Source organism: Pirellula sp. SH-Sr6A (genome assembly GCF_001610875.1).
GTDB lineage: Bacteria > Planctomycetota > Planctomycetia > Pirellulales > Pirellulaceae > JBKCUI01.
In genome coordinates this window covers 6,156,690-6,387,375 of the sequence record NZ_CP011272.1, presented here as the reverse complement: position 1 = coordinate 6,387,375, position 230,686 = coordinate 6,156,690, and the positions used below count along the sequence as shown (strand labels likewise).

Genomic DNA, 230,686 nt, shown 5'->3' with positions numbered 1-230,686 from the left:
CGAGTCACGAATCAATACACGTGGGAAGCCGTCCTGGCCGCGGGAGCTGATCCAGCGGTTGATTCACCTTTGGTCATCACGTTGGATGACACCGTTTAGTTCCACATCCGAAGCCAGCGAGGTTTGAAAGTGAAAAAGTTAATTGAGTATAAGGGCGACAACAGAAAACACTCCGACCTCAAAGAGGCACTGGAGTTGGTGACGTCCCTGAACAATGCTCTGGCCTGCGGGAAGGTCGAGTTTTCCTTGTCGTATGAAAAGGATGAAGGATCGTCGACTCTCATCATTCAAACGATTGCAAAGCCAGCCGATGACAAGCCAGCCGATTCCGAGTAGCACGAACGGACCTCAGGAACTTCTCGATTATCTCCCTGAGGATGACGGTTACACGATTCCCATCTTTTACAAGCCCGCACCTCGTATCCATCGCGAGGTGCGGTTTCGTTATAGGCCCATTGAAATTCTCGAACGGGCGATCCTTGTCGAGTTCAAGGAGCGGAAGGCGGAGCGAGAAGTCGAAGAGATGTTCGCAGGCGTGATTGCAGGACGGATCACCGAATGGTCGCTGGTGGAGAAGGTTGGCGATACGGAAGTCCCAATGCCAATATCCAAGGCGAAGGTCTTGCGGCTCAAACCGCCGTTGTTTCTGCGAATGATCAATACCGTGGTGTGGGGCTTCGATGGTGGGGATGAGGATCCTAAGCTCACTGTTGATCAAACAGCAGAGGACCTCGATCGTATGGCACGTGCCGTGGCGGAAGGGCGGCCGATCAGCGATGTGATCGTCGGGGACCTCCGAAAAAACTAGAGAAAGGGCTGTTGTTCGAGCTCCTCTACCCGAGGACAGCCCAGATCGATTGCAATGCTTGCAAGAAGTACTCGTTCAATCTCAAGACCGGAAAGGTCAACGAGTACGAAGGAGAGGACGGAAAGATGCTTCCTGTTCTTAGACAGGGAGATCCTCCATGTAGCAGTTGCCCGAAGAAGAGCCCGGAAAACGGTCGGCGGTTGCGGCTGCGACTGGAGAATCGGCTCATGCTGGACTTCTATCATCGCTACAAGTCGTGCCCAACGATGCGTTCGCGTTTGTTGGACTGTCCTGTCACGCAGCGTAATATCCGCTTGATCGACAACGTGTTCGAGTTGGCTAAGGCGAAACTCATGAGACGAGCTCAGAAGAAGGCGAGAAAGGTGCACTGATGGCTGCTGATGATGATTCCGTATTGTTTGAAGTGGGCGTCATTGAGAACCCACAGACAGGCAAACGTATCGAGAAGCTGGCTCAGTCCGTGGAGGAAAGCCAAGCAAGGATGCAAGGCGGACTCGCGGCGATTGGTGTCACGGCTGAGTCTGTCAAAGGAATGATGACGGGGCTCAACGCTCAGTTGATTTCCTTCCGAGATAGCTCAGTCGAAACGGCCTCGCAGATTCGATCCGCGATGAGTCGCATCCGGGCCGAAGCGAGCGTATTGCCGAGCGCTGGGGTCGGTGCCTCGCCGTCTACTGCGTCCGAGATGAGTTCGCTTGGGGCAATGGCTGGATCCGGAGTGGGTGTAGCTGCCGGCTCCGTAAAGGACTTGGGAGTTGCTGTCAAAGACACCGGTCCTTCGCTGCAGGACCTGCAACGCGGGCTCGAAAATGCATCCAGCGCGGCGATGGACGCTGGGGACGATATCGATAAAGCGAGGGGCAAGGCGGGAGATCCGATTGCTCTTCGGTTCACCGATGAGCTTACACCCGCTATGCGGAATGTCCTCGACGAACTGTCGGGTATTGCGGAAGAGGAGCTTGCGAAGGTCTCGCAGATCATCGAAGAGTCGATCGACAAGTTGCCGACAGCGGAGCAGCAAGTCACGCAGAAGATTCGCGAAGAGTACGAAGCGAGGATGGTTGCCGCGTCGGAAGCTTACGCTGCGATGGCGAACGATGTCGAAGGGTACATTGCCAAGGAGGGCACGGCGGCGGAGAAAATCCAGGCCAATATGGCAAAAGCCGAAGCCTCGGTGAAGGGCTATCGGGATGCCCATAAAGAGGCTCAAGAGCAGGTCGATCAAGCAACCGTGAAAGGTTTGCGATCTTCGCTTCAAATGGTAAAGGGGTTTGCTGAGCTCGGTCTGATGACCGAGGAGAACACTCAAAAGTTCATGCAAAGCATGGCTGTGATCCAGGGGCTATTCGACATCTTCGAAGGTGGTGTCGATATGCTTGAAGCGGTATCCAAGGGATGGAAGTCCATTTCGAAAGCGACTGAAACTGCTACAAAACTCCAAATGGTGGAGCAGGCGCTGCAGACGACTCGGTTTGCACAAATGCGAGCCTACCACGCGGCGTTGGTTCAGGAAGCTGTATTGGCAAATGCTGCTGCGGTTGCAAATGCGAATCTGGGAGCGGCAAGAAACACGATGCCTGCGATGGGTGTTTCAGGGGGTGTAGCTCGAAACGTTGGTGGACGAGTTGTTGGTGCTGCAGGAGGAGCAGCAACTGGTGGGGCCGGCATGCTGGGGACGGTAGCGACAGCGGGATTGGCTACCAAGTTCCTGTTGCTGGCGGGTGCTGTAGCGGCAGCAACAGGCGCCGTAATCGGGTACAAGGAGATGTTTCAAGGTGAAACTGGTAATCCGAAGTCCATGTCGGGTCGGGCTGGCACTTGGCTGGCCTCAACGGGCGCTTGGGCGATGGAGGGAATCGCAGGCCGCGGTGTCAACAATGGTCTGCAGGCCCTTCCTGGAACTTCCGGCTTAGCACCGGTCATCGGTGATATCTCGTCATTGACTGACAGCAATATCGCTACGAAGCGTATCACTGATGCTCAAAACCGGAGGATTCTGCAAGATAAGCTCAGCGATGAAATGGCGGGAATCGAGAGGGATGCAGGATATGAGACATCAAGAATTCAGTTGTCGGCTAAAACCGACATGGGCCGACAGGCTTACGAGGCTCAAACGGCAAATAACCTCAATGGTCTTGAGCTAGGGGTTAGTTTGTCGATCGATTCCGCTGACCTTGCAAAGCAGCAAAAGATCATCGAGCAGTTCAATGCTGGGTATGCGTTGGATATGCAAGCGGTGGGGGATGCAAAGTCGCAAATTGTAGCCTTGCAAGCGGGGATTGTTGACAACCTGAAAGACCAGTCGGAGCTTGCGGCATCCAAGGGCGTCAAGCAGCTTACCAGCGAATTGGAGATTCAGGCGACAATACGCGCATCGATTGCCAAGCAGGAAAGTAAGATTGCCGAGTTGGAAACGAACGGAGTCGCGTCGGCCGATGAGCTAAATGACGCTTACGAGCATGCGAACTACCTCAATGACATGCTAATAGGCAGTCTCGACAAGCAAAGGCAGATCCAGTCGCAAACAGCGGCGGAACGGTTAGCTGCCGAGCAGGGATTGCAGCAGGAGATTCGATCGCAGCTCGATATACAGACGACTCGTATGCAGCGGCTTGAAGAAATGAGCCGAAATGCAGGCCGAGCCTATGTAGATATGACCGATCTGGAGCGTGCCCAAGCAGATGCAGCTATCGAGAAGGCGCGAGCACAGGGAGGTAAATCGCTAGGACGCGAAGAGAAAGATTTGTTGTCTCGCGTTGGCACTGAGGAAACGGCAAGATTTGTGGACCAGTACTACATGAACAAGCAGGAAGAGCTTGGCTTCTCCCAGAAGTTCGGAGGAGATATCGAAGCCGAGAAGCAACAGATCGCGACAACGAAATCGGTCCTCGAAGCGCAGTTGCAAGCGAGCTACGACGTCAGCGTGTCGGTGAAGATGGATGAAGGAGCGATCGTGGATTCCGTTGTGAACGAGGCAAGCAAGATCATGGATAAGAAAGTCGAAACCATCACACAACAGATCACTCAAAAGATGCAGCAGGACAAAGCAGCTGCATTCCAGTCAAAGGTGATGGAGTCAAGGCTGAAAAAGCAATAGGCAAGCTTTTCAAATGACCCCTATCGCGGTCGCGAAGCGTGGTAAATACAATGACCTCTTAGCTAGTTGGGCCGTGAACCGCCCCTTTCCTTGTGATTTGCATTGCAAGTCGCCATTACTCCAGTACCGATTGCTGTTGCCATGCTGTTTGTTGTTCTAGGTGCTTTCGTAATCGTAGGTGTTCTAGTTGCCATCGTTATTCGTGATAGCAAAAAAAGTAGCGAAGCCAGCGCGGACGAGGCACGCCGATTAAAGATGGCGCGAGAGAGGCTGCCGGTTTTGGCCGCGAAATTGGAGCAGTCTCCAGATTGTGAGTTGTCACAGAAGGAGCTTATTCAGATCTGCCAGGCATTTCCACAATTTGCAAGACCCGTTTACGACTTAGCACTGAAAGCTGTGGCGGCAAGCGGTGGAAGCGTAGCAGCAAAGACGTTTGCCTTGAATGTCGGTCGAGCGTCTTACTCAGTCGGCCGGCCTGAAGGTGCTCCGACAGTTTACGACGAACAAGCCATTCTAAATGACATCCGAGTTCGCGAGTCGGCTGGTCGTGCAGGATAGGAGGGTGCCTGGAAGTTCCTTCCGCACTTAAGGATTCGACGTCCGATTTCAGCTAAAATAGAGACAAATCTGGTCCCACGCGGCCAAAACTCGGCGGGATTGGCCAGGATTTGCCGTCAGGACTGGAAGGATTGCGAGTTCTGGACAATAACTTGACGGTTTGGATGGCAGCAGGCGAACTTCCTGCGAAAGTGGCTCAAAACATCGCCAAAGTGGAGAAAGTGACTTGATCACTGAGTACTCGCCCATCGAGCTGATGGGTGTGTTGAACGACGTCGAAATCAAAAATGCCCCGGAACGATTATTCGTTAGGGGGGACGCGCAACTTCTTCACGGGAATGGTCGCGTTTCCATTGTTGGTTCGCGAAAAGCGTCCCAAGGCGGCATTGGGCGAGCGGCCCGACTTGCGAAAATGCTAGTCGAACAAGGATTCGTTGTGGTGAGCGGGCTGGCCGAAGGAATTGATGCGGCAGCCCACAAATCGGCAATCAGCCATGGCGGGAAGACCATCGCCGTCATTGGAACACCCATCGACAAGGCTTATCCGGCGAAGCACAAAGCATTGCAGGAGGAGATTGCGACTAACCATCTTCTGGTCTCGCAGTTCCCCATTGGAAGCAAGACTTTTCCAAGTTGCTTCCCCATGCGGAACAGGACGATGGCATTGCTCTCTCACGCCACTGTGATCATCGAAGCGGCAGACGGCAGCGGCTCTCTTCACCAAGGTTGGGAGGCGCTCAGGCTAGGGAGACCGCTCTATTTGGCTCGATGGCAGGTAGAAAACCAATCACTGGAATGGCCCGCAAAATTTCTCGACTATGGGGCGATCGTACTAGACGAAGAATCGGTTGTGGACCTGATGCTCAGCCTTCCCAAGCAAATTGACGTAGATGAGCACTCAGCCGCCTTTTCCCTCTAAATTGGTATTTGCTTCTTACTTGGTTTACTCGCCAAAAGGGCTGTCTGATGTTTCGGGTCAATCGCGAAACGTCTGCTACAGCGTAAAGAACAACGGGACTATTCAGGGAATACGTTCCATAGAACGTCTGGCAACCCGAGTAGCCGAAAGTCGCGAGGAGTTTCCGTTCCTCGGAGAGATTCTGGATAGGAAGTGCATCTTGGTTCCTGTCCCTCGCAGCAGCTTGATGCAACCAGGTACACTTTGGCCGTCTGACGTGATTTGTGACGAGTTGTCGAAGAACAATCTAGGCGCTAAGGTTCGATTGCTGCGTCGTCACAAACCTGCTCCGAAATCCTCTACCGCTGGTCCGGGTGGCCGACCTGATCCTGAAGTCCACTTTGAAACCACAGTTTTGGACCCTAATGCGATCGAACTTTTTCAGGTCCCAAAGTCAATCGTTCTCGTTGACGATGTAATCACGAGAGGCTCCACTTTTATCGGAATGTGCGCAAGGGTGAGGACCCAGTTCCCGAATGTGTCAATCTACGCCTTCGCCCTGATTCGAACTGAATCCTACAATGACATTGAATCCGTACGATCTCCCGTGCGGGGAGTGATCAATTACGAAGTAGGTAGGCTTCATAGGGTCCCATAGAGTCCTATGTTTGAAGCTTAACAAGAAGGACGACTAGCTTGGTTGCCGGAGGGGACCAAGTTGATAGTCGTTTACGGCAACTACCGTCATAGGCAGGACAGCACTGGTATCACCGTATCGACCTCGATTGAGGAAAACGAGACGGGAGTGCCTTACCGCGCCGTTACCGATGTCAACATCGAAGGTAGGCTGCGGAATAAGCGATTGGAATCGCCTCGATATCTTGATCCCATCATCCAAGAGATGGAGCTGGCGTACTCCCAGCCCGGGATGGACTTTGGGATGCTCCATGACGATGGCACGCGATCGACCGTTTGGTTTCGCAATGCGGACACGATCGGCGGGATCCGGCCTCGCATGCTGGCCTATCCAAATTATCGCGGGGGCGAATACGTCAATTATCGGCAGTTCCAGATTCAGCTCACGGTAATGCAACCGGTTGTCGGGGCCCCAGAGTACATCCGTTTCTCAGAGTCCCTCTCAATCGACGGTGGCGGGGGTGAATGGGACGTCAAAGAGGTAAATTTTGGTCGCGGCGTGCGACATCGAACCCGAACGCACAAGAAGTGCACGGCCGTCCAGTCTGGCAGTGCCGTTGGGCGTGGCGATTTCCCAAGGGTCCCTCCACCTATATGGCCTTTCGCGCTTCGAACAGAGGAGCCAAAGATCGGCAGGGAAGTTCGGCCTCGTGGTGGCTCCCGCACTGGCAATATTCGGCTCGAAGAGTGCGAAATCTCATGGACATACGAATACGTTTGGCCCGTAAGGCTCGACGGCATTCCTCACTACGCAATTGGATAATTGACTATGCCAAGTAATCGATGGATTGGCCAGGCTGTCGCGTCGCGCGAGACGGTTCAATATGTTCCTCGCAATATCGGACCGGGGGATCGCTTCCAGCTTTCCGACGGGGTGCAAAGGTACGGCTTCACCTATCCGGCAGTTCAGCCAGAAGCGGACACGACGGCCAAAGATCGAGCAAACCGGGTGGTTGAGGCGATCGCGGCTGCAGCCAACCAAAACAACACTGGGAACCTGGGCGGCGGTCTCAACGACGAAGTGGAGATCGAAGTCTCGAACTACGGAGGGCAGCCGTCAATCCGAGTTGCTGGCCTCTCTTCCGGTCGTCCAGTCAGCTTGATAGCAACGGCAGTTCCAGCCTCGCAGAACGCGATCCGGATTTCCCAACTCCAAGAGGGAAGCAGCGGAAAAGATTTCGTGTTTGAACTCAAGTGGCCCGCTGTCCCAACGCTTGGTAAGTGGGCGGTGGCATCCCACGGCAAGTGCCCTGTGATTCTGGCGTACAACGCGAGCGCGACGGAACTGAAAAACGCGATTGAAGATTTCGATTTACCTTGCACAACGGTCGCTGTGACTGGGTCTCATTCGGCAGGGTATGTCGTGACGCTTAGCGGTTTGACGGCTGAGATGCCGAATCCTCCGTTGCTCTTTCCGATCGTGCCACCCCCTCGGACCGAACAAGTCGTCGAGGTGACTCTTTACGAGCATTCGAAGTACCGCTTTGGTGAGACCAGCTACGAGCCGATCTACATCGAAGCCGATGCGTCAGCGGCCGAGTTCAAATCCTACCTGCTCGTCGCCGGGTTGAGTTCGATCCATTTGGCGAATATTGCAGTTGTCCGCACGGAGATTCCTCCCTCCAACGGGTACGACGCTGGGGCGGTGTACGATGTTTCGTTCAACAGCGATGCCGCGTTTGACGCGTTCATGGCATTGCCAAAGTTCCGGATCGGGTACACATTCACTGACAAGGCATATACGAGCGCTGGGACTCTTGCGAACAGTTATCTCTACGACTTCGACTTCTTGAGGATCACGACGGTAGGAGGGTACAAGGTTCGCCTGTACCAACCTCAGATAACCGTTGGTGGTTCGACCCTTAATCCGTTCAACCGATACTGGCACACGAAGGCGCTTCCGGAATATGAGGTCCCTGGCGTTCCGACGACATGGGATCTGGAATACGTGATCAACTCGCCCGTTGTTGGCTACGACTCGAAAGTAACGATCGCTCGCACCACCCGGCTTTACACGGGCGACATTTCGAATGATGGCGTGGATGTCGTGTTCCGGTTTACGATGGATAACGCGACGGTCGTGAACCTGACCTCGGGGCAGATCGTGGTCGCGATTGGGGTGCCGGATGCGGAAGTCCCTCTCACTGTCGATGTTATTTCCGGTGCAGAACGGAACACGCTCGGGGTCGATAACAATGCTGGCTACAAAATCACAACGGTTTCTGGGACGGGCATTACCAACAAAGTGGTTTTGCTCCCAGCTCTCGACCTTAATCATCAATCGCTTTATCAGTTCGAATGGAACGGGCTGCGATCGCATCGCTTCACGGGTGCTTCGAATCGCTCTGATATTGTCGCTGCGGCTGAGTCGGTTTTCGGTGCAGGCAATGTTGCAGTTTCCCTCACCAGTTCTGGCCAGTACCAAGTCGAGTTCTGCGGCGAACAATCGGAGTTAGACGTCGACTTTACCGTCATTCTTCCGGGTAGTTCGGCGGAGTCCGCGGTCGTCGTTGAACCGCAGACGCCAATAAAGGAATGGGTGCTTCGGTACCAGTTCCTCGGCGGTGTGTGTTCTGGGAAGTGGCGGTTCCGCGACGCGTTAGGGACTCCTGCCGGGCCGGACTTCAGTTGGCTTACCGATGAGGAAGTTACGGGTGAAGACATCCTGAACGCTTTGACAGAGATCGAACAAAACTACGGATCGGTCTTGGAACCGACCGATGTAGAAGTTGTCACCGAAGCGGTTGGAAGAAAGTTCTTGGTGCGTGAGTTTACGATCACGTTCCAAGCTCAACCCTACGCAGACCGGGTAGGGGAGGACGATATCCCTTTCTGGATCGACATCGACGTGAGCGATCTTCTGACGGCGGAACCTGCTTTGTCGGTCACCTCGGTCGGGCAGCCTCTGACGGTTGAAATCCAAAGCATCTCGATCGAGCACGCACCGACGTCGGGTCTCTGGAGACTCACTTACAACGGCGCGAACACAACGGACTTGTCGTTCAACGCTAGCGCTGCCAACGTGCAATCCGCGTTGATTGCTCTCGGGCAAACCGTGACAGTGGTGGGGGCTAGTGGCGGGCCTTATCGGGTGATCTGGACGAATCCAGGAGAGCGGTTTTTGCTTACAGGGATCGACCTGACCTTGGCTTCTACCTCGACGCCTGAATTCGACATGGTGGTAGTTCAGCCAGGCACTGGTCCCAATCATTTCGATAACGCTGATAACTGGTCGCTAGGGCGAACACCGGCTGATGGCGATCGCATCGTGTTTGCGGACGGCTCGGTGAGCTGTCTCTACGGACTGGAGTGCTCGACCCTGCCGTCGGGCATAGACGTGTATCGAAGTTGGACAGGAAACATCGGGCTTTCTGAAGCCCGGGACGATGGAAGCGTGGAAACGCTACCGAACTGGCTTCACTTCTCGGCGGTATCGACGTCTAGCTTGCCCATTCGCATTGGGCTTGGCGAATCAGGGGAAGGGCCTGCTGTCTGCCGAATCAGCGTTGGCAATCGTCCAATCGATGGCAATGTTTTGTACACCCAGGCCGGCGCCCGTGTGAAGGCTGTCGCGCTGAAGGGTACGCACGCAAGCAATAAGCTCGTGTGCGTTCAGGGCGACGTGGCTTTCGGCGTGCGCCCCGAAGACACTTGCTCGTTAGAGTTGCTGCAGCTCGTTCCTGGCTCTTCCGGAGAGGACCTTACCTTCTACGCTTCGGAAGGTGCTTCAATCGTCCGCGTGAACCAAATGGGCGGATCCGCGATTCTGAACAAGCCTCCGACGGTGGTGGTGTCGACGGGAGGGTCGATGGTCGTCAATGGGTATGGAGCATGCGAGCTTCTGGACTTGTATGACACGAACGTTCGCTGGCTTGCCAGTGGCGTACTAGGCAAGTCAGGAATCGCGGAGGCGGTCCTGTTTGGCGATACGGAGTCAGGATTTCTTGGTGACATCGACGGTGGGGATGCGTTTTCATCGTTCTCAGGCGGTGGAGGGCTCCTCGATAGTTCTTCGGTTCCGACCGGTATTCGCATCACCAGCGAGGCTCATGGATTGACGTCCGGAGATCGAGTGTATGTTCGAGCCTATTCGGGCGTTGTTGGCGTAGACGGCAAAACTTATTCGGTCCGTGTGGTCGACGAAGACACGTTCGACTTGATTGCTTCGGCCGCGTTCGGGACTCTCGTTGGGTACGAGGGGCAAATGCACTGGGGAGTCGCAAACACGGTTCGCGTGCGTGGTAATGCAATCCTTGACTTCGATTCAGATGGGCGGAGCCGAGATATCGTGGCTCCTGTTATTGTCCAGGGGACCGGAGTGCTGAGCGACCTCAAGGGTACGATCGTGGACTTGCGGATGTGGCCCGAGCAGGTCGAGTCGTTGCTCTACCTCGGAACGCAGGTTGAGTTGCGAAGGGTAAGTCGATGACAGTTTTTGACGTAGCGGGTCGTATCAAGTACGGGACGATCGAAGGTGTTGGGCAGATGTCCATTACTCGGTCTCGAGGGATTCAGCCGGCTACGATCCAGCTCATGCTCCCGAATCAGCCGGAGTTTCCGTCGGGGCCGTCGCCGGTTTTTCTGTATGACGGTAACAACTCGTTCATGTTTCCAGACTGTGCATTCCAGTCGATGGACGTTCAGTTGTCCGATGGACTCGAGTGCTTGGTGACGTTGCTAGACTACCGGTGGCGATGGCAGTACGGACAAGTCTCGGGGGAGTACAACGTCATTCGTGGGGGGCTTGTAGTTCCAAGCTCAAAAAAGAGCGTCGAAGAGCTGGCTCGCATCTGCCTAAAGGAAATGGGGGTGACGAGTATCGACGTGGCGGTACTTAGAAAGATCGATTCGCTTCCGAGCGTGAGCTGGGACTTGGACAATCCGGCTCAGGCGCTCGAGGCTCTGATGAATCAGTTTGGATGCGTGATTTGTCCTCAACTCAATGGCTCGGTGTTGATCGCGAAGCGTGGCGTAGGAAAGAAGCTGCCTCGCATGATCGGAGCGGAGTTCACGGGCACGCTTAAAGTGCAAACGGCTCCCGATGAGATCCATGTCCACGCGAAGCCGACGATCTGGGAAGTATCAATCGAGATTGGGGACGCTGTGGGGGTCGAACGCAGCAAACCGACGGTATCGGATCCGTCTGTCGAGAGCGTGGTCCCAATAGATAAATTGAGCTACACTCCGGTCACGTCCTGGGAGAAGGAGAATCCGCTGATGTTTCCGAACGTCGGGATTAAGGTCCTTCCGGATAAGGATGCTTTGAAAGAGCTGAGCGACTTCGAAAGCCTGGAATTGCGGCGCGAGGCGGATCGCATCCGCGGGCTGGCCCAGGAAAGTATCTGGAAGCTGTACACCTTCAAGTTTCCGATCAAGCTGCCGCAACTCAAATTCGAGATCAAAGACATCAATCAGATCGAGTTCCTAGACGATCTGATTTCCGAGACCGTGGTGGAGTACGAAACCCCGCTGCAAAAGAAGGCGGCGGAGGTCCGGAGGCAAAAGCCGTTTGTGTATGGCCTTTTCTACGATCAGAACGGGTTCGGGAAGAACAATGTTGAGGCCTTCTCACACGATTACGCGCAAGACGCGAGATTGATTTACCAGGGCGGTTTCAGCGTCGATAAGCAGCGAGGCTTGATCTCATTCAGCAATCCGGTCTATCTGTTTGAGACCAAGGCGGGAGAGTTGGTCTATTCGCCTTCTCGGTTGTTCCTTCGAACTGCCATATCGGTGCGCGAGCCAAATAGTCGGGCTCTCTGGCGAGAGGTGTTGAAGATCAAGACCGGATATCGCAATGACTCCAAGCCGATGACACTACGCAGTGACCTCGGGCTGGAGGTAGCCGAACAGGCCGATACGCGAAAGACGACGGATAATAAAAAGGATCTGGAAAAGGAGCTGCGAAAACAGCTCGATATAGAAGTTAAGAAGATCATGCCGGAGATTCCGGAAAGCGGAAGCTACTCGGGATTCATTCCGATAGAGCTGGATGGAACGATCGAGCAGGTTAGTTATCAGATCGACTCCTCGGGGTTTGCAACGACGACGGCAAGTTACGGGATGGAGCATTCGCTCGTGGTCTCATCGCATGAAGAGCGGATGCGGATTGCGAGAACAGAAGCGTTCATCAAACGCAGTGCGGGTATGCTTCAAAACAACGTTCCGGCAGGTCCTAGATGATGATGAACCAACGATACTTTGTGAACGTGTCCGGGGAGAAAGTCCCGCCGTTTGCGGCGATGCAATTGATCTGCCATCCGAAGAAGTGGAAAGAGATTGACGAAGCTCCGCGTAAATCGGATCTGCAGAAGGAGCTCGATAAGCTGCTCGACCTCAAGACCGATCTCGAGGTCGGCAATATGCCAGTGGTCTATTGCACGAAACCAAACCGGGCAAGCCAACTCTTGCAAGATGGTTCCTTGGTCGCATTCAATGGACCAACCGAGGTCCCAGTGAGCGGAACGGGAGTATGCTCCGTCGGCGCGTTCATGAATAAGACGTTAGGGACCGGTGGTTCGGGTGCGGTAGGCTTTTCGCTCAAAGCTGGCTCTTGGGGCCTGTTTCGCGGTGGCATGACGTATGGCCCGTTTCGTTCGTTTTCGACGACGAATACCAAAGTGAATTACAACGGGTCGAGTCAGTTCCCCGTCATGCTTGTGGTGCCGAACCAAGCACAGCAGAAGACCCTTACCCCATTGGGTGCGGCATTTTCACGCGTAGATGGGGTCGGAGAGTTCCCGTTCGTCGGGACCTACTCGCCACGGATAAACGTAGGTTTCTACAGCGAGTTCGGCACAATAGGGGAGGAATACAACGCGGTCGATTCGCTGTTCTATACTCAAGGGGAATCGATTCGATTCGAGGTTCCTGGAAGTTATGAAATCCAGATCTTTGGAACAGTGCGATCCTATGACGCCCCAAGTGAGATTAACGCGATCTCAGTTGACCTCGGATTGAGTTGGAATTACTCAAGCATGGCTGAGTTCATCGACAAGTCGGGTGGTGGCACCCGTGCATCGTTCTTCATATGGAAGTACATCCGAACGCCAGACGGAATGGTCAGACCGATGAGCGTAGATGAAGTGGAGGAACCGGGTAATGCCTACTCATGGGCAAAAACTTCCTTCATCTACGAGGACAACGTCAACATAAAGTCTGGAGGTGCTGAAATGTTTCTTACGCAGCTTGGCTCACCGTATCTGATAATGGAGGATCTGCGGTTACTTGTCAGGAGATTCGATCCTATCGTTTACGGTGAGGTTGTGTTCAATGCCGTCCGAAGGTTCGGATGGGCTCCTTACCAAAGCGGCTTCTCGTCTTCGGACTTTTACGGTCGCGTGTGGAATACGCCATTTTCGCTCGGCCGAGTAGCTATCGTCAATGAATTACCTCAGTTCTGATGGATCGAGCTTATCAACATGTGGAGGCATGCGCCCGAAGCGTCGGCGTGCCGTTCAGTCGAGCAGCGTACCTGAAGTGGTGCAGGAATCCGGGTGACCCGGACAGGAGAAAGATCGAACGGACGTTTGGTCGCGTGTTTGCGCACGTGGTGATGCGTCCAGATGACTGGAGGTCCGTTCAACAGCCGAGCCTCTCGCATGTGATCGCGGTAACATCACTGCCACCATCACTCAAGCCGAGGCATATTCGTGCTGTTCAGTCATGGAAGCAGGCCGGCTTGAACGTCGTATCGATCAACAGCACCTCCGAAGTGAGACAACTTCGAGGTCGCATAGCAGTCGATGAGTTCATCGCGTGCGACGAGCTACCGACCGCGTTCAAGATCCCGACACAATATGTTCACGCAATGTTGCGGCTGGCGAGCAAAGTCTGCGAATCGGTACTGATGATCAACTCCGATATCGAGATCCTCGGTTTACAGGATATTTTTCGGAGGCTCGATGATAACGAGGCAATGATCGGGATTCGGACGAACTACTCAGGATCATTCCAGAACGTGCAACGGGAGCGATGGGGCTTGGACGTGTTCCATCTTCCACGATCCATTGCGCAGTCAGTGCCTGAGTCGATCTATGCGATTGGAAGGCCGTTCTGGGACTACTGGCTTCCGTGGTTGCTGCAGCGTGACCGGGTAAACCTGCATTGGTTTGGTGATGAAGTGTTCTTTCATGAGCGGCATCCCCAAGCATGGAGCAATGCAGATTGGGAGCTTGGGCGAACTTGGTTTGAAGAGACGTATGACGTATCGATTAACTGGGAGATGTGGAGACGTCGTCAGCCATTTCCGCCGAGCAGAGTTACAACGATTTCGTAGATCCGGCCAATTCATCCGAGTTGGTCTCGAAAGGGCGAGATCCGTCCGTCTATGGTTGGAGCTGTTCATGAATCCGATCGATTTGATTTCGCTCCTGAAACATTGGAAGCTACCGACGTCAAACGAGAACCGGCTGCAAGCAGCTTTAGAACAAGTGCTTGTTGAGCTTGAGCTGCCGTTTGAGCGCGAAAAGAGACTCGAAACAGGCATCATCGACTTCTGCGTGGATCGGCTGGGAGTCGAGTGCAAAGTGAAAGGTTCGTACCCGAGCGTGATGGAGCAGGTCGCAAGATACTGCTGCTCGCAGGACATAGACGGCATCCTTGTAGTGACGACCGTCGCCGCGCATCGCAAACTCGACGGGATGCAATTCCAAGGAAAGGTCGTACGTGTCTACTGGCTTAACGTCTGGCAGTAACAAGCCGCTGTGCCGCTTGGTGGGAAAAGAATGGGTTGTGTCGGGTGATCCTTATGTTCTGACTCGTCTGCTTTCGATCTTCCCGTTGGCGAGCCGAAGTAAGCAAGACGAGTCGGTCTACTTGCCAGCCACGCCAGAACAATCGAGGGACTTGCTTTGGTTTGCTCAGCGATATCCGTTGCGAGTCGAGCACGAAAACCATCTTCGCAAGCAAGCGGCGCTGTACGTGCTTCGGCACTCTAAGGCGGATCGCATCCTCTCAGAAGGTTACCAGGGGCGAAGCGTTCAGTTCGCTCGGGGGAAGTCTCCTCGTCCTTATCAAATCGTGGCCGCGGACCTCTGGCGATCGGTGGGGAGTTTGTTGCTCGGTGACGATCTTGGTCTTGGGAAAACGATCTCCGCAATCACCGCGTTAACCGACGAAAATCTTCGGCCCGCCGTGGTCGTGTGTCCGTCTCACTTGGTTATTCAGTGGCGAGACGTGATCGCTCAATTCACACCGGAGCTAACGAGTCACATCATTCGCGATACGATGCCTTACAGTCCCTACGTGCTTGTCGACTGTCGGCACTGCGGGGCGACGATCGACCGCGTGTACCAGCTCGGCGGAAGGAAGAAGCGTTGTCCGGTTTGCCAAACCGAGATTCCGCTCGCGGTTTGTCCTAGACCTGCGGACGTGTACCTCCTGAGCTACAGCAAGCTCCAGCAATGGCCGGACAATCTAGCGAAGGTTTGCCGATCGGTCGTTTATGACGAAGTGCACGGGCTCCGTGGCGGTTCAAGGACGGAGCGATGGAAAGCGGCGAGGCGATTAAGTCAGAAGATGGACTATCGCATGGGGATGTCGGCTACTCCGTTTGCCAACCTTGGGGGCGAAGCGTTCAACGTACTCGAGTGTTTGATGCCCGGCTTCCTCGGAACGGAAGAGCAGTTTCAGACGAATTGGTGCACGAGCGTATCGCTTACGAAGGCTCCGCCTCTTCGAGATCCTGACGCATTTGGGAACTACCTTAAAGAGCAGAAAGCGATGCTGCGGAGGACGGCTGTTGAGCTTGGGCTGCCAGTCCATGATTGTTCGATTCACTACCGCACGGTCGAAGCGGATGCCAAGCTGTTCAACGATGCGACCACTAAGGCGGAGGAGCTCGCTCGGGCGCTGCTTCAAGATGTGTCCAGCAATCGAGGGGCAGCGACGATGGAGTTCGATAGCATGCTTCGGCAGGCAACGGGGCTCGCGAAGGTCGATGCCGTTGCAAGCATGGTTCGGGAGTTCACGGACCAGGGCGAAAAGGTCGTTCTGTTCGCTTGGCACCAAAGGGTGCATGACTTGTTAATGGAAAAGCTGAGCGACCTGCTGCCGGTTCGGTACACGGGCAGTGAAACGAAAGAGCAAAAGGCTGCGTCGGTCAACAAGTTTGTGACGGGCGGCTCCAAGGTGTTCCTCATGTCGCTTCGGGCGGGTGAGGGGTTGGACGGTCTTCAGTTCGTTTCGTGCACCGCTGTGGTTGCTGAGCTGGACTGGACGTGGGCTGTTGTGAAGCAGAATGTCGGGCGGATCGCGAGAAGTGGACAGACTCGGCCGTGCAATGCGTACTTTGCGGTGACGGAGTTTGGGTCCGATCCGATCGTCTCGCAGGTGCTTGGAATCAAGAAAGATCAGCTCAATGGGTTCCTTGGAGAGAAGATGACTGGTCCTCAGAGATCGATCGATGATGCCAACGCGATCAAGCTCATGGCGAAGAGCTTTTTGAGAAGTCGCTCCACGGTTTGAAGCGTCGTGTCTTTATTGCAAGACTGATTCCGAATAGGAGTCATTGTGAAGTCAATTGTGATCAGCGGCGGATGCGCATCGATGGTTAGAAGGGCGCCGGTTGTCTCAAAGGCAATCGTCGAAGTCCTAAGCGATCCTGCTGCGCTGAGCGGTACCGAACTTCGTATTCAATTACGACGAGATGCAGCGACAAACTGGGGCGGTGAGAACCCAGTCCTGTTCGAAGGCGAACTGGGCGTCGACACCACCAGCAAGAATCTTAAGCTGGGAGATGGATCGTCAGCATGGAACGACCTTCCCTTCTTGAGCGTTAAACCGAGCGATGTTTCGTCAGCAATCACAGCCGCCCTCGCATCGTACACCCCGACATCATCCCTCGCCGCCGTCGCAACCTCGGGATCCGCCTCCGATCTCGTCACCGGTACGCTCGCCAACGCACGTCTATCGCCGCAGGTCGTCCGCAGTGACTTCTCTTACCCCGATCCGGCCTGGATCACCGCGATTGCCGCAAGCAAGCTCACAGGGACAATTGCCGATTCGAGGCTGTCTTCGAATGTTCCGTTATTAAATGCGGCTGTTAATGCGTTTTCTGGCGATTTGACCGCATCAGGGAACCTCAGTTCCGCCAATCTGACAGTGAGCGGAATAGCAGCTATGGGGCTCGCTATGCGGAGCGATGTTAGGCTTTATCTCTCTCCGACTAATACAGCAAATCATGGTATTTGGATTCGCAATCTAGCTGGCCAAACTGGCGCGCCGTTTCGCATTACAGATAGCGGTGCCGTAGAGGCGTTTTCCGTTTCACCTGCCGGGAATATCTATTCCACAGGTACGCTGCAAATTGGCGGTACAGCAGGCCACATACTCCGTTGGAACGCGGGTGCATCGTCGCTTGAGGTTCGCGATTCGACCAACGCGTTCTATCGCAAGACGCGGGTAGGCGAGCTGCAAGTTGTTGCTGATCTTGGGGGCAGTACGGCCACTCCGGCGAACGCAAGGCTAGGATTCCTTACGCAGGTGGGCGGGTACATCGCTGGGGCGATTAGTGCTCGAACCTACTCTGCCAACGCGGCGCATGGGGACATTGTCATCTCGGCCAGTGTTAACATGACCACGGGGCAGAATGATTATTCGACCCAGACCGATGACATCGTCCTGCGAGGCAACACGGGCAATGTGGAGATCAATCGCGGGTTGCTGAGCATCGGCATGCCTGGGCAATCGGCTCGATCGCTCTCCATCCTCCCAGTGAACACTGGCGATCGCACTGGCGTGCGAGTATATGACTACGGGGGATTCGCAAGCGCATCGACTCAGTCGAGCTTTGAGGTTACTTACCTGGGCGGGACTTTCGCTGCGCCTTCGACAACTGTATCGGGGCACTACCGAAACCTGTTGAGCTTCCGAACGGGTGGGGCGACCGGCGTGCTCTCCAACGTTCCTTCGTTTGCGATCCGTAGCACGATCGGCTCAGTTATTGGTTCATCATTAAGTGAAGTCAACACTTCGATGATGGTGACGTCGACTGCTACCGGATTAACTATCCCAGTCCAAACCATGTTTGGTAACACTGGACTCGTCGACTTCCCTATCGGCCAGATCCAACTCGGAACCGCTATTCGCCTTAAGAACAACGCTGGCGACTTACAAGTTCGCAATACTGCCGATACCGACTTTGGAGGTTTTTTCGCAGGTGCTGCTAACTTCAGCAATGTTGTATCAGCGAGCAACGGCATCAAGGTTTCTGGAACCGCAGGAATTCAGTATTCAAGCGTTACTCCTGTAGCTACTAGCGGTTCAATTCCGTGGATCGTGTATACCGCTAACAGCAATGCTTTGTTCACCCGTGATACTATCAATGGTCGAATGTTTATGACCATGACTGGTGGGGCCAATTCACCTAGTTCAAACCTGCAGGTTCATGCGAATGCGTATGTCGAAAGCGGGTTGTTCGTCTCGGGCGGTGGCGGCATTGTCTTTGCGAACTCTACACCTGCCGTGGTCGGGGGATCGCACCCTTGGCTAGCGTACACTGCGAATAGCAATGCGTTCTATGTTCGAGACGTCGTGAATGGTCGGATGCAACTCACGCTGGCAGGCGGTGTTGATGCTGTGGCAGCAATCACCACCATTTCATCGCGATTGAATGTCGAAAGTCACATCACTTCCGCTTTCCAATCCCTCTCCTCGGACCCCAGCTCGCTTGACATAGCATCCGGGTTATCCCGTCTAGTCAAGAACACTTCGTCTGGGGAAATAGCCAAGTTCGTCAACGATGGTGGCGTGATCAAGAAGGCAGGATCTACAGTCCCCGGCGTCACCAATCTGGATGGACTCAGCGATGTAACTGTGACGGGCCCTACCGAAGGCCAAGTGATTCGGCATAACGGAACAGAATTCGCAAATCACACTCCGACGTCAACGACGCAGATTTACGATACCCCAGGGACCACAGTATGGGTCAAACCTGCAGGAGCAACCAGGGTAACCGTAATTTGCGTAAGTGGAGGAGGCGGTGGCGGTTCGGGAAGACGAGGACCATCAGGAGAAGCTAGTGTTGGCGGTGGTGGCGGAGTTGCCGGTAGTGTGGGTGTACGCTCATACGTCGCCTCACATTTACCGGGGACTGTCAATTTAACGATTGGTACACAAGCGATAGGTGGAGCAGCAAGAACAACTGACGATACAAGCGGAGCCAACGGAGGGCATGGCGGATCTGCAATTTTCGGTGATGTCGGCAGCCCTATCAGACTAGCTGCGGGAGGAGGTGCAGGTGGAACTGGAGGAGGAGCCGGAACAGGCGGTGGTAGTTCTGGTGGCACAACTGCTAACGTGATTCAAAATCAAAGCGGAGAGGCTGCTTCAACTACAGGAGGAGCAGCAAATAGAGCACCTCTAAACACCCCACAAGCACTGGGTTATTTGCTAACCGGAGGTGCAGCCGGTGGAGGTATTACTACTTCAAACGTAGCTGGTAGGGGAGGTCATCATACCGATCAAGGAGTTCAAGCTGGCTGGCTTGGCATCACAGCTGGTACCGGTGGAGGAGCCGCAGGAGGTGGTAACGGTAGTGATGGACCGGCAACCATCATCGAAACAATCAGCGAAATCGGTGCAATGCTCGGATTCGGTGCCGGTGGCGGTGGTGGAAACACAAGTGGTCCTGGTGGAAATGGAGGCAATGCCCTGGGATATGGTTGTGGTGGCGGAGGGGGTGGCGCGTCGCGAAACGGATTTACTTCTGGCGCAGGTGGCAATGGTGGCAAGGCCGCGATCTTCATCATCACGGAGTTCTGATGAGACAATTCTTAACCAAGCCTGATGGCTCGCTGCCTGATGGCATCACGATTGAGCAACTTGAGTCACTTGGCTTGATCCCCGTAATCCCCACGCTTCCGCCTGCGGTAGACAACGCTCACGTTTGTGTGGACACACAATCTCCTGTCCTTTCAAACGGTGTTTGGTTTCAACAATGGGCTGTAGAGCCGATTGAAACGGAAGAGCTCTCCGATGAGTCCCTGCTCATCCGACTGGCAGAGATTCGCTGGATGCGTGAGTCGAGCGGCATTCGCATCGGTGACCAACAGGTGACAACGCTACGCGAAGAGATGCCTGTTTGGCAAGGGATGCTACTAGACATCACGTTGCGCCCAGGAGCAACAGCCGCGTTCGAATACAAACCGAGAGGGGGCCAAAATGTCTTGCTCTCACCTCAGCAGATAACACGCATCTATGAATGCTTTGCGTGGTACGTGAATGCGTGCTTCGCCACTGAAAGATCCTTAGTCGCCCAAATCGGCACGATCAGCAATTCGCAGATTCTTGATCTCGCGAACGCTGATTCGACTTGGCCACAAAAGCAATTCCAACCTTAATAATCGGGGAAACCATGTCAGAAGTACGATCCGCATTGCCATACATTTCGCATCTCAGAGTCACCAAGCGCCCCACGATCAAGTGGGAGCCAACTGGCTACCAGACTCAGAACGGCGAGGACCTCTATCGCCAAGGAGTCGATCTTCCTGGTATCGAATGCGAAGTAACCCCCTACATGGGATCGGTGAAGGGACCAGCTGCAACCTATCGATTCCCGCTGAAAGCATTCTTCGAATCCGCTTTGGCAAAGTTGCAAGCACTGCCAACGAAGACCGAGCAAGACAACGCAGCAATCGCGAACCTTCAGGCTACGATCGCCAATCCGGAGACGATTTGGGCCGAATCAATTCTGCTCGCCGGAGGCCTGCCCACGCTCACTGCATTGTGGCAGGACGTGTTCTCTGACGCGCTCGACGAATTCACCGAGTGGAGCGATCCGGAGACGTCGGTCGGGGGAATCCCTCTCTACGTGCGCGAAATGCAATGGGACGCTCGCATTCCCTACGAGTCCGCCAAGTCGATCACGCTCAAAGTGGGGCTGTTCGGTGACGAGCAGGAGGAAGGTGCTCCATCGCTGTACACGCTCAGTTTCGAGGACGCCGCGACGCGAGCTCAACGCGAAGCCTACAACACGCAGCTCGTGCAGCGCATCACGCAGCTAACGGCCGCGATCGCCGCTCTTCCTGAAGGCCCGAGCCCCGAGCGAACGCAGAAGGAGCAAGAGCTCGCAGGCTACCGATCGGAAAAGGCCCAACGCGACGCCGTCGAGAACGGGCTCGTGAGCGATCTTCTATCCAACACATCCGTGCAGCAATCGCTCCCCGCATTGTTGCTCGCGATCCTCGGATCTTTGAAAGCCGTCTACTGGCCCGACCTCGACATGCAGATGGTGCAGACGAAGCTCGCGGAGACACTTGGCGAGTTGGCGATCGCCTAAGAACACGACACTTTCCTACAAACCGAGACAACCGTTACTCACCTACGGTCTTCGTAGGTCATGAGAAATGTTTTTATTCTTTATAGTATTTTGATCGATTTTAGATCTCAATTCCGCATTTGTATATAGGTGGAGTTTAGGTAGGGCTCTAGTCGGAGTCCGCTTGGAAGCAAATGGACGTAAATTGCCGTCTCGAGTTTGATTCGTTGCGGGCAATGTTAGTCTTGAATCCACGAGATTCCCTAGCTCCGTGACAAAACTCGTTTCTGGATTTGAGGTGACTCGTGTCAAATGCCTATGGTTACTATAGCTGGGTTTGCTTTATAGATGCACAAAGAGGTGCTTGGTTTGGGCCGATTCAGCAATCGGAAATTCAAAGCTATCAAGCTGGATTTGCGTTGGACGACAACATCAAGTCTTTCACGTTATTTGCTTACTACACGGAAAGACCTACAGGTAGTTTGACATGCAACTTCTCAAAGGCCTTACCGGTTGGCGACGTAGTCACGCCCGCTTCAACTACTTTTAAAGAATGCATCGCCAATTTGGAAAATGGAAGAAATGCTTCGAAGGCCCCGGGCGAGTCATTTAAAGTACAAGCAGACCTGGATACGGCAGACTCTACCATCGAATCTATTTCCTCGTATACATTAGAGGTGCGGGTTTCCGCAGCGAAGACATGGCAGAGGACTGGTGTTTTCGTTCCGGCAAAGACTCTGGTAACAATCAACCAAAGCGATATCTCCGAAAAATGGATAACGCACCCAGACAAAGGCCCGAGCAATGCAAATGGATTTGGCCCTGTTCAAGGCTCAAATAAGTATCTGCTTAATAGCGCGAAAGAAGGGGCATTGATCGCTTCCATTGAATCATCTGAAAAATCAACCAAAGCTGAAATCGGAGCCAGAGGAGAAATTTTGGCTGAACACGATGGGATGTTATACCTGTCCGCTAATGATGAATTAGGTGACGAACTTGGAGACGGGAGAAACGGATTCCGGGATAACCGCGGATCGCTTCGAATTCAAATCCGATTAGCGTAAATCATCGGCAGTAGAGGCACTGATTCCTCCGCGGCAACAATTCATGCGGTTCCGCGATAAAATCTAGGAACCGCATGAATGTGGCAATATACGAGGCAGTCCTTAGTCATTGCGAGCACTCCGCAATCACGGCCGCCAATCTCACCGATGCCAACTTAGCCCGCTCCTGAGCGACTCGCCCCGCATTCTTCAGGTAGGCCTCGGAGAGGTCTACCTTTGGAACTTCGGTGGCCAAGCCTCGACTGACGAGTGCCACTTGGCTCAGAACCTCATCGGTGTAAACGGACTCGATGGCGAACTTGCGGCTTTCGTCGATCCAGACGGTGGGGTCGATCTGCTGCTCCTTGGATCCCGCATCGACATCCAACTTGGCGATTTCGTCAGCGCGACGCTTGACGTCTCCCTCGTCGTATCGATCACCAAGTAGTTGGTCCCACAAAGCGTGCATGTTGCCTCGCTGCGCCGTCAGGATGCGGTTTGCTCCTCGGTCCCCATCCTTCTCCGTAAAGACGCCCTCGACGTACAATGAGCCCGCGTGGCAGGGCTGGTGGGCATCGGCTACGAGGTGAGCGATCCAACAGAGCGCGACAGCTCGATCGGCGTCGGGGCGGTTCTTGTCCCTCAGAACCGACTTACACAGCTCGACGGCCTGGATGAGGTGAAGTTCCTGGGTGGCCAGTGTGGCGTCCGCAGGAACCGGTCCGGGGGCCTCAGGGACCTGCAGCTTAGTCTCGTCCCCGATCACCAGCGATGCTCCAAGCTGGTAGTGCCAAGTCGAGCGATGGTATTCGGGCTGGCGCCGGGCGACGTCGGGCCAGTAACCGATGCGCCCGATTCTCCATGCGAGCTTGCCGCCGTCGGCTTGGATCCCGCTCGGTGGTGCAAAGTCGTCGACGAACCGTGGGTGCGCCTTCATGAGACGTTCGATTTCGGCACGTTCGGCAGCTGAGGAGTTCAGGTAGGCCAGTTGCATGATGATCGCGTGACCGCATTCTGACCAAGCAAAAGCTGGAGCGGAACTGAGTGCGACCATGGCGGTCACGAGAAATGTAAAGAATCGTTTCATCGGTTTAGAAAATTCTGTGAATGCTGATCGACCAAGAAAACTCACCTCAGAATAGCAAAACCATCTGACCAGACTTGCATTTTCACCCAATCTTCACGGCGATCGGCACCGGTCAGTCCATCACCAAAAAGCCGATAGCTTGAAATTTCTCTTTCGCACACAAGACAAACGCTTGAAACAAAATCCTTGATCGAATAGTTTTATTGAAGCCTCGGGGGGCAGCAGTATTTCGGGCGTGATGCTCTCTCCCCGGGGCTTTTTTGTTTCCCCATGCGGTGCTGGACTCGAGATGCTCCACGCATCTTTTCTCGGGACGAAGGCATCGCACTTCTGTAGAAGTACGTTCCACAAGTTGAAGTGGGCGACTCCCCTTGCGATTCTTCCTCATGGAAGGAAATGCCAAATGGAATCAGAAGCACTAAGTAGTTTGCAGGTAAAACAGCTCGTTGCGGAAGCGATGTCCGCGATTGTCACAAGGATCATCTTGCGGCGCGACGAGGCTGCTAATTGGTTGGCGGCTGATGCGGTGCTTGGAGATGGTGAGCTAGGGTTCGAGACTGATTCGAGGCTACTCAAAATCGGGGACGGGTCGACCCCTTGGCCGGACCTCGATTATCTCGGAAATGTCATTTGGGGAACGCCTGCATCCGCCTCAGCTCCAGGCACGCGAGGGATGTGCATGTACGACGCAAACTATGCATACTTTTGCGTAGCGGACAGCACATGGAAACGGACGGCGTTGTCGACGTGGTAGCCTAGGTTGATTCAGCGAAAGTCGCTGCGATCTTCCTCCAACTCGCCAAGCTGCTCGTGTAGGCTTGTTTGGCTGGCAGGAGCTCCTGTCGCAATTAGGTTTCGGACGCGAGTCCAGACGGCTTGTAGAGGGCTCCCGCTGAACTCGCTTCGATAGATGTCCATGAGTGAAGTGCAACGGGCTCTTTCAGCTTCGACTGCCTTCTCGATCATTTCCCTGATCTTCGCTTGGTCCGTATCCATCTGGTCGCCTCGGAACAGAGTATTGTCGGCGTGCTCTATGGTCTATGTAAAATTTGCGAACGATCCGAGTTCCGCTCGTATGACCGAGCGACTCAGCGGCGGCTGACTCGCCACTGCTGATGTAAACTTGGGTTGCATTCGTCTTTCTGAGTGTACCAAGATTCTTGCCCCGTACGCGACGAAATCCGTACTTCGCAGCCCCGCGAAAGATCTTCTCCATCCACTTCCGGACGACGGTCCAGGTCACCGGGAAAACAAACTCCGGATCGGAATTTCGGATCTTCTGCAAGGCTTCGATCGCCGGGTCGTCTAGGAACGTTACATGGGGCTTCTTGGTTTTGTTCTGGATAAGGCAAATGCTCTTGGTCGCAAAATCGATATCCGCCCATTGCATCAAAAACAAGTCGGTTGGTCGCAAACCAGTATTGTAGGCGACCCAAATCATGGCAGTGAACAAGTCCCCTGGGTGGACCGGTATGTTTCGGAAAGAGCCCGTAAGTTCGCTTGCGCTTTGCAGCAATGCGTGAAAGTCCTGAAGGCTCCATGCCGTGACGGGGGTCTCTTCGGCTTTGGGGCGTCGCAGCCGCTTGATCTCGTACGCAGGCTTATGCTCCACCTGAGTCAAGTGGTTCCAGACTCGGCACAAGGCGCGACGGTAGTTGCCTGCGGTAGTGTTGGATCGAGATTGCTGGATGTACTGGATGAACTTGTTGAGGTTGTCTCGCTCTAGGTCGTCAGACTGCGCCTGCTTGCCAAGCCAGTCAGAAAATCTCCGAACCGACCGCGAGTACATGTTCTGGGTCTTGTAGCAGAGATCGTGCTCCATAGCGATTTGTTCGAGGGCTGTCTTCAAAAGCATGGCCATTCGTTCTCCTCTCGGGGGAAAGTGATGAAACGATATACGCCGTAGAATTCCGGATGCGTTCCTGTTCCGGTGCGGTTTGCCGCAAGTCAGTGGGAAATGAGGTGGCTTTCTGGACACACGGCTTCATAAGCCGTGTGTCGGTGGTTCGAGTCCACTCATCGCTACTAATGAAATATCAAGCAATTCGTTGTTAAAACGAAACCTTTCGGCTCCCGAGAGCGTGCTTTCATCCCCAGTAGTTTTCAGTAGTTACTGAGAAACCGAGGTTTGAATGCGTGTTCCGGCCCTTTCTAGGCACCGCACCGGGCAAGGTGTGGTGCGAATCGCAGGCAAGGATTACTACTGCGGTCTCTATGAGTCGCCCGAATGTAAACGGCGATATGAGCTGCTCATTTCTGAGTTTCTTGCGAACAAACATTCGTACGTTGCGGCTTCTTCTGGACGCACCGTCGACGAGCTGATTCTGTCGTTTTCCGAGTACGCTAAAGAGACCTACACCGCTGCCGAGTTCAACAACATCCGGCTGGTGATGAAGGCGCTGCTAGCTCTCTACGGCGACACCAAAGCGGATGACTTTGGGCCGATTCAGTTCAAAACCCTCCGCGAAAAGATCCTCAGCGAGGGGACTAACCGATCTCGGCAGTATGTGAACAAGTGTATGCGGCTATCCGTTCTGGGGAGCCACAAAACACCACGTCGCCTCGCCATGATCGAGTGGCAAGAGAATACTGGGCAGAAAAATGGGTTTAAGCGGCAGCATTTGCATCTTCTTGCCACCATCTTCTTGCCACCATCTTCTTGCCACCATCTTCTTGCCACCATCTTCTTGCCACCATCTTCTTGCCACCATCTTCTTGCCAACGGGTTCTTGCCAACGGGTTCCAGTCTTTCCTCTATCGTTGATCGCACAAAGAATGCCGAAGGCATAGCAGCCTATAGCCGGCGGTTGTGCGCGAGCGACACCGCCGGTTCGTTCCATAAAGGATTTCGCATCCAGAACGGATGCCAGTCGATGCAGTTCGGTTGCTGAAACATCTGCACGTGCCAAAAGAGAAAAGTGCGAGAGGTTTAACGATGCGTGAAACCTTATTTCCGATAGATCCAGGTGAGGTCCATATCTGCAATTTTCCCGAGCAACAGAAGCTCATCACGACCTGGAATGCGTCAGTTTTCTGTACCAGGGGTTATGAAAAGTTTGGTTAGGTAGTTGGTCATGGCGTAGCCATATCGTTGTGGTAGTCCGCTGGAGCGAGCGGAGGCGAAGATCCGTGGATCTCAGGACACATTTGGCCTGCAAAAACGTTTAGAATCTAGTTTCATTCTCCGACGCTAACGCCGGAGAATGACTTGTTCTCACGATGAGACTGTCCGACTGAAAAGGTTACGCATCTATTGATAAAAACCTTTCAAATTAATTTGCTTACGCTGTTCGTTCTCACCTCGCTTGTCGCGTGTTTGTGTTGCCTGTGCTTTGTGCTGGGGCGAACGTCGCAACTTGAGCGGCAGTTACGCGACGACCGGATGATTCGCCCTCGATTTGATGCATCATTCGCGAGCGGATGTTTCGACATCGAGTGTGTTTTGCGATCCGACCCAGCCGATGCGAGCGTGTATACATTCACAATCAGAACGGGTGAGCCTCACACGTTGGTTTGGAAATTCGATGGCCAAGAATCCGAATACCAATCGTTTTGGTCGCCACAAACGTATTCCCACACCACTGAACTTTCCTTGGCCGTAACACCGAACGCTAGCGGGTCCGCCGTTGCCATCCTGCTGAACAAAACGACGCGCCTTGCTTTTGACGATGATCGACCTGGGAACACTGCCCTTACCGAACCGACGGGCAATGGATACGGTTCGGGCGGCTACTACGATCAATGGTCGGAACCTGAAACACTGATCGAATGGACGGGATCAAGGTCGGCTAGAATGACCTTGCGGTTCTCTAAACCCTAGGCAACTGAATATGGCGGCGAGTAGTTGATAGTGAAGTCAAGTAATCGTAAGTTCTCACCAGCGAGACCATCAAAAGTTTCAACAATAAATGGGACATCCCCTTTGGAATGCGTTGCGATTCCCGATATACTTTTGTCGTTCGAGGCAATCTATCCTGAATTGAGTCGAGTTGGCAAGAACATCTTGAAACGGATCGTGTTGTTGTTGACTCAATTGATCCAACGGACCAGAACGGGATCGATGGAGTACGACAAGACGTACGAACCAGCGGATGCTCCCAACGTCTCGATTCACCGGCATTAGACAGTCCTTTGTCACTCGCTCGACATGAGTGATCCTTTTCGTTCATTCTCGGATAAAAACATGCCTGCAGATCGAAGTAAATGGCCTCCAATGGTACGTATCGGATTATGGGGCGTTCCAAACCGAACCGCAGCTTGGGCGTTTGCGGCGGGTTCACTAATCCTTGCGTTGGTATGTGTCGTGATAAGCTTTAAAGATCCAAGATACATTGGTGGTGCGGCACTGCTGTTTGCGGCGCTGTGGTACTATCTGTCGATTCGATGGGTTGACAAACACAGTCGCTGGGCATGATGAATTCATGCAAGAGATCAAGCTAGCCCGAATCGTTTGTATGTCGCTTGTGAACCGCGCGGTGTCACCGATCGCGACGTTTCTTGCATCAACAGCAAACGCGAAGGCGGGGCTGCCGCAGTCTTTATTGCATTCATACGCGTGGATTGTGCTCGCGCTCAGTGAATCGGTGCTCGTGTTAGTAATCGAATCGCCGCAACCATGAAAGAATTCTTGTTTGATCATGCCTGCGATCAAAGGCTATCCGTCCTGTGTGGATTGGTGCTTTTTTCGAGGCAGTAAAGAGAGAAAGATCCAACGAAAGGAATGTTCTATCGTGAGAGTCTTTTTTGCTTGCTCTTCAATCGCAGTGTTTTGCTTGAGTGCTCACGCCCAGTCAGGGATGGATCGGTTCAAGGAGCTTGCAATCGAAAGTCATTCCACGAGTCTGCCATGCAAGATCAGCTTTGAAATTACCGTGGTAACGGGGGAACCGGGTGACGTTCCGGATGGAAAAGTAATGCTCGGTACTGCGGTATCGGACGGGAAAGGTGCAAAGCGAGTGGATTATTGTGAGAAGTCAATTGAAAGCGAGTCTTCTATTCCGATAATTTGGCACTCATTGTATATTTCTCCAAAGGAATACTTTGCGGCAGTTCAAAGTCGCACACAGTCTTCTGTCCACATTCTGTCGAAGAATGAATCAAATCCTTATGCAGTCAATTTATCCAGAATTGATCCTTTCGATTTGGTCGCTAATCCCTTAGGCGCGGTGCAAAAGAGACAGACACCTTCGCAATGGGAAAGAGATTCTAAAATCGCTCGGCAATTAGAGAACGCCGAAGGAAACGATGCGCTCTGATTCATCACGTCACCCGAATTCAAGGCGTTGCGACTAGTGTTCGATAGGAATAATCCCCGAGCCCTCAATCAATTCCAAATTCATTTCGCGCCACCCCCAAAAGAGAAAAACTCTCAGAATGAAAAAAGAGCGTCTATCACAAGAAGTGATCAACTAAAGGGATTTGTGCCTATATGTTCGGTCAATGTTTCCTGGAAAGAGATTGAACCGATCGGAATTCTGCCTCAGACTATCGTGACGACTTGCGCGGGGTATCGTGCCAACGCGCCCGAGCTTCGCACGGACATACAAGTAAAGTTTTTTGGGTATGAATTCGACCTGAAAAAGATCGATTTCAGTGTTTGTGATCGGGCATCCTTCGAGGTGGAGAAGCTTTTCACGAGTCTTGATGTCAAGAAATTGCAGGAGGAGCTTGAGAAGGTGCAATTCAAACCCATCCCATCACTTGGTCGTTAATGGATCTTGCCGAACGTTGTTCGTGCCCTTGTTCTACAAGCAGTGTCAAAGACGCCCTGGTGTAGATCATTTCGAGTGAAAGTTGTGTAAATAACGGTCAAGCAGACGGGGTAGAAACACACTACTGGTCTGAAGAGTCGAGTTCGAGCAGTGGGATGAGGTGCGTGACGGATTCGTGCAAGTCCCTCCAGAATGCGAAGCCTGCGGTTCACGGGAACGTCTCGCAGGTAATGATTATTTACTCGGGACCAACTCCGCGATTCTCCGCCTCCTCCGCGGTTGATTCACCAACGATTGCAAACAGAAGCGGCAAGACCGATATCTTCAAGCCGCACTTTCGAGGATCGGGGCCTGTCGCTTTCCTAGTACGAGATGGACGCGTAAGCTTCTGCTGAGTTCCCTTACGTCCGACGCGCAATGAAGGCGCTAATGGTGTTCGACGGTTATCCGCATGTGCTCGCGACCATCCGCGAGATCCTATGCCTCCGACGCGTGTGGCTGAGCGCATTGTCGAGGCTGTCAGGAACGATTCGCCGATGGGCGATTCTGGTGCCGTTGCTTCTTTTGGTGCGCACCACAATTGGCGTTATCTGGGCATGCTGAGACAGTGATCGATACAACCGCTCCAGATGATCGACGTTACCTGAAAAGCCGAATCAAATTGCACCAATCGACGTGATCGATGCCTAACGAAGTGCAACAGTCGTTGAAAGCGTTCCTTACAACCTGTGGCGATTGCCCACCACGGATACTTCCCGTCGCTCCATACAACACAATCGCATGATCATACCAGTGCCGCTGAAGTGATTCTGTTGCATTAGGACTTTGATGCTCTTTTATTCCCCGGACGCGCAAGTTGTTATGAGAAATCTCGCTTTCAGAAGCACACTCATCTTCCTCTTCCTATTTGGAATGGGTGGGCTGGCGATGCTCGCGGACTATTCTCACCGACCGAACCTATCGATCGGCGCTGTCCAATGCGAATGGCCCCCTCCTGGATTGCACGTTCCAGAAGCAGATTCCGTAGTCGCAATCTTCTATCACCCACGATGCCCCTGCACGCGTGCGACGATTCGCAATCTTGAGCGACTGGTGCCTCGTTTTGCATCGACCACACAAATTATCGCTTTCGCGTTCCAGCCCCACGACGAAGATCTTTCGAGGCTTGAAACCGAGATTACTCAACGACTACGGGCCATTCCTAATTCCCAAATCGTCCCCGATGTGGATGGCAAGTTTGCATCTCAATACGGTGCGACAACCTCAGGCCATGTGCTTCTCTTCGACGCGAGCGGAAGACTTCGGTTTAACGGAGGAATCACACCGTCACGAGGTCACGAAGGATCGTGCAAAGGTACTGAAAGCCTATTGCATTTAGTCAACGGGACGCATGAGCAACTTGTTGAGTGTCCTTCCTTTGGCTGCTCCATAACATCACCCACCGAAGAGGACTAGCGGATGATACCTTCGGGGAAACAGCTTACTACGAACGATTTGTTTCAATCTCGGTATGATCGCGAGTGTCGACAAGTCCATCGATTCATGACGTGGATCATGATTGGGCAATTCGTACTTGGATTGACCTTTGCAGCTTTTTTGTCACCGTTCACTTGGACGGGCAACCAGCACAGCATTCATGTGCATGTCTGGGCGGCATTGGTGATAGGTGCGTCGCTCTCGGGATTTGCAATGTTGTGGATGCTAGCTTACCCCCGAGAACCGCATACTCGACATGTGGTTGCAATCATACAAATGCTATGGTCTGCATTGCTCATTCACTTGTCTGGCGGTCGGATTGAGACGCACTTTCACATCTTTGCGTCGTTGGCCATTCTCAGCATCTATCGCGATTGGAAAATCCTAATTAGCGCAACACTGGTTGTTGCAATCGACCATGCGGTTCGCGGAATCTTCTATCCATTGTCAGTCTTTGGTGTGGTGACCGAAAGTCCGTATCGCTGGATAGAACACGCTACCTGGGTACTCTTCGAGGTGGCTTTCCTTGCTCCAGGATGTTATCGCTTACGTAGTGAGCTTTGGGAGTTATGCGTACGACAGACCGAAATCGAAGAGGCGAAGCGTTCCGTGGATCTTAAGGTGGAACAACGAACACGCGAGCTGACCAAAGCCAACCTGCAGCTTGCCGCTCAGACTGCGGAAACCGAAAAGCTGTCCCTTGTAGCTCGGTATACGGATAACGCTGTTATCATCCTGGATGCAGAGGCGCGCATTGAATGGGTCAACGAAGGATTCACTCGCATTAGCGGATACACTTCTGCGGAAGTCCTGGGAAAACGACCTTCCGATTTCCTTCATGGCCCGGAAACATCAGCCGAGAGCATTCGCACGATGCGCGATGCCATCCGGTGTCAATCGGGCTTCAATGTGCAAACCGTAAACTATCGAAAAGATGGTCAGGCATACTGGGTAGACATAGAAGTGCGCCCGATCGTTGACGCAAACGGACATGTCTACCGATACATCGCTATTGAAACCGATGCCACGGAACGCGTCCTCCAAGAGAAAGAAAAATCGAAACTCCATCAGGATCTACTGGATGTTTCGCGAAAAGCCGGAATGGCGGAAATCGCGACAGGCGTTCTTCACAATGTTGGGAATGTTCTCAATAGTCTAAACGTATCCGTGAATGTAATACGCAAGCAGTTCTCAAAAAGTGCTTTTAACAAACTCGAACAGGTATCTGCACTGATCGCTGAACACGAATCAACCTTTGTCGACTACGTTCGCGACGATGCCACGGGACGTAAACTACCGGCTTATATCCAACGCGTTTCGGATGCGATGAGCAACGAGCGGAAAACAGTTTCGGATGAGCTTGAAGATCTCCTTCGCAATGTCGAACACATCAAAGAGATCATCGCGGTACAGCAATCGATGGCAAGTTCGACCGGACTGATTCAGGAGCTTTCAATCGAAAGCTTGATTGATGATGCACTAATCGCCAACAAGGCTTCGCTACTGAACCACGATATTACTATTGAAAAGCGAGTCGATGCAGGCATTTCACATATTCATTCGGATAAACATCAGATACTTCAAATCTTGATCAACCTCATCAAGAATGCAAAAGATGCACACTGCGTGAACACAACGAAGTGCCCCAAGATTCTCATCGAAGCAATCCAATCCGCCGATTCCGTCGTCATTGCAGTCGAAGACAATGGAAAGGGGATAGAATCAGACAAGCTGAATCGAATATTTCAGCACGGCTTCACAACGAAATCGAATGGGCATGGTTTTGGTCTTCACAGCAGCGCCAACTCTGCCGCTCAATTGGGTGGAAACATCTCAGTGACCAGTCGTGGGCTAGGCCACGGGGCAAGGTTTGAGCTCATGATTCCAATGACGCACGCAACTCAAAAAGCCATCACAAATAAGTAAGAATCGAAAATGTTAGCTACAAAGACATACTCACATCGTGTGTTGATCGTCGACGACAATCCATCGATTCACGATGACTTTATGAAAGTATTCGGGGAACAACCGACTGAGCTACCAGACCTCGAGGACTTCGATCCCGATGATCCGATGGGATTCGAAAACGGTGCAGAAGGCACCACGTCTGCGCTTCGGTTTGTTTCCGCACATCAAGGCCAAGAGGCAATTGAACTGGTGCGTACTGCGTCTCAAAATGGCGATCCATTCTCTTTGGCCTTTGTCGACATGCGGATGCCACCTGGAATGGACGGACTGGAAACCGTCGCCAAACTATGGGAGATAGATCCTGAGTTGCAGATCGTTATCTGCACCGCATATAGCGATCACTCGTGGGAGGATGCTATCAAAGTGCTTGGCCGCACGCACAACCTTTTGATCTTGAAGAAACCGTTCGACGACGTTGAAGTGCTTCAAATGGCGGAAGCGTTGACCTGCAAGTGGGCAGCTAGTCGCGAAGCTGGTATCAAACAGTGGCAGTTGGAAGAGCTTGTAAGGGAACGCACTGCAGAACTCGAGCGTGCGGCACTGCACGACGCACTGACGGGACTGGCAAATCGATTGAAGTTCAATGACCGATTGGCCGCGTCGTTGCGTTCTTGCCAAGTGAGCAGTGAGCCGGTCGCTGTCATGATCATCGACTTGGACGAGTTCAAGTACATCAACGATACGCTAGGGCACCCAGCAGGAGACGATCTGATTCGTGTCATTGCTCAACGACTCACGTCGGTGATCGGGACGCATGGTCTTGTTGCACGGTACGGCGGCGACGAGTTCGCCATTATCCTCGATTCCATTCCAAAGGGACGATGCATCGAGAGCTATATTAATGCTCTTCAAGAGGCAATATCGGAGCAGGTCTTCCTCGAGGGTAGTCCCTATCGGGTAAGTTCGAGCCTGGGTATCGCAGTAGCACCGGGTGATGGTACCGACTCGTCTGAGTTGATTTGCAATGCGGATATTGCACTCTATCGTGCCAAAGGGGAAGGCAGAGATTGCGCGAGATTCTTTGAACCTGGAATGGATGATCAATTACACCAGCATCGTCAATGGGAATTGATGTTGAGGGAGGCCATAGAAATGAATCAATTCCAACTCCATTATCAACCCTTGGTCTCACCCGATTTAACCCGAATCAATTCATTCGAAGCTTTACTTCGGTGGCAGCATCCTGAATTAGGCCTCATTCCACCAGACCGCTTCATTCCATTGGCAGAGGAGACGAAGTTAATCACTTCCATTGGTGAGTGGGTTCTTCGGCAAGCCTGTCGCGACGCAATGACGTGGCCCTTTGATACTGGCGTGGCAGTCAATGTTTCGGGCGTCCAATTCCAGAATGGTCGGTTACCGGAGACGGTAGCAAGCGTTTTGTGCGAAACCGGGTTGGAGCCGAGTAGACTCGAAATCGAAATCACCGAGTCAGTCCTACTTCTTGAGAAATCGAGTGCGGTCGATCAGCTTCGTTGCTTGCAAGAACTCGGCGTTCGCATTGCCTTGGATGATTTTGGAACGGGTTACTCCTCGCTCAGCTATTTGCGAACCTTCCCATTCAATAAACTGAAGATGGACAGGTCATTTGTTCAAAACCTCGACCGGGCCGACGCAATGGCGATCGTTCGCACTATTGCCAATCTTGGAAAGAGCCTCGGGATATCCACGACGGCAGAGGGGATTGAAACAGAAGAACAATTGCAACGTGTTGTCCAAGAAGGATTTACTCAAATTCAAGGCTATTTCTACGGACGGCCGATTCCCGCCTCTCGTGTTTTAGAGACTTACTTCAACTCCCAATCGCGTTTGACCGTGCCTTGCTAAAACAACGATTTCGCCATGGAATAGCGTTCTAACGGGTCAGATGACTTTCTGCGCACCGTTACCGATTCCAGTATTCACACCCCCGACTTCGAACTGTAAATCACCGGCCATTTGGTCCTCGGTAGAATAAAAATCGGTACCGGTAAACTCTGACGATGCTCCGCGCACGCTTCAGAGTTTTCTACTCGCGCGCCTTCACATCGCAAAGCCCCTGAATCATCTCAAACTGTTTCGCGCGGCGGAATCTCCTTCTTCACGCCGTCGAAAGTGCGACTCGCAATCCATTGCGAGCTTTGCGCCTTCGCGTGAGATTCCACCGCGTTCCAAGTCCTTGTAGCGATCTGTCTTGTTCGAGCCGAGATCGTGGGAAGGAATACTGATTTCATGCTCTGGCCGGGGAGGCAGAGAATAGCCCTGCGTCTCAACGTTGGGGTCCAATCTCTCGCAAAGGCGCCATGGCGCAAAGGGCATCGTTCCAAGAACGAGTTGAAAGAGCGCTGCGCATTCCGTGCAGGATCGGTGTTTTCGACCCTACGGTACGATAGATCTTTGAAAAGCGATCCCTCCCGAATGAAACCAACTTGGGTGGCGACTCGACCAAATCGCGGTTGAAGCAATAGGCTGACTGCGCCAAATAGCCGATGATGGATCACGGTATAATCGGATCATGGACGGATTCTCGATTCGCGATTTATTCCTACTGATGACCATTGTCGCTGCCTACGGCGCATCATTACCCAATCTCCCTTTACTTCCTGGCTTCAAGCATCCGTTCACTTCGATACTATTCGGCCTGGGTCTGGGCGGAGCCTTTGTTCCAAGTTTTGGAGGCGCAATCATTCGTCATGGCATCACTTCCATTCATTGTTGGCAGCTGGCTCTGGGTATCACGCTGGCAAGCACTTGGGCCAATTTGATCATTCAGTATCAGTTTTGTCTTAACGGATCGAAGTCGCCTCATTGGCCCAATCTCGCTGGTGTTGCCCTCCTTTTTTCGTCGCCTGTGATTGGGTTCATTGCTGCAGGTCTCACGCTCGCGCTATTGAAGGTGACTTCGCTGGCCATCGTCTTAATAAAGAAACGGTCGTAAACGATCTTCCTCTGAAGCTCCTCGCCCCACACGTCGAGCCCGCGCACGTTCAAAGGTTCCACCCTTTTTGCTGCCACTTGAAGTGCTTTCTAACGTACAATGCTGGGTACTTCCCTCCCGCCGGCTTGTTCCATCTCCCACCACCATGTTGACAAAGTCCCTCCTTGAACGGCAAAGCATCGAGCGGTGCTCCCGAATATTTGCCAGCCTGCTGATCCTGTCTCTCGCCTGGGATTTTGGTGGGTCCAAAACGTGCCAGGGTCAATCCAATGCCGACAAAGCATCGGTTGAACGCAAAGCCCTAGCTGATAAGTTTTTCAAAAAACATGTCAGCCCGTTCATCAAGGATTACTGTCTAGAGTGTCACCAAAACCGTCGCCCCACGGAGGCTGGTCTCAGCTTCACACCAGCTCTCGACACGCCAGGTCATGCGGCCTTTAGCGAGAAATGGAAGAAAGCTGGTGCGAGGGTCAAAGCGCACGATATGCCACCCGCTGACTCCAAGCAACCGACCGATGAAGAGCGTCAAAGATTCTCGGAGTGGATGGAAAAGGTCAAATACCTTAGTACGAAGGATCCAGGTCCATTTGTTATTCGTCGCTTGACCAAGACCGAATACGCCAACACCCTTCGCGACTTGTTCGGGGTCGCCCCCAAGATCGCCGACGCGCTACCCGACGAAGTCAACGGGGAAGGTTATCTCAATTCGCTATCGCCGCTTCAAATCGAACAGTACCTCTCAATCACAGAGCAAGTATTGAATGCGATAGTGGCTCCCGATCATTCGCCACCCACGGAATGGCAAGAACGCATGTTCGGGCCTACTCCCGAGTCCATGCAGGACTATTCGGTCAATGCCAAGGAGGTCGCACAGGTCCTCGCAAAGAGGATTTATCGAAGGCCACCCACCGAACTAGAGCTTGATGTGCTCGTGAATGTTTTTGAACTGGGACGGCGAAACGAACTTACCTACTCCGGCGCTTTGCGTTTGATGTTGAAGGCGATGCTCGTATCTCCCCAGTTCCTCTTCATCACTCCCTCCAGCGCAGTGGAAGGACCGAGTGAAATCGTTCGATTGGACGATTACCAGTTGGCCTCGCGTTTATCCTATTTTCTATGGGGAACCATGCCAGACGAGGAGTTGTTGTCGTTGGCGGGTTCAGGAACGCTTCATGATCCGGCGATGATCAATACGCAGGTTGCACGCATGATTGCGGATCCACGCTCGCGAGCCTTGTTCGACGGCTTTGGAGCGCAATGGCTTGGAGTCGGGGACTTGAAAACAAAGACATTCGATCCGATCAAGTTCCCTGAAATGACCGAAGAGACACAAACAGCCATGTACGAAGAAGTCCGTTTGTTCTTTGAGAGGGCAGTGCGAGAGAACCATAGCATCGATCGCTTGATTGACAGTGAGGACGCGTTCCTCAATGAGAGCTTGGCTACCCTCTACGGCAGGGAAGGGGAAATTCGGGGAAGCGCATTGCGCAGCGTACCGTTGAACGATAAGAGACGCGGTGGCATTTTAGGGATGCCGGGCGTGCTCGCTGCTACCTCCTTTCCCAATCGTACAAGTCCCGTTCATCGTGGAGTGTGGGTTCTCGAGCAACTCCTCGGGGAGGAAGTCCCCTCCGCACCGCCGGATGTCCCGTTATTGGATAAGCAAGATCAACCGTCGATTGCCAATCGGACCTTGCGCGAGCGATTTGAGCTTCATCGCGCCGATCCCAACTGCGCTACTTGCCATCGATTGATGGACCCGATTGGGTTTGGATTAGAGAATTTTGATGCCATCGGTCGCTGGCGGGAACGCGACGAGAACGGGGAGCCGATCGACGCGACCGGGGAACTACCGGATGGAAGTCGATTTTCGAATCCGCTGGAACTAAAAGCGATGATCGTCGGGCGACGGCACGACGTTTGTCGAAACTTGGTAAAGGAAATGTTATCGTATGCGTTATGCCGAAAACTGCAGGGCTACGACGAAATCGTACTGGACGAGTTGATGCGAGACATTGCGCAGGATGGTTATCGAATGCAAACGATTGTGACTGCGGTTGTGACCAGCTACCCCTTCACCCACCGTCGCACCAAGTAGAAAACAAATGCCCAAGTCGACTCAGCTAGAGCAGCGTGTATCTGGCGAGTCATTCGCGGTCGGCCCCTTGCAGGGCATCCACTTCCCTTGAAAGTCTTTCGTATGACGAAGCGCACCATTATCGATCGACGTACCTGCCTTCGCGGCGTGGGTGCTGCACTCGCTCTCCCCTTATTGGATTCGATGGGATGGGTAGAGGCGAGCGTGAAGAGCGGGGTGAAACCGCCGGTGCGTTTAGGGTTCATGTATATGCCCCATGGGGTGATCATGGATCAATTCTGGCCCACCGACGCGGATAGTTACCTGACATCTCCTCCCCCGGCGCTCGAAGCCCTTCGCCCGGTACTCGATCAGTGCTTGATGATGAAGGGTATATCGGGCGTTCCGAATGGTCCGTTCAAGGGTGCACCGCATGCGTTGGAGCTATCGACCTGGCTTACCGCAGCGTTACCGGACGCAGACCACCGCGATGTAATCAGTATTTCGATCTCCGCGGATCAGATTGCTGCCGGCGTACTTGGCGCCTTCACGTCATTGCCTTCGCTCGAATTGGCGACGATGCCACAAACCTGGAAGGAAAACCAAGCGGGTCTCAACGAGGCTTACTATTCGCACTGCAGTTTTCGTTCACCCACCCAAGCGGTTCCAGCCGAGATCAATCCCCGCAATGTATTGAATCGATTATTCGACCGACGGGAGCAAAACAGCGAGAGTGCTTCAGGGGGGATTAGCCCTTTAGATCGAAGCATGTTGGATTTGGTTCTCAGCGGCGCACGGGATCTACGGCGCACACTAGCCCCGACCGACCAGAAGAAGCTAGATGAGTATCTCGACAGTGTTCGGTCGGTTGAAAGACGGATTGCGGCCATCGAGTTTCGTCAAAAGGAGGCTGCACTCGAGAAAGCGGGCGTGCGGTCCAGTCGCCGCGACGATCCCGATTCTCCGCCTATTGAGATCAAGATTCCAGAAGGAGATAAGCGAAGTGAGTACATGCAAGTTATGTGCGACCTGAATGTATTGGCCTTTCAAACGGACACCACGCGTGTCTGTACCTACATCGGATCGACACCAAACGGCGTCTCCTATCCAGAGCTCGGGTTCACCGACAAACACCATTCGACGACTCACCACAACAATGATCCCGAAATGGTCCGCAAAGTCGCCGCGATTACCGCATTCAACATCGAGCAGTTCGCCTACATGATTAAGAAAATGCACAGCCTTCGCGAAGCGGATGGAACTCTCTTGGACCATTGCATCATGATGTGGGGTTCGGGGCTCGAGGATGGTGACCGGCATACCCGAGATAATCTGCCGTTCATCGTCGCAGGGCGAGGCGGGGGCTCTATAAAGACAGGTCGTTATCTTCCTGATATCAAGGGAAATCAGGGGGATTTACTGACCACCCTGCTGGCTTGCGCGGGAGTACCCGTAGACCGCCCCGTCGGGATTGCGACCAAACAGATTAAAGAAATCTTTGCCCATTCGTAAGAAGCTTCCCTGCCGGTTGCGATTTCCATGGATGACTGGATGGAACTATGTACCGAAAATGTCCTTACCTGAATCGGTCCGTTTTGTTCTTGCTAACAATCTGGTTACTTGCTGGTTGGAATCGCCCAGGGGTTGGTCAGGAAATCCGGTGGACCAAAGTCACCGATCATGCAGGTTGGCAAGCGCGTGATTCTCAAGGTGAGTTTGTCTTTCGAGATCGAATGTGGATTTTGGGAGGTTGGTTCCAATCCTTCGAATCTCCGCCCCGAGACGTTTGGAGCTCTGCTGATGGGAGTTCTTGGAGGCAATCGACTTCGTCCGCGCCATGGCGGCACAGCGATTTACCGATGACAATCGTTTACAACGATCGAATGTGGATGATGGGAGGATGGGCGGACGGTCGCCTCCCGACCCATTCGGCCAGCAACCAAGTCTGGTCGTCTCAAGATGGTGCGCATTGGGAACAGGTCACGCCATCGGCCGCTTGGTCGCCACGTCTCGCTGCCGCTATGGTCGAATTCAAAGGAAAGATGATATTGCTCGGAGGTACGGAGAACTACTACTTCGGCAACGCTAACAGTTTGAAGAACGATGTATGGTCGTCTTCCGATGGCATCCAATGGACGCTCCTCACAGAATCTGCGCCTTGGACGCCCCGCGCCTACCATCAAGCAGCCGTTCTCGATGGCAAGATCTACGTGTTCGGTGGTGGAAACTATGTCCCCGATTACCAGGCGCTCCATGATGTGTGGTGTTCGGAGGACGGGGTTCATTGGACTCTCTTGACCAACGCCGCGCCGTGGTCTCCGCGACTTTGGTTTTCCACCGCCGTCTATCGCGATCATTTATGGGTGCTCGGCGGATGGTCTAATAACCCGAGCAAGAATTGGGGGGATGTTTGGTTTTCGAAAGACGGCAAAGACTGGCGACAGCTCGTTGCACCTGAGTCTTGGAAAGCCCGTCACGAACATTCAGCGTTTGTATTTCAGGACAAACTTTGGGTTGCAGGTGGTCATGCCCAACCTCTGAGCAGTGAAGTTTGGTCCCTTCAACTCCCGAAGGAATGGCCGGGACCGCACCAAGTAAAGCCTTGACGCAGGGATAGATTCCGGTCCATCCTGCGTTAGCTTGGGTAAAGATCTAGTCCATCCAGTAGAACAAGGTGGCTCTGTTGAAGTTCGCGACATTTCGAACGCCGCTTGCTCGTCCTTTGATCGACATGATCTTCCTGTTGGTACTTTCCGAGCAAGCATTAGTGCCCAAGGAGTACAGAGAGTGACGACGCATTTGATTCGTTCAACCCAACTTAGGGGCTTGCGTCATCAAAGATCGCAATTTGGTGCGACTCCCCATTACCCACCTACAGGACTTGCGTGTTTCGCGCCCAATACCGCCCAACCGATAACTGACAGGCGAACACGACAAAAAAGTGCCGAAAAAAGGAAGTAAACAACGACGAGAAAAAGATCCGCGTAATGCAGCCAAATCGTTGACATCGCAGGCCGCATTCCACTACCTTTTTTGATGTAAGTCATCGCTGAGTCGCCGCTACACTGGGCGTCAACCATGCTCAACAATCGACGCTCGGAAAAAAATTGCCATCCTGGTACGTCTTGCAATCGCCCCATTGCAAGCATCCTTCCGTACCAGTTCAACGCCGGAGATGGGGGCTATGTCACTGGACTTGGACCTGGAGCATCACGTGCAATCTCTTCTGGTATCACGCGATGCTCTGAGTCGCACCGCGTTTGAGCGGCGAGCGGCATTCACCTCAATTAGAAACGAAGCAACCATGACTTCCAAATCAGCCTTCTCAAGACCTGTTGTCTCCGTTCTTTCCTTCGTGCTATTGACCCAATTCACTACCCCCATTTATGCAGGCGAGAATGAGGGATGGAGTGGAAAGTCAATGCAGAAGGTAGCTGAACTACCCGAGTACAAGTTGGGGGCTGTCGTTGAGCAAGGGGATGTTCAATTCGAAGTCACGCTCATGGCAAGAGACACGAAGTGGCTCATAAAAAGCAAACAGACCAAATTTGAGGATACTCCAGATAGCGATATTGCCAAAAAGCTTATCGCACACCATGGCGTCGACCCTACTGTCACGATTATCTACGACGGAACAAATCTAATATACCACTACCCAGTTAAATACTTAGTTACCATTGACGAATACCCTAAACCAACGGTTAGCGAGAGATACCAAGCATTATTTCCAAATTCATGGAATTCCTTTTACATAAAATCAAGCAGTGAAAAGCTCAAGCTTTCGTATCTTATTGACCTAGAATCTCCACAAAAGACGATTAGCCCAGCATCGGATCAGTCGCGAGTCCGGATCACAGAGGTATCGTTGTCCGAAAAGCCAATCGCGTTCAAAACACGGTACATTGAGGTCGAAAAATCGACGAGTCTTGTTTCCAAGTCACATATGGGCGGCGGCTCAGGACTCCCTGTTACCAAAGAATACAGCTGGGCTAATCGCGACGGTCGTTGGTACCCTCGAACCGGGAAAGTAACCGTAGGCGATCAGCCATCCATTACATGGACAATCAACAGCTTCTCCCACGATGTAAAAGATATTTCTTGTAAATTTTCTCTTGATGATTTGTCACTACCTGAAGGAACACGGATCGCCGATGATCCCTTAAAGAAGAAAGGGCTAACCATGAATCGCTATGTGGGCGGCGAGCAGGGGAGGATAGAGCATTTGCTAAAGCGTGACGAAGCGCAAATCATAATAGACAAGGCTACCGCGAAATGACGTCGTTGTTCACGCGAGTTTGCCCATTCATCGTCGTGATCGCTCTGAGTTTGTACACGAACCCAAATGCGTTTGCTGATACTCGTGGTTCCGAGTGTCTTTATCTCGCGTTACGTGTTATGAAGCCTGCGGAAACCCCGCGCTCGTTCAAACAGTTCCAACAGCTGCTGGGAAAATCGCCGAAAGGTGGCTACTCCTTGACGGAGCTAGATGCATTGGCGCAAAAGAATGGCCTCTTTACTGCGTTGCTGAATGGCGGTAGTGATCAACTCGAGACATTAACCGCAAACCGTTTAGCGATTCTCCATATCGCCCATGATGGAGATCCTGGGCATTTTGCTTTGTGCACGACGATGAATCAACAGGTAGCTTCTTTGTTCGATCCTTTGGGGGATTTGAAGAATGTGTCGAGAGCTCGCCTCGGGAAACTCTGGACAGGAAAGGGGCTTGTGCTCAGCGATTCACCCATCGACTTGCGTTCAGGTCAGAGCGCATCGCGGGTCCCTTTGTACATTTCGCTTGTCACGGCGATTTTCATTGCTTCTGCCCTGGTATTCTGGAGGTTAAGGAAATGAAGATCTCCAACTTCTCCCACCCAAGATCTTTTCGTTCGTTTTGCGCTTCTCACCGAACCCACGAGGGTAATTTTTCCCAAGCGTTCGCTCCATCGAGCTTTGGAATTGCAATGGGATGTGTGGTACCGACGAGGATGAGTGGTTTTAATGCAAACATTGTGGATGGCATTCACATGGAGGAAGCCAATGGCTTCGATGAGTAGATATCCGAGAAGAGGTTTGTCGATGCTGGAGATATTAGTTTGCATCGCCCTCCTTTGTCTGTTAAGCGGTCTGGTGTTGATGGGTGTTAGCGCGGCGCGTGAATCGTCTCGCAGACTCCAATGCCAGAATACCATGCGACAAAATATGCTGTCGCTTGTCGACGTCATTCATCGCAACTCTGGCAAGATCCCAAGATGGTCCTGTGTGGAGATCAATCCCGCTTGGCCTGGCCAAGAAAAAATGAGTGCTGGTCCATTGGCGATGATGGCAATCGAGCAGGGGATACCGCTTTGGTCCCGAGGGCAAAGAGTTTGGGTCGATCCCAAGACGGGTGATCCTGAATCATACCCACCGCCAAATCTTCGCTGCCCTTCCAACGAAAGTCATCGCCAAAGTACACGCTTAAGTTTTGGCGTTGATACAAGTTTCGATTTCAAAAAGCCTAAGGATGTCACAAATATCATTTTCAGAAGAAATCACCACCCCGAATTACTACTATCCGGCGTGAGTGACGGGCTGAGCTACACTGCAGCGATTTCGGAGCGAATCCCGATTGAGGAGGATTTATCGAGGTCAAGTTCACTAGCGCTCACGGACGCGGCGGACAGTTTTTCGGAGATGTCGACTTATTGCGAGGGATCGTTCAACGCTGGATATGTATTTAGAAGTATTTGGCCCAACTGGTGGGATGTGACTGTATATGAATCCGCATACAATCATAGCCGTTCACCCAATTCAAAGGACGTTGACTGTATCTCAGTGCGCAGCGGACGCGATTTTCTGATTGAAGGCGCCATCATATCCGCAAGAAGCGGGCATCGTGGCGGCGTCAACGTGGGGATGCTTGATGCCTCCATCCATTTTGTCTCCGATGGTATCGACATATCCACGTGGCGTTCACTCGCCACCCATGACTCCGGCGACATCGTCGGGGATTTCTGAAGCGACATCATCGTAACTATACTCGGATCCAGGCCAGTGAAGAATTTCTCGCCAAGGCGCTACGGCGCAAAGAAGAGTATCGAACGCAAGTGGAGGCGAGCATTCAGCTAACGCGTTGGAAGGCAAGCACTATCGTCTACAGCTCGGTACCAACTCCGCGCTCCTCCTCAGAGTTCCAAATCAATCCTTGGCGAGCTTGGCGCCTTGGCGCGCCACTCTCTTCGGATCCAGGCCAGTGAAGAATTTCTCGCCAAGGCGCTACGGCGCAAAGAAGAGAATCGAACGCAAGTGGAGGCGAGCATTCAGCTAACGCGTTGGAAGGCATGCACTATCGTCTACAGCTCGGTACCAACTCCGCGGTCCTCCGCAGAGTCCCAACTCAATCCTTGGCGAACTTGGCGCCTTGGCGCGCCACTCTCTTCGGAACCGGGCCAGTGAAGAATTTCTCGCCAAGGCGCTACGGCGCAAAGAAGAGAATCGAACGCAAGTGGAGGCGAGCATTCAGCTAACGCGTTGGAAGGCAAGCACTATCGTCTACGACTCGTTACTAACTCCGCGATCTTCCTCAGAGTTCCAACTCATTCCCTGGCGAGCTTGGCGCCTTGGCGCGCCACTCTCTTCAGTTCCAGGCCAGTAAAGAATTTCTCGCCAAGGCGCAAGGGCGCAAAGAAGAGAACCGAACGCAAGTGGAGGCGGGCATTCAGCTAACGCGTTGGAAGGCAAGCACTATCGTCTACGACTCGTTACTAACTCCGCGATCTTCCTCAGAGTTCCAACTCATTCCCTGGCGAGCGTGGCGCCTTGGCGCGCCACTCTCTTCAGTTCCAGGCCAGTGAAGAATTTCTCGCCAAGGCGCTACGGCGCAAAGAAGAGAATCGAACGCAAGTGGAGGCGAGCATTCAGCTAACGCGTTGGAAGGCAAGCACTATCGTCTACGACTCGTTACTAACTCCGCGATCTTCCTCAGAGTTCCAACTCATTCCCTGGCGAGCGTGGCGCCTTGGCGCGCCACTCTCTTCAGTTCCAGGCCAGTAAAGAATTTCTCGCCAAGGCGCAAGGGCGCAAAGAAGAGAATCGAACGCAAGTGGAGGCGGGCATTCAGCTAACGCGTTGGAAGGCAAGCACTATCGACTACGACTCGGTACCAACTCCGCGATCCTCCGCAGGGTTCCAATTCAATCCCTGGCGAGCTTGGCGCCTTGGCGCGCCACTCTCTTCGGATCCAGCCTAGTAAAGAATTTCTCGCCAAGGCGCTACGGCGCAAAGAAGAGAACCGAACGCTGTGGAGTGCTTTTACCTCGGAAGCCATGAGCGGGTATATTGGTCATTGCAAATGATCCTTTCCTTTCCGCGCGTAGGCTCTTCCTCTAGGAATTGATACTGGTGCCGAACAAACCCGATCGTCAACCGATAGGAATGCAACGTTGAACTACCGTTGTACACAGGAAGAATCTCGAAATCGTTATCTGGCGACATACGACGACACGGAGGCGGCCAAGTACGATTCGTGGATCGCGAGCATGACGGACACGGATCACAACGCTTGTGTCGCTGACCTTAAAGCCTTGGTGACATTTTCCAAAAACATGAAGGTGCTCGATGCAGGAAGTGGAACGGGCGGCATGTGTCTTGCGTTGGTTCGGATTCCTGAACTGCGTATCACGGCACTGGAACCCTGCGTTCCGATGGCACGATTGCTGAAGTCTAAACCTGAATTGTGCGACGTTACCACCGTTCAGGGGTTCTGTGATCATGAGGATGACAAGTCGCATTTCGACCCAGAATCGTTCGATTTGATTGTTTCGCGTCTTCTTACGAATTGCCTTTTCGATCCCTTGGCCGCTTTCCGCAGCTGGCAGTGGTGGCTTCGACCAGGCGGGAAAGTTGTTGTGATGGATGGCCTTTTCGATCGAGATGCTTGGACTGGCAGATGGGATGGAATGGTCGATTCGCTACCTCTATCGGCTTGCAGAACGATAGCGGCTGTCCCCTATCTGCTTGAACAGTGCGGATTTCAAATTGAACACGTGGGATTTATGGAGGCCACGAATGCACTGCCATCCACGCGAACGAAGCGCTATATGGTCGTAGCGACAAAACCGCTGATTGGATAGAGTAAGTGTGGCCGTATCCATTCGTCTTCCAATGCCTCCATTGGAAAGACCGTAAGATCAGTTGGAAAATAAACAGGATTCAGAGGTTCGAACATCCATCGCGCTGAAGCAGACGCAACATCCGCGTTTTCAGCTTCACAGGGACAAACGCTCCAAATGGCCCGATACCAACTCTCCGTGCGCATGTTGTTATTCGTAGTGGCCGCCATTGCCCTTTTGATAATAGCAGGCATGGAGTTCCTCGGGAGAGTCGAGAATATGGCTTCGAACGGCTATCGCGTTCAGGATGCTGGGGATCTGCTCGTTTTTTACTTGGATGATTGTGGATCGTGGCCAAAGGACTGGGACGACCTGATTCGCTATGCGGATGCACAGCAAGCGACATTTCCGCGAGCATTCAACGTCAACGATCTTCAAACACAGGTGCGAATCCGATTTGATTTCGAACCAGACAAGATCGATACGGCAGGAGAGTGGTCCAATGAGAGTCCTCCCATCTGCGTTGTCGCATCGCGGTACGGACGCGTGGCTGGCGCGACCCACAACCCCAATCCGCTGATATATTTGTATTTGCAAGGTCGGATTTATGTAACGAACGAGAATTCGATCAAGCGGTTTCGATCATGTCTTCCCTAGGTCAACGGATCGAAATCTCACCGCTGAAACTCCGGTCAAGTTTCCCAGAGGAACTCAATGCGATCTGCGAATCCATACTCGCCTCCTAGAGAATATGTGACGACAGGGTCGGTAGCGCAAGAGCACCTTGCAGAGTACGATCGGATCAGCCCTGTTGCGTTTATCGTGCTCCCTTTGATTTTCGGAATTGTAGGATTTATCGGCTACCTAGTTCTTGCTTTCGCACTGAATACCTACGGAATTGTGACGCAACCATTTCTCTCTTATGGGCAGCAGGCAGTTTTCATCTCGCTTCCGATCTGTACTCTCCTCACAACATCGGTCGGTCTTGCATCAGCCTTCATCGTTGCAGGACATCGCTTCTTTGCCGCCTTGTTGTTCACGGTAACTGCAGCTGCAGGCTATGCCATCACGTCGTCACTCTGGAATGCACAAATCGCTCAATATGGTAGTGATCCCTCCGAGATGGTCCTTTACTATCCTCCGGCAGGTTACTCTGCCATCCCAGGGATTCTTGCGATCTCGAGTTTTATCTTGGCGTTAGCGAGGGCAATCGAAAGAGAACCATCGCCTGAACCGATGTATTCGCAAATAACTGCTTTGCCCAGCAATTCTTCGCCGCTCGAGATTGTAACTTTCTTGGAGTGATTGGCTCAAAGGCCACCATTCTTATACAAAAGCCATTATCGACCATCCACCGGGGTTCAAATGAAACAGCTCGCCGACAATCCCGTTTCGCTTGAGGTTACAATTCACCTTTTTACGATGCATATATTCGATCGACGGTCAGGGCTGGTCGTGGATGTAAACGGCGAAAGGGCTTCAGAAACCATGCAGTTACCGTTGAAGTGTTTGAGCTGCCTACTGGCAATGGTGTGGTTCGCGATCCTCAGTCCCACTGGTAAGGCAGATAACAACGCAGATGTCATCGTATATGGTGCGACGCCGGGTGGGGTTTGCGCCGCGATTGCTGCCGCGCGCGAAGGAGCATCGGTCATCTTGCTCGAACCGACCGATCATGTGGGTGCGATGAGCACCGGAGGCTTAAGCCACTGCGATTCCAACCAAATGGTGCGCAGTACGTTAATGGGTCTTTTCGACGAGTGGCACACTCGCATCGTCAAAGACTACACCGATCGTGGACTCAAGGCACCTTACAATCCTGCCTTAAAGGATCAATCGCTTTGGACCTTCGAACCGCATGTTGCAAAGCGAGTCACCTTGCAGATGCTGGATGAGGCGGGTGTAAAGGTCCTGACGAAACGATATCTCAAGAGAGTTACGAAACTTGGATCGCAAATCACTGCTTTGGAAACCAAGGACGGGACGTTCACGGCCAAAGTGTTTGTCGACGGCACTTACGAAGGTGACTTGATGGCAGCCGCCGGAGTCGACTGGACCATCGGTCGCGAGGACCGCGACGCATACTGTGAATCCTTCGCCGGCAAACAATATCCGAAGAAGCGCATGGAGATCGATGGCTTCGACAAGGACGGAAAGCTTTTGCCTTTGATCACGACCAAGAATACGGCAGAAGAATCGTTGGGGGACAGCCATGTGATGACGTACAGTTTTCGATTGTGCCTTACCAAGAATCGAGACAACTTTGTTCCCATTCCCAAGCCCGCGCATTACGATCCGGCGCGATTCGAGATTGTGCGCCGCGCGATCCAGGCGGGAGAAAAACGCCTGGGCTTTGATTTGTACGCGTTACCGGGCGAGAAGCTTGACGGCAATAACTCGATCGGTGGGCAGTTTTCAATCGGGTTGATCGGTGGGGGGGACGACTGGCATTCGGCGGATGAAGCCGGCCGAAGAAAGATCTGGGAAGAACACAAGCAGTTCACGCTAGAGTTCATCCACTTTCTAACCCAGGATCCTTCGGTACCATCGTCGATCCGAAACCGATTCGTAGGGCTTGGCTTCTGCCGAGATGAGTTTGCTGAGTATGGCCATTTTCCCCCCGCACTCTATGTTCGAGAATCTCGGCGCATGAAGGGGCTCTACGTCATTAGTCAGAAAGACATCCTGGATTCTCCTGAGAAGGAAGATCCCATCGCGGTTTCTTCGTTCCCGATCGACTCCCACGATTGCCAGCGTTTAGCACTTGAGGGGGGAGGTGTTGTCAATGAAGGGACGATCTTTCCTGTTAGGCGGGTTCCTGGACAGGGGTACGCCTACCACGTTCCTTACCGCTCGATCTTGCCAAAGCCGGAGCAATGCAGCAATCTGCTGGTTCCGGTCGCGTTGTCGTGCACGCATGTCGGCATGTCTTCCTTGCGAATTGAAGGCACTTGGATGGTCATCGGACAAGGGGCTGGCGTGGCGGCCGCGTTAGCGGCCAAGCAGGAATCGATAGTGCAGGACTTAGACTATGCGAAACTACGGGAGCGACTGCTGGCTCAGAAGCAAGTTCTTTCCTTGCCTAAAGACTCTGACACAGTACCTAAAGGAAACTCCATCGCTGCAAGCGATCTTTTGGGAATCGTGCTCGATGATTCGCAGGCGACACTTACTGGCGATTGGTCACACTCAACGAATTTCAAACCCTATGTACAAAAGGGATACATTTTCAGTGGCAGCGTGGACTCTGCAGCAGAGGATGAGAATGCATCGACTGCGAGCTTCCAATGTCGTGTTCCGAGATCCGGTGAATATCAGTTGTTGATGGCATATTCCCCCCACCCAACCCGAGCTCGCAATGTGCACGTGACAGTCGAGAATGGCACCAGTCGAATCGAATTCGAGGTTGATCAAACTCGTCCACTTCCCGCGGGACAGTCTTTCGCACCGTTGGGGAAGGTTCAATTGATGAACGATAAGGAAACTACGATATCGATTCGCTGTAGGGGCACCACGGGATTTGTCATCCTCGACGCATTGCAATTGATTCCGGTCAACTAATGCATGCTTACTTGCCTAACTGCCGATTCACAATGGCTCGGCGCAGTTTGCTCACTCTCCTCCCCACTCTTACCGCCTTTGCGCCGTGGCGCGCAACTTCCTCCCAGACTCAAACCAAGGAGTTTCTCGCCAAGGCGCAACGATCGCAAAGGGAAGGCAATAAGAGAAAACAGTGGGGTATGATGGAGAATGAGGGGCTTCGCCAATTGATCCGATGGCAGTCCCAAACGAACATTGATCGATTCCATCCCTACCTCTCACTCTTACCGCCTTTGCGCCGTGGCGCGCAACTTCCTCCAGTCTCAAAGCAAGAAGTTTCTCGCCAAGGCGCTACGATCGCAAAGGGAAGGCAATAAGAGAAAACAGTGGGGGATGATGGAGAGTCAGGGGCTTCGCCAAGCGATCCGATGGCAGTCCCAAACGAACATTGATCGATTCCATCCCTACATCCCACTCTTACCGCCTTTGCGCCTTTGCGCCGTGGCGCGCAACTTCCTCCCAGTCTCAATCCAAGAAGTTTCTCGCCAAGGCGCTACGATCGCAAAGGGAAGGCAATAAGAGAAAACAGTGGAGGATGATGGAGATTGAGGGGCTTCGCAAAGTGATCCGATGGCAGTCCCAAACGAACATTTATCGATTCCATCCCTACCTCTCACTCTTACCGCCTTTGCGCCTTTGCGCCGTGGCGCGCAACTTCCTCCAGTCTTAAAACAAGAAGTTTCTCGCCAAGGCGCTACGATCGCAAAGGGAAGGCAATAAGAGAAAACAGTGGGGTATGATGGAGAATGAGGGGCTTCGCCAATTGATCCGATGGCAGTCCCAAATGAATATTGATCAATTCCATCCCCTACCTCCCTCCCACACCCCACTCTTACCGCCTTTGCGCCGTGGCGCCGTGGCGCGCAACTTCCTCCAGTCGAGGACCGGAATCCTTATCGGTCACCTTGAATCATAACCATTCTCGATCGCGATTATGGAGTGTAGGATAGAGCCGATTGATGGTGAACTCTTGATGGATGAATCGCTCGTGCCTAAGAAACAAACTGGGACATCGCAACCTCACCGTTCTATAACTCCCCCAGAGAACAGTGGAGGATTTTCTCGTCCTCGCAAGCCCCGGTTCGCAGCCATTCGGTTTGCGATTGTCGCGTTATGGTTGTGGACTGCAGCCAGTCAGATGGGGCGTATTCATCTCGTCTATTCCTACAGCACAATTGCGACACTTCCATCGCTTCTCGAACCGTTTGGCGCATCAGTCCTTGGTTTGGCCGGAAGCGTACTCCTGGCGGTTGGCTACTACGTCTTGGCGGATCGAGTGGGGAGAGGTACGAGAGAGAGTCAACAATCGTTCACTCGGTCGGATCGGATTCTATTGCTTGCGAGCACTCCCTCGTTTTTGTCCATATTACGAAGTATTGCACCGGAGGTTTTTCCTGCGACGATCTGGGAGCCCATTTGGTTCAGTGGATGGACCGGATTGGCTTGGTGTATTCTCCTCGGCGAAGGACACCCAGTTCGGAGTCAGGCATCCGAGGCGCCTGCTGGCGGAACGGGTTGGAATCATCGCGCATGGAGGTACGCAGCCCTTGGGTTTCCCATGGCGCTTTGTTTGTGGTGGAGCTGGCAATCGGAAGCGGCGTATCAATCTTTTCTGTTGGGCTTCAATGACGGTGGTCACTTTGCGCAGCGAGTGGCCAATACGGCCGAGGGCCGCGGGTTTTTGTTAGAGTCGCCTGTGTTGCCTCCATTCTGGGACCATTTCAATCCAGGGTTATTGCTCTTTGTTCCTGTTTGGTGGATCGTTCCCGATATCCGCATCTTTTTCGTCGCACAACCGTTGGCATTCGCCGTTTCTGGATGGTTGATTTATGGCATGGCGAGGCGGATAGGAGGGACTCGAGGAGTAAGCGCGATTTGGAGCGTCGCTTGGATGCTGCATCCAAGCGTAGGGCAAATGAATTTGGCCTACACGTACAGTTGGCATCCAATCGTATTCGCGATTCCCTTTTTGTTGGGATCGATGCTGCTCCTTTTGCAGCCATCGGCCAAATCTTCCTTTTCACGGATGGGGGCGATCTTATGTGCGATCGTCGCGTGCAGCTTTGAAGAAGGGGTGATCGTGGTTGTCGGATGTTTTGCTGCTGCGATGGGACTGCGAGCTCTTTGGGGGCGGGCCTCTTTGTTTGATCGGCAGAAAGATGTCGATCAGATTCGTGCTTGGCAGTGGGGATGCGTTTGGCTTGTGACCGTCGTCTGCTTCTTAGGGGTTTATCGTTGGAGCGGTCTTGCTCCGTTTCAATCGGCACGCTTCGCGCGATTGGGTGGTACGACGTTTGAGATTTTGTTATCTCCGTTATGGAAGCCGTCCGAGTTTTTTGGGTTGTTGGGACGCCCTCGCAATTTGCCGTTCCTCGCTATTTGGTTGCTACCCGGCTTGATCGGAAATGGATGGCGAGCTCCGTGGACGTGGTTGGCGATGGCGCCACCGTTTCTCGTGTTGCTCGTATGGGAGCATCAGCCCGCGCAGTCGATTGCTTTCCAATACACAGCCTGTATGCTGCCCCTACTTTATTTCGGATCGATCGCAGGTGCCCCCGATTCTCGAGCGACCGGAGAGGCGACGGGGTGGGCGACAGGTGCAACCGTATCGGCGATGGTTCTCTCGTTTTATTTCGGTCAGTTGCCATGGAGTCAGCAGACTTTGTTGGACGTGCAAGCACGGACATATGGTCAAGAGGATGCAAGCTTGAGGCAACGAGGTGGGGAAGATTCGGAATGGGCTCTGGCGCAGATCGAATCCTTGCGAGCATCCGGGGAGCTTCGGGTATTGGCTACAGGGAGGGTCGCCATGCACTTTGTAGGGTGCCGGGATTTGGAAACGGTGGGGCAATTCTGGCAGCGTCGAAAGGACTTGGCGGAGCACTTTTCCGACTTGCGGGATCCCGTGTTGGCGTATGACTTGGTTTTTCTGGATAGAAACGAAGAGTTTCAGCAGACGCGAGAAGAGACCGCTCGACTGCGTGAAGAACTGGTGAAGTGGGGTTTTCGGCGGGTCGCTTCCGAGCATGGTTTCGAGGTGTACCGGCAGGGGAATTCTCCATAACGCAACACCGAAAACGCGATCTAAGTACGACAAATTTCCGCCACTGCAAGGACGGATTCCTTTGAAGGCCCATTGAAATCGAACTATAGTGGAGGGTCCTCTCTTGATACCGCCCCATTGCTCGAGATCTTCGTTCGTATAGTCCATGAACACTTCTAAGACGGACAGGTTTGGCTTCACGCTCGTAGAGCTTCTCGTGGTGATCGCAGTCATTGGATTGTTGGTCGGATTGCTTTTGCCTGCAGTTCAGGCCGCGCGCGAAGCAGCGAGGGCCATGCATTGCAAGAACAATCTGCATCAGATTGTCTTGGGGGTTGAGATGTTTCACGACACCCGCAAATCGTACCCTCCCGCTCGATATCAGCCCCGGCCCGGGGACTCGCCGGCGTTTAGCTGTGGCGGAAAGGAGACGACTTGGTTAGTTCGGATCATGCCTTACCTGGAGGCGGGCAATTTGGAAAGTGAGTGGGATTACGCGATTCCCTATGCTGACCATCCCGAAAAGATACGGGTCACGACGTTACCGACATTCTGTTGTCCATCGCGGAGAACCGCGGGCGATGCAACGGGAAACGGATTGATTGTAGGGGGAGGAACTCAATGGATTCGCATTCCCTGTGGGTGTTGGATTCCCATAGGTAGTACCGATACGAATTTATCCGGAGCGGTCGGAGATTATGGAGGGAACCACGGGGATCTTTCTCCAGGCAACAGCGGTTTGCCCACGGATTTTCTTTACGGCGGGAATGGGACGGGGATTATCATCTCCGCCCGAGCGCGTTGTTCCGATGGGATGCCTAGGACTTTTGAGGATCGGGTCACGCAGGCCATGGTTACGGACGGATTAAGCAACACGATCCTAGCGGGGGAGATGCACGTACCGATTGGACGACTGAAGCAAGCTCCGTTTGATGCGTTCATCTTCAATGGAGATCATGTTTTCAATACGGGTCGTATTGGAGGTCCCACCATGCCTATTGCCAGAAACTTGCGGGGCGAGGCGGACGACTTGGTGCGATGGGGAAGCTGGCACACCGGCGTCTGCAACTTCTCCTTTGCCGATGGCAGTGTTCGATCGGTTAGCAGCAGTATTGACACCGACACCCTGGGAATGCTTTCGAATCGCAAAGATGGTCAGGCGCACGAATATGCAGATTGAACCTCATTTGTCTTCCAGGGGAAGGTGGAGGATCATTGCGATGGTCGTATGGTCTACGAGCTGGATCGCGGGTTGCGATCGAGGTCCTACGATTGCACCAGCGAGCGGAATCGTCGTCTTCGAAGATGGCACACCCGTCAAGGTAGGGACCATTGAGACCAAGCATTCGGAATGGGAGGGAGTTCAAGCTCGAGGATCGATTCGAGCGGACGGCACGTTTGCGTTAGGAACGTTTGAGGAATCGGACGGCGCGGCGGTAGGGGAGCATCGCTGTGTGGTGGTACAGTTTGTCATGACCGAGGATGTGCCTGGATTCAAGCCGAGTACGGAAGGAGTCGTCAATCCGGTGCATGCCAGTTATGCTACGTCAGGATTGAGTATCCAAGTCCCTGAAAAGGGGACGTCGGAGTTGAAGTTGGTTGTTCGCGGAGTGAAATCAGGACGTGGGGCCAAGCGAGGGCATGGGGAGCACCAGGAATTACCGGAAGGGGCGACCCCCGCGACACCTTAAAGGTTCCATATCCACCCACATCGGCTTGGAGGCAGAATGAAACGAGGCCCATTGAATCGAAACTCGGGGAGGCTGGAGCGACTGGATTTGGATTGGGATAGCGAAGGGGAGATTCCGAATGACGTCTCTGCGATGCTTGCAGAGGCCGACTCGATGTTGCAGCGATATTGGGATCAATGGCATCAGAAGCCTATTGAGCAGTACGTCGCTTGTGACTTTCGGGACGTTTGGAGGTCCTTGTCCGCGGTGACCGAGCAAAGGTTGGCGACGGGCAATACATTCGTCGAATGGGGATGTGGATTTGGAGTGGTAACGGGGCTCGCGTCCTATCTCGGTTGGGAATCGGTCGGGATCGAGGCAGAGCCATTTTTGGTGCAGCAGGCGGTAGCCTTCCTTCGCAAAACGGACATGAAAGCTCAGATCGTCTGTGGTAATTTCTTGCCACGCGGTGCGGAGCGATTGGCGGGCCATCAAGCCAATCATGCCTCGTTATTTCATCAAGTTCCGTCGGCATATGACGAGCTTGACTTACAATGCGATGACTTTTCATTAGTATTTGCATATCCTTGGCCGGGAGAGCACCGATATTTGCAAGAGGTTTTCCGAAACTATGCGGGGGATCAAGCTTTATTGCTGATGTTTCTTGGCCCTTACGAGATCGAATTGTTTCGGAAGCACCAATCCTAAATTGCAATGAAGCTTAAAAGCCAACCGGATGATTTCCAGGTAGAAGAGATGACAAACGTGCGTCCTTCTCGAGGTGCATTCGCGTTTTATCGACTGGAAAAGCGCGGAATCGGAACCCCCGAGGCGGTCAGCGCGATTCTGCGAGACTGGAATCTGCCTCGCCACAGTTTGAGTTACGGTGGTCTCAAGGATCGGCATGCAGTAACGTCTCAGTATTTGACCATCCACAAGGGGCCGAGTCTCAATCATGAAGACCGCTCTTACCGCCTCGACTATCTAGGCCAGATCCCTCATCCCTACCATGCGAGAGATATCCAGGCCAATCGATTTGAAATCTGCCTTCGCAATTTGACACACGAAGAGCATGGGGTCATCGAACGGCGATGCGACACCGTTGGTCATTTTGGCGTCGTGAATTACTTCGATGATCAGCGATTCGGTTCGATCGGCTTTTCCGGTGACCTCATCGGTGCATCTTGGTGCAAAGGGGATTACGAGCGGACGCTCTTTCTCGCGATGGCGGAGGAGAATCCACACGACCGAGGGAGAGAGCGCGAGCAAAAGGAATTGATGCGTACGCACTGGGGAGAATGGATCCATCTCAAGCAGGTGTTGGATCGGTCGCATCGACGGAGCGTGGTGACGTATCTTTGCGATCACCCAACCGATTTCAAACGTGCCGTTGCATTGATCCGACAAGACATGCGAAGTATTTACTTGGCAGCATTTCAGAGCTGGGTTTGGAATCGATGGCTCTCCGCACTGATTGACGCGGCCTTGCCCGAGGATTGCCGAATTGCGATCCCATCGAAGTGCGGGTTGCTGTCGATTCCCCATGTGGCGTCGCCGAGCGGTCCGATTCCGAGTTCGGTTCGAGAGCTGCAACGCTTGGAGCTACCGCTGCCATCGGCGAGGCAAAAGGACTGGGACCCAGCGACGCTGCCGACGCTGGAGGCCATCCTTTCTGAGCTTGGAATGGAAATTCGCGAAATGCGATTGAAGTATCCGAGAGATACTTTCTTTTCCAAAGGAATTCGGCAGGCATGGTTGAAGCCGCATGGTTTTCAAACCAAGTGGGAAAGTGACGAGCTTCATAACCGAAAGCTCGCACTGCGTCTCTCGTTTGAGCTCCCGAAGGGTTGCTATGCGACTATGGTAGTGAGAGCGATCGCGACGGATCAAATGTCCCAACCCGAATGGGACGAAGCCGAAGAAAGCGCCGAAGAAGTGAACGAAGAGACCGATTCGTCGGGTAACGACGAAGCTTCCTAAAGCCTTGCATTCCCGTGTCCATGCAGTACCTACCTTTAGTCCAACCGATATGAACGAATCGAAAGTTTCTTCGCCCGCCACGCAACAGCTCGAGAAGAGAACGACTTGGATCGTCAACATCCTGTCGATTGCTATTCCTTTGATGGTCGCGTTGCTATTGGGAATCCGAACGAAAGTCGATTTGGGAACTTGGACAAAAGTCCTGCCTCATTGCATCGGTGCCATCAACACTTTGACATCGATCTGTCTGGTAGGGGGGATTATCGCTCAGCGACTGGGAAAGATAGGGGCCCATCGGGTCATGATGACCTCGGCATTTTCCCTCGGAGGAGTTTTCTTGGTTTGCTACGTCACCTATCATCTGTCGAACGAGTCGACCCGATATGGTGGCGAAGGTATTTGGAGGGGTGTTTACTACACGGTGCTCATCTCGCACATCCTCCTATCCTTGGTTGTATTGCCATTCGTTCTGCGCGCGTTTTTGTTCGCGTTCACGCAGCAGATCGCGAGACACCGACAGGTTGCGAAATGGGCATTTCCGATATGGCTCTATGTCTCGGTGACCGGGGTTATCGCCTATCTTATGATCTCACCCTACTACACCAAATAGTCGGTTCACACCGACGGTCGGTGACATTCCGTAGCGTGCCATCTGTAGCGATCAGTGGCCGCTTTTTGCAGCAGGCTTCTTGGAGGAGCTAGCCCCGTGTCCAGAGCTACCGTGCCCCGAGCTGCCGTGACTGGATGCTTTTGCTGCTCCATGGCCGGAGGATTTCGACGCTCCATGGCCAGTCGATTTGGCAGCGCCGTGACCCGATGACTTGGCCGCCCCGTGACTATTGGACTTTAAGGGTGCGTGGCTGGATGCTTTGTGTCCGGAGGATGGCGAAGCCCCATGCGAGGAATCGACTCCATGATCGGAACTTTCCCCATGATCTTCGCTATCACCATCGCCGTGAGATTCGTCCTGTTCTTCGGACTCCGATTCTCCGTTTTGGGCGCGAAGGGTGGCAACCAGTTGGCGAGGTGTATTCGGCGCGCCTCGTGAGACGAACTCTAGATTCACAGATCCTTTGGGCTCGTGCAATTCGGTGATCACCAAATCGTCGATGGAAGAATTTCCAATCGTTTGCACCATGACATCCAGAAGCTGCGATTTTAAGTCTGCGAGGTAAGGGTCTGTCAAGACGCGGCTGTCAATCTGTCTCAAGTGCTCTTCGAGCGATTGTCGAATTTGAGCTTGATTCAGTTCGATCAATTGCCGGCTCTTCATCCGGTGGTTGATCGGTACAATAGCGTAAAGGCGCATCGAAATGGGAGCCTGTCTACCTGCCTGGAAGGCTAGATAGCTTCCAAGATCAACTTCGCAAGAAGCATCGATTTTCGCCATCGAGGCTTGATAGCGAATCAGACCGACGATGCTCGCATGCAGGCCGATCATGACCAACACAAGCATGGCAATCCAGTAGCGGCGAAGGGTTTCCAACATAGTGGACTCAAACGTTAGATGAGTGATGGGTATCCAGGCGTGCGAATCCGTTTGTAATATCGATTCAGATAACCGTAGGTCACAACTTTTACAGCGCCGAATCAGACTTCGAGAAATGAGAGAGAAAACGTGTCGGAAATACTATTCGAAAGTCCCTTGCTAGTTCTTGGGTTCGGTGTGTTGTTCACGATCATCGCCGGATACGCATGGATTCAGACCGGGAACCCTTGGGCCAGAAACATTGCAGCAGGCATTGCAATGTTAACCATTCTTCTCGTTTGGTTGGGCTATTCCGTGCAGACCGATCGAGAGCGAGTGATCGAGATGTTGCAAGACGCAGCAGCCGAGTTGCAGGGAAACGAGGTAGCCAAGATCCGAGCACGCGTTCACCCGAATGCGACGGAAACCGTTCGTAATGCTCTGAACCGACTGGATTCGGTCCACTTTTCTGTGGCACGCGTTTCCAAGATTCACAATGTCGAGATCAGACGTGGAGCCACGCTGACCGCTCAAGTGCGAATGAATGTGTTCGTAGAGGTCGAATCACAAGGATTTGAGGCGAAGACTCCTCGATGGATATTGCTCGATTTGGAGGAGCACGAGGGCCAATGGAAAGTGATCCACTTTGAGCATCGCAATCCACAGCATGAATTCGTTGGAGGGGAGGCCAATGACATCCCCTTTCCATCTCTCAACGATTAACGCGATTCGAGATTCTCGTCGTCAATCATACCTTCGTCGATACCGAGGGCCGTTTGCAGACGGTCGAATTCTCGAATCATCGAATCGGTGCTGCTATGAACATGTTCCGCTTCGGAGATAAACCGAATGGACTCGTCTGGATAAACATCGTGCGCGATCAAAACCTTTTCAAATTGGTCGAGAGGAGCGCCATAGCAGAGCAGCATCTTGTGTTCGTCGAATTGAATCTCTTGCTGCCGATGAGGGTTTAGTACGGCAATCCCCGTGCATCCGTCGTTGAGCAAGAGGTCTTCGTGGTCATAGAGGATACTCTTGAGAACGGGCATATCGATATGTTCCCGGTACAAGTCATTGTGCTCCCCCGAAGCGCCGTGGTGGCTCGTTTCGAGCACTACGTCGACTTCTTCTCCCAAGCAATCGATCAAGTCAATAAAAAGATCGAAAAGTCTCTCGCGAGATGCAGCGGCCATCAAAACGGGGACCTGCTGGTTCGTCTTTGGATCGATATACGAGTCATGCCGAAACCCTTGTTTCGGAACGACCTGCAAATCGTAACTTGGGCGAACAGCCTCGGTGAGGTCAAAAGCTCCGTATCGATACACCCCCATGTGTGCCTCGAGTTCTTCGCTGCTCAATTGCGCGAAGCTCGAGGTTGGGGTGGAGCGGGAGTTGCTCTCACAGGCAGGATTGGATTTGCTGGCAGGAAAGCCGGAAGCGTTTCCCATCATGAGTCTCAAGGATACGAGGTTCGAAGTGATTCATCGCGTCCCTCGTCCGGTGAGGAACAACCAAAGTTAGGTCACTTCCTCCAACGCACAGCCCAAATCAATCGAAATCCCAATGATTTTCGCGCCTCACAATCGTTACAATCTGATTAGTTTCAAGCGAAGCTCTCGAATTGCGAGGTCATCCACCAAGACCACGAGCGTGTTTCGCACATAATGTTGGAACAAAGTCCTCTCCGGAACGATCTCTCCACGTCAGCACGATTCGAATCGACGACACCACGCGGAAGCACCCATCGCATTTATGAAATCGCCGATCCATTACCTTTTCGTACTCTCGCTCGCCTGTCTACTCCCCTCGCTAGGCTGCAGTCCTTCCCAATCGGACCAAGCCTTGGATCCTGCGACCGCAGTGAAGGCAGTGCAGCGCCCCGAGCCTTCGGCCTCCCCATCTCACGAGGGAACGATTCCGCCTGAACCGCAGACTAAACAACCCGATGCACCCCAGAACTCCGATTCCGACGACTCCTCTCCGTTTAAGAACCCGCCCACATCATCGGGCGGAGCCAATCCCCGTCCGGCGACCGAGAGTGGTAGCATTCTGAAAGGGGGTGTCGCGAAAGACCCGGTGGAAGCCATTCGACCGGTGATCGACGATCCGTCCGAGAATTGGATCGATTGGAAAAAGCTTCCCTTGGAGATCTGGGAGCTTTCATTCTTAGGACAGCGTCCCGTCGGAACATCTTCCCGGCTTTATCAGAAGTCGCGAGGGCTCGATGGAGATGTGATCCGCGTTGAAATGAACAGCATATCTCGAGTTTCCATCGCGGGAAAAACATCGTTGCAGCGATTGCAACTCATCACCCAGGAACTGCCGAACGGTCAGATATTGCGGCTCGACGGGAGTCTTCAAGTCGGTGACGTCCATAATCGATTCTCCGGAATTGTCGCCGATGATCAGCTGAGAATCGACATGAATACCGGCGGCAGGCCGCTCCGCACCAACATAACCTGGCTCGATGACTTCCGAGGCCCTTTCGCGGTCGAACAATCGCTGCTTCGACGTCCGATGTCGCAGTCGGAGATTCGATTGGTGAAGAACTTTGACCCGATGATCGGTCGAATGGTGGAGGCGGAATTGGAATACAAAGGATCTTCGCGCTCGCCGACCATGATTCAGGGATCGATCGAGCTGCAAGAGGTTTCTGTAACCCAACGGGACGGAGATCAGTTAGTGAAGTCCACGCTTTGGACCGATCCATCCGGCGAGCCGATGAAGTCCTATTTCCCTGGCCTCGATATTCGTGTGTTCCGAGTGACGGAAAATGAATCGATCGACTTTACACGCCAATCGGAATGGCTCGTTGCTTTGGTGCCCATTCTCGATATCGGTTCGAACGAGAAAAGTACCAACCCGGTAGAGAAAAAAATGGCTCAGGCTGAGGCGGTTAGTTTCCGGGTCGTGCATAACAAGGAGGATCCCTTTGTATCCCTCTCGCGCAAAACGAATCAGTCGATCAAATCGTTGGACGCACGCTCAGCGCAGGTCACCTTTCACCGTACTCCAGAGGGGATCCAACTCGAGGGAATCGAGGCGGAAGAAGGTCCTCGCGAGGAATGGACCGCCGCGACAAAGTGGGTTGATTTCAAATCGAACCGATGGCAAGCATTCCGGAATTCGATCGCTACCCCCGCGCTGCGCGACGGGCTGAGTGAGCGGGCCAAAGCGATCGCGTTGCGAGATGCTTTGCGTGCAGCGATCAAGCCATGGAAAGGGGAACAGCAGATTCGCACGATCGAAACGCTTTTACCCGACCTTTCCTGCAATACCACCGAGCACGCTTTGTTGTTAGCGCACCTCCTGCGGGATCAAGGCATCCCAACAAGGCTCGCTTTGGGATACAAAGTCGAGGAGAGCGACGAGAATTTCATCGGAGTGCTCGATTGCTGGCTCGAAGCGTACGACGGAAAGCACTGGTTTGCAATCGACGAGTCAGAGGTAGAGGAGGGCGTGTGGGCAGGCCGGATCAAAGTTCGGGAATCGGACTTCAAGGATAGTGCGTTGTACGATGAATTGAGATCCGTCGCGACTTGGGCGCAGGGTGCGACGATTGAATTGCTCCCATAACGACGCGTCATGATGACCACCCGCACATACCGTAGGTTGTTTTGGTGCGTAATGGTCGCAGCGTTTGCGCTGCGCATCAGCGCGGCGATTGTTTGGCAATCCGGATCGAAAGGAGAAGCAAGTCCCTTTCGATTTGGAGACAGCCATTCCTACTGGGTTCTCGCCGAACAAATTGCGCACGCGAAACCCTATCAATACGGCAGCGAGAATGCACGGATATTTCGAGCTCCTCTTTATCCACTGTTTTTGTCCATGGCCGTGTGGATCACAGGAGAAGAGGGGGACCAACCGGACTGGGCTTCGATTCTACTAGCCCGAACGTTCGGCATTCTGATTGGCCTATCCGGGCTCGGAATTGTGATGCATACAGCAAAGGAGCTAGCAGGAAGCGTGGCTGGGATCGTGGCGGGGCTCCTGGCAACGATCTATCCGGGAGCCATTGGCATGAGTGTTTTTCTCCTCAGCGAAGCCGTATTTTGCCCCTTGATGTTGCTGGCGCTATATGGGTCCTGGAGATCCTTAAGGTCGGAATCGCTCCAAGCCCAATACACGTGGGGGCTCGTGGCCGGCACGGCTATAGGGCTTGGTTGTTTAGCGCGCCCCAGCTGGAGCTTATGGGGGGTTGCGCTAGGGGCCTATGTCTTGATCGGCGCTGGCTGGCGAATGACGAGAGAGCCGCCGTGGTCTTGGAAAGCAGCATTCGGAAGTTTGGCGCTCACGGCGTTTGCCATTGTTCTCACCATGTCCCCGTGGTGGATTCGCAACTATCAAATCACCGGGAAATTTGTTCCAACTACCCTCCAGGTGGGGGCGAGCCTTTACGACGGTTGGCACGAAGGGGCCACAGGGAGCAGCGACGAAGGCATGGCATTCACGCTTGAGCATTTGCTAGCACAACAACAGGAAGATATCGCCGCGACCGCACGTGGGGAAAAGCTGGAGTCCACGTTTGAATGGCGAGCGGACCGTCGCATGCGTCAGGCTGCAGTCTCGTGGGCTTGGGAGAATCCCAGCGAGGTGCTGCGATTGGCAGGGGTGAAGCTGTTGAAAACGTGGAGACCGATTCCCGTTGCAGCCGAGTTGGGAAACACTAGCGTGAAGGTAGCGGAAGGTGCGATCTACTTGGCCATTGCACTCCTCGGGGTGGTAGGGGTGTGGGGGACAAGGCGGCAGGCGGGAGCTTGGATCTTTTTATTACCGTGCCTATATTTTTCGCTACTTCACATGGTATTTATTGGGTCGGTTCGCTATCGTCAACCCGCCGTCCTGGTTCTTTGTATACTGGCGGGAGCCGGGGCGAGTCTGATCATGACGCATCGTTCGCGACGGAATCGAGAGCAGGGAACCACTTAGACAGCAAATTCGCCAAGGATGGCACACAAGGCAACGGAATCGATCGACAGTCCCAAATTGCATGTCTCGCCTCGCAGCTGCGAAAGCGAACGCCGGTTTCGAAATGCGCTTTGGTGGGTGATGGCGTTGCTCGTCATCTGTTTTCTCGGCTATTTCTATGCGGTAGAACGATTCGACCAGAAGCTGACCGGCGAGATCCTCAAGCGTCTTCAAACCGAATTTCCCAAGCATGTCGTGCAATTGGATCGAGCGACCCTTCAACCGGGCAAGTCGATTCGCCTCGAGGGTATTCGAATTCTGCGACCGACATCCCATGGAACTCGTGAAGTCCTCCGGTGCAGTCGTTTGATTTGTATTGGCCCCATCGATTGGGTGTCGCTCGCGCAAGGTCAACTGGCGGTCAATCATGTGATCGCTGACGGGGTCGAGATAGGCGTTTGGCCCATAAGCAGCACCCAATGGAGCATCCAAGAACTCAGCAGTGCCAAACCGATTCCCGAGAATATGCCGCTCGTCGAATTGCGATCGGGATTGATTCGTATTGGTGGCGAGACCGGAAAGGGTGAGCGTGAGATCGTTTGCCATGATCTCAAGGCCAAACTCGATCTCCTTCCACGAGTTCTCGATGGCAAGGTGCAGCCGATTGTTTTAGGCGTCGAGGCGAGTGTTGCAAGCAGCTACTTTCAATCGTTGGGAATTCGCGCTCGGGTGAATCAAACCAAGACCGAATGGGTAACCGATGGCCGTCTTGAAAAACTCGAGTTTTCACCCAGTCTCGCCTCCCAGCTTCCAAGTTGTTTGCATCAGTTGGTTGCACCGGTCGATGGCCTCACCATCGAGACGAGTATGCAATTCGCGGCGAACAAGTCGGCAACTGGATTGTCCTACCATGTGAGAGGTGGAGTAACTAACGGACGGTGGCGCCATACGAAAATCCCATTCCCACTAGACGAAATTCAAGGTGATTTTTCGTGCGACAATGGGAACTTGCAGGCTCGCAATTGGAAGGCACGCAGTTCCAACGCGGTCATTCGCGCCGATGCCGACTGGAATGGCTTGACCCAATCCTCGCCTGGCATGGCATTGATCGACGTCGAAGATTTGGACTTGGACCAGCGTTTGTACCAATCACTTCCCGCCGGCATGCAAGAAATCTGGCGCAGGATTCGGCCGAGCGGAGTGATCGACGCCCACGCCGAGGTTGGATTTGATGGAGAAAGATGGACTCCCGTAGTTCAGGTTCAAGCGAAAAATGGAGCCGTGAATGCCGACTATTTCCCCTATCCTATTTCGGGCATATACGGGGAGTTTGTTTATCGGGACGGAGTATTGTCAGCACCCAGTTTGGTGGGCGTCGCGGCCGAGCGAAAAGTGTCGGCAGCCCTGGAATTGGTCAAGGCGCAGCCGCGATGGTTGATGGATTTCAAAATCGCCGCCGATGGTGCAATTGCCATCGACGAGAATTTGATACGTGCGCTCACGCCGCGGGGGGTAGAGCCGGGTCCTTTCCAAACCTTTGTCGATTCACTGCATCCTCAAGGTACGGTTCATCTGAAGTACGGACGCTTTCAACGCACTGCTGACAATCCCGATGTGATTTCTAAGTCGATCGAGCTGACTTTTTCGGAGTGTTCGATCAAGTACGATCAATTCAAATATCCGATTGTCGACGTTCATGGAGAAGCGACGATCGACAACCAACGGTTGATCCTCCGAGATTTTGTTGGGCGAAACGACGGTGCTAGAATCAAAGCCTTCGGACTATGCCAAGGGAAAGAAACGGGCATCGAAGTCTTGGATCTGGAGTTCAACGCGTACGATGTGCAACTCGATGAAGAATTGCATACCGCGTTACCAGGTAGCGTAAAGAGTCTTTGGGATCAGCTACAGCCAACTGGGTCGATGGACCATGTTCAAATCTTAATTCGAAAGGATATTGCCAGCGAGCCTCTGGATATCCGCGTCGAAATGAATGAAGTGCGAGACTCGAGCGAGAGTGTCGGTCGGACCGTTTCCTTTCGTCCCACCTCGATGCCTTATTCGATCCACGATGTCTCCTGCTGTATTAAGTATCGGCCCGGGCAAGTGGATGTGGTGTCATTGTCGGGAGTGCACGACGCGAGTCGCTTGCAAGCCGAGGGACATTGCAGACTGCACAAGGACGGAACGTGGGACGGGACCGTTTCGTGGCTCCCCTCCACTCGATTCATTGTGGACCAAAACCTTTTGAAATGCCTGCCCGTCTACCTTCGCGACCCTTTGATGCGAGTCGATTTTCGAGGACCTGTCAGCATCATGGGCTCGACCCAAATCTCATCCCCCCGATCGCAAGAAGAATCCATCGTTCGCGCGTGGGATCTGAGTCTTCAAGTCGAAGACGGTCGACTCGGGGGCGGCGGAATCGCATCCGGAATTCGAGGAGCCATCGCCCTGCATGGACTGAATACCAGTTCAGGTCCTATGGCGTTCGGAAAGCTCGACCTCGATGCACTCGCCATCAAAGGAGTCGCGGTCACTGGCGTGATCGGACCGTTTGCATTGACTCAAACAGACCTGATGTTTGGCCGCGACGCGATCGCGTGGCAAAAGCAAGTTCAGTTGCCATCGACATTCGAAACGACGACATCCCCCCAACAGGAACAAGTCGCTTCGGCGGTTTTCCTACAGCAAGACAACCATTCCAGTGTACAGCAAGCGTCCTTTCGAAGTCGCGTGCAAAGTCGTATCCAGGCCAGATTGGCTTCCCTCTCGGCCGAACCGCTGGATCCCGTTCCCTCCACCCCACCCGCTCCTCCCGTCCGAGATCTTCCGCCGCTCGATCTATCCGAATTCGATGTTAGGGCGCGAACCCTCAGCGGAACCATGTTCATCAGTGGCATCGAACCCTTGGATGGCAAACGGGCTCACTATCGATTGCGGCTCGTCGACTCTCACTTGAAGGATTGTTTGCTCGATTTGGGCGAGTCCAACGTTCAAACGAACGGTCGACTTTGGGTGCAATGCGATGTTCAGGGCTCGATAACCAACTTGTCCTCCATCGAAGGAAAAGGGAATGCGTGGCTGAGAGAAGCGAGCCTCTATGAACTGCCAGCCATGATCAAATTGTTTCAAGTACTAGCGGTGCGTCCCGAGCAAGGAGCATTTGACGCTGCAGATATTCGCTTTTCCATCGATGGCGAACGATTCCCAATCCAAGAATTGCAACTGGATGGAAACTTGGTCTCTGTCCGGGGCAGTGGATGGGTGAACCTACGACGCGAGCTTCATCTGAATCTGACAGCGAACGCCAGCCGCAGAACCCTCGTCGGAGCCATGATGCAACCGCTCGCCCCGAGCGACTCCGCAAACCTCCTTCGGATTGAAGTGACCGGGACGGCGTCGGCCCCGAATATCACCCGTTCCGGTCCCCTTATGAACTCTTGGTAGCATCCTGTCAGTAATTCCTGACCTATACTCATTCCATGATTTGAATCGAACTGAAATGATGACCTCCCGTCGGAGAGAACCATTTCGCTTGGCGTTCCCAAAAAGGGAGGTAACTTGCCATGCAAATTTCCCCGGCAAACTGGAGCAATCCAGCCGCTGCCACCCAGCAGGCCCTGCAGCACCCACGAGGTACGGCAGCATCCAATAACCCACCTGCGACCCCCGCCATCCCCGATGTTGGGAAAACGGAAAAGTCAGGAGACCGCGACGCCGACGAACGATACGACGGCCCCATGGCTGGCCACCCCAAACCACCTTCTCCGGCAGAGCAGTCCCCCGAATCTCCTTCACCGCAGCAAGAGCTTTCACTTCCCGCCGATAGCGGAGAAGAGTCAAAATTCGACGTCCTCGGGTAAAGGGTGTTGACAGCGACCAGAAAACACTCAATCATTATATCACTCAATCATTCGATTGATTGTTTTCGAAAGGGGTGATATGAACGAGTCGCATTCGGACTGCGAGCACACGAAGGTCGAGTCGATCGAAGTCGCGGACGCCGCGTTGTGCGAGCGAGCAGCGGCGATCTTTCGGGCGCTCGGGGAACCGAACCGGCTCAAGCTTCTCTGCTTGCTCGCCAATCGAGAATTGTGCGTCTCGGAGTTGACGCAGATTTTAAAAGATAATGTTCCTGCGGTTTCCCAAAGGCTCAAGCTTTTGAAATCGGAACGGCTCGTGAAGCAGCGGCGGCAGGGAAAGCACATTTTCTATCGCTTAGCGGATGCTCATATTCAGCATCTCATCGAAAATGGATTGGCACACGGCAGCGAACCAACGCTCGAATCAACAGAGGAGTAAGAACGGCTATGAGTCATCAACACGCGAATCACGATCATCAGCATGGTGCTCAATGCGGACATACCGCGATCAAGCATGAGGATCACGTAGACTATTTGCACGACGGTCATCTTCATCATCCGGCTGGTGCAGGCTGCGTAGAGGAACATTCGCTGTCGGTCAGCGATACGAATCCAGACGACTGCACAGGCGGACATACGTGTTCCGGACACGCTGCGGACCACGTTCATGGCCCCGGTTGTGGTCATGAAGCGGTCCCGCACGGTGATCACATCGATTACTTGGTCGATGGCCACCTGCACCATCCGCACAACGGCCACTGCGATCATCATGGCAAAGTCGAAATCGTGCGATCGTAACGACGAAGGTTTTCAAGCCGGTTTACCAATAGCCCGAGATGGCATGGAGACTGGCTGACTCGGACGCATCCGGCAGGCATTTCTCGACATGGGGGGCCTGCGCCGTGAAAAGAATATAGGTCCCTTCCGGTGGTGACATCGTCGAAGGGAGGCGAAGCAACGGATCACCAAGTAATGCTCGCCATGCTTTTTCTTCCACCGTCGCATCCTCTGCATCGATACTAGCGTAGTAGTAGCGGCCCCAAAAAGAGTCGCTGAGGGATCGTTGATTCTCCATGGGAGCATCGGCAGGGGCACGCAGCGGATTCTGGTTGTAGAAAGACATGAGTCTCTTGAATGCATCTTCCGATTCGATCGGAACCAACTCGGCTTCCTGCTTGGGCTCGATGTTTTCAATGATGTAGTGAGCGCCTTGCGTGTCGACAAAGAGTCCTAGCAGCCACTTGGAAGTACCTCGATTGATTACGGCAGGAGCCGCGGCATCGGGTGACAAGGGGCGGCGTTTCTGCACGACCTGAAGTTCCGATACGGGATGCGTGATCAAGTATTGCGATTGAATTCGAGCTGGAAGCAATCCGGAGTACACGGTTTCTTCGCCTTCTTCGCGCATCCATTGTTGATAGGTTGTGTTTTCGCTCGTGGCCCACACACGGGTCACCATCGTTTCTTTGCCGAATCGAATTCCGTCCGACGGAAGATAGGCTGAAAAGTACGACTGCCGAGACCAAACCATGCCATTGCCGTCGCGATCCACCATGGTAAGGGACCGTATTCTCGAAACCGATGTAAAGCCGTCCTTGATGAATCCGAAAGCGAACAGGGCCGTGGTCGCGCAGAATGCCAAACAGGGCATCCACAGAATGAGCCAAACGCGGCGACCTGTGCGATTGGTCCAAACAATCAACGCCGGCGCAACAAGCCCGACGAAGACAACCACGAACAAGAGAAAGCTCCAAACAGGTGTCTTGCCAACACTGGGAATGAGCCAATCCCAATAGCCCGCGCCGAACCCTCCGAGGAATCGAAGGGACGCATTCGTGATTCCGGACTCCAGGGGAAACTGATCTTTGAGCGTTCGGTCGTATGAAACACGAACGAGTCCCAAGCCCAAAGCGGCTTCGTACGCCTCTGTGGGTGTGGATTGAGCAATTTTGGATTCCAGCACTGCATCGTTCGCGACCGCTTCATCGAACGACAATCGATTCCACTGGATGAACTGTTCGCTCCATACATGGGCGAACAAGAGCTGTTGATCCAGCAATCCCAAGAGCACTTCTTTTCCATTCTCCTCCAGAAGGGATTGGAGCGGATAGGCCAACGGATTTGAGCCCCCCATCCCACCTGTTCCTCGCGCGCGATAAACACCGGTGATCACTTCGATCTCTTCGTCGATTAAGAGCTCACAAAAGGTATCCCACACGGTTCCAGGTAGCAGGTCTCCGTTTTGGTAAATGAAATCGGATTTTCGAGGCCCCGATACTACATCCATGGAAGGGTCATTTAGATTCCGCGCAGCCTTTGAACTCTCTTTCCGAGTCAGCGACTCGTAACGAAGCATTCCCCCTTCGCAAAGCTTGGCCCATATTCGAACCGGTTGGTCCGCTCGTTGAATGTTCAGTTGGCCACCGGCCTGAACATACTGCATCAACACTCGATGGGAATCGTCCGGCAATTGAAGAAAGTCTTTGCCGTCGATTTGGATCGCCCCAAAGTGCGAAAGCTCCAACCAATTCTTTGGCAATCGCTCGACCATTCCGTAGCCGTATTCCGTTTGGGAGATCAGCTGATCGGCGCGATACCAATTTCCAACTTCTGTTTGGCGATTGAGCTTTTCAAGCTCTTGGTACGCAATCCGACGGGGCCCGGAGAGACTGCTCGTCGCCCCGGAGATCAGATTCAAGAATATCTTCTGGTCTCCACTATACCATTGCCTCTGATCACCGAAGACGTAGGCGGAGAAACCCGGCAATGGACGTCCATTCAAGGTCCCCGAGATTCGCAAGTAGCTGTTCGGGCCGTCTATCTTGAACAAGACGCTGGACCGAGCTGAGAACTCTCCTCCGACAATGGAAATGGGGACCAAGCAACCGGTACTTCCACTCGAGTTGTAGTCGAAGGTCGAGATTCGCAATACCAGATTCTGGGAGGTGGGAAATCGTCCAAGCTTGGACGGGGTGATTCGAAAATGGAATCGATGGTGCCCTTTCATCGCGTGAGCCGTTTCGACCATGATCTCCGCATCCAAATCGCCGGTCTCTCCAGTACGGCGGTTGGAAAACGTTAGAAACTTTCCGCGGCTCAATTGATCAATGCTGACCGACTGACTCAAGGTGAGTTGTGAGAGCGAGCAAGTCCATGCGATCCCCCAAAAGAAAATAATTGCGATGATTTTGCTGGGCATGGAAAGCACGCGAGAAACAAAGGGCACTGATGAGGAAGTAGGAGTCTGATTGTACAGGATTTTCCACTTCCAGTTCGCTTGAGTCCCGTCGAGCATCTTTCCTCGTTTCCTCGCATCCTCGATCGGACGGGTCCCCTGTTGGCCAGTACTCCTTGGCCAACCCGCAACGTCTCGCCCGTTACAGATTACCTAGGACGCACGACGGTCATGGATTTGTTCTTGGTGGACAAGCCTGCCTAGAAGAATCGATCTTTTCGATGAAAGCGTCTCACTCCGGATAAGAGCTTGCATTCGGACGGTCGTTACAAGTTACCAGGATGATGAAGTTGCCAATACCTGCATCGGTACCGAACAACAGGGAGGAACGAGTTCAGCTCGACCGTCTCCTCCTGCGCCGATGCGCCGGTCTATTTCTGGGTTTGCTCGCGATTGCACCCTGCCACTTTCGCTTTGTCCAGGGAAAGGAAAACTCTTCCTCTCCAAGCATCGAGCCTGCCACCGATTTACTTTTGCCCACGACGGCGGCATCGGCCCGTGTCCTCTCGGCGCATCAAGTGGCGGTGATGGCAGCTGAAAACTGCAACCCAGCGAAACTACTGCTTCAAAACCATGCGAGCGAAGACCCTACGTCTCAATGCCACGACGAAGCGGTCCGCGCGACTCTTTGGGAAGTGCGCTGCGCGGCTTCTCAGCGGTTGAAGGAAGAAGCGGCACGCAATGCGCTAAAGCTCCACCATGCCCTGGCTGCCACCTTCCGCGCCGACGATCTCTTAGGACGTACTCAAGCGGAATTACAAATCCAACAGACGATTCAGGCCAAGCTAATCGCTCAGGGGATCTCCATTCCCGATGCCGGGCTGATCGATAGACTCTCCCGCGACTGGGAGGATCGAATGTTGGAGAATCGATCGAGACAATCTCAGCTTCGTATTCAACTCTCCGGGCTGATCGGGTCGGAGTGGGCATGCAGCTACCTCCCGCAGATCGAACCCGAACTGGCACCGAGCGATCAAGACGTCTGCGAGTATCTCCACCTCGCCATGAATTCCCGTCACGAGTTGTTGCTGCTGAAGCGGCTGCGGCGCTCCGTAGATGAAGATCATTTAGAGGTTTGGGATAGTTTGGCTGGAGCCTTGCTTGGGACCCCCATCGCATTTCCCTCGGGTGCTACTTGGATGAAGAAGATCCGGCGCACCGTTCTGCGCGGAGAAGTAGAGCAAGCCATTCGAAATCGGAGCCGTTGGCTCGAGACGCTTATCCAGGAACGATTGAAACAGATCACCATCGAAGTAGAAGTCGCCTACGAAGCAAAACGGGCCGCAGCGCTTCGTTGGGCGAACGCAAAGCGCTTGACGCAATCATGGGAGCGAAGGTTGCAAGAGTTGATCCAACTAGGCGAAGAAGTCGCTGGGAATCTGGCAAGTCAATCTGAGGCGAGACTGGAGCGGCTCGCCAGCGAGCGAGGCGAAATCGAGCGCTGGCTGGATTGGCATAATGCACAAACGGATCTGCTGTACGCGTCCGGCACGATCCTCTCCCAATAGCCTCAACACCCGAGGTCGTCGATCGATCCGGCAACGGAGTGGGACTCACTTCGCTTCGCCATTGCCCTCGAGCGGGTCACAATCCCATTTACCTCTCGGAGGGTTAGGGTGATGGCGGGAGATGCTTCTTTACAAGCTGTTCCGCTTCTTTGGTAGCTTTGGCGATCACGTCGGCCAAGAGAATGGGTTTGCCTCCTTGACGCTTCGACTCGTCGGCTGCTTCCATAAACGTGAACATCTCGATCGATTCGTCGACTTCGACTCCTTCGTATTCCCCTTTGAAGAAACTGGCAACGCGATCGACGAGAGGTGCATAGCCATCGTACTTGCCTCCCATCTCGATAGCGTGCTGGCCGAAAACCAAGAATCCGTAATCCGCCTTTCCATCTCGAATGCCTCGAAACTCTCCGACGCGGCCATCGCTCCAAAGTCCCAGAGCGACATCGGTTCCCTCCACGGAGACACGACTGACTTGTTTGCACCCTTTGCCCATCACCGTGTAAAGGGTTTCAACGCCATGGACGCCATACCAGTAGAGATCTGGGTGAGTTTTCTCAAGCGAACAGGGGGACCAAGCGATGGCACCACGAACTGACTTTCGCTTCGCATCCTCTTCGCGATATTGAATTGTTCCTGCAGAGTAACGAAGGGACGAGCTGGTGAACCATCGGGCAGAATATTTTTCCGCGATCATCTTGATGGCAATTGCTTCCGCGAGAGTTCCGGCCAGTGGCTTATCGATGAAGACGGGCTTCTTGGCTTGGAAAGCCGGAATGACTTGGGCCAAGTGTTTGCGGCCGTCGAGGGAGTGGACAATGACCGCGTCGACCTGCTTTACCAGTTCGTCGACGGAATCCACAATCGTGATTCCTTTTTTGCGAAAGCTATCGGTGTAGCCTTCCACGCGTGAACGACTGCTTTCGATATCTTCGCTACCGCCTGGAAAGGCATGGGTGATTTGCTGCTGAGCGAAATCGCCGGTCGCATTTTCGGCATTGAAGATATTCGCAAACGCATTGGCATGCGACGTATCGAGACCGATAACCCCGATCTTCATTACCGACGCGGACTGCGCTGCGGCGCTGTGGGTAAACGAGACAACAATCATTGCCGCGACAATAAGAGCAACAGGGGGGCACGAAAGAATTCGAAACGTCATTGGGAGACTCACGATGTGGGGGAGATGGGGTGGGAAGGGGAATCGCTTTGGGTCGAAGATCGACGGACTTGGGGCAGAAGCACGACGAATCGGGCTCCATTGGCTTTGGCCGGCTCTTCGACTCGAATTGTACCACCCAATCGCTTGATGATGTCTCGGACAATGAACAAACCCAACCCCGTTCCCGGTTTGGTTCGTTCGAGCTCGTTACCAACTCGGTAGAAGCGTCGAAAAATGGCGCGACGAAGATGGCGAGGTATTCCGTTGCCATTGTCTTGGAAGACGATCCGCAGTTCCGACTCATCGTTGGAGACCGTCGCTTGAAGCGAAACCGAGGGTGGAGTTCCAGCGTACTTGATTGCGTTATCGAGGAGATTGCGAATCAAGATCTCCACATCGACCTGCTTGCCCCAAATTTCGCACTCATCCACTTCGAGGGTCAAGGCATCCGGTGAGAGACGATATTGTTCTTGGAGTTTCGATGCGGTCGATTGGACGATGGCCGGCAGGGAGACCCAATCCGATTGCTGCGGTTCATTGGAGTCGTGATCTAGTTTGGCCACATCGAGCAGTTGCGTGATCAAGCGATCGAGTCGTTCTACGTCGTCCATCATCGATCGGTAAAACTCACGCCGTTGCTCGGGACGAACGTCGTGTCGATTCAATGTTTGCAGAAAAAGCTTCAGCGAAGCGATCGGGCTCTTCAATTCGTGGGTAACCGCATCGAGGAAATTGCTTTGCCGGCGATTGAGGTCAACCTGCTGAATACTCCAAACCAGATAGAGGATCACACCGGTTAAAACCAGCGCGAACATGATCGACCCGACCGTCAACAAGGTCCAATAAAGGGCCGAACCTGATTGATTCGTGATGGCGCCAAAGACATTGACCAGGACCCAACCCACGGTGAGTCCGACGATCAACACGATCATGACGATCGCAAGCGATATGGGCCAAGTGAGACTCTTTCGCTCCAACATTCTCAATCGACCTCGATACAACGATCCCAAGTTGGTGGGTAAGGGGCCTCGAAAACCAATCGTTCGGCTGTTTGCGGGTGAAAAAACTCGATCGAGCGCGCATGCAAGGCGATAGGGGACTGCCTAAATTCGCCGCTCTCCCATTCGCTCCTGCTACCGTACAACGCGTCGCCAACGATTGGATGACCGTGATGGGCGCATTGTAGTCGAATCTGGTGCATTCTACCTGTCTCAAGCTCTACCTCGACCCAGGTGAGCGGAATATCGAGCCCTGGCAATCGACATTCCTTGATCCATCGAACGTGCATGACCGCCATCCGGGCTCCTTCGGTCTCTCGATCGCAAATTTCCGCTTTCGCAACATCCGGAATTTTTCGAATCCAGTCCTCCCATCGTATGGGTTCTGGGTTCACACTGTCTGGCAATGCGTTTCCGCCAGGAAACAATGGATTCTCGACGATCGCATGATAACGCTTGACGACCTTTCTCGACGCAAACTGGTCGCACAGAAGCCGAAGAGATTTTTGGTTGCGGGCGATAACCATCACTCCAGTAGTGACCCGATCGAGACGATGGGGCAGACCGACGAAGGGCTTCGAATCACCGGAAGCGAGGGAAGCAAGCTGCGTGATCAACTCGGTCTCGACCGAATCGATCCCATCGATGGCTTGCGAGAGCAGATCGACTGGTTTGTTGATAACCAGAAACCAAGGATGTTCGAAAAGGATCTGCATCAGAGAGTTGCTTGCACTACAAAAAAAAAACGAGAAGCACCGGCCACGAATCGCGTCATCATGACTACGAGTTCATTGTGCTTCTCGTTACCATCATAATCTAGTATCTATCTAAGTCGGTCAAGAGGGTTTGCGCAAAAGCGAATGAATGAAACGACATCGATCCACTTTGTAACGGGCAAGCTTGCGGAGCCATCGCTTCGAGAGATCGTCGCGCAGATCGCTCCGAAACATGGCTTCGATTTTACGATCGACGTTTTGCCGATTACCGTCGCAGCGTTGATGACCCCCAAGTGGTTGTTGCGTCACATGCGCATCCCTGAGCGATGTGATCGAGTGATCCTGCCAGGATATCTGCATGAAGGCATCGAAGAGATTCGTCGCGCGATTCAACGCGACGTAACCATCGATTGCGGACCGAAAGACGTTCGAGATCTGCCCATCCTTTTCGGTAGCCAACGATTCCGAGGAGACGACTACGGCTCCTACTCCGTAGAAATCATCGCCGAAATCAACTACGCATCTCGGTTCCCCATCGAGGACTTGCTCCACCAGGCGAAACAGTTGGTATCCGAGGGAGCGAATCGGATCGATCTGGGATGTGAACCGGGGAAGCGATGGCAAGAGATCGGGTCAGCCGTTCGCACGCTGCGCGAGTCGGGTATCGAACTGTCCGTCGATACTTTCGATCCCTGGGAAGCAGAAACTGCGACGCGGGCCGGAGCCAGCTTGGTTCTATCGGTCAATGAATCGAATGTTCAGTTTGCTGGCGACTGGGGTACCGAAGTGGTCGTGGTCCCCGAACTAGGCAGCGACTACCTGGGCAGCTTGTCGCGCGTAGTAGAAGCCTTAACCGCCAAAAACATTCCGTTTCGGTTGGACCCGATTCTCGAACCGATCGGTTGTGGTTTTACACAAGCCATTGGACGTTACATCGAAACGCGAAAAGAGTTTCCCGATGCCCCGATGATGATGGGAATTGGAAATGTCACGGAGTTGACGGATGCAGATAGCGCCCCGATCAACTTGGTCCTCATGGGGATCTGTGAGGAATTGCAGATTCGCAGCGTCCTCACAACGCAGGTGATCTCTTGGGCCAAAACGAGCGTGCGAGAATGCGATATTGCGAGGAGACTTGCTCACTACGCGATCCGTCATCGAGTCCCTCCAAAACATCTGGACGATCGACTCGTTATCCTCCGCGATCCTCGCGCGGTCCCGTACAGCACAGAATCGATCACGCAGCTCGGCAAATCGCTAAAGGACAATAACTACCGAATACTCTTAAGCGAAAGCGAGATCCACTTGCTCAGTGCAGGTGTCCATCTGAAAGGAACGGATCCCTACCAGATCATGGAGGAGTTGATGCAGTTACCGGAGTCTCGGAACGTGGATGTTTCTCACTCGTTCTATCTTGGCTTCGAACTCTCCAAGGCAGCGACCGCCCTAACGCTGGGCAAACGGTACGAGCAAGACGAACCGCTGAGGTGGGGAATGCTGGGCCGAAACGAGTCTCACCATCGCTTGAAACGCTCGAAACGGCCGCCTGGCACGAACGACTGACTTCAAACGGATCGCCTAGATGGGAGCCCAATGCTCCGCGACGTCACATCCGTTTCTTTCGGAATGAACCGTACAATCGCAATGACTGCATTTCGGATCTGAACAATTAGCGAGGGCTGCTCCAAGCGCAAGGAAGCGGCGAGGCGATAAAGAGAATGACTCGCGCAGGGAAGACCAAGGATGGCGCGTTGAGAAATTTGCAAGCAAGGAGCTGAGCGATGCAATGGCGAGGACCGGTAGGATTCGTATTGGGAGCTCTTTTGATGAGCGGAATCGTCTCGCCAGCCGTTGCTGGGGACTTTCTATCTGGAACTTATCTGGATCCAGCAATGCAGCGGAAGGACATCTTCTCTCATCGCGTTTGGAACGCTTGGCCGGAATACCGAGCGACTTACAATCGACCGCGCTACGTTGGCGGGCACATCGCACACATCGTCGAGCCAACCAGTCAGGAAGCGATGGCTTGGAAGATCAACAAAGAGAACGGCAACTACGCCAATCACTGCGGTCGCTATGTTCCCCTCTACTACTATCCGAAACCTTGGGAGGCCCTCAACACGCGAGCCCGTCCCGACTTCGTCTCCCGGGATGAGCTGGCGTCCGAGAAATAATCTTTCTCTTTGGGGCTTTCGAGTGGTGAGGACGGGGCGGACGCACCGCTCGGAGAGCCGCTAGAACCAATGCGCCGCTCGGAGAATGGTCCAGAGCCGAGGAGCGTCTAAAGGGACGGCGCTAGGGGGCCTCGCGTCGGGCGGCGACGTGGCCGGCGATAACGGAAGCGAGATACAGCGGGGTCGAAGCGGTCGGCAGAAGCGTACCCGCCGCGTTTCCGACATACGTCCCATACGCCGGATACAAGACATGCATGGCTTCCCGCTGCGACTGTGGGTCTCCTCGGTCTCGAACATACGCCAATACATCGTTGGTCGCGGTCCTCTCGTGCCACAATGGGACGATCGGCAATACGTACAACGCAGCGTAGGTTCCCGGATACTCGCGATTCGAGAAGTCCTTTGCATGCGCTCCCTCGTGGTAGGCAATCGCAGGGACATCGCTGTAAAGGTGAATCGTCGCGGTGTAAGGATTGTAGTGGTCTCCACCAAACAACCGACCAGGAATTACGGTCTCACCCAACGTGGCCACGGCACCAAACGTGTATCGCCAAGGCCAAGCGACAGACTTGTTACGGGTAAGTCGCCTCCAGTCATCGAGCGGTCGGTATTGATTAAGCCGAACTTTGACATCGACCAAATCGTTTTCGATCAAGTAGTCCTGTAGGAGCAATTCGGTCTCTGGCGAGATCGAATGGGACTCGATGCGTCGATTCCAGAATAGAATCTTGGATGGGATTCCCCAGACCCAACCAAATGCGTCGATAATTGGCCGCTTCTTTCCTCGTTCGAGCATGGGTTCCTCATCGGCGATGAGATCCGATGGCAGATTGTTGCGATGCCGAACGATAGGATCGGGGCGAAGAACCCCGCACCCTACCAATTGAAAAAGGAAGAAGACCACGGCCAGGCTGTAAACACCCCGGGCCTCGCCTGTTGCTCGCCTGGTGAAGTTGAGTTCCCATATCATGGATCGGACGATAGCCAAAACGCCACGTCGATTCCAGAGCGATCTAAAAAGGGTGGTTATTCAGGCAGGCGGATCTCGTAAAGATTCGGCCAATTCTTTCCCGTGATGAAGATTCGCTTCGATTCCGCATCGTATGCGATTCCATTCATGACGGCTTCTCGGTCTCGCCCCGATTGGGGGTAAATGTGTGAAGCGTCGATCCATCCTAGAACGGAACCGTCTTTCGGAGAAATGCGAGCGATGCGATCTTCGTACCAGATATTGGCCCAGATCTCCCCGTTCACCCATTCCAATTCGTTCAGATTCTTGATCCGTGCGTTACGGTCTTTGACTTGGAGCTTTCGCACCTCTCGAAATGTTTTGGGATCGACGAAGCGTAGCACGGCTGTGCCATCGCTCATGATCAGATGCTCTTCGTTATCGGTAAGCCCCCAGCCTTCTTGAATGTACTGAAAACTGCGTTGGTACTGCATCGTCGCCAAGTCGTAAACGAATCCGGTGTGTTCCTGCCAAGTAATTTGGTAGATGGAATTACCGAGGATCGTTACCCCTTCTCCGAAGTAGCGAGCATCTAGAGAGACGCTAAGCAAAACCTTGCCATCTTCCAGAGAAACCTTGCGAAGGGTCGAACTGCCGCGCTGTCCAGTCCCTTCGATAAAGCCTCCGTCGTGAAAGACGAGCCCTTGGGTAAACGCATCTGCGTCATGGGGGTAAACTTGGACCACCTCCGCCTTGACCGATGGCGTCCCCCCTCTCTTAGGGCTTTGGGCGCAGCTCAGAAAACCTGCAAAGAGCAGACATCCGCAAAGAGGGAGACTTCGTAGAAATTCAAACGCGATTGCCATCGTGGTGCTTTCAACAACAAGCTCTTCGCTACGAGCTCATCCGGGTTCAAGGCCTAAGGGAGTTCACAGGATTATACCTTGCAGAACCCACATTGCACCCTCCGTGCCCGATCAAGCTTACCAGCGCTGGGCCGCTTGCGAGTTCTTCAAAAACCCACTCGCCTCCTCGCTCAGTGCATAACTCGCATTGGCTTGATTGAGCTCGAGGAAAACGATGTACTTCGAATGGTCTGCTCCCGCATACATGATCGGTGCTGGCGCGATATGAAGCACGTTGGTAACTCGATTATTCCAACGCGTGGTGAAGAGTTGACCACCGAGCGATGCCTCGGGTTGCAGGCCGTAGAATTGCATCATCAGCTGCGCCAACGCGGAGGGATCACCCGTCAATCCGTGCAAATTGATCCTTCGCAGCGACTGGGAAGCATCGAAATAGTAAGTGAGTGTTCCGGCCAAATCCGATGACCTTGTTCCTGTAATCAACGGGACGCGCAGACCGTCCATTTGAACGTTGGAAAGTACCGTCGAAACGCGTGAGAATCGCTGTGGAAGCCACCCAGGTTGGATATCGAATCGGAGCACTTCACGCAAATCGTGAACTTCCCCTCCTCCAATCGCCCCGGGCTGTTGCTGCAACTGCTGCAGATGCGGCACACCGAGCGTGTAGTCCCAAAGCTGATTGGTGCTACCGGGGACTAGCCCAGCGGGGCCTTGCCGAGACTCCAATACCGGAGCCCCTGGCGCGGGCGGGCCAGGATAACTGACGACTGGATAAACACTCTGCGCGTTGCCTGCCCCAACGGGATACCCCCCCATCGCGGGTCCACCCATCCCAGGCGTCATTCCAGCCACCCCGGCCTGTGGATCCATATAAGGAGAACCGGTGGAAGGGTAATTCGCGGAAGGAGGGGGAGGGTAGTTGGAGAAAGGATACGAAGTCGACGGAGGCACGGGAGATGAAGCAGTGGGCTGATTCATGTACCCAGGAACGGGCATGGACGCCGTGGGGGGAGCGGGCCAAACGGAAGCAGATCCTGGCGAGTTGTCCGCATCACCCGGAGCAGCAGAACTGCCCCCCATGAGGATCTTGCGCGCCGCCGTTCCCACATCCGTTTCGAACGCAGCATAGGGGCCGCCGATAGCCGCGACAAGAATAGCAGCCGTGCCGGTCGGCTTTTGTAAGAAGTTCGATAGCATGGTTATGGGAGCGCCGCAGCTACTCAGGAGGGGCCAAGGGACTTCACAGCAAACCTCTCCGTGGTTTTCAAGCTTCCCCGCTTGTCGGCAATCGTTGAAGACCGCCGTTTCAAGCCGAGAGGGGGAGCGACACTCCATCTCCCCCCGCACAAAGCTATGTCGGTGGCGAGCTCGCTCTCCCATCAAAGGAAGCGAAGAAAGATAGCTAAAGCGACGCAAACTCGGTGGGAAGATTGCGAGCATAGGGGTTGTGCACGCGGCGTTCCCCAACGAATAAGGAGTTTTGGCATCGTCGGCATAAACCTTCCCAACTGAAGCTTCCGATATTTCCTCCCGGGCGGAAAATCGCTATCGTTCCGAACTCTAAACAGCAGAGGGGAAAGGAATCCCATGGATCGTCGTGAATGGTTGGCCGGTTTAGGAACGTTGATGGTGTCCGTGTCATCGGGATGCAAGGGCTACCAGTACGGCCATGTCATCAAGCCGGATGCACCGAATCTAGTCGGCAGCCACGAGGCAGGTGCTGAGGTCTTCGATCCCTTGGTCGACGAAGCGGTCGCGAAACTGCTTGCTCGTCAGCAGATTGTCACAGCGGAAACACCGGTAGGTCCCGATGGCGAGCCCCTACCTAAGACGATTTGCTTCGTAGGCATCGAAAACAAAAGCTCGGAAGATATTGGCGATTTCAAAGACCAACTCTACCAGCAGATCGACTCGCGATTACTCGAAGCAAACTCCTTTCGATCCATCAGTCGTCGCATGGTGGACGCCGCCCTGTACGAAACACGCCTTCGCCCCGACTCCTTGATGATCCCGGATAACATGCGACTCTTTACTGCAGTCCTGGAACGTCAGGGTGCACCAATCGATTATCTGCTCTACGCCGTTTTGACCAGCGGTACCACGACGAGAAACAGTTCGACTCAGCGTGACTACGATTTGACTTTGGAATTGGTCAACGTTCATACAGGATTCGCAGACAAGCAGACTGCAGAGGTTCGCAAAGGCTATCACAAGAGCGCCATGGGCAAAGTGTGGAACTACAACCCATTCAAGCGTTGAGATCGGCATGAAGCGACGGCAGCCAGTGCCAAGACAACGAAGCTTTCGAAGATCGATTTGTTGGTCGCTCTTGTTGCTTGTCTACCTAACACCTGGTTGCTCCACTCACGCCAAGAGGCTCGCTACCCCCAGAACCCTTTTCTATGACGGTCGACTCGAGGAGTGCCGCACTTCGCTCGCCAAACTCGAGAAGAGCCGTCACGACAAGGATGTCGTAAACCTGGATCTGGCGGTCGTCGATTTGCTGAGCGGAAGGCCGCGAGAGGCCGAAAAGCGATTGAAGATCGCGAGAGATCGATTCGAAGAACTTGAGTCGGAATCCATAACCGAGAAGACTGTCTCGATGTGGACGGACGATCAAGTTCGATCGTACGGGGGAGAAGATTATGAGAAGATCCTTATTCGTGCATTTCTTGCCCTGAGCAATCTTTTGCACGATGGGACGGACGCCGAGAGCTACACGCTGCAACTGCAGCAGAAGCACGAGGAAATCGCTATTCGAATCGGGGAGATCGACCCGTCGAAGCCGCTGCCCTATCGCCCCCTCCCCATGGGCTTCTATCTTCGCGGCATGCTTCGCGAAGCGACACTCCGGGACTATGACGATGCGGTTCGAAACTACGAAATCGCGTCCGGCTTGATGCCCGATTGCCTGCCCCTCCAATGGGATTTAAATCGGGCTAGAGGCGGCGTTCACTCTCGGCCGGGGCATGGAGTGATTTACGTTTTTGCGATGGTTGGAAGAGGTCCTTACAAAGTCGAGGTGAGCGAGCAGCCTACGAGCGACGCATTGCTCATCGCAGATCGTATCGTATCTGCCGCGGGCCCTTACAAAGTCCCTCCGACGATCGCGCCGATCAAAATCCCCGACATCGCGATCCCTACTTCCGATGTCTCTTCCGTGGGGGTAAGCGTCAATGGCGCTAAGATCGGTGAAACGCATTGCATTGCGGATGTGGAGGAATTAGCCCTGGAGTCGTACAAGGCGACGCGCAACACCATCGTCGCCAGGGCCGTCGCAAGACGTGTGATCAAGAAAGCGACCGTCGCTGCGGCCAAGCAATCGATGAACACCGAAGGACTCACGTCCGTCGGGATGGACCTAGCTGGGATTGCTTGGGAAGCCACCGAGGGTGCCGATACTCGATGCTGGGGTCTATTGCCCAATGCGATCCAAGTCCTTCGAGTCGAGGCCCCCAAAGGGACTGCCTTTGTTGAGCTGACGCCGCTGATGCGAGGAAGACCTGTCGGAAGCAGCAAACCGGTTCAAATCCCGCTGACCGACGGTCGCAATTCCTACATTCTTTGCTGGTTCCCGGATGCACGGAGCACGTCCCAGGTCATTACGTGTTCAAACAGTCTCGTTTCCCCCGCCCCCTAGCCAAGACGGCGCAGTACAAGTCGTCCTGAGTGGCTGCGATCCAAGTCACTCAAAAGGTTTGATACACTGCTTCTGCATGCAGGTCAGTAGCTTTCGTCCGTCATAACACCAAAACCAAACGGCCGCACATGAGCACCAAACCAGACATCGCAGAAAGAATCGGATCGACGATCAACGAGCTTGATATCGATTTCAGCCGCTTTACCATGACCGGCTGGTGCGTAAGCTTGGCTTCGCTGGGAGCCGGCGGTGGGGCAGCTTTTCTCGCCTCCTTTGCCATGGTCCGACGCAATGGAGTGAACCTAGTTGCCGGTATGGTCTTTTTCGCGACGATGGTCGCTGTCACTACAGTCCTATTCTTGGTGCTTCGCTGGGCCATAGAGCGAGCAGGATTTGCCGTGACAAAATCGCAGGACGCAGGAATGGATCGAAGCCATGCGAACCGAGACGCGCTGGAACGAATGGCCAACGCTGGAATGAATAGGAATTCAATTGTTCCAGTCGATTTTTGCCATCACTTTCATTCGAAAGCAGATGCGCAGAAGATGGCGAGCGAGGCCAGACAACAGTCCTTCCAAGCAGTTTCGATTGAACCCAATGACGCGATGGGTGGATACGACGTTTACGTTCAAGCGGACCTTGTACCGACATTGGATAACATCAACACGATGGAGGGAAGGCTTGCGAAGATCGCCAAGCAACACAATGGTGTCGCAGATGGTTGGGGAGTACGACAAAAAAAAGGTATAAAGCCAATCTTGCTACGAACGCTCACCGATTCCAGCTCGGAGTAAAACATTGCTTCGAGCATGGCTTCTTCACCCAGCCATCGCTCCTCACCTTTCACGATTTTATCATGATCAAATGCTTGCTCGTTACACTTTCCCTCGCGATCTCGACAACGTCGTTGGGAGCTGAGCCAATAACGATCATGCTCGGAAAAGATGCCAATGCGCCAAAGCAACCGCAGGCCTGCATCGCATCGGACGAGTCCGTTCACGTTGCTTTTGGCGTCGGGGAGCATGTCTATCACTGCGTAATGGATGAGCAAACAAAACCTGTCGCGAAAAAGGCATTTTTTATCCCAAACATGTCACTCGGTATGCGACGTGGCCCCCGCATCGCCCATACGGGACGCGCGATTACGATCACCGCAATCGGCGGCGCTGTGGGGAAGGGTCGAGATGGTGATCTCCTCGCCTATCGCTCTCTAGACAATGGGAAGAGTTGGGTAGGACCGGTCAAAGCGAATGACGTCGAAGCGTCTGCACGGGAGGGGCTGCACGCGATGGCCGCTTCGGATAGCGGTACATTGTGGTGCGTTTGGCTGGATCTTCGAGAGAAGGGAACACAATTATTCGCTTCCAAGTCGGAGGATCATGGCGAGACTTGGAGCAAGAACAAGTTGGTCTATCAATCGCCCGATCGAAGCATCTGCGAATGTTGTCACCCTTCTATCGCTGTGAGCGACAACGCGATTCACATACTCTTTCGCAATTCGCTCAAGGGGAATCGCGATATGTATTTGGTCTCTTCGCATGATCAAGGCGAATCCTTTGGCAAGGCTGTCCGGTTGGGACAGGTCCCGTGGCAGCTTAACGCTTGCCCGATGGATGGAGGCATGTTGGCCCTCGATAAGGATCGAAACCTCGCAACCGTTTGGCGTCGCGACCGCAGTGTCCTATTTGCACCGGCGAAGCCCAACACAGAGTCCTTGCTAGGACAAGGTGAGCAGCCATGGATCGCGAGCAGCGACGATGGCTTCTACTCCGTTTGGACTAGCAAACGGGAAGGAGACCTTGTTCTGATGAAACCAGGCAGCACCGAAGAAGAACGGGTCAGCGAGAACGCCAGTTATCCTGTGGTCATTGGAGCTACTGGAACCAGCCCTAAAGTCTATTTATTCTGGGAAACGCGGTCCGACCAAGGGATCGCGATTGTTGGGCAAAGAATCAAATAGTTTTTTGGTTACAGCTGCAGCGCATCCCCATCCTTGAACGGCTGGGCTATTGCCAAGGGTTTCTCCCGTGATGCGACGCCCCTCTTCGTAGTGGTAGCTACTGCATTGGCGCTCCGCTTCGGTGAAGGAGTCTAGGATCTAGGCGAACACCACAGCTGGGCATCTGCTATGGCATAGGGACTAAAATGGAATGCGTAACTCCGTAGTCCTGGACAGACTCCAACCGTCGATCGTTTGGGTACCCGTGTTGACTCACCCCGCCGCGCGCTTGTTGTCCGGCGGACCAAAGGACTGAGTGCTCCCAGAAGAGTAGATTGGGGGCGGTGGACCGGCCGAGAGACGAAACTATCGAAAATCTGAACGCGATGTCGATTTTACGTACTGTTGTACGACTGTTTCACGAACAAATCTCGAACGACCAATCCATGGGAAGACTAAATGAGCAAGACGATCTTCATAAACCTACCTGTTTCCAATCTGACCGCTTCGATTGCTTTTTACGAAGCGCTTGGATTTGCGATTAACATGCAATTCACGGATGAAACTGCCGCGTGCATGGTATGGAGTGATTCGATATTTGTGATGCTACTAACCCACGACAAGTGGAAGACATTTACAAGCCGCCCGATTCCGCCCGCGACCTCGAGCGAGGTCATGCTTGCCCTCTCCTGCGAAACGCGCGAGGCCGTCGATGAAATGAATCTCGTTGCTACCCAGAACGGGGGCACTGCCGACATCAATCCAAAGCAGGATCTAGGTTTTATGTACAACCGAAACTTGGCGGATTTGGACGGCCATGTCTGGGAGATGTTTTGGATGAATCCAGATGCATTGCCGAAATAGGGCATGTTATTTTTCAGATCATGGGTGACCGCCCGCAACGAAGCCGCATGTCGCGGGAGATGTTTCTGACGACCGCATCGGAATGCCGTGCCCTTGAATCGATCTTTCTGGAAACCACTAAGACCCGCGGTGCTAGAAATCGACAAAGTCTTCTTGGCGGGATAGCAAAGCTCCGGCTGTGCTCGACATCTGCAATACCCGACAGGTGATAATGAGTCGCCCATCTTTGGTTTAAGTGCAGAACGAGAAGGGTTATGGTATTATCGGGCGGGTTGTGATCCACCCAAGATTCCGGCATCGTCTGTCCGGGGCTTCGGTGGCGTCCATGTCTCCATGCCCCGCGAATCAAAAGGTCCTGTTCCTGCATGACTCTTTCCGTTACTCTCTTTTCCCGACTGGCATCAGGTGAGGAGATTCCTATTGAGAATTTGCTCCCGTTGGTTTATCAAGAGTTGCATCGTATGGCGACCGGATACATGCGTTCTGAACGGGCCGAACATACCTTGCAGCCCACGGCATTGGTACATGAGGCCTTTGTGAAGCTGGTCGGAGGGCCGGACCAAGGTCACTGGAAGTCCCGTTCCTATTTCTTTGCAGCCGCAGCGGCGTCGATGCGTCGCATCCTGATCGATCATGCTCGGAGAAAAAGAACGTTGCGAAGAGGGGGCAACATGGTGCAAGTCGACCTCTCCGACTTCGCGGCTCGCAACGAAGATTGGGAGCATAACTCTAGACTGCTACTCCTGGATGAAGCGCTGACGAAGCTCCAGGATGAAGATCCCCAGCTGGCGAAACTGGTCGAGCTTCGAATCTACGGCGGTTTAGGATACGAAAGTATCGCCGAAATCATGGCTATCACCGTCTATCAGGCCAAACAGAAGTGGCAGTTTGCGAGGGCTTGGTTGAAGGTCGCGATGGAAAAGTCTGACGATCAAGGTGCATTGGCCTCCATCTAATCCCGCTTTATCAGACTGCCGATCAGTGTCTTCGCCTTTTTTGCAAAATCTTTCGACAGATTTCGGGCCAACGACGCACGTATGGTTACGGCATCGTCGTTTCGGTCTCAGAGAGTCATCATGAATTCGGGCGTAAACAAACTTCAAATCCTCTTTGCGGAGATCGCGTCACGCCCCAAGGATGAGTGGCCAGATTTGCTAGTGCAACTCACGAAGAACGAGCCCGAACTCCGCGTTCCTTTAGAAGCGCTCTTGATCGCCAGCCGAGAACCAGACAGCCTGCTCGATCCCGTCTCCCTTCACGCGATTGATGAAAGTCGAGAGGAGAAGTGTCATGACGCATTCGAACTTTCCGCAGACGTTTCCAGTGCACTGGTCGGGCAGGGCAGGAGTTCCGGGGGCGATCCAGGTTTGACCACCTACGACATGCGGGTTCTCAAGCCAGATTTGTCCGTAGGAGGCCGTTATCGATTGGTTGAGAGGATTGGCGAAGGAGGGATGGGGGAAGTCTGGATGGCGAGGCAATCCGAGCCAGTCAAACGATCTGTCGCGATCAAACTCATCAAAGCCGGGATGGATTCCAAATCCGTGTTGGCCCGCTTTGAGGCAGAACGCCAAGCCCTGGCGATGATGGACCATCCCAATATCGCAAAGGTCTTAGACGGAGGTTTGATGCCTGACGGTCAACCTTTCTTCGTGATGGAATTGGTGAAGGGAACACCGATCACCGATTTTTGCGACCGGATGAAGCTATCGCCAGAAAAACGTCTCGAGCTTTTCATCCCCGTATGCAACGCGATACAGCATGCCCACCAAAAAGGGATCATCCATCGCGACATCAAACCCTCCAACGTTCTGGTCGCTCTCTTTGATGATGTTCCTGTGCCAAAGGTCATCGATTTCGGTATTGCGAAAGCGACGGGGGGTGGCCTGACAGACCAATCGGTTTACACACTCTTCGGTGGAATTGTGGGCACCCCTCAATACATGAGTCCCGAACAAGCGACGTTGAACAACCTTGACATCGACACACGCAGCGATGTTTACTCACTCGGCGTCTTGCTTTATGAGCTCTTAGCGGGAGCACCTCCCTTTTCCCAGATGGAACTGGAAAAGGCTGGCGTTTTGGAGATTCTGAGAGTCGTTCGCGAAGTAGAACCCCAGAGGCCAAGTGCGAAGTTAAGCAGCTCGCATCTCGTTGCAACGCTTTCGGCCAACCGAAGCTCCGAGCCTCAACGGCTTACACGGCTATTGCGCAGCGAGCTCGATTGGATTGTTCTCAAGGCCCTAGAAAAAGAACGTTCGAATCGATACGACTCAGCGCAAGGATTTGCAGCGGATATTCTCCGATACTTGGAGGGTGAGCAAGTTCTCGCGCATCCTCCCACACTGATGTATCGATTGAGAAAGGTTGCACATCGCAATCGGAAGGGGTTGGTCGCGTTGTCCGCGGTGTTGCTTGCGTTGCTGGCCGGCTTAGCAGGAACCAGCTGGCAAATGCTTCGGGCCAACCGAGAGGCGAGCCGGGCCCTTACCTTGGCGGACAACGCCAAAAGGGCAAAAGAAGAAGCGGAAAACGCGTTGATAGTAGGAATGATGCGACCGCTGGGGGTCGGAGACCTCGAGGAAGGGAGTGTTGCGCGAACCACGATTGCAGACATTGCAACACTCGAATCGTCCGAACTCAAACTCAAGATTCTCGATCGGGCGATTCGAATGCCCCAAGTCGCCGATCGACTTCCAACCCAAATGGCATGGATCCTCCAAGCCTGCGTGGGACTAGATGCGTCAAGTCATCAAAAAGCGGCAGAGAACGCGCTGACATTGTTCCGGGACGATAGTCTTGATCACCGGGTGCGATACGCCGCCCTTAGCTGCCTCAACGAGTTGGACGAAATTGGCGTGCTGAGTATCGACGAGTTTGCGAGGTATGTGCGCGAAGCTCCTCAAGAAAGAAAAGAGGGTGTTTGGGAGTCGCTTGTCTGGGTTAACCTTCGGGACAATCCCGATGCTCTCGTGGATTTTCTCTTCGCTTGTCTTACAGGCCAACACGGTCCCGATGCGTTGTCGTTCGCATGTGCCGATCTCGAGAAACTGGCAAGCAACGATCCAATATTCGCAGAGAAAGTAATCCATCGGCTCGACCATCCAGATTTGCGGGATGTTTGGCTGAACTCCACGGATGCCACGATCAATGTGCCGAGTATCTATTCCTTTGCCGCCGTCAGCGGTGAACAGTCATACTCTTCGAATCCTTTTAGCCTGCGTGTGAAGACCATTTCATCCGCTTATCCAACGGATCCATTACAGAGAGTGCGAGCTTATTGCGAGGTGGATCGAATGGCAAAGGGATCCAATGCCAAAGTGACTGGTGCTCCCCTGATGGACGTTCCGGATTTTTGGAATAGTTTGGCCGAGTCGAACAATGAAGTCTTTCTTCTCGGTGTAGAGGTTGCGATGCAATACCTGCCTGAGATGTTCGCTCGCAAGGGTAGTGACTTCCTCTATCAAAATTCCGATTCGCTTTACAAAGTATCAGCGAAGCTTTCGCCGGCCCAAGCGGTAGCCATATACGATCTCCTCGCAAAAGACATTGGAGTCCTCTACTCCTACACAAATACTTCGCGAGGCGATGCCGTCATCGGAGTCGCGTTGAATCAAGTGGGGCCGAAGCTTTCATCGGAAGATGCTTCGCGTTCCTTCCAAAAGCTATCCGACCAACTTTCTATCGATCGTCGATATGGAACCGTTGCCAACTCCCTGCTAGCGATCGCTGGAGTAGCCAGCGCCCCTGGATTCGCGGAGCATCGATTGGTTGTCGACCGCATGCTGGAACACCTTCCAAAGGTGAATGTGAACTACGTTCGCAATGCGTGCTGGAACTCCATCGTCGACGTAGCGGATCAGCTCGATCCGAAGGTTCTCACCGAAGTATCATCGCTGATTCAAACCGATCTCGAATCGCAGCTAGCACTTGGGCAATTCGATGCCCCTGAGATTCTCGTAGATCACTTGGTACGTCTGTCGAAACTGGGCGCCGAGGTCGATTTCGATACCAAATTTTTATTGCTCATCGCGGACTATGTACGAAGCTCCTACTACTCTGAGGCGGAAGGCGCCCTCGCCCTGAAGATGCTCAACATCCTTTCACCCGAAAGCAGGCGGAACACGGCCGCCGCCGCGTTGAGGGAATTGGATGGCTCCAATTGGAAGGTCGATTTATTGCAAGATACTCCCTTGGAGTCAGCACTCTTGCAAGAGCTTTCCGAAGTGGATCAGCATGCTTTCGTCGAAGCGATTTGGGAATTTCTGAATCGTCAGCGGGAAGACGAGATCGATGCCTCTACACGGGCGAACGCGATCGGAAAAGCGATGGTTTCCTTAAGCCGCAATTGGCCAGACAACAAACGCATGCTCCTGGTTCAGAAGGCACTTTCAAAATTACGAGAGCAATTATCCCTCGACGATTCGACCAAATCCGAGGCGACAATGCTAATCGACTGCATGATTCGATTTCTGGTCGACTCTTGGGATGGCATCGATGAGCGTCAAAAGCACGAGCTTTCGTCCTTATTGATGCAGCATGGCCTTTGGAACACTGGGCTTTCTGACGAGGAATTCAAGACAATTCTGAAGTCGTTTAACTCCGTTCAATTGGCCGCATTATGGAAGGCTCGCGTTTCTCGCTTTTTATCGAATCCAACAGACTGGCCTAATGAGGACAATCCTTCAGATACCACGGTACACGAACTAGCGGCGATCGGATTCGTTTGGTTCGAGAAGGACAGGAGTGAGTATCTGAAAGCATTTTCTGAACTTTTGCAAAGTGTCGACTCGGCACGGTTTGCACGCCTTGCATTCGATTTAACTTCCTTCAAACTTCAGCAAACCAAGGAGGAATTCCAATCCACTACAGTCAGGGCTGCAAACAGACTTCTGACGCAGGAGCCAGTGCATTTGGAGGTCATCGCATTTGCGGATGATTATCGAGCATTGTCCAAACATCTCCTAAAAATCGAGTGTGTGGGTGACCTCCGAGATGCGTTGTTAACATGCCTCGAGCAATTAGCATTCCCCGACGAAGCGGAGACCCCATCGGTAGCTGATAAAATCCCCCACGCGATGATTGACGGTCAGGAATGGTCTCATAGTCCCGGGGAGACACGTCCAGCGAGGAAGCATTTTCGAAGCCTTCGGGATTTCATGTTGTGGAATCTTTCCAGGCCTTCTGGTGAACGATGGCTAGAACTGCCCACCAGCAAAGTAGATTAATGGGTTAAAATGTTTCAATTTCTGTTTTTACTCACCCCTCAATCAAGGTTGATCATGTTAATTGCAAGAATGACGGTTGCTGTTTTGATATTCGTTGCATGTGCTCCATGTGTCGCGATCGCTCAAGAATCTATCAGCGATTTGAAACAACGGATTGAACAGCTCGAAGCGAAAGTTCAATTGCTCGAGAAATCGATTTCCATGTTATTCACGGAGCTTGATAAAGGAACCGCGAGTGGCTCCGCGGGGACCGGCACCAGCGGTGCACCGAAAATGGCCGAATCGACAAAACCTCCAGTCAACGATCAATCGGATCCGTTTCGAGTCGGCGTCACTTGGGTTGGAGACGTAGCTGTAAAGAGCGCTAGGGGCACCGCGAAGTCCAAATGGGCGATATCCATTTCGGAACGTGACGGAACTCGATTCGCGGGTGGACTAGTGATCGGGATGCCTGATGGCCAGATCGTCGAATCACCGGTATCTGGCACAGCTCCCACCAATGGAGATGGGTTGATAACCCTCGAAACGCCACTTATTGGACGCGCTAAATCGTTCGCTCGGGGGCGCGTTCAAAATGGCGAAATCGCTTTGACGGTCAAAGGAACGACCAAACTCGGCGAAGATGTTGTCGGTTCCGCAACATTGCGTCCCAAAAACTAAAAGCTACTAACGATGATGGACACCACTACGATGGGTGAGTTGAACTATTGAAACGCTATCCGAGAGTCCAACGCATCGTCGTTTGGCCCCGAGACTTCGCCTAGGTACCGATGTAGCGGGAAAAGAGTTTGCGAGCGAGTTCGATATCTTCGGTTCCCGTTAAGAGAGCACGACCATCGCGAAAGAGGGTCCACTGCAAACCTCCTAATTGGAACTTCAGGAAGTAGGCGTTGGCGGTCACGCTGCATTCGCTCGACAGGCGATTGGCTATTGCCTCCAATGCCAACGGTTCACTTCGATCTTGGACGATCTGCACGGTATTCCGACCACAAAGCACTTTGGCCTGCGATTGACGTTCCCCACGCAAGAACTCGAACTGACCTTGCACACAGGCAGGGCATCCTGGGTTGTTATCAGATGCCTCGAATCGTTGGAGGCGGAGACGCCTTGCTTCCCCCTGCCAACAATCGAAAACTCGGAGATCGCCATCGATAGCGGACGGCCCCGAAGCAAGTAGTTTCAATGCTTCCATCGCTTGCCAGTTTGCAATGATCCCTACTGCAGGTCCAAGGACCCCTGCCGAATCGCATGTTTGCATCTGCTCCGCCGGAGGTGGATCGGGCAAGAGGCATCGAAGACAAGCCGTTCGCCCGGGAAGGATCGTAAGCGTCTGCCCGGAGGCACCGACAACCCCGCCGTGAATCCACGGAATGCGATGCTTGCAGGCATAGTCATTGATCAGGTAGCGGGTTTCAAAGTTATCCGTTCCATCGATGATCAAATCAGGGTGACCAATCAATCGCTCGATGTTTTCCGAGTGCAGGTCGGTAACATAAAAATCGATGGCCAACTCGGAATTGATTCGACGCAAATGTTCGGTGCAACTCTTTGCTTTTGGATTTGCAAGCTCTGCGTCTTCTTCCGTGTAGAGCGTCTGTCGTGGCAGATTGTCCCATTCGACCCAATCGCGATCAACCAGGGTTAAATTGCCGACACCTGCTCGGCAAAGTCGCTCGACGACCATCGAGCCCAACGCTCCTACGCCACAGATCACGACCTTGCTCGCGGCCAGTTTTTGCTGGCCCGATTCCCCGATTTGGGAGAAAGATTTCTGCCTTCGGTATCGGTCGCTCATCCCAGTGGCTCCAACGGACTTGAAAGGGTCCCTAAAACGACGCGAGCGAAGGATTCTGGCCTTCGCTCGCATGCTGTGTTTCGCTGGTTGGCTCGAGTCCGAACCAATCCTAGTATAGACGGAACGGACTCGATTCGAATCGGGCTCTACCAGGTGCTACTTCTTGTTCGCAATGGCTCGCAAGACCGCAGCCCCCATGTCAGCGGGGGATTCGGCGACGGCGATGCCAGCCGCTTCCAAGGCAGCGACTTTCTCCGCAGCTGTTCCTTTACCGCCGGTGATGATCGCGCCGGCGTGTCCCATTCGCTTACCTGGAGGTGCTGTACGGCCAGCGATAAATGCGGCCACAGGTTTGGTGACGTGATTCTTGACGTACTCCGCTGCCTTTTCCTCGGCATCGCCACCGATTTCACCGATCATCAAGATGACTTCGGTTTGATCGTCGTTTTGGAATCGTTCGAAGATATCGATGTAGGAGGTCCCAACGATCGGATCGCCACCGAGTCCGACGCAAGTGGATTGCCCCAATCCCAGTCCCGATGTTTGCCAAACGGCTTCGTAGGTGAGAGTTCCGCTGCGGGACATGATGCCGACCTTGCCTACGTTATGAATATAGCCAGGCATAATACCGATCTTGCACTCGCCTGGTGTGATCACGCCGGGGCAATTGGGACCGATCAATACCGACTTGCTCGCCTTCACACGGTCGTACACATGCACCATGTCGACGACGGGTACACCTTCGGTGATGGCACAGATGACTTCGATGCCAGCATCGACGGCTTCGAGGATCGCATCGGCGGTGAAAGCGGGGGGAACAAAGATCATGGATGCGTTGGCGCCCGTCTGTTTGACCGCTTCTTCGACGGTGTCGAAGACAGGGAGTCCCTCGACGGTCTCACCTGACTTGCCGGGTGTAACCCCTCCGACCATTTTGGTGCCGTACTCTTTGCAACCTTTGGTGTGGAAGGCACCTGCCTTGCCGGTGATGCCTTGGCAAATGACCCGGGTCTTGCTGTTAACGAGAATGCTCATGTTTATTCGCTTTTGAATGGATAGGTAGTTCGGTGGAATTCGTTAGGCGATCGATGCAACGACTTTCTTCGCTGCGTCGGTCAAGTCATCTGCGGAGATGATGGCAAGTCCGCTTTCACGGAGCATCTTCTTGCCTTCTTCCACTTCGGTACCTTCCAAGCGAACCACGAGTGGAACGTTGAATCCAACCTCTTTGGAGGCTTCAATGACCGCTTGGGCGATCGTGGTGCAGCGAGCGATTCCACCGAAGATATTCACGAGGATCGCTTTCACATTGGGATCCGAGAGAATGATTCGGAATGCCTCGGTGACTTGCTGGGTATTGGCTCCACCCCCTACGTCCAAGAAGTTAGCAGGTGCCCCTCCGTGGTGCTTGATAATGTCCATCGTCGCCATGGCCAAGCCGGCACCGTTGACGAGGCAGCCGATATTGCCATCCAACTTGACGTAGCTCAAGCCGGTGTTGGCGGCTCGGATTTCTGCTGGTTCTTCTTCTGCCAAATCGCGAAGCTCCTTGAGATCGGGATGGCGGAAGAGAGCGTTGTCATCGAAGGTGATCTTCGCGTCGAGGGCGATCATCTTGTTGTCTTCGGTAATGACAAGAGGGTTGATCTCCGCCATCGAACAATCGAGATCGACAAACAGCCTGCAAAGCTTCTTCATGAAGAACTCGGCACTCTTGGCAGCTTCACCCGAGATATTCAGCTTCTTACAAAGCTTGCGAACTTGATAGCTCTCCAGTCCGTAAGCGGGATCGAAATACTCGCGAAGAATCTTTTCTGGGGATTCCTCCGCTACCTTTTCAATTTCAACGCCCCCTTCGCTGCTGACCATCAAGAGAGGTTTCTTCTCAGCGCGATCGATGACTGCGGCCAAGTACAACTCACGAGCGATTTTGCAACCTTGCTCCACGAAGACTTGGTTGACGACCGCTCCGGATTCGCCGGTTTGAACGGTGACGAGACGGTTTCCGATCAAATTCTTCGCGACGGTTGCAGCTTCGTCGGCAGACTTCACCAATTGCACGCCACGCTGCGAAGGAACTTCGATGACGGTACCTTTGCCACGACCACCCGCATGGACCTGAGCCTTGACGACGGCTATCGGGCCGCCGAGTTGGTCGAAGGCCGCTTTTGCTTCCTCAGGGGTTCTGGCCACGAATCCGGCCAAGACGGGAACCTGGGCCTTTCGAAATAGTTCTTTGGCCTGATATTCATGGATTTTCATGGTTGGCTCGTGCAGCAATCGGATAGAAAGGTGATGGCACCGGCAAATGGAGAAGTGCAAATGATTTACGATTGTGTGGGTCTGTCAAGCCGGTTTGGGGTGTGGCTTCGACATCTTGCTCTTTCCGACTCACCGTTCTAGCCCATTGTCGATTCGATTGCCCCCCCGGGGTCAATCATCAAAATAACTGTACAATCGAGCCATTGCGTGGTGCGATTCCGTTTCGCAACCGCTCGATCGTTGTTAGGACGCATGATCGATCTCCAATACGTCGGTTCGAATGGGGTCGGTTGACTTGGGAAGGTGAGGCGTGGGAATGGCCGAAGTTTCGAAGGATAACGAGAGCTTTAAACCTTGGGTGGACAACCTGCTGTGGGACAAGCTGGTTGTGAATACTTATGCGGAAGCGTTTCGAAGTTTGTACTCGCGCGTCTTAATTACCGCACGCGACATGAAATGGCTCATGGCTGCTTGCCAAGCGGCGACGGGGCACGCCAGCAGCACTATCCTTTGCGATTGCGAAGCGGGTATCGAACAGATCTTGGATGGACGAAGCCCTGGGCAGGAAACCCCGGACGGCCGAATCGGCGCGGTCCTACAATTCCATGTCCCTCGCTTTCGAAAGGATCGGGTTGAACATCTCGAACGAGTGATGCTCGCTCGCGTAAGCCAAAACATATTGACCTGCCCGACGACACGCTGCTTCAACGGCTTGGATACGGACCCTTATTTCAAACTTGGTAGAAAGATCGCCTTTTTCGGGGATGGCCATCAGGAACGGTCGACTCAATTCGGAGTGAAAGGATGGACCATCCCAACGCTCGGGGGAGAGTTTTTTCTAAGCCGCCGGTTTGGGTACGCCGACGGTATCATGGGAGGAAATCTCTGGTTCCTGGGATTCAGCGAAGAGGCAGCCATCGAAGCGGCAGAAAAGGCTGCCGAAGCGGCGGACCTGCACCCTGGTGTGATCACGACTTTTCCTGGAGGCGTGGCGGCGAGCGCCAGCAAGGCGGGTAGTTCCTACAAATTCCTGATCGCCAGCACATACGCCGAATATTGCCCCACCCTGAAAAACAAATTGGGGGATCGCTCTCTCGTCCCGGAGGGAGTGACCTCCATCATGGAGATCATCATCAACGGTGAGTCGCTCGAGTCGGTGGCTGCTGCAACCTATGCCGCAATCGCCGCAGCACTCCCCGTCGACGGACTCCACAGTATTAGCGCGGGAAATTATGGTGGACGTCTCGGAAAGTCCTTCATTTATCTTCATCCCGATAAAAAACCAGCTGAAGGGTCTTGATAGGAATGGCAATCATTTCCACCTGTGAAAGCTGCGGCAGCACGCTTCAGGTCGATGACGCGTACGCTGGCTTGCAGGCGCGATGCGGCATGTGCAATGCACTGTACACGGTGCCACACCACCCTCTTGCGGAGCCAGGTAGTCCCTCGACTTTCGCCTCTTCTACCCCACTTCCCTACTCCATGCGCAAGGAGAGTAAGGCAAGCGTTTCCGATGACGACATGATCGAGCTTCAACCGATCGAGTCCCCTGGATTCGCACCCGTTCTTTCCGCGGATTCAACCATCGAGCAGATGGAACCCACATTTTGGGTAAAGGTCCCCGATGGAAATGTCTATGGCCCTGTCGATGCGCGGACGCTCCTCAGCTGGGCCGAGCAAGGTCGTGTGAACAGCACCTGCGAGGTGAACCCAAATGGATCGCAATTGTGGCTCAACTTCTCCGTTTGGCGGATGCAACATTCCGCCTTGTCCAAACTCAACAATCCTCTCGCTGGCAGCTCCCAAGCGGGTTCCCCGAACCTGTTCGGAGATAGCTTTGCAGCCCAACCCCTGCCCGCCAATCAAAAACCGACGACTTCATCCGGACAAGGTTTGCTGGTCCTATCGCTCGGATTGATCTCATGGTTTTTATGCCCGACAATCTTGGGTGCACCCATTTGTTCCATTATCACGTTGATATTAGCTACCAATGAGCTAAAGCGGATTGCAGAAGGGCGATCACCTAGATCGGACCGGGTCATGGTTCTGATCGGGATGTGGCTTGCCATCGGCAATATGGTTTTGTCTGCCTTTTTCGTGCTGCTGTTTTTTGTAGGGCTGGCGGCTTGAAGAAGATCCCGGAATGTTCCGCCCGCTTCATCTTCCTCGATAGGGCGGGTTTGGTACGATGGGGGCCCGTCGGGGAGTGGCGCTGGCAGATACGCCGGTTCGTTCCTGTTTCTTCTTCGCCGGAGCCAAATCAAAATAGGAATATGACGTGAAGCTGATCATCGCGATCGTTCAACCGAACCGGCTGGAAGAAGTCAAAGAGGCGCTCACTGAGGTGGAGGTATTTCGTCTCACGGTGCTCGACTGTCTGGGGTATGGTCGGCAAAAGGGGCAAAAATCTGCATTCCGCGGCCAGGATCTCTCGATCAACTTGCTACGCAAAGTTCAATTGCAGATCGCCGTTAACGACGAGTTCGTCGAACCCACGATCGAGGCCATCATGAAGGGTGCGCGAACCGGAGAAAAAGGTCAGATCGGCGATGGAAAGATCTTCGTTCTGCCGATGGACGATTGTGTGCGGATACGAACCGGCGAACGAGGCTCGGAAGCAATCTAAAGGAAGGACTCCCATTCATGGCTCGTGACGTCGCAGTGATTCTCGCAGCAGCGGGAAAGAGTACTCGGTTTAGAGATCCCTTCTCGAAAAAAGTGTTCACGCTTTGTTCGGGCAAACCGGTCTGGCAGCATAGCGCACAACTTTTTGCAGATCATCCGCGCGTGGCTCAAATCATTATGGCCATAGCTCCCGAGGACAAGGAAACCGTCCAAGAGAAGTTCGCAGGCAATTTAACCATGCTGGGTGTGGAGCTGGTTTTAGGAGGAAACGAACGTTTCGAGAGCATTCGCAATGCTTTGCAGCGAGTCAAACCAAATCTTTCCCTCGTTGCCATTCATGATGCAGCGAGACCCTGTTTAACTCGAGCATCCATCGATGACGTGCTCGCCGTCGCCGACCGAAAGAAGGCGGCTATCCTCGCGGCCCCAATCCGCGGAACGGTCAAACGATGCAAATCCGATGACAGCATTGAACAGACGGTGGAGAGGGCTGGTCTTTGGCAAGCTCAAACACCACAAGTCTTCAGCTTGGAAATCCTCCAAAAGTCCTATGCGCGCGTGAAAGGAACTCCCACCGACGATTCGCAGGTAGTCGAGGAGGCTGGCTACTCGGTTTACTGCGTCGAAGGTCCCGAGTCCAATATCAAGATCACGACGAAAGGGGACCTCAAGATCGCTGAATCGTTTCTCAAGGTCCCAGCCAAAACAAAAGACAATCCATTCTTTTAACGCTCCAACATCAGTTTGAGTCCACCAAGCCGTGCATCGTGAACTTGGAGACCATCAACGCATCTCCGCCACTCGCGGGGACTTTCGAGTCGGCAGAAGGTCGCTGGAGGAGTTTGGGGAACCGAGCGGCCTCGAAGACATGTAGATTTGGCGTTCGTCCAAGCTCGTCCAGCGTTTGTTGAATCGATTCCCCTCGTTTTGTTTGCAGGATTCCCGGGATGTTGGACCCACCCGTGGACCAAACGTCCTTGCCTTGCCACCTAAGACGAATTCCTGATTGGTAGACGTTGGCGACAAACGCACCGGAAGCGATGTACGAGACAGCCTCCTGCTTGGGACCGCTGATCGTCGCGACGAGAGACACGGGAGCGCCATCAACGACTTTGTAACCGGATGCCTCGGCGGCCTTTTTGAGCGACGCAGCGACTTGCTGTGCATATTGCCCCGCACCGGATGCATCGATCGATACCTCGACTCCAGGGTGAATCAAGAACACGCTGGGGTCTTTCTCCGCTTGATCGAGGATCTTTTCCGCCGCCGGATGCGGGATCTTGGCTGGAACGACCAACCCAGCTTCCTTGCTCTGCATGGCAATAAAGGACATGCCTCCTAACACCTCAATCTTCTTGGCATCGCGATACTCGCAGACTTTGATTTGCGACGGAATATGTAGGAGCAATCGGCCGTCCAAAAGAGCGTAGTCGTCGTGAGGGCAACCCAAGCTGCTGGTTGCGATGGGCGTCCCAGTAAGTGTCAATTGTTGCGCCCACTCACCCGTCGTCAAATCAAGCACCCGGAGAGAGTTCGTAAAGGTGACGATCAGCTTGTTACCGCTAGGACTCCAGCAAGCTCGGGTCCAAGCGAGGTGGGGTTTGTCAGGCATGGATTGTTGGCACTTCACTTGTCCCAAATCGGGATCGACGATCAAGACCGTGTGGCCTTTAACCAAGGCAACGAGACTGCGATCCAACGAAGCAGCAACGGCAAAATTCGACGTGAGGTTCGCGTGCCAGTAAGGCTTGCGAGTCAACACGTCGATGCACGCGACGTGCCCATTGCTGCCAACCAATAGCAGTTTGTTATTGGCCAGAGGGATCGCATCGGACAGCTTGGCGTTCGCCTTTCTTCCGAAGCTTTCCGACTCGTCCGGAAAGGGGACCCAAATCGAAGAACGCGCGACCTGTTTGCCTGTTACTTTCCACAACTGCAACTGATCTAGCGTTTCAAATCCTTTTCGATCATCGCTGGAGCCCTGCATCAACACAGTACTACCGTCATTGAGCAAACAGAGCGGGCCCATATCGGCTTCCACTGCCGCAGTATGTATCGCTTTGCCCGTCGCAAAGTCGATCAAGGACAACCGACTCAGGGGCTTGGGTACCGAAAAGCTCACCGTGAAACCGGCGACGCCTCTCATAACAGTCGGATTCACATCAAGACGTCTCAAGTCTTCGTGAAAATTCTCCTTCTCTTTCAGCATGGCACGCTTGGCAGTCGCTCCGAAATCGGAAGGGGGTGGCAAGGTCAGATTCCAGGAGCCATCGTTATTGAGATCGAGGTCATCGACAGAACTCCAATCGATCTTGAGGTCACTTGACCAGCCAGCCAGGGCGCTAGCGCTTCCCGCTGCACCCCCTGGATTGGCCGAGCTGCTGGCGTTTGCCGAAGAGCCCGAACCGGACATCGGCCTCCCCGCATCCCCCGCTACTTCTTCGAAGGGATTGCTGCCAACTTTAAGGAAGGCTTGATCGGCTTCGCTAAGTCGAGCCAGTGGGATCTTCAGAGTCTTGCCATCACTGGTCTTGAGGAAGGCGATTCCATCCTTCACTTCGATCAGACTAGCTTGGATTTTGTAAGCACCCGTGGCATCGGACCACTCACGCGGAGCGTTGGATTGGGCAATGCATTGCGGTGCGAGTAGGGCAACCGAAAGCAATGCGGTCGAGAGCGGAGCCGAATAGAATTTCAGCGGACGAAAGGAGAGAAGGGGCATTGGTAGATATCGCAGATCGAGGACGATGAAGCCCAGACGCGCCGTTGCGTTTGGGCGTGTGATCATTACGCGATTCTATTGTAACGGGATTGAGAATGCCCTGTTGGGGAGGACTACGCCTTTTTCATCTCACAGCTCAATCCACCGGCTGCGGGCACGTATGCCTGCCTGGTATAGTCCATCACCATTCGGTGAGAACTAAAGCGCCACGCCAAGGTGCTGATGCTGCTCATCATCATCTTGATCCATTGCCTTGGTAGCCCGTCCCGATCTCGGTTGTAGTAGGTGGGGATGACCGACTCCTCGAGAGTCTGATAGAGGTAATCCGAATCCCGTTTGTCGGTGATGCGGTCATCGGAGTGGCTGGTACCTTTCCCAATCGCAAAACCGTTGGTGCCGTTGTACGCCTCCGCCCACCATCCATCGAGAACGCTGCAGTTGAGACCGCCGTTGAGAACGGTCTTTTGACCACTCGTTCCGGATGCTTCGAGAGGACGGCGTGGATTGTTGAGCCACACGTCGACCCCTTGGATCAAGTGACGACAAACATTGATGTCATAGTCTTCGATAAAGACGACGCGGCCTCCGAATCGAGAATCGTGTCGAAGATTGGCGATCTCTTGGATGAATCGCTTGCCCGGTTCATCTTTGGGGTGGGCTTTTCCTGCGAAGATGACTTGCAGTGGGCGATCGGTGCTATCGAGCAATCGAGAGATGCGATCCAGATCCTTGAACAGCAGATTCGCTCGCTTGTAGGTCGCAAAACGTCGACCGAATCCGATGGTCAAAATATTCGGGCTCAAGACACTGCGGGCTGCTTCCACAACATCATCGCTTTCACCTCGTCGGCGGCACTGGCGGGAAACGCGGCGTCGCACAAAGGAGAGGAGCAAATTCTTCAGAGCATTGTGCGTTTCCCAGAGTTCCCCCGGATCGACTTGATGAATGTATTGCCAAACATCCGCTTCGCCCATCTGGGATTTCCAGTTGGCTGGGAAATGTCGATCATAAAGCTGCTGCATCTGCCAAGCGAGCCAGCTTTCCACGTGAACACCGTTGGTGATATGACCGATCGGAATGTTGCGTTCTTCTCGATGGGGCCACAGGCATTGCCACATGCGTCGCGAAATGTGACCATGCAACTGGCTGACAGCGTTCGCTTGACGCGACATTTTGAGCCCGATCACGGTCATGCAGAAGGATTCGTTGTGATCATCGACGTTGACTCGACCCAAACCCATCAATCGCTCGGGGCTCAGTCGCAGCGCGTCTCGGAGTGGGCCCAAGTGTTCTTCGATAAGTCCCGCATCGAAGCGATCATGACCTGCTGGGACAGGTGTATGTGTCGTGAACACAGTCATCTCGGATATTTCTCGCACCGCGTCTTCGAAAGTCATTCCATCGTCTTCCATGCGTTGACGAACAACTTCGAGCGGGGCAAAGGCGCTATGCCCTTCATTGAGGTGATAAACGCCGGGGGTGATGCCGAGAGCCCGCAGAGCTTTGACACCTCCCACTCCGATAACCAGCTCTTGTCGAATCCGGGTTCGTTCGTCGCCACCATAGAGTCGACTGGTGAGCTCGCGATCTTCCGGACGATTGCCTTCGACGTTGCAATCGAGCAAGAACAAACGAACACGGCCCACTGCTACCTTCCAGACCTTGGCGAGAAGTCGGCCGTTACGTGTGTCGATCGATACGGTTAGAGGAGTTCCGTCGGCCAACGTGGCTGCCTCTAGAGGAAGGTCCTCCACCTTGGTTTCGTAGTATTCCTCTCGTTGATAGCCATCTCCGGTGAGATGCTGTTTGAAATAACCATGGGAGTAATAAAGGCCGATTCCGATTAACGGAACACCTAGCCCGCTCGCGCTTTTCACATGATCCCCTGAGAGCACACCCAAGCCACCGGAATAGACAGGCAACGACTCATGCAGTCCAAATTCGGCGGAAAAGTATGCGACAGGCTTGCTTCCCAGCACACCTGAGTTGGTCTGAGCCCAAGTATTGGAGCTCTCCATGTATTCCTGCAGCCGTCGAAATGCGTAATTGACTCGGCTGTGCAACACCATCTCACTCGCACGCACAGCAAGCCTCTCCGCCGTGAATTCGCGGAGCAATGCGATCGGATTGTGATCCAATTGACGCCACCGAATTGGATCGATGTCGCGGAACAAGTTGGAAACCTCGGGTTGCCAACTCCACCACATGTTTTTGGCCAAGGCCATACACTTCTCATACAGAGCCTCCGCGTCGATTTCGTTTGCGAACGAGGGAGAAGCAAAGTCCTGGCCAACAGTGTAATCAATTTGTGTCATGGTTCTTCAATGGATTCGAAGCATGGGCAATGGCTAGTCCTAAGCCCTACAACGGCTTGATGCCTCAACCGGCTTGAGAGGAATGCGAATTTGTTAGAGGAAGCTAGCAAATTCGAACTGGGAGAGGCTTTTCGGTTATAGCGGATTGCGCGATAAACTTAAAGGTGACTCGCTGGCCCACCAAACAGACAGAACACTCGAGCGACGCTGCAAAACAGCAAACCCAGGCAAGATAGGCAAAATGAAGACTTCGAGAATGATCGCTTTTGCGTGCATGACTCTAATCGGATTGTCATGTTTCACAGCATGGGGCGGGGAGTGGACATCATTCCAGCTGCATCCGAGATCCTCTCTTCGCGGGATTTATCCGCTCGATAAAAACAATGTTTGGGTCTGCGGAAGCGAAGGTGTTGTGATTCGCTACTCGCGGCGAGATGAACAAGTCGTCTTGGGGCGCATTCAAGGACTAGAGCATTCCGAATTTCGTTCGATCCACGCGTGGGATGACCAGAACGCAATCGTCGCGACAGCAGGTCAACCGGCATGTCTTTACCGAACCATCGATGGAGGAGTGACGTGGCGCGAGGTGTATCGAAGCTCGAATCCAACCTCCTTCTTCAATGGCATGAAATTCTTAGGCCCAGAAAAAGGCGTCGTTTTCGGTGACCCTGTGGACGGGCGACTAGAGATCTTGGTAACCGTCGATAGAGGCAAGACGTGGACTCGGCTTCCTGCTGCAGCAACCCCGCTACTTCAACAAGGAGAGGCGGGGTTCGCTGCGAGCAATTCCAGCATGCTGCTATCGGAAGATTGGATCTGGGTTGGACTGGGTGGTACCGAGGGAGGAAACGCGTGCGTTCTTCAAGCACCCTCGAGCGATTTGCTCCCTCCAGGAACCAAACCTTCATGGAAACGAATCGAAGTTCGACCCCTATCGCGAAGTCCCAGTCGCGGCATCTTTTCTCTTTCCCGATCGGCCAACAAATTGATTGCGGTCGGGGGGGATTACAAACAACTGTTCGACCGACAAGGGACGTTGGGGATTTCGGATGATTTGGGGACCAGTTGGCGAGAAGCGAAAGGAACGGGTGTGAGAGGCTTTCGCTCATGCGTCGTTTACCATTCCGAATCATCGAGATGGATTTGCACCGGTCCCACAGGAACGGATATCAGTCGAGATGGCGAAACGTGGGCTCCTTTTTCGGAGCTTGGATTCCACACGCTAGGAATCGCCAAAGACGGAAGCCTCTGGGCAGCTGGAGCCGATGGGGCGGTAGGACAAGTCGATGCACCGACGTTGCTTCAAGCACTACCCAATTGAGTTCTTGGCTAACTCGCCCCTAACATACCCCGGATATAGGCCTTGAAGAGCAGCATGTCGTTTGGGGCATCCGGTCCGATAATCAAGGGACCTTTCTCAGGGGAAGTCCACAGCCCATGACTCCCTTGAACGAGTTCGGGTTCCAGTGGAATCACGTCCATTCGGTACCGGAACCCTAGTTTCTTTTGGGCGACACGCGCGATCGCTCTCAGTCGCGAAGTCATGAACAATTCGACCGGGTCGTATCCGGGTTTGCGATGGATGTCCACAGTTCTCGCGTAATCCGGGGCCCTCGCATCATCGAGCCAAAAGTAGTAATGGAACCAAGCATTCGGCTGTGCAAGTGCGATCCACTCTCCGCTTCGAGGATGCCCCAATCCGATCTCGGCGGGATCGACAACTTGTGCTACGCCATCGATGCTCTCCAAGCAACGCCGTACGGCCCCGCGATCGGCCGAGTTCTTCACGTAGATATGCGCCAGCTGGTGATCGACGACCGCGAAAGCTTTGGAATCGCCTGGCATCATCTGTTCTCCGAATGGTCCATCGCGAACCACGAGCCATCCATGCTCACGAAGGACTCGATTGATACCAACGGGCTTATCGACCGGAACGAGGCCATATTCCGACACCACAATGGGCGTCGCGCCGATGGAGTGGGCCGCCTCGATAACGATCTGGGCGCACTGATCGACCTCCCGGACTCGCTCGATACTCGGCGAAGCGAATCGCTGAAAGTCGTAGTCGAGATGGGGTAGGTAGGCTAACGTCAACGAAGGTTGCTTTTCTCGAAGAACGATGGCTGTTGCCTTGGCGATCCAGTCCGAAGCTGGCAACCCTGCGTTCGGGCCCCAGAACGAGAAAAACGGAAAGGGCCCGAGGTGTTCGACGAGCCTGCATTCCGTGTTGTCGAGGATGTCAAATACCTTCGAACCATCAGACCCGTAATGAGGTTTAGGAGTGGCGCCCCAGCGAACAGGGGCATGCTGGTTGAACCACCAAAACATCTTGGCCGTGTCGATACCGTCGTAAAGCAAGCGGTCCGACTGAATAAGATTCCGCGACTGTTGCCAAAACCGAACTTCGCCTGTTTCGCGAAAGTACCAGCCGTTCCCCACGATGCCATGGTCGGCTGGCAATTGGCCCGTCAGCATCGTGGCTTGCGAGGTGCAAGTGACCGCGGGAAGAGGAGGCTTCCAAGGAGTCGCGGATCCAAGCTTGGCAATATGCGGGGCGTGCGCCATCAAGTCAGGCGTCAGCCCAACAACATTGATGATACAGACCTTCTTAGGACTCAATACCAATTCCGTTTCCAGCTCGATCGCGTGCTATTTGTTCACGGGTTTGGGAACCGAATCGGAATAATAATCCTTTCCAATCATGGTCCCTCCATAGTACCCGCCGTATTGATAGGTAGCGCCGTACCCATAACCACCGTATCCCGATTGACCGTAGCCATAACCCGGAGTGCTGGAGTACGCGTCGTAACGATAACCTCCGTATCCATATCCGTTTCCACCGACTCCAATTCCGTTTACCACCACGCCAATCATGTTGGCGTTCATGGAATGGAGCATCTGAGATGCTCGGAGGGCAATCGGTTTGAGGTTTCGTCGGAGACGAACGGTCAAGATGACACCATCGACGTTGGTGGAAACCGCCGCAGGATCACTCACCACCAAAATTGGCGGAGTATCGACAATCACATAGTCAAACTTGTCCCGCAGTTCGGCGAGCAATTGATTGAAACGCTCGCTGGCCAATAGCTCGGCGGGATTCCCCGGCCGCCGACCGCATGTCACCGCAAAGAGGTTTTCGATCGTCGTGGTTTGAATCGCGTCATCCAACTCCGCTTTGCCTCCAATGACTTGCACGAGCCCTAAGTCTTCGCGCAGTCCAAAGATCTTAGCAACCCGCGGACGTCGGAAGTCGCAATCGACCAAACAGACACGGCGGCCCGATTGGGAAATGGAGACCGCGAGATTTGCCGCAATCGTCGACTTTCCATCGCCAGGCACAGGACTGGTCACTTGAATGACTTTGATCGACCCCTGGCTGCAAGTGAAAAAGAGGGCTGTTCGAATTCCGCGAAACGCTTCGCTCAATGCGGAGCGAGACTTGTGCAAGGTAACGATGGACGTGTCCACCTTCTCATCCACCCGTTTGGTCCGCGAGAGACTCGCCAGCGGCAGGTGACCGATGATCGGCATCCCAAGGTCCACGGCAATTTCATCCGGACTGCGGTAGGAACGATCTGCGAGCTCAAGCAAGTAAGCGATACCGCTGAACAGCGCTAATCCCAACATGGCCCCAATACCAAGATAGAGTTCGATGCGCGGACCGACGAATCCACCGAGGGACGAAACTTCCAAATCGGAAATCGTGGTTTGATTCGACTCCGTGCTGACCAACAATCGATTCAAAACTTCGCTGATCTCCTTCGAAGTCTTGCCGAGAGCTTCGAGTTCGGCGAGGTTCATCATAAAGTCGCCGATCAACTGGGCGTTGGCCTGCACCTTAACCTTGATCGACGCGATGTCCTCGAGAACCTTGTTTCTCTCGCGCTCTAATTTGGAAAGTTCTTCGGTAAGGGCTCCAAGCGAATTTTTGAGCTGGTTCTGAAGACTCGGGATGTCGCGCTGGTCGGATCCGATCAACAGCTTGACGTTTTCTTCCGCTTCCTGGAGAGCGGCTTTCTTTTCTGCCAGCTTCGCTTCGACTTCATCCAGACTGTTTCGCAGCACCTTCACGGTCGGATGCTGCTCGCCCCATGTGCTTAGCTCTTGCTTGAGCTTGATGCGAATGGGGATGACCTGCATATCCTCAAACTGACTCACCGCCGAGGCTAGGACTCGGACGTCGTTCTTCTCGTTGGCGATGTTGACCCCATCCAGTGGTGCCGCAAGGGTCCCTACTGCGGAGGACGCAATCAGACGGAGAGATTCTTCGATCGGTCTCCCGGCGTCTTGGGCGATGCGAATCTGTTCAAGCAACGATTCGACTCCCCGCTTCTTGCTATCGATCACCGCGACAGATTCTTCCATCGCGATCAGCTTCGAAGCCGATGGGTCCATTAGCTTTCCATCGACAAAGATCAAATCGGCATTCTGCCGAATCTTCTCGACGTCCTTCTGCACCTTCTCTTGACGCTTCAAATACGAATCGTTGTATTTGTTCAGGACGGTGACCGCGTCGTTGGAAGCGTCATTCAATTTCTTGGATGTATGGGCCTTGTAGCCTGCGACCACTGCCTGCAGGATCGTCCCAGAGAGTTCCGCGTCGTCGGTGGTAATACCGATCGCGATGATCTCGCTATTCGGGTCGGTAGAACCAAGCTTGACTTCAAGAACCTTTTTGTTCTTGATCCAACCAATGATCTCTTCTTTGCTTTTGCCAAGAAGTTTGCGGTGCTGGGTCAACTTGGCGGACTCAACCGCCTTTTCGATAACCGACAAACTGCGGATCACCACGAGCTCGTCGCTCTTCCCCTTGGTGTCCATCGGCATATTCATGTTGTCGATGGGGAGATTGCGCATAGGGCTCTGCACCTGCACGAGCGCCATCGCTTTGTACTGGGGCGGCATCTGGCCATAGACCAAATAGCCAACAGTGAGGCCGATGAAGGCCCCGAGAATGGGCAGCCATTTCCAGCGCCAAAGCACCTTCAGCAGATCGGGATTCGTCTGCTGTCGTTGACTTGGCTGATTCGGGAGCGATGGTTCGGACGGATTGCGGATGGCATCCATATTCAAAATTCTAATACTAGAGCCTTGGGGCAGTACATCCCTCTAGTTTACGCAGGCAGCATGTTCGATCCAGCTAATCGGGCTGATACTGAAGGAATTTCCCATTCGGATGGAACGGTCGTTGCATTGGTTCCGGATCTACCGGTGGTTTGCAGCGTTCTGATGGCGACTAAGGGTTCGAGGTGGCGTGGTTGGGTCCAACAATCGGTTCAAAAGCCAAACGGCCTTGGATTGCGCTGAGCCGGCGAGCTTGGACCTTGCAAGGCCCTAGACTGGATCTTTTAGGGCCCTAGCTTTGCCCTTATAGGGGCAGCGGACGAGTTGCGAAGATCCATTCTGGGATCGGCTCCCCCTGAATGAGTTGCTTCTCAACGAATGTAGGGATTTTGTCTGCTGTCATCTCAGCATACCAATGCCCTTCCGGATACACGACCAAGATGGGACCTTGCGTGCAAACCCGAAGGCAATGGACCTTGGTCCGAAAGCAGGCTTGGGGGGAATCGCTCAAGCTAAGATTGCGTCGTTTCAGCTCGTCTTTGAGCGCGTCCCAAGCTTTAGCCCCCTCGTTTCCCCTGCAGCAAGAATCCCCGGTGCATAGGAAAACGTGCCTTTTGGAATGTTCGAGGAAGAGCTTTGAAGCGGTTTCCGCAAGTTTCTGTCGATCCATCATCGGACCTTAGGGAGCGTCAGGTTTTGGCGGAGCGGCATCGTTCGTGGAAGTTTCCTCCGTTTTGGCACCCTCAGGAGGGGTGGTCGACTCCGTTGGAGTCCCCTCTGCCGCCCCGGTTGGGGCTACAGGTTCGCTGGGAGGGGTCACACCGGGCGTGGAAGGAAGAGGTGGCAAATCCAATGTAGGTTGGCTCGGAATTGCGGGCAGCTCGCCAGTGGGAGGAGCGATTGCGGGAGTTGCCTGACGGTTTTCTTTGAACCAGGTAATGAAGGTCTCTCCGTCTTTCGATTCCAGCCAATCGGCTCGCTTGGTCGCTTCGGCTTGGAATGCGTCGTCGACGCCGGTCAAACCCGATATTTTACGGTAGTGAGCGATCGCATCGTCTCGGTTCGCGAGCCCCTCGTTGGCTTGCGCAAGGCCAAAGTGGGTTCGTGCCAACAGGAGGGGATCACTACCTTTGCCGATTACCTTTTCGTACTCTGCGACAGCATTTTTGTAGTGTTGGTCTGCTACATCCCGGTTGGTAAAGACACTTTCGAGAGCTTTCGCCAGATGGGCGTCCCCGGCCGCTTGACGCGCCCAAAGGCCCGCGGGGGTGGAGGCAAAGTCATCTGCGATGCTTTCCAGATCGGAAGCATCGGTATCGCTGAAGTACAGTGCAGTCCAGCCTTCTGCGCTCTGTCCATTGCGAACGCTTTGATAAATCCCGTAGCCGAGTAGGCTCAACAATGCCAATACCACGACCGAGATTATCTGAGGCAGGACCTTTTTGGTTTTGATCAGAAAGTTTTCGATTTGATCAGCGAGAAGATTGGACTCTTGGATATTCTGCTGTTCGCTCTTCATGGCTACTTTTCAATCGCTGAACCGATAATGGAATCCCCAGCGGTCCATCGACCGTATGGCCGGGTCAGGGCACCGAATTGGGGCAGGGAAGCGGGAGAGTATAGGAGGCTCGTTCCGTTTTCTCAAGGTAGCTTCTCGGGTCGGGAGCGACGCGAGGGGTGGTGGTGGACCGGCGCGTGGCGTGGTATTCACTCGGGCTTTCATGGTCTATCGGGTGCGGATAGTATGTCTTCTTCCCTTTCGTTGACCTAAGCGAGGCCTTTCCCAAGATGTCTTCCGTCACGCAACCCACTGCGAGAGTACCTGCCAACTTGAGGCGGGTGAGCGGCATTCAAACGAACGTTTCCTTCGCCGACACCCAAGCCAATCTTGCGCGAATGCTGGACTGGCTGCAGAAGGACGAAGTTGCCGCGAGCGATTTGATCGTCTTTCCCGAGTGCATGCTGAGCGGCTATTGTTTCTCCAGTTACGACGAGGCATGGCCGCACGCGCAAAGCATACCTGGACCAGCGACCGATGCGATCGGCGACTGGTGCCGCCAGACCGGCAAATTTGTCGCCTTTGGTATGCTGGAGCGGGGGGCCGATGGGAAGCTATACAACAGCTGCCCTCTCGTCGGGCCCAACGGCGTTGTCGATTGTTATCGCAAAATCCATTTGCCTTATCTCGGAGTGGATCGTTTCACATCCATGGGGCAACAGCCCTATCGATCCTTTGATGCCGGGGGCTTGCGAGTCGGAGTTCACATTTGCTACGACGGATCCTTTCCGGAGTCGTCCCGGTGCTTGGCATTAGAAGGGGCTGATTTGCTCATCCTTCCAACGAACTGGCCACCGGGAGCGGACACCTTTGCCAAGTACTTGCCCAATGCCCGCGCTCTAGAGAACAACGTGTACTTCGTAAGCGTCAATCGGGTGGGGACCGAACGCGGTTTTCGTTTCATTGGTCAATCCCGATTTTGCGATCCCAATGGAAACCCTCTCGCGGACGCTCCTCACGAGGACGAATGCGTGCTCACTGCGGAGATCGATCTGTCGAAAGCGAGAAACAAGCGATTGGTTCGGGTCCCTCGCGAGCATGTGATCGATCGCTGGGCAGATCGACGTCCCGAAGCATACGGTGCAATCACCCGTCCCCACTCCTTGGTTCGCGATATCGAAGGCTGACGATTCATGGCATACGAGGAGTCACCTCCCCCTCTCCGATACTATGGTCCAGGCGATGCGCTCGGACTCGAACAAATCGGTGAGGTTTGGCAGCGGCGCGAACTGCTCTTCCGCTTTTTTCAGCGCGATTTGCTCATCCGCTATCGGCAAGTGGTCGTTGGGATTCTTTGGGTTCTCCTTCAACCTCTGTTGGGGGCGTTCATCTTTATGGGGCTTTTCTTTGTCCTGGGAACCAAAGCGTCAGGTTCCAGCGCTGCTTACCCCAATATCGTTCTCATTGGGATGCTTTGCTGGCAACTGGTAGCCAATGCACTCCGCGATGCGACCGGTTCTCTGGTCAATTACCGACATGTTGTGACCAAGATTTACTTTCCACGCCTTCTTCTACCACTGGCTGGGTTGATGTGCGCTGCCTTTGACTTCTTCATCGGCTGCACACTGTTGGTTCCGACTCTCTATTTCACAGGAGCTTCGGTGCAATGGTCGACGATTTGGATTTGTATTCCAATTGTCTTGTGGCTTCTCGTGTTTTGTGTTGGGTGCATCGCTTGGTTATCATCCCTCAACGCGCTATATCGCGATGTGGGTTACGCACTGCCGTTCGCGCTACAAATCGGTATGTTCCTTTCGCCCGTAGTCTATGATCTGGAGCGAGTCTCCACTTCGTTAGGGCCCTATTGGCAAACCGCATACGAAGCGAATCCGATCGCATCTTGCATCAGCTCGTTGCGATGGGCCATTCTCGGTACCCAACCGCCAAGCCTGCCGGGACTGATTCTCTCGATGTTTTTGACCGCCCTATTGTTCGTCACTGGGATGGCATGGTTTCGAATCGCCGATCGACAATTGGCAGATCGGATTTGATAATGCGAACCGTGCATCTCGATGGGGTAAGCAAACGATTTCGCCTAGGGGCTTCGAACGAATATGGCCGACTCACCGAGGTCTTCGCAAGCGCGATTCGGCGATGGGCATCACGAGGACCATCGCCGACGATCCCTTCTGCCTCGTCACGAAACGGCCAGATTCGAGACGGTTGGTTCTGGGCGCTCGAAGGTCTCGATTTGGAGGTTGGGCAAGGGGAGATTCTGGGAATCGTCGGGAGAAATGGGGCGGGGAAAAGCACCTTGCTCAAGCTGCTGGCGCGGATCATTACTCCTACCACCGGTCGTGTCGGAGTTCGGGGGCGGATCGGGAGTTTGCTCGAAGTCGGCACCGGCTTCCATCCTGAGCTGACAGGCCGTGAGAATGTCTATCTGAACGGATCCATTTTGGGAATGTCCCGGCGGGATATCAAAGCGCGGTTTGATGCCATCGTGGACTTCTCTGAAATCGGAGAGTTTTTGGACACTCCCGTCAAACGGTACTCCAGCGGCATGGCGGTGCGCTTGGCCTTTTCAGTCGCTGCTTATCTCGAACCGGATGTCCTCATTGTCGATGAAGTCCTGGCGGTGGGAGACCACGCGTTTCAACAAAAGTGCGTCCTCAAAGCGAAAGAGTTAGGCGAACAGGGGCGCACTGTACTGCTTGTTTCCCACAACCTCGCCTCCGTTGCCAACCTATGCACACGAGCCGTCTACCTTCGCGACGGAAAGCTCGTGATGGATAGCCGTCCCGATTCCGTCATCGAAGAGTACTTGAAGAGCTCGGTGGGGACATCAGGGGAAAAGCGCTGGGACCGGGGCGATGCGCCGCAGTCGTCCAGACTTTTACTGCGATCGGTTGCCATTCGAAGCGGGACGGGTGCCTCGGATGCTGCTTCGGAAGTAGATATCGATAGGCCGATTTGTATTTCGGTTGAATTCGAGGTCCTTCAAGAAGATGCGATGGTAACGGTCTCGCTCCGATTGAAAGACGAGACTGCGGTTAACATCCTTTGGACCGCGAATGCTCCGAGTATGTGCCAAAGACCCGATCCACTCTTCGGCAGACCTCTACCAAGAGGCATCTATCGTTCTGTCTGCACTCTCCCCTCGAATTTCTTGAACGACAATCGCTATTTCATTTCATTGGCACTCGGTGAAAAACCCGGCGATACCGAAATCGAACTAGATTCTGTCCTTTCATTCGTCGTCCACGATACGGGGGCGATGCGAAAGGAATATGCAGGCAGCTGGGCCGGCCCGATGATACGGCCTAGGTTGGATTGGAACTCGCAGTCGCTCGATCCGGTGCATCCCACTGCGGTGCATCCCACTGCAACGAGCGTTCCCAAAGATGTGCAGAGGATCGACTGATGTCGGAATTTTGGACTGGCAAAACAGCGGTCATTAGTGGAGGCTCGCGCGGTTTAGGATTGCATCTGGCGATGGAACTCGCGCGGCAGCAATCGCATTTGGTACTGATTGGAAGGGATGCGGATAACCTGAGACTGCAGCGCGATCGATTGCTACAAGCAGGCGCGATGACTGTCGATTCCTTCGCATGCGATGCGGCGGAGATCGATCTTCAAAGTGGGTTTCGAGAAAGACTGGAGCGATCTGGTGTGGATCTGTTGGTCAATGCGATCGGCGTCTCCGACCGCGGAATGCTTGATCAGCTGACGCGAGAGGATTTGCTAAATCAATTCAACACCAATGTCCTGGTCGGTTGGTCGGTGACGAAAAGCTGCCTTGTGCCTGTGACTCAAAACCAAGGCTGTATCGTCAACATCGGATCGTTGGCCGGGTTGATCGGCACACCCAACATGGGAGGTTATTGCGTGACCAAATTCGCATGGACGGCCCTTACCAGGCAATGGCGGATGGAGCTGAAGGAGAGGGGAGTGCACGTCCTCTTGGTCGCACCCGGTCCGATTGCGAGAGACGACAGCGATCATCGTTACGACGCATTGCTCGCTCAGCGTGGAATCCAACAAAAGGGAGCGAGCAAACCCGGGGGCGGCGCTAAACTCCGACGTATTGACCCGGTTTGGCTCAGTCAACGTATTCTGGTGGCGGCAGCGAAGCGAGAACGTGAACTCATCGTTCCTTGGAAGGCGAGAATTGTGATCGGCCTTTTCGCGTTTGCCCCCGGCCTTGCTGAGTATCTTCTCCGTCGCAGTCTCCATCGCGATTAAGACTGCAAGGCACTTTCCCCACTGCCGAATCAATGCGACAATCTCGTCTGGATTGGGTCGCAATGGATGACATCGAGAAACATCGAAGGGTGAGGAATGATGCGATACGCATGGGGGATTTTACTACTGCTCACCTTTTCGTCTGTGTCGGTGGACGCTCAAGACAAGAGTGTGAAGCCGGGTATCAATGACAGTTTTCGGGACCCCAAAGTGGACGATTTCGTCGAACGCTTCGAGGTCGAGAGTCGCGAGGTCTACGCGAAGCGGAAGGAAATTGTCCAAGCGTTGAAGCTGGCGCCGGGTTCCACCATTGCAGACGTAGGGGCCGGCACCGGATTGTTTACGCAGCTGTTCGCCAAAGCTGTCGGTGAGATTGGGAATGTGATTGCCGTCGATATCTCGCAGAATTTTTTGGATCACATTGCCGCTACCTGCAAAGAAAAGAAGCTCAATCAGGTGGTTGGAATTCTTTGCACTGCCGACGACACCAAATTGCCCGAAAACTCGGTCGACGCCGTATACATCTGTGATACGTATCACCATTTTGAGTTTCCCCTCAAAACGATGGCATCGATTCGCCGGGCCATGAAGCCGGGGGCCAGGCTATATGTGATCGACTTTATTCGAATCGAAGGGGAGAGCAGTGAATGGACGTTGAGCCACGTGCGCGCGGGGCAAGAGGTTTTTGAAAAGGAAATCCTCTCCTGTGGATTCAAGAAAGTCGGCGATCACTCAAAAATCCTCAAAGAGAATTACTTCCTTGTGTTTGAAAAAACCGAGTGAGTCCCTTGAGAAGGGAGAATCGCGCTTTCTGATAATGTCCGCGAACCTGCCTCGCCTCGGAGTGTCTTTTCGGTGAGCGAACGGGGCGGCCCCATCGGCTATCGCGTGAATACGGTAGGATTTTTGTAGGTTGCCAGAGCGTTCTTGAGGCAAAGCCGTGGTCTCCCACGGGTGATTTAATTCCCCCGCCAGAACCCAGCTCGGGCCCTGTAGAGTATACTTCCATGAAGGTTGTCGGGTTTCGGCGACCAAGATCCTGTTCCGTCTGTCTATCGTCTTCGGAGAATCTCAGTCTTTGCAAACGCACGATCGATCTGAAAGTTTGGCCAGCGAGAGGAGTGTGCTGGCGCGACTTATCCTCCCCAATGATTTCGAGTCCGAGGATCCTTTTGATGAACTTCGAGGATTGGCGACGACCGCCGGGACCACGGTTGTGGGAACGGTTCTTCAACGAAAAGACCATCCAGACCAAACGACTTATCTCGGCAAGGGGAAAGTCCAAGAGCTCAAGGCGATGCTGGAGATGCACGACGCGGATGTAGTGCTGTTCGACAACGATCTGAACCCAGCTCAAACACGGAATTTGGAAAAGGCCTTGAATGTGAAGGTCTTGGATCGCTCCGAGTTGATCCTGGATATCTTCGCGAGCAACGCGAGGACACACGAAGCGCGTCTGGCCGTGGAGCTCGCTCAATTGGAGTACTCTCTTCCACGTTTGAAACGGATGTGGACGCACTTGTCGCGTCAAACCATGGGAGTTGGGATGCGGGGCCCCGGGGAGAAGCAGTTGGAAGTGGACCGACGCTTGGCCGAGAAACGGGTACACGATCTCAAATTGGAGCTCGCCAAAGTTGAGCGTCGCAAGGAGCGAGAGGTAGCGTCGCGTCGTGGAATGTATAGTGTCTCGTTAGCGGGTTACACCAATGCGGGAAAAAGCACGTTGATGAATGCGTTGACCGACGCAGGTGTCGAAGCGGTGGATAAACTTTTTGCCACCTTAGACACACGAACGCGTCGATGGATGCTGCCCGGCTGGGGTCCCGTATTGTTAAGCGATACGGTTGGATTCATTCGTGATCTACCCCACCGCCTGATCGCGAGCTTCCGCGCGACCTTGGAAGAGACTCGTCAAGCGGATCTCCTCCTCCATGTTGCGGATGCCAGCAACCCGAATGTGCTCCACCAAATTTCATCGGTTTACAAAGTCCTGCAAGAAATTGGGATCGATGAAAAAGACACGCTGCTCGTACTGAACAAAATCGATTGCGAGGGAGCGAGCGAACGCGCCGAACTGGTGAAATCGCGATATCCGAATGCGATTCTCATCTCCGCCAAAAGCGGGATCGGATTGTCTCAATTCTCCATCGCCGTGAGCGACGCATTGACAAAGCACTTTGCCGAGTTGGAAGTCAAACTTCCGCTTGACGATGGAAAGACGATGGCATGGTTGGCACAACATGCAGAAATCATTTCGAAGCAATACAACGATGACTTCGCCATCATCCACTGTCGATTGCCGGTGGGTGCGGGAGGCAAATTGGCTTCGCAAGGAGTCGATTTGCGTGTGATCGCCGGACAGTTGCCTGTCGCGAGCGAATCCAAAGGCCCAGATCGTGCAACCTATGTCCCGGTCCCGTTGGAAGAGACGCCAACCAGCGGATCCCAGAATGTCGGCGAAGTAGCTTGATGGGAGTTCGATCGCTTTGCGACGTTCACTGATCGATGCCAAGGTGCTCGTTACTGGCGGTTCCAGTGGAATTGGTCGAGCCCTGTGTAAGAAACTTGTTCAGCGCGGGGCCCATGTCCTCGCAACTGCTCGGCGAGAAGATCGCCTGCAGGACTTGGAACGGGAGTGCAGACAGGGCCCTGGTTCGATTCAAACGCTCACGGGTGATCTGGCCGACCCACTCCACCGACATGCCGTGATTGACTGGATCGACGGACATTGGCGAAAACTGGATGTGCTCGTCAATAACGCGGGTGCAGGGGCGATAGGCCGTTTTGAACAAGCGGGCGAAGAGCGGCTTAGGCGGATTATGGAGATCAATTTCTTCGCCCCCGCCGAACTCACTCGCGAATGCTTGCCCTGGCTGCGTGCCGCCTGCGCGTCAAAGAGGAGGCCCGCGATCTTGAACATAGGATCCGTTCTTTCCCATCGCGCAGTTCCACTCAAGAGCGAGTACTGCGCGGCCAAGTTCGCGATGCGAGGGTGGAGCGAAGCGTTGCGAGTGGAACTCGTCGCTGAACGAATCGATGTCCTGATGCTAAGTCCGAGTACCACCAAGAGCGAATTCTTCGACTCCCTCCTCGAATCCACACCCGGACAAAAATCACCGTCTGTGGGAAGCATGTCGGCCGATCAAGTTGCCGAGGAGGCGATACGGGTCCTGATCCGATCCAAACGAGAAAGAATTCTTAGCTGGGGTGGGCGTATGCTCGTTTGGTTAGGAAGGTTTTTCCCCAGACTTACCGATTGGTTTTTGGAGCGATTTGCAATTCCTAAACCTAACGCGTGATCGCACCCGAAATTGCCAACCCACGGGTGCGTTCCACCGATTCTTCCACCTGCCGTGCGACTGACGAAGCGAGTCGATGGCAACCGGCATCGAAAAGGCTCGCATTCGCCCCCTGGATTCCCACCGCAGCGAGGAACCATCGTTTCTGCAGAAGCGGGTGCAAGCAAGCCTCTGCACCGAAGTGCTTTTGCATTGAACTCCTCGCCGCGGTGGATGCGACGTCACAGGTATCGGACCGAAGAACGCCCGTCCGAGAAACGGAGGGAGGCTCTAACGGTTCCGAGAATCTACCTGTGCGCTCTGCGCCGTTCTGCACGCCGATCGATCGCCAACGCAATACGATCGCAGACGCGATCGACTAAGGCGTGAATGTGAACGTCTTTGTCTTCGACCACCAATGTTTCGTTGCGTGCCATTCGAACGACGACGCGACAAGCCTTATCCTCTCCGCCTCGGTTCGGGCCGTTTTCGTCGAACAAAAGAACGCGAACACTCTGCCCCCGATGTCCCAGGCGCGAGACAGCACTTTCCAGCTTTGTCTCAACCCAACTCTTGAGCGATTCCGTCATCCGAATTCCGCGAGCATGCACAGAGATAGCCATAGCATAACCTTTCGACACATTGGTGAGGTCGGAGACCGCTCCGAGTACCCATTCCGAATGGGGAGCGGGAATCCAACAAAGATCACATACCCAATACTACGGCATTCTGGATCGTGAGTTATACTAAAAAAACGACATCGACCGTTAAATAAAAGTTAACACTATGGAATGGCTCAACTACCACCATCTTTTTTACTTTTGGACCGCAGCGCGCGAAGGTTCCATGACCAAGGCGGCGCAGAAGATGCACGTCACTCCCGCGACGCTGAGTATTCAGATTCGTGAGTTGGAGAAGTCGGCAGGTTGCCAGCTTCTGAAGAAATCGGGGAGAGGGATCGCGCTGACCGACATGGGCGAGACGGTATATCGTTACGCAAGCGATATCTTTGCCTTGGGCGAAGAGCTCAAAGGAGCGGTTCGGGGTCAGCCTGCTGGCCATCCGCTTCTTTTAAGAGTGGGCGTTAAAGATGCGATGCCCAAACTGCTTGCGTACAAATTTCTGGAAAAGGGGCTTGGGAGCGACCAGCCGATCCGCGTGATCTGCCGCGAAGGGGATGTCGACAAGTTGGTAAGCGAATTGGCAGTGCACCGACTTGATGTTGTTCTCTCCGACACCCCGTTAGACCCGAGCATGAAGTTCCGGGTTTACTCGCATTTGCTTGAAGAATCAACGGTGACACTTGTAGGGGTCCCCAAATTGGTGAGCCGGTATCGAAAGAACTTCCCCGAAAGCCTGAACCAGGCTCCGTTCATCCTTCCTACCGTCGACACCGTGTTGCGGAGAAATCTGGATCAATGGTTTACCGAAACAGGGATTAAACCGACGATTCGAGGAGAGTTTGAAGACGCAGCCATGCTCAAAATTGCGGGTGAATCGGGGATGGGAATCTTTGGAATTCCGACCATGATCCTTTCCGAGGTAAGCAAGCGTTACGGGGTTCGTGTTATCGGCGAAACTCCCATTGTTGAGCGCTACTACGCGTTGTCGGTGGAGCGAAAAATCGAGCATCCTGCCGTCCTCTTGATCACGCACTAGTGACGCTGTTTCTGCTAGACTGCACCGTTGTTGCCTCTCGCCCAATCCAATCTTATTTCGTCGCCAAGGAGCCTTTGCGATGACCAATCTCTCCATGCGGTCCGAACAGAACAACCGATACGCTTTGGCAATGCGATTGCGCGTTCTAGTATGGGCCTTGCCTTTCGTTTTTCTCAACAATGCGAGGACTTTGGCCGGGGAAACTTTTGTCGAACCTCGCCAGGCCGGAATTTTGTTTGAGGTTCAAGGTGAGTACCTTGGCGTCGTGGACGCGTGGGATGGGAATTGGGGTGCGCAAGTCGTTGCGGTAGGAACGAACAATCTAAACGTCCATCTTCTCAAGGGGGGGCTCCCCGGAGCGGGGGCAAAATCCTCCAACCCAGATAAGAAAATGGAGCTGGCTTTAGATCCTAAAAACAAACGAGCTTCGGGGGAGAGCGAAGGAGTCACTTGTTCGATTGAAAACGGGAAACTCACTCTCGAAATCGGCACCTCCGATGAACCCAAAAAACGCGCAACGCTGACCAAGGTTATCCGCGAAAGCAAGACCCTGGGTGCTCAGCCCCCATCGGAAGGGATCGTTCTTTATCGTGACGACAAAACGAACGACTTCCGAGGCGCGAAGCCGTCGGAGTATGGTCTTGGCGTGGGAGGCACATCGGAAAAGACATTTGGTGACCACCGCTTGCACATCGAGTTCCGCACCCCTTTTCAGCCAAGCGATTCCGGGCAAGGTCGCGGTAACAGCGGCGTCTACGTCCAAGGGAGATACGAGGTCCAAGTCTTGGATTCGTTCGCACTGGCGGGGGCGGACAACGAATGCGGTGGTATCTATCGAATGGCAAAGCCCTCGATCAACATGTGTTATCCGCCGCTGAGTTGGCAAACCTACGACATCCGCTTCACCGCCGCTCGCTATGATGAGAAGGGTAAAAAGACAAAGAACGCGAGAATACGAATAGAACACAATGGAGTGGTGATTCACGAGGATCTGGAATTAACAGGCGGTACCCCAGGGAATCTCCCTGAAGGCCCTGGACCTGGCCCTCTCTTCCTGCAAGACCACGGGAACCCCGTAGTGTTTAGAAACATCTGGGTAGTCCCCACAAAAGACTAAGGGCTATACTCAACCTATGGACACTCATGAATCGACCACGACACCTTCACCGGCCGCGATGGGCAGCAAGACCTTGTCGAGGTATTCCGATACCGATTCGCTATTTGTCAAAGTGGAAGCCCCTGTTACGGGAAGCAAACCACCGGTGATTCCACTTGTTCGGTTCCAGCAACTCGAACAAGAGATCCGGCATGCCCCTGCGGTTGCAGGTCCTTATGAAGAATTGGCAACAATCTATCTGCAGACGGAGCGATGGACCGACGCGCGTCGCGTTCTCGACGCAGGGATTAAGAACTGTCCTGAGCATGAGCCGATTGTTCGCATGCATGAGGATCTGCAATTAACTCTCGCGACGCAATTGCTGGATGCGGCCAAGAAAGAAGCAGCACAATCACCTAGCGACAAGGCGCGATACGACTTGGAGCAGGCCGAGATCAACTTGCTTAACGAGAGAATCCGCGTCTGCCGGGATCGTTTCGCTCGCCATCCGGACCAAACCGAAATCCTTATCACGCTGGGAATCGCGTTGAGGCAGAGCAAACGATTCGAAGAGGCGATCGAGGTGTTGCAAGTGGCTTCGCGCGAACTCGCGTTGCGGGCGCGCGCCTCGCTGCAAATGGCCATGAGCTACCAATCTCTTGGAAAGCCACTGGACGCTCTTTCCCAATTTCGACGCGCGGCGCTTTTTAGGTCCCCACCTCCCGATCCAAAGGTCGCCATGACGGCACTCGAGCTGGCTTCAAAGCTGGCCGAAGAGGTCGGATTGATTGACTCGGCCATCTATTACTTATCGGAATTGGCCAAACAGGCACCGAAGGATTCGGTTGCGATCGAAAAGAAGATCGACACGCTCCGCACGCTATTGCCCGTGCCACCACAGCCGTCCCCGTCATCTGCCACACGTCGCGAGTGACTCGAATGGATTCAAAGTCAGGGGAGTCGCACGCGCGACCTTCTATCGGATTGATATCGCTCCTATGCTTGGTCATCGGCAACATGATTGGCACCGGGGTCTATGTGTCGAGCGGCTACTCGTTGGCAGATTTGAAGGATGCTCGGTACGTCCTTCTAGTCTGGTTGATCGCTGGGATTCACGCGATGTGCGGAGCCGTCGCTTACGCCGCCGCAGCGCGACGGCTTCCTGTTTCGGGTGGGGAGTATGCGATGCTCTCCCGTTGGGTCCACCCTGCGATTGGATTCTTGGCCGCTTGGATTTCCGTCATCGCAGGCTTCGCGGCTCCCATAGCATTGTCCGGCAAATTGCTCGGTGTTTATTTGCTCAAGTCGATCGATCTTTCCCAGCTTTCCTTCGTCAGTGCGGATCGGACCACGCTAGAACTGTGTACCGCAACCGCTGTGATTCTGATTGCGACGGGATTGCATGCCGTCCGTTTGGGTTGGAATGCTACGGCGAATAATGCGGTGGTCGCGATCAAGCTGCTGGGGCTCTTGGTTTTTATCATCTGGGGACTTTCCCATTTGATTACCAAGGGAGAGTCCGGGGTAATGGGCACCGGTGCATCGGAAAGTTCGGCGTTACAACTTCTTTGGGGCATTCTCGCGTCCCTTTATTTTACAACCCTATGCTACACGGGTTTCAACGCCAGTATTTACCTTGCAGGAAGCCTAACTCACCCATCGGAAAAAAGCATCATTCCCCATGGCCCTACGAAGCGATGCGTCGATAGCCCTTTCGATTCGACGGGAGATCTTGCAACCCACCCGGTCATCGGGCGCTCGATGGTGTGGGCTTGTTTGATCGTGACGGGGCTCTATTTGGTGCTAAATACGATTTTCCTTTACTCCATTCCGGCGCAGAAGATCGTGGAGGCAGGAGAGTCGTTTGTGGGGACAGTCGCTCGACAAATCGGCGGGACGTTTTTGGAGCGTCTCATGAATTGGGTGATCATCCTATCGACAGCGACCAGTGTTCTCGCAATGACCATTACGGGCCCCCAAGTCCTACTGCAACTGGCGCGCGACTACCGAATTGGTTCCCAAGGATGGGGAGAAAGCCCAGGGGCAACCCATGCCGCCCTCGTCCTTCAGGCCTCCATCACCCTGCTGTTCGTTTGGTCTACTAGCATTCGAGGAGTCGCTACGTATCTCGGACTCACCTTAACCGTTTGCGGAGCGCTCGCGATTGCGAGTTTGATAATCGCTGCATGTAGAAGGCGCTCGTCTCTTCCCGCTCTAACTCCGTTGGAAATGGCTTGCAGCTCCGTTTACGTCCTGGGTGCGATCGCGTTGATATGCGCTGGATATTGGTTGGTTCCCAGGGAGTTTTTGGCGAGCGCGGTTACTTTCGGGGCCGGGATTCTGTTGTATGTCGTCGCGAAGCTTTATCGATTGCGAAGAATTCCGAGGACTTAGGTCGGCCGAGCCGCATGTTGCAATCGTTTGGTCACGGGCCCGATAACTCATCCCATTTGCACCGTCCCTTTCTAGAACCAAGTGCGATGCGATTCTATTCGAACAATCCTGCTTAAAACAAACCACGCCACGGAAAACGCTGCGATGGAAAAAGCCCAGCATTGGGAAAATGTTTATCAGACCAAAAAACCGACCCAAGTCAGTTGGTATGAGGCTGAGCCAAATGTATCGATGAACTTGATACTCCAGTCGGCAGGTACAACCCGAGGGAGGATCATCGATATTGGAGGAGGACAATCCCTATTGGTGGACCGATTACTCGACGCTGGTTTCCAGCATGTCACAGTTCTAGACATTTCACCCACTGCGATCTCTGCCACCAAGAGTCGTTTAGGGGAGCAAGCGAAAAAGGTGAACTGGATGGTGGCGGATATCACCGCTGTCAAGTCGCTAGGCGAGTTTGACATCTGGCACGATCGTGCCGTATTGCATTTCTTGACCGACGCAGAGGATCAACTTCTGTACGTGGATTTGTTAAAGCGAACCCTTGCGCCTCGCGGGTACTTCATCGTCGGTGCCTTTGCGAAAGGTGGTCCGGAAAAGTGTAGTGGCTTACCGGTTCAACAAGTCGACGAACAATCGATGCAAGAGTTGCTAGGAAGTGATTTCCGGCTTGTTCAGAGCCTCCTTCACTTGCACACTACGCCCACTTCGAACCCCCAGCATTTTTATTACGGCGTCTTCCAGCGAATCTGAAGCGATTCAAAAACAGTTTCTTCCCAAGAGGGATACCAGTCACCTAGCTTCGGTGGGGAAGCGCAACTTTTTGCCGTCTCTCTGCAGCCTAGACCTCTTCCCGCGTCTCGTGTGCTCCTGCTCACCGTATTCAGCGCACTCTACTCCGCGTCATCACTCTACTCCGCGTCATCACTCTACTCCGCGTCATCACTCTACTCCGCGTCATCACTCTACTCCGCGTCATCACTCTACTCCGCGTCATCACTCTACTCCGCGTCATCACTCTACTCCGCGTCATCACTCTACTCCGCGTCATCACTCTACTCCGCGTCATACCCTAGAAAGGGTTTCAGGCCCGTCGTCATGCGTCTCACGCGAGCATAACGAGCCGAACTAGTTTGCGGGTCTGGATACCCGCACTACTGGGTGGGAGGAGAGTTGCCGGAGTGATCGGCGAGTACCTGGAAGACGGCACCAGTGGCTCCGTTGCTGTGCTACTCGCATCCACTGCTATCGGGATCCCTCACGTTGTTCTCGTGCCGCTGGTGAAAGGAGAGCAAAAGAGAACGTACCCTAGTTTCTATTTGGGCAGCAGTCCCAAGGCTGCTTGGGAGGGTCTTGCAATGACGTGGCAAGCGATGAGTTTTCCCAGACCTTCTACTTTCGGCTTTGCCGCTTCGATGGCGGCGTGGACGGCAGCGACGTCGCCACGTATGACTACCGTAACGTACCCTCCGCCGAGTTTTTCTTTCCCGACGACTTCGACGGATGCGGATTTACAAGCGGTGTCAATGGCTTCGAAAACCGCCGTGAATCCTTGGGTCTCGATGAAACCAAGTGCCAGAGAAGATGGTGACGACATAGGGGAGGATTCGGAAGTTGAATAAGGGTGACCGGATTGTTTGACGACGGGTTGTTCGATGAGAGCGTTGTATTCATCGGGGCTTAGAATGGCCCTCAAAGCATCTGGATCGGGACTGCTAATTTGCCGGACGATCGTATTTCCGTTGGGGTCTTCCGGAAAAAAGGAAGCCGCCTTAGCCTTGCCCAGTTCTAACGCCATTTCGACTTCATCAACCGAGCCGGCGATTTTGACAACCGACCCGAGCATGTCATTCCACTCTGCCTGGATGAGTCTGATGTTCGTCCCTTTCGCCATCGCGTCGAGCGCAACGAGGGACGCGGTCCATCCTAGGCATTCGAGGATTCCGAGGCAGGGCAGGTGGCTATTGCCTGACGAATGATCGGCAAACGGCGATAAAGTGGAAATCGGTGGTTTCACGAGGCTACTTCGAAGGGGGCGATTCGGCTTCCGCTAGTTTAGCTTGGAATCGAGCGAGTGCACGTTGGAAATCTGGGTGGTTTGGTTTTAAGGACAACGCCTTTTGCTGTTGTTCCACCGCATCCTTCCACTTTCCTGCAGCGAAATAGCAATGTGCCAACGTATCCAAATACTCCGCATGCTCCGGATTTAACGAGCAAGCTCTCCGGCTCATCAGGATCGCCTCGCCGAAATCTCCTTCCGTGTTCGCGATCAACCAAGCGAGCGAATTGAGTTCATTGGCCAATTGAAGGGAAAACGTTTGAAAGTAATCGTTCCCAGCCCCATCCCTTAGAAATTGATCGTATTTCCGAATTCCATCTTTCATACGAGTGACGATAGAACGGAGGCGCTCGCGACGTTTGGCTTGCAGTTCTGGACCTGTCTCCAGCTTGTAGAGTCCGATCAACGCGTCGACATTCTCTTCCGAGGCATCGAGGGAGAGGATGTATTGGCGTGCAGCTTCGCCAACGTTGTTCTCCACGCGGGCTGCATCGCCGGAGTATTGATGGTAGCTCGTAACGATGAAAGTTAGGAGTTGGGATTGTTCGACCATCTGGCGTCGAAACATCGGCTCTTTTTCCAGTCGGAGCACGAACGGTTCGAGAGTGAGTTTCGCTTCGTTATGTTTTCCAAGCGATTGTTGAATCTCAGCCAACTTGAACAGAGCCATCAGGGAAGAGTCGAGGGTCAGGTCATCGCCTGCGGCCTGCTTCAGTTCCCGCTCAGCCCACTCGAAACGGCCTCGGTCAGCCAGAGTCTTTCCTAGGACGTAGCTATTCTCCTTCGCCGAGCGATTCCGGTAGGCGAACACCGCATCCAAGCCGGAATTCCCAGCCTGTTCCTTCTCGCCGGTAGAAACATCGATGGCGTCCCCTTTCCAATCCAGGGGGCTGCGTTCCAGTTGCTTGCCGTTCCATGCCGCGAGTGCGATTCGTTCCGCTTTCTCTTGGTCCCCTAGTTGGAGGTAGCTTTCTGCCAGGTAGTAGGTGAAGATCGGTTCGCGCGCGATGATTCGCATTGGAAGCAATTGATGTTGACGATGGACCAATTCGGGCAATTGAAGCTGCAGGGCCCACTGTGCGAAACTATTTGCTGCTGCGGACTGCTGACCAAGTTGAGCCTGTCGGTGCAGCGATTGGTTCAGCGAAGGCTCCAGGAGTTTTGCGGCGATCGTAAGGGCTTGCTCGCGGGTGTTCGGCCTTACGCTCAACTGTTGCGTGACCCATTTGATGAGTTCCACCGTAACGTCGACGCTCGTTTCCTGCGTGTTTTTTCCTATCAAGGCCCTTTCATTTTCTATCTGCCGAACCCACCAATCGACGTCGAAAACGGTTTCGCTGGTCGTTGCACTTTTTTCGCTGGCAATGGAACTGTGGAAGGTTTGGATCCAGAGACTCGAATCGCTGGTTCCTCCTTCGATATATCGCAAAATTTTCTGCGATCGACCGATGGGTGACTGGCCAACGAGCGGCTTGGATTTCAGTACGTGGATGGCCGCTTTTTTGGCGAGCGCTCCGACCGTTTCATAGCGAGCCAAGCGGCAGAGGGCTGCGAGTCCTTCGTCTCGTTCCAGGCGAGCAAGCTCGTCGATGAAAACCGATTTCTCGTAAACTTCGGCGGCCCCGAAATTGCCGAGGATCTCGCGCACTTTGGGGGAGTCGTATTCCCATGCCCAATTGAACTGATTGCTGCGGACGATAAAGCGAGCGGAGGATGCTATTTGGGGGTCGGCATCAAAACTCGCGGCATGGAGTCGGTCGAGCGCGACGACTCCGATCCGCTCCAGCTCGGCGCGTGCATTTTGGCGCTTCGAATAGCTGGGATCCGCAAGAAGGCGGATGAGGTCTTGGACTCGGGTATCGATCTGGGAGGCATCCGTTCCCCCGTCCGAGGACCGAGAGAGAGGATCCGCAGAATATAGGTGTCCGGGGAACGACACTGGCAGCACGAGACCTGCCGCGAGAGCCATCGCGAAACCTTTGAATTTCATCTCGGAATCCTATCCTTGGGGCGAGTGGGGGTTGATGAATTGGGTCACCGAAGGCGTTTGGCCAGCCATCGTCGCAGGGCACCTCTTCGAGAAGAGGCCTGTTTAGGGTAGGTAAGCCGATACAACCCTATCCGTTGACCGATTCGTTTTACCATTATTTTAGGAGCGGGATCAAGAAAATTTTGACAGATGCCCTAGAGGTTCGATAGGATAGATGGTTCATGGAATGGCGTCAGATTGCGCCTTCCTCCTCGTCTGCACACACTTGTCTACCCTTTTTGCGGGAATCCTGAGTTCCGGTGGTTGATCTTTTCCGCTTTGAGATCGAAGCGTCGGGGATCACCCCCTGTATTGACTGACGGATGCTCTGCGAGTTGGCTTAGGAGATTCGCACGATGGCGAAAAAAATTCAACATGTTTGGGGCCTGGAAATTGGCCAGAGCTCCATGAAGGCGCTCCGATGCCATCTGGAAGGGGATACGGTCGTCGCCGACACCTTCGACTTTGTCGAGTATCCAAAGATCCTCAGCCAGCCTGAGGCGGAACCCGAGGCGTTGATCTCCGATGCGTTGGAACAGTTCACCTCCCGGAACGATCTTCGAGGTGCCTTGGTCGCAGTGAGTGTGCCTGGCCAAAGCGGTCTCGCGAAATTTTTCAAGCCACCGCCGGTGGAAGTGAAAAAGATCGGGGACATTGTCAAATACGAAGCGAAGCAGCAGATTCCCTTCGATTTGAAAGATGTGATCTGGGACTTCCAACAAATGGAAGGTGCACAGATCGAGGACGGCTACGCATTGGAAAGCGAAGTCGGACTTTTCGCGATGAAGAGGGAGGCTGTGTTCCGAGCTCTGAAACCCTATCGCGATCGCAACATCGATATCGATCTGGTTCAGCTCGCCCCCATGAGCTTGTACAACATGGTGACTCACGATCGCTTCGCCGAGCGATTGGCCACCGAGACGTTCGATCCGGAATCCCCGCAAAAGTCGGTCGTGATTTTGTCGATCGGCACCGACGCTAGCGACTTGATCGTCACCAATGGGTTCCGCGTGTGGCAGCGCAACATCCCGATCGGCGGGAATCATTTCACTCGGCAGCTTACCAAAGATCTAAAGCTCACGTTTGCGAAGGCGGAGCATCTGAAGCGAAACGCATTACAAGCCGATGACCCGAAGTTGGTCTTCCAAGCCATGCGTCCCGTCTTCAATGACATGGTCACGGAAATTCAGCGATCGCTGAACTTCTACAAGACCGTCAACAAAAAGGGAGAGATCGACTCGATGCTCTTGCTGGGGAATACGTCCAAGCTCCCTGGCTTGTTGCAATTCCTGAACAAGAATCTTGGAATGGAGGTTCAAGCTCTCGATCGATTCCCGAAACTGGATGGGAATGAAGTCATCGGCGCGCAGGCCTTTAAGGAAAACGTACCAGCTTATGGGGTCGTGTATGGGCTCTGCTTGCAATTGCTCAAACGCGGACCGATGAGGACCAGTTTGTTGCCGCGCGACATCGTTCTCGAACGAGTCATTCGCAACAAGAAGCCTTGGACGGTTGGAGCTCTTTCGATTTTGCTCGGAGCGATGGTGACCTATCACGCAACCAAAGGGCAAGCGTTAAGCGTAGTCGATATTTCGAGCTGGAAGGATGCCGAGTCCAAGGTGGAGACACTCTCGAAGTCTTCGAGTTCGGAGTTCTCCAAAGACTCGTCGCTGACCAGCAAGGCCAAGCTCTACCGAGAGGTCGGAAAAGAAGTTAGCTCGGGAGCCAGCCGGCGACTGCAAACACTCGAGCTCCTCAAAGTGGTCGAAGCGTCCTTGTTCAAAAATCCGGATGAAGCAGACAAGACCCCCATCGAATTACCGTACAACAAGCGGAAAGACTTTCACGTCACGAGCGTTGAGCAAAAGTACTTTGCCGACTTGGAGAAATGGTTCACGCCGGATCTGAAGACGAAATACCTCGATGGAGTAAAAACGCGGCGCGCGTGGTTTGCACCCGAAAAAGTAGCAGAAGCCATTCCCGATCCGACCCCTTTGACCGGCCCCGGTTGGGTTATCGAAATGAAAGGTTTCCACTACTACAACGGAATCATCGGCGAGGAGAAGCAAGATCACGTTTTAAGATACATGGTCGAGTTTCTCGAGAATGGATCGATCGAGTTGCCGATTGTCGACAAGACGGGAATTTCTCCTCCAGCAGAGGGTAAACCGGCCCTTCCCGAAGGTCATGTATTGGTAAGGGATTTGGGGATTCGCCTCCCCGTCATCCGACTGGCTCAGCCCCTCAACGCAAAGCATAGAATTGAAAATCCCGAGTACTTTCGGCTGCTGCATGAGGAACGCATGAAAGCGGCTGCTGCCGCCGCAGCGGCCGGTGGCGTCGGAAGTGAAGGAATCGGGTCTGGTGTTGGCGGACCCGGTATGGGGGGCCCTGGCATGGGTGGACCCGGAATGGGTGGGCCTGGCATGGGCGGCCCCGGTATGGGTGGATCTGGCCTAGGTGGTTATGGTTCCGAAGGGGGGGGTATGACGGGTGCCAACGCCTTCAAACCCTTGAAGGACGAAAAAGGGAACGAGGTTCAGCCCTTCTTCGATGCACCCAAGTTTGAGTTTGTGCTGCAATTTGCATGGAAACCCCGTTTTGAGCCCGAAGGGGGAAGTCTCGCGGGTGGAACCATTCCCGACACCTCCGCAGAGGGGGTGGAAGGTGAAGGAAGCGTGGAAGCTTCGGTCGACGCTTCGACCACTCCCTGATTGAAATTAGCACTTGAGAATCTGAGTCAAATCAAAAGGCGACCATGCCATGGATAAACTGAAAAAACAACTTGCTCCAGTCCTCAAGCATCAGTTCTGGATTCTGTCCAGCCTGATTCTGATTTTAGCTGCCGTGGTCTTCACCATGACGGCGATGAGTATTTCGAAAGAGATATCGGCGAGAGTCAGCGCCATCGACGCGAAGTATTCGGAGGTCCAGAACGTCAGTGGAAAAATCGCGACGCACCCCAATGCAGAGTCCCATCGACGCATGGAAGAGATCCTCCAAGTGATGGAGAAGGACGTCGAGCAAGCGTGGGATATGCAGTATTCGCTGCAATTGGATCTGATGAAGTGGCCCGATGAGGCCTTCAAGAGCAAAGAGATTGCGAATATTTTCCGCAGCTTCCGACCCGTCGAGAAGTTTATCGATTTCCCGATCGAAACGCTTGAGGGAGACGCTGCCCGTGTCACCGAATCCGATCGACGCATCTATCGCGACTACATTGGCCCCACGTTTCAGAATGTGACCAAGATCATCGGGACCGAATGGAAGGCAAAGATGGACGCCATCACCCCTGCGGGGGGAGGGGGCGGTTACGGTTCGGGAGGATATGGGGCGGAAGGGTCCGGCGGTTACCCCGGAGCCGGGGGCTATGGCTCCGAGGGGTCTAGCGGACCGGGTGGTATTGGCGGCCCCGGTGGACTCGGCGGTCTAGGAGGTGAGGGAGGATACGGCGGAGAAGGGGGCTATGGATCCGCAGTAACCCGTCCGGCATCCACCGACGTTGTGCGCTGGAGCGCGACCTCCCAACAGACACTGTTGAATCAAATGGTCCCCTGGTATAGCCCCAATGCGACCCCCTCTATCCTGGATATCTATTACACCCAGGAAGATATTTGGCTGCTCACCAATATCATGGAAATCATCAAAAAGACGAACGGAGAAGCTCGGGAGAACTTCCAGGCTGTGGTCAAGGAGATCGAGTTTATTCGTTTCGGAAAGCATGCGAGCCGTGATGCAGGAACCATCATGGGGAGCAGCACAGGAATGGGAATGGGGGGGCCCGGTGGTAGCTACGGAATGGGCGGAGAATCCGGCCTCGATAGCGGCAGCGGATTTGGATCGGGTGATTCGGGATCCGGAGAAATGGGTGGATATGGAACGGAGATGGAGGCTGGTAGCGGCGAACCGGGGATGCCTGGTATGTCGACCGGTCGCGCGGCAATCGATCCCGCCGACAATCGCTACATCAGCTTCGCGACCGAGACGTTCTTTCAACCTCGGAAAGGGGTAGATGTTCGGACCTCGGTCCGAGAAAACGTCAGCCCAGACAACGCGGTCGACTCTGTCGCAAAACGAATCCCGATTCGATTGCGAGTCAAGATGGAGAGGAGCAAGGTCCATCGTTTGATCAGCGAATGCGGAAACGCCCCATTCATGTTGGAAGTTTATCAGGTTCGCCTCAACACCGCTGCAGCCCCTGAGGCGGCTGGTGGCATGGGCGGATACGGATCCGGTGGATACGGTTCAGGAGGCCCCGGCGGTAGCTTGGGCGGACTCGGAATGGGATCCGAGGGCGGCATGGGCATGGAAGGTGGTAGCGGCTACGGAAGCGAAGGAAGCGGCTCCGGCGGGTATGGTTATGGCGCAGACGGTTACGGCGGAAGCGGTTACGGCGGAAGCGGTTCCGGTGGCTACGGAAGCGGTGGTTACGGAGCAGGGCAAATGGGCAACTTGCCAGGTCTCAAACCGGAGAACACCGAAATACCTGTCGAAATCTTTGGATTGATCTACTTCTACAACCCCTGCAATATGAGTTTGTTGGGAGTGGAAAAACTGGATGCCGTCGAGGGATCCGAAACGGGTAGTCCTGAGGCCAGCGGCACGGACCCAGCAACCAATGGAGGTGCAGCAGCATCGGCTGATCCTGCAACCCAGCCCGCTGCAACCGAGCCCGCAACGCCCTCACAGGCACCTCCTGCGGGAACGGATCCTGCGAACGCGGCCCCGGCCAACCCGGGCGCCGATCCTGCGACACCCACTGCTGATCCAGCGGCAGCACCGCCGGCAAATCCCCCAGCTTCCGGCGCCCCGGCATCTGGAACCCCCGAAAACAGCACAGATCCTGCCTCGGACCCGGCTGCCCCGCCATCGGATCCCGCAGCGGCCGCGCCCGGGACGTCGGGCTCGTCGGATCCAGGGACTGGCGCAGGAGCCAGCCAGCCCGCTCAACCCAACTAGAATCTTTTGAAGCTTAGAATCGGAGTTCAATCGTGGCGAAGAAAAAGAAAAGTTCGAATGCCGGCAAGGGCTTCAATGCCAAAGAGTTTCTCCTCTTCCATGCGGAGAAAATTGTGTTTGCGTTGATCGCAGCACTGTCGCTTACTCTGGTTTTTCTTGGGTTTTCAGGGCAAAAGTTTTCCGCTTCGAAGTCTCCGGAGGATCTGAAGAAGAAGGCGGAGTCGACATTGGCCAGCGCTATTTCGCAGGATCACTGGGAACAGATCAAAGAGGCTGAGCCGGAACGAGTCACGAATGTCAGCTACGCACGAATCGCTAGCGAAACCCGGGGCGAAGTACAGGCAGGCAACTATGTAAGCCGTATTTGGAAAGAACCACCCGGAATGGCCGCTCGCCGGGGCGATCCCGAACTGAAGGCCCCGATCAAGCTTCAGGGACAATTTTTCTCGGCTCCGATCCCAGGACGACGTCCTTCAGATCCGTTCGAGAGCCTGCAAGACGCCAAAAAACCGGAAGAAAAGCAGCCTCCTCGCCGCGGTCGTGGCAATCCTGGCATGGGACAGGGTGGATATGGGGGAATGGAAGGAGGATCCGGGGGTGGATACGGAGCCGAAGGTTCCGGATCCGGTTACCCAGGATCTGGCTCCGGTTATCCAGGGTCGGGAGGGTCGGGCACCGGTACGGGCTTGGCTGGCAATATCCCCACCAAGCGGTTTTTGAGCCCCGGCTACGACAGGGGGTACAAGCTTGGCATGATCACGAATCCCCAAGCTGCGTTTCCAAAGCCTCCGACTCCGCAAGAAGCGAAAACCAACCGTTACGTCGTTCCAACCTCGAATTACAACGCGATCGTGGTCACGGCAATTGTCGAACACCAAGACTTGGAAAAGAACTATTCGAAGGAGTTCGCGGATGTTCCCGAGTATATCGAACGGCGCGATACACCCTACTACCAAGGGTTCGAAGTACAGCGAGTCGAAGTGACTTCGGATGCCACAGACATTCCTGACGATGCTTGGAAAACCGTCGATGCTGCAGGTTCCGAAGCGTTTAAGGAAAAGGCGAAGGAGTTTATCGGAACTTGCAAGGAGGTGAATAACCCGGTTTGGACTCATGCCAACATCACGATGCCGATTCCGCCGGTGCTCCTTATGGACTATCGGCCGATGTGCAGCCACCCGGATATCCCATCCGACATTCCAGAACTGATCCGTGACGACGAAGGCGCCCCTGGTCAAACTGGAAGCTTCGGGATGGGCGGTTACGGTTCGGGAGGTTACGGAGCTGGCGGTTACGGCTCCGAAATGGGTGGGTACGGAAGCGGATCCGGCTACGGCGGCGAAATGGCCGGTGGGTCGGGCTACGGAATGGGAGGTAGCGAAATGGGAAGCGGGTCCGGCTATGGATCCGAAATGGCTGGTAGCGGGTACGGTTCCGGTGGATACGGCGCGGAAGGTTCCGGCAGCGGATATGGCTCGGGCGGGTATGGGGCAGAAGGCTCCGGTTCGGGTTATGGTGGAGAAGGCGGGCTGGGAGGCTCGTATGGCGGTATGGGAGGCACAGCCGGGCTCGGTATGCAGCTACCTACTAAATTGCCAAGCACGAAGTACAAACTAGTTCGATTCTTCGACCCGACCGCAGAAGCGGGCAAGTCGTATCGTTATCGTGTTCGGTTGATGATGTATGACCCAAATTTCCCTGAATTCGAAATTCACGCTCCCAAGACGATGAATTTGAAACCGGACGCCATGTCCCGAGTTCAAGATCTAAAGATGAAAGTAGTTCCCGACAAGACGAAGGGGAACAAGCGAAAGAGCGAACGACTGTCGCCTTGGTCGGCTCCCTCCGATCCAATTCTGGCAGCTGCCCCCACCCCAGTCTTTGCCGGCGAGGTTGAAAAGCCTTCGTTGATCCGGCTGGAGTCGGGTGAGCAAGTAGAAAGTCGGCCGACTAAAACGGAGTTGGTCACACTCAACAATGTAGGGACCATCAATTTCGCGATCAAGGATTCGCAACCCGTAACACGCGGTCACATTATCGCGGGGACCCACAAGCCAAATAAAGAAGGCTACGAGTTTGTGCACCCGACGCTAAAGGTCCTGAAAATTCCTAAGAAGATTCGAGAGGAGGTCGGCCCCAAGGTCAACATCGTGCTGCCGAACGTGTTAGTAACGGTTCTCGATGTCGGAGGAGGGACTCCGCTGCGTGCATCCACATCGAAGGACGAGTTGCTCGCAGGTGGTGAAGTGGTCTGCTTTGACGCCAAAACAGGTCAGATTGTCGTCGGGCGTGAATTCGAGGATTACACCGATTACAACGGCGCTGTAAAACCGGACGAGCCCGCCATTGGGCCATTGGGAGCCGGAATGGGCGGCGCAGCTGGAACCGGGTCGGGTTACGGTGCCGAAGGAAGTGGTCCCGGCGGGTCTGGTCCTGGAGGTCCCGGAATGGGCGGGCCCGGCATGGGTGGCCCAGGAATGGGCGGAGGCGCCGGATATTGATCCGAGTGAGAGAATTCGTGCTGTCTGAATCGCAGCAACGATCCATGAGAAAAGGCCAACCCCGGGTTGGCCTTTTTTGTTTCGGTTCTCGCATTCTGCAAGTTAAAATACTAGTACGCCTTGAGCAACTTCATTGAAAAAGTTCCCATGAAATCGAGCATATCTCACTTCCTATCTGCACTGGCCATCCTGGTTGTTTCCGCCGGCGTGGGAACAGGTCAATGGAGCGATCAAGCGCTGAGCAACAGCCAGCTTACCCTGCATTGGGAGGGCAACATCGGTGGCTCGGCCTTAGCAAACGGCGAGAAGTCCTTCGTTATCTGGCCCCATTCCACTAAGAAGAGAGAGATCGTTCGTTTGGTGGACAATGGACGCGTTCTCGCATCCTTTCGCGGAGACGAAATCAACGACGAGGCGTTGGAAACGTCAATACTAGAAGGGAAGAGATCGGAGAAAGTTCCTCGACTGGGAATGGAAGGTGCTAGGGTCAAAGCCGATCAATTAGCCAAGATCTACCAACGCATCGGACGTAACGTCGAGTTGCAGTCAGAGAATCCTCAACAGATTTATGCCGTCTCCATCAGCTCCACCGGGGTCGTCTGCGCCATGGACGCGGAGAACGGGTCCGTTTTGTGGAGGAATCAATTGCCCCACTTCCGTCGGACGATGCTCGGACCGGGAGTGTCGGACGAGTATGTCGTCGCGGTAAATGGTGGAGAGTATTTTGTCTACGACCTTCTCACTGGGAATACGATTGCTAAACGAAAGCTGAGCCAGATAGCAACCGGGGCACCTCTCCCAATCAAAGGAAAAGTTGCCATCCCATCGGTGGGAGGAAGGCTCGTTTTGTACGACATCCTCTCGTCCGACGCAGCTCCTGTAGTCTTGCGCATCGGCAGCGAAAATCGGCTTGGGCTAGCGGTGACTCCCGATCGAGAATTTCTCGCTTGGCCAATGCAAAACAAACTGGTGATCTCCAAATTGCAGGATCCCCCTATCCTGTGGACATCGGCCATTGCGACATCTGAGATTCCAGCATCTCCTGTCATCACACCGAATGGTTATCTTTTCATCACCCAGGAAGGTGTCGTGACACGATGCACGACCGACAGGATCCACCCGATTGCTTGGAAAGTGAAATTGGGCACGACCAGCAATCAATCTCCTGTACTGGGTAAAGACCTAGTAACGATTGTTTCCGAGGATGGGTTGCTATTTGCGTTAAATCTGGAGACGGGAGATTCCATTTGGTCGGTACCATTGCAAGGAATCCAAACTGTCTTGAATGTCAGCACCCATCATGTTTTCGCGATCGACACTGCGAGAAATTTAGTGACCATCGACATTGCGAAGCAGCAAATTGTGTCGAAGATCTTCGTCGGGATGGCCACACCGGTACCTAACTCCACTACCGATAGGCTCTACCTCGTTGACGCGAAAGGGAAAGTGAGCTGTTTGCGCGAACCGCAGGCTGAGCAGCCAACACTCTTGGTCCCAGCGGCTCCTAAAAAGGAGGCTGCCGGGGAGCCTCAACCGACCGAACCTGTCGAGAGTGTATCACCGGGAGATGCGAGCAGCACATTTGGGACAGAACCCGCACCTGTCACTCCGGCTGGAGACGATCCATTCGGCAATCCCTGATTTGCTTCGGTCTTGGATGGGGTGGCGAGGATCAGCGAACGGGAACCAATCGAAGTTCCATCGATTGCAGCAGCCTCTGGTGAGGTGAGCCAGGGACAGCGATTATGAGTTCTTGAGCGCTCTCGAGGCGAGTGACTTTTCCTAATTGGCGATCGAACCAAATCGTTCCAGCAAAATCTTGCTTGGTGATCTTGGCTTGTGCGGAAGCGCTTGCGAATCGAGCTCCGGTGGACGATTTGAATTTATCGAGCGTCGTGGCGCCGATCACTTCGGTGCCAACGTATTGGTAGGTGGAATCGACGAGCACTTCATCGTCGCCCAGATTCCATTTGGATTGAATGTTCCATGGCCTTCCAATCTCGATTTCGTTTTTCGGAAACTGGATACCAACACCAGGCGTGCTGAATGAAGAATGATTTGTACCGAGCAGATTGGAATAGGAAACCGGATGCGCTTCGGTCGCACCAGCCGATTCGCCCGAAGGCGGAATCTCGATCGCTTCTCCCGTCGGTCGAATCTGCGTTCGAACCTGCCTTCCTAATTGGGCTCGGGTTGGATTCCAATAGGGATTGTTGGTCCCGTTTGGCGATGCTTTGGAATCGAAGCTTTGTTCACCGCGAACGGATCGTACCGTTAGTTTGGCATGAACCAGCTCTTGAGAGACCGTTGCGGTTCCGTCCTGGGAGACTTGTTCGACCGAGGCTTGCCACGTCAGCGTTTGCTGCAAGCTGATCTTCTCGGACTCATCATCGCCTATTTGCATTTCTGTCGATTGCTCCGACTCCATGGCCCAACGTTCGCCCGCGACGAACTTCCACCGAATCTCTTCGCCAGACGCGAAAGGCATCGAGAGAAGAGAGAACAACAGGGCGAAGGAAATGGCGATCTTCATGAATTGCGCAGAGCCTTTCGAGGGCGGGTAGTGGGGGAACAGGCGGGCCGCGGGATCGTAGCCAATAGAGTGATGCGATTGCAACCCTGGCAGAGGCTTCACCGGGCATGGAGTCAGCTGTTGTAAAAAAAAGGGCCAGCGGAAACCGCTGGCCCTTTTGTAATGCAGATAAATCCTCCGACCGTTTGCGGCACGACACGGAGCCGCTGCGAGACTGGCGAAGATCAAGCGTGCTACTGCACTCGCCTGTTGCGATCTAGGCCAACGCAAAATGATGGTCCCTCAGCCGGAAAAACGACCGGAGGCTTAAAGTGCTACTCATTTCCAAGTAGCACGGATGAACTATAGATAACCGCAAAGGCTAGGGAAAGGGAGAATCAGAATAGGCCCCGACGATTATGCGTTTTCTGCGCGATAAAGCATGCGGCCACAGCTAGGGCAAATCGTCGGCCTACCCATGCGAAGCTTGTCAAGAATTCCTGGCGTGAGATTGGTATTGCAGCCGCCACAGGATTGACCATCGAGTTCGGAGAGAGCATCGGGACCGCGGGCCGAGACAAGCCTTTGGTAATCCTTCGCGAAATCCTGCGGTAGGCTAGATACGATCGCCGCCAAATCCTGGTTGGCTTTTTGCAGATCCTGGCGCAAATCCACGAGTCGTTTCTCAACGTTCGCCATGACCTTCGCTTTTTCCGCCTCGGCCAGTTTGACTCGCTCCTCTAACTCGATCGTGGAGGATTGGAGAGCATCGACCTCCTCGAGCGCTTCGAAGATCTCATCGGAAAGAACGCTTGTCGCTTGTTTGTCGGCCGCGATTTGGTCCTTGAGCATCTGGTACTCGCGGTTGTTTTTCGAAGCGTTCATTTTGGATTCGAGATCTTGGATTTTGTTCTCGCGTTCCCTTTGTTGAAGCTGCTTTCGATCTGCGTCCATGCGGCGTTCGCGGATGGTGTTCTTGCACTTTTGAAGCGCTTCGACCGACGCATCGAGTTGCAATTGTGCGGACTGGACCATGCGAGGACCGCGAGCGATCTGACTTTCAAGTTCCGCAATATGGTTCAAGCGATGGTGAAGATTTCGCACCACGGAATCGGAAACGCTCATGCTACCCCCCTCAAGTCATACCCAATCAAAAACGGGAAGCCATTAAACCAGAAAACCTTGCAGAGACAATGAGATCTGACTTGTTTCGAGCGAGATTATGGAGCCAAGTATCGGGTGTTGATCGATTGAAAGGGTATTCGCCCACACCACGTTGAAAACCGGTGAAGGCCACGATGCGGTGAGATTCTCAACAAGACCTGTCCTCAAACGGAATCCGAAAGACTATCATAGACGAGTGAGTGTCGAAGACCATGGTGAAACACCGTGGGAATTGGTCGTGACCGTCACAGGCCAGCGTAGGGGCTCTCCCCTCCCAAACGCTTCAGAACTCGTTCTCGTCAAGGTTCAACAAATCAATGGATGCAAGCAAGGTATTTGACCTGGTTGGTCAGGCTTCGTACGTCGCGCTAGCTGCAGTGGCTTTGTGGGGTGCCTACTACGTTGTATTGGTTCTCTCCCGCGTGAATCGGAAACGGTTCAAAACCGAGGCGGCTCAGGACGCTTTTCTTGAATCGATCGAGGGCGATCTGCGCCGCGGCGATTTCGACGCCGTTCTTCAAGCCTGCGAAGGGGATCAGCGTGCTCTTCCTATGATGGTGGCATACGCTGTCAAGAACCGCATTTTCGGGTTCAACAAAACGAGACAGTTGACGTTGGATCGTTTTCAACGGGATGTGATCGCGGACTTGGATTACAACATCGCGTGGATTGTAACGGTGATCAAGACAGCGCCGATGTTGGGATTGTTCGGTACAGTCGTTGGGATGATGGGTGCGTTCGGAAAGCTGTCGACGGCCGCCAACGTGAGCCCGTCGGATTTGGCGCAGGACATTCGTACCGCATTGGAAACAACCGCCATCGGTTTGACGATCGCGATTCCTTTGGTGATGTGCATGGCAACGATCACAAACCGCATTCGCCACATGCAGGATCTCGTCGGATCGGGTTTGGCTCGATTCCTCGAGGCATTTAAGGTTGGAGTGGAGAAAGAACATCGCTCCGGTCGCCAGAGCGCTTAGCGAATGCAGAAGAGTACTTCCGTATCTCGTTTGCATTCGAGTTGATTTCGTTCCTTGGTGACTCCAGGAGAATCCATGTCCAGCAGCGTCGAATTTACATTCGAACAGGAATCTGCACCTGAGGATGTACAGATGCCACCTCGTCCTCCCATGGACGACGAGATGGATATCACCCCGATGATCGATTTGACATTCTTGCTTCTGATCTTCTTCATCCTCACCTCGAAGATGACCGGCGAGAAGACCTACGACATTCCGCCTGCGAAACACGGCACAACGGTGCCTAGCAAAGCCTGCGTTTCGGTCATCGTTACGCGGGGGACCGGCGAGGCCCCAATCGTAGCCCGCGGGGACGGAACCCTTTTCTCGGATGATCCAGAACAGCAAGCGGCGGAGATTAGCGAATACGTACAGATCGAGTTGGAATCGGGGCGAAAGACCGAGGTACTCATCCGCGCAGAAGGAAACGTTACCTCGGGTCAATTGAACAAAGTGAAGCAAGCAATTGGCGAGGTGATTGGCGAAGATAAATTGATCAACATTGCCGTTTCGGAGGCGCTTTAATCGATGTCGATTCGACTTATATGCCCTCAATGTCAATCCTCTCTATCCGTCAACAACCGATTGGCAGGTCGAGAGATCCGGTGCCCCCACTGCAGTGGAAGCATCACGGTCTCGGGCAATCAACTGGAATCAAAACAAAACGTTGCCCCCGAGTCCATCGCTAAATCCCGTGGCGACGCAAACGGAACGGTAGATTTGGACCGAATCACGGCCTCGAACGAGGAGTTTCTGGAGCCCGTTGAGTTGGCCGACGCAACGGGAGCAGATGGAATCGAGGCCGAGGAGATCGAGGTCGCGGAGCTGGTACTGGATTCGGCTCCGAAAGTATCCGAGACGAATCGCATTCCAGTTGCGACTTCGCGCGGTAGCAGTTTGCTGCTGGGTAGCTTAGAAGAAGTCAGCTTAGAACTAGAGCGTGAACAGGCGTCGCAGTCCGATGGGGAGGACGAATTCGACGAGATCTCCTTTCCCAAAAAGGAGCTACCGAAAGATGATATGGACATGACCCCGATGGTCGATGTCACATTTCTGCTTCTTATCTTCTTCATGATCACAGCTTCCTTCAGCAAAGAGAAAGTGTTTGAGGAGCCACCGCCCCTTTCGGACAACGCAGCCATGGCGACCGAACCTCCGCCTGTTTTCGATTTGGTTCGAGTTCAGATCGATGAATTCAATGGATACACAATTATTTTGCCGGGAGGGGATGAGCGCGAGGCCAGTAGCAAACAGGATCTGTTGCTCGCGCTTTCCGACGCGAGGGCAGAGGTGGCGACAGGGGCAAATGAGGACCAACTCAAACTCATGATCGAGGCCCATGTCGATTGCATCCATGCTGCGGTTGTTGCTGCCTTGGATGCGGGACGGGACAAAGGATTCACGAATTTTCAGGTTCAAGTGGTCGAGGAGTTTCAATAGTCGATGGCAGCAACTGCTTTTATTCGTTTGCTTGAAAGTCGTGGACTGCTCGATCCGGAGATCATCCAAGAGCTCTACCGTCAGGTCGAAACGTCCAAGGTTCGGGTAACCCCAGAAGCGATCGCAAAGCTTTTGGTGGAGAACGGACAGTTGACGCGTTTTCAAGCGACCAAGCTGATCACCGAGTTGAACGAGACGCTCGATCGATCCGCGAACGATCCGACTACGGCATTGCGAGGCGGACGGCCCATCGATAGCCCCGTCCCCAACGACCACGATTCGGTCGAAGATCTGTTGCCGGATGACATGGACGAAGTCGACGTCGAAGTCGTTTCGGATTCCAAGGACGGAAGCGAATCGGACGAGAATGAAACCCCAGTCGAGATCGTAGCGACCTCCGCTCCCGTGAGTCGATCGGATCTGGATGTCGATGATTTTCCAAAGCGAGTCATATCTGGCGGAACTCCTACGAAAAGCGCGTGGGAGTCATTTCGAATCCTGGGCGTTGGTTTCTTTCTACTGCTATTGCTGGTCGCGCTGGTCCCCTTGCTCTGGTGGGTGACACAAGGAACAGCAAAAGAAGCATTCGATCGCGCGGAATCGACGTACGAAGCCCGAGACTACGAGACCGCCGCGAAATTATTCACCGACTTTGCGTACAAATTCCCTAGGGACGATCGAGCGAGCGAAGCGAAGGTGCGGGCAGTTCTCGCGACCATTCGAGAGGATGCCGAAAAGGTTGCCGACCCCAGCACTGCCGCAACTCGCGCCCAGGAATTGCTCCCCACGATCGCGGGGGAGGATGCGGTGGGTGTTCTTCGGCCCGACATGTCGGACATGCTGCTTCGTATTGCCGACAAGTTTCTTTCTCGCATCGATAACACGGAGTCACTAGAGGAACGGCAGAAACTGCTCGATCGACTTTCCGAGCACATGGCTCTCATTCGCGACCCACGTTACATCGGTCCTCAAGAACGAACGCAGAATTCGCTTCGCATCCAAGGAATCGAGGAAGGACAATCGCGCGCCGCACGCGACATTCAACGAGGCCAGGATCTGCTCGTGGCTATCGACTCGATGACCAAATCGAATGAGGCCAAGGAAGTTAACAAGACGTATACAACCCGCCGAGACCTGGTCCGCAAATACCCCGTTCTCGAAACCGATAAACGGCTAAACGAGTTGTTAGCTGCAGCAACCTTGCTCCAAAAGGATCTTGTTCAATCGGTTTCCCAACCACCTGTTCTATCAACCGAAGAAGGGGCCCCCACTTCGGTTCGGCGTATTGTTTTTACGAATCGAAATGGGCAAGGTAATGCGAGTGATACCGAGCCGGTATTTTTCAAGCTAAAGGGATCGTTGGTCGCGCTACGATCGGGAGATGGTTCGGTTCTGTGGCGGAAGTTTATTGGTTACGATTGGACCGGTGGACCTCAATCGATCAGCTCCACGGGAGATAGCGACGTGCTTGTCCACTTCCCTGAGAATAACTCGGTTCAACGACTGAAAGCCGACGATGGCAGTCTCGTTTGGGAAGCAAAATTCTCCAGCAAAGTTCACCGCCCACAAATCGATGGCGACGATCTTTTTGTTTCGACACAAGACGGCCAAGCCTATTGTTTAGACGCCGCCACGGGTACGGTCCGCTGGGGAAAAAAAGTTCCGCAGGGAGCTGATGTACCCATGGGGGGAGCGTTCGGAAAACGCATGCGCTATGTCGTCGGCGACCATTCCAATCTCTATGCGTTTACGAGAGCCGGCGGTCAATGTGAGGAAGTCGAATACATTGGTCACAACCCAGGTACCATTGCCATCGCTCCAATCTGGGTCCTCAATCACCTGATGGTCTTTGAGAACACCGGTCCCGACTATTCCTACCTCAAGGTATACACGACCAACGATGAGGGATTGAATATCCAACCGAGCGGTCAGATTCCTATTCGCTTCAAGGGGCACTTTGTTGTAGATCCCCAGGTCGACGGTCGGCGCTTTGTCGTGACTACCAATCTCGGCGAGGTCGCAATCTTTGAAGTCGATGTATCGAGCAATCGCGAGAAAGTTCAAAAGATGGCTGGCTCGATCGAGAAAGAGACCAATCCGATCGTGAATTGGCCTTTGATGATCGGGACGGATCTCTATTTAGCATCCAACCGAATCGGCTTGTATCAAATCCAAGTGAGCAGCCAGAAATTGAACCGGTCGTGGCAGAAGGAAGACGGAGACTCGTTCGTCGCCAAGCCGATTCAAGCAGGGAATTCGGTTATTCATGCACGCATGGTGCGTGGCAATTTGGGAGTCCGTGTGGCAAGCATCAATGCGCAGTCGGGCGAGTTGAATTGGGAGACCGATGTAGGCGTGCCCGTAACCGCGCTCGCGGGGGACGCGTCGCGATGGACCGCGTTGACGGCTCAAGGGGCGGTCTACCAATTTACCCCCGAACAATTCACCAATCCCTCTCCGGTATCCCAAATCGAAAACTTTGGACGAAACCAACGATTGATGAAGTTTATCTCTTCGGTGACTCTACAAGATGGCAAATTGGTCGTCTTCAATGCCGAGAAGGAGAATCAATTGCTCTTGATCGATCCATCTCGTTCGCGGGGTGTAAGCAGACTGGTGTCCATCGACTTCGGCGGAGCCACGGCGGCCAATGATCCTATCGCGGTTGGCAATTTGGTGGTGGTCCCTCTTACCAATTCCCAACTTGTGTTGCTCGATCCAGACAATGCACAAATCGTGGGGGTTCCATTCCAACCCACGATTTCAGCCGGAGAGCAACCGCGTTGGTTGAATCCAGTCCTGCTACCTGACAAGCAGAGTATCGTTATCGCCGATGAAGCGCGGAGTATCTACAAGCTGTCGACTGGAAAGCAGTTGCGGACCATATTGCAGCAAGATCTCGATCGGAAGCTGAAAGGTCGCCTATCGGTATTGAACAATACTGTCGTCGCGGTAAGCACTAATGACGCCGGAGACCAGTTGGATTTCTTCGATGGCATCGAGTTAAAGCTCTTTGCGTCGCTTCCAATGGAGGGTCGGTTTGCTTGGGGGCCGTATTCGGTTCAATCCGGTGAAGTGAGTTTGGTTCTCGCGTACAGCGAAATTGAAGGACTTGTAGCTGCTGACGACAAGGGGAAGAAGCGATGGGCCATCAATCTGGATCGAATCCAGTTGCGTGGCAGACCTGCGATCGTCGGGAGCGATCTGTTGATTGGAACGGCCACGGGTGACTTGCTTCGAATCTCCCCTACGGAAGGAAAGATTGCTGGCAAGACCACGATTGGCGAGCCCGTTTATCTTGCACCGATCGTTGAGGGGAACGCAGCCGTGGTCGCCGGTGACGAAGGGACTGTAATCGCTGTTCCTGTACCGAGCGCGAACGAGTGATGATGAATATGCCAAACCTGACATTGATGGAATCGCCATCCCACTCTCTATCGAAGCCGTTGCAAGGGTTCTTCAACGGCACTCGAAGTACGCTTCGACGGATTCATGGAATCTTGATCGAACGAAGTTGGCTGCTGATAAGTGGGATGCTCGCGCTGATGGCCCTCAGCAATCCATGCGTGGCACAATCGCTCGATCAAGTATTGGAGGAGATCGGTGTGACGGGATCGGTCTTGGACGCACCCCCGTTCGATGTCATCGTGGTAACGGCTGAGCATGGAGGCAAAAGCGTTCAAGTCAATTTACTCGACTTGCCTGACCGAAAAGTTCCTAGCTCTCCAAAGCCTGCGGAGAAACTGCGTTGTGTCCTGAACCTGTTTCCAGGACGCCTCTACGAGATTCAATGGAAAGACATTTCCAAAATAATCCTTTGGGAAGAACTGGTCCTGGACCGTGCCAAAAAGCTGCTGGCCAACAAAGATTACGCCGAAGCGTTCGAGCATCTGGTTTACTTGCGCGATAATTACCCACAGTCTTCAAATGTGCAAACGTTGCACCAGGAGTTTCTTTTTTCTTCCGCGAGAGACATGGCTTCCTCGGGCGACCTCCCTCACACCCTCGCGGCCTTGGAAGAGCTTCAACGACGGTTTCCCAACTTCAGAACTGAAGATGTGCAGACAGCGATCTCCTCGGTCGCCGCGAAATTGATCGACGACCTGTTTGCCCGAAACGAACTCGGGGTGGCTCGCTCGATGATCCTTCGATTGGACAAGGAATACCCGGGTAAGCTTCCGATGGTCGCGAAAGCGAAGTCTCGATTTCAAGAGCTGGCGGAGACATATCGCAAGAGTGCGACCGAATTTCGACAAGCGGGCGATTACGGCCGTGCGAGGCAAGCCGCTGTTAGGATGCTGGAAATTGAACCAGAGCTGGAGGGGGGCAAGGAATTTCTGAATGAGCTCATCAAAGAGTTCCCACTCGTACGAGTCGGCGTATTTCAGCGAGCATCGAAGCCGGATACGGCCGCTTTGGCAGATTGGCCCGCATTCCGTTTGGGCCAGTTGACTTCGACTCCCGTTTTCTCATTCCGAAATACAGGGCCCGAAGGGGGGATCTACCAATTCAGTTACGGAAATGCAGTTCATAGTGACGACCGGATGCAGCTGGACCTTACCCTACAAAATGTCGATAGCTCGACAGTCCCCGATAGCCTGTTTCTATCGCAAGCTCTACTGCAGAGAGCCAACATCGGCCACCCACTGTACGTCCCCGGTTGGGCATCCATTTTTGAATCGGTCTCGGTCTTGGGACCGGAGAGGCTGAGGATTCGATTGCGACAACCTCACGTCTTGCCCCAAGCCATGATGCAGTGGCAGTTGCCGAAACAGGGGGAGCAAAGCTTCGTCCGCACAATCTACCAATTGAAATCGGAGGAAGACAACAGGAAGCGGTTTGAGTGGATAGGCGAATCGGATGCAGCCGATTTTCAGCCGAGAGAAATCCAAGAGGTCTATTACGAAGATCCCAATCAAGCGATCAACGATCTCCTAAAAGGGGAACTCGAATTCATCGATCGTCTCTTTCCTGCGGACGCTCGACGGCTGGGCGGTTATCGATACATCAAAACCGAACCCTACGCGCTCCCTATGGTGCACATGTTGGTTCCGCGCGGAAAGGGACCATTTTTCGAAGACCGAGAATTTCGTCGCGCTTTGCTCTACGCAATCAATCGATCCGCTATTCTGAGTGACGAGATTTTGGGCGGGAAACCTAGCCCTGTCGATCGACTTATTTCAGGCCCATTTCCAGCAGGTGCAAGCGAGACCGATGCGCTCGCTTATGCGTACAATCTCTCTGTCGAGGAACCGCCCTACGATCCAAGAACGGCAACGGTACTAGTAATGTTGTCGCAAGCGAACCAAACATCGCGAGCGGCCAAGCGAAAAGAACCCGCTCCTAAATTACCTGTCATCCGGTTGGGCGTCCCGAACTTTGAAGCCGCACGGGTGGCTGGTCAAGCGATATTGCAAGCCTGGAAAATCATCGGGGTGGATGGAAAGCTGGTTGTCTACGACGAGCTACCAAGACTGGAGGACGATTCGATCGATATCCTCTACATGTCTGCAGCTCTTTGGGAGCCTGTGACAGACGCCGAGCGTTTGTTTGGGGTGGGCGGTCCAGCGGAAACGAATAATCAATACATCGTTCAAGCCCTTGGGAAACTCAATGCAGCCAGAAATTGGCGCGAGGTTCGGGAGGGATGCCAAGATTTGCATGCGCTCGTCGCTGCCCATCTTCCTGTCCTCCCACTTTGGCAAGTGAGTGAGACATTCGCATATAGGACCGAAATCCAGGGAGTTGCGAAGCGACCGATCGGACTCTACCAAGACGTGCAAAAATGGAGGATCCAAGTCCGATGATCCCGATTCGAAGTCTATGGATGGCATCCCTTGCGATGCTCGTCTGCTCGTGGAATGCGAACGGACAGAGTCAGGTATGGGAGTTTTCTCCTTATCGCGTGAATGTTTGGGTGAGTCTTTCGCCTAGCTTGCAACTGGACCAAAACGCCGAATTGGACCTGTATCAGCAGATCCAAAAGCGATGCGAAGCGGACTTTGGTGGCACCTGGAGCATCCGGGTTCAATCGACTCCCGACTCTTTATATGGTTCCGTTCTCTACCGGATAGACGAGTTAACGGTCAATCAAGTCCTAGCGAGGGAGATGACACTCGTTGTCGGTAAGTCGGATGCGGCCAAAGCGAAGTTTCTTGAACTGAATCCTCCCCCTCCTCCTGTGAAACTCACCGCCGAGGAAGAGGCGAAGCGGCTGAAGTTGACCAAGGAGCAAATCAAGGAGCTCGAGGATGCAGCCGCGCGGGCTGCGAGTCTTCTCAGCGTGAGAACGTTTGAATCCGCCGTCGAGCGCATCAATGCGTTCCATGTCCTGCCCCTTCCCTTTACGGGTCTGAAACGTGAAGTTGCTCCCTTTGAGTCCGACGAGAAGTGGAAGAAGTTTTCGGAAAAGCTGCAACCATTCTCGGGTGATTTGGATTCGCTGAAGCGAGCTCTGGATGAAGGAGAGATCGTAGCTGCATTGGTCCCCAAGACGGAACTTGCTGCGGTTCGTGAAGTCTCGCGATCCATACCCGCACGATTGCCGTGGCAGCCCGAGGCACTGCTCAGAGACTATGACAAGATCTACATGGTGGCGATCGATTTGGTCGACGGTGCTTACCGCGTGCGCACCAAGGAAATGGACTCGTTAGTTCGCCGAATGGGTGATCTCGGAGCGGAACGCGTGCTACGGCCTCAGGATCTTGGCGGTAGCATTGCTCGATTATTGCGAGCGAGTTTCACGCCTATGGTTCGGATCGAAGAAACGGATAACTTCAGTGCGACCATGCGAGTCCGCGCGGCGGGCCTCATCACAGGAGAATCCCATCCCGCTCAAATCGGATTGGGAGATGTCGTCATCCCGTTTATCCGTCGGGACGACATGAACGGCAATCCGACCGTGCTCCAAGCGATGCCATTTACCTTTATTGCGGCGACGGAGAAGATTGATAAGACGTCCCTATATTATGGAGCGATCTTCGCGGCTAGTCGCGGTGCGTTGACGGCCGCCAAGAATCGGCGAACGCAACGACTGGGGCTGAAAGTGACCACCAAGTACCCGGAATCGGAACTTCATCTGAAATTCAGGCCGCCGTTTGGGATGCCACAAAACGTCGCCCCCCGATCGGTTCCAGGAGCCGAGGTTTATTTGCGAACGCCTGGGAGCGATGACTTGGTCATGGTGGGAAGGACCGATTGGCGCGGAGTGCTCCCTTTGACGAATGGAACGCCTCCTAAGATCCGTTACGAAATCCCAGCAAACAGTCGCAATCCTGGAATCTCCGAAGCGAGAAAGATCGTATCCGAAAGCGTTCCTCCACCCGAATATCCACAGCCTGCCCCTGAGGCGACAGGTGCAACGGACGAGAATGCACCAAAAGCGCCGTCCAAGCCTCCGAAGGGGGAAGTGCAGATCAATGTCCCGCTTTATTTGTACTATGTGAAAAACGGTGACACGCTTCTAGCGAGATTGCCAATCGTCACGGGTTTCTATCCAGTGGATGAAGCCAAATTGCCCGACGATCGCAGACGTTTGGAAACCGAAGCCTTCCTGAAGGGGCTGCAAAACGAAGTCCTCGACTTGGTTGTCCGACGTAAGATTTTGGAGTCGCGCGTCAATGCCAAGCTCAAGGAAGGAAAGGTATCGGAAGCGCAAACCGTTTTGGAAGATCTTAAAAGGATTAAGAACTACGAGCGAATGTCGGAGCAGATCGAGTCTGTTCAAAGACGAGCAACCGATGAATCGCGGGGTCGCGTCGGTCCCGTTTTGCAGAAGAAAATTGATGAAATGGTGGATTCGACTCGTAAGATTATGCAGCAATGGCTCCAGGACGATTTGTTGCGAGATCTAGAAAACAAAGTGAACGAGGCAAAATAATGAAGACCGTTCTCGACGTTGGAAACTGCAATCCCGACCACGCAGCAATCCGTTCCATGCTTTCCGCTCGTTACGATGTCCAAGTCCTTCGGGCCGATGCGCTCTCCGATACCCTCCAAATCCTCAAAAAAGGGGGAGTCGACTTGGTACTCATCAATCGCAAGCTAGACATCGACTATTCGGACGGTGTCGAGATTCTGAAGGCGATCAAGGCGGATCCCGATTTGTCCAACATCCCGGTGATGATCATCACAAACTACCCGGAACATCAAGAAGCCGCCGTGGCGCTGGGTGCCGAATACGGGTTTGGCAAGCTACAATATCAGGAGATGGACACGCAGGAACGCCTGTCTCGATTTCTTGATCGCAAATAGCAGAACATGACTAAGAAGCCTGATGTCGACGAAGTAGAGCTGGCTCGACAAATCCTACGCGCGGTTGGACTCCGAAGCACTCCGGCTCGGATCGCGGTCCTATCGGCTTTGCGCAAGGCGACGAAACCTCAAACGCACGCCGAACTCTCCGATTTGCTCGTTCCCCAAGGCTTCGACAAAGCGACGGTGTTCCGAAACCTGACGGATCTCACCGACGCAGAGTTGGTGAGTCGCACGGAACTCGGAGACCACGTCTGGCGATTCGAGATCCGAGATCCCGAACACGATCGGAGCAGCCACCCGCACTTTGTGTGCGTGGAGTGCGGGATTGTCTCCTGTTTAGAAGGAATCTCGGTGCCAGATGAGAAGGTTCGAAAGTCGCACAACATCTCTCGAGTCACCGAGATCTTGGTAAAAGGTCATTGCACCGTCTGCGAACCCTCCGCGGGCCGATAAACGCTTAGACCGTCCCAACCTCGGGGTGCACCCATGGTGCTCGGTAAGCGCGTCGCAACATCTGATTCGCTGCGTCGTCTCCCACGATCTTGCCCTGTGATGGATCCCACGCCAACGATCTTCCAAGCTCGAGGGACATATTCGCAAGGATGCACGCAGCCGTTGAAATATGGCCCTGTTCGATATCCGCAACCGGTTTGGAACGCTCTTGGATCGACTTCAAGAAGTCGAGCATATGCACGCGTATAGCGGGTGCAACATGTTGTTCTAGATCTTTTTCGGTTCGATCCTCCGGGTATTTGTCCAATTCCATCACCACATCACGATGTACGGGCTTTTGCCTTCGGTCGCGGGGAATGAAATCGAATTTCTGAACACTCATTTTGAGTGTTCCTTTTTCTCCATACAGGGTCGCTCCCCAAGGATACTCAGGATCAGGGGCATCGCCCCAAGTTCGATGGGTCCAAACCACATTCAATTCGGGAAACTCGAATGTGGCAGTTTGCGTGTCGGGAATATTGGCTTTGGAATTCTTATCGACAAAGATTCCTCCTTGCGAGGAGACTCTCGTGGGCCACCCCAGTCCCAGTTGCCATCGAACGAGATCGAGCATGTGGATACACATATCGCCGACAATCCCGTTGCCATATTCCTTAAAGGCTCGCCAACGCCGCGGGTGGCAAAGATTATTGTAGGGACGCATCGGGGCAGGGCCGGTCCACATTTCGTAATCCAGATTTGCAGGAGGCATCTCATCGGGTGGGTTTTCTTTGGCCCGCATATGGTAGTAGCAGTAGACTTCCGCATGGGAGACTTTCCCGAGAAGCCCAGCGTCGACAATGTCCCGTTTGGCTTCCATCAAATGCGGTGTGCTGCGCCGCTGCGTTCCGACTTGCACGACTCGATTGTATTTCCGAGCGGCTGCGAGCATCGCCTCTCCCTCGACGATATCGACGCTGATCGGTTTTTGAACGTAAACGTCCGCTCCGGTTTTCAAGGCCTCGATCGTTGGGAGCGCATGCCAATGGTCAGGGGTTGCGATCAAGACAATATCGAGATCTTTCTCCGCCAGCATTTTTCGGTAATCAGAAAACGTTCTCGGCGCAGTTCCTTTCTGCTTCTGTGTAACCATCTCGGAAGCCTCCGAGAGCATTTTGCTATCGACGTCGCAAAGGGATACCACATCGACGGGAGCGACCTGCATCAATCGAAACAGATCGCATTTGCCATACCAACCGGTCCCGATCAGCCCGACGCGTTTGTTCTTGTTATCCAAAAGATTCGCCAACGTTTCGCTGTGTTGGGCGAGGGCGATCGATCCCGCAGCCGCCCCGGCTAGAAAATGCCTTCTGTCCATCGTGTTGTTTCCTGTGAAAGCTAATGGTTTGAATGTGTGGTCGAAGAAAACACGCCCAAGATCGCGGGCTCTATTTCTTGTCAAGCCGTTTGATTCGGATGTTTCGATAAAGTGCTTCGGTGGGGGGACCGGAGTGAATCTGCAGCCCTATGATGCCTTCCTTAGCGATCTTTGCATCCTCTTCGACATACGACACCGTTGGGTTTCCATTGAGTCCGAGCGTAACCGTTCACGGGGTGGGGAGTATCTTGGGGGCTGGCTGATTTGTTAGTTTGGCTTCGATGGCTCGAACAAGGTACTGATAGACGCTTCGATTTTGAATGCGGCATGTTGCTGCAACGCTAAAGATGCGCTCGATAAACCTGCTGCCGCCTTCCGACTGCGTTCCAAAAGATAACTTTCGATAAATGACAGCCTTGCGCAACGCTCGTTCGGCGCGGTTGTTCGTTGGTTCAAGCCCTTGATTGCTGATGAACAGCCATAACCGGTTTCGGTGCACATACAGCGATTTACACTGATTCCGCAACTTCGAATCGTGACTTCCCATTCCTGCGTACAGAAGTTCATTGATCTTCTTGGCTATTGGGATCGCTGAATTCTGGAATTCCTCCCATTCGATCTGGCCTTGCTTGAATCGATGCCATAGACGAAAAACTTCTTTGACCTCTTTCATGACTTGAGTACCGAATCCGACACGATCCGGGACCTTCGAATCGATCATCGCTTGGATATCGCGAATCAAGTGAGCCCAGCACCATTGCAGATGTTTCGCAACATAGTACATCTTCGCACGGTCGCAGTTGATGATGCCTTCAAAATTAGAACCTAGAAGCGATTCGATCGCAGTTGCTGCGCGACTGGCGAAAACAGAAAAAACGACGAATTGATTTGCTACGGCCGTCCACAGCCAGGCCTTGGTGTTGGCCTGCTTAGTGGGGGTTTCGTCCATAAAGACGTTGCGCTCTGATGCAAGCGATTGCCGGAGTTCTTCGTGCGGTTTGGCGAGCGCTGCCGATGCGATGTCCTGCATCTTGACGGTGGTTGCAGGGCAACAGGGAATGTTCAGTAGGTCGCGTAGAAATTCCGACGCTAGGCGTTTGCTTTGGCGAAAGTGTCCCATCAGTAATGCGGTAAATGCAATCAGCCTCGGTCCGGACTGTCCACTCGGTACACCTATTGGAAGCTCAGCACATGTTGTTGTGCCGCATCGGGTGCAATGGAGTCGATGACGCTGGTATTCGGTGATGAAAGCCTTGATGACCGGAAGTTCATAAACTTGGTGACGGATAGGTGAAGAATCTTCGCCGGACAGTGGTTTTTGGCAACAACGGCACGTCGAAGGCATCAGCGCAATTATAGAGTCGCATTGGTCAACCGGGACCAACGCACGCTGGTGGCGAGGGTGTCCCTTTTGTCCACCACGACTTTTACCGCTCTTGGGTTTGTTCTTAAGAGCTTTGGCGTGGGGATGCACGCTGCTTGGCGGTATTGAGGAATTCTGAGGGGTCAGTTTCTTGACTTGAGATTCGAGATCCGAGATTTTCGCATTTAAATCAACGATCTGCGATTGCAGGATGTTGATCTGGGACTGAAAGCCAGCAATCAACGCGTGCACAAAAGCCCGAACCGCCGGAGTCATCTCGGCGTCGATTTCAGCAGGGATCAGCGGATGGGATGATGTTGGTGGAGACACGATAATCTATGTCGTGTCCCAAACACCTCTTCCGTGTCTAGATCAGTTTTTCCATTTTGTTGGCGCGACCCGTGAACGGTTACAGTCCGAGCTCGATGCGATTTCCGATTGCCTTGATGCTCAGCTCATTCCAATCGTTCGGTTTAACCCAGTTCTTGAGCTTGTCGTCGCTCACCTCCGCCAACATCTTGTTTCGACGCGACTCGTCGTACAAGCACCCCCAGACATTGCGATTCCATGCCCTTCCGACATCGCATTGGTACCCGCTCACTTCGGTATTGTTTGGGATTCGAACTGTGCGAAATTGTACGCCGGCGTTGTCCCCTTCGCCCCGGAGCTTCACTTCGAGTTTCAATTCAAAATCGCCAAACTTTTCTTTAGTACACAAGAATTCATTGTGGGGGATTTTCTTGTCCAGTGCCCCCGCCACAATCGCACCTTCTTCGATACGAAACCAATCCTGGTTCCCTTCCCATCCCGACAGGGACTTGCCATCGAAAAGCCATTCGAATCCTTCTTCCAGCTTGATCGAAGCAGGAACTCTAGAGGATTCTTGGGCATGGATTGCCGAAGGAGCAGTAAAGGGAATACAAACCGTCGCAAGAGTAGCCAGGAGAGTTAGCTTTTTCATCGGATTCGCCGGGAAGGGTAAAAAAAGGAATCGGGTAGACCGTGTTGGAAAATCGAGTTCATTGTAGCATAGGACGCGACTCAATTTCGTTCGACAACCCCAATGCCAGCTTCATGGAAACTCCCTCGCTTTCTCGCCCGACATCGATCATTCTGGATTCGCGTCTGGTCGCCATTCTTCGATTGTCCGACCTGCAGGATGCTCTGCCGCTCGTCGAGTCCCTTCTTTCGGGAGGTGTGCGGGCGCTGGAGTTTACCCTTACGAATCCCGACTCTCCTCGAGTCGTATCGGAGTGTTTGAAGCACTTTGACGAGCTGACGACCGGAAACGCCACCATCGGACTGGGATCGGTACGTAACGTTGAAGAAGCGAAACGGGCGGTCGATTGCGGCGCTCAGTTCGTGGTGTCTCCGATCACCGATCTTCGCGTCATGGAATACTGTCATCGCTTCCACATCCCTACTTGCCCCGGGGCTTACACCCCTACAGAAATCGCTCTCGCGCACGAGGCGGGTGCAGGTATCGTTAAAGTTTTCCCCGCGAGGAATCTTGGGCCCGAATACATTCGCGACGTGCTCGCTCCGATGCCCTATCTTCGACTGATGCCGACAGGGGGAATCGATTTGCAAAATGTCATGAGATACTTCCGGTCCGGGGCCGTGGCGGTCGGAGTAGGGGGGCAGTTTCTGAATCCTACTTGGATTCAAGAGAAGAACTGGGCAAGCATTCGTGATGCGGCGAGTCAATTCGCTGCCGCATGCGTACCCGCGGCAGCGTCGAACGAATCCTAACGATTCGGCTTTTGCGATTCGCGGAGCCGTTCCAAATCGTGGTCGACCATGATTTGCGCGAGCTCGGCGAGCGTTGTTTTGGGGGACCACCCCAACACGCGTTGGGCCTTGCTCGCATCGCCGAGGAGCGAATGAGGATCGGCGGGGCGATTGAATCGTGGATCCAATCGGTAGTATTCCCTCCAATCGAGTCCGACGTGTTCAAATGCTAATTGCAAGAATGCCTTGACACTGTGGGTAGTCCCTGTTGCCAAGACGAAGTCGTCCGCGGTGGGTTGTTGAAGCATCAGCCACATCGCTTCCACGAATTCCTTGGCGTAGCCCCAGTCCCGTTCGGAGTCGATGTTTCCCATCAACAACTCCTGTTGCATCCCAAGTTTGATGCGTGCAGCAGCAAGCGAAATCTTCTTGGTTACAAAATTCTCAGACCGGCGAGGGCTTTCATGGTTGTAACAAATGGCATTGCAAAAGAATAAACCATGAGCCTCGCGGTAGATTCTTACCATTTGCGTTGCGAACGCTTTGGCGCATCCGTATGGAGAGGTGGGATTCATGGGCGTCTCTTCGTTTTGGGGAACCACTAAAGGACTCCCGAAAATCTCGCGACTGCTCGCATGCAAAAACCGTGGCGGATTGTCCTGGTCGCGCAAGATCTCCATGATGCGAAGCGTCCCAATTGCCGTGAGTTCGCACGTGCTCTCGGGAATATCAAAACTCAATCCGACGTGCGATTGCCCTGCCAAGTGATAAAACTCGTCCGGCTGGGCTTTGCGAACAATCCTGCGAATCGATGTCGCGTCCGAGAGGTCCGCATAATGCAAATGCAGACGTTTGCCATAAATGGCAGGATCGTTGTATTGCTTAGACAATCTGGGTCGATCCAGAGAACTACTGCGACGAACAATGCCGTGCACCGTATATCCCTTTTCCAGCAGCAATTCGCAAAGATACGAACCGTCTTGTCCTGTAATACCAGAGATAATGGCTCTCATACTAAGACGAAGCTTTCGAAATCCAAACGGCGGGTTGAGGTTCTAGCTCGGACGCGACCGGCGACCCGGAGTCCTTGCGACCGCTGCCTTCCAAGCGGCTCACAATGCGAACCTCCATATCTTGCTCACAAAGAATCTGGCAGCTCAATCGACAGCCTGATAGACCTCGAGCAGCGAGGATATCCTTCTCGGCTTGAGTCATCTTATCGGGCTCGCCGGATACGAACTCAACGCGACAGGTCGTGCAGCGAGCCTTTCCGCCGCAGGCGTGCAATTGATCGACACCTTGGTCTCGTATGGCTTGTACCAATCGTGTGCCGATTGCGACATCAAAGCTTCCAATACCTTCCAAAGTTAGTTTCGGCATCGTTTTCTCGTTGTTGTTGTTGTTGATGGGTTGAAGGATTCGGAGATAAAACAGACGGGTACGTTGGCTTTACGCTTTCGTCCAATTCGCAAGGGGAGTGGCGATGCCGTTTGCGTCGACTTGCCATGGAACCCAAGCTATGGCGAGGAGTTTAATCTTCGTATCCCCTTTGCGAATAGGAATCTCGACCGATTCCAAAATCAAATTCTCAGGGGCATACTGCACGACAACTTCGTCGATCGCACTTTTTGCTTCTGCCTCAAGTGCGTCTTTCGCAGCCGATAGCTCTTCCAACGTTTCTTCCGCGCGCATGACGTCCCCTTGCTGAGCCGTTGCTCGCCCGATGCTTTTCACCGCGGATGCGGCCTTCGTCACGTTGGTTCTGCTAGACACTTTTCGGCCGAACAACGCACCGAGGAGCGAGGAGCCGACTTGGAAATAGCCTTCTAGCTTTTTCGACTGCGCTTCTTGCTTCTCGCGTTCCAAACGCTGTTGCGCTGCGAGTAGGCGGGTCTGCAATGAACGGATCTTGTCGGCAAATTTGTCTCGTAGCTTTTCGACCGCATCATCCCGCGCTTCCCGGGTCGCCACCGCCAACTGGATCCGAGCCTCCGACTCCGAAATCCCTGGCCCCACGGTTTTCTTAACCGCCTTGCAGTAGTACACGACGTATTGCTGATGTCGGAAGAGATAGTCTCGGAACGATTTGTCTAACTTTGCCAAGTTCTTTGCATTTGTGAGAGACGCGGGTAACTCCGCGAACGCAAGGCCCTCGTCCGGCTGCCGCCGAAGCTGAATACATCCCGGAACAACGGATTGCACCGATTCCCAGCTATCCAGAGTTCCTGATTCCACCAACTCGGAATCGAGGCTAGGGGCTAACCATTGCAGATCTTCCCAACCGTCGATGTTGGAGGAGGCTCTTACATAATGAACACTGCAATCGACGTAGAGAGCCGGACGGTAGACCAATTGGGTTCCCGGTTTTGGGATGATGGTCATGTCCAGAAACCGTTCTTCAATCGGGGGCGGCACGATCGGTCGAGCGCCTGTTCGATCTACGATGGATCTCTTCGGTGAATCGGCTTGCAACGGGGTGCCTTCGATCTGACCAGATCGTCTTGCCTGCTTTCGCGGTTGCATCAAGCTCGAAATTTGGTCCCGCGAGAGGGGCCCCCTCAGGAAGGACAAGGCCCATCTCGTCTGGAAAACGGTAGGGGAGTTGTCATGGACATTGTTCATCAAGAAAACGCGATTACCGAGCGACGAGAGGGCCTTTTCCATCTCCCCTCGATCGAACGCGCCTCCTTGCTGGGCAGAGGCACCCTCCAGGCCGTCTAGGACTCGGTCTTTGTCCCGCTGTGTCTGCAACCGCCCGAGGAACCAAGTCCCCATGTTGGCCAGACCTTTGTAGTCGAGGTCCACTGGATTCTGGGTAGCCAGAACGATTCCCAGGCCAAACGCTCTCGCTTGTTTGAGAAGCGTGAGCATCGGTGGCTTCGAGGGCGGCTTTGCAGACGGTGGAAAGTATCCGAAGACCTCATCCATGTAGAAGATGGCTCGCAGTGAACTGGTTCCCGGTTGGGCTCGCATCCAGGAAAGCAATTCACCCAAAAGAATCGTGACGAAGAACATTCTTTCGGCATCGCTGAGGTGGGCGATCGAGAGGATGGAGACGCGCGGAGCGCCGTCTTTGCGATACAACAAGTCGCGTACGTCTAACGTCTCGCCCTTCAACCAACCAGCGAATGCAGGCGACGCGAGCAGATTGTTGAGGCTCATTGCCAGCTTCGTGCGATCGGACGTTGGAAAAAAACTCTCCAGGTCCATAACGCCGATGCGCGTCAATGGAGGTGATTGAATGCTACGGATCAAGTCCTCAATTGACAGATCGACACCCTTCCGCCACGCATGATCGAGTATGTTCGATAGCAAAATATGCTCTCGGCTGCTCAAGGGATCAGCCTCGATCCCCATGAGCGCTAACAATGCGGACGCCGACGAGGTGAGTTTCTCCCGGTAAGTCTCCTCATCCTGAAGCAGTTCCTCTCCGGGGGCGTCAAAGCTCTTGAGAACCGTCAGAGGAACACCGATCTCACTGCCTGGTGTGTAGATCGTGATATCGGACTTATCGTGAAACGTCTTCAAACGATCCAGGGGCTGATCCCATTCCAACAGCCCGCTGCGCCACCGCTCAGCGGTCTCCTGGGCAATCTCCTCCAGACTCTTGCTTTGCCGGGCTGATTCCGACGGATCGATCCAAGGTTCAAAATCCTTCGACTCCAAATTCGGAAAGGACAGAAGCAGGTTTCCTAGGTCTCCCTTGGGATCGATACAGATCACCGGAATCCCATCCAAGATCGCCTCTTCAAGCAGGCTCAAACAGAGTCCTGTCTTCCCACTACCCGTCATTCCCACACATAGTGCGTGCGTGACCAGATCTCGCGAATCGTAGTTCAGATACTCCGGCAAAAGTGACCGGGCGGATAAATCGAACTTCTTGCCGAGATAAAACAGTCCAAGCTTCTCGTAATCTGCAATAGATGGCATGGGAGCCCCTGGGGACGAAATGCGGCACTCAACAATGACGCCATTGTAATGGCATCATTGTAATGACAAAGAGAATCGCCAGGGGCTTATCGAGATGTTGCGTTCTGCATGGAATAGACCTCGTGCAGCCGACTGGGCTGGTCGGCTGGGAGTTGAGATCGACAGCCCCATTGCGTCACCCAGATACCGACCACTGTGAGTATCACCAACACGTGGGACGCCGTGGGTGCGCTACGCAGACTACTTCGCGAAGAGATCATCTCGATGAACCTACTCCTGCGACTAACGGCGGATATTCAACAACTCATCAAACAACTGCTGCGTCGCAGTGATCACCCGCGCGTTACTTCGATATTGGGTGCTCGCCAAAACCAGCGTGACCAAGTCGCCACCGACATCGGTATTGGAAAGCTCCAATGCCCCCGCGGAAATCGATCCCAGCCCATTTTCAGATGGTCCGCCCTCGATAGGAAGACCAGTGTTGATGCCCTGAGCAAACAAGTTCTGCCCTCGCTGCTCCAAACCGCCCGGGTTTGAGAATCGAGCCAAGCGAATCTGTCCAAGATCCCGTGAAATCCCGTTGCTGAAAACGCCCCGAATAATCCCATCTTCACCGATAACGTAGCTGGTGAGCACTCCAGGAGGAGAACCGTCTTGACGCGAAGCGGCGAGCGAAGCCTTATCCGCAGCGAGACCGCTTAACGCCGTGAAGTCCAAGGAAAACTGTAGAGGCTTGGTACTCGGAAGTCCCGTTCGATCGACGGCCACCACATTATTCGATGCCGAGATGAAGTTCCCGTTCCCATCAAAATAGATCAGTCCCGTACCGACCGAGATGTCCGCAGACCCTCGCTCGATGTTGTCCGCACTATCAGCATACCATCGATACACGGTTTGTTGGTCGGTTCTCGACTCCATGGTTGCCGTCAATCGCATTCGCACAGGGAGACCGAGCGAGTCGTAGGCGATGAAGTCTGTTACCGCGCTCTGCCCTTTCCCTTCTTGAACGGTTCCGAACCCAAGGTTGGGTGTAGTCACCGTTCCATTGGCGTCGCGCAATCGAAAGCTGGTCAAGTCGATCGTAACGCCGTTATCCACCCCAGTATTGCTCACGAACCGAAGGGCACCGTTGGAGATGTAGGCATTCGGTTGTATCGTCCCACCCTCGCCCGGAATCTGATTGAGCGACGACAAGATCGGATTGGTCGAGTCACCACTGTCGCTGACGATCCCCAGCGAATCCTTCATGAAGCCAAGCAAGTCTTGGACGGTCGATGTGGCAGTAACGGTGAACGACTTCGTTTCCAGCAATCGATCTCCCTTGCGAGCTGTAAACGACAGGTCGCCTGGAATGAACGGGTTGCTGTAATCCAAACCATCTCGAGTGATCACGTTCACCAGCAAGGTATTGCTGTCGATGGCAGGCCCATCCAAGTTTACTTTTTGATTTCCTGGTAACGCCAGATTGCTAATCTCGGCGTCCGTCTTGCTATCGGTATAGGATGCGCCAGGAGGTACGGTATCGACCAAGTAAAAGCTGTTGGGGTCGTTGGTCAGATTGCGATAGATCCTGATTTCGTCGTACGCGGGATATCCACCTTCGGCCGGTGGCGCGGGAGGCGTCGGTAGATTCGACAGATAGATACGACCATTCACCACGCTCTGCGGACCGAGCAGTGGCGATGGGCGAGACTCAGGCTCACCTGACTTGTAATAAGTCACCATGTAGGTGTAGTTCCCCGTCAATCCGTTGTTGTCCAGGGGCGTCGTTGAAGACGACGAATCGGTATCGACAAACGATCCACCCGCGGCAGCTGTACCAGCGAGGAAAAAGTCGCTGCCGCCGGGTTCAGTACGATAGACTCGAACTTGTGAGTATTGACTATTCGCGGCCGGAAGATTGTTCAGGGTGATCGTATTGTCCGCAGACGCGTTTCCGCCCGGTACGGTCACGGTGAGCGGCTCGCTCGCCATGCTCTCGGTGCCATTCGCATCGAGATAGGTGAATCGATATTGATACACGGACCCTTCCGCATGCGTTCCCCCACCACCTTCGGTATGAGCAAGGGTGACGCTCGTATTAAAGGGTGCCGCAGCGCTCTGCACATTCACAGCCGAGCCCGATGGACGCGGGATACTGTTATTGCCAAGAACCGTGCTTTGGACAATCTTCGAGGTCGTCGCGACGTCCCCCTTCGCCGTCAGTGTACCTTGCAAGTTCACAGTCCCAGTCGCCTTCGCAACCGCTTCGGTTCCGATGGGGATAGAAAGAGGGACCAACTCGGTGGAACGCAGGTTGAATTGATCGTCGACGCCATACCCCAACAATCGATTGCCGGTGGAGGTTACCAATTCATTGGAACTATTCAGGCGAAAGATTCCATTTCGCGTGTAGAGCTTCTCTCCCTGCCCGCCTTGCACTTGAAAGAAGCCGTCCCCTTGAATGGCCAAATCCGAGGGAGAGGAACTGATCTCGACTGTTCCTTGTTTGAAATTCTGATTGATCGCGGCGACTTGAACACCGAGCCCGGTCTGGCGAGGATTGGTTCCACCGTTTCCACCAGTCGGTGCAGCACCGAGCGACAGAGTCTGCAGGAACTGGTTAGCGAATACTACATCCGATGACTTGAAACCAACGGTCTGGGAGTTAGCCAAGTTATTGCCGAGCACATCGATCTGTGTCTCAGCCGCATTCATGCCGGTCAATGCGGTGCTTAATGAAGATGCTAAGCCCATTTGCTAGCCAACTCCTCGTTGAATGGCGAATCTGTTCGCGAGCAGCTGGCTTCCAAGACGCGATGCCGACACTACTCCCCTAAGTCGATCTCTCGAACGTTCTTCATATCGACAATTTGGTCGCCGACGTGCACCTGTACCGTCCTCTTGTTTCGATCTTTTTCGTCAATCTTCACCGAAACGCTCGAAACCTCCCCGCTTACCTCACCCCCCTTAATATCCAAACCCGTCACCTTTTTCCCAATCAAGCTGCTGGCGGTCGTGAGCTCCTGGGTATTTCCGAAGGATGTCAGAGTGGATACCAATCGATCGTTCGAGCTGATGCTCCGCAACTGCCCAATCTGCTCGAGGAGCGCTTTGTTATCGGTCGGATTCAGCGGATCCTGATTTTGCAACTCCGTGATCATCAAATTGAGAAACGTGTCCATGTCGACATCGTTGAGGCCGTTTCCACTTGGAGAATTGGAAGCCGACGACCCCGTTGCTCCTGAAGTTCCACCTACGCGCGACATGTTCTGTTCCTTCTTGGAAATCTCTTGTTTATCGGGAAGACCTTGCTCTCCCCCCGTCGATCGGTTCGCTCGCCAACCTCTTCAGAACTCGTCGAAGGATAGCGTGGTCCACCACAAGCTGCGGCGGCCGGCCTAAAATAGCCCGCGACATCGATTCATCGAAAGCCCAATATGAACCTGCGGTTCACCCCAAAAGGGCATTGGACCGGGGCTGTCGGTCGATCATAATGCTGGCTCATTCCAACCGATCTCTCCCACCTTCATGAGGACTCTTATGTCTCGCTCTTGTCGAACATCCCCACGGCTCTCCACGGCATGTCGCGCCCTTTTGCTCGGCGCTTTATCGCTGACACCCTCCGCCACTGTTCCGTCATACTTGATTGCCCAGGAAGCCTGTAGAACCGCGAGCCCCGCATCGGCTGCGGCAAATCAGTTCTTGGCATCTCTCTCGGCCAATGAAAAGAAATTGGCTCAAATACCATTTCAAGATCCTCGCCGATTGGAATGGCATTTCGTTCCCATGGAGACCCGAAAGGGACTTCCCCTTCGCGAAATGAGCGACGAACAGGTTAAATTTGCACTCGCAGTTTTGAAGAGCGTGATGAGCGATGCAGGCTTCAAGCGAGCCACCAACATTATGAGCTACGAAGCGATCTTGCTCGAACTCGAGGGCCCTGCGGCTGCGAAACGTCGTGACTACAAGAAGTACTACATCGCCATTTACGGTGAACCGAGCGATCGATCGGAGTGGGGTTTGAGCGTTGAGGGGCACCACCTGTCGTTGAACTTCACGATGGATCGTAGCGTGATCGTCGACTCCACTCCTCAGTTCTATGGACTGAACCCAGCGAAGCTACCGAAGAGCTTTTCCGTTCCCAGCTTGAATCCATTGGGGGGTAAGAATTCCTTCCAAGAGGGAGGTCGGTTGCTCGCGAGCGAAGAAGATGCAGGGATCGCCTTGATGGCGAGCTTTAATGACGCCCAAAAGTCGAAAGCTGTATTCAACAGCAAATGCCCAGAGGAAATCCTGTGGCCTGGCGACGCGCAGCCCAAGCCCAGCGCCTCGGTTGGCATTCCAGCTTCCGAGATGGATGTTGATCAGAAAAAGCTGCTGATGACCGTGCTCGAATCGTTCTTGGCGACGATGCCGAAAGAGGTCGTTCTCTCCCGCATGAATCAAATCACAGCGGCCGGTCTCGACAATATCCATTTTGGATGGGCCGGTACGGAGGACCTCTCCGGGCAACATTACTTCCGGCTTCAAGGCCCGACCTTCATCGCCGAATTCTGCAACTACCAAGCCGACTCGGCCGGCAATAATGCCAACCACATTCACAGCGTTTGGCGAGATCTCACGGGCGACTTCAATCTCCCGGTTGTCGCGACGACTTCGAAGTAGTCTTTTATCGCTCTAGGCAACTTTCTCCTGAAAGAGGAGTTGAGTTCCACGCGACGTACACTCCAATAGGCACACCAGCGGTACCGCCGCTGGATGTGCCGGGTTGCGAGTACGTTCCAAACAATTGAGTTGATTTATGATCAATACGCTATTCCTGCCTGAACTGCGCGAGATGCTTCTCGACAATCAGAAGCAGGGATTGCAGGAATTCTGTGTGGCATTGCACCCGGCCAGAACCGCAGAATTCATGGAGGGGCTGGAGAACAGCGAGTTATGGCAAGTTCTACAGCATGCGGCGCCGTCGCTGCAGTCGGAGATCTTTCATTACTTCGATTGGGATCGCAAAGTCAACCTGCTCGCTTCCCAAGACGTCAAACAAGTGGCGATATTGGTGACGTCCCTGCCCGCCGACGACGCGGTGGACCTCCTGCAGGAATTAGATGAAAACAGGGTCGATCAGATCCTAGCACTGGTTCCTGCTGCGGACCGTCGCGATATTCGACGTCTTCAAACGTTTGCGGAAGGAACCGCTGGCGCGTTGATGACAACCGAAGTGGCTTGCCTATCTGAAAATCTGACGCTGAAGGAAGCGATGGAGGAGTTGAGTCGGCAAGCCGAACATTTAGAGACGATCCATTACATCTATGTCACCGACGACACCAACCACCTTCGAGGTGTCGTCAGCACGCGATCGCTCGTATCGGCGATCGGTCGTCCTGATAAAAAACTCGGCGACTTGATGAAAAAGGATTTGGTGACCGCCAATGTTCGAGACGATCAAGAAGTAGTCGCTCAAAAAGTGGCTCACTATAACTTGATGGCACTTCCTGTCGTGGATGATGAATACCACATGATGGGCATCATCACGCATGACGATATTATCGACGTCGTTCGAGAGGAAGCCACGGAGGATGTCCAACGTATCGCCGCCGTGGAGCCGCTCGAAGACTCCTACATGCGAACGCCCGTTTCGACTCTATCTTGGAAGCGTGGGATCTGGCTCACGATCTTGTTCCTCGCAGGATTGATTACGGCCTTTCTGCTGCAGAGCTACAACGCTGAACTCGAAAAACATACCTGGCTGGTGCTTTTTATCCCGCTCATCATCAGCAGTGGCGGGAACACGGGTAGCCAATCCTCGACTCTCATCATCACTGCATTGGCTGTCAAAGAAATTCATCAGCGAGATTGGTTCCGCATCATTCGTCGCGAAGCCGTAATGGGTCTAGTCCTCGGGGGATTTCTCGGAAGTATTGGCTTCCTATTCGCGCTGACCATGGCACCGACGGCGCTGTCGGCCTGTGTGATCCCGATCACGGTCCTCTTGGTGGTGCTGTGTGGAGCCTGCACAGGGAGTATGCTTCCACTTTGCTTCCAACGACTTGGCCTCGATCCAGCCCTGATGAGCAACCCCTTCGTCGCTGGCATCAGCGACATATTGGGACTGCTTATTTACGTCAATGTCTCGATTCTATTGCTCGGATAGAGGCTGGCAGAACTGCGATCGGATTCTCGTATCAACGGGTCTCGTCGAGGATTTCGATCGTTAGCTGATGCGTGACGGGAACGACACTCCGTGCAACAGCTTCTGCGAGCGGTTTTCGAATCGCTTCTGTTTCCGCGACGACTTTGTCAAAATCTTTCTTTGCTTGGTCGCCGTGAAACTCCTTTTTAATCTGTTGCGTTTCATAAGATTGCTTTGCCAAGACCGCTGCATCGACAGCGGCGAACGCGCTGTCGAAGGGGGTCTTCACGAACCGCTTCGTCAGGTTGATCCCTGCCATCGCGTCCGCTCCATTGGATTCGATAGATTCGCCCGCCCAAGAAATACGAATCTTCTTGGTTGGCTCAATACCATGAATGAAGAGGGTAAGTCGATTGAGTCGATCGTGGAAAGGTATCAGTTCCATTCCTGCGCGAATCGAATTATCGTCGTCCCTAGCACCTGCGGCACAATACGGATATTGCTTGCTCTCAATTTCAAGCCGTTTGCCATCAAAACCAACGACTTGATGGGCACCTTTCGTCATGGCGCTCTTGCTAGACATATCGACATGAAACTCACCGATACTACCGTCAACTCCCAACGCATTCAGGAACGCATAAGCCATGATGGTCTGCCCCGCCCAACCCGGGTGAATACCATCTTTTCCTGCCACAGCAAATTCTTCGAGAGACTTGCCCAGACGCTTTGGCGCAAGAATCTGTTGTTGAAACATGGGCCAAAAGATATCAGCAAAGGGAGTCTGTTCCGCTTGCGCTACTTCCATGGCGATGTCTCGAAGGGCGCACAGATTCAAATTATGTTCTTGGAGCGTCCCTGACTTCGAGCCTACCCATGAAGCAATCTTGCCCGAGCAACCGGGCGATCCGACGACGACCCGCGTACCAGCCGCTTTGAATCGTTGGACGATATCGGAGTAATGATCGCGATACCACCGACCGTTCGTTACATCAAACGGACGATAACGAGCGTCGTTCATTCCGTAACAAATCGTTGCAACGGTAGGCCTAAAAGTTAAACAATCGCGATCCATGCGACGCAGAAACCCATCGGTTTTTTCACCGCTCCACCCCAGCTGCCGAACGGTTACATTCATCTCCGGCATGCAAGCTGTGAGGTAGTTTTCAATCATGCGCGAATACATTTTTTGTTCAGTGATGGAATCCCCGACAATGGCAAGCCTGTCACCCGGTTTCAGAAACAGACCACTCGGTACCGGGGCTTTGGCTGGATGGAATGGTGCGAACTCGACGTCTTCGGGCTTGTTTTCATATTCATAAACTCGCTTGACCACTCCCTGGATAGCCCGGTCTTGCCCCACAGCAGGAAGAACCACTCCAAAGGAAAGGCTCGTGATGGTCGCAATGGACAAATAGGATTTCCAATGGATGAATGGGTGTCGATAGGCTTGAAATTTGGAGTGCATGCGATTCTGTCGGTTGGTGAGAGGTGAGTCATTCGTATTAATGAGGACATTGAATATAGCGATTCCCAATCCATCACATGAGAGAGCCTGGAGGAAGGGATTATATAATTCAAAAAAATCGAGAATTACCTTTTGATAATTTGGACAAAGGGACTAAAGAAACTATACTACCGACAGCCCGCTTTCCCACGCTACAACTCATTTTTAGGAATACGACATTGAAAAAAGGGACAAAGAATAGCGGCGAGAACAAGTCACAGCTTATTCGCGACTATGCTGCTGCCAATCCTGGCCTGGGGCCAACTCAGATCGCAAACGCACTGAAGGAGCAGGGAATCGATGCCTACCCGGCCTTGGTCATTCAAGCGCTGCGAAAGGTCAATGGTTCAAAGTCTGCCAAGCCGAAGACAGCCAAAGCAAACGCTGTTAAAAAGCGAGGTCGCCCCGCGAAGGCAAAGGCCAACAAAGCCGCCGGCAAGACTTCGTCTCCCGCTACGGACTACTCCGTCTTGAAGGACACTGCTGAATTTGTGAAGAAGTGTGGCAGCCCAGAACAAGCGATTGAGTCGATCAAGGTCTTCAAGCAGATCGCTTCGCTCCTCAACGGTTAATTCCGTTTTCTATCAAAGGTCTTACCGCGAACTCGTACCCGAGTCCGCGGTTTTTTTTTGGACTATTGTTCAGCCGCGACGGGGTTGAAAGGGGTTTCGAAGGGCCTCGCGTACTTCCGCAGCGAGAAAGAAAGAACCTGTGAAACAGATCAGCCCGTCTCTTTGCGGTTGAGATCGGACGTATTCCATCGCAATACCGGAATCCGTCGCAGACAGAACATCCACCTTGGGAAACTCTACTTTGGCTTTCTTGGCTTCTTCCTCGAGCAGTTCCACGGGTACAAATCGTGGGTTGTTGGAATACTGCGTCACGATCAATTGGTCTGCGAACCCCATGAGCTGATGCAGCATCGCGATGTAGTCTTTGTCTTTGGATGACGCGAATACGATCGTCTTCTTTTGAGTGGGATATGCCGTTTGCAAGGCTTCGATCAATGAAGAAATCGACGCGATATTGTGTGCAGCATCGACGATGATATCAGGCTGGCGAGAAACAAGTTCGATTCGGGATGGAATTTGCGTTTCTTCCAGCGCTTGGCGATATGCCGATTCGGGGATTTCCCAGCCAAAAGTGTTCAACTTTTGACAAACAGCGATGGCGAGCGATCCGTTGTCCATCTGGTGTCGACCTAGCATGAGGAGTCGGACCCCTGGGACACCGTTTAGGCCATTGCCAGCCACATGAACTTGAAAATCGAACTGCTGAGCCGTTTTTGGTTGCTCATGGCATTCGAAGTCCGTGCCCAGTTCCCATAGTTCGCTTCGTTGCGATTGGGCTTGGTCTCGAATGACGCGACGTGCATCGGGATGCCGTGCACCGTGGATCACATGGCTACCTGGCTTGATAATCCCTGCCTTCTCCGAGGCGATCGATTCGATCGTGTTACCAAGTTGAGCTTGGTGGTCAAAACTGATGGAGGTGATAACACTGATCAAGCTTCGGCAAACGTTGGTGGAATCCAATCTTCCTCCCAGACCGACTTCCATCACATTCACATCGCACCCCAACTCTCGGAACAAAAACCAGGCGATCGCCGTCGTCAGCTCAAAAAAGGTGGGAATACCCAACTGAGATTCGTCCCAACTTTCGAGCTTCTTTCGAATCGAGTCGATCGCACCCACCAATTGCGTCGGGGAGACCGGAACTCCGTTTACGACAAAACGCTCTTCCAATTGCTCGAGGTGCGGGGAGGTATAGAGACCGACACGGCGACCCGCACGTCGAAGGGATTCAGCCGTCAGCCAGGCAACCGAGCCTTTCCCTTTTGTTCCCGAGATGTGGATGACGGGAGCCGCGGATTGAGGATTTCCGAGCGACTCCAAGAGGGCTTCCATCCGGGCGAGCCGGTAATGCTGCTGGGTGTAGGGACGGTCCGTTGTCTTCTCGTAGTTGAGCCGATCGTAGAGGTAGCGAATTGCCTCGGCGTATTCCGGTTGCGACCTGTCCATGAAACATCGATGAAGCGGGAAAGCGAATGGTCTTGAACTCGGGAAAGATTAGCGAACCGGCTGTTCCAAGTATACGGGTTGCAACTGGGTTTATTTGGCGGAACCGGCAGAGCTCCCCCAACCCGTCGCTTGTAGTTGCCCGGGATCGAATTTATAGTGCGTGTTCCATTGACCGGCATTGAACTGAACCGTACGGGTCCCCCGACCGTACAACGCTGGCAATTCCGTCCGTCCCAGCCAATGGCCTTGCTGGCACTCCAGGTTCCCTTTTCCCAACGACTCGAAACGATGTCTTCAGCAGCTCCTGCAGCACCGGAAACCAATCCGAATCCATCCTCGGCTCCGACCAACCCGGACATCATCGTAGAAACGAGGAGTCTTGGGAAAATCTACCGCGACTTTTGGGGTCGAAAGAAGGTTCAGGCCCTCAAATCGCTCGACATCGAAGTCCGACGCGGGGAGATCTTCGGTCTCCTGGGTCCGAATGGATCCGGAAAATCGACCACCATCAAACTAATGCTGGGGCTCCTTTTTCCGACCTCCGGCCGAGCGTTCGTGTTTGGCAAAGAAGCGACCGACGTCGCAAAGAACGAGCGAATCGGATACTTGCCAGAAGAATCTTACCTTTACAAATTTCTGAACGCCGAAGAGACCCTTGATTTCTACGGCCGGCTTTTCGATATGCCCGCGAGCGTTCGAAAGGAGCGTACGGAGGCCTTGATCAACATGGTTGGCCTCCAGCGAGCTCGTCGCCGTCAGCTTCGAGAGTATTCAAAGGGGATGACCCGCCGAATCGGTTTGGCCCAGGCCTTGATCAACGAACCCGAGTTCCTCGTCCTCGACGAACCCACCACCGGTCTCGACCCGATCGGAACGCGTGAAATGAAGGATTTGATCGTCAAACTTCGTGAGCAAGGCAAAACCATCCTCCTTTGCTCCCACCAATTGGCGGATGTTCAAGACGTTTGCGATCGGGTCGCGATCCTTCACCAAGGAGAGCTCAAGGAACTGGGTCGAGTTGATAGTTTGCTCAAGGTACAGGATGTAACCCAGATTCACGCCAAGGGATTGGACGAAAATACCAAGGCGCAGATTCGCGAGCTGATCGCGAAATCGCAAGGCGAGTTGCTCAAGATGGACAATCCCACCACCACGATGGAAGAGCTTTTCCTCGATATTGTTCGAGACAGCGAAAACCGACCAGGCCGTCGGTCGTCGAGTGCGTCGTAATCGCTTGGGTCTTGGCATTGTTGGAACGAAACGAAACTTTTTGCTATGCGTCTTACACCTGATCAGTTCTGGACCTATTGGGAGTGGTTGTTCGAGCGAGGCGGACTCCTTGGTGGATTCCTGCTGGCCCTCATACTTTCCATCCTCGGATTCCTCGTCGGTTTTTTGATCGCGACGATCAAATACGGCCCGACCGAGGGCTTTCTTCAGGTCGCCAAAATCCTTGGTGAGTTCTTCTCGGTCGACCTTCCTAGGATGTCGATTCGGCGAATCTTCGCGATTGCCAAGTTGTCGTTCAAGGAAGCGATCCGGAATAGAATTCTCATCGTGGTGGCTGTCTTCGTCGTCGCCATCATGTTCGCAGGTTGGTTTCTAGACCCGAAGGCGAGTAATCCCGCACAACTCTACATTCCAACGGTCCTTACCTTTACGAATTGGCTCATGCTGCTGATGGGCCTCTTTCTGAGCACCTTCAGCATCCCACGCGATATTACGAATCGTGTGATCTACACGATCGTCACCAAACCGGTCCGTCCCACCGAGATTTTCCTCGGACGTGTTCTGGGCTTCGTGGCAGTTGCGACGATGAACTTGGCGATCTTCGGCGTCATGAGTTACTTCTTTATCGTTCGGGGACTTTCGCACTCGCACGATTTGGAAAGCCTTCAAAACGATGGTCTTGCAGGTGAAACGACCAATGTGCGTTTCCACAGCCACTCCTTCACTCTCAACGAAGATGGCCTCGGCACGACGAACATGGTGAAAGGTCACCGGCATATTGTTCGCAAAGTGGGTGACAAGATCGTCATCACCGAGCAAGTCGACGATTTGACGGCTCGCAACCCGGTGTATGGCACGCTCCGATTCACCGGTCGAGACGGCGAGGAGAACACCGGCTACAACGTCGGATACATGTCGGAATACCAGAAGTACATCGAGGGTGACACGCTTTCGTCTGCGATCTGGACATTTGAAAACGTGAATCCCAGACTGTTCCCGGACGTACTCAATTTCGACATGACTCTCTCAGCGTTCCGCACGTACAAAGGGGATATCGAAACCCCCGTCGGCGGCGTGGTCATATTCCGAAGTTTGAATGGCGAAGTCGAAAGCGACCGCATCCCGTTTCGAGTCAAGGAGTTCCAGATCGATCAGCATTCGATCCCTCTCAAGCTCAAAGGATTTCGGAAAGGGGAACCAGCCGACTTGGATTTCTTCACCGATATCGCTCAAGACGGGTCGTTTGAAGTCGTGGTTCGCTGTCGCGATCGAGGACAGTATCTCGGGATGGCGGCCGCGGATCTCTATTTGAGAGCGTCCGAAGGAACGTTTCTGTGGAACTTCGTCAAAGGGTACATCAGTATTTGGCTGCAGATGTTCATCGTGGTTTGCTTTGGCGTGATGTTCTCCACCTTCTTATCGGGGCCGGTTGCCGTCATCGCGACGATCTCGGTGATTGTTTTGGGAATGTTCGGATGGTTTATCGACAACCTCACCACCGGTAAGATTGCCGGAGGAGGGCCCGTGGAAGCATTGGTGAGACTCCCGTTGCAAAGCGGCTCCGAAACCCAATTGGACTTGGGAAATGAAATGATCGAAGGTGCGATCAAGGGCGTGGATCGAGGGTTGCTCTTTTCTGTCTCGACGCTGAAATCGGCCCTTCCGAACCTGTATGATCTAGAAACGTCGGATTTCATCGCCTATGGGGTTAACTTGTTTGACGGTCTGCTCGCGCGGCATCTCACGATCGCATTCGGGTACTTCGTGATGACCAGCGTTATTGCGTACTTCTTCCTCAAGACTCGAGAAATGGCGGGTTAAGAGCATGAATAAAAGTCTGTCTCGCAAAGTCACCTACATCATCGCGATCATCGCGCTGCTCCTCCCCCTTTACGCCTTAGGCCGCCCCAAGTCGGGGGCGATTTCGCAATTGCGAAATCGACACAACATGGGCCAGACCTATCTCGGTCAGCTCGACCCGACCAGCGAAAGCATGCGATTGGCCACGCTTGGGATGAAAGGAATCGCTTCCTCCATCCTCTGGCTCAAAGCGGACTACTACAAAGAGGAAAAGTACTTCGACCGCTTCTCGGCAACATTGAACCAAATCGCGCTCCTTCAACCTCACTTCATCAGCGTTTGGCAACACCAAGCTCACAACATGAGCTTCAACGTCTCGCCTGAGTTTGAGGATTATCGCCAGCGTTACGAGTGGGTGAAAAAGGGAATCGACTATCTCGTTCGCGGGACCAAGTACAACGAGCGAAAGCCAATCCTTCAATACGATCTTGGACACTATGTCGGGAACAAGATCGGAAAATTCGACGAAAAGAAGCAATACCGCGAACTTTTCCGAAAGGACACGGAGTTTCACAATTACTTCACGGAACAGGGGCTGCCTGTTGAGACCAACGCATTGGGATACGATCAGCGACCCGACAACTGGCGAGTAGGCAAGCTCTGGTTCAACCGTGCGGTCGAGTCGTTTCAATCCGGTAACAAGATCCCGAAGACTCCGCACCTCTTGTACTGCTATTCTCCTCTCTGGCAGATGTACTACGGCGAAGCGATCCAGACCGAAGGGATCTTGGACGACCGATCCAAGTTCGCGTGGGAGCAAGGGGGACGCGAGTGGGCAGAATACGGTAAGATGTCGATTCCTTGGAGCGGCGACGGTCAGATCAAATTGCTCGAGGTCGATGCGGACGCGGCGGCAATTCGTGAAAAGAGAGCGGAACTCGATAAGCAACTGGGCGGGGCTCGCGAAACCATTCGCGAAAGTCGCTTTGCAAGGCTCCCACAGGATCTCAAGGATGCTTACCAAAAGCCAGCCGAAGAGCGATCGCTGACAGAGTCGGAAAAAGCCGAAGAAGCAGAACGCCTCATTTCGCCTTCTCCAGCGGAGGCCATTGCCGAGGCGCCCAAAGATCAACAACCTCGGTTGCTGCAGCTTTCGACGGAAATCAACAAGATGGAGGAGAAGCTTCGCATTGCCAATATCTACCGCAGCAACGTGAACTACGCCTATTGGGAAACGAGGGCCAAAGCGGAGCAAAAGCAGTATACGGTCGATGCCCGACGATTGCTTTACAACGCAGATAAGATGATCGACGCCGCCGACATCAAAGGAGCGATCGAGAACTACGAACAGGCTTGGACCCTCTGGGATACCGCCTTCAAACGATTCCCGATCTTGATGACAGAAGAGGTGGGGGAAGACGTCCTCAAGTCGATCGGGCGATACAACAAACTGACCGAAGCCACCGATTCGGACGACTTTGTGCTCAAGTGGTTTATCGACTTCCGACGCGCATACAATCAAGACCAGTTGAGTTTCGACGTCGAACAAAAGCTGGCGGAATGGAACGCACGCGCCGCAGCCCTTGGCGACGATGCGGACTTCACGGAAACGAAAGAGATGAAGGACCTGCAGCAGCGTTTGTCAGCGCCGAGCGAGACCAAGGAAAACGCACCTCCGACCGACCCCTCGGTGACAACTCCAGCACCTACCGCTCCCGAAGCTCCCAAGCAATCGATCGAATCTTCTGCGAAATCATCCGATCCTGCGGCGACCGACGTTCGACCACCAGTCCTCGAAAATCCAGAGTCTCCGAATTGATCGAGATTCCCATTTTTTGCGTTCTCGGGTAGGTTGAACGTATGGGACTCTACGAACGCGATTACTACCGAGACGACACCATTCGACTACAGCCCGACTGGGATGGTAAGTCCGCAGTTAGCTATTTGCTCCTGCTCAATATCGCGATCTACGTCGCCAACATTCTTCTCAGCAATTTCAAGGCCAACGACCAGGGAATTGTCAACAACGCATTGATGCTCGCCGGTTCCGACGCGACCAAGCCATGGCTCTGGTGGCATACGCTTTCGTATGCTTTTGTGCACGATGCGTCCGCCAACGGTGGGATCTGGCATATTGTATTCAATATGCTGGGACTCTATTTCCTGGGACGATCGGTTGAGGATCGCTATGGAAAGTGGGAATTCCTACGCATCTATTTGTCTGCCGCAGTGCTCTGCGGGGTGGCTTGGCTGCTGAAGAACTCTCTGATCGGAGCACCAAACTCCCGATTGCTCGGCGCCTCGGGCGCAGTCATTTGCATCGAGATGCTGTTTGTATTGAATTTCCCCAAGCAGGTGATCTACCTGTTTGTCTTCCCGGTCCCAGCCTGGGTGCTTGGCGTTTTCCTGGTCCTTTCGAATTTGATCACTACCCCCACCTCTCAGGTGGCGGTCGATGTCCACATCATGGGTATCCTGATCGCGGTCGCGTACTTTTTCTTGGGATGGAATTTCTCGTTCGTCCAAGACCTCGGTGGTGCGCTCCGCCGATTGAGACGAAAGTGGCTTGGCCCCAAGCTTCGAATCCACGAAGATGTCGAACTTGCCTCAGGCACCGATGACGCCGAAGCGGACCGCATCCTGGCGAAAATACATGAGCTAGGAAAGGATTCCCTCACCGCCAAAGAACGCAAGTTCATGGAAAAATATTCGCGGAAAGTCCGCGCACGAAAACAAGAATTCTAAACAGTTGTTTCTATCTCGATCACCTATGCCAAAAACCATCAATTCCTTTTCCACGCTTCGTCAAAACATCGCCGGCATTCCCGTCGCGGATCTCGTCAAGCAATTCGGCACGCCTACATACGTTTACGATGCTGCAGTCATTGAAGAGCGTGTTCGAGATCTCGCGAAGTTCGACGTCATTCGATACGCGCAAAAGGCTTGCTCCAATATCGCCATTCTCGATCGACTCAGACGGCTCGGTGTCGTCGTCGACGCAGTCAGTGCAGGCGAAGTCAAACGGGCGCTGGCAGCCGGCTTCGACCCTCATAGCGACCCCCATGGAATCGTCTTCACCGCCGATGTCATCGACAAAGAAGCTGCGGAGATCATTCGCAACAAGAAGCTGCACGTAAACTGCGGTTCGCCCGATATGATCGATCAACTGGGAACCCTGTGCCCTGGCGCGAGCGCAACTCTTCGAATCAATCCAGGGTTCGGGCATGGACACAGCCAAAAGACCAATACCGGAGGACCGCAATCCAAGCATGGAATCTGGCACGAACAAGTGATCGAGTGCCTGAGACGCGCCGATTTGCATAACGTCGCTATCACTGGACTCCACATGCACATTGGTTCTGGCACCGACCTGGAGCATCTGTCTCAAGTCGGAGAGGCTTTGGAGAAAGTTGCGATAGAAGTTGGCCGTACGATTACGACGATCAGCGCAGGAGGTGGGCTGCCAGTTCCTTATCGCGAAGGTCAGACCTATGTCGATTTGGACCAATACTTCTCCATTTGGGATGCTACGAGAAAGCGACTTGAGTCCAAGTTTGGGCATGCCATTCAACTAGAGATTGAACCGGGTCGCTATTTGGTTGCCGAAAGCGGTTACTTGATCGCTGAGATCCGCGCTGTCAAGAAAATGGGTGACAATCTCTTTTACCTTCTCGATGCCGGATTCAACGATCTAGCGCGACCTATCCTTTACGGTGCGTACCACCCCATTTCGATCGCACACAAAACTCCGAAAACAGACGTACCCCACATCGATGTCGTAGTGGGTGGACCGCTTTGCGAATCGGGCGACATCTTCACCCAGGAGGAGGGAGGGTTTGTCGCCAAGCGATCGCTCCCGCTCGCATCCGTTGGGGATCACTTGATCCTCGAAGTAGCGGGTGCCTATGGTTTTGTCATGGCGAGCAACTACAACGGACGGTACCGAGCCCCCGAGGTCTTGATCGAGAATGGACAACCAAAGTGCATTCGTACGCGAGAAATATTCGAAGACTTGATTCGTGGCGAATCGATCCCGTCGGTGTAGTATCCGCTTGAATGATCGTGGGATGCTCAATGCGATTGGGTGCATGGGAACGGCGTTAAACGACGCCGTTTCCTTTCCATGTCGCCTAACCGTTTTGCTCGTTGCACTGACTCAAGTTCGCTTTTTCTACGATCTCCTTCACCGTTCGCCAATCCACACCAAGCCGCTGGCCGGCCGCGCGGTAGCTACCCGATTGGGCATAAACGAGCGAGAAGTAGCCTTGTAGAAGGCGTTCTCGATCGAGAGAGCCTTTCTCTACGCTGGACAGAAAATCAGTGCGAGGCGTTCTCTTCTGCCAAAACGGGTCGTGCACGGGCAGGTAATTTCCACGAATGACGATGCTTCGCACGCATTGTTCCAACTCCCGAAAGTTTCCACGCCAAGCGTAATGGGATCCCAGATTTCGAGAGATCCATTCGACTACTTGCTCCACCAGTTGTTCCGTCCTATCGACCGTATCGGGAAAGATTCGAACGGCGATAAATCTCACAAAGTTCGCGATGCTCTCGGGTGCTTCATCGAGTTGAATGCGAAGAGAAGGTGTTTCAATCCGGTCTGCGCACAAACGATAATAAAAATCTTCCCGAAAACGTCCTTCTTTCATCTCCTCGGCAAGATCTCGGTTTGTCGCCGCAATGATCTTCCCAATGAACTTACAACTGCGAGTATCCCCGACGCGCTGGAACTCCCGTGATTGCAGCACCCTGAGCAGCTTGACTTGTAGGTAGGTATCCAACTCGCCGATCTCATCCAGCAATACCGTACCATATCCAGAACAAATGGCCGGATCTAGAAACCCCTTGCGATCCTGATGGGCACCCGTAAACGCACCTTTCACATAACCGAACAACTCCGACTCGATGAGTGTTGGCGAAATCGAACTCAGATTGAGGCCAATGAAGCTGGCGGAATAGTCCGCAGCGAATCTCTTCTTCCTTGCATCGAACTCGATGAATCGCGAGTACGCAATCGATTGAGCAACTAGCTCCTTTCCAGTACCGGAGGGACCTGTGATCAACGTTGGAATATCACCCATTTGCTTGTAGAGTGACTGCCGATAGCGGCGCATGTCGTGGGTGAAGATCGATTGCCACACGGTAGCTCTTAGCTGCGCCGCAGCCGGCGAAACTCCCACGATGTGGCGGAAGATATGAAAGAAGGCTCGTTCGATCTGAAAGAGGCCGGCGAAAAGTGTGTCTCGATCCAATAGCGAGGACAACTTTGTGCGTTTGAACTCGAAGAAGTATCGAAAGTCGTTCGCAAACGAGTCATAACTTGCGAGAATATCGTCCTCAGGACGGCATCGAAAACCGGATGCGGGTACCTCTATCGCATGACTCATATAACGAGCGTAAAGCAGATAGAGAACTAGATCTTCATAAACTTCCCATTCCCGCTTCCCCGCTTCCTCTCCTGCAAGCAACTTCGAGCGCAATTTCCCAACCAACTGCTCACAGCGATCACGCAAAGCTACCAGGTTTGGGAACAGATCGGCCGCCGAACACTCCGGGCGGAATTGAAGAAACGCGGGAATGCCCCTGAAGCTCTTTCCAAGAGCTTTCTTCTCCAACACAACCCGTTCTGGCAGAAACGGATTGGCATAACCAATACCAGCGATTGCCTCCGCAGCCCGCCATTCACCCGTCGTCAGGAGCGACATAACTAAAGACCCTTAGTACAAAAAATGTAGCGCATGGACCGCATTTATTGTATTAGGGCTAGCGCCTCGGTGAGGCGGTTTTCACGAATAGAACCTTCTAAACTCCTCACGAGAAAGGACTTGAAGGAATATCGCTCGTCTTGGCACACGATTCGCCTAGGAGTGGTCCTGCTTGAGGAGGGTCGTCCCTGCCTCGAATTTTTCCATGACCGCATTCCCCAGGGAGTACATGATGTCCGTCGATACCCTTCTCTCGACAAGATCGCTTCGCGCCCGGTTGGCCAAATTCATGTCGCGACCGCAGCGACATCGTTTGCTCCATGGCTATCCTCTCGCGGCCGCAATGCGATTCGCGGGCGAGGACGAAAGGCAGCGTGCAGCCCATTGCGATCCGAAGTTTGTCTTATCCCGAAACCCCTCGCATCCGATGCTGGTAGGCGTGTTGCCTCATCCTTTTTGCAATCCGAAGATTAGTGGATGCGGCTTTTGCACTTTCCCGCATGAAGCCTTTAGCTCCGCGAAAGCGGCTGCGGTCTCTGCCGCAGTGGAACACGAGGTCGAGCAGAGGGTTCCCCCGTCCTCTAGTTTCTACCAAGCATCGGTCGACGCGCTCTATTTCGGGGGCGGGACGGCCAACCTTACACCGGCAGATTCCTTTCGTCGTCTATCGCATTGTCTCGTGCAAGCGTTCGATCTCACCAAGGCCGAAGTTTCGCTGGAAGGTGTTCCTCGCAACTTCGTTCTTGGCAAGCCATTGCTGCTCGATGTGATGACCGAGGAGATTCCTGCTCGTCATTTCCGAATCAGCATGGGTATTCAAACATTCTCAGAAACACAACTGGAGAAGATGGGGAGGTTAGGGTTTGGACGACCAGAAACGTTTGCATCAGCAGTGGACGCGGCACACGTACGAGGGATGACTGCCAGCGGCGATTTGCTTTGTAATCTTCCTGGTCAAACTTTGGAAGAGATGAAGTCAGACGTACGAAAAGCAATCGACATCGGGCTTGATCAAATCTGCCTTTATCATCTCGTTATGTTTCCTGGTTTAGGTACCGCTTGGTCTCGTGACTCCTCGTTGACTTCGGCTCTTCCGAGCAACCCGGAGGCAGAGCACAATTGGTGTTCGCTTCGCGAGACATTGCTGCAGAACGGATTTCACCAAACTTCCCTTACCAACTTCGAGTACAAACAATTCGAAAACGACGCCCGACGATATCGATACGAACCGATAAGCTATGAATCGAGTCACTGCCAGGTCATGGGATTTGGTCCTTCGGGGATCTCGTTTGCGGCCTCAGAGGATGGGCACTACGCGCTCAAAACGATGAATCCCGAGAGCTCGTTGCAATATATGCAATCGGTCCGTTCGCCATCGCCGATCTGGAATCGCTACTATTCATACGATCGCTCGGATTGGGAGGTGCTGCAAGTCACCCGACGTCTCGCTTCGCTTCGATTGGACGCCCACACGGTTTCGATGCTGCAGGCATCAGACCGGTGGGACCGATTCTCCGAAAGGTTAGAATTGTTGCGGGAGAAAGAGCTGATTCACGGGGATCGTACGGGGTACGAGCTTACTCCCAAAGGAATGTTCTATTCGGATTCCATCGCTGCGCTGATGACTGAAATACGGTGGGACGGCCGCGACGAATTGGCACGGAACGATGTGCACACCAGCAACAGTGGAGGGCATATGTAAGTGCGGATACGGCTGGCCTCACCGTCAAAGAGATGCGCGCATTTTGAATCGAATGTCCATGCGCCCCCAATCTGCTCCGAATGACAACCATCCCCTCGTTTGCCCTCAACGTTTCTCCCCCGACTGGGGTGGCGACTCCCCTTCCCAGTCACCTCCCTTCATCCTTTCTAACGCTGCAAAATGCAATCACTTATTCCTTTCAATCAAATCATGCTTCAGCTGTATCGCGAGCGGGGAGGCGATCCCGCGTTTTGGGCAGAACCATTCAATGCGATTAGCAATGCCTCGTTCCTTATCGCAGCTGCACTAGGATTAGATTTCGCAACGCGAAGGCGGAGTCTCGATCCTGCGACTCTCGCATTGATTGTGTTGGCCGCAACGATCGGCTGTGGAAGCTTCCTTTTCCACACGGTTCCATCTATTCCGACGATGTGGCTCGATATCATTCCCATCACCTTGTTTCAAATCTTATTCCTGTGGTTGATCTCCCGAAAACTACTTTCGATTCCTGGCTGGCTCGCAGCGTTGATCGTGATGGCTGTCGTGGGAGGGTCCTATGCCTTGATGCCGTTCAAGTCTCCCCTCAACGGTTCGTTGTTCTATATCCCGTCTTGGGTGGCCATGTTGGTCTTCAGCCTGATTTGGGCTTGGACCAGTCATGTCGAACGTGGATTGCTCGCACTTTCCGTTTTGTTCTTTACACTCGCTATCGCAGCCCGGTCCATGGATCGGGACGTGACGTGGTCCATCGGCACGCACTTTATATGGCATCTGTTGAATGGCATCGTGGTCTACACGGCATTGAGGTCGTGGGTTTTAGCGAGTTCTCGTCCGGATAGTGAACTAAACGTCTGAAATCACCCATCCGACGCAGTGCCCATTCGATCGCGGAGACTGTGGAAGGGCTCGCGATAGCCGGCGGCGTTCGAAATGACGAGCCGTCGACGTGAAGTAGAAATACGCTCGTCCTTGGGATACAATAACGGTCCCTCCCAATCCCGTGCCTACCATCTCGGCCTTGCCAGGCCCCCTTCCCGAGTACAGATTCGATGCATTCACTTTTGAGCTGCGTTCGACGCATCCCAATCGCAATAGGTTTGGTGATCGCTATTTCGACTCCAATCTGTGCACAAGAGGGAATCGCTAAGGCAGAGCAAGCCACTGAGGTTGAGTTCTTTGAAAAGAAGGTCCGACCTGTTCTCGTCGAACACTGTTACGAATGCCATTCTGCCGAAGCGAAGACGGTACAAGGTGGCTTGTTGCTTGATACGGCCCAAGGTCTCTTAATGGGTGGGGATTCGGGCCCGGCACTTATCCCCCATCAAGTGGATAAAAGCTTAATCATTCAAGCCATCCGATACGAATCGAGCGAAATGCCGCCTCGTGGAAAATTACCTAAGGAGGTGATCTCGGACTTGGAGAACTGGGTAGCAAACGGTGCGATCGACCCTCGCGTTGGAACACCTACCGCCGTCAAAAAAGAGATCGACTTCGAAGAAGCCAGAAAGTTTTGGTCCTTCGTGCCTCCCCAACATCCACCGATTCCGACCCCCCAACGCTCGGATTGGGCAGAATCGACGATCGATCAGTTTACGCTCGCCACCATGGAAGCCCAAGGACTCTCCCCTGTTCGCAAGGCTGGAAAACGGGAGCTTATTCGACGTGCCACTTTTGATTTGACAGGTCTCCCCCCGAGCCCCGAAGAAGTGGAGTCCTTCGTAGCGGACGATTCCTCGAACAGTTTCTCCAAAGTCATCGATCGCTTGCTCGACTCGCCTGCCTATGGAGAACGTTGGGGGCGTTATTGGCTCGATGTCGCGCGTTACTCTGAGGATCAAGCGCATACCTTTAGCGTTCAACCCAATACCAATGGCTATCGTTATCGCGATTGGGTAATCGCAGCCTTCAATGCCGACCTTCCTTTCAATCGGTTTGTTCAACTGCAGATCGCGGCAGATGTCATGGACCTCGACGAGAACGAACGACTAAAACATCTCGCAGCTCTTGGCTACTTTGGATTAGGTGCGCAGTACTACAAGAATACCGACGCCGCCAAAGCGACTGCAGACGAACTCGATGACCGCATCGACACATTGACTCGAGGTTTCTTGGGATTGACCGTCTCATGCGCCCGGTGTCATGACCATAAATTTGACCCGATCCCCACTCAGGATTATTACTCGTTGGCTGGCGTCTTCCACAGTTCTCGACTGCACAACGCACCTCTCGCGCCAGAGGATGAGGTGAAACGCTACGACGCAGCCCAGCAGAAGATCAAAGAACGGGAAGAGGAAATCAGTCAGGCGATTGCAAAAGAAAGCCCCAAGATTCGCGAAGCACGAATCGAGGAGGTCTCGCGTTACATGTTGGCAACACGAGCCTATCGGGCTGAGAAATCCAAAGATCCGACGCTAAAGATCGCTGCCTTCGCGAAATCGAACGATCTCGAAGAACCGACCCTTAAAAAGTGGAGCGAATACCTTAAATCAAAATCTGATTCTCCACCTCGATCTTTGAAGCCTTGGTTTGACGAAACGAGTTCAACCACAGGGGAAGCCAGTGGTTCGGACGCTGCGTCCCTGTTCCAGAGGTATCTGCAATTATTGATTCGGCAGCGCGATGGCTCGTTGACATCCGAGGAACAAACGGAACTAGCTGCTCAGACTCCGATCGGCAATGCGCGATACACCAGCGCACTGGTTACCAAGGGGGCGCCCGTGGTTTCCATCGACGTGGATCTAGCTGGAGCGAAGGAACTGGTACTGGTCGTCACCGACGGCGGCAATGGCGCCAGTTGCGACCATGCCAACTGGCTCGAGCCACGGCTGATCACCGCTTCCGGTGAAGTTAGTCTCCTCGATTTGAAATGGCGATCAGTCTCCAATTCCTATGGCGAAGTCAAAATCAATAAGAGTGTCAGCGGAGAGGCCCTCCGGGTTGCCGGACAGACTTACGAAAGAGGGATCGGAACGCACTCGACTTCCGTGATCACCTACGCACTTCCAGACGGTGCCCTTCGTTTTCAGGCGACCGCGGGGCTGGACAACAGCGGAAGCGATCAACCGGGCGGTTGCGGTGAGAATGCGGCCGTGCAATTTCGAGTGTATACAGAAGCCCCAACCGACCTCAGCTCTGGTCAACCGGACCTCCTTGCCGAGCTATTTGGCGAGAAAGGGGTCTTCGCCATGGAATTGCCTTGGATCGAAGGAAAGCTTTCCCCCGAAGTGCGAGAATTGCTTGCAGCGCAGCGCGAAGAACTCGAAGAGCTTCGCAGAAATTCCCCAGCGAAATACCCGATAGCCCACGTGATTGCCGAATCCAAGCCATCGGACTTGAAGGTTATGATTCGAGGAAATCCAGCCAATCAAGGCGAAGTGGCTCCTCGAAGGTTTCTTAGAATCTTAAGCAGCGATTCCCCATCACCCTTTACTGAGGGGAGCGGCCGGCTCGAATTGGCTCGAGCGATCGCATCTCCTGAAAACCCACTCACTGCGAGAGTTATTGTAAACCGGGTATGGCAACACCATTTCGGTAGAGGCCTCGTCGCGACGCCCGATAATTTTGGGAAGCTGGGAGAGCCGCCGACCCACCCACAACTCTTGGACTACTTGACTCTTCGATTTCTCGATCAGGGCTGGTCGCTCAAAGCATTGCATCGAGAGATCATGCTTTCGGCTACCTACCAACTTAGTACCGATGCAAATGAAGTGAACCAGCAAATCGACGCTGACAATCGTTATCTCTGGAGAATGAATCGACGCCGATTGGACGTAGAAGCTTGGCGCGATGCGTTGTTAGCGACTTCGGGTCGACTCGATCGTAACCTCGAAGGGCCTTCGACGAATCTTGCTGAGGCCGGAAACAATCGGCGTACGATATACGGATTCATCAGTCGCCACGAGCTTGATAACATGCTGCGGCTTTTCGATTTTCCCGATGCGAACATCACCGCTTCGACACGTGCCGAGACGACGGTACCGCAACAGCAACTCTTTGTGCTCAACAGCCCATTCATGCTCGAACAATCCAAAGCCTTTGCAGCACGGGTTGAGAGAGAAGGTGGGGAAAAACTCGAGAACAGGATACGCCGAGCCTACTTGATAGCGTTCGGCCGCAAAGTTCTTGACAGCGAACTGCAACTAGGACTTCGCTATTTGCAGTCAGAAGACAGCGACGACACGCGTTCGAATAACAAACTCAGTCGATGGGAACGCTACGCGCAAGCGCTCCTGGCCAGCAATGAGTTCATGTATTTAGATTAAACCACCCAGCAAAAACCTCGACAGATCCCGGCCGGAAAGTTCGCCATGAGAATCCTTCACTCGCAGTTAGGCTCTGATTCCTCGTTCGTCCCATCCCGTCGCGACCTGCTCCAACGACTCGGAACAGGGCTGGGCACGTTCGGATTGGCCGCTGTTTTGGAAAAGCAAAGCCTTTTGGGTCAAGAGTCCCATGGCGTTGCATCGCCTCAAAACCCTCTCGCCCCGAAGCCTCCGATGTTTCGTCCTCGTGCCAAGAGAATCATCCATCTGTTTATGAACGGTGGTCCTTCTCAAGTCGACACCTTCGATCCTAAGCCCGCTCTAGAAAAATACGATGGACAGCGCCCCCCCGGATCGAATCTCAAGACAGAGCGAAAGACGGGCGGGCTGATGAAGTCACCGTTTCGTTTTGGCCGTCATGGCGAGTCAGGGTTGGAAATCAGCGAGATTTTCCCCCACCTGAGCACCTGCGCTGACGACTTGTGCGTGATCCGTTCCATGCACACCAATATTCCGAATCACGAGCCATCGCTCTTGATGATGACCAGTGGGGAAACGCAACCCACGAGACCGTCGATGGGCTCATGGTTGCTATATGGATTGGGCACTGAAAACGAAAACCTTCCTGGATTCGTCGTGCTCTGTCCAGGAAAACCCGTCGTGGGTCCCGCGTTGTGGGGAAATCGATTCCTCCCTGGAATTTACCAAGGAGCACAGATCAACAATTCGAAACTAGACCCAGAGAGCGTGATTCGCGACATCAAGAATGCATCGATAACTCCCGTTGCCCAACGGGAACAACTCGATCTCCTTAAGCAGCTGAATCAAATACATCTAGAACAACGGGGCGGTAACGACAACCCACTGGAAGCCAGGATTCAATCTTTAGAGATGGCGTTTCGAATGCAGACGGAAGCACAGGATGTTTTCGATTTGAGCCAGGAGACGCAGGCGACCAGAGACGCCTACGGAAAAGGAGAGTTCGCCGACGGATGCTTGGCGGCGCGTCGCCTCGTCGAACGGGGAGTGAGAATGGTTCAGGTTTTCTACGGTAACGGACAACCATGGGATGATCATGAAAACATCGCAGACCATGCTCAAAAAGCAAAAGCGGTCGATCAACCCATCGCGGCCTTGATCAAAGATTTGAAGGCGAGAGGATTGTTCGAAGACACGCTCATTCTTTGGGGCGGTGAATTCGGCCGAACTCCCGTTTCAGAAGGAGCCAAAGGACGCGATCACAACAACCATGGTTTTTCCGTGTGGCTCGCGGGGGGTGGCGTAAAAGGAGGAATGGTTTACGGCGCAACCGACGAATTCGGTTTCGCAGCGGTGGAGAACAAAGTTCACGTGCATGACCTCCATGCCACCATCCTCCATTTGATGGGAATCGATCATGAAAAACTAACCTACCGTTATTCAGGACGAGATTTTCGTCTCACGGATGTTCATGGGCAAATCGTACAAGGTATCTTGGCATAAAGTACCCGAGATCGATTGACTCGATCCCTTATCCCCCACTATTCCAAAGTCCCAATGCTAATCCTTTCCCAGTATTCATTCGGTGTCGGCGATCGATTTGCGCACCAGGCGAAAGCCCAGCTAGCTGCATTCCAGATGTTAGAAAAAGCTGGACACGTCGTAGCCCCGGTGTGGAACAAATCCAATCGAGAGCATAACTTTGTCGGTTCGGAACCCATCAGCGTGCTGGAGGCTGCCCAATCGGCTGTGAACGCATTGGGATGGAAGCACCCCTGGCATGTCGATGCGGATCACATCCAATTGGCGACTGTGGATCGATTTCTCGATTGTTCCGATTTTTTTACAATCGATGTCGCAGATTCCATTGGGAAGACGGCATCAGCGGACGAAATCGAACGATTTGTGGACCGACACCCCGAACTGCATAGCGCGATTCGCGTCGACGGAATCGCCGATCCGCTCGAACTCAATAAGGACTTCGTACGCCGCGTTGCCTCCAAATACCTCTTGGCGGTTAAACAAGCGGCACTCATTTATCAGCACATCGCGACGAAAAAGGGAACGGATCGTTTGATTGCCGAGGTTTCCATGGATGAAACCGATTCGCCCCAAACACCTCCCGAGTTGCTGGTCATCCTCGCCGCACTAGCCGACGAAAACGTTCCATTGCAAACAATTGCACCGAAGTTTACGGGACGATTCAACAAGGGTGTGGATTATGTGGGAGATCTGCAACAGTTCGAAAAAGAATTTCGAGATGACATCGCGGTGTTGGCCCATTGCTCTAAAACCTACGGCCTACCATCTAATTTGAAGTTGAGTGTCCACAGCGGGAGCGACAAATTCAGTCTCTATCCGATCATCCACCGGTGCTTAAAGGACACGGGGGCAGGCATTCACGTGAAAACCGCGGGAACGACCTGGCTGGAAGAAGTCATTGGACTTGCTGAGGCTGGTGGTGACGGACTTGAGTTGGCAAACGAGATGTACACTTATGCTTATGAACATGTCGATGAGCTTTGCGCCCCTTATGCGAGTGTCATCGACATTCAATCCGCTCGATTGCCGGCGCCGCAAACGGTGCGGAGCTGGTCAGGAGCAGAGTTTGCCCAAGCCATTCGGCACATCCCTGCTCATCCTCGATTTTGCGCGGACATGAGGCAACTGCTTCACGTCTCCTTCAAATTGGCAGCCAAAGCGGGGAGCCGATACACAGGATTGTTAGTGGCCAACGAATCGGTCGTGGCCGAGCAAGTCACAACCAATTTGTGGCAGCGCCACCTTCGGCCGATTTTTGTCGGCTCGTAACGAGTCCCGGCGACCACGAAACGGGTCGATTCGTCAAACACCATCTCTCGGAGCCCTCCCTCGCCACCAATTCGGCGAGGAGGGGGAACTCCTCGCCCTCCCTCCATTCGCACTGCGAATTTTTCCACTCTTCGACCGTCCAAATCTCTTTGCCTGATTGGTGAATATTCTCGCATTCCATCCTTGAACCTCGCTGCACCGGTAATGAGAATGCAACGATTCTCTCCAATGCAGTTTTCTTTCGTGATTCATAGGACACATTCGTATGCGTTGGCGTGCTAACCGACTGCTATTTATTCTGTCGATCCTCGCGGTAGGCGGCGAAGTGATTCGTTGCGACGTCCCCACCATGGCGCAGGAGCAACCTGTTTCTCCTAAGGCCGAATCTCCGGACAAACCGCAGTCCACACCCGTGGCGGAGCCAAAGGCCAATACCGAGGAAGCGAATCCTAAACCGAACGAAGCAACTCCCGCCGCTTCGGATCAATCCCCACCTCGAGAAAGACCAGCACGAGGCCAAGGTCGCACCTCGGAGGCGCCCGATTCGCGTTTGGAACGCATTGAAAAACAACTTCTTGAAATCACCAAATCCCTCCAGGGGATGCAGAAGGAATCCGAAAAACCGACTGCACCAACCAAAGTCGACCAACCTGCTGCCGAGTCCCCTGTCAAAGCGACGCCCGCCGAAGAAAAGAAAGAATGGGATGGCGTTCTTTCCAAAGAGTGGCTCAAAGGAATTCGATGGCGTAATGTCGGCCCCGCGAATATGGGGGGACGAATTGTTGATCTTGCCGTCAACGAAAACTCCCCGTCGACATGGTGGGCCGCGACTGCATCCGGTGGGCTACTGAAGACAACCAATAATGGCATCTCCTTCGAAATGCAGTTTGATCGGGAGGCAACCGTTTCGATCGGTGCCGTCGCTGTATCAAAGAGCAATCCGGACATTGTTTGGGTTGGAACGGGAGAGAATAATCCTCGCAATTCGGTCTCATATGGAGATGGAGTCTACAAATCGACCGACGGTGGCAAAACGTGGAAGAACATGGGGCTTAAAAAGACGTTTCAAATCGGAGAAATCGTCGTTCACCCCACAGACCCAAACACGGTGTACGTCGGAGCGTTAGGACGACTTTACGGTTCCAATGAGGAGCGCGGTGTCTACAAGACAACCGATGGCGGCGAAACATGGGATCGATGTTTTTATCTCGACGATCGGACTGGGATTATGGAGATGCAGATGCACCCCACGGATCCCAACACTCTCATTGTGACCGCTTGGGAACGCCTGCGCGACGGTTTTGACAGCTGGCCCGGAAACGAAATACCGATTCCCGAAGGCTATGACGGATACGACCCCATTCGCAAATGGGGACCTGCAAGCGGCATTTATAAAACGACCGATGCAGGCAAAAACTGGAAAAAATTGACCAACGGACTTCCTACTGGCCAATTGGGGAGAATCGGAATCGACTGGTTCCGCAAAGATCCGAATATCCTCTTTGCCATCGTTGACAGCGAGAATACTGGAAAGGGACCTCAACCACTAAACGTAAACTGGGGGGCGGTGGGTGCAGACGTCGATGGCAAGATTGTCATCACTCAGGTCTACCCCAAAAGTCCCGCGCAAACGGGCGGGATACAGACCGGGGATGTGGTCATTGCTATGGGTGAGCAAGAGCTGAAGTCGTTTGATGAAATACTCGATTCACTTCGAAAGAAGAAAGGTGGCGATTCGGTTTCGCTGACGGTTCAGCGCGGAGACGAAAAGAAGACGCTCGAAATCAAACTGACCAATCGAGGTGGGCGAGCAGGGGCAACGCCGCAACAAGGAGTTTGGTTCGGAGGAATCGGCGAAGATGTCGATCAAGGCGTCAAGCTTACCCAAGTCAATCCGGAGAGCCCCGCAGGAAAGGCGTCGCTTCAGGTCGACGATATTCTAGTCGAATTCGATGGACAACCGGCGAAAGCTTGGTCCGAGGTTGTCAGCACCGTCACCTCCAAAAAGGCCGGTGACAAAGTGAAGGTGAAGTTCCTTCGCGATGACGAGACCAAAGAACTAGAAATGACCTTGGAAAACCGTCCCACCCAACCCGGTTCGCAACAACCCGCTGCACCGGCTCGCACTTACGTTGGATTCCAAGGGGCGAATGCAGAAAAAGGGGGCGCTCTCCTCACTGAAATCACAGCCGATAGTCCCGCTGAGAAAGCAGGATTGATGAAAGGAGACGTGGTGAAGGGAGTCAACAAGAAGAGTATCGGCACCTACCGCGAATTGACCACCATGCTGGCGGAACTCAACGTTGGAGACAAACTCAATTTTGAAGTAGCACGTGCGACGGAGATGAAGGAAATAGAAGTCATTGCTGCAGAGCGACCCGCTCCCGTCCGTCCTTATACCGCTTCCCTCGGCGGGCAAGCGGCGAATGTGCAGGACCAGCAGGGAGCGAAAGGCTTCGAATACGGCGGTGTCTACAAATCCACCGACGGGGGCGAATCGTGGACACGAATCAATAGCGTCCATTCGCGCCCCATGTACTTCAGTGTCATCCGTGTCGACCCGAACGATGACCAAAAGATTTATCTGTTGGGTGTCTCTCAATTCAAATCGGTGGATGGAGGGATTACCTTTGACGAAAGCTTAGGTCGCTCCGTTCACGCCGATGGCCACTCCCTATGGGTCGATCCCAAGGACGGGAATCACATGATCATCGGAGTCGATGGTGGTGTGTACGTGACCTATGATCAAGGCCGCAACTGGGATCACCTGAATACCTTGCCGATCGGCCAGTTCTATCATGTTGCGATCTCGCCTAAATATCCCTACTACTTGTACGGAGGATTGCAGGACAATGGTACTTGGGGGGGCCCAGCACTCTCCCTTTCGGGACGGGGCCCCGTCAACGAAGATTGGGTCTCGGTGGGTGGCGGCGACGGTTTTATGTGCCGCGTCGATCCGAACGATCCCGATCTTGTTTATTGGACCAGCCAGAACGGCGCGATGGGTCGCAGGAATATGAAAACAGGGGAACGAGCTTCGATTCGTCCTCGCAACGTCGAAGGTCAACCGGCCTATCGATTCAACTGGAATACTCCGTTCATACTTTCTAACGCCAATTCCAAAGTGTTTTATGCGGCAGGTAACTATGTCTTCCGATCCATGGACCGCGGTAACAATCTGGAGAGAATCTCACCGGAAATCACCCTGACGAAACGAGGCTCCGCAACGGCATTGTCCGAGTCGCCACTCGACTCCAACGTGCTTTACGTCGGGACCGACGATGGAGCGCTCTGGGTAACCAAAGATGGTGGTAAGTCGTGGAGTGAGATCGCGAAAGGATTGGATCTACCAGCACCTCGTTGGGTGGCTACGGTGGAAGCGTCTCGTTTCGCGCCCGGGCGTGTCTATATCACTCTCGACGGTCACCGATCCAACGACGACGAGCCCTACGCATTTGTTTCGGAAGACTTCGGTGCAACCTGGAAATCGATCCGTTCGAACCTCCCCTGGGGCTCCACGCGCTGCCTTCGAGAATCCCCCTTCAACGAGAATGTTTTGCTGGTCGGAACCGAATTCCATGTGTTCGCTTCTGCGAACCGAGGAGGGACTTGGAACTCGCTGAACACGAATCTTCCGACCGTTCCGGTCTTCGACTTCGCATTCCATCCGAATAATGGTGAAGTTGTCGCAGCGACCCACGGCCGAAGCCTTTGGATCGCAGATATCACTCCGTTGAACCAATTCGCAGTGCAACAATCGAATGCCGCCCCCCACTTGTTCAAACCGTTAACAGCCATTCGATGGCGCCGAGAACCAGCCCGCGGTGGCACGAATCGCTCGTACGCGGGCGAGAATCCCCCCAGTGGTGCGATCCTCTACTATTCGCTTTCGAAGAAGGCCAAGGAGGCCGTCGTGCGCATCGCCAATGCAGAGGGAGAGACAATTCGTGAGATCCGCGGGCCTGTAGAGCCGGGCTTGCACCGCGTGGTTTGGGATCTAGTCTCATCCCCTCCTCCACGTGGCCGAGGTGAATCGGCTGGTGGTGGTCGGGGCGATTCCGGGCCGCGACGCGGCTCGGGAGGTACGGGCGGAGGGCGCGCGACAGCGGCTCCTTCGGGAACCTACAAAGTCACGTTGACCGTTGATGGAAAAGATCTGTCACATGAACTGCGATTGGTTTCGGATCCCAATGTCACAGCCTTGAACGACCTGCTTGGAACCGAAACCGAATACGATGTTTGGTTCGGCGACGAAGAAGCCGTCGAGGAAGAAGAAGAGGAAGAAGAGAACGAGGGAGTTCAATCCGGATTGCGCGAGCGAATCCACGATTAGATCGAGCCTAGCAAATCTTCGATGTGCTCGAGGGTGAAGGCTAGATCATTTTCAATGTCGAACGATTTTCGCTCCAACGGTCCTTCTTCGAACGAATCGCAGAGAGCTGGACGCGATACTGGATCAACGGGGTCTTCAACGCTTTGATCCGGCGTCACCCAGCTGAACGTTCCGAACAAGTCGTTGCACTCGCGATTCTCGAACGAGTCATCGGGCCTCGTGATCTCGTCACGGACTGTTCCTGGCGATAGGAAATCGATCGGTGTCATGACGACGGTGGTCCAATTCCCAATGGTCGTCTCCGATACAGAGCTTCGAACGCTGAGTGTGCTGATTCCAGATGTGCCCGCGGAATCAGTGACCGCGTAAAAATCGCAATTGGCTTGGATTTGACTCCAAGTCAACGGTCCCGGATGAGTCGTACCCCATGGATTGTATAGATCAAACGTACCAGTCCCAGCGTCGTAACCTGTGACGATGTAGGCGTGAGAACCGACTAAGCCATTCGACACATTCCCCTTCGTGCCGATGGTCACGGCCCGCCCGCCTCCCAGTTGACTTGCCAAATGCGAGGCACTCGATGTCGAAACCGCGTAATTGCTTGACGCATATCCCAGCACCTGCCGGTTGACATTGGACATCCAGCCGCCTTCGATGCCCGCGTACGTGTTGGTTCCGTCTCGGCCGCTCAGCCCCGTTTCGTTCCATTGAGCGTATGCCTTTTCCGCGAGGGCCACCCAGAGAGGTGTCGTCGCACTACTTACCGATTTACCGAGTCCCGCATAGGCGAGGACTCCACTGGACAGTGCAGGTAACTGTCGATTCACCGTGATATAATCCGCTGATGTTGGGCCAAAGAATCGAACGGTAAACGTGCCATCCCCATTATCGAGAAACATGTTTTGGACAGCAGCCGGAGTTTGATCGGCAATCGATGTTATGGATGCGATGAAGTAGCAATCACCGAGATAACCCTGGAGAGCGTCGACGCGAGACGGCGTCCCCGAGAACAGGACACCATTTGCCGTTTGGTACGATATACCCCCTCCTGCAATCAACGGGAGGTCCGCACCTAAAAACCACTTATCGATCAAGTTGTTCAGCAGCGTGGCCGAGCTTCCCACCGACAAATTCCCAGCAGTTTGACCACGAAACTTTGAGTTCGCAGGATTGCTTTGAACCACATCTCTCGCCAATTCGCGAACGTAGGTAGGCATCAAAAACCCAGAATTGCTCGATACCAACAATCGCAAGTCTGCGAGTTCGTCGGAGCCTACGACACCATCGGTCCCTACACTCCGTAGGATCTGAATCATTTCAAGCCTGGAAATGGAACTATCTGCATGCAAGGAGCTTACTAAGCTGCGGAGTGCACTGTTGGTTAAGGACGAGTGCGCTCCTGCAGCGACAATCGTCCCCGACATGGATGCGGAGAGCTGCCCAATGCGTGCGGTTACCTGAAATGTATTTCCCTGTACGCCAGCTTGAAACAGTCCGCCGCTCGAAATCGATCCGCCAGTCGCCGACCACGTTACCGCGCCCAGACTCGTGATTGGATTACCGAATTGGTCTAGCCCCTCGGCACGAAACTGCAGCCGCGCTCCCGCATCGAGCGAAGCCGATCCAGGTGAAAGATGGAGTGTCGCAATCCGCTGTGCGACCTGGACGTTGAATGTCACGGAGCTGTTTCCAGCGCTCGCCCGAACGGTGTAGCTGCCCGCCCTGTCGAAAGTGATCGTCGTGACACCTCGGACAGTCGAAAATTGCGCGTTGTTTCCATTCGGCCCCGAGACAACACTCCACGTAGCACTAAGGGGAGCGGTGAATGGCTTGCCAAATTGGTCAACGCTTCGAAGCGAAATGGCGACCGACGTTCCCGTAGTCGTCAACGGAACTCGTGGATTGATAACCGAATTCGAAGCGTTGATCGCTTCCAAGGTCGTAGAGGTTCTTTCCACATTGACTTGGAATGCGGTTACGGCGGTCCCTCCAGCAACCTTCAAGGAATAGATCCCCGGGGCGGTGAAGGTCAGGCTCGCAGTTGTTCGAGATAACGTACCCGACGCTTGGCCACCGTTAGGCGCTTTCACGGTCGTCCACGTTAGCGACGGTAGTGCTGAGATCGATTGTCCGAACTGATCGAAACCACGTACCGTGAATTGCTGAGTTCGGGTGGAGGTAGTTGTTTGAGCTTTGGGGGGTAGAACATCGCCAATGGCATCGAGAAGCTCGATTCGACTTAAAGTAATGCCCAGCGAGACCGTGATCTGGCTTTGAACAGTCCCCGAAGTAGCGCGTACGGTGTACGAGCCTACTCGATCGAACTGCATGTCTGCTCGATTCGCCGTGGCTTGAACAACAGGTTGAGAGCCATTCGGCTTGGATGGGAACGCCCAATCGATCACAGGCTGGGATTTTAAAGGATTTCCAAATTGATCCAGTCCAACCGCGTGAAAGCGAGCCTGACTCTTCGGGAGCGAAATAGCGTTAGCACTTCGAATAGAAACCTTGTTGGAGTCTTGAATTCCGATGGACGTTAAAGTCGGAATGACATTGGCTTGAATAATAAGACTTGCGTTTCCGCTCGCCACTTTTAAAGAATAAGTTCCCGTGCTCGTGAACTGGAGATTGGTCCCCGTATTCCCGTTCATTGCCGAGAACTTTCCGTTGCTTGGTTGTTTGACTGCCGACCAGCTCAGAGTTGCAAGGCGACTGATGGGCTGACCAAATTGGTCGGTTGCGCGGATAGAAATACTTTGTGAAGTCGTAGTGACTTGAAGTGGATCCGTTAGCGGTGAGCCTTGAATCGAGAAGGCTTGTACTGCAGTAGGTACCTGAACGACTTGAACCCGCAACGTGGATTGCGACGTCAATCCTGCTTGATCGGTGATCAATACGCGAAATTGGTATTGCCCCGCGCGCGTGAAGGTCGCCGTTACACCTTTCGCCTTGTTCGTACCATTGATATCGAACGTCGCACTCCCACCAACGGGCGCGGAGAGAACGGACCAAGTATAAGTGAGCTTCGATTCACCTTGATCGTCGGTCCCTTGAACAATCAGACGCGCCGAAGTTCCCTTAACCTCCGTGCCCGTTTGAAGCTTGGGCGCGGTTTGGACGCGTGGTGCGGTATTGGTGCTTCGAACATTTTGGCTGGCGACGAGAAAAGTATGTCCCAAGGCATCCTGCGGAATCGCGGCCGCCAATAGAGCCTCCATCCCATCTACCGCATTGAGGAGACGTGATTCCAACTGCTCGAGGCCCAGTGGAGTCGTTTTGATCTTGCGATTTTTTTGGTGCGGCGAGGAAGACGAGAAGAACATCGATTGGACCTAACATGAGACGCGGTGTGCCGAACACACGAATTGCACAGCGTCAAAACGCTAGGTCACAAAGGATCACGTAGCCAAAAAAGGGATTGAAAGATGCGGTTACCGAATCCGCAGGAACCCTATCGTCGTTAAAGGCGTTAAAGAGCGAGCGTCGCCCTCTCCCATTTTGATAACACAGCTACCGTGTGGGCCGAGTAAGCAGGGATGGGGACAATTCGCCGAGGATGGAATCGCAAGCCTCGCACACCATCGGGACTTCGATGGAAAGTATAGGGCTCAAGTTTGTCTTCCGCTCGGATTTTTGTTGCTTGGTGAGCCGTTCATTTTGGATCGCTCTATGCCGGGGGCCTAAGGGCCCAACCCGTTCAATTGGCATCGGGCCGATCAAAGCGACCGTGGGTGTGTCGACAGCCACCGACAAGTGCATAGGCCCCGTATCCGAGCCAACAAACAACGAGGCGAGCCGAAGCAAACTCCTCAGTTCGGTAAGGCTTGTCGAGGGTGCGAGCTTGCATGCCTCCGGCGCAAGGGACTGAATTTCCAAGGCGCGTCGCTTCTCGGTCTCACCTCCCCACATAACCAGCGATGGAAATTGCCACCGATTCCAGAGATGCTTGGCAACCGCAGCATAACGATCGTTGGGCCATAATTTGCTCGGCCACCCTGCCCCCACATTGATCATCGCGAATGGGCCGCCGGAGAAATTTTCCTCGACAACCCGCTTTGCCATCAGAGAATCTGTCTCCTGCTCGGCTAGCCGATATTCGATCGCACTGTCGACGACTCCTAGCGGTTGCAAGAGCTCCAGACCTCGATGAACCATATGCCGGCTAGTCGGAGTAACCAATCGATTGTTGAGCCAATAGCTACCCTCTCTTCCATCGTATTCACCCGACGCAAAGCCGAGCCGAACCTTGGCTCCAGACAAGTACGCCAGTAGCGAACTCTTCATTAAACCTTGTAGGTCTATCGTAAGATCCGGATGAAAAGCTCGTGCAAGCGACGAGGCCTCTAGAAACTTTGAAGGGGTCCGAAATGAGAGTTTGGGAATGGTGATCAACGTATTAAGATCTGGGTGCCCGCGAAGAAGTTGCGAGCCCGGTCCCTGCACAATCCATCCAATTTCCGCCTTTGGAAATGCACGTCGCAACGCGCACAGGACGGGAACCCCGAGGATGACATCCCCAATCGCTGATAATCGAACGATCAGAATGCGTTGTGGCGAGTTCCGGTGCGGCGGCTTGAACTGGGGAATTGGATTCCGTTCCATGCGTTGGCTATTTCTTTGGAGGAGGCGACGCAAAAAGCTCCACTGCACACACTGCCATACTGCGAACAGCCATCGGCAACGCCCGATCGATATCGGGATAAAACTCGGGTGAGTGAAGGCTCATTGTCTGCCCCCGTTTCTTCATGGCAGCAAGCCGCCCAGCATCGATCACCCCCAAACGATACATACACACAGGAACCCCCGCGATGCCGTACTGGCTAAAGTCCTCGCCCCCCATGACTTGTTCTGCCTCCTGGACGTAGTTGGGGCCGATCGACGCAGACACACGGTTCTTCAATTGAAGCGTCAATGCCTCATGATTGAACAGAGAAGGGGTACCATCCGAAAGGGTTACCGTTGGTTCTTCCGCTCCATAGGCCATCGCAATCCCCTTCGCTTTGCGTCGAATGGCAGCAATGAGTTGCTCTCGGACCTCGGGAGAGTAGCTTCGAACTGTTAGCTGCAGATCGCAATAATCGCCGATGATATTGTGCTTGGTCCCGGCATGAATCGAGCCAACGGTAATAACGGCAGGTTCGGTCGGTTTGAGTTCACGACTCACGCTCGTTTGGAGGCTAAGGACCAATTCCGAAGCTTGAACGATTGGATCGATGGCGGTGTGAGGGGCTGCACCATGCCCCCCTCGACCGTGGACGCGTATGTCAACGCTATCGACATTGGCCATCATATAACCGGCTCGGAAGGCGACCTGTTCCACTGAGGATGCTTCACAGTGAAGCGCAACGACGGCATCGGGTCGTGGAAACCGAGTGAACAATCCGTCTTTCAACATGGCTTCGGCCCCTCCCCCACGCTCTTCCGCAGGTTGGCCGATCAGGACCAACGTCCCTTTCCATTGATCGCGATGAGCTGAGAAAAGCCTAGCCATCCCGATCAAGTTTGTCATGTGGACATCGTGACCGCATGCGTGCATGACTCCCGTGGATACCCCTGATGCCGTGACGATCTTCTTGGTGGACGCGCGCGGGAGTCCTGTCGCCTCCGTTACCGGCAATGCATCGAGATCGGTTCGAAGCATGATCGTCGGCCCACTACCGTTAGCAAGGACACCGACAACTCCGTGTCCTCCTACATTCTTGGTGACTTCCAAACCGGCAGCCTCCCAAGCCTTTGCGACGTAAGCCGCCGTTTCCACCTCTTCGAACGAAACCTCTGGGTTCTCGTGTAACCACCAATAGTCCGCGACCAGGGAAGGAATATTGCTGTCCAGCCATTCCTCTACCCAAGGCAAATTACAACGCGGGCCATCTACGGTTCTTCGTGCATTGGCCTCTTGTGCCACCACCGTCAGCGAGCCATTGATAAGAGTCCACGAGGAAAGCACCCAAGCCATCAGCATGAGCGTCGCTCCACGGGTCGATGCGATCTTGCCGCGGAGGAGCAGGAGAAAATCTTGTTTGGGATTGGGGAGGAAGACCGCATCGGTCGCGCGAAAGGGATCTGGTGTGGGGTAGGACATGTTGCTTGACGGGCTCGCGTTTGCGAATGCGACTGGGGGGCGACACCAATCGATGGAGTCTTGAAGGTTGCCGATAAAGGCCTATCGGACACACCGGCCCATACGTCCACGAGCCAGTATCGGCAATGATACTCGAAACAGGAGTAGGAAAGCTAGCGAGCCACGCCCCCTTCCACTGCGGAGAACTCAGCCCAAACCGGTAGGTGAGAACTGACCTGCATGGCTTGATCGTACGAGAGATTGAGTTGCCTCAGAAAATCGATCACACCCGCGCGCCCGGTGAATTCGTCGGTAGATCGCGTTGGAAACAAAATGTTATCGAGCATCCATTCGCCCGACACCGTCGTGGCGATCTCATCGATTGCCATATGAAGCCCCAATCCCGGTACGGCCTGGATCTGCGTGGAGGAACTTGAGAAATCCCCCAGGAGGATCACGTCGTCTTCGGCTCGCCCGTCTTGCCGAACACTTCGGACGAGGGCTGATAAGAGAGCGCGTTCCCGATCGGTCGAAGCGGGATCGATACGCACATTGACCAGCGAAAACGTAAACGCTTCTTCGGCTCGCAGTCGCTTGGTACGAAACCAACCCACGAGTGGCTCGTAGTCCATCAAGTTTTGGGGATCTTCCACGGTATACAACTGATCGCGGTCCGTTTCGATGCGTGCTGTGTCAAAGAGAAAAGCGAATTGCTGCTTAGCATTCTCCGGTCCCACGCGAGGACCAATGCAATAGTCATAGCGACGATCGCTCATGTTGATGCGATCCAGGAGCATGGGAAGAATATCGGTTTGCCGTGAATGGATATGCTGCAATGCGATCACATCAAACTGACGAACGATGCGAGCCAGCGTCTCCACGACAGGAAGCTTCTGCAGCTTCGACTCCCCAAACGAGTGAAGATTAAACGTAGCGATTCGGATGCGTGGATCGTTGTTGGAAGACGTCGCCGAAACAGGTCGTTCCGTCGTACTAGTACGGGAAATAAGCGTCCCCCACCCGCTCCAGGGAGAACTCCCTTGGCCTTCTTTCTCAAGTCCGTTCGCCAGCTTTTGCGGGACAGGATCGGCCGTAGATGTATTGGGAGCTAGCGGCACAGGATTCGAGGATCTCCAGCCAATCTCTACCGCTTCCGGGGTCGGTTTTTCATCGCCGACCTTCTTTACCCGAAGATGCTGCCAGCCAGTCAACGTGTAGTGTTGGGATCCATAGACCAATGCGCCGACCAATGCCGTGATAGCAAATGTTCGCTTTCGAATTGGAAACATGATTCGCTGCGGTTGGAAGCTCCCCTTCAAGTCGGTCGAATGACGCGAACCGACACTCCTACGGGGTCCTTCGACCTGCGAGCCGACCCGCATTGACGTTTCTCGAAAAGTTCAGGAGAGACTCGCTTCGAGAAAGGTGATTGAACAAATCGTATCGATCGTAGAGGCCAAGGCGCCGGATCGACAGCAGCCTGGACGACGGTCCTCCTAAACACCTAAATGGCAGGCTGATTACCCCTCGCTAACGCTGCCCTTTGATCGTTTCGGCGTTTTGTTTGGGACTGCCATGAATATCGAGATAATCAAGCATTCACCGGCGAGGTTGGCCAGACGAATAACCACAGCCGCGAGCAAAGCGATTGGCTGCCCAACCAGCGGCGCGAGCAACCACGTAATCACCACCTCGCGAACGACCGCACCTCCCGGGAGCATCGATGCAAAACCAGCCACCGCACCTAAGCAAACGGCGCTAACCACGGCAGACCATCCGAGAAAACTTCGAAGTTCAGGCTGCTGACTCATCGCCAACAGAATCAGCCAACCTGCCGTACCCTGTATCAACCATCCAAGTACCATCCAAGCCGAATTTCGAATCATGAACAATCCGGTGAATGCAGTCGGAATCGTTTTTGGCATCTTCCCAATCTTGCTCTTGGCGACGATTCCAATACCTAACTTGAAGAAGTGCGGGGTGAGTGCCGCAAACGCGACAGGAAGGCAACACGCTGCGGAAAGTTTGAGCCAGGTTGGGACGTCCAAAAACAAAAGTAAAAAGGCACCGAGAATCGCTCCTGTCGCAACGCCGGTCAGAGTTTCAACAAAGACGCTGACCACCCCTGCTCGAATCGCGAGTCCAAAAGGTTGCAGCTTTCCAACCCGGAGGATGAGAACCATCGCCTTCCCTGGGACGTATTTGCCTAAATGCCCGAGGAAATAGGCATGGAGGGTCGCGGCACGTGGTAGCTCCTGGCCAAAGGAACGAAGCGTTTGAATCCACGCGATCGCACCAGGGAAGAGTCCGAGACAGTACAGTGGGATCGAAGCAGCAATCCATCGCCAATCGAAATCGCTCCACGAGATTCTCCCCTCGTGCGATTGGATTTCGTTAATGGCCCTTTGCACAGTCCAATATAGAAATGCGATGACGACTAGGAATATCGCTGCTTGAAGAAGCCATTTCCATTTAGACTGCCCCGACGACTTGCTCTTGGGTTCAGGCGATTTCCCTTGGGAATTCGCGCTCTGGGCTGGAAGATTGGAGGGAGTCGTCAAGATTTCACCAAATGGATCGAAAGCAGATGTGGAGTAGGGGTTGAGGTAGAGCCGAGCACAGGCTTTCGATAGACTTTGGGAGGCTGCGACACCTCTTTTTCGACGATTCTAATCCCTTGAAGTGCTGACAATGGCTCGTTACATATCGTTTGCTGTTCTTTTGGGCATCATCGTGGTCATCGGGGCCTTGTTCTACAAGGTCATGATTGGATTTTTTATCCCCGTTTTTTTGGCAGCTGTATTGGTTGTGGTCTTTCGGCCATTGCATCGCTGGGTCTGTTCCAAGGTGGGCGAGCGAGACCATGTGAGCGCGGGTATCACGACGACATTGATTGTATTGATTGTCCTCATCCCAGCTGGACTCGTTTTAACCATGGCGGCCATTCAAGGCGCTGGCTTGGTCGCAGACGTCGCTCGCATTCCATCGAGTATACAGGTGGGATTGGCGCAACTTCGAAAGAACAAATGGGTGAACCTAGAGTACCCCCATGCCGATATCGTTCGCGAGATTCAAAGCAAAATCGACGACATCCAAAATGAAGTAACCACCCAGCGTTCTTTAACAGGACTCATGGAACAATCCGGGCTGGTTCAGGGTGACATCAAGGTAATACGAAGGCAGCTTGATGAACTCGTACCCCGACTTCGCGAGTTCTCCCTCCGCGAAATCGAACGCCAGATCTTGGACTCGCGCGGTAGCGCTTCCACCGAAACGGGTCTCCATTCGGAGTTGGCCAAAGTGTTCCTCGACGCCGATCAACTCCTGGAAGGTGTTATCTCCGGGCGTTCCAAACCAAATCTCCCCAACGACGAATCGATTCCACAAACCGATCTTGGAATTGTGACCAAACCGGCCATCGATGACAGTTTTGTATTGGTGCGATCGAGCAAACTGCCGGAACTCAGTGGATTTGATGCCGTTGAGCTGGAAGCGATCAAACAATCGCGAACCAAATATATGGATACCGCGATCAAATGGATGGAATCTAAAGATCGGATGCTGGCCGCATTGGATAGGCTCGCGTCCGGTAGCGCCGCAGACATGGTCGAACTCCAACGCGAATCCTTGAGCCTATCCCAAGAATGGTCTTCGGTGAAAGAGACTTTGTACGGAGGTGAGTGGCTCGGATTGCTCAAAGAACTGGCCAACCCAACTCCTGAGCAAGTGCGAATGATGACGCAGTCCACCATCGAGTATCTGCAACCAAAGCTCCTCTCGTTTACGGGCGACTCCGCTGCGTTTCTCGTCAGACTCGGAATTGGAGCGGCGATCCTACTGCTATCACTCTACTTCTTTCTGTGCGATGGTCCTGCGATGATTCGAAGCATCATGGAGCTTAGCCCCCTGGATGATCGATATGAGCTGGAACTCCTTGCAGAATTCGATCGCATCTCCCGGGCGATCGTATTGGCAACCGTTCTGTCTGCATTGCTACAAGGGCTTACAGCAGGAATCGGATACTACTTCGTCGGAATGCCTTCTCTCATTCTTCTAACGGCTCTGACCTGCACTTGCGCTTTGGTTCCTTTCGTCGGCCCCGCCATCGTTTGGGTCCCTGTCTGCTTTTACCTAGCCGTTTATCAGGAGAACCTCACAGCCGCAATCGGCCTTGGGATCTGGGGATCGCTCGTGGTCGCCAGCGTCGACAATGTCGTCAAGATGCTCGTATTGCACGGTCAAAGTCAGCTCCACCCATTGCTGGCTCTGCTGAGCGTGCTCGGTGGAATCCAAGCGCTGGGACCCATCGGTATCCTTATCGGTCCCATGGTCGTGGTCCTGTTGCAGACTCTGCTTGGGATCCTCCGACAAGAACTTGGGAAATTCAAAAAGCAAGATGACGGCTCCGATATTACCGAAGCCGACATACGCGACCTAAGCGTGATGATCCGGAAACCCAAATTGAAATCCAAGTCCTCGAAGAACCTCCCGGACTCGGAGGCTGCCCCCAAAGCCACTCCAGAGGCCACCTAACGATGAATCTCCAAGAACTAAAAGCAATCCAAGCACCTCTCAAAGAAGGTTATCGAGCCCATCCAGAAACCGCGATCGTCAGCATGATCGCTATGGGCGAAGCGAAGGTTGGGGACCAACAGTGTGTTGTCCCCTCTCCCAGTGGAATGATCACTGCGGGATTGCATCGAGCCGCAGGAGGAACCGGGAACGAAGCGTGCAGCGTGGAGATCCTATTGGAGGCATTGGTCGCCTGCGCCGGTGTTACTCTTGGGGCGGTCGCGACAAATATGGAACTGCGAATTCAATCCTGCCAAATCCAAGCTAGTGCAACGATGGATTTTCGAGGGACACTCGGTGTCGATCGATCGGCACCGGTCGGGATCACTTCCGTCGAGCTCGAATTCATCATCGAAAGCTCGGAGCCATCCGAGTCGATCGACAAACTCGTTTCTCTTACCGAGCGCTATTGCGTGATCTACCAAACGCTTCGAGCCGCCACACCGGTGCAGACGGTTGTTCAGCGACGATAATCGCCAGTCGGCAGCAGGACGCCAGACCGCTGACGAACATCACGAGTCCGTTTCATTGCCTTCCGCTTAGTAGCTTCCATGACGGCTGATGGCGAGGAGCCTTAGTGCTTGCTTTGCATCACCACCCGTGAACTCGTAGAAACGGGACGCATCCGTTCGCTCGATCCGATTCGGAAACCGTCCATCCATCAATAAATACAAGTGGTTCACCTGGTCGTTCCATTCCAACCCTGGCTTCGCAACGCGTTCGACAAACTCTTCTAGCTTCGCGTACGGCTTCGCAACGGAAAGCAAGTACAAGAGCTGTTCGTCGGACATTTGCATCGACAAAGGCTTCGAGGAACCAATTCCATTGGACTTATTGACGTCCGCCTGCGCCAGGAGCGAACCATCCGATCGGCCGTTGTTCGGCACAACCCATTTTGCAACTTCGCTCGCGGTATGACGAGCCGATTGGGAGGTAGTCAGTGCCACGGACGGTACGAAAGCAAACAACCTCGATCGGCGATGGTATTCGGTGAGCAACTCGTCGCTGGCTTGGAGATACCAACTTGCCGTCGGCTTGGCTTCCGGAGTCCTCATGGCATCGGTCAAAAGAAGGGACGCGACCAAATCTCGGACGCTGCCATTGGCTTGCAATTGACTGCAAAGAAGGGATCGGAGATCCGTGCGTTCCTCGGACGCTTCCGACTCTGTCAGGCCAAATGCAGGTACCAAGGGTTGATGAAAAATCTTCGACCAGACGAGCTCGACCAAACCGGCTCGCGCGTCACGAGACTGCTCCAGCCAATCGGCGATCTTGATTCGTTTACTCGAGTCTACATCGTCAATGGGGAGCCCCGGCTCTGCCATGACCATCTTTCCCGCCGGGTCTTCATAGAAAAAAGTATCATTCTCGTTGGAAGCATTCCTCGCGGCAGACGGCTTTCGGCGAGCAGATACCTTCGTGAGTTCGGCCGGGAAGCTCCAGAACAAATCGGACTTCACCATCGAATCATTTCCCCAGTTCGACAGCGCCCGATCGTTCGCCGCATGGCACTGGGTACATGCCACCAACGTGTTACCGCTGCGGTGTAAAAGACTCGCAGCCACTCCAACGATCGGAGCATCCAAAGAACTGAATCGACGTTTGATCTTGGAATTCTTTTCCATGTCACCTGCGATGGCGGACTCACGCATCATGATGTCGTTCCACCAATAATCCGACCAGCTCTCGGCGACTTGGTTTCTCTCCAACGCCAAGGTGGATTCCAACTGCTGGATCCGGCGATCCTTAGCCAACCCCTCTTGAATCCAGTCCACGAATTGCTGCAAGGCAGCGGGCTGACTTTTGAGCGAATGCAGCTCGGTCCCCAAATAATGCTCGGCGAGCATCCGACTCCAATGGATGGTGAACTCCTCGGATTCGATCAGACGGTTCACGAAGCGTTCCGTTCGGTCGACTCCCTTGTCAGCTCGAAACGCCTCACGCTCCGCCGCGGTCGGCATTCGCCCTACGGCGGCCAACGAGACTCGATGCATCCATGATTCACCTATTGGCTCTTTTCGAACCTCGACTCCGACTCGCTTCCAAACCTGGTCAAGCTGCGCATCGACGATCTTGGTCAACGCAGGCGAGGGAATCGCAGAAGGTTGCGGCAGGGTCACAACCCACTTGAACCGGTCCTCGTTCTCCCTCGACGATTCAATCGGGGGGACCTGTTCCGAACGTGCTGGCGGTGCAGCGACAATCGCATTGTTCGTTTCTACAGGGGAACTGCGATCTCCCTCGCCTTCTTGGTTGGTTTCATCCTGCTTGGTCATCGAGGGAAGCTGAGGAGTATCGAGCGATACGACGTCATTTTCAGTGGTTCGACTGGATAGAAGTGCTTCATATCCTAACCAAATGCCAGCGCAAGACGCCGCCAAAGTCAACAGCGCAGCACTCCGCCGAACCCAACGATACTCCCAGGGACGCGGATGGACCCGCAGCATATCCGGTTCTTGAGCAAGGCTCCCGCGACGTCGCGCCTGCAGGACCGTCTTGAACTGTCCGTCTGAGACGAATTCGACATCGGCTTGAGCTGCCCCCAATGCCTCATCAAGAACGTCATCACTATAAATCGGCCTTCGACGGCTGGCGGGAGGGGGCTCGACCAAGCCCATCTGCTTGGCTCGAAGCTTGAGCAGAATGCGCTGCTCCAAGTCGGGGGGGGTATTTCCCTGGAGCAGGTCCCTTAATAGCGAATTGAGCATGAACTCCCCTGCCCGGGACGGCGGGAAGGGCTTTCCGTTTCGCTCTGGATCAAATGGATTCTTAGCCACCTTGTAGTTTCCCGTCCATACATTGCCTCAGCTGTGCTTTGGCACGCTGCATTAAGTTTTTTGCGCCATGCTCGGTGATACCGAGCGTCTGTGCGATGCTCTCCCGTGTGGCATCCTCGCTAAATCGCATCTTCAAGGATAATTGGGCACGGGCCGTAAGCCTCGAAAAACACTCGGCGAGCGCATCAAAGACTTCACCTCCACGACCTTCCTCTCCTGCCCAACGGACCCACTGCTCATCCAGCGCATCCATCGCATCGGTCGTGGTCATTCTCCGATGTTTTCGGCGATAGGTAACCAGCAAGTGATATGCAACACGTCGCAAGTAACTCGCAGTCGCCGATGGACTGATCTGGACAAACGGCCGCCTCAAAACAGCGATAAAAGTTTCCTGGGTTAAGTCATCGGCCAAGGATTGCTCACAACCCATCGCGCGCAAGTACCTCCAGACCGATGCTTGAAACTCTTGAATGAGTTGCTCGGGTTCGAGGGCGTTTTCGGATTCTTGCGAGGTGAAGGGTTCGCTCGTCAAAGGATCCCCGATTAGGTAAATAGGTCTTTGATAATCTTGCCACTATTGGCAATCTTCATGGGACGACCGCTCTTGCTCGTAAAGGTCGTCTCCAAGGATATTCCTAATGCGTGACAAACGGAAGCCATGAGGTCTTCCGAGGAATACGGATCTCCAGTGATTTCGGTTCCATCTTCGTTGGTTCCCCCAACAGCCTGCCCCCCCTTGATCCCACCGCCCCCGACGACCACGCTCCAAGCCCTCGCCCAGTGATCTCGCCCTGCGTCCGCATTGATTCGCGGCGTTCTTCCGAACTCACCCATCCAAACAATAACCGTGTCTTGCAGCAATCCCCTCTGCTCGAGGTCTTCAGTGAGAGAAGCCATGGCCCGGTCCAATACGGGCAAGCGATCATTTTCGAGAGTCCTAAAGATGCCTTGATGATTGTCCCAACCACCCAAATCGACTTCCACGAACGGAACGCCCGCCTCCACCAACCTCCGGGCCAGCAAACATCCTTGGCCGAAGTTGTTCTCGCCGTACTTCTCCTTCACTTCCTTAGGCTCTTTGTCCACCTCGAACGCCTGCATCTGCGCGCTGGTCAACAAATCAAAGGTCTTGCCCAAAACCTTGCGGTGGTCTTCGACAACACCTCCCCGCTTCTGACCAATAAACGAGTCTTCGATCGTCTTCAATGCAATCTGGCGCTGCATCAGTCGATCCTTTGCCAAACTCATCTCCAAATTGCGAACACGGCCGTTGCTAGAAACACTGAACGGTGCCCAGGACATCCCTAAGAATCCAGGCCCTTCGCTCGCGCCACCAACGGAAACGAAAGGAGGAATCTCCAATTCCGGCCGCTGGACCATCAACTCATGCGCAATCACCGCACCATAACTTGGATAATCCACATTCGCGTCAGGCACATATCCGGTGTGCATGTAATACCTGCCTCGGTTGTGGTCGGCTTCGCGCGTGCTCATCGATCGAACGATCGCCATGTGATGCATTTGCTTTGCCATCAACGGCATATGTTCACAGATCTCAACATCCCCCGATGTGGAAATGGTCTTAAACGGTCCGCCATTATCGGTACCCGGCTTTAAGTCCCATATGTCCATCGAGCTTGGACCGCCTCCCATCCACAACAACACGCAAGACTTGCGATTCTTCTTCAGCGTATCTGCGTGGACTCGCAGCGAATGGCCTAATGACAACGAAGCTCCCATCATCGTCGCGGCTCCAGCCATGTGCGACATGAAGTGCCGACGATTCATCCCAACCGGTGTTGCAAATCGTGACCACATAAGTAACTACCTTCGCTGACTAGATTTCTGATTAGATGATGAGACTTAGAAGTATCTTCTCGGTACGGTGAGGCCCGAACGGACCCGTTAGTGATTGAATATGAACTCGTTGCTGTTCAGAATCGCCCACCACATATCTTGTAACATGCCTCCCATATCATTCTTTCGGGCTACCAAAAGCTGATTGGCTATGGAAAGCTCTTCGCTGCGAGGCCGCCTACCCAGACCCGTCAAAAACAGGATCTGGACTTTCTCCGCGACACTCCCTTTCTGCTGAGCAATCGATCCGAGCCAACTCCCCGGATCTGTCGAAATCGCTTCTCGAATCAATTCCCCATTGAACATCATCAAACTCTGGGGGATCGAGCCATTGAAGGTCGTGGTCTCGTCTCCTTCGTCGGTTCCGAATGCAACCACAAACTGCTTCATCCATTCGTCGCGACGACGCGCTTGCTCCTCCAAGCTCCCCTTGCGATTGGCCTGGGTTGCTACCGCTAAAGATTGAAACAACTGCTCAGCACTCATCTGCCGAGTATAGAAGTGCGAAAACTTGGGTGTCTCTCCCTGGCTCGGGTCATCTGTCTCGTTGTTGCTCGTCATGCGCGACGATAGCTGATAAGGTTGCGACATGGTGATCCACACCATCAATTGCTTGAGGTCGTAACTCGTGTTCCGAAAATCACTCGAAAGCTCCTCAAACAATTCGGGAAATGAGGTCGGGCTGTGCGGACCAAGATCGTCGATCGGCTTCGTAAAGCCATAGCCCAGGAAGTGGGACCACATTCGATTGACAATCGCTTTGTCCAAGAATGGACTCTGCATCATGAGCTGCCCCAGCTCCTCACGGCGATTGACTTGCTCCACAAATCCGCTCTTCCCGATTTCGGTCCCATCGATGAACACGGGATAAGCAACCTTCGTCAAGCCATTGCGAAGCTGAAAATATATTTCCGCCTGATCAGGACGCCCCCCCTCTCCAGCAAAATCCTGATTAATCAACTCAGCGTGGTCCACATCCCGAGTCCCCGCGACAAACTTTCGCAGCGCTCGGGTTTGCCGAAAGAAAGCATTGAACTCCCAAAACTTCTGTTGCTTCCACTGATTGAACGGATGGTTATGGCACTGCGTGCACTGAACCTGCAATCCCAAGAAAATGCGAGACACCGCTGCAGTAGCCTGCGTTCCATCCTCCTCGTTGACTTTCATCGCCAAGAAATTCGTCGCACCATTGAACCCCTCGGTTCCAGGCTTTGTCGATCCCGTGGCCGTAACCAATTCGTACACCATGTCGTTGTAAGGCTTATTTCTCGCAAAGCAATCTCGCAAGTACTTCTGCATACCGGAACGATCCGTGAGCGTTCGATCTTCCATGCCGCCGTTTCGACCGATGAGAACGTTTGTCCAAACTGTCCCCCAATGATTTGCATATTCTTCCGTGTAGCGATCGTCGTTCAAAAGCTTCTGAACCAAGTTCAGTTTCTTCGAAGGAGCCTTGTCTTTGGCGAATTCCGCCAATTCCTCGAAACTGGGTATCCGTCCAATCAGATCCAAATAAACGCGGCGGCACCATTTAAGCTCGTCCTCGACCGGCGAAGGTTTCACACCCGCATCCGCCCATCCTGCCTGCATCGCGAGGTCAATTTTTTCGACCTGAGGGGGCAACGTCACCGCCCCCGGCTTTTCCGCTCCCACCGCGCCAGGGACGAACGTCCCCGCGAGCACGACCCACGCAGCCAAAGGCATTGCAAACCGATTCGCGGAGGATCCAAGGGAATGGCAATTCTGCGACCAAGCCATCATGTGCTTTCTCTAGAACTGAACAGGGTAGAGTGACGACTCTCTGTGGGCTCAAGCAGGGAATTGCTGCTTATTGTACTCAGTTTCCCTAATAATCTTCCCGATTCTATCAACCCGCAAAGAGCGATCCTTAGTGGCCAGCTCCCCCAAACGATACAATCGATCCGATCTTGACCCCGCAAGATCCTTAGCTAACAGCAAGCATATGTCATTTCAGTTGAACCAGGCCGCAAAGCCAAAAAAACGACCGCCGAATACCCGCGTCAGCTGCTCCCATGCTTGGGGTGTCGAGAGCTTCCCATCCTCCAAATAGACTTCCCACCCCGAACCTTGGACCATCAAAACCAAGTCGAATTCGCGGGGTTCGAGGAAAACCCGGCGAACATTGATTCCCGTTCCTTCCTCTGGGACGAGAGGCCCCTTGTTCCTTCCGCGTTCTGGATAGATGCGCCAATAAGGAACCAGTTTTTCTCCCTTCAAGATCGCTTCTAATTCATTCAAGACTGCGTTCCACCCCCTCACCAGCTCCCGATTCACAGGTACCTGCAAGATTCCAGTTTGAGTCGGACTGGGGATCCACTCCCGATCATTGTCGGACTCCTCGGTCGCGAGCTTCCAAAACAACCGGCTTTCCTCCACCATCGCGAGGAGGTGATCATGCGCCTTTCGCATGCGCGCTGGCTCGCGACACGGGAAGCGACATAGATGGATAGCTGCAATCAAGTCGCTGATGAAGGCGGGGTCGAACCCTCCGTCGGCATGCCGATACTGTGTGAGCAAATAGGGGCTATCGATTTTGGTAAAGAACAAGTGGCCGCACCGTTCAAAAAGCTCCTTCTGATCATGTGCTAACACGACCTCACTGAGCGCCAAGAGAACATGGCAGTAGCCACGAAGCCAAGCGATATCCGCACTATCGATTCCTACTTCAATATCGTCCCCAGCTGTCCGAAGCGCGGCGGGACTAATCTCTTGTAGCATCGCTTTGAACGTTTCTGCCGATGACCGCTTGTCGTCATCGTTCCAATCGAATTGCACCTTTCCAATTTTCAACACGAGCTTGAAGTCAGAGTCCGCCGGCTGAGCCAACGCCTTTTGAGCGGATTCAATTTCCTTTGCAAACTCTTCCAAGGCGAAGCGAACCTTGTCGTAGGAGACCAGCTCTGGATCGGCGTTGCTCGGAATCGGCAATCGAAAAAATGGAACCGACTCGAGATAGAACTGATCTCGCACGCCAAAGCGATACCAGGATTGCCCGAGCCCCTCGACGGCGTGGAGGACTCGGGTGATTCCCCACAGACATCGAGCCGACTCATCCGAGGGATCCCTATTGGACTCCACTTCGAAATGCTTCACGCAAGCTTCGAGACCTTGCGTTGTGATGAGCTCATTCCAAGTAGCATCGTGATCGGCGCATGCAGCAGGCAAGCTCTGACTGGAACAGAGATGCCAACCGAACCAAAGAATCGCCCCACCCCCTACGATCAATCTGCGAACCCTACCCATTTGGTTTTCCCCCGTGCATGAGTTCCATCGACCACTCCTGTGCACTCTTCAGCATACGCGAGCTCGTACCTCGATGGGCTGATGCACAAAAAGAAAAAGCGGCCAGCGTTCTCAAAATGAGTTCGTTCGCCGCTTCTTAGATTTTTCGCGGGGAGTCAAAACGGAGCTCTTCCAAGCTATTTGCCTGAGCTCAGCTCGATCGTGAAGTCATTCTTGCCGCTGGAAACAACCTCGACAACAATCTCACCCTTTTGAACACAACCTGCCTTGGGAGCTGCTTGAGGTTTGGCGGATTTCCCCCCCTGGGAAGCCAAGTCTTCGTCGCTCACTCCCTCCGATTCCTCGGAATCCTCATCCTCGCCACCTACATACACCACTTGATGCTTCCCCACGATGGCACCATCGAATCTGTCATAGGTGGATAACACAAATCGTCCATCCGGACCGAGTGACGCAGAGGCTGGTTTGCCGGACTCCAGACTGTTGTCGACCGAAATCGGATTGAATGAAACCGAGCCGGAAGTGACAGGTGCACCGTTGCAAAGCACCACACCCTCCGCGGGAACCACTTTAAACTGAGATCCATTGCAACCACCAAAGACGACAGGCAAAAGCAGAACGAAACCAAGTGCATATCGAACGGAAAAAATCATGAACCAATTCCAAATTGAAAATGAGTGAAAACCAGACGCAAGTAGATTCTAAGGAATCGCCCTTTTAGAAATCCCCATCGAATACTTCTCCGCCATTTCGAGTGGAAAGCGCTCGATAGGTGGTCATGTTGATGTTCTGCGAAATGAAACGAACGGAACCATCTCCGATCGCGAACTGCGCCCCACCTGTGTGATAGCTGCCTGCGTATTCGCCATCGTTGTTGAAGAACCCAGTAGCATCTCGTGTGTTGGCATTGATAGGGTCATCCGTTTCCATGCCGACCAAATATTCGGAGATGTCGGTTGGAGGATTGTTGTCGCTATTGCCCGAGAAGTTGTAGCGACGATCGCTGCCCGGCATGCGATTGGAGTTGGGAGCCCCTCGCAGCTCATCTTGCACTTCGGCGACCATGAGCGTGTTCGAGGTTCCGTCTGGAATGCCTCCAAACTTGACCTGACTATTCATGAAGAAGATTCCGTTGCCGTTGTAACCGATATCGGTTGCCGCATCGAGCTGATCGTCATTGAACGTGGTGTTGCCGCACACGCCATTGTAAGTGCTCAATTGATATCCGCTCTTCGAGGGATTCTGCACTCCGTCGGGGTGACTTGGGCATTGGAAAAAAGGAAGGCGAGTCGTTCGCCCTGCAAGCGTTTGCTCGGCGGATGTCTCTCCTCCAATGTCAGTGCCCATGACTGGAGCCACTTGGTTGTAAAGGTTGGTCTGCTCTAGAAAGGGAAGGATTCGGGCATGCCAGGTCCAACCGTCCCCCCGCATAGGACTCCCGACCCGCACGATGTTGCCGGCAGGAAAGCACTTGAACGAGCTTTCGTAGTTATGCAGCGCCAGTCCAATTTGCTTCAAGCTATTGGAGCACTGCATTCTCCTGGCCGCTTCTCGTGCAGCCTGGACCGCAGGCAATAGGAGTCCGACCAAAATGCCAATGATGGCAATCACAACCAACAGTTCAACCAGGGTAAATCCGCGCGCAGAACGATACCGAAGACGGGTCATCGCAGGGTTCCTAACAAAGGGGAGGGAGGGAGGGCGCAAAACGGGGAGGGAGGGAGGGCGCAAAACGATCTAGAGGCTCGGCGGGGGTGGGAATATTCCCTTGCAGCCCTCTAAAGGGGCCTCGAGGGTCAAGGATACTGGCACCGCCCGACTTGCGTCAAATGATTTGCGAAGATTTCATGAAGAAACCGTGAAGATGGCAAAACGGGCAATCCAGGAGGACTTTTCTCAATTGGAAAAATATTCGGAATGGATCAAGTCTGCCGGCTGGGATGTCCGATACGTCAATATCGGTCGGATTATTCCGCTCGAGAAGACTTTACCTTCTGCGTAACTACCAACGCCTACGCAGAATCGACCTCTAAACATGGAAGTGAACGTCGTGAATCGCTTACTCGCACTCTTTTTCGTTGCGACGGTTGCAGGGGGGACTGCACTGGGTCAAAACCAAGGAACGCGTCTAGCTGCGACTTCGTCAGTGAGGAGTAGTGGTGATGCTGTTACCGCTCGATCGAGTAACGTGCCTCGCCCCGCTCCCAGCCGACGCGTCCCAGCCAGACTGGTTGCTGACCAAAGCCTCCTGGAATCTGCCCCTGTCGAAGGGGAAGTGATTTACGAAGATTCCGCGGAACCGATGGTGATCGGTGATAGCTATTCGCCAGAAGCGGGGCTCGCTGCCATCGGCGCGGGTTGTGCCTCGTGCGACGGCGACGGCTGCTCGACCTGCGGTGTAGGTGGCCCGCTCGAGTTTGACCTTTGCAATCCCTACGGCTTTGATGGCCGGCAGCTCTGCATCTGCCTCCCGTCGCACGGCTGGGCCAGCGTCGAATACTTGATGTGGTACGCATCGGGCATGGAATCACCAGCCCTCGTCACCACGTCGCCTGTTCCGACAGCTCAGGCCTCCGCAGGGGTTCTGCCCAGTGCAACAACCCTCTATGGCGGTGACAATAACATCTTGACTGACCGCCTCAACGGTATGCGAGTTCGCTTTGGATGGTGGTTTGTGAACAATCCGAACCTGGGACTCGAAGGAGAATATGTCGGAACCGCCAACGAAAGCGAAACCTTCGATCGAAACTCGAACGGCAATCCGATCCTGGCTCGACCTTTCTACAATGTCCTGACAGGTCGCGAAGACGCAGAACTGGTCGCCTTTCCAAGCGTTGTCTCGGGTCGCATCCGAACGGAAGCAGAATCGCAATTCACCGGTGCAGCCGTTCGCTTTCGACGTCAACTTTGCTGCAGCAGTGGTTGCGGGATCTCGCCTCTCACCTGCGGTCCTGTTCCTGCTCAAAGCCGGATCGACGCAACCTTGGGATGGCGATACTTCGAACTCGAAGAAGGACTAGCTATTCGAGAGGATCTTTCGTCCCTCGACACGGCGAATCCCGGCAGCTTTGTCCTCAACGACAGCTTCCGAACCCGAAATCAGTTCAATGGTGCTGAGCTCGGTGTGATGTGGCAAGGACGACGCGGATACTGGTCGCTAGATTCCTACATGCGATTGGGCTTGGGCAACACGCGACAAATGGTCACCATCGCAGGTAACACACAAACGACCGCAAATGGCGCTACCACCACCGCAAACGGAGGTCTGCTAGCACAACGCACCAACATCGGCACCTACACACGCGATCAGTTCGGTGTCGTGCCTGAGATCGGTGCAACCGTTGGCTATCAATTGACGCAACGACTGCGACTCACCGCCGGCTACACCTTCATCTACTGGAGCAACGTAGTTCGCCCAGGGGACCAAATCGATACATCCGTTAATCCCAACCTCCTTCCTCCCGAAAATCCCACACAAACTACATTCTTGAACCCCAGGTTTGCCTTCCAAGATTCCGATTACTTAATCCAAGGCCTAAGCCTCGGTGGCGACTATCGCTGGTAGCTAGCAAAAAGCGACCATTAGCGAGCTAAACACACGAGAAGGCTGGTTGTGAATGCAACCAGCCTTTGGCCGTTTCAGAGTTAGTAATGAAGGCAAGGAAGCCGTTCGAACCTATAACGACCCAGAGGTTCCGCTTCCTGAAGATTCAACTGGGATGGAGCAAGCGTGACATGGCAGGCCTCTGGAATCAACTCATCAAGCGTTTGAGTGGCAATCGAGCAAAACAAGTTCAGCAAGTTTCTCGTGCTCGATCTCAGCGACGGCTGAGAATGGAGATGCTGGAAGGCCGCGCACTCATGGCGGCGGACATCACCGGCACTGTCTTCCATGACCTCACCGATAACAACATCGACGGTGCCGATCCCCGTCTCGCGGCTGTCTCGGTTGCCCTCTTTCGCGATGGCGGCAACGCTACCTACGAAAGCGGAGCTGGCACTTCGGCCGCTGGCGACGATGTCTTGGTCGGCACGACAACTTCTGCCGCGACGACCGGCCTTTACTCCTTCACCGTGAATCAAGCCGGAACGTACTATGTCGTTCAGACATCCGCCTCCGGCAGCTTGATCCAACGCCCGAATGCTCGCGTTCAGACCATCAACGTTTCGGCAGGGCAAGTCGCCGGGGTCAGCGTCCAAACAATCGACTCGTTCAACGACACTTCGCAGACCGTTACAGCATCTACTTCGGGAACGAACCCTGACTTCAATTCCATCGCAGCTACGGAGGCGCTGGGGGGTGAACGAGATCTGTTCGCAAACGCAACATCAGGCAGCTTGAGCATCGAAGTCGATAACCCATCGACCACGAATCAAGTAGTTTTCAATGTGGGTGCCGGTGCAAACGGTGTTCGTCAAATCGTCTATGACGGGGCCGATGGTGATGCACAGCTTCTCGACAACGATGGGCTTGGCGGTGTTGATCTCACCTCGGGTGGAACAGCCAATGGCTTCCGATTGACCATCGGTGGTGAGGCAGGCACCTCGATCACGATCACGGTCAACAGCGGAGCCAATGCTTCGAGCCGTACCGTTGCAATCCCCACCACGGGAGGTGGCGCACCGACCGATACCCTGGAGATCCTCTTCGCAGACTTCACGACCAGCGCTGGCACCGGTGCTGACTTCGAAGATGTAGGAGCTCTCACCTTCGAAGTAACTGGCCCTGACGCGGCCGACGTTACGATCGACCTGATTGAGACCTTTGGCCCCACCGTCCTCACACAGAACATCGCCAACCTATCACCCATGACCATCGGTGATCTGGTTTTCGCGGATCTCGATAATGACGGGCTGTTTGACTCCTCCGGAACCAACCCCGATGTTGGCTTGGCCAACGTCACGCTCCAGCTCTTTACCGACACCAACAGCAACGGCACGTTCGACGACGGTGTGGATCAGCAGACGACCAATAGCGCCGGCAATCCGGTGAGCACGACTTCCGATAGCAGCGGAAACTATCTGTTCACCAACGTTCTTCCCGGCAGCTACTTCGTGGTGATACCCTCGAGCCAATTTGCTACTGGACAAGCCGCAGCGGGATATATCGCTAGCTCCACCACTCCAGCTGGTCAACCGAACAACGCGAACACCGCAGCGAATATCACGGGTGTCGGCGTCGTAACCGCATTGGTCACCCTGGCCGCAACGGCTGCGCCAACCGACGACGGAGATACGGACAACAATACGGATCTCAGCAACGATATCGGTTTGGTACCCCAGTACGACCTAACTGTGGAGAAAACGTCGACATCCACTTCCGCTCCCGCAGGCACCACGATCACCTATACGATCAACGCTCGAAACGATGGTCCTTCGCCCGCAACCGATGTGAGCCTCACCGACAACATCCCTGACGGTGTACAAATCGTTTCGGTCACTTCCAACGTCAACACGGACGTCATCACCATTCCCGCCAGCGCACAAGACACGATTGCCGCGAATCCGGACGATATCGTAATCGAAGTCGGCAACTTGGCCGCGAGCGCAACAACACAACGCACTATCACTGTGGTTGCTTTTGTTCTTCCAGAGACCGTCGGAACCGGTACGCCGGAATCCATCGAGAATACGGTCACGATCGCAGGCTTCGGTACGGAACTAACCACGCTTCCCAACACCGATGCGCTTTCCTTACCGGTAACACGCAACGCAATTCTCGAACTGACCAAGACGGCCACTCCAACGACCGCCGTGGTGGGGAGCAACATCACCTATACGCTGACGATGCGGAATACGGGGCCAGCGACTGCTCGCAATGTCGTCATCAATGACACCTTGCCCGACGGTCTCGATTTGGTTAGCGTCACAAGCAATGTTGGAACCGCGACGGGGACCCAGGGAACAAGTGGGAATCCGGACAGCATTGAAGTCACCGTTGCCAATGTAAACGTTGATTCTCCAAGCACCGACACCGACGTGGTCGTAACCATCGTCGCTACCGTTCTCAACTCGATCTCGGGCTCGACGATTGCTAACACCGGTTCGGCGGACTCCGATGACTCCGCCGGCGTTACCGCCAACGCGAATACTCCGCTCGCTCGAAACGTCGACTTGGCAATCACCAAGTCCATTACGACTAACCCAGCCTCCACGGCAACCCCCGCAACCGCCGCTCCTAACTCGACATTCACCTACACGATTGTCGCGAGAAACGATGGCCCATCGGCTGCGACCACCGTCCGCGTAACGGACAATCTCCCGGATGGTATACGCATCATCAGCGCGACATCCTCAGATGGAACCGATACGATCACCATTCCCGCCTCCGCGCAAGACACGACGGCCACCAATCCAGATGACTTGATCATCGAAGTAGGGAACCTGGACGTCGGCTCGGCGAACCAAACCACGATCACGATCATTGGGGTCGTACTCCCTGGTACGACGGGAACCTTTACCAACGTTGCTACCATCGCAGCGACCGATACTACGGGGAACATCGAAGCCGACACTTCGGATAACTCTGCGAGTGTCGCTGCGAATGCACCGAGGACGGTCGATTTGGCCGTGACCAAGACGGGACCAGCGACCGCCGTTTCCGGAAACACCATCACGTACACCATGTCCGCTGTGAACAATGGTCCTTCGGATGCCGTGAACGTACAAGTCTCCGATGACATTCCCGACGGACTACGCATCATCAGCGCGACGGTAAACGGATCACCCGTTACGATCCCAGCCAGCTTGTCGGATACGAACGCTTCGAATCCCGATAACTTGGTCCTCGCGATCGGAGCCCTAGCCTCGGGTGCTACCAACAATACGATTCAAATCGTAGCTGCAATCCTACCGAGCAGCACTGCTTCTTTGGTTAACAGTGCGGTTATCAGCACAACCGACACCGCAACAGTGGAAACTCCGAACACGAACAACGCGTCCACGGTGACGACAACGCTGACTCAGCAAAATGACGTCGCCATTACGAAGACGGGACCATCGACCCTTCCTGCAGGTAGCACGATCACCTACACGATGAACGTGACCAATAACGGTCCTTCGTCAGCCACCTCGGTAAACGTTTCGGATACGCTGCCAACTGGAGTTACCTTCGTTAGCGGAACATCCTTGATCGGATCTACGGCAGCCGGTACGGTCGCATCCGGTGCGAACAATTCGGCTACGGTCACGATCCCAACCCTGGCTCCCGGCGAAACTGCAGTCGTGACGATCTTGGCCACGGTTTCCGCCACCTCTACAGGATCGATTACCAACACGGTCACAGTGACCGCTGCCAACGATACGGTCTCGACCAATAACACGTCGACGGCGTCGACTACGCTAACCGCCCCTCTTCCTTCGAACATCACGGGGCGTATTTATGTCGATAGCAACCGAGACGGTGTCGGACAATCGACCGAGAGCGGAATCGCAGGAGTGACTGTGACGCTGACGGGTACCCCCACCGGCGGATCGACCTCGATCACGCAAACGACGACCACCAATGCGAACGGGGAGTACACGTTCTCCAACGTCGCAGCCGGCACCTACGCGGTGACGTCGGGCAATCCAAACGACTTCAATTTCCAAGCTGCGAACCCCGGGTCAACGGGTGGTACTGCGGGCGTTCGACAGATCACGGCCATTCCGCTTGCAGCGACCAACTCGACCGCCAACAATGTCGGTTTCGTCCGGGTCTTTAGCAAACGATTGTTCCTGTCCTCATCGACACGATAACCACCCGAGATCGGATAACCATGAGCTCTTGGACTGTTTTGAAGCATCCGCTAGCCTCCCACCACTTGGCGATCCTGCGCGATGCTTCAACGAAGCCAGCTCAATTCCGAATTCAGATCGATTTGCTCGCAACCTTGCTCGCCATTGAGTGCTTGCAAGACTTGCAACTATCCCCCAACTCCGTGCAAACGCCGATGGGGTTAGCGGCAGCAGAGACTCTGAAACAAAGGGTCGCTATCGTACCAATCCTTCGAGCGGGCCTTGGTTTGGTTTCCCCTATCCTGCAGCTCCTGCCGGATGCCGAAGTTTGGCATTTGGGAATGTACCGAGACGAAGAAACGGCTCTCCCGGTTGAATACTATTCCAAACTACCCGCCGATCACCCATCGGATATCGGCCTCGTACTAGACCCCATGCTCGCCACGGGAGGTAGTATCCGACTCGCCATCGGCGCTTTGAAGAAATGGGGCGTTCGCGATATCCGGGTCCTAAGTGTGATCGCATCCACTCCTGGCTTGACGCAACTCGTTGAGGAACATCCCGATGTTCGAATCTGGGTCGGCGCGGTAGACCCAAATCTCGACCATCGGAAGTTCATCGTCCCCGGTTTGGGCGATGCCGGAGACCGTATTTTCAATACGCGATCTTAACGGTCCAAATCGTAACGGCCCAAGTCTTAACGGCTACGAACACGCTGACGATCAGCCAATTTCGAAATGCGAAGCTGCCGACCTACTACCCAAGCTCGGCCAAGAATCTTGAACAAGTCTCGCGGCATTCCTTTTGGCAAATAGACAGTGCTATGCTCATCGAAGATGGTGATCTGACCGATGTAGCTCGAGTCCAGTTCAATCTCGTTGGCAATCGCGCCAACCAAGTTACCTGGTTTGACCCCATGCTGACGGCCGACTTCAACTCGAAACAGCTCCATGCCTGCTCTCGGGGATTCGTCGCGAGGCCCCGAGGCATCCCCCCCCTCAAACTCGCCGCGTTGCTCGCGAGGATCAAAACGAGGTGTCTTGGTCCGACCGCGCGAGAATCCGTCGCGATCATCTCGAGGCCCACGATCGTCCCGATCCCGCCGATCTCGGCCACGGAGTGCTCGATCAAGCGAGTCTTCTTCGGGCAAGAGAAACGGGCGTTCTCCGGTGCAGAGCTTTGCTAATGCCGTGGCGGCTTGCTCAATGCTGAACTGGTGTTCCTCGCAGCACTCCTCAATCCACTTCTTAAACCTTTCAGCCGATAAAGAATCCTGCTGATCTACTTCGACTTGGCTTGCAATCTTCGTTTTTAATCGTGTAATTCGGGCTTGATTGATCTCGCGCACGGTAGGAACTTCCATCGGCTCGATCGCTTTTCCGATCGCGCGGTGGATATCCTTAAGAAACCCGCGCTGCCTTGGGGTGATAAATAGTATGGCTTCGCCATCACGTCCCGCTCTGCCGGTTCGACCGATTCGGTGAATATAGGCTTCGGTATCGAAGGGCAGGTCGTAGTTGATCACATGGGTAATGCGCTGGACGTCCAAACCGCGAGCAGCAACATCCGTCGCTACCAAAATTTGGACAGAGCCATCCTTCAATTGTTCAATCGTTCGCTCGCGCTGCGCCTGAGCAATCTCACCATTGATCGCGACGGCGCTATAACCCATGCGATTGAGCGCTTCTGCGATCTCGACGGTCGCGTTGCGTGTCTTGACGAAGATAATGGTGCCATCGGAAGGTTCATGCTCCAGGACTCGCTGCAGTACTTCCAATTTGAATTTGGGTTCAATCATCAAGTATCGCTGGCGGATCGTATCGGCCGTTTTTTCCTTCGCAGCAATCGAAACGACATGCGGCTCCTTCAGATGTTTGTCGGCGATCTCTCGAATCGCGCTGGGCATGGTTGCTGAAAACAGGGCGATCTGTACATCCGCGGGTGCTTGGGTCAAAACCCACCGCACGTCGTCGACAAACCCCATCCGCAACATCTCATCCGCTTCGTCGAGGACCAAACACCGGAGCTTATCGATCTTCAAACGCTCCTCGCGCATGTGATCCATCACTCGGCCGGGCGTTCCGACTATGATTTGAGGCCGCTGCCTTAAAGCTTGAATCTGCTGGGCATATCCGCTTCCGCCGTACAAACAAGCGACATGAAGCCCTCGCATCGACTTTCCGTAACGCTCGAAAGACTCGGCAACCTGGATGGCTAGCTCCCGCGTCGGAGCCAACACCAGGACTTGAGGGGAGGAATCGTTGACGTCGATTCGGCACAAAAGAGGCAGAGCAAAGGCAGCCGTTTTCCCGGTCCCCGTCTGGGCCTGGCCCAACACATCTTGTCCGGTCAACAAACTGGGAATCGTGGCGGCCTGGATAGAAGTCGGGGTGTGATACCCCGCCGCGGCCAAATCGTTGCAAATGGGCTCGGGCAATCCTAAAGTCAAAAAACCATTCGACGGCGCAGCAGCGTCCGTCATCTCTTCGATGGGAGTACTCATCAAAACTCAGTAGTTCTAGCGTTATGTCAACCCAACTCACCGTTGGCTGCACGCTACGATCGCATGCAGTGGATCGGGAAAGTCAAGTTCACTCTGCTGCTACTCAAAAACATTGCAGCCACCAAACCACCATTCCCATCGCTCACGACGAAATCGTACCAGTTCCGACGTTTTGCAGAAGTGACAAAACAGGGAATTGCTCCGAAGTCGTCTGGAATACGAACTAAACGCGCTGCCCCAGCCGCTGAGCAAGCCGAAGCAATGTCTGACTCGCATCGTTCTCAACCAATTTCGCATGGATCAAATGCAACTGCGTGCGATCCTCCCATGCCTCGGTTAGTGCGCGGTCAAACTCCCCCTCATTCTGAACGTAATGGCCCCTACCGCCCCCATAAACCTCCGGCAGTTTCCAATACTTCCACGAGGGAATCTCGTTGTAATTCCAACTCCCCGACTGGAGAAATCGCTCGGTTCCATAACCGTGATTGTCGAGCACGAGTAAAATGGGATTGTGCCGATGCCGCACCAACGTCGCCATTTCCTGCCCGGTCATCTGGAAGGCTCCATCTCCCACAATGGTGAAGATTCGATCGTCCGGCTTCGCCACGCAAGCCCCCAATGTGGCAGGCACCGAAAACCCCATGGAAGTGTAATAAGCCGGAGAAAGGAAATCCGTTCGATCGCGTATCACAAGCTCCGATGACGAAAACAACGCATCGCCGATATCTGCAATCACAATCGTATGCTCATCCAACTGGGTGTTGATGCGCTGAATCATGCGGCTTATCTCCAGCGGCCTCCCAGACTCGATAACCAACGGCTCCGGCCGCTTCAGATGAAGCCCCTCGGGGATCGGTCGCTTCGCGGGTGTAGCCCTGCCGTCGATCAATCGCTCCAGAAAGTCTCCAAGAGGAACGTTGGGGAACTGATGAAACGAAATCTGCAACTGCTCACTCGTCGCATAAATGCAGTTCTTGACTTCCAGCTGGGCCGTGTAAATCCCTAAATTGATGTCGGTCATGAAGGCACCGAGCAATAGCACGCAATCGCTCTCTTCGACATACTTTGTGACATCCTCACGCCCCATCGCTCCTTCGTATAGCCCTATATACAACGGATGCGTCTCGTCGATCACACTCTTTCCTAATATGGTCGCCGCGATCGGTATGCTGGCTTCCTCGGCAAGCCTCAACACCAAGTCCTGTAAACCGAATCGATGGATTTCGACTCCCGCAATGATCACGGGCCTCTTGGCTGCATTCAATCGTTCGATCGCTTCCTTTACGGCCTCCTCTAACGCCTCCGTGTTGTAAAGGCTCGCAGGGCGCTTGTATGCGTGCGTCACCGAAGGAACCACGTCGACCATGTCGCGTGGCAAATCGATGTAGACCGGTCGCTTGTAGCGATAACACGCATCGAGGACTCGATCGATTTCACTGAAGGCGATAAGCGGGTCGTCCAACTCAACCGCCGCAATACAAAGCTTCTCAAAAACCTCACGCTGCGTACTGAAATCGCGGACCTTGTGGTGCAATAGCGGATTGTTCACGCGTTCCCGCAACCCGGGAGAACCGGTGAGCATTACCACCGGCGACTTCTCCGCAAACGCACCCGCGACGCTATTGCAGACAGATAACCCACCCACACAGTATGTAACGCATAGAGCGCCCATACCCCGAATCCGAGCATACGCATCGGCGGCAAACCCCGCACAATCTTCTCGGGTGCAACCGATCGTTCGAATGGGGCTCTGCTCGAGCATGCTGTAAAAATGGAGGATGTAGTCCCCCGGGATCCCAAAGCAATCGCCGATCCCATAATCCTGTAACCGCTTGATGAGATACTGCCCGATAGACAATTCGGCAACGGGCCGCTGTCCACGTGAAGAAGGCTTTCCTGCCGAGACTCGCCCAATCGAACTCAAGGGATCGTTCATAGGTCTTCCAACACTGCTTCCAAAAGAATAGAACGGAAATCCAGACGAGAGGTGTTTCCGGACCGGGGAGCAGCCCCGTTGGAATTGTAGCACTCAGGCTACGGGTTGGCAGAACGACCGAATCGAATTCTGTTTGATTCGCAATTTCTACTTGAAGGTGGAAACGTCGACCTTCTCGCCGCCATTCGGGCTGATCAGCGAGTCGAGAACGGCTCCCGGAACCGTATTGGGAATCCGAAGCCCCTCCTCCTGCGCTGAAACCGCAGTAAAGGAATCGCGAAACAATCCACCGAGGTCCTTCATGGGACGATTACCAGGGCGCACCCCTTGCGAGATGTCGATATCCCCTGGCTCCGTCCAACTGGCCAATCCATGCTTGGTCTCAACCAACAAAAGAGTGGGATCGTCGATGTTCTTCGAGGAGAGAGGGCCCGATGGCGGAAAAAGGGTTCCCGGGCCAATGATCAACGCATAGTTGGTTTGAAAGCCCGCCATCGCGTCCGAATTGGGACTCGCAAACTCCTCGGGCATCTTGGACATGCACTGCAAGTTATTTGCACTGTCATACGGTTGATCCAATTGAAATGCGTCATATAGCGACTCATACCCGAGAAAGGGCAAGATCAAGACACGCCATGAGTAAAGTGCCGTCCCTTTGTCATCATAGACCACAGGCGGCGGATAAGTCCCGTAACGATCGGCATACTCATTGAGCGCTTTGGCGATCAACTTCATATTGTCGATGTCCTGGTTCTGGGCCGCTAACAAAGCCCGCTTTTGAATCGTCGGCCAAGCCATCCAAACTACTGCGATCAAGGCTACCAATGCGGTCGCACTACAAGCCGCTGCGATCAACATCGGAAAGGAGCTTCGAGAAACCGAACGCGCTGCAGTCTTTCTCGTCACAACTAAGGGTGCTGGCTCGAGCACCCCCCGTTCGTTGTATCGAGGCATCGCTACGGTCTTTCCACATCCGGCGCATGGTCCCGTTTGCCCCGCATACCGATCATCTACCTTGGTCCGATGATGACAGAACGGGCAGATAAACTCGAATGGCATACGTTTCCCTCGTGTCGTACCGGTGAAGCCGAATGCATCACAACGCCGCAAGGCGTTTACGATTTCCGACCAACAAACTGATAATAAGGTGTACGCACCAACGGTAGGTAAGGAACTTTGGCGCGGCTTTCCTTCAATCGTAACGTTTCGAAATGCTTCTGAAGATAGGGCAGGTGATCCGGGCTCGGAAAGACATTATCGTTGGCAAACCATACCGGCCAAAACGATCGCGTGCCCCAACGATGCTTTGCCAAACTATCGGCTGGGTGTTTGCGCGCGACATAAAAATCGATGACGCCTATCAGACCTCCAGGCTTGAGCATCCGCAAGGCATTGTCGATGGCCGCAAACCAATCGGGGATCATCGTTAGGGAATAGGAAAAGGTTACCACGTCCGCGGCTCCTTCCGGCGGCAACCACTGCGTCGCGTCTCCAACGACCGCCTCCACATTCGACCAACCATTCTTCTCGGATCGCTTCTTGACAATGCCTAAGAGCGACTCGGCCAAATCGACGACGTAAACCTTTTCAAAACGCCGAATGCCGTCACCTGCAAATTCCAAGTTCGATCCGGTTCCACCTCCCATATCGACCCAAACGCCACCCGCACTGCGATCGACAACCTCGCGATAGACATCCTCGCGCCCCTGTAGAAGTCGCTTTCGAAAATCGTCGTACCCCTCCGCTTGCCCAGCGTAAAAACTTTCCATCCGCTCGGAGTGCGTTTTCCCTCGAACAGGTCGAAGTACCAAATGGTAGAGAATTTTGAGGTCGTTACCCAAAGACATAAAGGGTTACCCGGTGCAGGAGCTATTAAAATTGAGCTGCTATCCTAACCTTTTCCCCCCGAACGAGTAGGTGCCCCACCATTGAGAATCCTCGCCGATTTCGGTTTCAGGATCGCGACGAACCTTTCGGACTCGCCCGCTACCGCAGTCCAGATTAACATACGAGCGGCCAAAAAGGGAACTCACTGCCCCTTGCTCTCAACATACCGAACCTTTCGATTTGTCCATCCTTTCCCGCGAACACTCTCTCCTCCTATGACGCAACAATTCTCTTTTTCCGTCCTTCGTCGCCGCTCTATCCTCTCGCAGTCACTCATGGAGGGAACGAAAATCGCCTCCCTGACTGCTTTGTTTGGACTTAGCGTGGTCGCGATGCCCTTCGCCTCGGCACAAGAATCGACGCAACAATCAAAGGGTGAAGTTCCCCCGCTCGCAGCCGCCTCCGATGAAGGCGAAACAGCCATCGGCTCCTTCAAGTTTCCGGACTCGATGGAATGCAATCTGTTCGCTGCCGAACCGATGTTCGCTAACCCCGTCGCCTTCGCGTTCGACCGATTGGGACGCGTTTTCGTTTGCGAATCCTATCGACAAAACAAAGGGGTTACCGATAACCGCGGGCACGATGGGAAATGGCTCGACGCCGATTTGGCCGCGATGAACGTTCAAGACCGCATTCGCTACCATCGAGAATTGCTCGGCAAAGAAACTTCCGAATACGAACGATTCGATGACCTGATCCGCGTACTCCTCGATCGAGACGGGGACCATCGAGCCGATGACAGCAAAGTATTTGTGTCCGGCTTCAACGCGATCGAAGAAGGGACCGGCGCCGGCGTTCTCATTCGAGACAACATGGTTTACTACACCAACATTCCAAAACTATGGGGATTCAAAGATTCAAATAACGACTTGGTAGCCGATGAAAGGATCGTCCTTTCCGATGGGTACGGTGTTCGCGTCGCATTTCGTGGTCACGATATGCACGGTCTCATCCTCGGACCAGACGGACGCCTCTATTTTTCCATCGGCGATCGCGGATACTCGATCGAAACGCCCAATGGAACCTTCCAAGACCCCGAGAGCGGAGCCGTGTTCCGATGCGATCTCGACGGCACCAACTTGGAGGTCTTCGCGACCGGTCTGCGCAATCCACAAGAACTGGCTTTCGACGACGAAGGAAACCTCTTCACTGGAGATAACAATTCGGACTCCGGTGACAAGGCGCGATGGGTGCAAGTCGTGCAAGGAGGGGACACTGGGTGGCGAATGATGTACCAATACCTCTCCGATCGCGGCCCGTTCAATCGAGAGAAAATCTGGTATCCCTACGAAGGAACCGAAAGCCCAGCGTACGTCGTTCCCCCTATCGCCAATCTCAGCGATGGCCCCTCGGGACTGATCTGCTACACCGGCGTGGGGTTGGACAACAGCGAGCAATACAAGAACGCGTTCTTCCTGTGCGACTTCCGAGGACAGTCCTCCAACAGCGGGATCCGTCGAATCCAACTCAAACCAAAAGGGTCCACATTTGAAATCGACAAGAACGAACAGTTCATTTGGCAAATCCTCGCGACCGATATCGACACAGCCCCCGACGGAAGCTTGGTGGTAAGCGATTGGGTCAACGGTTGGAACGGTGAAAACAAAGGTCGCTTGTATCGGTTTGCATCCAAATCGAAGGATGTCCAAAAGACAGGCAATCAATCTACCGAGGAACTGAAAAAAGGCTTCCGCTCGCGCTCGGACCAAGACCTCGTTTCCCTGCTTGCTTCCCCTGACCGACGATTGCGTCTCGAAGCACAATGGGAACTGGCGAATCGAAAAAACGTCAACGCTTTGGTCAACGTCTTGCAAAACGCAAAGACTCGCAACGAAAAACTGCACGCGGTCTGGGGGCTTGGCCAAATTGTCCGCCAACAAAACGACACCGTCGCTGGCACGGCATTGATTGGAGCGCTCAGCGATTCCGATGAGTATGTCGTCGCGCGAGCCTGCGATGCGCTCGCGGAAAGCAAAATGGATTTCTCCGAACAAAGCATCAGCGATCTTGTTCTTCACCCCTCCGCGGTCGTACGCCGACAAGCCATGTTGGCAGTGGCAACAAAAAAGATGACATCCGCGTTGGACCAAGTCACAAAAGCAGTGATCGAAAATGCGGATCAAGATCCCGTGCTGAGGCACGCTGCAATCATGGCCGTATCCAAAGCGCTCGACGAGGAAGGAATCGATCGATGGAGCAAAAACCCCAACGAATCGGTGCGCGTCGTACTCGCCGTCGCACTCCGGAAAGCCAAGAATCCTGCGATCAAACTTCTGCTTGGAGATGCTTCGGTCCGCGTTGTGAAAGAGGCTGTACGGGCTATATACGATGTTCCCGAATTTCACTCCGAGTTGCCCGCTCTGGCTGCTCTCACTATCGCTCGGGAATTCGACGAACCAATTGTGCAGCGGATCCTTCATGCGAACTATCGCCTTGGACAAGATGTAAACATCGATCGATTGGTCGCATTCGTGACATCGAATGTAGGGACCGAAAAGATGCGTGAAGAAGCCATGAACCTACTCGGTGATTGGGCCTCTCCCGGATTGCGAGACAAAATCATGAATCGCCATCTGCCTCTCCCCGACCGATCACCAGCACCCGTGATCGAACGGTTACAACAAAATGTCGCTGCGTTGGCCGCCACTCCCGATGCCGTCCGCGACGCATTTTTTAAAGTGGGTGCGAAGTACGACATGAAAGAGATCGCCAGTCTCATCGAGTCGATTGTCCTCGATTCCAAGGCATCGGCTCGCCGCCGCGCCGATGCGATCGCCGCCCTCGCCACGTTGAATCCAAGCGAATTGATGAAACAGGCGAACTCCCTCCTCCAGGACTCGCAAGTGCCGGTGCGGATTGCGACCATGCAATCCTTGGTAAAGATCGACAAACCGGCCGCTGGCTCCGCAGTTGAGAAAGCCATTGCATCAAAATCGACAGAAGAACGCCAAGCCGCATGGGACCTGATCTCCGCACTAGATGACTCCGTTGCACAGGCCTTGCTCGCCAAATCAGCTCCCGAGTTCTTCGCCGGCTCCCTTCCCAAGGATACATGGCTCAATGCTATGGAAGCCGTCGCGGCCAAAGGAAACCCCGAGATGAAGCGAACCTTGGAAAACCGCGAAAAGGAATCCTCTTCGAAGTCCGCTTCCGATCCCAAGCTGGCCTACGCCGATTGCGTGGAAGGAGGAAATGTGGAAGCAGGACGCGAGCTCTTTTTTACGCGAAGCAACCTATCATGCGTCCGATGCCACAAAGTAGGAGCCACCGGTGGGGAGGTGGGGCCCGTTCTCAGCGAGCTAGGAAAACAAAAAGATCGTACCTACCTCCTCGAGGCAATCGTTGCTCCCAATCAGACCATCGCGCAAGGCTTCGAAACCGTGGTCATATTAACCGAGGACGATGAAACAATCTCAGGTATTTTGAAGAGCGAAACCGATTCCAAACTCAGCCTGATGGACGCGCAAGGTGCCGTGATCGAAGTGGAGAAGGATGCAATCGTCAGCCGTAAAAAAGGACTCTCCTCCATGCCCGCTGATTTGATGAAGTATCTCACAAAGCGAGAATTGAGAGACTTGGTTGCTTACCTCTCAAGTTTGGACGGCTCGCCCGCCTCCCTGAAAAACTTCGGTGCAACAGGCGGTCACGCAGTGGAATGAATTGGTTCTCTCGCAGAACTGCCTTATTGAGCAATCAATCTGCCGGGCGATCCGCCGACGGATAGCCTGGCTTGCACCGCAAAGTCGTTCATCGAGATAAGCCAAATCGATCCATCTCCTGGATTCGAAACACAAGCCAAGCGATTCTCAGGGAGGAAACAAATTTCGTGATGCCCCGAATGACCCTCGATCTTGCTCGGTGCGAGCTCGAGTGTCTTGAAGATGGTGGCATCCTCCAAACGCTTGTCCCCATTGGGATCAAGATCAATGATTGCAAGCGATTCCTGTGCCTCGCTTTGGCGTCGATCTTGAACCACGAACGCAATCTCCTTACCTGCGCGAGTCGTAGCTGTCTTCGGAGAGACCAGAGCTAAGCCTTCCCCCGTTGGAATCGCAACCTGCCTCAACTCCAAACGTGATGCGCTGGCATCGATCATTCCCAATTGGGAATTCGTCCCAGATCCGTATGTAAATAGGACATAGTTCCGGTGGTTCACAAACGCTCCGGTACGGTTGGGACGACCGGTGACCGAATCCATACCGAGAGAGATGTGCTCGATCGCATGAACTGTGGGAGGTTCCTGGAGCATCGAATCCGAACGTACCGAACAAATACCATCGGCTGGGGCAAAGAAAATCCTGCCGGCGTTGGCTGTCGCACCGTGCAATCCACCCGTCGGCAGCTTGAACGAATACCCCTTTTGCTCCGCATTGCCACCTGTACTGACGACATCGATCCTTCCCATGTTGTCGCCGTCGCGATCTACCCAGGTTGCGTAGACCACTTCTCGACTTGGGGCGGCCAATGTGATGTGGTTCCCTCCTCCTGAATAAAACCGAGACATGTTCGATCGGCCTGCTCGAATCGCATACGGATCGACAACCGTAAAACCGCTTAAGGCATCGTTGGCGATGACAAACAATTGGTTGTATTGATAGACGTGAGCCGGGTTCCCTTGCTCTTTATCCAGTTGTTTAGCAAGCAGTGTTGGCGAAGTATCGTAATGCCAATGGAAATGATCGCCATGCTCTTCTTTCGTGACCCCCGACTCGAACGCAACCCAACCGCTTTCGAACGACCCTTTCTCCTTGTCGTGGATACCCACCAGCAATACTTGATCGATCGCTTCCATTTGCACCAAGCTTTGATTGTCCAGGTTTAAAGAGGGGAAGCTTGCAAGAGGCTGAGGGTCCAATTGCCACGCTTCGCCAGATCGCTGGAGATCTCCCCATCGAACCGATTGCGTGCTCGTGTCCTGCCAAAAAAGACGGGCGACGGTTCGCAGCTTCGGTGCGGCAGATGCATTCTTCGGATCGCTTCCCGGGCTTTGTCCGTTGCACAGTTGGCTACAGAAACCAAAAGCGAGGAGGGCGCAAACAAGTTCTTTTTTCATGGTAGATAGATAAGATTGAAGGTGCAGAGGTTGGTTACGTTTTCGACTAGTCTTGCAACACGGCGACTTCTCCACCATTGGCGGAGAAGCTATTTCGATAAGGAAGTTCCTCGACCTGGTTGGATACGAAGCGGACCGATCCATCCAAGAAACCAAGCTGTGCGCCGCCGCTGTGCATGCTGCGAGCGGAGTAGAAGCCCCGACCATGGATCCCAATATCTGGAATGCGTGAATTGGGAGTGAGATAACCATTGATCGTCGTAGCGAATGGTACGCCTCGAATCCAACTCTCCCCGCGATTACCACGGTAGCTATTTGTAACGCCGGGAAAAATCGCGCTGAGATTGGGATTGCTGATCAACCCTCCTGAGACCCACCCTGGGCCAGCCGGGTTGCTGGTCGTCCCTGGCCAATTGGCAATCACTCGCGCCGGCATCCGTGTCGGAGGTGTCGTCAGCATGCTTTTATCCCCCAACAACGTCTCTGCAAACAAGACCGTGTTGGAGGTTCCATCGGAACATTTGCTGAGCCTCGCGAAAGATCGCTCCCACATCATTCCATCGGTCTCGTAACGGTCGTCGTAGTAGGTCCCTCGGCCGCTGCCGGTCGAGAACATATAGCTCAGACCAGCGCTCCGACCCGCCGAACCGTCCGAAAACGTGACCGGAAAGAATGGCTCTTCGCCATCACTCGGGCACAGCATGATAGGAAACTTCGCTCCCACTAGTCCCGCTACGGCAATGTCAAAGCGAGCCGCGAAGGCGGGCCCCACCAGCAAAGGACGCCCATAATCCACCAAATCATGCAGGGCCGCTTGCTCCATATAAGGCAACACGCGAGCTTGGGCTGAGTAGGTACTCGATCCCATTAGCCCCGGCAAGCGTCGATAGGCAGATTCGTAATTGAGAGTTGCCAGCCCCAACTGCCTGATGTTGTTGGAACACGACATCCGTCGAGCAGCTTCCCGAGCCGCTTGCACCGCAGGAAGTAGCAACCCGACCAATATCCCGATGATCGCGATGACAACCAACAACTCCACCAACGTAAAACCCGTTCTCTTCGCCCTCGTCCGAACCATTCTCGTTCTCCTCGTTGATCGAAGGACCACAACCGTCGCGCACCACTCCAGCCCCAGCGTGGAATGCAAAGGAAAAACCCGACACGCTACACATATGCATACCTTATGCATTTACGAAGCTAGGTCAACAGACAAAAAGGAGAAAAGTCAGAAGGGAGGATTGGCGCGGAGGGCTTGGCTCGATCCCAACCATCTCGAGCGTCCAAAAGAAGCGGTGCGCAACCGCAATGCAAAACAGCCGATACGGTCGTGTTCTGTTCATCGAAGGCACCATGGGCCTGCGACGAAGGCGACTCGCTTCGCTTCTGCACGTCGCATCGTGATGGGTTCAAGTACCGGAATGAACTGGCTAAGAGAACCAATGCAGGCTCGCTTCCCAGGACCGGCGCGAAGCGAGGCTATAGGTGGAATTTCCGACACGCAGATCGGCACAAGATTAAGGCAGCCACGGTCCACGCAATTCGAGCGTAATCAGTGGACGGACCTAGGCATGCTTCCGTTCAGTCGGAACCGCCAAACATCGTCACTTTTTAAGCCAGCCCAGTCCAACCAGAAACGCGTCCGCTTCAACGAGTGTTTTGTCAAAGTCGTTTCCGCGATTGAAGAAGCCGTGCCCTGCACCTTCGTATCCAATGAGCTTGCACGGCCTGCCGGACTTCTCCATCGCCCGCTCGAATGCAACAGCCGAAGCATAGGGAACAGTCGTGTCTTGCTTGCCATGAAGAATCAAGGTCGGCGGGGTGGTCGAATCGATGTGATGAGCAGGCGAGATCAATCGTGCCTCGACACCCAGGCGCTCGACTGTCAAAGCAGACTGGATCGCGGGGGATTCCCAACCTTCGATCGGAGCAAGCGTGCACGCCGGGTTGAGAAGAATCATCGCGTTAGGACGCTCCTCTCTTCCGAAACCCTTGATCGTACCAGTGCAAGCAGCCAGGTGCCCACCCGCCGAGCCGCCCGATGCCGCAATCTTATCCGGATCGATGCCGAAGCGCTGGGCATTATCCCGAACCCATGCGACCGCGGCTTTAGCGTCTTCGACGCAATCGACGACCTTGGTACCATGACGTGATTTCACGCGGTAATCGGCGGTGATTGCGATCATGCCACGTTGGGCGAAATGACGCGCTTGCTTTTCGAATTGATCCGGTGATCCCGAATTCCATCCCCCACCAAAGAAAAACACAATCGCAGGTTTCGGTGATTGAAGATCCGTTTCCCCAAAGATCCAAAGCTTCAAATCGATCGCGCCGACCTTCCGATAGGTTTCAACGCGGGCGTCCGAAAACGTTGGCGGATAGTTAGACTGGGCGAACAGCGTGGTTGCAAAGATACAATGCAAAACAAAGAGAATGGTTTTCAACGGGGATCGCTCGCTTCAAGTCCATAGCCGAGAAAAAATACAGAGCTCGAATCATTGTACTCTAGAGATCAACACGCGGGTCTTCGACGCTCCAATAGCAATTCGATGGTTTCGGAAACGATTGTTTGGGATACTCCAGGACCTTACGATGGACCAGCGTAACGCGACGAGTGCGTTTTGCTCCGTTCTCGCCGTCTTTTACCACGCGTCGCAAACTCAGCTCGATATTTCGGTTCCGTTTTCCCTTTGCATGTCTGATATCTATGTTTGCTTTCCCATCTACTTCGGACGCCGTACGGCCTACCATCCGACTGTTGAAAACCTTGGTTATCGTTATTTTCGCAGGAATGAACGCCCAATCCCAGACGTTCGACGAGAGATTCGAAGATTGGCCTGTCGATCTGAAAATCAAAGGGGTCATTGTCGCGATACACTCCGAGACGATCCCAGACCACGTTCTCGAATCGTCCTTACCCGATTCAATTTCCAAGTCGATTCTGGTGCTCACCAATCGAGATCAGGATGAAGTAAGTTCCGAGTTTCAAAACACACAATCCAGGCCTACTGCCCCGAAGGTGGAATCGATCTCCCTCATCGAATCGCAACAGGAAAGCACTTACTTCCAAAAATGGGACACATTGGTCTGGAGCGAATCGCGCACACCCGACGAAATTCCACCCCCATTGATGAAACGTTTCGAACAACTTGCACGTGCACATATTGATCGGGGCAAAAACCTAGTCATCGCTGGGCCACATGCGAAAGCTCTTTCGAAGTTCTATATCCGTTCATTAGAGGAAGGACATCCTCGAATCGCAGCAGGGATGAATTTGTTCCCCGATGTGGTTCTGGAAACCAACTGCCCGAAGTCCCGGGAAGGGAATCCCCATGTCCTCAGTGTTCTGGCAAGCCAACCGCGTTGTGTTGGGATTGCCTTGGAGAGGAATAGCGCCGTCGTATTGCGAGGACGGAAACTACGAGTCTTGGGATCTGGCGAAGCAACTCTCATGGTCCAAGCCAATCGATTCCACCCCATTCGATTGCACACCATTACCTCTGAATCTTCGGGTGCGAACTCCCCAAATCGCTACCTTGCTGATTTGACCGAATGGCGGCGAGACGCGATGGACAGGACTCTCCCCCTATTCCCACCCACAAGTCCTGGATTACCCGTTGTTGAAAAGGGGACCCTCCTGATTGTGGGAGGGGGCGGTCTACCTACTGGCCTGATGGATCAGTTTTGCGAACTAGCCGGCGGACCAGAAAATGCAAATCTCGTCTACATACCCTGTGAGGAGCGCGAAGACGTAGCGGAGGAACAATCGATCATCGAAAACTGGAAGAAACGAGGATTCAAAAATGCCACGCTGATCCACACAAAGGATCGCAACAAAGCAAATGAAGACGAAGCGTTCCTAGCCCCCTTAAAGAAGGCGACTGGAATCTGGTTTGGTGGTGGAAGGCAGTGGAACTTGGCCGATTCTTATTATGGGACAACTGCCCAGCGACTTATGAAGGAAGTACTCCATCGCGGCGGAGTCATCGGTGGCTCTTCGGCAGGGGCTTCGATCCAAGCGCGCTACTTGGCTCGTGCTACCCCGATCGAAAACTTCAATATCATGGCACCGGGTTATGAACGCGGAGGTCTTGGGTTTCTCGATGGTGTCGCTATCGATCAGCATTTCACCCAGCGAAGCCGACAACGCGATATGACGCATCTTGTGAATCGCTATCCGCAACTACTTGGGATTGGTATCGACGAAACGACTGCGATCACAGTTACCGGGTCGAAAGCCACCGTGTCAGGAAAAGGAAAAGTCTATTTCTACGATCGACGGCAACCCGTCTATCCTGATCGTCCTGACTACATAGCATTAGCGTCTGGGGAATCGTATGACCTAGCCGCAAGAAAAACAATTAACTCGGAAATGCCGAAAACCAAAAATGAATAGATCGATGTTCCGTTGCAACGTTGGCACCTAGCGACCGCCGTGAGGTTTGCGAAGATCCCAATTTCCGCTCTAAATCTTTTGAATCGCTCGAAAAAGCCCTTCGTTCGATCCTCGATTCCAACGATTGCGATACCCTTGCCCAGCTAAATCAATGCAAAGGCAAGCATCGCTCCGGTGACGCGTTGGAATCCGACGATGTTAGCGCCCAGGACATAGTTCCCAGTTGCTCCAAACTCGGAAGATGTTTCATAACACGTACGATGACTTTCAATCATCATCTCATACAACCGTCGCTCTGTGTGTCCAAAGGACCAAGCGCCACGAGTTACGTTTTGATGCACCTCAAGCGCAGAGGTTGCGGCCCCACCTGCATTGGCCTGCTTCCCTAGAGCAAGGTTCCAATACGTGGGCGCCACCACGGTTCCAATACGTGGGCGCCACGAATTCCCATGCTTTCAATGCTTTCAATGCTTTCAATGCTTTCAATGCTTTCAATGCTTTCAATGCTTTCAATACGTGGGCGCCACTTCAATACGCGGGCGCCACTTCAATACGTCAGCGCCACCTATTCCCCCGTTGCATGCAATCTTTCCCCTCCTACGTTAGATGGGTGCCCCCCAAACTCCACCCCTCCCCTTTTGCGTCTTGGCGCCTTCGCGAGAAACCTCCCCCCAAAAGGTGGGTGCCTCTTATTTACCCTCTCCCCATTTGGTGGGTGCGTACTACCGCGATTAGGTGGGTTCCTCCTATCGCTGCATTACCGCAAAATCATTTGAATCGCCCGACAATGCTCGTCGTGCGATCTTCGATAAAATTTCAATAAGTGGGCGCCACCAATCCCCCTGGTATCAACAAGTTTTCAATACTTGGGCGCAACCTATTCCCGTTTCAACAAGTTTTCAATACGTGGGCGCCACCCAACGCTGATGATGATTTACAAAAAGGTGGGTACAAAAAAGTGGGTGCCTCGAATGGCACTGTAATCTCCAATGATCGCGCAGTTCCCCCTAGCGACAGAGCGGGAATTTTCTTTAGAATCTCGCTCGCCTTGAAGATTGTTCTGGCTATGAACCCATTTTCTTGGCTATGATTTTGATCGTCCCTCCTTGGTTAAGTTGCCTAAACATAAACCAAGGAGGGTTTTGTTTTGGTCTCTATACCACCAAGGCGATCTCAAGCCAATTTCAGCTTTGGAGATTCCATCAAGGCTTTCCTGCTGCAACCCGGACTGCCGTTTGCATCGATTCTTTGCGAGCAGCACATCAGAAATGTTTTTCGCAAGCACGGTTGCACGATGAATGGGATCTATTCCACCGCAATTGTCTTGTGGGCGTTCATGTCGCAAATTATGCGTGATGGGAAAGAAGCCGCTTGCCAGTCCGCCGTCGCTCGTATTACGGCATTCTTTACTCTTCACGGGAAGTCAGCACCCGGGGCCGATACGGGGAACTACTGTCGCGCAAGAGCAAAGCTTCCCGAGGACGCTTTGAAAGAACTATGCCTTGGTGTTGCCTCTGAAGCGGAAGCCAAGGTGGAGTCCAAATGGCTCTGGAAGTCTATGCATGCCAAGCTTATTGATGGATTTACTTTCAAAATGCCCGATACGCGAAAGAACCAGAAAGAGTATCCGCAGCATACTGCCCAAAAGCCAGGGATTGGTTTTCCTATTGCTCGTGTCTTGGCTGTGATGTCGTTGGCCACAGGTTGTTTGCTTGATGCAACGGTCGGTCCCTTCAGCGGAAAAGAAACGGGCGAAACCAGTCTTCTGCGTCGGTTGCTCAAAGGTTTTTCAGCGGGAGATATCGTGATTGCTGACCGCTTCTTTTGTAACTACTGGTTGATCGCGATGTTCATGAAATTGAACGTTCATGTTTGTTTTCGCAGGAAGAAGGGACACACAGATTTTCGAACTGGAAAGCGATTGGGTAAACAAGATCACTTGATTCAGTGGTATCGTCCCGCTCG

At 53.8% G+C, this 230,686-nt stretch carries 171 protein-coding genes and 1 pseudogene (2 of these 172 only partly in view); 114 read left to right on the top strand and 58 right to left on the bottom strand.

Annotation, left to right across the window (positions count from 1 at the left end; all coding sequences use genetic code 11):
* The 18 genes from VN12_RS24875 to VN12_RS24790 form a co-directional block, all read left to right on the top strand.
* A protein-coding gene (locus VN12_RS24875; RefSeq protein WP_146679593.1) for a phage tail tube protein crosses the window boundary here: on the top strand, positions 1 to 99 show its 3' end. The gene continues 831 nt to the left of window position 1, outside the view; 99 of the gene's 930 nt are visible here — the last part of the coding sequence; the start codon falls outside the window, past its left edge; it ends in the stop codon at positions 97 to 99.
* A gap of 30 nt (positions 100 to 129) precedes the next feature.
* Positions 130 to 336 carry a hypothetical protein gene (locus tag VN12_RS24870; RefSeq protein WP_146679592.1) on the top strand — a complete coding sequence of 69 codons (207 nt, stop codon included), beginning with the start codon at positions 130 to 132 and terminating at the stop codon, positions 334 to 336.
* Positions 311 to 808 (top strand): hypothetical protein, encoded by a 498-nt coding sequence (locus tag VN12_RS24865; protein WP_146679591.1) that lies wholly within the window; start codon positions 311 to 313, stop codon positions 806 to 808. The genes VN12_RS24870 and VN12_RS24865 overlap by 26 nt, the downstream gene beginning before the upstream one ends.
* Positions 809 to 819: 11 nt before the next feature.
* Complete coding sequence (locus tag VN12_RS24860; protein WP_146679590.1) at positions 820 to 1,200, top strand: hypothetical protein; 381 nt, start codon at positions 820 to 822, stop codon at positions 1,198 to 1,200.
* Positions 1,200 to 3,926: a hypothetical protein gene (locus VN12_RS24855; protein ID WP_146679589.1), complete on the top strand. Its 2,727-nt coding sequence runs from the start codon at positions 1,200 to 1,202 to the stop codon at positions 3,924 to 3,926. Before VN12_RS24860 ends, VN12_RS24855 begins: the two co-directional genes overlap by 1 nt.
* Positions 3,927 to 4,067: 141 nt before the next feature.
* Positions 4,068 to 4,484: a hypothetical protein gene (locus tag VN12_RS24850; RefSeq protein ID WP_146679588.1), complete on the top strand. Its 417-nt coding sequence runs from the start codon at positions 4,068 to 4,070 to the stop codon at positions 4,482 to 4,484.
* Between the two features lie 226 nt (positions 4,485 to 4,710).
* Complete coding sequence (locus VN12_RS24845) at positions 4,711 to 5,403, top strand: DNA-processing protein DprA (protein WP_205855149.1); 693 nt, start codon at positions 4,711 to 4,713, stop codon at positions 5,401 to 5,403.
* A gap of 697 nt (positions 5,404 to 6,100) precedes the next feature.
* Positions 6,101 to 6,841, top strand: coding sequence for a hypothetical protein (locus tag VN12_RS24840; RefSeq protein ID WP_146679587.1), 741 nt, complete (start codon positions 6,101 to 6,103; stop codon positions 6,839 to 6,841).
* A gap of 6 nt (positions 6,842 to 6,847) precedes the next feature.
* Positions 6,848 to 10,507: a hypothetical protein gene (locus tag VN12_RS24835; RefSeq protein WP_146679586.1), complete on the top strand. Its 3,660-nt coding sequence runs from the start codon at positions 6,848 to 6,850 to the stop codon at positions 10,505 to 10,507.
* Complete coding sequence (locus VN12_RS24830; RefSeq protein WP_146679585.1) at positions 10,504 to 12,261, top strand: hypothetical protein; 1,758 nt, start codon at positions 10,504 to 10,506, stop codon at positions 12,259 to 12,261. The genes VN12_RS24835 and VN12_RS24830 overlap by 4 nt, the downstream gene beginning before the upstream one ends.
* Complete coding sequence (locus tag VN12_RS24825) at positions 12,258 to 13,481, top strand: hypothetical protein (RefSeq protein ID WP_146679584.1); 1,224 nt, start codon at positions 12,258 to 12,260, stop codon at positions 13,479 to 13,481. Before VN12_RS24830 ends, VN12_RS24825 begins: the two co-directional genes overlap by 4 nt.
* Positions 13,481 to 14,356: a hypothetical protein gene (locus VN12_RS24820; RefSeq protein WP_146679583.1), complete on the top strand. Its 876-nt coding sequence runs from the start codon at positions 13,481 to 13,483 to the stop codon at positions 14,354 to 14,356. Before VN12_RS24825 ends, VN12_RS24820 begins: the two co-directional genes overlap by 1 nt.
* A 67-nt stretch (positions 14,357 to 14,423) precedes the next feature.
* Positions 14,424 to 14,774 (top strand): hypothetical protein, encoded by a 351-nt coding sequence (locus VN12_RS24815; RefSeq protein ID WP_146679582.1) that lies wholly within the window; start codon positions 14,424 to 14,426, stop codon positions 14,772 to 14,774.
* Positions 14,746 to 16,545, top strand: coding sequence for a DEAD/DEAH box helicase (locus VN12_RS24810; RefSeq protein ID WP_168164629.1), 1,800 nt, complete (start codon positions 14,746 to 14,748; stop codon positions 16,543 to 16,545). Before VN12_RS24815 ends, VN12_RS24810 begins: the two co-directional genes overlap by 29 nt.
* Positions 16,546 to 16,590: 45 nt before the next feature.
* Positions 16,591 to 19,842, top strand: coding sequence for a hypothetical protein (locus VN12_RS26675; RefSeq protein ID WP_146679580.1), 3,252 nt, complete (start codon positions 16,591 to 16,593; stop codon positions 19,840 to 19,842).
* A complete protein-coding gene (locus VN12_RS24800) occupies positions 19,842 to 20,420 on the top strand; it encodes a DUF4376 domain-containing protein (protein ID WP_146679579.1) in 579 nt (192 codons plus the stop codon). Before VN12_RS26675 ends, VN12_RS24800 begins: the two co-directional genes overlap by 1 nt.
* Before the next feature lie 14 nt (positions 20,421 to 20,434).
* Positions 20,435 to 21,358: a hypothetical protein gene (locus VN12_RS24795; protein ID WP_146679578.1), complete on the top strand. Its 924-nt coding sequence runs from the start codon at positions 20,435 to 20,437 to the stop codon at positions 21,356 to 21,358.
* Positions 21,359 to 21,642: 284 nt separating this feature from the next.
* Complete coding sequence (locus VN12_RS24790; RefSeq protein ID WP_146679577.1) at positions 21,643 to 22,401, top strand: hypothetical protein; 759 nt, start codon at positions 21,643 to 21,645, stop codon at positions 22,399 to 22,401.
* A 106-nt stretch (positions 22,402 to 22,507) separates the two neighbouring features.
* Here VN12_RS24790 and VN12_RS24785 read toward each other — a convergent pair whose 3' ends face one another.
* Positions 22,508 to 23,467, bottom strand: a complete 960-nt coding sequence (locus VN12_RS24785; RefSeq protein WP_146679576.1) for a S1/P1 nuclease — start codon at positions 23,465 to 23,467, stop codon at positions 22,508 to 22,510.
* A gap of 403 nt (positions 23,468 to 23,870) precedes the next feature.
* Here VN12_RS24785 and VN12_RS24780 point away from each other — a divergent pair, with 403 nt between their 5' ends.
* Positions 23,871 to 24,221, top strand: coding sequence for a hypothetical protein (locus VN12_RS24780; protein ID WP_146679575.1), 351 nt, complete (start codon positions 23,871 to 23,873; stop codon positions 24,219 to 24,221).
* A gap of 186 nt (positions 24,222 to 24,407) precedes the next feature.
* On the opposite strand, the gene VN12_RS24775 is transcribed toward VN12_RS24780, so the two are convergent.
* Positions 24,408 to 25,328: a tyrosine-type recombinase/integrase gene (locus tag VN12_RS24775; protein WP_146679574.1), complete on the bottom strand. Its 921-nt coding sequence runs from the start codon at positions 25,326 to 25,328 to the stop codon at positions 24,408 to 24,410.
* 271 nt (positions 25,329 to 25,599) lie between these two features.
* Here VN12_RS24775 and VN12_RS24770 point away from each other — a divergent pair, with 271 nt between their 5' ends.
* The 11 genes from VN12_RS24770 to VN12_RS24710 all read left to right on the top strand — a co-directional run bounded on the left by VN12_RS24770 (position 25,600) and on the right by VN12_RS24710 (position 40,222).
* Positions 25,600 to 26,358 (top strand): hypothetical protein, encoded by a 759-nt coding sequence (locus VN12_RS24770; RefSeq protein ID WP_146679573.1) that lies wholly within the window; start codon positions 25,600 to 25,602, stop codon positions 26,356 to 26,358.
* Between the two features lie 551 nt (positions 26,359 to 26,909).
* Positions 26,910 to 27,287: a hypothetical protein gene (locus tag VN12_RS24765; protein ID WP_168164628.1), complete on the top strand. Its 378-nt coding sequence runs from the start codon at positions 26,910 to 26,912 to the stop codon at positions 27,285 to 27,287.
* Between the two features lie 102 nt (positions 27,288 to 27,389).
* Complete coding sequence (locus tag VN12_RS24760) at positions 27,390 to 27,590, top strand: hypothetical protein (RefSeq protein ID WP_146679571.1); 201 nt, start codon at positions 27,390 to 27,392, stop codon at positions 27,588 to 27,590.
* A 607-nt stretch (positions 27,591 to 28,197) separates the two neighbouring features.
* Positions 28,198 to 28,722: a hypothetical protein gene (locus VN12_RS24755; RefSeq protein ID WP_146679570.1), complete on the top strand. Its 525-nt coding sequence runs from the start codon at positions 28,198 to 28,200 to the stop codon at positions 28,720 to 28,722.
* A 165-nt stretch (positions 28,723 to 28,887) separates the two neighbouring features.
* On the top strand, positions 28,888 to 29,178 hold the full coding sequence (locus tag VN12_RS24750; protein ID WP_146679569.1) for a hypothetical protein: 291 nt from the start codon (positions 28,888 to 28,890) through the stop codon (positions 29,176 to 29,178).
* Positions 29,179 to 30,636: 1,458 nt separating this feature from the next.
* Positions 30,637 to 32,580, top strand: coding sequence for a PAS domain-containing protein (locus VN12_RS24735; protein WP_146679567.1), 1,944 nt, complete (start codon positions 30,637 to 30,639; stop codon positions 32,578 to 32,580).
* 9 nt (positions 32,581 to 32,589) lie between these two features.
* Positions 32,590 to 34,449, top strand: a complete 1,860-nt coding sequence (locus tag VN12_RS24730) for a putative bifunctional diguanylate cyclase/phosphodiesterase (RefSeq protein WP_146679566.1) — start codon at positions 32,590 to 32,592, stop codon at positions 34,447 to 34,449.
* Positions 34,450 to 35,116: 667 nt separating this feature from the next.
* On the top strand, positions 35,117 to 35,539 hold the full coding sequence (locus tag VN12_RS24725) for a hypothetical protein (protein WP_146679565.1): 423 nt from the start codon (positions 35,117 to 35,119) through the stop codon (positions 35,537 to 35,539).
* Between the two features lie 145 nt (positions 35,540 to 35,684).
* The gene (locus tag VN12_RS24720; protein ID WP_146679564.1) at positions 35,685 to 37,637 is read left to right on the top strand and encodes a DUF1592 domain-containing protein; all 1,953 of its coding nucleotides are present in this window, start codon (positions 35,685 to 35,687) and stop codon (positions 37,635 to 37,637) included.
* A gap of 102 nt (positions 37,638 to 37,739) precedes the next feature.
* Positions 37,740 to 39,128, top strand: a complete 1,389-nt coding sequence (locus VN12_RS24715; protein WP_146679563.1) for a DUF1552 domain-containing protein — start codon at positions 37,740 to 37,742, stop codon at positions 39,126 to 39,128.
* Positions 39,129 to 39,475: 347 nt separating this feature from the next.
* Positions 39,476 to 40,222 (top strand): hypothetical protein, encoded by a 747-nt coding sequence (locus VN12_RS24710; protein ID WP_205855148.1) that lies wholly within the window; start codon positions 39,476 to 39,478, stop codon positions 40,220 to 40,222.
* Positions 40,223 to 40,268: 46 nt separating this feature from the next.
* On the opposite strand, the gene VN12_RS26950 is transcribed toward VN12_RS24710, so the two are convergent.
* Positions 40,269 to 40,415, bottom strand: a complete 147-nt coding sequence (locus tag VN12_RS26950) for a transposase (RefSeq protein WP_146679562.1) — start codon at positions 40,413 to 40,415, stop codon at positions 40,269 to 40,271.
* A gap of 385 nt (positions 40,416 to 40,800) precedes the next feature.
* On the opposite strand from VN12_RS26950, the gene VN12_RS24700 reads away from it, so the two are divergent.
* The 13 genes from VN12_RS24700 to VN12_RS24640 all read left to right on the top strand — a co-directional run bounded on the left by VN12_RS24700 (position 40,801) and on the right by VN12_RS24640 (position 56,609).
* Complete coding sequence (locus VN12_RS24700) at positions 40,801 to 41,892, top strand: hypothetical protein (protein WP_146679561.1); 1,092 nt, start codon at positions 40,801 to 40,803, stop codon at positions 41,890 to 41,892.
* Positions 41,889 to 42,467, top strand: a complete 579-nt coding sequence (locus tag VN12_RS24695; protein ID WP_146679560.1) for a cysteine peptidase family C39 domain-containing protein — start codon at positions 41,889 to 41,891, stop codon at positions 42,465 to 42,467. Before VN12_RS24700 ends, VN12_RS24695 begins: the two co-directional genes overlap by 4 nt.
* Before the next feature lie 225 nt (positions 42,468 to 42,692).
* A complete protein-coding gene (locus tag VN12_RS24690; RefSeq protein ID WP_168164625.1) occupies positions 42,693 to 43,613 on the top strand; it encodes a DUF1559 domain-containing protein in 921 nt (306 codons plus the stop codon).
* Positions 43,614 to 45,037: 1,424 nt separating this feature from the next.
* On the top strand, positions 45,038 to 45,727 hold the full coding sequence (locus tag VN12_RS24685; RefSeq protein ID WP_146679558.1) for a class I SAM-dependent methyltransferase: 690 nt from the start codon (positions 45,038 to 45,040) through the stop codon (positions 45,725 to 45,727).
* Between the two features lie 156 nt (positions 45,728 to 45,883).
* Positions 45,884 to 46,363: a hypothetical protein gene (locus VN12_RS24680; protein ID WP_146679557.1), complete on the top strand. Its 480-nt coding sequence runs from the start codon at positions 45,884 to 45,886 to the stop codon at positions 46,361 to 46,363.
* 57 nt (positions 46,364 to 46,420) lie between these two features.
* Complete coding sequence (locus tag VN12_RS24675) at positions 46,421 to 47,011, top strand: hypothetical protein (RefSeq protein ID WP_146679556.1); 591 nt, start codon at positions 46,421 to 46,423, stop codon at positions 47,009 to 47,011.
* A 117-nt stretch (positions 47,012 to 47,128) separates the two neighbouring features.
* Positions 47,129 to 49,267, top strand: a complete 2,139-nt coding sequence (locus tag VN12_RS24670) for an FAD-dependent oxidoreductase (RefSeq protein ID WP_240491261.1) — start codon at positions 47,129 to 47,131, stop codon at positions 49,265 to 49,267.
* A 1,027-nt stretch (positions 49,268 to 50,294) separates the two neighbouring features.
* Complete coding sequence (locus VN12_RS24665; RefSeq protein ID WP_205855147.1) at positions 50,295 to 52,370, top strand: DUF2079 domain-containing protein; 2,076 nt, start codon at positions 50,295 to 50,297, stop codon at positions 52,368 to 52,370.
* Between the two features lie 145 nt (positions 52,371 to 52,515).
* The gene (locus VN12_RS24660) at positions 52,516 to 53,529 is read left to right on the top strand and encodes a DUF1559 domain-containing protein (RefSeq protein ID WP_146679554.1); all 1,014 of its coding nucleotides are present in this window, start codon (positions 52,516 to 52,518) and stop codon (positions 53,527 to 53,529) included.
* 40 nt (positions 53,530 to 53,569) lie between these two features.
* Positions 53,570 to 54,040, top strand: coding sequence for a carboxypeptidase regulatory-like domain-containing protein (locus VN12_RS24655; protein WP_146679553.1), 471 nt, complete (start codon positions 53,570 to 53,572; stop codon positions 54,038 to 54,040).
* A gap of 36 nt (positions 54,041 to 54,076) precedes the next feature.
* Positions 54,077 to 54,727, top strand: a complete 651-nt coding sequence (locus VN12_RS24650) for a class I SAM-dependent methyltransferase (protein WP_146679552.1) — start codon at positions 54,077 to 54,079, stop codon at positions 54,725 to 54,727.
* A gap of 6 nt (positions 54,728 to 54,733) precedes the next feature.
* Complete coding sequence (gene truD, locus VN12_RS24645) at positions 54,734 to 55,999, top strand: tRNA pseudouridine(13) synthase TruD (RefSeq protein ID WP_146679551.1); 1,266 nt, start codon at positions 54,734 to 54,736, stop codon at positions 55,997 to 55,999.
* A gap of 49 nt (positions 56,000 to 56,048) precedes the next feature.
* The gene (locus tag VN12_RS24640) at positions 56,049 to 56,609 is read left to right on the top strand and encodes a DUF420 domain-containing protein (protein WP_146679550.1); all 561 of its coding nucleotides are present in this window, start codon (positions 56,049 to 56,051) and stop codon (positions 56,607 to 56,609) included.
* 51 nt (positions 56,610 to 56,660) lie between these two features.
* On the opposite strand, the gene VN12_RS24635 is transcribed toward VN12_RS24640, so the two are convergent.
* Positions 56,661 to 57,488: a hypothetical protein gene (locus VN12_RS24635; RefSeq protein ID WP_146679549.1), complete on the bottom strand. Its 828-nt coding sequence runs from the start codon at positions 57,486 to 57,488 to the stop codon at positions 56,661 to 56,663.
* A gap of 129 nt (positions 57,489 to 57,617) precedes the next feature.
* Between VN12_RS24635 and VN12_RS24630 the strand changes: the two genes are divergently transcribed.
* Positions 57,618 to 58,190: a hypothetical protein gene (locus VN12_RS24630; protein ID WP_146679548.1), complete on the top strand. Its 573-nt coding sequence runs from the start codon at positions 57,618 to 57,620 to the stop codon at positions 58,188 to 58,190.
* On the opposite strand, the gene VN12_RS24625 is transcribed toward VN12_RS24630, so the two are convergent.
* Entirely contained in the window at positions 58,187 to 58,918 is a 732-nt protein-coding gene (locus VN12_RS24625; RefSeq protein ID WP_240491260.1) for a hypothetical protein, read from the bottom strand. The genes VN12_RS24630 and VN12_RS24625 overlap by 4 nt on opposite strands.
* A gap of 301 nt (positions 58,919 to 59,219) precedes the next feature.
* Between VN12_RS24625 and VN12_RS24620 the strand changes: the two genes are divergently transcribed.
* From VN12_RS24620 to VN12_RS26300, 6 genes are all read left to right on the top strand, one after another.
* Positions 59,220 to 61,043: a transglutaminase domain-containing protein gene (locus tag VN12_RS24620; RefSeq protein ID WP_146679547.1), complete on the top strand. Its 1,824-nt coding sequence runs from the start codon at positions 59,220 to 59,222 to the stop codon at positions 61,041 to 61,043.
* A 51-nt stretch (positions 61,044 to 61,094) separates the two neighbouring features.
* Positions 61,095 to 62,396 (top strand): ArnT family glycosyltransferase, encoded by a 1,302-nt coding sequence (locus tag VN12_RS24615; RefSeq protein ID WP_205855146.1) that lies wholly within the window; start codon positions 61,095 to 61,097, stop codon positions 62,394 to 62,396.
* Between the two features lie 18 nt (positions 62,397 to 62,414).
* A complete protein-coding gene (locus VN12_RS24610; protein WP_146679545.1) occupies positions 62,415 to 65,822 on the top strand; it encodes a hypothetical protein in 3,408 nt (1,135 codons plus the stop codon).
* A gap of 119 nt (positions 65,823 to 65,941) precedes the next feature.
* On the top strand, positions 65,942 to 66,238 hold the full coding sequence (locus VN12_RS24605) for a hypothetical protein (protein ID WP_146679544.1): 297 nt from the start codon (positions 65,942 to 65,944) through the stop codon (positions 66,236 to 66,238).
* A gap of 79 nt (positions 66,239 to 66,317) precedes the next feature.
* A complete protein-coding gene (locus VN12_RS26305; protein WP_205855145.1) occupies positions 66,318 to 66,677 on the top strand; it encodes an ArsR/SmtB family transcription factor in 360 nt (119 codons plus the stop codon).
* Between the two features lie 8 nt (positions 66,678 to 66,685).
* On the top strand, positions 66,686 to 67,036 hold the full coding sequence (locus VN12_RS26300; RefSeq protein ID WP_205855144.1) for a hypothetical protein: 351 nt from the start codon (positions 66,686 to 66,688) through the stop codon (positions 67,034 to 67,036).
* A gap of 22 nt (positions 67,037 to 67,058) precedes the next feature.
* Here VN12_RS26300 and VN12_RS24595 read toward each other — a convergent pair whose 3' ends face one another.
* On the bottom strand, positions 67,059 to 69,437 hold the full coding sequence (locus tag VN12_RS24595; RefSeq protein ID WP_146679543.1) for a hypothetical protein: 2,379 nt from the start codon (positions 69,435 to 69,437) through the stop codon (positions 67,059 to 67,061).
* Between the two features lie 317 nt (positions 69,438 to 69,754).
* Here VN12_RS24595 and VN12_RS24590 point away from each other — a divergent pair, with 317 nt between their 5' ends.
* The gene (locus VN12_RS24590; RefSeq protein ID WP_146679542.1) at positions 69,755 to 70,981 is read left to right on the top strand and encodes a hypothetical protein; all 1,227 of its coding nucleotides are present in this window, start codon (positions 69,755 to 69,757) and stop codon (positions 70,979 to 70,981) included.
* Between the two features lie 103 nt (positions 70,982 to 71,084).
* Here VN12_RS24590 and VN12_RS24585 read toward each other — a convergent pair whose 3' ends face one another.
* Genes VN12_RS24585 through VN12_RS24575 form a run of 3 tightly spaced genes read right to left on the bottom strand, consistent with a single transcriptional unit; the run spans position 71,085 to position 73,854 of the window.
* Positions 71,085 to 72,140, bottom strand: coding sequence for a Gfo/Idh/MocA family protein (locus tag VN12_RS24585; RefSeq protein WP_240491259.1), 1,056 nt, complete (start codon positions 72,138 to 72,140; stop codon positions 71,085 to 71,087).
* 8 nt (positions 72,141 to 72,148) lie between these two features.
* Complete coding sequence (locus VN12_RS24580) at positions 72,149 to 73,120, bottom strand: sensor histidine kinase (protein ID WP_146679541.1); 972 nt, start codon at positions 73,118 to 73,120, stop codon at positions 72,149 to 72,151.
* 2 nt (positions 73,121 to 73,122) lie between these two features.
* A complete protein-coding gene (locus VN12_RS24575; protein WP_146679540.1) occupies positions 73,123 to 73,854 on the bottom strand; it encodes an RluA family pseudouridine synthase in 732 nt (243 codons plus the stop codon).
* Positions 73,855 to 73,998: 144 nt separating this feature from the next.
* Here VN12_RS24575 and VN12_RS24570 point away from each other — a divergent pair, with 144 nt between their 5' ends.
* Both VN12_RS24570 and VN12_RS24565 read left to right on the top strand, forming a co-directional pair.
* Complete coding sequence (locus VN12_RS24570) at positions 73,999 to 75,417, top strand: DUF6513 domain-containing protein (protein WP_146679539.1); 1,419 nt, start codon at positions 73,999 to 74,001, stop codon at positions 75,415 to 75,417.
* A 218-nt stretch (positions 75,418 to 75,635) separates the two neighbouring features.
* Positions 75,636 to 76,028 (top strand): hypothetical protein, encoded by a 393-nt coding sequence (locus VN12_RS24565; RefSeq protein ID WP_146679538.1) that lies wholly within the window; start codon positions 75,636 to 75,638, stop codon positions 76,026 to 76,028.
* A 121-nt stretch (positions 76,029 to 76,149) separates the two neighbouring features.
* Here VN12_RS24565 and VN12_RS24560 read toward each other — a convergent pair whose 3' ends face one another.
* The 3 genes from VN12_RS24560 to VN12_RS24550 form a co-directional block, all read right to left on the bottom strand.
* Positions 76,150 to 76,998 carry a hypothetical protein gene (locus VN12_RS24560; protein WP_146679537.1) on the bottom strand — a complete coding sequence of 283 codons (849 nt, stop codon included), beginning with the start codon at positions 76,996 to 76,998 and terminating at the stop codon, positions 76,150 to 76,152.
* A 56-nt stretch (positions 76,999 to 77,054) separates the two neighbouring features.
* Entirely contained in the window at positions 77,055 to 77,843 is a 789-nt protein-coding gene (locus VN12_RS24555; RefSeq protein WP_146679536.1) for a glutaminyl-peptide cyclotransferase, read from the bottom strand.
* A 117-nt stretch (positions 77,844 to 77,960) separates the two neighbouring features.
* Complete coding sequence (locus tag VN12_RS24550) at positions 77,961 to 79,283, bottom strand: DUF6690 family protein (protein ID WP_146679535.1); 1,323 nt, start codon at positions 79,281 to 79,283, stop codon at positions 77,961 to 77,963.
* Between the two features lie 147 nt (positions 79,284 to 79,430).
* On the opposite strand from VN12_RS24550, the gene VN12_RS24545 reads away from it, so the two are divergent.
* The 8 genes from VN12_RS24545 (at position 79,431) to VN12_RS24510 (ending at position 90,174) form a co-directional block, all read left to right on the top strand.
* Positions 79,431 to 80,102, top strand: a complete 672-nt coding sequence (locus tag VN12_RS24545; protein WP_146679534.1) for a penicillin-binding protein activator LpoB — start codon at positions 79,431 to 79,433, stop codon at positions 80,100 to 80,102.
* A 7-nt stretch (positions 80,103 to 80,109) separates the two neighbouring features.
* Positions 80,110 to 81,483 carry a hypothetical protein gene (locus tag VN12_RS24540; RefSeq protein WP_146679533.1) on the top strand — a complete coding sequence of 458 codons (1,374 nt, stop codon included), beginning with the start codon at positions 80,110 to 80,112 and terminating at the stop codon, positions 81,481 to 81,483.
* A 128-nt stretch (positions 81,484 to 81,611) separates the two neighbouring features.
* Positions 81,612 to 82,277, top strand: coding sequence for a ribonuclease E inhibitor RraB (locus VN12_RS24535; protein ID WP_146679532.1), 666 nt, complete (start codon positions 81,612 to 81,614; stop codon positions 82,275 to 82,277).
* 62 nt (positions 82,278 to 82,339) lie between these two features.
* Complete coding sequence (locus VN12_RS24530) at positions 82,340 to 83,443, top strand: sialidase family protein (RefSeq protein ID WP_146679531.1); 1,104 nt, start codon at positions 82,340 to 82,342, stop codon at positions 83,441 to 83,443.
* A 438-nt stretch (positions 83,444 to 83,881) separates the two neighbouring features.
* Positions 83,882 to 84,286: a VOC family protein gene (locus VN12_RS24525; RefSeq protein ID WP_146679530.1), complete on the top strand. Its 405-nt coding sequence runs from the start codon at positions 83,882 to 83,884 to the stop codon at positions 84,284 to 84,286.
* A gap of 365 nt (positions 84,287 to 84,651) precedes the next feature.
* On the top strand, positions 84,652 to 85,242 hold the full coding sequence (locus VN12_RS24520) for an ECF-type sigma factor (protein WP_146679529.1): 591 nt from the start codon (positions 84,652 to 84,654) through the stop codon (positions 85,240 to 85,242).
* Positions 85,243 to 85,362: 120 nt separating this feature from the next.
* Positions 85,363 to 89,514, top strand: a complete 4,152-nt coding sequence (locus tag VN12_RS24515; protein ID WP_205855143.1) for a serine/threonine protein kinase — start codon at positions 85,363 to 85,365, stop codon at positions 89,512 to 89,514.
* Between the two features lie 54 nt (positions 89,515 to 89,568).
* Positions 89,569 to 90,174, top strand: coding sequence for a hypothetical protein (locus VN12_RS24510; RefSeq protein WP_146679528.1), 606 nt, complete (start codon positions 89,569 to 89,571; stop codon positions 90,172 to 90,174).
* Between the two features lie 100 nt (positions 90,175 to 90,274).
* On the opposite strand, the gene VN12_RS24505 is transcribed toward VN12_RS24510, so the two are convergent.
* The 3 genes from VN12_RS24505 to sucC form a co-directional block, all read right to left on the bottom strand.
* Positions 90,275 to 91,309 (bottom strand): ThiF family adenylyltransferase, encoded by a 1,035-nt coding sequence (locus VN12_RS24505; RefSeq protein ID WP_168164624.1) that lies wholly within the window; start codon positions 91,307 to 91,309, stop codon positions 90,275 to 90,277.
* 156 nt (positions 91,310 to 91,465) lie between these two features.
* Positions 91,466 to 92,344, bottom strand: a complete 879-nt coding sequence (sucD, locus tag VN12_RS24500) for a succinate--CoA ligase subunit alpha (RefSeq protein WP_146679526.1) — start codon at positions 92,342 to 92,344, stop codon at positions 91,466 to 91,468.
* Positions 92,345 to 92,386: 42 nt separating this feature from the next.
* Positions 92,387 to 93,571 carry an ADP-forming succinate--CoA ligase subunit beta gene (sucC, locus tag VN12_RS24495; protein WP_146679525.1) on the bottom strand — a complete coding sequence of 395 codons (1,185 nt, stop codon included), beginning with the start codon at positions 93,569 to 93,571 and terminating at the stop codon, positions 92,387 to 92,389.
* 316 nt (positions 93,572 to 93,887) lie between these two features.
* Between sucC and VN12_RS24490 the strand changes: the two genes are divergently transcribed.
* The 4 genes from VN12_RS24490 to ispD all read left to right on the top strand — a co-directional run bounded on the left by VN12_RS24490 (position 93,888) and on the right by ispD (position 96,925).
* Positions 93,888 to 94,871: a formylmethanofuran--tetrahydromethanopterin N-formyltransferase gene (locus VN12_RS24490; RefSeq protein WP_146679524.1), complete on the top strand. Its 984-nt coding sequence runs from the start codon at positions 93,888 to 93,890 to the stop codon at positions 94,869 to 94,871.
* Positions 94,872 to 94,876: 5 nt separating this feature from the next.
* Positions 94,877 to 95,701, top strand: a complete 825-nt coding sequence (locus VN12_RS24485) for a hypothetical protein (protein WP_146679523.1) — start codon at positions 94,877 to 94,879, stop codon at positions 95,699 to 95,701.
* Between the two features lie 148 nt (positions 95,702 to 95,849).
* Positions 95,850 to 96,197 (top strand): P-II family nitrogen regulator, encoded by a 348-nt coding sequence (locus tag VN12_RS24480; protein ID WP_146679522.1) that lies wholly within the window; start codon positions 95,850 to 95,852, stop codon positions 96,195 to 96,197.
* A gap of 17 nt (positions 96,198 to 96,214) precedes the next feature.
* A complete protein-coding gene (gene ispD, locus VN12_RS24475; RefSeq protein ID WP_146679521.1) occupies positions 96,215 to 96,925 on the top strand; it encodes a 2-C-methyl-D-erythritol 4-phosphate cytidylyltransferase in 711 nt (236 codons plus the stop codon).
* Positions 96,926 to 96,935: 10 nt separating this feature from the next.
* Here ispD and VN12_RS24470 read toward each other — a convergent pair whose 3' ends face one another.
* A complete protein-coding gene (locus VN12_RS24470) occupies positions 96,936 to 98,984 on the bottom strand; it encodes an SHD1 domain-containing protein (RefSeq protein WP_146679520.1) in 2,049 nt (682 codons plus the stop codon).
* Between the two features lie 47 nt (positions 98,985 to 99,031).
* Positions 99,032 to 101,233, bottom strand: coding sequence for an alpha-glucan family phosphorylase (glgP, locus tag VN12_RS24465; protein ID WP_146679519.1), 2,202 nt, complete (start codon positions 101,231 to 101,233; stop codon positions 99,032 to 99,034).
* Positions 101,234 to 101,474: 241 nt separating this feature from the next.
* On the opposite strand from glgP, the gene VN12_RS24460 reads away from it, so the two are divergent.
* The gene (locus VN12_RS24460) at positions 101,475 to 102,554 is read left to right on the top strand and encodes a hypothetical protein (RefSeq protein ID WP_146679518.1); all 1,080 of its coding nucleotides are present in this window, start codon (positions 101,475 to 101,477) and stop codon (positions 102,552 to 102,554) included.
* 8 nt (positions 102,555 to 102,562) lie between these two features.
* Here the strand turns inward: VN12_RS24460 and VN12_RS24455 are convergent, their stop codons facing one another.
* The 3 genes from VN12_RS24455 to VN12_RS24445 form a co-directional block, all read right to left on the bottom strand.
* Positions 102,563 to 103,852, bottom strand: a complete 1,290-nt coding sequence (locus VN12_RS24455) for an alkaline phosphatase family protein (RefSeq protein ID WP_240491258.1) — start codon at positions 103,850 to 103,852, stop codon at positions 102,563 to 102,565.
* A gap of 30 nt (positions 103,853 to 103,882) precedes the next feature.
* On the bottom strand, positions 103,883 to 106,300 hold the full coding sequence (locus tag VN12_RS24450; protein ID WP_146679517.1) for a polysaccharide biosynthesis tyrosine autokinase: 2,418 nt from the start codon (positions 106,298 to 106,300) through the stop codon (positions 103,883 to 103,885).
* A gap of 676 nt (positions 106,301 to 106,976) precedes the next feature.
* Positions 106,977 to 107,816: a tetratricopeptide repeat protein gene (locus VN12_RS24445; protein WP_146679516.1), complete on the bottom strand. Its 840-nt coding sequence runs from the start codon at positions 107,814 to 107,816 to the stop codon at positions 106,977 to 106,979.
* A 269-nt stretch (positions 107,817 to 108,085) separates the two neighbouring features.
* Here VN12_RS24445 and VN12_RS24440 point away from each other — a divergent pair, with 269 nt between their 5' ends.
* From VN12_RS24440 to VN12_RS24410, 7 genes are all read left to right on the top strand, one after another.
* A complete protein-coding gene (locus tag VN12_RS24440; RefSeq protein ID WP_146679515.1) occupies positions 108,086 to 108,982 on the top strand; it encodes a carbon-nitrogen hydrolase family protein in 897 nt (298 codons plus the stop codon).
* A 6-nt stretch (positions 108,983 to 108,988) separates the two neighbouring features.
* A complete protein-coding gene (locus tag VN12_RS24435) occupies positions 108,989 to 109,846 on the top strand; it encodes an ABC transporter permease (RefSeq protein ID WP_146679514.1) in 858 nt (285 codons plus the stop codon).
* Between the two features lie 2 nt (positions 109,847 to 109,848).
* Positions 109,849 to 111,219, top strand: coding sequence for an ABC transporter ATP-binding protein (locus VN12_RS24430; protein WP_168164623.1), 1,371 nt, complete (start codon positions 109,849 to 109,851; stop codon positions 111,217 to 111,219).
* A complete protein-coding gene (locus VN12_RS24425) occupies positions 111,219 to 112,040 on the top strand; it encodes an SDR family NAD(P)-dependent oxidoreductase (RefSeq protein ID WP_146679512.1) in 822 nt (273 codons plus the stop codon). Before VN12_RS24430 ends, VN12_RS24425 begins: the two co-directional genes overlap by 1 nt.
* Positions 112,041 to 112,136: 96 nt before the next feature.
* Positions 112,137 to 112,823: a class I SAM-dependent methyltransferase gene (locus VN12_RS24420; RefSeq protein ID WP_146679511.1), complete on the top strand. Its 687-nt coding sequence runs from the start codon at positions 112,137 to 112,139 to the stop codon at positions 112,821 to 112,823.
* Positions 112,824 to 113,118: 295 nt separating this feature from the next.
* Entirely contained in the window at positions 113,119 to 114,510 is a 1,392-nt protein-coding gene (gene hflX / locus VN12_RS24415; protein ID WP_146679510.1) for a GTPase HflX, read from the top strand.
* A 16-nt stretch (positions 114,511 to 114,526) separates the two neighbouring features.
* On the top strand, positions 114,527 to 115,339 hold the full coding sequence (locus VN12_RS24410) for an SDR family NAD(P)-dependent oxidoreductase (RefSeq protein ID WP_146679509.1): 813 nt from the start codon (positions 114,527 to 114,529) through the stop codon (positions 115,337 to 115,339).
* Here VN12_RS24410 and VN12_RS24405 read toward each other — a convergent pair.
* Both VN12_RS24405 and VN12_RS24400 read right to left on the bottom strand, forming a co-directional pair.
* A complete protein-coding gene (locus tag VN12_RS24405) occupies positions 115,329 to 115,532 on the bottom strand; it encodes a hypothetical protein (RefSeq protein ID WP_146679508.1) in 204 nt (67 codons plus the stop codon). The genes VN12_RS24410 and VN12_RS24405 overlap by 11 nt on opposite strands.
* 94 nt (positions 115,533 to 115,626) lie before the next feature.
* Positions 115,627 to 115,941 carry an HPF/RaiA family ribosome-associated protein gene (locus VN12_RS24400; RefSeq protein WP_146679507.1) on the bottom strand — a complete coding sequence of 105 codons (315 nt, stop codon included), beginning with the start codon at positions 115,939 to 115,941 and terminating at the stop codon, positions 115,627 to 115,629.
* A 163-nt stretch (positions 115,942 to 116,104) separates the two neighbouring features.
* Here VN12_RS24400 and VN12_RS24395 point away from each other — a divergent pair, with 163 nt between their 5' ends.
* The 5 genes from VN12_RS24395 to VN12_RS24375 all read left to right on the top strand — a co-directional run bounded on the left by VN12_RS24395 (position 116,105) and on the right by VN12_RS24375 (position 121,223).
* The gene (locus tag VN12_RS24395) at positions 116,105 to 116,977 is read left to right on the top strand and encodes a LysR family transcriptional regulator (protein WP_146679506.1); all 873 of its coding nucleotides are present in this window, start codon (positions 116,105 to 116,107) and stop codon (positions 116,975 to 116,977) included.
* 79 nt (positions 116,978 to 117,056) lie between these two features.
* Positions 117,057 to 118,094, top strand: a complete 1,038-nt coding sequence (locus tag VN12_RS24390) for a DUF1080 domain-containing protein (protein WP_146679505.1) — start codon at positions 117,057 to 117,059, stop codon at positions 118,092 to 118,094.
* Between the two features lie 16 nt (positions 118,095 to 118,110).
* Complete coding sequence (locus VN12_RS24385) at positions 118,111 to 119,007, top strand: tetratricopeptide repeat protein (RefSeq protein ID WP_146679504.1); 897 nt, start codon at positions 118,111 to 118,113, stop codon at positions 119,005 to 119,007.
* 5 nt (positions 119,008 to 119,012) lie between these two features.
* Positions 119,013 to 120,467 (top strand): APC family permease, encoded by a 1,455-nt coding sequence (locus tag VN12_RS24380; RefSeq protein WP_146679503.1) that lies wholly within the window; start codon positions 119,013 to 119,015, stop codon positions 120,465 to 120,467.
* A 144-nt stretch (positions 120,468 to 120,611) separates the two neighbouring features.
* Positions 120,612 to 121,223, top strand: a complete 612-nt coding sequence (locus VN12_RS24375) for a class I SAM-dependent methyltransferase (RefSeq protein ID WP_146679502.1) — start codon at positions 120,612 to 120,614, stop codon at positions 121,221 to 121,223.
* Positions 121,224 to 121,785: 562 nt separating this feature from the next.
* Here the strand turns inward: VN12_RS24375 and VN12_RS26725 are convergent.
* On the bottom strand, positions 121,786 to 122,487 hold the full coding sequence (locus VN12_RS26725; protein ID WP_146679501.1) for a BMC domain-containing protein: 702 nt from the start codon (positions 122,485 to 122,487) through the stop codon (positions 121,786 to 121,788).
* A 4-nt stretch (positions 122,488 to 122,491) separates the two neighbouring features.
* Entirely contained in the window at positions 122,492 to 124,519 is a 2,028-nt protein-coding gene (locus VN12_RS24365; RefSeq protein WP_146679500.1) for a tetratricopeptide repeat protein, read from the bottom strand.
* 395 nt (positions 124,520 to 124,914) lie between these two features.
* Here VN12_RS24365 and pilM point away from each other — a divergent pair, with 395 nt between their 5' ends.
* The 4 genes from pilM (at position 124,915) to VN12_RS24345 (ending at position 133,659) form a co-directional block, all read left to right on the top strand.
* Positions 124,915 to 127,272: a type IV pilus assembly protein PilM gene (gene pilM / locus VN12_RS24360; protein WP_146679499.1), complete on the top strand. Its 2,358-nt coding sequence runs from the start codon at positions 124,915 to 124,917 to the stop codon at positions 127,270 to 127,272.
* Between the two features lie 49 nt (positions 127,273 to 127,321).
* The gene (locus tag VN12_RS24355; protein ID WP_146679498.1) at positions 127,322 to 129,517 is read left to right on the top strand and encodes a hypothetical protein; all 2,196 of its coding nucleotides are present in this window, start codon (positions 127,322 to 127,324) and stop codon (positions 129,515 to 129,517) included.
* Between the two features lie 32 nt (positions 129,518 to 129,549).
* The gene (locus tag VN12_RS24350; protein ID WP_146679497.1) at positions 129,550 to 132,018 is read left to right on the top strand and encodes a hypothetical protein; all 2,469 of its coding nucleotides are present in this window, start codon (positions 129,550 to 129,552) and stop codon (positions 132,016 to 132,018) included.
* 147 nt (positions 132,019 to 132,165) lie between these two features.
* The gene (locus VN12_RS24345; RefSeq protein WP_146679496.1) at positions 132,166 to 133,659 is read left to right on the top strand and encodes a PQQ-binding-like beta-propeller repeat protein; all 1,494 of its coding nucleotides are present in this window, start codon (positions 132,166 to 132,168) and stop codon (positions 133,657 to 133,659) included.
* A gap of 31 nt (positions 133,660 to 133,690) precedes the next feature.
* On the opposite strand, the gene VN12_RS24340 is transcribed toward VN12_RS24345, so the two are convergent.
* Entirely contained in the window at positions 133,691 to 134,551 is an 861-nt protein-coding gene (locus VN12_RS24340) for a hypothetical protein (RefSeq protein WP_146679495.1), read from the bottom strand.
* Between the two features lie 396 nt (positions 134,552 to 134,947).
* Positions 134,948 to 135,655: a zinc ribbon domain-containing protein gene (locus VN12_RS24335; protein WP_146679494.1), complete on the bottom strand. Its 708-nt coding sequence runs from the start codon at positions 135,653 to 135,655 to the stop codon at positions 134,948 to 134,950.
* Between the two features lie 356 nt (positions 135,656 to 136,011).
* Between VN12_RS24335 and VN12_RS24330 the strand changes: the two genes are divergently transcribed.
* From VN12_RS24330 to VN12_RS24295, 8 genes are all read left to right on the top strand, one after another.
* Positions 136,012 to 136,674, top strand: a complete 663-nt coding sequence (locus tag VN12_RS24330; protein ID WP_146679493.1) for a MotA/TolQ/ExbB proton channel family protein — start codon at positions 136,012 to 136,014, stop codon at positions 136,672 to 136,674.
* Positions 136,675 to 136,749: 75 nt separating this feature from the next.
* Positions 136,750 to 137,238 carry an ExbD/TolR family protein gene (locus tag VN12_RS24325; RefSeq protein ID WP_146679492.1) on the top strand — a complete coding sequence of 163 codons (489 nt, stop codon included), beginning with the start codon at positions 136,750 to 136,752 and terminating at the stop codon, positions 137,236 to 137,238.
* Between the two features lie 3 nt (positions 137,239 to 137,241).
* A complete protein-coding gene (locus VN12_RS24320; RefSeq protein ID WP_146679491.1) occupies positions 137,242 to 138,153 on the top strand; it encodes a biopolymer transporter ExbD in 912 nt (303 codons plus the stop codon).
* Positions 138,154 to 138,156: 3 nt separating this feature from the next.
* Positions 138,157 to 141,540 (top strand): PQQ-binding-like beta-propeller repeat protein, encoded by a 3,384-nt coding sequence (locus VN12_RS24315; protein ID WP_146679490.1) that lies wholly within the window; start codon positions 138,157 to 138,159, stop codon positions 141,538 to 141,540.
* A gap of 8 nt (positions 141,541 to 141,548) precedes the next feature.
* Positions 141,549 to 143,960 carry an ABC transporter substrate-binding protein gene (locus VN12_RS24310; RefSeq protein WP_168164622.1) on the top strand — a complete coding sequence of 804 codons (2,412 nt, stop codon included), beginning with the start codon at positions 141,549 to 141,551 and terminating at the stop codon, positions 143,958 to 143,960.
* On the top strand, positions 143,957 to 146,032 hold the full coding sequence (locus tag VN12_RS24305; RefSeq protein ID WP_146679488.1) for a hypothetical protein: 2,076 nt from the start codon (positions 143,957 to 143,959) through the stop codon (positions 146,030 to 146,032). The genes VN12_RS24310 and VN12_RS24305 overlap by 4 nt, the downstream gene beginning before the upstream one ends.
* Positions 146,032 to 146,406, top strand: coding sequence for a response regulator (locus tag VN12_RS24300; protein WP_240491257.1), 375 nt, complete (start codon positions 146,032 to 146,034; stop codon positions 146,404 to 146,406). The genes VN12_RS24305 and VN12_RS24300 overlap by 1 nt, the downstream gene beginning before the upstream one ends.
* A gap of 6 nt (positions 146,407 to 146,412) precedes the next feature.
* Positions 146,413 to 146,862, top strand: coding sequence for a Fur family transcriptional regulator (locus VN12_RS24295; RefSeq protein ID WP_146679487.1), 450 nt, complete (start codon positions 146,413 to 146,415; stop codon positions 146,860 to 146,862).
* Between the two features lie 4 nt (positions 146,863 to 146,866).
* Here VN12_RS24295 and VN12_RS24290 read toward each other — a convergent pair whose 3' ends face one another.
* From VN12_RS24290 to VN12_RS24275, 4 genes and pseudogenes are all read right to left on the bottom strand, one after another.
* Positions 146,867 to 148,219 (bottom strand): Gfo/Idh/MocA family protein, encoded by a 1,353-nt coding sequence (locus VN12_RS24290; RefSeq protein ID WP_146679486.1) that lies wholly within the window; start codon positions 148,217 to 148,219, stop codon positions 146,867 to 146,869.
* Between the two features lie 70 nt (positions 148,220 to 148,289).
* A pseudogene (locus tag VN12_RS24285) lies at positions 148,290 to 148,433 on the bottom strand (family 16 glycoside hydrolase); the annotation flags it as partial.
* Between the two features lie 15 nt (positions 148,434 to 148,448).
* Positions 148,449 to 149,912, bottom strand: coding sequence for an IS66 family transposase (gene tnpC / locus VN12_RS24280; RefSeq protein ID WP_146674972.1), 1,464 nt, complete (start codon positions 149,910 to 149,912; stop codon positions 148,449 to 148,451).
* Positions 149,913 to 149,991: 79 nt separating this feature from the next.
* Complete coding sequence (locus VN12_RS24275) at positions 149,992 to 150,543, bottom strand: DUF1080 domain-containing protein (RefSeq protein ID WP_146679484.1); 552 nt, start codon at positions 150,541 to 150,543, stop codon at positions 149,992 to 149,994.
* A 113-nt stretch (positions 150,544 to 150,656) separates the two neighbouring features.
* Between VN12_RS24275 and VN12_RS24270 the strand changes: the two genes are divergently transcribed.
* Entirely contained in the window at positions 150,657 to 151,334 is a 678-nt protein-coding gene (locus VN12_RS24270; protein WP_146679482.1) for a bifunctional 4-hydroxy-2-oxoglutarate aldolase/2-dehydro-3-deoxy-phosphogluconate aldolase, read from the top strand.
* On the opposite strand, the gene VN12_RS24265 is transcribed toward VN12_RS24270, so the two are convergent.
* The 5 genes from VN12_RS24265 to VN12_RS24245 all read right to left on the bottom strand — a co-directional run bounded on the left by VN12_RS24265 (position 151,331) and on the right by VN12_RS24245 (position 158,491).
* Positions 151,331 to 152,326, bottom strand: coding sequence for a GDP-mannose 4,6-dehydratase (locus tag VN12_RS24265; RefSeq protein WP_146679479.1), 996 nt, complete (start codon positions 152,324 to 152,326; stop codon positions 151,331 to 151,333). The two genes, VN12_RS24270 and VN12_RS24265, sit on opposite strands and share 4 nt — an antisense overlap.
* A gap of 1 nt (position 152,327) precedes the next feature.
* On the bottom strand, positions 152,328 to 152,693 hold the full coding sequence (locus VN12_RS24260) for a 2Fe-2S iron-sulfur cluster-binding protein (protein ID WP_146679477.1): 366 nt from the start codon (positions 152,691 to 152,693) through the stop codon (positions 152,328 to 152,330).
* A gap of 69 nt (positions 152,694 to 152,762) precedes the next feature.
* Positions 152,763 to 155,243 (bottom strand): helicase HerA domain-containing protein, encoded by a 2,481-nt coding sequence (locus VN12_RS24255; RefSeq protein ID WP_146679475.1) that lies wholly within the window; start codon positions 155,241 to 155,243, stop codon positions 152,763 to 152,765.
* 282 nt (positions 155,244 to 155,525) lie between these two features.
* Positions 155,526 to 157,979, bottom strand: coding sequence for a flagellar hook-basal body complex protein (locus tag VN12_RS24250; RefSeq protein ID WP_146679473.1), 2,454 nt, complete (start codon positions 157,977 to 157,979; stop codon positions 155,526 to 155,528).
* A 71-nt stretch (positions 157,980 to 158,050) separates the two neighbouring features.
* Complete coding sequence (locus tag VN12_RS24245) at positions 158,051 to 158,491, bottom strand: flagellar hook assembly protein FlgD (protein ID WP_146679471.1); 441 nt, start codon at positions 158,489 to 158,491, stop codon at positions 158,051 to 158,053.
* A 274-nt stretch (positions 158,492 to 158,765) separates the two neighbouring features.
* On the opposite strand from VN12_RS24245, the gene VN12_RS24240 reads away from it, so the two are divergent.
* Together VN12_RS24240 and mgtE are read left to right on the top strand one after the other, a co-directional pair.
* Complete coding sequence (locus tag VN12_RS24240) at positions 158,766 to 159,890, top strand: DUF3500 domain-containing protein (protein WP_168164621.1); 1,125 nt, start codon at positions 158,766 to 158,768, stop codon at positions 159,888 to 159,890.
* A 136-nt stretch (positions 159,891 to 160,026) separates the two neighbouring features.
* On the top strand, positions 160,027 to 161,376 hold the full coding sequence (mgtE, locus tag VN12_RS24235) for a magnesium transporter (RefSeq protein ID WP_146679467.1): 1,350 nt from the start codon (positions 160,027 to 160,029) through the stop codon (positions 161,374 to 161,376).
* A gap of 31 nt (positions 161,377 to 161,407) precedes the next feature.
* Here the strand turns inward: mgtE and VN12_RS24230 are convergent, their stop codons facing one another.
* Positions 161,408 to 162,820: an SGNH/GDSL hydrolase family protein gene (locus tag VN12_RS24230; RefSeq protein ID WP_146679466.1), complete on the bottom strand. Its 1,413-nt coding sequence runs from the start codon at positions 162,818 to 162,820 to the stop codon at positions 161,408 to 161,410.
* A 218-nt stretch (positions 162,821 to 163,038) separates the two neighbouring features.
* On the opposite strand from VN12_RS24230, the gene VN12_RS24225 reads away from it, so the two are divergent.
* A complete protein-coding gene (locus VN12_RS24225) occupies positions 163,039 to 163,431 on the top strand; it encodes a hypothetical protein (RefSeq protein ID WP_146679464.1) in 393 nt (130 codons plus the stop codon).
* Between the two features lie 69 nt (positions 163,432 to 163,500).
* Here the strand turns inward: VN12_RS24225 and VN12_RS24220 are convergent, their stop codons facing one another.
* Positions 163,501 to 164,880 (bottom strand): bifunctional folylpolyglutamate synthase/dihydrofolate synthase, encoded by a 1,380-nt coding sequence (locus VN12_RS24220; protein ID WP_146679462.1) that lies wholly within the window; start codon positions 164,878 to 164,880, stop codon positions 163,501 to 163,503.
* Between the two features lie 288 nt (positions 164,881 to 165,168).
* Between VN12_RS24220 and VN12_RS24215 the strand changes: the two genes are divergently transcribed.
* From VN12_RS24215 to lysA, 5 genes are read left to right on the top strand one after another with little or no spacing between them, the layout of a single operon-like run.
* Positions 165,169 to 166,110, top strand: coding sequence for an ABC transporter ATP-binding protein (locus VN12_RS24215; protein ID WP_240491256.1), 942 nt, complete (start codon positions 165,169 to 165,171; stop codon positions 166,108 to 166,110).
* Between the two features lie 45 nt (positions 166,111 to 166,155).
* Complete coding sequence (locus tag VN12_RS24210; protein ID WP_146679461.1) at positions 166,156 to 167,931, top strand: ABC transporter permease; 1,776 nt, start codon at positions 166,156 to 166,158, stop codon at positions 167,929 to 167,931.
* Positions 167,932 to 167,935: 4 nt separating this feature from the next.
* Positions 167,936 to 169,729, top strand: a complete 1,794-nt coding sequence (locus VN12_RS24205) for a hypothetical protein (RefSeq protein ID WP_146679459.1) — start codon at positions 167,936 to 167,938, stop codon at positions 169,727 to 169,729.
* 41 nt (positions 169,730 to 169,770) lie between these two features.
* On the top strand, positions 169,771 to 170,655 hold the full coding sequence (locus VN12_RS24200) for a rhomboid family intramembrane serine protease (RefSeq protein ID WP_146679457.1): 885 nt from the start codon (positions 169,771 to 169,773) through the stop codon (positions 170,653 to 170,655).
* Between the two features lie 25 nt (positions 170,656 to 170,680).
* Positions 170,681 to 171,955 carry a diaminopimelate decarboxylase gene (lysA, locus tag VN12_RS24195; RefSeq protein ID WP_146679455.1) on the top strand — a complete coding sequence of 425 codons (1,275 nt, stop codon included), beginning with the start codon at positions 170,681 to 170,683 and terminating at the stop codon, positions 171,953 to 171,955.
* An 85-nt stretch (positions 171,956 to 172,040) separates the two neighbouring features.
* Here lysA and VN12_RS24190 read toward each other — a convergent pair whose 3' ends face one another.
* The gene (locus tag VN12_RS24190) at positions 172,041 to 173,615 is read right to left on the bottom strand and encodes a sigma 54-interacting transcriptional regulator (RefSeq protein WP_146679452.1); all 1,575 of its coding nucleotides are present in this window, start codon (positions 173,613 to 173,615) and stop codon (positions 172,041 to 172,043) included.
* A 205-nt stretch (positions 173,616 to 173,820) separates the two neighbouring features.
* Between VN12_RS24190 and VN12_RS24185 the strand changes: the two genes are divergently transcribed.
* The 6 genes from VN12_RS24185 to VN12_RS24160 all read left to right on the top strand — a co-directional run bounded on the left by VN12_RS24185 (position 173,821) and on the right by VN12_RS24160 (position 186,702).
* Positions 173,821 to 175,317, top strand: coding sequence for a Fe-S oxidoreductase (locus VN12_RS24185; RefSeq protein ID WP_146679450.1), 1,497 nt, complete (start codon positions 173,821 to 173,823; stop codon positions 175,315 to 175,317).
* A gap of 180 nt (positions 175,318 to 175,497) precedes the next feature.
* Positions 175,498 to 176,172 (top strand): ceramidase domain-containing protein, encoded by a 675-nt coding sequence (locus VN12_RS24180; RefSeq protein WP_146679448.1) that lies wholly within the window; start codon positions 175,498 to 175,500, stop codon positions 176,170 to 176,172.
* Between the two features lie 194 nt (positions 176,173 to 176,366).
* Positions 176,367 to 179,579: a DUF1553 domain-containing protein gene (locus tag VN12_RS24175; RefSeq protein ID WP_146679446.1), complete on the top strand. Its 3,213-nt coding sequence runs from the start codon at positions 176,367 to 176,369 to the stop codon at positions 179,577 to 179,579.
* A 45-nt stretch (positions 179,580 to 179,624) separates the two neighbouring features.
* Positions 179,625 to 181,061, top strand: coding sequence for a DUF1501 domain-containing protein (locus VN12_RS24170; RefSeq protein WP_146679444.1), 1,437 nt, complete (start codon positions 179,625 to 179,627; stop codon positions 181,059 to 181,061).
* A 54-nt stretch (positions 181,062 to 181,115) separates the two neighbouring features.
* Positions 181,116 to 182,369: a tagaturonate epimerase family protein gene (locus VN12_RS24165; RefSeq protein WP_146679442.1), complete on the top strand. Its 1,254-nt coding sequence runs from the start codon at positions 181,116 to 181,118 to the stop codon at positions 182,367 to 182,369.
* A gap of 265 nt (positions 182,370 to 182,634) precedes the next feature.
* The gene (locus VN12_RS24160) at positions 182,635 to 186,702 is read left to right on the top strand and encodes a PDZ domain-containing protein (protein WP_146679440.1); all 4,068 of its coding nucleotides are present in this window, start codon (positions 182,635 to 182,637) and stop codon (positions 186,700 to 186,702) included.
* Here VN12_RS24160 and VN12_RS24155 read toward each other — a convergent pair.
* The 5 genes from VN12_RS24155 to VN12_RS24135 all read right to left on the bottom strand — a co-directional run bounded on the left by VN12_RS24155 (position 186,699) and on the right by VN12_RS24135 (position 195,324).
* On the bottom strand, positions 186,699 to 190,025 hold the full coding sequence (locus VN12_RS24155; RefSeq protein WP_146679437.1) for a C2 family cysteine protease: 3,327 nt from the start codon (positions 190,023 to 190,025) through the stop codon (positions 186,699 to 186,701). The two genes, VN12_RS24160 and VN12_RS24155, sit on opposite strands and share 4 nt — an antisense overlap.
* 187 nt (positions 190,026 to 190,212) lie before the next feature.
* Complete coding sequence (locus VN12_RS24150) at positions 190,213 to 191,304, bottom strand: glycosyltransferase family 9 protein (RefSeq protein WP_146679435.1); 1,092 nt, start codon at positions 191,302 to 191,304, stop codon at positions 190,213 to 190,215.
* Positions 191,305 to 191,311: 7 nt separating this feature from the next.
* Positions 191,312 to 192,784, bottom strand: a complete 1,473-nt coding sequence (locus VN12_RS24145; RefSeq protein WP_146679432.1) for a M20 family metallopeptidase — start codon at positions 192,782 to 192,784, stop codon at positions 191,312 to 191,314.
* Between the two features lie 152 nt (positions 192,785 to 192,936).
* Entirely contained in the window at positions 192,937 to 194,052 is a 1,116-nt protein-coding gene (locus tag VN12_RS24140; RefSeq protein ID WP_146679430.1) for an endonuclease/exonuclease/phosphatase family protein, read from the bottom strand.
* A 231-nt stretch (positions 194,053 to 194,283) separates the two neighbouring features.
* Positions 194,284 to 195,324: a YbhN family protein gene (locus VN12_RS24135; protein WP_168164620.1), complete on the bottom strand. Its 1,041-nt coding sequence runs from the start codon at positions 195,322 to 195,324 to the stop codon at positions 194,284 to 194,286.
* 130 nt (positions 195,325 to 195,454) lie between these two features.
* On the opposite strand from VN12_RS24135, the gene VN12_RS24130 reads away from it, so the two are divergent.
* Positions 195,455 to 197,296, top strand: a complete 1,842-nt coding sequence (locus VN12_RS24130) for an AI-2E family transporter (RefSeq protein WP_146679425.1) — start codon at positions 195,455 to 195,457, stop codon at positions 197,294 to 197,296.
* Between the two features lie 2 nt (positions 197,297 to 197,298).
* Positions 197,299 to 197,808, top strand: a complete 510-nt coding sequence (locus VN12_RS24125) for an OsmC family protein (protein ID WP_146679423.1) — start codon at positions 197,299 to 197,301, stop codon at positions 197,806 to 197,808.
* Positions 197,809 to 197,874: 66 nt separating this feature from the next.
* On the opposite strand, the gene VN12_RS24120 is transcribed toward VN12_RS24125, so the two are convergent.
* The 7 genes from VN12_RS24120 to VN12_RS24090 form a co-directional block, all read right to left on the bottom strand.
* Positions 197,875 to 200,112, bottom strand: a complete 2,238-nt coding sequence (locus tag VN12_RS24120) for a DUF1549 domain-containing protein (protein ID WP_146679421.1) — start codon at positions 200,110 to 200,112, stop codon at positions 197,875 to 197,877.
* Entirely contained in the window at positions 200,105 to 200,644 is a 540-nt protein-coding gene (locus VN12_RS24115) for an RNA polymerase sigma factor (RefSeq protein ID WP_240491255.1), read from the bottom strand. The genes VN12_RS24120 and VN12_RS24115 overlap by 8 nt, the downstream gene beginning before the upstream one ends.
* Before the next feature lie 11 nt (positions 200,645 to 200,655).
* Positions 200,656 to 201,930 (bottom strand): DUF1501 domain-containing protein, encoded by a 1,275-nt coding sequence (locus VN12_RS24110; protein ID WP_240491254.1) that lies wholly within the window; start codon positions 201,928 to 201,930, stop codon positions 200,656 to 200,658.
* Between the two features lie 87 nt (positions 201,931 to 202,017).
* Positions 202,018 to 203,673 carry a DUF1549 domain-containing protein gene (locus tag VN12_RS24105; protein WP_146679419.1) on the bottom strand — a complete coding sequence of 552 codons (1,656 nt, stop codon included), beginning with the start codon at positions 203,671 to 203,673 and terminating at the stop codon, positions 202,018 to 202,020.
* 267 nt (positions 203,674 to 203,940) lie between these two features.
* On the bottom strand, positions 203,941 to 205,233 hold the full coding sequence (locus VN12_RS24100; RefSeq protein ID WP_146679417.1) for a hypothetical protein: 1,293 nt from the start codon (positions 205,231 to 205,233) through the stop codon (positions 203,941 to 203,943).
* Positions 205,234 to 205,409: 176 nt separating this feature from the next.
* Positions 205,410 to 205,886: a hypothetical protein gene (locus tag VN12_RS24095; RefSeq protein WP_146679415.1), complete on the bottom strand. Its 477-nt coding sequence runs from the start codon at positions 205,884 to 205,886 to the stop codon at positions 205,410 to 205,412.
* Between the two features lie 64 nt (positions 205,887 to 205,950).
* Positions 205,951 to 206,901, bottom strand: coding sequence for a DUF1559 domain-containing protein (locus VN12_RS24090; protein ID WP_146679413.1), 951 nt, complete (start codon positions 206,899 to 206,901; stop codon positions 205,951 to 205,953).
* Between the two features lie 196 nt (positions 206,902 to 207,097).
* Between VN12_RS24090 and VN12_RS26105 the strand changes: the two genes are divergently transcribed.
* From VN12_RS26105 to upp, 4 genes are all read left to right on the top strand, one after another.
* Complete coding sequence (locus VN12_RS26105) at positions 207,098 to 207,235, top strand: hypothetical protein (RefSeq protein ID WP_168164619.1); 138 nt, start codon at positions 207,098 to 207,100, stop codon at positions 207,233 to 207,235.
* Positions 207,236 to 207,283: 48 nt separating this feature from the next.
* On the top strand, positions 207,284 to 208,798 hold the full coding sequence (locus VN12_RS24085) for a BBP7 family outer membrane beta-barrel protein (RefSeq protein WP_168164618.1): 1,515 nt from the start codon (positions 207,284 to 207,286) through the stop codon (positions 208,796 to 208,798).
* Positions 208,799 to 208,884: 86 nt separating this feature from the next.
* Complete coding sequence (locus tag VN12_RS24080) at positions 208,885 to 212,970, top strand: beta strand repeat-containing protein (RefSeq protein ID WP_146679409.1); 4,086 nt, start codon at positions 208,885 to 208,887, stop codon at positions 212,968 to 212,970.
* Between the two features lie 20 nt (positions 212,971 to 212,990).
* On the top strand, positions 212,991 to 213,620 hold the full coding sequence (gene upp / locus VN12_RS24075; protein ID WP_146679407.1) for a uracil phosphoribosyltransferase: 630 nt from the start codon (positions 212,991 to 212,993) through the stop codon (positions 213,618 to 213,620).
* Between the two features lie 26 nt (positions 213,621 to 213,646).
* On the opposite strand, the gene VN12_RS24070 is transcribed toward upp, so the two are convergent.
* The 4 genes from VN12_RS24070 to VN12_RS24055 form a co-directional block, all read right to left on the bottom strand.
* A complete protein-coding gene (locus tag VN12_RS24070) occupies positions 213,647 to 215,452 on the bottom strand; it encodes a DEAD/DEAH box helicase (protein WP_146679404.1) in 1,806 nt (601 codons plus the stop codon).
* 223 nt (positions 215,453 to 215,675) lie between these two features.
* Positions 215,676 to 217,388: an alpha-keto acid decarboxylase family protein gene (locus VN12_RS24065; RefSeq protein ID WP_146679402.1), complete on the bottom strand. Its 1,713-nt coding sequence runs from the start codon at positions 217,386 to 217,388 to the stop codon at positions 215,676 to 215,678.
* Between the two features lie 147 nt (positions 217,389 to 217,535).
* Positions 217,536 to 218,447, bottom strand: coding sequence for a DUF1559 domain-containing protein (locus VN12_RS24060; protein WP_146679400.1), 912 nt, complete (start codon positions 218,445 to 218,447; stop codon positions 217,536 to 217,538).
* A gap of 56 nt (positions 218,448 to 218,503) precedes the next feature.
* The gene (locus VN12_RS24055; RefSeq protein WP_146679398.1) at positions 218,504 to 219,235 is read right to left on the bottom strand and encodes a class I SAM-dependent methyltransferase; all 732 of its coding nucleotides are present in this window, start codon (positions 219,233 to 219,235) and stop codon (positions 218,504 to 218,506) included.
* A 255-nt stretch (positions 219,236 to 219,490) separates the two neighbouring features.
* Between VN12_RS24055 and VN12_RS24050 the strand changes: the two genes are divergently transcribed.
* The gene (locus tag VN12_RS24050; protein WP_146679396.1) at positions 219,491 to 222,934 is read left to right on the top strand and encodes a PVC-type heme-binding CxxCH protein; all 3,444 of its coding nucleotides are present in this window, start codon (positions 219,491 to 219,493) and stop codon (positions 222,932 to 222,934) included.
* A 23-nt stretch (positions 222,935 to 222,957) separates the two neighbouring features.
* Here the strand turns inward: VN12_RS24050 and VN12_RS24045 are convergent, their stop codons facing one another.
* From VN12_RS24045 to VN12_RS24035, 3 genes are all read right to left on the bottom strand, one after another.
* Positions 222,958 to 224,328, bottom strand: coding sequence for a hypothetical protein (locus VN12_RS24045; protein WP_146679394.1), 1,371 nt, complete (start codon positions 224,326 to 224,328; stop codon positions 222,958 to 222,960).
* A 46-nt stretch (positions 224,329 to 224,374) separates the two neighbouring features.
* On the bottom strand, positions 224,375 to 225,406 hold the full coding sequence (locus VN12_RS24040) for a DUF1559 domain-containing protein (RefSeq protein ID WP_146679392.1): 1,032 nt from the start codon (positions 225,404 to 225,406) through the stop codon (positions 224,375 to 224,377).
* A 523-nt stretch (positions 225,407 to 225,929) separates the two neighbouring features.
* Positions 225,930 to 226,769: an alpha/beta hydrolase gene (locus tag VN12_RS24035; protein ID WP_146679390.1), complete on the bottom strand. Its 840-nt coding sequence runs from the start codon at positions 226,767 to 226,769 to the stop codon at positions 225,930 to 225,932.
* Between the two features lie 347 nt (positions 226,770 to 227,116).
* On the opposite strand from VN12_RS24035, the gene VN12_RS24030 reads away from it, so the two are divergent.
* Complete coding sequence (locus VN12_RS24030) at positions 227,117 to 228,721, top strand: Type 1 glutamine amidotransferase-like domain-containing protein (RefSeq protein WP_168164617.1); 1,605 nt, start codon at positions 227,117 to 227,119, stop codon at positions 228,719 to 228,721.
* 143 nt (positions 228,722 to 228,864) lie between these two features.
* Here the strand turns inward: VN12_RS24030 and VN12_RS26945 are convergent, their stop codons facing one another.
* Entirely contained in the window at positions 228,865 to 229,062 is a 198-nt protein-coding gene (locus tag VN12_RS26945) for a hypothetical protein (protein ID WP_409994292.1), read from the bottom strand.
* 806 nt (positions 229,063 to 229,868) lie between these two features.
* On the opposite strand from VN12_RS26945, the gene VN12_RS24020 reads away from it, so the two are divergent.
* On the top strand, positions 229,869 to 230,686 hold the 5' portion of the coding sequence (locus VN12_RS24020; RefSeq protein WP_146675080.1) for an IS4 family transposase. It continues 613 nt past the right edge of the window; 818 of the gene's 1,431 nt are visible here — the first part of the coding sequence; it begins with the start codon at positions 229,869 to 229,871; its stop codon lies off the right edge, out of view.

Coding starts and splice junctions, on each gene's coding strand:
- VN12_RS24865 (WP_146679591.1), top strand. CDS start 311: ATGACAAGCCAGCCGATTCCGAGTAGCACGAACGGACCTCAGGAACTT.
- VN12_RS24855 (WP_146679589.1), top strand. CDS start 1,200: ATGGCTGCTGATGATGATTCCGTATTGTTTGAAGTGGGCGTCATTGAG.
- VN12_RS24850 (WP_146679588.1), top strand. CDS start 4,068: ATGCTGTTTGTTGTTCTAGGTGCTTTCGTAATCGTAGGTGTTCTAGTT.
- VN12_RS24835 (WP_146679586.1), top strand. CDS start 6,848: ATGCCAAGTAATCGATGGATTGGCCAGGCTGTCGCGTCGCGCGAGACG.
- VN12_RS24830 (WP_146679585.1), top strand. CDS start 10,504: ATGACAGTTTTTGACGTAGCGGGTCGTATCAAGTACGGGACGATCGAA.
- VN12_RS24825 (WP_146679584.1), top strand. CDS start 12,258: ATGATGATGAACCAACGATACTTTGTGAACGTGTCCGGGGAGAAAGTC.
- VN12_RS24820 (WP_146679583.1), top strand. CDS start 13,481: ATGGATCGAGCTTATCAACATGTGGAGGCATGCGCCCGAAGCGTCGGC.
- VN12_RS24815 (WP_146679582.1), top strand. CDS start 14,424: ATGAATCCGATCGATTTGATTTCGCTCCTGAAACATTGGAAGCTACCG.
- VN12_RS24800 (WP_146679579.1), top strand. CDS start 19,842: ATGAGACAATTCTTAACCAAGCCTGATGGCTCGCTGCCTGATGGCATC.
- VN12_RS24795 (WP_146679578.1), top strand. CDS start 20,435: ATGTCAGAAGTACGATCCGCATTGCCATACATTTCGCATCTCAGAGTC.
- VN12_RS24785 (WP_146679576.1), bottom strand. CDS start 23,467: ATGAAACGATTCTTTACATTTCTCGTGACCGCCATGGTCGCACTCAGT.
- VN12_RS24780 (WP_146679575.1), top strand. CDS start 23,871: ATGGAATCAGAAGCACTAAGTAGTTTGCAGGTAAAACAGCTCGTTGCG.
- VN12_RS24775 (WP_146679574.1), bottom strand. CDS start 25,328: ATGGCCATGCTTTTGAAGACAGCCCTCGAACAAATCGCTATGGAGCAC.
- VN12_RS24770 (WP_146679573.1), top strand. CDS start 25,600: ATGCGTGTTCCGGCCCTTTCTAGGCACCGCACCGGGCAAGGTGTGGTG.
- VN12_RS24735 (WP_146679567.1), top strand. CDS start 30,637: ATGATACCTTCGGGGAAACAGCTTACTACGAACGATTTGTTTCAATCT.
- VN12_RS24730 (WP_146679566.1), top strand. CDS start 32,590: ATGTTAGCTACAAAGACATACTCACATCGTGTGTTGATCGTCGACGAC.
- VN12_RS24725 (WP_146679565.1), top strand. CDS start 35,117: ATGGACGGATTCTCGATTCGCGATTTATTCCTACTGATGACCATTGTC.
- VN12_RS24720 (WP_146679564.1), top strand. CDS start 35,685: ATGTTGACAAAGTCCCTCCTTGAACGGCAAAGCATCGAGCGGTGCTCC.
- VN12_RS24715 (WP_146679563.1), top strand. CDS start 37,740: ATGACGAAGCGCACCATTATCGATCGACGTACCTGCCTTCGCGGCGTG.
- VN12_RS24710 (WP_205855148.1), top strand. CDS start 39,476: ATGACAATCGTTTACAACGATCGAATGTGGATGATGGGAGGATGGGCG.
- VN12_RS26950 (WP_146679562.1), bottom strand. CDS start 40,415: ATGCGTCGTCACTCTCTGTACTCCTTGGGCACTAATGCTTGCTCGGAA.
- VN12_RS24700 (WP_146679561.1), top strand. CDS start 40,801: ATGTCACTGGACTTGGACCTGGAGCATCACGTGCAATCTCTTCTGGTA.
- VN12_RS24695 (WP_146679560.1), top strand. CDS start 41,889: ATGACGTCGTTGTTCACGCGAGTTTGCCCATTCATCGTCGTGATCGCT.
- VN12_RS24690 (WP_168164625.1), top strand. CDS start 42,693: ATGCTGGAGATATTAGTTTGCATCGCCCTCCTTTGTCTGTTAAGCGGT.
- VN12_RS24680 (WP_146679557.1), top strand. CDS start 45,884: ATGGCCCGATACCAACTCTCCGTGCGCATGTTGTTATTCGTAGTGGCC.
- VN12_RS24675 (WP_146679556.1), top strand. CDS start 46,421: ATGCGATCTGCGAATCCATACTCGCCTCCTAGAGAATATGTGACGACA.
- VN12_RS24670 (WP_240491261.1), top strand. CDS start 47,129: ATGCATATATTCGATCGACGGTCAGGGCTGGTCGTGGATGTAAACGGC.
- VN12_RS24660 (WP_146679554.1), top strand. CDS start 52,516: ATGAACACTTCTAAGACGGACAGGTTTGGCTTCACGCTCGTAGAGCTT.
- VN12_RS24655 (WP_146679553.1), top strand. CDS start 53,570: ATGGTCGTATGGTCTACGAGCTGGATCGCGGGTTGCGATCGAGGTCCT.
- VN12_RS24650 (WP_146679552.1), top strand. CDS start 54,077: ATGAAACGAGGCCCATTGAATCGAAACTCGGGGAGGCTGGAGCGACTG.
- truD (WP_146679551.1), top strand. CDS start 54,734: ATGAAGCTTAAAAGCCAACCGGATGATTTCCAGGTAGAAGAGATGACA.
- VN12_RS24640 (WP_146679550.1), top strand. CDS start 56,049: ATGAACGAATCGAAAGTTTCTTCGCCCGCCACGCAACAGCTCGAGAAG.
- VN12_RS24635 (WP_146679549.1), bottom strand. CDS start 57,488: ATGTTGGAAACCCTTCGCCGCTACTGGATTGCCATGCTTGTGTTGGTC.
- VN12_RS24625 (WP_240491260.1), bottom strand. CDS start 58,918: ATGATGGGAAACGCTTCCGGCTTTCCTGCCAGCAAATCCAATCCTGCC.
- VN12_RS24620 (WP_146679547.1), top strand. CDS start 59,220: ATGAAATCGCCGATCCATTACCTTTTCGTACTCTCGCTCGCCTGTCTA.
- VN12_RS24615 (WP_205855146.1), top strand. CDS start 61,095: ATGGTCGCAGCGTTTGCGCTGCGCATCAGCGCGGCGATTGTTTGGCAA.
- VN12_RS24610 (WP_146679545.1), top strand. CDS start 62,415: ATGGCACACAAGGCAACGGAATCGATCGACAGTCCCAAATTGCATGTC.
- VN12_RS24605 (WP_146679544.1), top strand. CDS start 65,942: ATGCAAATTTCCCCGGCAAACTGGAGCAATCCAGCCGCTGCCACCCAG.
- VN12_RS26305 (WP_205855145.1), top strand. CDS start 66,318: ATGAACGAGTCGCATTCGGACTGCGAGCACACGAAGGTCGAGTCGATC.
- VN12_RS26300 (WP_205855144.1), top strand. CDS start 66,686: ATGAGTCATCAACACGCGAATCACGATCATCAGCATGGTGCTCAATGC.
- VN12_RS24595 (WP_146679543.1), bottom strand. CDS start 69,437: ATGCCCAGCAAAATCATCGCAATTATTTTCTTTTGGGGGATCGCATGG.
- VN12_RS24590 (WP_146679542.1), top strand. CDS start 69,755: ATGATGAAGTTGCCAATACCTGCATCGGTACCGAACAACAGGGAGGAA.
- VN12_RS24585 (WP_240491259.1), bottom strand. CDS start 72,140: ATGACGTTTCGAATTCTTTCGTGCCCCCCTGTTGCTCTTATTGTCGCG.
- VN12_RS24580 (WP_146679541.1), bottom strand. CDS start 73,120: ATGTTGGAGCGAAAGAGTCTCACTTGGCCCATATCGCTTGCGATCGTC.
- VN12_RS24575 (WP_146679540.1), bottom strand. CDS start 73,854: ATGCAGATCCTTTTCGAACATCCTTGGTTTCTGGTTATCAACAAACCA.
- VN12_RS24570 (WP_146679539.1), top strand. CDS start 73,999: ATGAATGAAACGACATCGATCCACTTTGTAACGGGCAAGCTTGCGGAG.
- VN12_RS24565 (WP_146679538.1), top strand. CDS start 75,636: ATGCAATGGCGAGGACCGGTAGGATTCGTATTGGGAGCTCTTTTGATG.
- VN12_RS24560 (WP_146679537.1), bottom strand. CDS start 76,998: ATGATATGGGAACTCAACTTCACCAGGCGAGCAACAGGCGAGGCCCGG.
- VN12_RS24555 (WP_146679536.1), bottom strand. CDS start 77,843: ATGGCAATCGCGTTTGAATTTCTACGAAGTCTCCCTCTTTGCGGATGT.
- VN12_RS24550 (WP_146679535.1), bottom strand. CDS start 79,283: ATGCTCGCAATCTTCCCACCGAGTTTGCGTCGCTTTAGCTATCTTTCT.
- VN12_RS24545 (WP_146679534.1), top strand. CDS start 79,431: ATGGATCGTCGTGAATGGTTGGCCGGTTTAGGAACGTTGATGGTGTCC.
- VN12_RS24540 (WP_146679533.1), top strand. CDS start 80,110: ATGAAGCGACGGCAGCCAGTGCCAAGACAACGAAGCTTTCGAAGATCG.
- VN12_RS24535 (WP_146679532.1), top strand. CDS start 81,612: ATGAGCACCAAACCAGACATCGCAGAAAGAATCGGATCGACGATCAAC.
- VN12_RS24530 (WP_146679531.1), top strand. CDS start 82,340: ATGATCAAATGCTTGCTCGTTACACTTTCCCTCGCGATCTCGACAACG.
- VN12_RS24525 (WP_146679530.1), top strand. CDS start 83,882: ATGAGCAAGACGATCTTCATAAACCTACCTGTTTCCAATCTGACCGCT.
- VN12_RS24520 (WP_146679529.1), top strand. CDS start 84,652: ATGACTCTTTCCGTTACTCTCTTTTCCCGACTGGCATCAGGTGAGGAG.
- VN12_RS24515 (WP_205855143.1), top strand. CDS start 85,363: ATGAATTCGGGCGTAAACAAACTTCAAATCCTCTTTGCGGAGATCGCG.
- VN12_RS24510 (WP_146679528.1), top strand. CDS start 89,569: ATGTTAATTGCAAGAATGACGGTTGCTGTTTTGATATTCGTTGCATGT.
- VN12_RS24505 (WP_168164624.1), bottom strand. CDS start 91,309: ATGAGCGACCGATACCGAAGGCAGAAATCTTTCTCCCAAATCGGGGAA.
- sucD (WP_146679526.1), bottom strand. CDS start 92,344: ATGAGCATTCTCGTTAACAGCAAGACCCGGGTCATTTGCCAAGGCATC.
- sucC (WP_146679525.1), bottom strand. CDS start 93,571: ATGAAAATCCATGAATATCAGGCCAAAGAACTATTTCGAAAGGCCCAG.
- VN12_RS24490 (WP_146679524.1), top strand. CDS start 93,888: ATGGCCGAAGTTTCGAAGGATAACGAGAGCTTTAAACCTTGGGTGGAC.
- VN12_RS24485 (WP_146679523.1), top strand. CDS start 94,877: ATGGCAATCATTTCCACCTGTGAAAGCTGCGGCAGCACGCTTCAGGTC.
- ispD (WP_146679521.1), top strand. CDS start 96,215: ATGGCTCGTGACGTCGCAGTGATTCTCGCAGCAGCGGGAAAGAGTACT.
- VN12_RS24470 (WP_146679520.1), bottom strand. CDS start 98,984: ATGATCACACGCCCAAACGCAACGGCGCGTCTGGGCTTCATCGTCCTC.
- glgP (WP_146679519.1), bottom strand. CDS start 101,233: ATGACACAAATTGATTACACTGTTGGCCAGGACTTTGCTTCTCCCTCG.
- VN12_RS24460 (WP_146679518.1), top strand. CDS start 101,475: ATGAAGACTTCGAGAATGATCGCTTTTGCGTGCATGACTCTAATCGGA.
- VN12_RS24450 (WP_146679517.1), bottom strand. CDS start 106,300: ATGGATGCCATCCGCAATCCGTCCGAACCATCGCTCCCGAATCAGCCA.
- VN12_RS24445 (WP_146679516.1), bottom strand. CDS start 107,816: ATGAAGAGCGAACAGCAGAATATCCAAGAGTCCAATCTTCTCGCTGAT.
- VN12_RS24440 (WP_146679515.1), top strand. CDS start 108,086: ATGTCTTCCGTCACGCAACCCACTGCGAGAGTACCTGCCAACTTGAGG.
- VN12_RS24435 (WP_146679514.1), top strand. CDS start 108,989: ATGGCATACGAGGAGTCACCTCCCCCTCTCCGATACTATGGTCCAGGC.
- VN12_RS24430 (WP_168164623.1), top strand. CDS start 109,849: ATGCGAACCGTGCATCTCGATGGGGTAAGCAAACGATTTCGCCTAGGG.
- VN12_RS24425 (WP_146679512.1), top strand. CDS start 111,219: ATGTCGGAATTTTGGACTGGCAAAACAGCGGTCATTAGTGGAGGCTCG.
- VN12_RS24420 (WP_146679511.1), top strand. CDS start 112,137: ATGATGCGATACGCATGGGGGATTTTACTACTGCTCACCTTTTCGTCT.
- VN12_RS24405 (WP_146679508.1), bottom strand. CDS start 115,532: ATGCAAAAGCACTTCGGTGCAGAGGCTTGCTTGCACCCGCTTCTGCAG.
- VN12_RS24400 (WP_146679507.1), bottom strand. CDS start 115,941: ATGGCTATCTCTGTGCATGCTCGCGGAATTCGGATGACGGAATCGCTC.
- VN12_RS24395 (WP_146679506.1), top strand. CDS start 116,105: ATGGAATGGCTCAACTACCACCATCTTTTTTACTTTTGGACCGCAGCG.
- VN12_RS24390 (WP_146679505.1), top strand. CDS start 117,057: ATGACCAATCTCTCCATGCGGTCCGAACAGAACAACCGATACGCTTTG.
- VN12_RS24385 (WP_146679504.1), top strand. CDS start 118,111: ATGGACACTCATGAATCGACCACGACACCTTCACCGGCCGCGATGGGC.
- VN12_RS24380 (WP_146679503.1), top strand. CDS start 119,013: ATGGATTCAAAGTCAGGGGAGTCGCACGCGCGACCTTCTATCGGATTG.
- VN12_RS24375 (WP_146679502.1), top strand. CDS start 120,612: ATGGAAAAAGCCCAGCATTGGGAAAATGTTTATCAGACCAAAAAACCG.
- VN12_RS24365 (WP_146679500.1), bottom strand. CDS start 124,519: ATGAAATTCAAAGGTTTCGCGATGGCTCTCGCGGCAGGTCTCGTGCTG.
- pilM (WP_146679499.1), top strand. CDS start 124,915: ATGGCGAAAAAAATTCAACATGTTTGGGGCCTGGAAATTGGCCAGAGC.
- VN12_RS24355 (WP_146679498.1), top strand. CDS start 127,322: ATGGATAAACTGAAAAAACAACTTGCTCCAGTCCTCAAGCATCAGTTC.
- VN12_RS24345 (WP_146679496.1), top strand. CDS start 132,166: ATGAAATCGAGCATATCTCACTTCCTATCTGCACTGGCCATCCTGGTT.
- VN12_RS24340 (WP_146679495.1), bottom strand. CDS start 134,551: ATGAAGATCGCCATTTCCTTCGCCCTGTTGTTCTCTCTTCTCTCGATG.
- VN12_RS24335 (WP_146679494.1), bottom strand. CDS start 135,655: ATGAGCGTTTCCGATTCCGTGGTGCGAAATCTTCACCATCGCTTGAAC.
- VN12_RS24330 (WP_146679493.1), top strand. CDS start 136,012: ATGGATGCAAGCAAGGTATTTGACCTGGTTGGTCAGGCTTCGTACGTC.
- VN12_RS24325 (WP_146679492.1), top strand. CDS start 136,750: ATGTCCAGCAGCGTCGAATTTACATTCGAACAGGAATCTGCACCTGAG.
- VN12_RS24320 (WP_146679491.1), top strand. CDS start 137,242: ATGTCGATTCGACTTATATGCCCTCAATGTCAATCCTCTCTATCCGTC.
- VN12_RS24315 (WP_146679490.1), top strand. CDS start 138,157: ATGGCAGCAACTGCTTTTATTCGTTTGCTTGAAAGTCGTGGACTGCTC.
- VN12_RS24310 (WP_168164622.1), top strand. CDS start 141,549: ATGCCAAACCTGACATTGATGGAATCGCCATCCCACTCTCTATCGAAG.
- VN12_RS24305 (WP_146679488.1), top strand. CDS start 143,957: ATGATCCCGATTCGAAGTCTATGGATGGCATCCCTTGCGATGCTCGTC.
- VN12_RS24300 (WP_240491257.1), top strand. CDS start 146,032: ATGAAGACCGTTCTCGACGTTGGAAACTGCAATCCCGACCACGCAGCA.
- VN12_RS24295 (WP_146679487.1), top strand. CDS start 146,413: ATGACTAAGAAGCCTGATGTCGACGAAGTAGAGCTGGCTCGACAAATC.
- VN12_RS24290 (WP_146679486.1), bottom strand. CDS start 148,219: ATGGACAGAAGGCATTTTCTAGCCGGGGCGGCTGCGGGATCGATCGCC.
- VN12_RS24275 (WP_146679484.1), bottom strand. CDS start 150,543: ATGAAAAAGCTAACTCTCCTGGCTACTCTTGCGACGGTTTGTATTCCC.
- VN12_RS24270 (WP_146679482.1), top strand. CDS start 150,657: ATGGAAACTCCCTCGCTTTCTCGCCCGACATCGATCATTCTGGATTCG.
- VN12_RS24265 (WP_146679479.1), bottom strand. CDS start 152,326: ATGAGAGCCATTATCTCTGGTATTACAGGACAAGACGGTTCGTATCTT.
- VN12_RS24260 (WP_146679477.1), bottom strand. CDS start 152,693: ATGCCGAAACTAACTTTGGAAGGTATTGGAAGCTTTGATGTCGCAATC.
- VN12_RS24255 (WP_146679475.1), bottom strand. CDS start 155,243: ATGCCATCTATTGCAGATTACGAGAAGCTTGGACTGTTTTATCTCGGC.
- VN12_RS24250 (WP_146679473.1), bottom strand. CDS start 157,979: ATGGGCTTAGCATCTTCATTAAGCACCGCATTGACCGGCATGAATGCG.
- VN12_RS24245 (WP_146679471.1), bottom strand. CDS start 158,491: ATGTCGCGCGTAGGTGGAACTTCAGGAGCAACGGGGTCGTCGGCTTCC.
- VN12_RS24240 (WP_168164621.1), top strand. CDS start 158,766: ATGTCTCGCTCTTGTCGAACATCCCCACGGCTCTCCACGGCATGTCGC.
- mgtE (WP_146679467.1), top strand. CDS start 160,027: ATGATCAATACGCTATTCCTGCCTGAACTGCGCGAGATGCTTCTCGAC.
- VN12_RS24230 (WP_146679466.1), bottom strand. CDS start 162,820: ATGCACTCCAAATTTCAAGCCTATCGACACCCATTCATCCATTGGAAA.
- VN12_RS24220 (WP_146679462.1), bottom strand. CDS start 164,880: ATGGACAGGTCGCAACCGGAATACGCCGAGGCAATTCGCTACCTCTAC.
- VN12_RS24215 (WP_240491256.1), top strand. CDS start 165,169: ATGTCTTCAGCAGCTCCTGCAGCACCGGAAACCAATCCGAATCCATCC.
- VN12_RS24210 (WP_146679461.1), top strand. CDS start 166,156: ATGCGTCTTACACCTGATCAGTTCTGGACCTATTGGGAGTGGTTGTTC.
- VN12_RS24205 (WP_146679459.1), top strand. CDS start 167,936: ATGAATAAAAGTCTGTCTCGCAAAGTCACCTACATCATCGCGATCATC.
- VN12_RS24200 (WP_146679457.1), top strand. CDS start 169,771: ATGGGACTCTACGAACGCGATTACTACCGAGACGACACCATTCGACTA.
- lysA (WP_146679455.1), top strand. CDS start 170,681: ATGCCAAAAACCATCAATTCCTTTTCCACGCTTCGTCAAAACATCGCC.
- VN12_RS24190 (WP_146679452.1), bottom strand. CDS start 173,615: ATGTCGCTCCTGACGACGGGTGAATGGCGGGCTGCGGAGGCAATCGCT.
- VN12_RS24185 (WP_146679450.1), top strand. CDS start 173,821: ATGACCGCATTCCCCAGGGAGTACATGATGTCCGTCGATACCCTTCTC.
- VN12_RS24180 (WP_146679448.1), top strand. CDS start 175,498: ATGCAATCACTTATTCCTTTCAATCAAATCATGCTTCAGCTGTATCGC.
- VN12_RS24175 (WP_146679446.1), top strand. CDS start 176,367: ATGCATTCACTTTTGAGCTGCGTTCGACGCATCCCAATCGCAATAGGT.
- VN12_RS24170 (WP_146679444.1), top strand. CDS start 179,625: ATGAGAATCCTTCACTCGCAGTTAGGCTCTGATTCCTCGTTCGTCCCA.
- VN12_RS24165 (WP_146679442.1), top strand. CDS start 181,116: ATGCTAATCCTTTCCCAGTATTCATTCGGTGTCGGCGATCGATTTGCG.
- VN12_RS24160 (WP_146679440.1), top strand. CDS start 182,635: ATGCGTTGGCGTGCTAACCGACTGCTATTTATTCTGTCGATCCTCGCG.
- VN12_RS24155 (WP_146679437.1), bottom strand. CDS start 190,025: ATGTTCTTCTCGTCTTCCTCGCCGCACCAAAAAAATCGCAAGATCAAA.
- VN12_RS24150 (WP_146679435.1), bottom strand. CDS start 191,304: ATGGAACGGAATCCAATTCCCCAGTTCAAGCCGCCGCACCGGAACTCG.
- VN12_RS24145 (WP_146679432.1), bottom strand. CDS start 192,784: ATGTCCTACCCCACACCAGATCCCTTTCGCGCGACCGATGCGGTCTTC.
- VN12_RS24140 (WP_146679430.1), bottom strand. CDS start 194,052: ATGTTTCCAATTCGAAAGCGAACATTTGCTATCACGGCATTGGTCGGC.
- VN12_RS24130 (WP_146679425.1), top strand. CDS start 195,455: ATGGCTCGTTACATATCGTTTGCTGTTCTTTTGGGCATCATCGTGGTC.
- VN12_RS24125 (WP_146679423.1), top strand. CDS start 197,299: ATGAATCTCCAAGAACTAAAAGCAATCCAAGCACCTCTCAAAGAAGGT.
- VN12_RS24110 (WP_240491254.1), bottom strand. CDS start 201,930: ATGTGGTCACGATTTGCAACACCGGTTGGGATGAATCGTCGGCACTTC.
- VN12_RS24105 (WP_146679419.1), bottom strand. CDS start 203,673: ATGCCTTTGGCTGCGTGGGTCGTGCTCGCGGGGACGTTCGTCCCTGGC.
- VN12_RS24100 (WP_146679417.1), bottom strand. CDS start 205,233: ATGGGTAGGGTTCGCAGATTGATCGTAGGGGGTGGGGCGATTCTTTGG.
- VN12_RS24095 (WP_146679415.1), bottom strand. CDS start 205,886: ATGATTTTTTCCGTTCGATATGCACTTGGTTTCGTTCTGCTTTTGCCT.
- VN12_RS24090 (WP_146679413.1), bottom strand. CDS start 206,901: ATGACCCGTCTTCGGTATCGTTCTGCGCGCGGATTTACCCTGGTTGAA.
- VN12_RS26105 (WP_168164619.1), top strand. CDS start 207,098: ATGGCAAAACGGGCAATCCAGGAGGACTTTTCTCAATTGGAAAAATAT.
- VN12_RS24080 (WP_146679409.1), top strand. CDS start 208,885: ATGAAGGCAAGGAAGCCGTTCGAACCTATAACGACCCAGAGGTTCCGC.
- upp (WP_146679407.1), top strand. CDS start 212,991: ATGAGCTCTTGGACTGTTTTGAAGCATCCGCTAGCCTCCCACCACTTG.
- VN12_RS24070 (WP_146679404.1), bottom strand. CDS start 215,452: ATGAGTACTCCCATCGAAGAGATGACGGACGCTGCTGCGCCGTCGAAT.
- VN12_RS24065 (WP_146679402.1), bottom strand. CDS start 217,388: ATGAACGATCCCTTGAGTTCGATTGGGCGAGTCTCGGCAGGAAAGCCT.
- VN12_RS24060 (WP_146679400.1), bottom strand. CDS start 218,447: ATGCCATTCGAGTTTATCTGCCCGTTCTGTCATCATCGGACCAAGGTA.
- VN12_RS24055 (WP_146679398.1), bottom strand. CDS start 219,235: ATGTCTTTGGGTAACGACCTCAAAATTCTCTACCATTTGGTACTTCGA.
- VN12_RS24050 (WP_146679396.1), top strand. CDS start 219,491: ATGACGCAACAATTCTCTTTTTCCGTCCTTCGTCGCCGCTCTATCCTC.
- VN12_RS24045 (WP_146679394.1), bottom strand. CDS start 224,328: ATGAAAAAAGAACTTGTTTGCGCCCTCCTCGCTTTTGGTTTCTGTAGC.
- VN12_RS24040 (WP_146679392.1), bottom strand. CDS start 225,406: ATGGTTCGGACGAGGGCGAAGAGAACGGGTTTTACGTTGGTGGAGTTG.
- VN12_RS24030 (WP_168164617.1), top strand. CDS start 227,117: ATGAACGCCCAATCCCAGACGTTCGACGAGAGATTCGAAGATTGGCCT.